Here is a 223,772-nt window from a genome sequence, read left to right on the forward strand (position 1 = left end):
CTGCTGGGCAGGATCACGTACCGCGCGATGGCTTCCTGCAGCTCGTCCAGTAGCTGTGCGCCTTCTCCGGGCTGCCCTGGCTCGTCGTCCTCCGAGGTCGAGGCTTTCGCGGTGGCGTCCTGGCCCAGGGCGGCGACGGGCGGCCAGGTGGGTATCGAGGATGCGGCGGAGGAGTCGGGGGACGTAGATTCGTCCATAGGCGTTCCTTCCCGGTGGGCCGGACGGGCAAGGCCCGGCCCACCGATTCGATCGTTCAAGGGCGATGGGGGCGGGGACTCTGTGGCTCTCGGCGGTGGCTCGCGGAGAGCCGCTTCGCTGTCCCGGCAGGGCGGCTTCAGGCCGTGAGGTCGTACGCGGACTGGGCGTTCACCCAGGCGTCCACCTCGGACCAGCGGTAGCGGAGGTGGCGGCCGACCTTGTGCACGTTGGGGCCGAGGCCCCGGTACTTCCACTGGTAGAGCGTTTTCACCGGCACCCCGAGATAGGCAGCGACTTCCGCCGGGGTGGCCAACGGGCCGCGCCGGGCAGCGTCGGCGGAGGAAGGGGCGTTCGCGCTGCGGAGAGAGGTATTCGGCACAGGGCTCCTTTTCGGTCTTGGACAGCGTGCCTGGACAACACAGCCACACCGCCAGCGAAGAAGTCCAGCGTTGGTTCTAAAACTCTCCACTAATTCCCTCGGCGTGGCTGGGAGGGGTAATAACCGTAGAGGTGGATCGGCCGTTGACCAAAAAGTTGGCGACTACCTCCTCATCCCTGATCGCCCGGGGGGCACCGACCGGGCCCGTCTCGTCGGTTGGTGCAGGCCGGAGCCTGTCTGGGCAGGTGATCAGGTGAGCTGAAGCAAGCGGTGAGCACATCATCGGTTACCGGCTCAAAACGCCCAAAGTTCACGCGTGACGGCAAGTTAGCACGGCGACTCCCGGAATTACTCGTCCGTGCCTCGTGAATGGGCGAGATAAACGCCACGCCGCCCCACGGTCACCCTGCAACGACTTCTGTAGAGTTTTAGAGCCAACTCTTGCCATAAAGGTCGGCTGCAAGTTACAGCTACCTGTCATGGCAACTCGACCCGTTGAAATAGGCCCCGCCGGCCTCCACGCCGCCCGCGCCATAGAGCGAATACGCATCGCGCGCGGCCTGACCCAGCACCAGCTGGCTGCCCGATGCACCGCGCTGGGCCGCCCGATGTCCAACACAGCCCTCAGCCGCACCGAGCGCGCCCACCGCCGCTGTGACGTCGACGACCTCGTCGCGATCGCCGCCGCCCTCGGCGTCTCGCCCGCAGTCCTGCTGCCTCTGGAGACCTCTGCGATCCAGACCTGGGAGCGCATCCAGGGGGTCCTTCTTGGCTGACGTGTACGACCGCTGGCACAAGTCCCATCCCAAGCCCACCGAGGCCGAGTGCGGTGAACACAAGAGCCGTACGCGGCAGATGGTCCCCACCGCCGATCACGGCGTCGGCAAGCGGTGGCAGGTCCGCTACCGCGATCTGGACGGCCGCCAGCGCAAGGAGAACTTCGACACCAAGGCCGAGGCGGACAACCGGGCCGCCGAGGTCGACGTCGAGATCCGGCGCGGCTCCTACGTCGTACCAGCCGAGACGAAGCAGACGCTCGGCGCCTACGCGCAGAAGTGGCTGGACGCGAACTCCGTCGGTCCGACGACAGCCCTCCGCTACGAGGCGACGGTCCGCAACCACATCGTCGAGCACCTCGGGCGACGCGAGCTGCGTTCCCTCAACCAGCCCTCGGTCATCCAGGGCTGGATCCGCAGGCTCCAGGACGCCCGCCTGGAGGTGTCGACGATCGAGGGCATTTTCGACATCCTCTCCAGCATCCTCGGCGCGGCCGTGGAGGATGGGCTGCTGCCGAAGAACCCCTGCAAGGCGAAGTCGGTCAAGCTGCCGACCGCGACCAAGAAGAAGATCATCCCTTGGCCGCTGGAGCGCGTCCGGGCAGTCCTCGCCGGCCTGCCCAAGCGCTTCCAGGCCGGCGGCAAGCTCGCCTTCGGCTGCGGCCTGCGTCAGGGCGAGGTCTTCGGCTTTGCCGTCGAGGACATCGACTTCAAGACCGGCTGGATCCACGTCAACCGCCAGGTACGGCTCGTCGGCACGAAGCCCGTCTTCGCCCTGCCCAAGGGGAACAAGATCCGATCTGTGCCTCTACCGGCCCAGCTTGCTGCCGCCCTCAAGGCCCACACGAAGGAGTTCCCGCCGGTCGAGGTCACCCTGCCGTGGGCCAAGCCGGACGGCGAGCCGAAGACCTTCCGTCTCCTCTTCGTCGACCAGAAGGGGCGGGCCTACAACCGCAGCGTCTTCAACATGGGCGACTGGAAGCGCGCTCTGGCTGCCGCCGGCGTGATCCCTCCCCGCGAGCGCGGCGCGAGGTACCTCCAGGCGGCCCCCGAAGACGGGATGCACGCCCTCCGGCACGCCTACGCCTCCGTGCTCCTGGACGCGGGTGAGAGCATAAAGGCGCTCTCCGAGTACCTCGGCCACTCGGACCCGGGCTTCACGCTCCGGACGTACACGCACTTGCTGCCGTCCAGCGAGACCCGCACCCGCAAGGCGATCGACGACGCCTTCACGGAAACGGAAGCCGAGGCGGAAAACGACGGCGACCCACCCGCAGCCCAGGGCACATCAGCACCCCCAGCAAAACCAATGTGCCCTCAATGTGCCCTGGCCGCCTGACGGCCCTCCCCGGCACCAAAAAGGGCGAGGCCCGAAGACCCCGCCCAACCCGCAAGAAACCCCAGCTCAGAGCCGGTCAGGGCCACACCAGGCAATACGGCTGATGCCCCGCCTCATGCAACCGGTGGCTGAAGTCCTGCCACTCGTGCAGCAACTGGTACACGTTGAACGCGTCCCGCGGGCCGCCCCGGTCCGGGACCGTCGACCAGATGAAGGCCGCCGCGCCGACCTGTTCCTCGCCGATGCCGCGCAGCGGGTCCACGACCGTCATGGGGAGTTTGACGACCGCGTAGTCGGGGTGCAGGACCACCAGTTCCAGCGGTGGGACCTTGTGCAGCGGGACGCCCTCGATGCCCGTGAGGACCATCGCCGCCATCGTCTCCGGCTTGATCTTGGTGAACATGCCGCCCATGCCGAGCTCGTCGCCGCCGAGCTCCTCGGGACGCATCGAGATCGGGACGCGGGCCGCCGTGGCGCCGTCCGGCGCGCCGAAGTACTTGTACGTCACCCCCACCCGACCACCATTCCCGCTTCCTGCCCCGAGTGGATCGCGCCTACGGTTCACATGGTCCATGCCATCCATACGCGTCAGGCGGTCGATCCGCTCAGGTCCGCCGACTCCACCAAGTCCACCAGGTCCACCGGGTCCGGCAGGACCGCCCTGCGAACCCTGAGTGTGACGTGTCTCGCTCGTTTCCTCCGCGTCGCGCCGGTGCCTTCCCCGCCGGGCACGCCGAGGACCCAGGTCGTCGGTCCCCTCGCCCAGTCCGCCACCGCGATGCATATCTCCACCCGACTGCTTTTCTAGGACGCGTGGCCCCCGCCGCGCAACCCGATCATCGTGTCAGTGACCTCCCCCGCGGCTGCCCGCCGAAACGTGCGTGCAACCACCTGTCCGCAGGATCTTCGCGGCCTCTGACACCATGGCTAGTGTGAGCTATCCGTACGAAGCCCCAGTTTCGCAGACTCTTTTCGAGCGCGCGGCGGCCGTCACGCCCGGCGGCGTGAACTCTCCGGTGCGCGCCTTCCGCGCCGTGGGCGGTACGCCCCGGTTCATGGTGTCCGGTACCGGTCCCTATCTGACCGATGCCGACGGGCGCGAATATGTCGACCTTGTTTGTTCGTGGGGGCCCATGATCCTCGGGCACTCCCACCCGGACGTGGTCGCCGCCGTGCAGGAGGCCGTCGCCCGCGGTACCTCCTTCGGTACGCCCGGTGAGGGTGAGGTCGCTCTGGCCGAGGAGATCGTCGCCCGGGTCGCGCCCGTCGAGCAGGTCCGGCTCGTCTCCAGCGGCACCGAGGCCACCATGTCCGCCATCCGGCTCGCACGCGGGTTCACCCAGCGGTCCAAGGTGATCAAGTTCGCCGGTTGCTACCACGGTCACGTCGATGCGCTGCTGGCCGCGGCGGGCAGTGGTGTGGCCACCTTCGCGCTGCCCGACACTCCCGGCGTCACCGGCGCGCAGGCCGGCGACACCATCGTCCTGCCCTACAACGACCTCGAGGCCGTCCGCGCCGCCTTCGCCGCGCACCCCGGCGAGATCGCCTGTGTGATCACCGAGGCCTCGCCGGGGAACATGGGGGTCGTCCCGCCGCTGCCCGGGTTCAACCAGGGGCTCAGGGACCTGTGCCGGGAGAACGGCGCCCTCTACATCTCCGACGAGGTCATGACCGGTTTCCGCACCAGCAGGGCGGGCTGGTACGGCATCGACGGGGTCGAGCCCGACCTGATGACCTTCGGCAAGGTCATGGGCGGCGGTTTCCCCGCCGCCGCGTTCGGCGGCCGCAAGGACGTCATGGCGCACCTCGCCCCCGCCGGGCCCGTCTACCAGGCCGGCACCCTCTCCGGGAACCCGGTCGCCACCGCCGCCGGCCTCGCCCAGCTGCGGCTGCTCGACGACGCCGCCTACGAGAAGGTGAACGCGGTCGCCGACGAGATCCGAACGCTCGTCACGGAGGCCCTCGGCAAGGAGGGGGTGGTCCACCAGGTGCAGAGCGCCTCCAACATGTTCTCCGTGTTCTTCACCGACCGGCCGGTGCGCACCTACGAGGACGCCAAGGCGCAGGAGTCCTTCCGGTTCACCGCCTTCTTCCACTCCCTCCTCTCCCAGGGCGTCTATCTGCCGCCCTCCTCGTTCGAGTCCTGGTTCGTCTCCACCGCGCACGACGAGCGGGCCGTCCAGCGGATCGCCGACGCCCTTCCGGCGGCGGCCCGGGCAGCAGCGGAGGCGACCGCGGCATGAGTGACATCACCGTCGTCCACCTGATGAGGCACGGCGAGGTCGCCAACCCGGACGGGGTCCTGTACGGGAGACTTCCCGGCTACCACCTCTCCGAGCTCGGCCGGCAGATGGCCGAGCGGGTCGCCGAGCACCTGGCCCCCCGCGACATCACGTACGTCGTCTCCTCCCCGCTGGAGCGGGCGCAGGAGACGGCCACCCCGATCGCCAAGGCGCACGGGCTCGACCTCGCGACCGACGAGCGGCTCATCGAGGCCGACAACGTGTTCCAGGGCAAGACCTTCGGGGTCGGCGACGGGGCGCTCAGGCGGCCCGCGAACTGGAAGCACCTGGTCAACCCGTTCAAGCCGTCCTGGGGTGAGCCGTACCTGGAGCAGGTCGTGCGGATGATGGCGGCGTTGGACGCCGCCAAGGACGCCGCGCGCGGGCACGAGGCCGTGTGCGTGAGCCACCAGTTGCCGATCTGGATCGTGCGCAGCTTCGTGGAGCGGCGGCGGCTGTGGCACGACCCGCGCAGGCGGCAGTGCACGCTCGCCTCCCTCACCACGTTCACGTACCAGGGCGACAAGATCGTGTCGGTGGGCTACACCGAGCCGGCCCGCGACCTGGTGCCGCCGCATCTGCGCGCGGGTGCCAAGCCGGCGAAGGGGAAGCGAGCACCGGGCGGCAGCAAGGCGTTCGGGGCCTGAGAGAGAGGGGGGCCGGCGGCGGAAGGGTGCCAACTTCCCATGTCCCACGGCTTACGGGTGGGCGAACGCTTGGTCACCAGACGTGTTCGGCCTCGCCATCAGGCCCTGTCTTCGTAAAATCCGTCAGAGGTATGCGGTTTCCACGGAACCTGGCCCCTCCATAGCGCCCTCTCACTGTGCGACCACTGAGAGGGCGCTATGAGATGGGGACGGAATGCGGGAGATCAGCCGACGGGGACTGATAGGACTCGGCGCGGGGGCGGCGGCGGCGATGGGACTCGCCGCGTGCGGTACCCAGCACGACGGTGCCAGTCCCGCTGACGGTTCCGGCAAGGGGCGATCCGACGGTTCCGGCGGTCCCGGCAACAGCCCCTCGGCCGACGCGCGTCCGCTGGGTGACGGCTCCACCGCCGACACCGGCAAGCAGCCGAACCAGCCGGACAAGCCGGTGCCGCTGGAGCCGGGCCAGACTCCTCCGCAGTTCGTGGTCTTCTCCTGGGACGGCGCCGGCGAGGTCGGCAACGGCCTCTTCCCGCGCTTCCTGGACCTCGCCAAGGAGCACGGCGCGCACATGACCTTCTTCCTGTCCGGGCTCTACCTGCTGCCGGAGTCGAAGAAGCGCAAGTACCTGCCGCCCAACAACGCGCCGGGCGCCTCCGACATCGGCTACCTCAACGACGACCACATCAAGGCCACGCTGACCAACGTCCGCCGGGCCTGGCTCGAGGGCCACGAGATAGGCACCCACTTCAACGGGCACTTCTGCGGGGAGACCCACGGCTCGGTCAAGTGGTGGACGCCCAAGCAGTGGCGCAGTGAGATCGACCAGGCCAAGGCGTTCGTCAAGGAGTGGAAGACCAACACCGGCTGGCACGACCTGCCGCCGCTGCCCTTCGACTACGACAAGGAACTGGTCGGGGGCCGTACTCCCTGCCTGCTCGGCCAGGACAACCTGCTGCCCACCGCCCGCGAGCTGGGCTGGCGCTACGACGCCTCCTCGCCCGGCGGCAACCAGGTGTGGCCGGTGAAGCGACACGGGCTCTGGGACTACCCGCTCCAGGCGATGCCGTTCCCGGGCCACAGCTTCCAGGTGCTGTCCATGGACTACAACATCCTGGCCAACCAGTCGAAGAACTCGACCAAGGCGCCCGCGTACAACTACCCGGGCTGGCGCCAGCAGGCGGCGCAGGCCTACATAGCCGGATTCAAGCGGGCATACGAGACAAATCGGGCCCCCTTCTTCATAGGCAACCACTTCGAGCACTGGAACGGCGGTATCTACATGGACGCCGTCGAAGAGGCGTTCAAGCACATCGCGCGCGCGAAGGAGAGCGGCGCCGACGTCCGCATCGTCTCCTTCCGCCAGTTCACGGACTGGATCGACGTGCAGCGGCCCGAGATCCTGGCCAAGCTGCGCACGCTCGGGGTCGGGCAGGCGCCGGCCGGTGGCTGGAAGACGTTCCTCTCCGCAACCTCCGGTACCGGCAAGAAGACCTCGGGCACCACCGCGGGCACCACTTCGGGCAGCTCGTCGAACCCCGCGTGAAATGCGGGTTTCCGCCCATGAGGGGGGTGGGCAAGATCCTCGGAACGGACATGCGAAACTTTTCACATGAGTGCCGCCTGCCGCGCCCCCCAGCGCCTGAACCGCACCCGTAGCCGCCGACGCGCCGTCCTGGTCACCGCCGGGGCCGCCGTCGCGGCGCTCGCCCTGTCCGCCTGCGGATCCGGCGGCACCTCCGGGGGGTCGGGCAACACCAACTTCATCACCGGCAGGGACGGCATCGCGACCGTCAAGAAGGGCGAGCGGGCCGACGCCCCCGACCTGTCCGGCACCACCGTCGACGGCAGGAAGCTCGACGTCGCCGACTACAAGGGCAAGGTCGTCGTCATCAACGTCTGGGGCTCCTGGTGCCCGCCCTGCCGCGCGGAGGCGCCCAACTTCGTCAAGGTCGCCAAGGAGACCTCGAGCAAGGGCGTCCAGTTCGTCGGCATCAACACCCGCGACACCAGCACCGGACCGGCCCGCGCCTTCGAGCAGCAGTACGGGGTCACCTACCCGAGCCTGTACGACCCGACCGGCAAGCTGATGCTCCGCTTCAAGCGGGGCACGCTCAACCCGCAGGCGATCCCGTCCACGCTGGTCATCGACCGGGAAGGGAAGATCGCCGCGCGGACGCTGCAGGCCCTCACCGAGGACAAGCTGCGCGAGATGATCGCCCCGGTCGTCGCGGAGAAGTGACGTGACGGCCGTCTCCACACTCGCCGCCGCGGGCTACAACGGCACGGTGCTCAACGGAGCCCTGCTGGTCGCCCTTCCCGTCGCCCTGCTCGGCGGGCTCGTCTCCTTCTTCTCCCCGTGCGTCCTGCCGCTCGTCCCCGGCTACCTGTCGTACGTGACCGGGGTCACCGGCACCGACCTGGCCGAGGCCCGGCGCGGGCGGATGGTCGCGGGCGCCTCCCTGTTCGTGCTCGGCTTCACCGCCGTGTTCGTCTCCAGCGGGGCCCTGTTCGGGTTCTTCGGCTCCACGCTGCAGGAACACAAGGACGTCCTGTCCAAGGTGCTGGGCGCCTTCATGATCCTCATGGGTCTCTTCTTCATGGGCGCCATGCCCTGGTTCACCCAGCGGGAGTTCCGCTTCCACAAGCGTCCCGTGGCGGGCCTGGTCAGCGCACCCGTGCTGGGCGCGCTGTTCGGCATCGGCTGGACGCCGTGCATCGGCCCGACCCTGTCCTCCGTGCTGATGCTCTCCTCCGACCAGGGCAGCGCGGGCCGCGGCGCCCTCCTCACCGTCGCCTACTGCCTGGGCCTCGGCGTGCCGTTCGTGCTCGCCGCCGTCGCCTTCCGCAAGGCGCTCGGCGCCTTCGGCTGGGTCAAGCGGCACTACCAGTGGGTGATGCGCATCGGCGGCGGCATGATGATCGCGACCGGGTTGCTGCTGGTCACCGGCGCCTGGGACGGCATCGTGCAGCAGATGCAGAGCTGGTCCGACGGCTTCACGGTGGGGGTCTGATCCATGAGCGACACACGGAGCGCCGACGTGCACAGTGACGAGCCCCCCGAGATCCTCGCGGACGGCAGGGAGCCCGACCTCGGCGAGGCCGGCTCCCAACTGTCCACCGCCCCTGTCGAGACGGCCGTGCCCGGGTCCTTCGGCGGCCCCCGCGTCCCCGGCGCCAAGGGCTGGATCACCTGGACGGCGCGGGAGACCGCCGGCTGGGCCCGCTGGTTCTGGCGGCAGCTGACCTCCATGCGGGTCGCGCTGATCCTGCTGTTCCTGCTGTCGCTCGCGGCGGTCCCCGGGTCCCTGATCCCGCAGACCGGCCAGAACGCGCTGAAGGTCCGGGACTTCACGGACGCGCACAGGACGCTCGGCCAGATCTACGACAAGCTCGGGCTGTTCCACGTCTACAGCTCGGTGTGGTTCTCCGCGATCTACATCCTGCTGTTCATCTCGCTCATCGGCTGCATCGTGCCGCGCACCTGGCAGTTCGTGGGACAGCTCAGGAGCCGCCCGCCGGCCGCCCCCAAGCGGCTGACCCGGCTGCCCGCGTACGCGACCTGGCGCACCGACGCCGACCCCGAGCAGGTCCGCGAGACAGCGCTGGCGGTGCTCGGGCGGCGCCGTTTCCGCGTGCACGTCGCCCAGGACGCCGTCGCCGCCGAGAAGGGCTATCTGCGCGAGGCCGGCAACCTGCTCTTCCACGTCGCGCTCGTCGTGATGCTGGTCGCCTTCGCCTGGGGCCAGCTGTACAAGACGGAGGGCAACAAGCTGATCGTCGAGGGCGGCGGCTTCTCCAACACCCTCACCCAGTACGACGACTTCAAGTCCGGCAACCTCTTCACCGACGACGACCTGGTGCCGTTCAGCTTCAGCCTGGACAAGTTCACCGCCACCTACGAACGCAGCGGCCCCAACAAGGGCACCCCGCGCACCTACCAGGCGAACATCACCTACAGCGTGGGCGCCTACGGCAAGGGCAAGAAGACCATCATCAAGGTCAACGAGCCGTTGGAGATCGGCGACGCCAAGGTCTACCTGGTCAGCCACGGCTACGCACCCGTCGTCACGGTCCGCGACGGCAAGGGGAACGTCGTCTTCCATGACGCGGTGCCGCTGCTGCCGATCGACCCCAACGTGACCTCGCAGGGCGCCGTCAAGGTCCTCGACGGCTTCAGGAACGCCCAGGGCCGGGTCGAGCAGCTCGGCTTCCCGGTGTTCTTCGTGCCGACCTTCGCGGGCGCCGGTCAGGGCACGATGTTCTCCCAGTTCCCGGCGCTCGACTACCCGGTGCTCGCGGTGTCCGCGTACCACGGTGACCTGGGCGTCAACGCGGGCATCCCGCAGAACGTGTACCAGATGGACACCAAGGCCAGGGGAGTGAAGCCGTACAAGGACGCCAAGGGCGACATCCTCAAGGCCCGGCTGCTGCCCGGCGAGACCATGAAGCTGCCCGGCGGCAACGGCTCGATCACCTTCGACAAGCAGATCAAGGAGTGGGCCGGCTTCCAGGTGGTGCAGCAGCCCGGCACCGGCTGGGCGCTCGGCGGTGCGATCGCCGCGATCTTCGGCTTGGCCGCCTCCCTGTTCATCCAGCGCCGCCGCGTGTGGGTGCGTGCGACGACCGGCGCCGACGGCGTCACCGTCGTGGAGATGGCGGGTCTCGGCCGCAGCGAGTCCGCGAAGGTGGCCGAGGAACTCGGCGACCTGGCCGCGTTCGTCCACGAGCACGCCCCCACGAAGACCGACGAGGCCGGGCCGTCCGACGGGACCGGCCCGTCCGACGAGTCCGGCGAGACCGCCGGCGACAAGACCCCCGACGCCGACCCCGAACAGGAGCCGGACGCCGCAACCCCCGTACCTGCCGCTGAAGGGGACCGGAAGAAGTGACCCTCGCCACCGCCACCAACGAACACCTCGCGAACATCAGCAACACGCTCGTCTACTCCGCGATGGCCGTCTACACGCTGGCCTTCTTCGCGTACATCGCCGAATGGCTCTTCGGCAGTCGCAGCAAGGTCGCCCGCACGGCCGCCGCGCTCACCGCCGGTGACCGGCAGAAGGCCGCCGCGCCCGCGGTCACGGTCAACAAGGCCGGGGGCACCGCGGTGCTGGAGCGACCCAAGGTCGTCACCCGCGCCGTGGCCGGCGCCCGTGACGTGCCGGACGGGCCCGGCGCCCACGGCGGCGACGCGCAGGGCGACCTCTACGGCCGGATCGCCGTCTCCCTGACCGTGCTCGCCTTCCTCGTCGAACTCGGCGGCGTGTTCGCCCGGGCGGCCTCCGTGGAGCGGGCCCCGTGGGGCAACATGTACGAGTTCAACATCACGTTCTCCACGGTCGCCGTCGGCGTCTACCTCGCGCTGCTCGCGCTGAAGAAGAACGTGCGCTGGCTCGGGCTCTTCCTGACCACCACGGTCCTGCTCGACCTCGGCCTCGCGGTCACCGTCCTGTACACGGCGAGCGACCAACTGGTCCCGGCCCTGCACTCGTACTGGCTGTACATCCACGTCTCCACCGCGATCGTCTGCGGCGCGGTCTTCTACGTCGGCGCGGTCGGTACGCTCCTGTACCTCTTCAAGGACTCCTACGAGAACAAGCTGGCGAACGGCGGCACTCCCGGTACCTTCGCGACCTCCGTCCTGGAGCGGCTGCCGTCCTCGGCCTCCCTGGACAAGTTCGCCTACCGCGTGAACGCGGCCGTCTTCCCGCTGTGGACGTTCACGATCATCGCGGGTGCCATCTGGGCGGAGTCCGCCTGGGGTCGTTACTGGGGCTGGGACCCCAAGGAGACCTGGGCGTTCATCACCTGGGTCGCCTACGCCTGCTACCTGCACGCCCGCTCCACGGCCGGGTGGAAGGGCCGCAAGGCCGCGTACATCGCCCTCATCGCCTTCGGCTGCTGGCTGTTCAACTACTACGGCGTGAACATCTTCGTGGGCGGCAAGCACTCGTACGCGGGCGTGTGAGTCCGCCGCCCTCCCCGCACGGCGAAGGCCGGGCACGGATGCGGAACGTCCCACCGGGAGTGACGCTGGTGTCATGACCGATCCCATCGAAGGGGGCACCGCCGAGCGGCGGGGGGACGCGTTCGTACGGCACTACCTGCTGCGCCTGCCCCACCCCGTGGAGGAGGTCTGGCCGGTGCTGGCCTCCGCCGCGGGCCTGGCGGAGTGGCTGGCGCCCGCCGAGCCGTTCGAACCACGACTCGGCGGGGCGGTCGGTCTACGGCTCCCGGACGGTCCGGCCGAGGGCCGGATCACGGCCTGGGACGTGGAACGGGTCGCCGAGTACACGGTCGAGGGCCGGGGCCGCATCCGCTTCCACCTCGAACCGGGCCGCCCGGCGGGGACGACGGTGCGGTTCACGCACGAGAGCGGGGAGGACAGGGACCCGGGCTGGCGCCAACGGTTCGAACGGCTGCTGGGGTCCTTGGCCTAGACCCCTCCGCCGGCAGGGCTCAGGCAGGCGGCAGGCACTCCTTGGCCGGCGGGTGGCCCTCGGGCCAGGCGATCCGCACGAACCGCGCGCCTCCGGACGGGGTCAGTTCCACGATCGGCACGGCCTTGTCGTACGGGTTGCCGTGCACGTCGAGGCAGATCCATCCGCTCGCCCCGTCCACCCGGTGCGAGCCCTTCATGAACGCCCACTCGTTCACCACGTCCGTCAGCGACGGCATCGCGGCCCCGGTCGGTGTGGCCTCCCGCAGGCCCTGCACCGCGAGCCGCATGGCGTCGTACGCGATGATCAGCTGGCCGTCGGCGAGATCCACCGGCCCGATCGGCCCCACCGGCTGCTTCGCGCCACGCGCGATCAGTCCGTCCAGCTCCTGTGCGTCCGCCGCGCTGCCACCCGTCCGCGCCGTCTCCTTCTTCCACGCGTCGGGATGCGCGAGCGCGGTGTAGCGCACGGACAGGTTCCGCGCGAGGGCCTTCCAGTCGAGCAGCGTGTCCCCGTTGAGGTACGAGCCCTCGTCGCCGGTGAGCACGGTGAGCCGGTGGTCCATGCAGCCGCGTGCGCCCAGCGCGTTGACGAACTGCCGCAGCTGGGTGTGGCGCCCGGCGAACAGGATCGTGTCCGTGGACTTCGGGGTGTCGCACACCAGTTGGGTGATCTGCCGGAACTGGTTTGCGGTCGTGCCTTCCTGCGTACGGTCCTCGGGCGGCGTGAACGGCTGCGCCTGGTACGGCGATCCCGCCACCAGCTTCTGGAACGCGCTCTGGAGGGTGCGTGTGTAGGGGTCGCCCGGCTTGTCGTACACCAGCAGCGCCCTGCTGCCGGAGACCCGGGCGAAGGAGGCCAGCGCGCGGGCCGAGTCGCTGTTGGTGGGGGCGACCCGGGCGAGCCCCGGGTAGGGGTCCTTGCCGTCGGCGCCGTTGGCGAGGTTGTCGGCGGTGATGGAGGAGCCGACGACCGGGATGCCGCGGCGGGTCAGCTCCTTGACGGCGGCCCGGTTGTTGTCGGTGCTCAGCCCTATCCCGGTCACCGCCCGCAGCCGATCGGTGTCCTTGGCCATCTGCGTCAGCCGGTCGATCACGCGCGGCCAGTGGGTCCCGTCCCGGCCGGTGTTGGCGAGCACCAGCCGGATCTGAGGGGTCTCCCCGGTGGTGCCGTGGTTGGCCCGGTACTGGGCGAGGTAGGCGCCCTGGATCTCGTGCAGCGTGTCGTCGACGCTGTCCGGGTCCCGCGCGGTGAAGGGCTCGAAGAGCGCGACGGTGACGTAACCGCCGGGCTTCAGACGGTCGTTCTCCCGGTACACCGCCTTCACGACATCGGCGAACCGCGGCTGCCCGAAGTCGTACGCCGTGGTCGACACGCCCACGCAGTCGTCGCCGCCGTCGAGGCGGGCCACGCCGGGGGCGCAGGAGGGCTGCCGGCCGACGTAGGTGACGACGGCCCACGCGGTGCCGGCCACCAGTAGGGCGGCGAGCAGCAGCACCGCATACCGGCGGAAGCGGATCTCCCAGACGTCCTCGCGCAGCCAGGTCCACCAGCGTGCCGCCATCATCGTCCCCCGCTCTCGTACGGCCGGAAGGGCCGACCCCGGCCACCCCGACCACCACCGCCACAGCGATCACCGTGGCCACGCACACCGCACGGGCCCGCCGTCACGCCGGACCTCCCCGGTCCCCGTCCCCGTCGTCGCCGGGGATGCGCAGGGGCCGTCCGGCCAGCGCGTCCTTCGGCCAGTCCCGCGAGGCCCGCCACAGCGGGGCGGTGCCCGAGGGCCGCAGGTTCGACAGCTGCTCCAGCTCGAAGCGCAGCCGCTCGGCCACCTTCACATCGGGCAGCACCAGCGGGTCGGTCAGCTGCCACACCGCGTGCAGCAACCGCCGCACCCGCAGGTGCAGGACGGGATCGACGCCCTGCGGCGGCCGCTCCTCGGCGTCCGTGCGGCCGAGCGCGACCGCGGCCCGGTGGTCGTGGCCGTGACCGCCGTCGAAGTCCCGCCCCTCGGGATCGTGCGCGTGGAAGTAGGGCGCGGACGCGATGAAGACCAGCGTGGACAGCCAGGTGCCGACATCCGTCCCGGTGAAGGTGTCGCGCAGATGGGCCACCGCGAAGTCGGCCTTGCCGAGGGCGAGCTCGTGGTGCAGCCGGTAGCGGGCGGTGTCCGCCCCGCCCTGCTCGCCGTAGTGGTCGACGAGCGCACGGTGGGCCGCCTGCCACTCGGCGTGGTCCGCGTCCAGGTGGTGCAGCCGCAACAGGAGCAGCGCGCGCAGGAACGGGTCCCCGACGAACTGTCCCGGTGCGGTCGGCCAGCCTTCCGCGGCGAGCCGCTCCTGAAGGCCGAGCACCCCCGCCGCGCCGAAGTCGTCGGGGAGGCGGTCCCGGGCGAGCGCCAGCGCGGACGGGCGGTCGTGGGCGGTGGCGAGCACGGTCAGCTCGTCGAGCCGGCCGCCCGGGACGAGCCGGTCCAGCAGTTCCTGGTAGGCGGGGCGGCCGTCGTGGTCGTCGTGGACGGTGACGTCCCCGGTGAGCAGGGCGCCGAGGGACGCGGCCCCGCGCGGCAGGTTCTGCCGGGCCGACTCGGCGAGCAGGGTGATGCCGAGCGGGCTGCCGCCGGTGAGCCGGTGCGTGGCGTGCGGAAGCTGGGGCGGTACGTCGACGCCCCGGCAGACGGCGCCCACGAGGTGCAGGGTGTCGTCGGGCTTGAGCGGCGGCAGCGACACGAGCAGCGCGCGCGAGGTCGGGGAGGCTCCGGGCTCCCAGCCGGTGGTGCGGGCGACCTCGGTCAGGGTGCGGCGGGCGGCGTTGCGCAGCGCCGGGTGGGTGTGACCGCGCAGGGCCGCCAAGAAGACGACCTGGTCGCGGATGCCGTCCGCGCGGTCGCGCAGCACGCACTCCATCAGGCCGCGGCCGGCGGGTTCCTGCACGTTGTCGAGGAGGACCACCGGGCGGCCGACGCGGCGGGAGCGCTGCACCACACCGGCGTACGCGTCGTCGAGGTCGGCCAGCAGGGCCCGGACCAGGTGCCGCTCGGCGTGGGTGCGGGAGTCGCCGCCGGCCCGGAAGTGCCCGGACAGCAGGATGAGCCCCAGCTTGGGGTTGCCGCCCGCGTTCGGGTAGTCGCGGTACCAGGTGGCCGCCCTGCGCAGCCGGCGGTGGGTGGGGGAGACGCCCTCGCTGAAGGACTCCAGGGTCGCCTCGATGATCGGCTCGACGACGGGCCCGGTGTTCGACATGGACGCGATCAGCTTGGCGACCACCTTGCTCACCCAGCGGCCCGCGAAGCCGTCGAGGAAGGACCGGGAGTCGTTCAGCAGCAGGATCCGCTCGGCCTCCTGCCGGATGCGCGGCACGTCCCGGTCGCCCCAGCCGCCCGCCGCGACCGCGAGCAGCCCCGAGGCGAGTCTCGGGAACCCGATCCGCCGGGCGCCCGTGACGGGCTCGGCGAGCTGCTCGGCGACGGTGGTCAGCGCCTGGGCGACGGGTGACCAGGCCTCGCCGGGCCGCTCCGGCGGCGGCCCGGCGAACTGCGGCTCCTCACCGTCGATCAGCGCGACGGGCGTGTGCCCCTGGTAGGCGGCGCGCACCTCGGCGAGCAGGGCGCTCTTGCCGAGGCCGCGCCCGCCCGTGAACACCACGAACGGCAGGTCGCCGTCGTGCTCCCAGGGGCAGGAGCGGAGCTGGTGGGGGCGCAGACCGACGAGCCGCGAGGCGAGGCCGGGCGGCTCGGTGTCGAACAGAGGCCCCCGGCCGTGCAGCCGTCTGTCGTCCACCGCATCTCCCCCCGGCGCGGTCCGCTTCGATGTGCTGCTGTGAGCTGTACCCAGATGTGAGGTATACCCAGACCACCGTGGAAAAATGGGCAGTTGATCCGGACAGGTGCACAACTCGACCGTCGGACTGCGAAACCTGGACCTCCGGGTTGCGGACTTCTCCCGTTCCGGGCCGTTTCTCAACCCATCGTGATCGAGTCCGGCTTCAGCCGCAGACGCACGTGCGAGTCCACCGGCTCGTACACCACCCGCCCCACCGGCACCGGCACCGACTCCACGATCGTGCCCGGGGTGCACTCGCCGAAGTGGACGAGGGACATCAGCTCCTCGGCGGGGGCCTCCGTGGGGGCGGCAGGACCCGGTGGCGGCCCGAGGGCCGGCGGTCGCCGGTCCAGCGGGCCATCAGATCGCCGATGTTGACGGTGCACGCGTCCGGGTCGTACGGGCGTCCTGCCAGCCGCCGTCGTCCCGTCCACACCTGCAACCGCCCTTGCCCGCCTTCCGGTCCAGGATCGTGACGGTGCCACTCAGGAGGCCGCCACCCGCAGCAGCAGCTTGCCCGTGCTCGTGCGAGCCCCCATCAGCCGGTGCGCCTCGGCCGCCTCCTCCAGCGGGAACTCCGCCGTCACCGGCAGGGCCACCGTGCCGTCGAGAGCCTTCGCGAAGGCGCGTTCGGCCAGGGTGCGCAGCTCGCCCGGGGCCGTCTCGGCGAGCGTGAGGACGGAGAAGCCGGCCACCGACAGGGCGCGCGGGTAGAGCTCGGGCTGGCCGACCGCCCAGGCCGGCTCCCCGCTCGCGTTGCCGTACGAGACCAGGCGGCCGAAGCGGGCCAGCGACGCCAGGCTCGCGCGGAGTGACGCGCCGCCGACCGGGTCCAGGGCGAGGTCGACACCGCGGCCGTTGGTGGCGGCGCGCACGGGCTCCTCGAAGTCGCCCACGAAGACGTCGTCGTAGCCGTACCGCCGCGCGTACGCCGCCTTCGCCGCACCGGAGACCACGCCGTACACCCCGGCCGCGCCCGCGGCCCTCGCCAACTGGCCCACCGCCGTGCCCACTCCGCCCGCGGCCCCCTGAACGAGGATGGTCTCGCCGGGCTGCAGCCGGCCCACGGTGTGGACGAGCGCGTACGCCGTCGGCAGGACCGTGGGCAGGGTGGCGCCGGTGCGCGGGCCGACCCCCTCCGGGAGGGGGAACGTGGTCGCGGCGTCGGCGACGACCACGTCCGCGTACGCGCCACCCCGGGTCAGCGCGGCCACCTCCTGGCCGACGGCGAGACCGGTGACCCCGGCACCGAGGGCCCGTACGCGCCCGGAGACCTCGAGGCCGGGGCGGAAGGGCAGGGAGGGCACGCGGTAGCCATCGGAACGCGCCTTGAGATCGGCGAAGTTCACCCCCACGTACGCCACGTCGACGCTCACCTCGCCGGGGCCCGGTTCGGGGACGTCGGCATCCACCACCTTCAGGACCTCGGGACCGCCGTACTCCATGAACTCGACCGCGCGCATGGCCTCTCCTCAGCAGTGTTCAACGGAAATCGAACAATCGGGAGTGTATGGTTCTCATCGAACAGTCGGCAAGCGGAATCGGGGAGGACGGCATGACCCGGCGCGGCACCACCAGTCATCGCGTCGCACCCGAGCACGTCCACCCGGACGACGTCCCCGTCCAGACCGCGCTCGCCGCCCTCGCCGACCCCGTACGCCTCACCCTGGTCCGGGAGCTGGCGGGCTGCCCCGACTGGTCCCGCAGCTGCGGCAGCTTCGACGTGCCGGTGGGCAAGGCGGCCCTGAGCCACCACTTCACGGTCCTGCGGGCGGCGGGCCTGGTGGAACAGCGCGACCAGGGGCCGAGGCGCGTCAACCGCCTCAGGCGCGCGGAGTTCGACGCCCGCTTCCCGGGGCTGCTCGACCTGGTCCTGCGCCCGGACCCGCAGGTCTCCCCGCACATGTGACACCCCTCGCCGACCGGGCCGATGGGGCCGGCCGACCCACCGGGCCCACCGGGTCCACCGGGTCCACCGGGCCCACCGGGTCCACCGGGGCCGACCGACCCACCGGGCCGACCGGGCCCATCGAGAGCGTCGATGGGCCCATCGGCAGCACGCCCCACCAGCGCGTGGACCGGCCCGCCGGCCCGCCCGTAGCGTCCAGGACATGACTCCTGAGACCAAGGGCACGGCCCAGCTGACGACCGCCATGGTGCTCTCCGGCACCCTCGGTGTCTTCGTCGTCGAGTCGGGTGCCCCGCCCTTCGACGTCGTCTTCTTCCGCGTCCTCTTCGGCGCCCTCGCCCTCGGCGGCTACGTCACGGCCCGCGGCGGCCTGCGCGGCCACGGCTTCACCCGCCGCACCCTGGCCCTCGCCGTCCTCGGCGGAGTGTTCATCGTGTTCAACTGGGTGCTGCTCTTCCAGGCGTACCGGAACACGTCCATCTCCGTGGCCACGGTCGTCTACCACACGCAGCCGTTCTACGTGGTGCTGCTGGGCGCGCTGCTGTTCCGCGAGCGGCTCACGGCCGCCAAGGCCGGCTGGGTGGCCGTCGCCTTCGCGGGGCTGATCCTGGTCTCCGGCGTCACCCCGGGCGACTTCGCCAACGGCGGCTCCTACCTGGTCGGGGTCGGCCAGGCGCTCCTCGCCGCCCTCCTCTACGGGCTGTCGACGCTGGTCACCAAGCGGATCACCGGCGTACGGCCCCATCTCATCGCCCTCGTGCAGGTCCTCGTCGGCATCCCCCTGCTGCTGCCCTTCGCGGACTTCGGCGCCATGCGGGGGACGGGCTGGCACTGGGGCTGGCTGGCCGGGCTCGGGGTGATTCACACCGGGCTCATGTACGTCCTCATGTACGCCGCCTACGCCAAGCTCCCGACCTCGAAGATCGCCGTGCTCGCCTTCGTCTATCCGGCGGTCGCGATGGTCATGGACTGGGCGGTCTACGGCCACCACATCGGGTTCGTCCAGGCGCTGGGCGTCCCGCTGATCGTGACGGCGAGCCTGAAGGTCACCCTTGCCCGGACTGTTCCGACACCAGTCTCCGCGCCTGCTCCAGGAACAGCCGGGCGTGCGCCGGGAGCCGCTTCCCGGCCCGCCACGCCAACTGCGTGCGAAGCGTGAACGGAGGCTCCCACAGCAGTCGCAGGAGGGCACCCTCCGCGAGTTCGGCGGCGACCGTCACCTCGGGCAGCAGCGCGATCCCGAGGCCGGCCGCCGCGGCGCGCTTGGTGGCCTCGATCGTGCCGAACTCCATGAAGCCCACCGGCGCCACGGCGGTCAGCTCCCGCTCGAACAAGTCCCGGTAGGCACAGCCGGGTTCGGTGGCGAGCAGGGGCTCCCGCACCAGGTCGCAGAGGGCGACCTGCCGGCCGGCGAGCGGATGCCGGGCCGCCGCGACCAGCACCAGCGGCTCCACCGCCAGCACCTCGGACTCCAGCCCGGCGTGCTCGGTCTCCTCCTCCATCAGGAAGCCCAGGTCGTACGTTCCCTGCCGGAGCGCCTGCCGGGTCTCGTCGCCGATGGTGGTGCGCAACGCCAGGCGCACCTTGGGGTAACGGTGGTGGAAGAACTCCAGCAGTGGGGGCAGGCGGTACGACGTCAGCGACTCCATGGTGCCGACGGTCAGGGTGCCGGCCGGCTCCTCGGCGCCGGTCACCGCCGCCCGGGCCTCCTCGCTCAGCTCGATGATCTGCCGGGCGTAGGGCAGCAGCCGCTCGCCCGCCTCGGTCAGCCTGATCCGGCTGCCCAGCCGGTCGAACAACTCCGTGCCGAGCGAGGACTCCAGGGCGCGGACCTGGGCGGTCACACTGGACTGCGCGTACGCCAGCTCGGCGGCGGCCCGGGTGAAGCTCAGCACGGTGGCGACCTTCTCGAAGGTGACGAGCAGCCTCAGCTCCATCAGTCGGCCGTGGGCTCCTCGCCCAGCTCCCGGCGCCGCAGCTCCTCCTCGCGGCGGCGCAGGTCGGCCTCCCAGTCCTTCAGCAGGGCCTCGTCCCTCTTGTTCTCCTCCTTCAGGGACTTCAGGAACTCGGGGTTGTCGTCGGGCGCGACCCAGCCGGTGCGGTGGTTGCGGTGCCACTCGGAGGGCGTGGAACCGTGCGCCGGGGCGGGGCCGCGGTACTTGCCGGCCACCAGCCAGGCGATCGGGCCGACCAGCACCTCGCCGAAGAGCAGGATGACGATGACCCACACCACCTTGGGCAGCCCGCGCACCTGCTCCTCGGGAGTGTTCAGGCAGTCGATGAAGGCGTATATCCACAGCGCCAGGACCAGCAGGAAGGGCAGATACCTGAACATGGCGGTGCGATCCCCCAGGAGACGGCGACGGGGCGTGCGACGGGCCCCGGTGACGGGGCCAGGGTAGCGGGTGGCCGCTGCGCCGATCCGGGGGCCGACCCCCGGAACCGCGGCCGAACCCCCGGGGCGCCCGGAGTTCCGAACCGGCTCTCGGCGATACTGGGACGCATGGCTTATGACGATCTTCGGTCCCTGCTCCGGGCGCTGGAGCGCGAGGGAGACCTCAAGCGCATCAAAGCCGAGGTCGACCCCTATCTGGAGGTCGGGGAGATCGTCGACCGGGTGCAGAAGTCCGGCGGTCCCGCGCTGCTCTTCGAGAACGTGCGCGGGTCGAGCATGCCGCTCGCGATGAACGTCTTCGGCACCGACCGGCGGCTGCTGAAGTCCCTCGGCCTGAAGACCTACGACGAGATCTCCGAGAAGATCGGCGGCCTGCTGAGGCCCGAACTGCCGCACGGGTTCGTGGGGGTGCGCGAGGCCTTCGGGAAGCTCGGCGCGATGGCGCACGTGCCGCCCAGGAAGGTGAAGTCCGACGGCGCGCCCGTCCAGGAGGTCGTGCTGCGCGGCGACGACGTCGACCTCGACACCCTCCCGGCCCTGTTCACCTGGCCCAAGGACGGCGGCTCCTTCTTCAACCTCGGGCTCACCCACACCAAGGACCCGGAGTCGGGGATCCGCAACCTCGGTCTGTACCGCCTCCAGCGCCACGACAGGCGCACCATCGGCATGCACTGGCAGATCCACAAGGACAGCCGCAACCACTACCAGGTGGCGGCCCGGCGCGGGGAGAGGCTGCCGGTCGCCATCGCCTTCGGCTGCCCGCCCGCCGTGACCTACGCCGCCACCGCGCCGCTGCCCGGCGACATCGACGAGTACCTGTTCGCCGGGTTCGTCGCGGGCAAGCGGATCGAGATGGTCGACTGCAAGACGGTGCCGCTCCAGGTCCCGGCGAACGCCGAGGTGGTGCTGGAGGGCTGGCTGGAGCCCGGCGAGATGCTGCCGGAGGGCCCGTTCGGCGACCACACCGGCTTCTACACCCCGCAGGAGCCCTTCCCGGCGCTGACGATCGACTGCGTCACCATGCGGCGTCGCCCGCTGCTGCAGTCCATCGTCGTGGGCCGGCCGCCGACGGAGGACGGGCCGCTCGGCCGTGCGACGGAGCGGTTCTTCCTCCCCCTGCTGAAGATCATCGTGCCGGACATCGTGGACTACCACCTGCCCGAGGCGGGCGGTTTCCACAACTGCGCGATCGTCTCGATCGACAAGAAGTACCCCAAGCACGCGCAGAAGGTGATGCACGCCGTCTGGGGCGCGCACATGATGTCCCTCACCAAGCTGATCGTGGTCGTCGACGCCGACTGCGACGTCCACGATCTGCACGAGGTCGCCTGGCGCGCCCTCGGCAACACGGACTACGCCCGTGACCTCACCGTCGTCGAAGGCCCCGTCGACCATCTCGACCACGCGTCCTACCAGCAGTTCTGGGGCGGCAAGGCGGGCATCGACGCGACGAAGAAGTGGCCCGAGGAGGGCTACACGAGGGACGGCGGCTGGCCCGACATGGTCCTGTCCGACCCGGAGACGGCGGCGAAGGTGACCCGCCGCTGGAAGGAGTACGGCCTGTGAGCAGCGCCTCCGCCGCGATCCCGCAGCCCGGACGCACCAAGGCGTTCCTGCGGCTTGTGATGATCGAGCACTCCGTCTTCGCCCTGCCCTTCGCGTACATCGCCTCGCTGACCGCGATGTACCAGTGGGACAGGAACATCCACTGGGGACGGCTGTTCCTCGTCACGGTCGCGATGGTGGGGCTGCGCACCTTCGCGATGGCGGCGAACCGGATCATCGACCGCGAGATCGACGCCCGCAACCCACGCACCGCCCACCGTGAGCTGGTCACCGGCGCTGTGTCGGTGCGGCACGCGTGGACGGGCGCGCTGGTCGCGCTGGTCTTCTTCCTGGGCGCCGCGGCGCTGCTCAACCCGCTGTGCCTGGCGCTCGCGCCCATCGCGGTGATCCCGATGGTGGTGTATCCGTACGGCAAGCGGTTCACCAACTTCCCGCAGGCGATCCTCGGCGTCGCGCAGGCGATGGGCCCGGTCGGCGGCTGGCTGGCGATCAGCGGCCGGTGGGACTGGGACGCGGTGATCCTCGGCCTGGCCGTCGGCGTCTGGATCGGCGGCTTCGACCTGATCTACGCCTGCCAGGACGTGGAGACGGACCGCGAGATCGGCGTCATGTCGGTGCCGGCCCGCTTCGGCATCCCGGCGGCGATCCGGGGTGCCCGCGTCTGCCACGCGATCGTGACGGCGCTGTTCGTCTGGTACGCGGTCGTCACCGGCGCCGGTTCCTTCTTCTGGCTGGGCCTGGTGATCGTGGCGGGTGCCTTCGTCTACGAGCACACGATCGTCCGCCCGCACGACCTGACCCGCCTCAACCGGGCGTTCTTCAGCGTCAACGGGTTCATCGGCATCGCCCTGTTCGTGTGTGCGCTGCTGGACCTGCTGGCGCGCGGGCTGACGGTCTGAAAGCCGTGGGATTCCTGAGGCGGATTCCTGAGGCGGATTCCTGAGACGGCCTGCTGAGGCGGACTCTCGAAGCTGTGCGGCCACTGTGGATTTCATGTGGGCGGCGTGGGCGCAAAGGCTGGTAACGGGCGGTACTTCGCGGATTGGAATGCCGTCCGGCCGGGTTAAAGAATCCGCCTGATTCTGGCGAGAGTTTCCTTGAAACGGGCTGCTTCGGTGGGGCGGGCGCCCCCGATGGCCCAACACTGCTGTGCATGGCTACGACAGTCCTCGACCCTTCCACCGGTGCCGGTGCCGGTGCCGGTGCCGGTCGCCGTGCGCCGTGGAGATCGCCGGCCGACCAGCCGGCCTACGCGCGCCCGGCGCTGCTCGTCATCATCGTGCTCGCCGCCGTGCTCTACACGTGGGGGATCGACCACAGCCAGTACCACACGTTCTACGCGAACGCCGTCCGCAGCATGACGGAGAGCTGGAAGGCGTTCTTCTACGGCTCTTTCGACCCCGGTAATTCCATCACGCTCGACAAATTGCCGGGATTCCTGTGGCCGCAGGCGCTTTCCGCCCGCGTCTTCGGATTCCACCCTTGGGCGCTGATCCTCCCTCAGGTCGTCGAGGGGCTGGCGAGCCTGCTGGTCCTGTTCCGGCTGGTGCGCCGCTGGGCGGGGGTGAACGCGGCGCTGATCGCGTGCACGGCGTTCCTGCTGACCCCGGTGGCCGTGGGGCTCTTCCGCACCGCGGTGGAGGACCCCGCCTTCACGTTGTGTCTGCTGCTGGCGGCCGAGGCCACTCAGCGGGCCGCCCGGGACGGCCGGCTGCGCCCGCTGGTGCTCGCCGGTGTGTGGGTCGGACTCGGCTTCCAGGCCAAGATGCTGGAGGCGTGGGCGGTGCTGCCCGCGCTCGCCCTGGTGTACCTGCTCTCGGCGCCGATCACCCTGCGGAGGCGGCTGGCGCACCTCGGCGTGTCCGCCGTGGTGATGACCGCCGTGTCGGCGTCCTGGATGCTCGCCGTCGCCCTCACCCCGGCCCAGGATCGTCCCTACGTGGATGGCACCACCAACAACTCCGCGTTCAGCATGGTGGTCGGCTACAACTTTCTGAACCGCTTCTCCTCCCTGGGCATCAGCGCGGCCTCCACCGGCAGCGTGAGCGCGACCCAGGGCGGCGGTGGCGGCAGGGGCGGCCCATGGCAGGGGGCCGACCGGACGGGCGGTGCGGTCCGCGCGCAGGTCCCGGGAGCCCGGGCGAGCGCCGTGCGTGCGGTGGGCGGCGGCATGCGTCAGGCGGGCGGCGGTGGCGGCCGGGGCGGTGACCAGAACGGCTGGTCGAAGATGTTCGGTACGTCGCTCGCCTCGCAGACCGGCTGGCTCTACCCGATCGCCGCCGTCGCCGTCGTGTGCGGCCTGCTGTGGTGCCGGGGCAGGTCCCGCTCCGACCGGCTCCGCTCCGGGTTCGTGCTGTGGGGAACCTGGCTGGCGACCTACTTCCTGGTCTTCAGCGCGGGCAGTGTCGCCGGCCACACGTACTACATGGGCGTGATCGCGGTACCGCTGGCCGCGCTCACCGGAGGCGGCGTCGTGCTGATGTGGCGGGCCCACCGGGCCGGCGGCCGTCGCGCATGGGCGCTGCCGGGCGCGGTGGCGGCGACGGCGGCGTGGAGCGCGTACCTGGCCGGCCGGTTCCCGTCGTTCCTGCCGTGGCTGGCGCCCGCGGTGGGCGTGCTCGGTCTCGGCGCCGTCGTCCTGCTGGTGTGGGCCCGCCCCGGTCGTACGCCCTCCGGCGGCCGGCTCGCCCTCGCCGGGCTGGCCGCCTCCCTCGCGGCGCTGCTGCTCGCGCCGAGCGCGTGGGCAGTACAGGTGTTCAGCCCCTCCCACGGCAGCTCGGGCATGGGCGCGGTCGGCCCGTCCGCCGCGGACCGCGGTCATGGCTCGCCGGTCTCGGCGGCGGGCCGGACGGGCCGGCTGGTCTGGGGCGGCGGCGCGACCCGCGGCACCAGGGCGGAGACCCGCGGCGGCGTGGGCGGCTTCGGTCGTTCCGGCGGCTTCGGCGGCTTCGGCGTGGACGGCGGACTCGGCGCGGACCAGCGGAAGGTGCTCGCCTACACCAGCGCGCACCAGGGCTCCGCCACCTATGTGTTCGCCACCACCAGTTGGAACGGCGCGTCCCCGTACATCCTCGCCACCGGCGCCCACGTCCTGCCGCTCGGCGGCTTCAGCGGCAGGGTGCCGTTCCCGACCGAGGCGCAGTTCCGGCACCTGGTCGGCACCGGCAGGCTGCGGTTCGTGCTGCTGGGCGGCGGCCGCGGCACGGGCGCCCTGTTCGGCGGCGGCAGCGGCACGACGGCCACGGCACGGATCACCGACTGGGTCCGCTCCGCCTGCACCCCTGTCCCGGCCTCCGCCTACGGCGGCACGGACCCCACCGCGCGGACGACCGGTGGGGCGAGCACCGCCCAGACGCTGTACCGGTGCGCCCCCGGCCGCTGACCGAGTCCTCGGGACGGCTCCCTGCCCGGCCACTCGCGGGGCGTGGGGCCGTCGTCATGTCCGTCGGCCGGGAACCGGCCCTTGGCCCGTTCTCGCCCTCCGGCGCCGGATAGGCTCGGTGTCGTGAACCCAGTCAAGCCAGGAGAGACGCCGCGCAGGCCTTGGATCGTAGGGGTGTCCGGCGCCTCCGGCACCCCGTATGCCGCCGCCGTGCTGCGCGGACTCCTCGCCGCGGGGGAGAGCGTCGACCTCGTCGTCTCCCGTGCCGCACGGCTCACCCTGCTCGACGAGACGCAGATCGCCTTCCGCGACGCCCACTGGCGGAACGACCTGCGCGAGTGGCTGGGACGGGGCGCCGACGGAAAGCCCGGGACGTTCGTGGTGGACGTCGAGGGAGACCGGGTGCGGCACTGGAGCGCCGGGGACCTGGCCGCCGGGCCGTCCTCCGGGTCGTACCCGGCGAAGGGCATGCTGATCGTGCCCGCGTCCACGGCGTGTGTGGCGGGGGTCGCGCTCGGGCTGTCGAAGGACCTGTTGCAGCGGGCGGCGAGCGTCACGCTCAAGGAGGGGCGGCGACTGGTCGTCGCCGTACGGGAGACGCCGCTCGCCGGGCAGACCCTCAGGCAACTGGTGGCGCTGGACGAGGCGGGCGCGGTGGTGCTGCCCGCGTCGCCGGCGTTCTACGCGGGCGCGACGCACATCCAGGACCTGGTGGACTTCGTCGCGGGGCGGGTGCTGGACGCGGCGGGGGTGCCGCACCGGCTGTACCGCCGCTGGGAGGGCGAACTCGGCGGTTCCCGTTCCGCCTGAGGTATCGACACCCATGAGCACCAGGCAGTAGCAGCACCACTCATCACTTCAGGAACTCTGCAGATCTCTCATCGGATCTCTTCACCGGAAGGCTTCGATCGCATGGACGCGGTGGACAGGCAGCTCATTCAGGCCCTCAGGGAGAACGGCCGGGCCTCCTACGCGGAGCTGGGGCGCCTCGTCGGCCTGTCGGGACCGAGCGTCACCGACCGCATCAACCGTCTGGAGGCGGCGGGCGTCATCACCGGCTACCGCGCCACGGTGAACGCCGCCTCGCTCGGCCTCGGAGTGACCGCCCTCATCGGCATCTCGCTCTCCGACGCCGCCGACCACGAGGACGTGGCGCAGCGGCTGCGGGACCTGCCCGAGATCGAGGACTGCTGGTTCATCGCCGGTGACGACTCCTTCATGCTCAAGGTGCGGGCGACGGACGTGGACGGCCTGGAGAAGATCATCCGCCGGCTGTCGGGCACCAAGGGCGTCTCCCGGACCCGTACCACGATCGTGCTGTCGACGAAGTGGGAGAACAGGGTCGGGGACCTGCCGGAAGAGGCGTAGGGCTACGGTTGTCGCAGTCTGTCTCAGAAAGAGGTATCCGCATGGACGTCGGGCTCAAGCGCGAGCTGGAGGACAAGGTCCGCTCCGGTGAGCGGCTGACCCGCGAGGACGGCATCGCGCTGTACGAGTCGGACGACCTGGCCTGGCTGGGCGGCCTCGCGCACGAGGTGCGTACGAGGCTGAACGGTGACGTGGTCCACTTCAACGTCAACCGCCACCTCAACATGACGAACGTCTGCACCGCGTCGTGCGCCTACTGCTCCTTCCAGCGCAAGCCGGGCGAGAAGGACGCGTACACCATGCGCATCGAGGAGGCGGTCGAGCTCGCCCGGGCGATGGAGTCGGAGCACCTCACCGAGCTGCACATCGTCAACGGCCTGCACCCGAACCTGCCGTGGCGCTACTACCCGCGGTCGCTGCGCGAGCTGAAGAAGGCGCTGCCGAACGTGTCGCTGAAGGCGTTCACGGCGACGGAGATCCACCACTTCGAGACGATCTCCGGCCTTCCGGCCTCCGAGATCCTGGACGAGTTGATCGACGCCGGTCTGGAGTCGCTGACCGGCGGCGGCGCGGAGATCTTCGACTGGGAGGTCCGGCAGCACATCGTCGACCACCGCACCCACTGGGAGGACTGGTCGCGCATCCACCGCCTGGCGCACGAGAAGGGTCTGAAGACCCCGTGCACCATGCTGTACGGGCACATCGAGGAACCGCGGCACCGTGTCGACCACGTGCTGCGCCTGCGCGAGCTCCAGGACGAGACGAACGGCTTCCAGGTCTTCATCCCGCTGCGCTACCAGCACGACTTCGTCGACATGAAGGACGGCAAGGTCCGCAACCGGCTCCAGGCCGGGACGCAGATGGCGACGGGCGCGGAGGCCCTGAAGACGTTCGCGGTCTCGCGCCTGCTGTTCGACAACGTCCCGCACGTCAAGGTCTTCTGGGTGATGCACGGCATCCAGACCGCGCAACTGGCCCTCCAGCACGGTGCGGACGACATGGACGGCTCGGTCGTCGAGTACAAGATCACGCATGACGCGGACGACTTCGGCACGCCGAACAAGCTGACCCGCGAGGACCTGCTGGAGCTGATCCGCGACGCCGGGTTCCGACCGGTGGAGCGAAACACACGGTACGAGATCATCCGCGAGTACGAGGGTCCGGACCCGGCGCGCCGGGAACAGCCGCAGCCGATGAGGGTGTGACCCGGCCGGTGGCTCTCGACTTCACGCTCGACCCCGCCATGACCCGTGCCCTCCGTGACGGGATCCTCGACCTCTGGGTCGATGTGACCAACGCCGGGGGAGCCGTGGGGTTCGTGGCGCCGGTCACACCGGACGTGATACGCCCCGAGCTGCTGAAGCACCTGGTGGCCATGAGCGAGGGGCGCAGCAGGCTCCTCGTGGGGCACGACGGGGAGGGGCGGGTGGCCGCGACCGCGTTCCTCACCTTCAACACGCACCGGCTGATGACCCACTGGATCTGGCTGTACACGGTCATGGTCCACCCGCGGCACCAGGGCCGGGGCCACGGCCGCGACCTGCTGGACGCCGCCGCGGACGCGGCCCGCGGCCTCCACGGCGTCGAGGCGATACGGCTCGCCTGCCGCGGCGGCCTCGGCCTGGAGCGGTTCTACGGCTCCTGCGGTTACAAGGAGGTCGGCCGGGTCCCCGGAGCGATACGGGTGGCCCCCGGGGAGGACCGCGACGACATCACCATGCTGCTGCCCCTGGGGTGACCGGGATCGCGCGCACCCCGCTGCGAGACCGGGTCCCCGGCGTGCTTCACTGGACGGTGCCCCTTTGGCGTCGTTTGAACGGAAGAGTGGATTGAGATGCTCCGGTACACGCTGATGCGCCTCGGCATCCTCGCGGGCTGCTTCGTGGTCGTCTGGGGCCTCGTCTACTCGGGCATCGCGCCGCGCGGCCTCGGCGATTCCAACGGCCTGTGGATGATCCTGCTGGCCCTGCTGATCTCGGCGCCGATCAGCTTCGTGGTGCTGCGCAGGGAGCGGGACCGGGCGTCGGTGCGGATCGTGCAGCGGGTGGATCGCATGAAGGCGAACCTCGACGCGAACCGCAGCCAGGAGGACGTGGCCGACGACACGGCGCGGGCGCAGGGGCAGACGTCCTGAGAGCGTGTGCCGCGGCGGGCCGACCGTAGTCTTGCCCGCATGGGTTCCGTGAAGACCAAGCGGATGCCGCGGGCCGTGCGGGAGCAGCAGATGCTCGACGCCGCCGTGAAGACCTTCGGGCAGCGCGGCTACACGGCCGCCTCCATGGACGAGATCGCCGAGCTCGCCGGCGTGTCCAAGCCGTTGGTCTACCTGTACCTCAACTCCAAGGAAGTCCTCTTCACCGCCTGCATCCGCCGCGAGGCCGCCGCCCTCACCGAGGCGGTCCGTGCCGGTGCCCGGCCCGGGACCGGTGCCGACCACCAGCTCTGGGAAGGGCTCCAGGCCTTCTTCACCCACACCGCGCGGAACCCGGACGGCTGGGCCGTCCTGCACCTGCAGGCCCGTACCAGCGGTGAACCCTTCGCCGCCGAGGTGACCGCGATGCGCGAGGAGATCGTCGCGTTCGTCACGCAGCTCATCGCCGTGGCCGCCAGGGGTGGGGGCACCTCCTGCGCGGACGCGGTGGAGAGCTCGGGGGACCACCGCGATCCCGGCCTGCCGGAACGCGAGGCCGCCGGGCTCGCCGAGGCCCTGGTCGGGGCCGCCGAGTCGCTCGCGGCCTGGGCGAACGCCACCCCCGGCGTCTCGGCCCGGCAGGCCGCGTCGACCCTGATGAACTTCGCCTGGGCGGGGCTGGGCAACCTGATGGAAGGGCGGCCCTGGACCCCACCGATCACGGTTCCGTAAAGGACCGACTCGGTTCTCGTGTGCTTTCCGCGGGGACCTCAGGTGGTGAGCGGGAGCACCCGTCCCTCGACGTGCACCCTCGCCCGCTCTCGGCTTCGCGTGAGCGGGGGCACCCCCGTCCCGCTCCGCAGCTCGAACCGGCCGTGCCCGTCCGCCGCGTAGGTCACCGTCCCCGGAAGCAGCACCGGAGCCCGGAACTCGGCCCGCACCCGCACCGCCTCCGGCGCCCCGTGCGCGGCGAGGCAGCGGGCCACCGTCCACATGCCGTGTGCGATGGGGCACGGGAAGCCGAACAGGCGGGCGGTGAGCGGGTGCATGTGGATGGGGTTGCGGTCGCCGGACACGGCGCCGTAGCGCCGGCCGACGTCCCCGGCCAGGTGCCACTCGGCAACGGCGGGCAGGGGCGTGTGTTCCGCTCGCCCGGCGGGACCGCCCGCCGTGCGGTGCCGTGCCAGGTACGTGCTCGTCGACTCCCACAGGACGTCCTCGCCGGCCCGCACCTCGGTGACCACCGATGCCTCGGTCCCGCGCCGGTGCGGCGTCAGTTCGCCGATGCGCACGGCGAGTTCGTGCTCCCCGGCGACCGCCGGCGCCCGGTACCGGGTGATCTCGATCGAGGTGTGGACGAGGCCGAGCAGCGGCAGCGGGAAGCCCCGGCCGCTCATCAGCCGCATGACCAGCGGGAAGCCCAGCACGTGCGGATAGGTCAGCGGCAGTGCGTCGTCGCCGGTCGCGAATCCGCACACGCGCTCGTACGCCGCGAGCCGTGCGAGGTCGATGCGCAGGGCGGGGAGGACGAGCCGGTCGCGCGGGAAGTCGGCGTCCGGACGGGGCCGTTTGAAGGGGGACAGCAGGGTGCCGCGGGCCAGGAGCGGCGCGAGTGCGGGGGGCCGGGCGAGGACGACGGACATCACGCCCCCGGCAGGCTCTGGCCGCAGACGCGAACGACCTGCCCGTCGACCGCGCCCGACGCCGGGCGCGCGAGCCAGGCCGTGGTCTCGGCGACGTCTGCCGGAAGAGCGCCCTGCGCAAGGGAGTTCATCCGGCGCCCCGCCGCACGGATGAACGGCGGGATCGCGGCCGTCGTCCTGGTCTCGGTGAACCCGGGCGCGACCGCGTTCACCGTGACTCCGTGCTCGGCGAGCGCACGGGGCGCGCGGGAGCGGACCAGGCCGACGGCGCCCGCGTTGGCGGGGCCGTGGTTCGTCTGTCCGGCGTTTCCGGCGGGCCCCGCGAGCGACGCGGTGGCGACGATGCGTCCGCCCCGCTCGACCGTCCCGGCCTTCAGCAGCGTGTCCGTCGTCCGCGGCACGCTCGCCGGATGGACGTCGAGGACCGGACTCCAGCGCTCCACAGGCCTGTTGGCCAGGCGCCGGTCGCGGGTGATCCCCCCGTTGTGGGGCAGCCGGCGCCGCAGGGGCGCCGGCTGCGGCAGCCCCGGACGGCGGGTCGGGCAGCGGCCGGGTGCGGTGCCGGTGAAGCGCGGACAGCGGTCGGTCGTCATGGCAGCTCCCTGCTCGCCCCAGTTCTTACTCAAGAGTAAGGTTACCTGCGGTAAGGCTACGTCACGGGTGAGGAGCGGGTCGAGATGAGGGCTCCCCTCGGATCGCGATCCCGGGGCGCGTCCGACACCACTTCGAACCCGTGTGGCCAGGCCTGCACAGCCCTGTCCCCGGACGCTCCCCGAACCCGCACGGACTCCCCACGCGGGCGCCGTACGATCGCGTTCCTAACCGGCGGTAACAGCGAGCCGCTGCAGTCGGTGAACATCTCGGTACGCCCGGTGCGTACCTCATGCAGCAAGCAGTGCACAGCTGCAGGCCCCAGGAGCTGCCCATGCCCATCTCGTACTCGTCCGCGCCCCTGCCCGCCGCCCCGGTCGACCTCGACCACGACGGCGGCCCGGTGCTTGTGGAGCCGGAGACCCGGCGGCTCAACGGGGAGGTCCGCGAGGCCTACGTGCCGCCGCTCGTACCGCCGGTGACCCACGGCTCGCTCGCCGACCTGCCGTTCGAGAACGCGAGCGAGGCGCCCGGCCACCGGGTCCTCAGCCGCCGGGACGCGGACGGCCGCTGGACGGATGTGACGGCGACCCAGTTCGCCGACCAGGTGCTGGCCCTGGCCAAGGGCCTGATCTCCGAGGGCCTGGTGCCGGGCGACCGGATCGCGGTCATGGCGCGCACGACCTACGAGTGGACGCTGCTCGACTTCGCGGCCTGGGCGGCCGGCCTGGTCACGGTCCCCGTCTACCCCACCTCCTCGGTGTTCCAGACCCGCTGGATCCTGCAGGACTCCGGCGCCTCGGCCCTGGTCACGGAGACGGTCGGCCAGGCGGCGGCCATCGGCCCGGAACGCCACCGCCTGCCCGACCTGCGCCATGCCTGGGTGATCGAGAAGGGACATGTGGAGCGGCTCGCGGAGCTGGGTGCGGCGGTCCCCGACCAGGAGGTGAGCGTCCGCCGGGGCGTGCTCGGCCCCGACACCCTCGCCACCCTCGTCTACACCTCGGGCACGACCGGCCGCCCCAAGGGGTGCGCGCTGACGCACGGCAACTTCCTCGCGGAGGTGGACAACGCCACCCGGCTCCTCCACCCGGTCTTCCACGCCAGGACCGAGGACCCGTCGACGCTGCTGTTCCTGCCGCTGTCGCACGTCTTCGGCCGGATGGTCGCGGTCGCGTGCATCCGCGCACGGGTACGGCTCGGGCACGCCCCCAGCCTGACCGCGGAGGACCTGCTGGCGGACCTGGCGAGCTTCCGTCCGACCTTCCTGCTGGCCATCCCGTACATGCTGGAGAAGGTCTACAACAACGCGCGGGCGGCGGCCGAGCGCGGCGGCCGCGGCGCGCTGTTCGACCGCGCGGCCTCGGTGGCCCGCCGCTACGGCGAGGCGCTGGAGGCCCGGCAGCACGGCACGGGCCCGGGCCCGGGCCGCGCCCTGAAGACGGCCCGCGCCTTCTACGACCCCCTCCTGTACCGCCGCATCCGCGGTGCCCTGGGCGGCAGGGTCCGCCATGTGATCAGCGGTGGCTCCCCGCTGGGCAGCCACCTCGCCGCCTTCTACGCCGGCGCCGGCATCGAGATCTTCGAGGGCTACGGGCTGACGGAGTCGACCGGCGCCGCCACCGTCACGCCCCCGCTCAAGCCCCGGCTGGGCACGGTGGGCTGGCCGCTGCCCGGCACCCGGGTGCGCATCGCGGCGGACGGCGAGGTGCTGCTCTCCGGCGGCCAGGTCTTCCGCGGCTACTGGGACCCCCACGCGGGCGGGGTGGTCCCGGCGACCCCCGACGGCTGGTTCCCGACCGGTGACATCGGCCGTCTGGACGACGAGGGCTACCTCACGATCACGGGCCGGAAGAAGGAGATCCTGATCACCGCGGGCGGCAAGAACGTGGCGCCGGCCCCGCTGGAGAACTGGCTGCGCTCCCACCCCCTGATCTCGCAGTGCCTCGTCGTCGGAGACGGCCGCCCCTATGTCTCCGCCCTCCTCACGCTCGACGTGGACGGCCTCACCCACTGGCGCCGGATGAACGGCAAGCACCCGGTGCCGCCGGAGCTGCTGGTGGGGGACGAGGAGCTGAACGCGGTCCTGGAGCGCGCCGTGGACGAGGCCAACAAGCTGGTCTCCCGCCCCGAGTCGATCCGCCGCTTCACGGTGCTGCCCGCGGACTTCACCGAGGAGGCCGGGCATCTCACGCCGTCGATGAAGCTGCGCCGCGAGGCGATCATGCGTGACTTCGCCCACGAGGTGGAGAGCCTGTACGCGTCGTAGGAGCCGCACCTCGGCCCCGGCGCCCGCAGCTTCACCCGATCGGAAACGCGTACTAGCCCACATGGCAGGGGGCGGCGGCCGTGCTGGCGGCGGTCCCGGGCACCCCGTGCTTCCATCGCGTCCAGAGGCGTCGAGGAGGCTCACATGATGGCCGAGGATCCACAGCAGGACACCCCCACGCGATCGGGTGCGCCCCGGCGGCGCCTGTTGGCCGCGGCCGCCGCACTGGCGCCCGCGCTGGCCGCCGCCCACACCACCCCGGCCCGCGCCCTGCCCGCCGCGGCGGACCACGGGCACCGTGACGGGCCGGTCAGACCGGTGCGCACGGCCCTGTCGGACTGGGCGGACGTGGCCAAGGCGCTGGGCCGCGGCGGCGACATGAAGCGCGACCTGATGTACCACACGGGCCTGCCGCGCCGGGACCTGTCGGTGATCTCCAAGGGCATTCTCGTCAAACCGGAGCTCGCCCTGGGCTCCCACGTGTCGTTCGTCCGCTACGCGGACGGCAGCACGATGACGATGGGCGACCTGGTGATCACCGAGCAGGAGCTGCAGTCGTTCCTGGACGTCCTGCGACAGCAGCGGATCGCGGTGACCGCGCTCCACAAGCACCTGCTCTCCCACCGGCCCGACATCTGGTGGGTGCACGTTCACGCGCACGGCCACGACCCGGTGGGCGTCGCCCGCGGTCTGCGCGCGGCGTTCGACCGTACCGGCACCCCGCCGCCGCATCGTCCCGCACCGTCGGGCCACACCCTGGACACGGCTCGCATCGATGCCGCGCTGGGCGTCAGGGGCACCTATGACGACGGGATCTACAAGAGCCTGTTCATCCGCCGCGAGACCATCGTCGAGGGCGGCATGGCGCTGCCGCCGGGGCTGGGGTCGACCACCGCGTTCAACTGGCAGCCGCTGGGCGGCGGCCGGGTGGCGATCAGCGGCGACGTCGCGATGGTCGCGGAGGAGGTCCAGAACGTCCTTGCGGCCCTCAGAGGCGCCGGGACCGAGCTGGTCGAGCTGCACAACCACGGACTGAGGGACGAACCCCGCCTGTTCTTCACCCACTTCTGGGCCGTCGGGGACGCAGTCACGCTGGCCCGGGGCCTGCGCCCCGCGGTGGACGCCACCAACGCCGCACCGGCCGGCGGTTGAAGAGACGTCATCCCCCCGCTTCCGGTACCACCGGGGGCCAAGCAGAGCACGTGGACGAGGGAGAACTCCGCGATGACCCAGAGCAGCGAACCCATGATGTGCCCGTTCGACTTCAGCGAGGGTCTGGAGTTCGATCCCGCGCTCGCGGAGCTGATGGCCCGCGACTGCGTCACCCGTGTCCGGCTGCCGTACGGCGACGGCGCCGCCTGGCTGATCACCGACTTCGACGGCGTACGGCAGGTGACCACCGACCAGCGCTTCAGCCGGGCGGCGATCATGGGGCACGACTACCCGCGGCTGACCCCGGAGCCCATCGTCTCCCCGGAGTCCATCAACGTCATGGACCCGCCGCACAGCAGCCGCCTGCGCCGCCTGGCCTCCCAGGGCTTCGCCCGCGGGCACGTGGAGCGGATGCGGCAGCAGATCGTCCGGCTGGCCGACACCCTGCTGGAGGAGATGGCCGAGCAGGGGCCGCCCGCCGACCTCGTCCAGCACCTGTCCAACCAGCTCCCCCAGCAGACCATCTACGACGTCCTCGGCATCCCCCGCGAGGACTGGCCCCGCATGCAGCGTTACGCGCACCAGCTGCTGGAGACCGGGCCGGACAGCCGCGAGACCGCCGCGAACGCCAAGGCCGCCCTGCGCTCCTACTTCCTGGACCAGGTGGAACAGCGGCGGCGCGCCCCCGGGCAGGACCTGATCAGCGCGCTGGCCGCGGCGAAGGACGGCGACGACGCCCTCGACGACGACGAACTGGCGGTCATGGCACTGACGCTGGTGCTCAGCGGGCAGGACACCGCCACCTGCCAGATCAGCGACATCTGCTACCTGCTGCTGACCCGCCCGGAGCTGATGGAGCACCTCAGGACCCGGCCGGAGTCCCTGACGGACGTCATCAACGAGCTGCTCCGCTACATCCCCTTCCGCAAGGGAGTCGGCATCCCCCGGGTGGCGCTGGAGGACGTGGAGATGGACGGCGTCCGGATCCGCGAGGGCGACTTCGTCCATGTGTCGTACCTGACGGCGAACCGCGACCCGAAGCGCTACCCGGACCCGGACGTCATCGACCCGGAGCGGCCGCCCATGCCCCATATGACGTTCGGCTGGGGCGGCCACCGCTGTATCGCCGTACCGCTGGCGATGGCGGAGCTGGAGGTGGCCGTCGGGCGCCTGGTGGAGCGGTTCCCGACGCTGCGCCTCGCGGTGCCCGCGGAGGAGATCCGCTGGGACAAGGAGACGATCCGCCGCTTCCCGCTGGAGCTGCCGGTGACCTGGTGAGGCCCGGCCGGGCCTCACCAGGGCCGTCGTGGCCGAGGCGCCCGGCACGACCGGCACCAACGGCGCCCGCCGCCAGGCCGGGCCCGCGGCCACCAGCCCCCCGCCGGACGCGCCCGGCCCGCCCCGGCCGCCCGACTCGGGGGCGCGCCCGTCGTCGCCGGGACCGCGACCAGCGGCACCGCCGCGCCTGCCGACGGCCGCTGGAGACGGCGGGGGAGTTCGACACGGCGGTGCAGCAGCGGGCCCGCCGGCCGGAGGGCCCACAGCCGGCGCCACCACGGCCGCCGTCGTCGCCTGTCATGCCGACCTCCCGAGCGCGAGCAGCCGGGCCGGTACCGACGGCACCGGCAGCCCGGTCGGCACGGACGGCGTCACCGAGGGGGCGACACGTGATCGTGAGTGAGGGGCGGGTTCTCGCCGGGCCGCGCGGTCAGGAGGTGGACCAGGGCCCCGGGACCGCACGGCGTTTCGCGGTGACGTCGCCCGGTCGTACCAGGCGCTGGTGCCGGGGAGCGCCCTCGTGCTCGTCATGCGGCAGCACCTGTGAACGGGCACGGCTCTCGCGCGGCGACCGGCGCATCCGGAGGAATTCGCGAAGAATTCACCGAAAGGCAGGAGCCCCGCCGCCGAATGGCGCAGGGCTCCTTGGGTACTGCTCTCAGTTCTGGATCAGGGACTTCAGCGATCTCAGATCGCGGTGACGTTCTCCGCCTGCGGGCCCTTCGGGCCCTGCGTCACGTCGAAGGAGACCTGCTGGTTCTCCTCGAGGGAACGGAAGCCGTTCGCGTTGATCGCGGAGTAGTGGACGAAGACGTCCGGGCCGCCGCCTTCCTGGGCGATGAAGCCAAAGCCCTTCTCGGCGTTGAACCACTTCACGGTTCCGGTAGCCATAAGCCCTCCTTGGGCCCAAAGGGTCGCCCTGCTCCAGAACTGCAAGTGTGAAAACGGAACCGCCGCACAACTGCATATGTCTGAAAACGACGAGAGCCCGCGGTCACATGCTCCGCAGGCTCTGTACTGCAAGGAAACCAAACTGCAACTTGCTGCGAGCGTAGCACGCGGGGAGCCGAATGCAATAGAGGTCAAGATCACGTCACCCGTACGTTTGAATGATCCGGGAGCTCTTGACAGCGGGGGCGGAGACGGTGCCCCGCGCGGTGGGGTCTAGTCTCGCGATGTGGACAATTCTCGCACCCGGCCGCGCGTCGGCCACATCCAGTTCCTCAACTGCCTGCCCCTGTACTGGGGGCTCGCGAGAACCGGCACCCTCCTCGACTTCGACCTGACCAAGGACACGCCCGAAAAGCTCAGCGAGCAGCTCGTGAAGGGCGACCTGGACATCGGCCCCGTCACCCTGGTCGAGTTCCTCAAGAACGCCGACGACCTGGTCGCCTTCCCCGACATCGCGGTCGGCTGCGACGGCCCGGTGATGTCGTGCGTGATCGTCTCCCAGGTCCCGCTGGACCGGCTGGACGGCGCCCGGGTCGCCCTCGGCTCCACCTCGCGGACCTCCGTGCGCCTGGCCCAGCTGCTGCTCGCCGACCGGTACGGGGTGACGCCGGACTACTACACCTGCCCGCCCGATCTCAGCCTGATGTTGCAGGAGGCCGAGGCGGCCGTGCTGATCGGCGACGCCGCCCTGCGCGCCAACCTCATCGACGGACCGCGCTTCGGCCTCGACGTGCACGACCTCGGCGCGCTGTGGAAGGAGTGGACGGGCCTGCCGTTCGTCTTCGCGGTCTGGGCGGCGCGGCGCGACTACCTGGAGCGGGAGCCCTTCATCACCCGCAAGGTCCACGAGGCCTTCCTCGCCTCCCGCAACCTGTCCCTGGAGGAGGTCGGCAAGGTCGCGGAACAGGCGGCGCGCTGGGAGGCCTTCGACGAGGACGTCCTGGAGCGGTACTTCACCACGCTCGACTTCAGCTTCGGGGGACCGCAGCTGGAGGCGGTCGCCGAGTTCGCCCGCCGGGTCGGCCCCACGACCGGGTTCGCGGCGGACGTGAAGGTGAAGCTGCTCCAGTCGTAGGGCGGTTGCCCCATCGGTCCCTACGCTGTCCGGGTGGATCTGGACCTCTGGGCGGCCGTCGGGGCCGCGGTGTGGGGTGCGGCGGCCGGCGCGCTGGTGCCCCGGGCCGCGTACCGGCTGTCCGTCGAGTCCGGGCAGCCGTGGCGGGACCGGTGCCCGGACGGGCACCCGGTCCGCGGATGGGTCGGGCGGGCCCGGTGTGCGGACGGACGGGCCTACGGCCCCGGGACGGTGCTCGTGGGCGCGGTCACCGCACTGGTGTGCGTCGTGCTCGCGCTCGCGACCGGCACCCGCCCGGAGTTGGCCGTCTGGCTGCTGCTCGCCCCCGTCGGCGTCCTGCTGACCGTCGTGGACTTCCGGGTGCAGCGCCTGCCGGACGTCCTGACCCTGCCGCTGGCCGGCGCCGCCCCCGCCCTGCTGGGGCTGGCCGCGCTGGCGCCCGAGCACGCGGGACGGTGGCGCACCGCACTGCTCGGCGCGCTGGTGCTGGGCGGCGGGTACTTCCTGCTGTTCCTCCTCAACCCGCACGGCCTCGGCTTCGGGGACGTCAAGCTGGCGCCCGGGCTCGGGGCGGTGCTCGGCTGGTACGGCTGGGGGACCGTGGTGCTGGGGACCTTCGCCGGGTTCCTGTTCGGCGGGCTCTACGGGCTCGGGCTCGTCCTCGCCCGGCGGGCCGGGCGGCGCACCGCGATCCCGTTCGGGCCGTTCCTCATCGCGGGCGCGTTCGTCGGGCTGCTCATCGGCGCGTACGCGGCCTGACAGCGGGCCCGTAAAACCGCTGGCGTAGGCTGGTTCGGTCCGTTCACGACCCTTGCGTGTCCGTCCGCACCTCCGCCGAAAGGGAGCCCGGTGACCGAGAAGGCCGACCTGCAGTCCGTGCTCGACCGTGCCGCCGACGGTGGGCGGATCACCCTCGAGGAAGCGCTCTCCCTCTACCGCGACGCGCCGCTGCACGCACTGGGCGCCGCCGCCGACGCCGTACGCCGCCGCATGTACGCCGGGACCGAGCACATCGCGACGTACATCATCGAGCGGAACATCAACTACACGAACGTCTGTGTGACGGCGTGCAAGTTCTGCGCCTTCTACGCGGCCCCCAAGGACACCGGGAAGGGCTGGACGCGCGACCTCGACGACATCCTCCGGCGCTGCGCCGAGACCGTCGAACTCGGCGGCACCCAGATCATGTTCCAGGGCGGTCACCACCCGGACTACGGCGTCGAGTACTACGAGAAGCACTTCCGCGCCATCAAGGAGGCGTTCCCCCAGCTGGTCATCCACAGCCTGGGGGCGTCCGAGGTGGAGCACATGGCCCGCATCTCCGGCGTGTCGGTCGAGGAGGCCGTCTCCCGCATCCACGCCGCCGGCCTCGACTCCTTCGCCGGCGCCGGTGCCGAACTGCTGCCCGAGCGGCCGCGCAAGGCGATCGCGCCGCTGAAGGAGAGCGGCGAGCGCTGGCTGGAGATCATGGAGGCCGCGCACCGGCTGGGCGTGGAGTCCACCTCCACCATGCTGATGGGCACGGGTGAGACCAACGCCGAGCGCATCGAGCACCTGCGGATGATCCGCGACGTGCAGGACCGCACGGGCGGCTTCCGGGCGTTCATCCCGTACACCTACCAGCCCGAGAACAACCACCTGAAGGGCCGCACCCAGGCGACCGTCTTCGAGTACCTGCGGATGATCGCGGTCGCCCGCCTCTTCCTCGACAACGTGAGGCACATCCAGGGCTCGTGGCTGACCACCGGCAAGGACGTCGGCCAGCTGACCCTGCACTACGGCGCCGACGACCTGGGCTCGATCATGCTGGAGGAGAACGTCGTCTCCTCCGCGGGCGCCAAGCACCGCTCCAACCGGATGGAGATCATCGACCTGATCCGGAAGGCGGGGCGCGTCCCGGCCCAGCGGTCGACGACGTACGAGCACCTCGTGGTCCACGACGACCCGGCGAACGACCCGGTCGACGACCGCGTGATGTCCCACATCTCCTCAACGGCCATCGAGGGCGGCACCGCCCACCCGGAGTTGAAGCTCCTTGCGTCCAACTGAGCGGTGTCGGGGAGGCGGAGTGCGTTCCCGCGTCGTCCGGTGCGGTGCATCGGCGTGCTGCCGTATCGCCCGAGTTCGCCCGGTGCGAGGGCGATTCGGCAGTGCGGCGTGCTGCCGCACCGGACGGTGTGGGGGCGTGCCTCACCTCCCGGGCACCGCTTAGGGCCGGCGGCATGCTGACGATTCACGCCGCGGACGAGCTCCGGGTCGCCTGGGACGCCGACCCCGTCAAGAACGGTGCCGTCGCCGTCGAGGGCACCCGGATCTCCGCGCTGGGACCCCTCGCCGCGCTCCGGGAGCGGTTCCCGGACGCCCGGGTACGCCGCTGGCCCGGCACGCTCGGCCCCGCGCTGGTGCACGAGGGCCCGCTGCCGCAGGCACCCACGCCACGCGAACGCGTCCACGCGGTGCTGAAGCTGGGCGCGGTGGCCGTCCTGGCGGAGCACGCGGGCACGCCCGAACTGCGGGTCGCCGCCCAGCGCAACGACGTCGTGGTGCTGCGGGGTACCCGCCGACCCGGGCTGGCCGAGGCCGGCCGCGCCGACCTCGCCGTCCTCGACGAGACGGGCGCCTGCCTGGCCACGGTCTGCGCGGGCCGTCTGGTGCACCGCAGACGCTGAGCTCTCGGGCCCTCCTGCCACAATGGGCCCCGTGACCCGCGCATCCCTGGACAAGCAGCCGCACGAAGTCGCCTCGATGTTCGACGACGTGGCGGAACGGTACGACCTGACGAACGACGTGCTGTCACTCGGGCAGGCACGGCTGTGGCGCAAGGAGGTCGCCAACGCGGTCGACGCGCGCCCGGCGCAGAAGGTGCTCGACCTCGCGGCGGGCACGGCGACCTCGTCGCTCCCCTTCACGCGGACGGGCGCGTACGTCGTCCCGTGCGACTTCTCCCTCGGGATGCTCCAGGTCGGCAAGAGGCGGCACCCGTGGCTGCCGCTCACCGCCGGCGACGCGACGCGGCTGCCGTTCAAGGACGGCACCTTCGACGCCGTGACCATCTCCTTCGGGCTGCGCAACGTGCAGGACACGGACGCGGCGCTGCGCGAGCTGTACCGGGTGACCAGGCCCGGCGGGCGGGTCGTGATCTGCGAGTTCTCGCATCCCACGTGGGCGCCGTTCCGCACGGTCTACACCGAGTACCTGATGCGCGCGCTGCCGCCGGCGGCCCGCGCGGTGTCCTCCAACCCCGAGGCGTACGTCTACCTCGCCGAGTCCATCCGCGCCTGGCCCGACCAGCCGGCCCTCGCCGAGCGGCTGCGCGGGGCGGGGTGGTCGAAGGTGGCGTGGCGGAACCTCACCGGCGGGATCGTCGCCCTGCACCGGGGCTTCAAGCAGGACTGACCGCGTACGGGTCGCCCGGCTCGTCCAGCTCCCGCCGCATTCCGCCCCTGGGCGGCGGCGGCACGCGCGGTTCGCGTACGCCCGCTCCTCCGCCGCCCTCGCCTTCACCCAGGTCGAACCAGACGGTGACGACGGCGCCGCGCGGCACCTCGGCGCCCGGCTGCGGGTACTGCCGTACGACGTAGTCGACGACGGTGTTGCGGAAGTCGGGCCGGTCGGGTGCGGCGAGCAGAACGCCCTGCTGCTTCGCGGCCTCGCGCGCGTCCATCGCCATGAGACCGATCAGTCGCGGAACGCGCACTTCGGGTGTTTTGGGTGGTATAGGCACAGATGTCACCCCCAGCGGTACTGGAAGGGTAACCGGCCGGGGGTGCCACCCGGAAGCGCCAGGTGTCCTCCTGTGACAGTCGGTCACTCTCGGTCACGGGCCGCGCTGGGAGGTCACGGATCACAGGTCACAGTTCGAGGCGATAGCAGTGGCCCTGCCGCTGCGAGGGCGTCGCATAGGTCTTCACCAGGCGCATTCCCAGCCGCTCCGTGACCGCGATGGACCGCGTGTTGCGGGAGTCCACCATGGCCACCACGCTGCCCACGCCCGCCGCACGCACGCGGTCCAGGGTCGTCCGGGCGGCCGCCGTCACGTACCCGTTGCCCCAGTGGGCCCGCCCGAGCCGCCAGCCGATCTCGATCTCACCCTTCGGGCCCCACTCGCACGGCCACGGCTGCGCACCGGTGAAGCCGATGACCTCCCCCGACTCGTCGAGCACGCTCCACAGACAGAAGCCGTGCTCGGCGTCGTGCCGGCGCTGGCGGGCGGTGAGCTCCTCGTAGACGGACAGCTCGGCGGCCTTGCCGCCGTGGAACTCCATGACCTCGGGGTCGGCGAACACCCGGTGCCAGGCGAAGGCGTCCTCGTCGGTGGGGACGCGCAGCCGTACGTCGGGCAGAGCTCGGTTCATGGGGGCAGCCCTTCAGCCGGGGGATCGGTGACGCTGAATAGACTGCCCATGTCCAGTGCCCCTCAGCACGTGGTTTCGGCCGCGGTTTTCCCGTGGCCCTCTCACTGCCTGCGGCCGGCACCGGTGTTGCCGTCGTCGAGTCTTGGGGAGAACCCGCCGTGACCGAGCCCCAGCCCCTTACCGAACACACCGCCGATGTGATCGTCGTCGGGGCCGGGCCAGCCGGTTCCACCACCGCCTATCACCTCGCGAAGGCGGGCCTGGACGTCCTGCTGCTCGAGAAGACCGCCTTCCCGCGCGAGAAGGTGTGCGGCGACGGCCTCACCCCCCGCGCCACCAAGCAGCTCGTCGCGATGGGCATCGACATCTCCGAGGAGGCCGGCTGGCTGCGCAACAAGGGCCTGCGCATCATCGGCGGCGGTGTGCGGCTCCAGCTCGACTGGCCGGATCTCGCCTCGTACCCGGACTACGGACTCGTCCGCAGGCGCGACGACTTCGACGAGCAGCTCGCCCGGCAGGCGCAGAAAGCGGGCGCGCGCCTGTACGAGCGCTGCAACGTGGGTACCCCGATCGTCGACGACCGCACCGGCCGCATCACCGGCGTGCACGCCAAGCTGGGCGAGGAGAAGCTCGAGGTCACCTTTCACGCGCCGCTGGTGGTGGCCGCGGACGGCAACTCCTCCAGGCTGTCGCTGGCCATGGGGCTGCACCGCCGCGAGGACCGCCCCATGGGCGTCGCGGTCCGTACGTACTTCACGTCCCCGCGCCACGACGACGACTACCTGGAGTCCTGGCTCGAGCTGTGGGACCGGCGCGGCGGCCAGGAGCGGCTGCTGCCCGGCTACGGCTGGATCTTCGGCATGGGCGACGGGACCAGCAACGTCGGCCTGGGTGTCCTGAACACCTCCGCGTCCTTCAAGGAGCTGGACTGGCGGGAGGTGCTCAAGGCCTGGTGCGCCTCGATGCCCCAGGACTGGGGCTACACCCCCGAGAACATGACCGGCCCCATCCGCGGTGCCGCCCTCCCCATGGCCTTCAACCGCCAGCCGCACTACACGCGCGGGCTGCTTCTGGTGGGCGACGCGGGCGGCCTGGTGAACCCCTTCAACGGCGAGGGCATCGCCTACGCCATGGAGTCCGGCCAGATCGCGGCGGACGTGATCGTCCAGGCGCTGGCCCGCGCGACCCCCGGTCAGCGTGAACTCGCCCTGCACAACTACCCGAAGATCCTGAAGGACACCTACGGCGGCTACTACACACTGGGCCGCGCCTTCGTGAAGCTGATCGGCAACCCGAAGGTGATGAAGATCGCGACCCAGCGCGGCCTCACGCACCCCCTGCTCATGAAGTTCACCCTGAAGATGCTCGCCAACCTCACCGACCCGACGGGTGGCGACGCGATGGACCGGATCATCAACGGGCTGTCGAAGGTGGCTCCGCGTTCGTGATCATTCAAGCTGAATGGCTCGGACCAGCCATGGCCTACGGAGCGAGGCCGTTTACGCCGTAGGCCATGACTGAACGTGAGGCGGCCCCGGCACCTCGTCCTGAGGAACCGGAGCCGTCTGGCCGTCGTCCTTCTCGGGTCAGATCGCTCCGACCAGACCTGCGTCACCGATGGCCTTGAGGTCGTTCGTCCAGGGCGAGCCGACCATCAGATCGTTGAACGCGATCATGCCGAAGAACAGGAAGAAGAAGGCCATGTACGGCGACGCCTCCATCGGGTCGCCGTCGATGCCGTACGTCGGGGTGAGGGACAGCTCAATGGTGTCGTCCGACTCCCGGTAGAAGCACCCGGCCGCCGTGAGGGTGGCGTGCGAGAGCTGAGTCTCCCCCACGTGCGACTCGAACAGTCCGCCGCCGAGGCTCTTGGCGAGAGCGTTCATCTGCAAGTACTGATGGGCCAGGTTGCTCGGGATCACGGCGTCCCGCACGGCGTCGGCAGCCTCGGGGTCGTATTTGTACCCACCGTCGTCCGCTGCCTTGCGGAGACCAGCGTGCTTGAACTGGTGTGCCTTGTTCATGGAGTCCACGGCGTCTTCGCCGTCCCTGACGAGCCACTGGAGGTGAGCGACGTACTCGATCATCAGGCGCCGGTTGGGAGCGGCTTCGTGGCCAAGTCCCTTGCTGTGCAGAGTGACCACTGCGGCGGCCTGCCGGTGCAGGGCGGCCACCAACCCTCAGCCGACCTGAAACGGTCGACGGTTCTCGGGGGCGGGAGCGTGGTCGGCGGCACCGCCGACCAGCAGCTTGGTCAGAGCCTCCAGGCCAGACACTGCCCGCCTGTTGAACTCTGCGACATCTACGGTCATACGCACATCGTCCCGCACGTGGGGTCCCGTACGCACCATCATTTCCGAACTGACGAAGAATCATCCGGTGCGCCCATGAAAGGACCTTTATGGAAACGGCACTTTCTCGCGGTGGGCAGCCCACTCTCCTGCGGCGGCGGTGAGGGCGGCACGGTGCGGCAGTGGTCGAGTCCGTTCCCAGTCTTCCCACACGCGGAAGACGGTGCGCGCGAACGTGGTGACCATGGCAGGGGCGGCAGCGCTGTACGCGGGAATCTGCCGGGCGACTGCTTCGGCCTGCTCTGCGGTGTGTCCGGCGGAGATGAGCCGCGGGATGGTCAACGCGGTGTCCGCCCATGCGGGGGCGGGGCAGGCTAGAGCCCAATCAAGTAGCAGCAGTTTGCCGACAGGGGTTACCAGCATGTTGTGCGGCGACATGTCTGTGTGAGCGAGCCCTCGACCTTGCAGCCCGGCTGGAACATCCTCGGGAAGGAAGTCGGCCCACCGTGTGTGAAGCGGCTTCTTACGCAGCGCCTCAGGCCATGGCACCTCGGACACGACGGTGAGCGTTTGGACAAGGGGGGCGAGATCGTCAGACGCCGGTGTCAGGTCCGGGTAGCGTCCCTCGACGTACTCGTACCCGTACAGCAGCCACCCGCCGGCGTCGACGTCCCAGAGGACGTGGGGCGCACGAGGCGCGTTCCGGGTGACTTGCGCCTCGTGGCGGTACACCCAAGCCTGCGGGTCGTCGCGGCGGGTACCCTTGACGAACATTCGGCCCGCTCGTGTGTCGACGGTGCAGGCGAGTCGAGACATGACGCCGTGCGGTGCGGTCGCGGCCTCCTCGACCGGGCCCGTGTGGTGCTCGACGGCGGCCCGGGTTGCGGCGGGTAGGTCGTGCCATTCGATGCGGTCCACCGCCGGTCTCCCTGCATTGGTCGAACAAAAGGGGGCCGGCCCCCGGTTTGGCCACAGCGTGGCACAGACCAGAGGCCGGCGGGGGCACCGTTAGGGATGGAACGGGCTGTCCGAGCAGTTCGCGTGGCACTGCGAGCACTCGGCGAGGTCCAGCTCGGGCCAGAACTCCATGTCGATCTCGTACCCGGCGAGTGTGATCGCGTCGACCGTCCGGGCACGGAGGGCCTTGCCACCCCCGTGCTCCTCCGGGTCGAGGTATCCGGGCTGGTGGTCCAGGAATCGGCCGAACTTCTCCTCGCAGAACTCCCGATACGCCTTGGTGCGGAGCAGGAAGGCGTGCCAGAAGTCGTCGACGAGGGGCGACGGGCTGAGCGGCTTGTCGCTGTAGTCGCACGCGGCGAGGAAGGCGAGCATCTGCCCGACGCCACGGTCGGCCTTCTCCTCGGTCAGCTGCGGGAACTTGGCGCGCATGTTGTCGACCAGGGTCTCGCGGAGTTCCGTGCTGATCAGCGTCCGTGCGTCGGTCGCGGTGTGCTTCTGCGCGGTGGTCACGTTCCGTGCCTCCTTGCGTTGGGTGGTGCTTCGGACGTGGTGGTGCGCACCGCGGCTGGCCCCGGTTGGCGGCCTCCGCCGCGGTGGAACCCCGCCCGCCCAGGGGGAGCAGGAAGCATCCGGGCGGGCGGGGGGGCCTTATGCCGCTTCCGGGGCGGCGTCGGGGATGGTCAGTGCCGGGCTGTTGGCTCGCGGGCCGTCGAGGCCGGTGCCTACGAGCACACCGAGACAGGTGAAACCGGTAGCCGTGCCGATGGCCCAGAGCACGCTGAAAAAGAACCCGACGGGATCGGAGAGGCGCCGTAAGCGGGCGGACGCGTGGCGGGCGCTCACAACTTGCCACCGCGTGCCGCGTCGCGCAGTTCGAGGATGCGCCCCACCTGGTAGGCGTACAGCTCCAGCTGCGCGGGGTCGAGCACGAGCAGGGATTCGCTGATCCCACCGTCCTCGTAGTGGACGGTGACAGGCAGGCCGCCCCGCTCGGCGTGCTGGTCGTACATCACGTCCCGCTTCTGCGGCGTGATGTGTGTGACCTGAGCGGGGACAGGGCGCAGGGTTGTTCCGTCGTAGGGGACAGACCACTCGTCGCCGCCTCCGGGCGGCACCAGGCCGTAAGTCCGTCTACCGTCGCCGGGCAGAGCCACGACGACACCGATCTCGCCCTTGGTGGTGTCCCGGGCGAAGTCACCGAGTCGGGGATAGAACGGTGCGGCGGTCCCTAACTCGCCGCCCTGCGAAGGGAGATGGGTGGTTCCTCGTCGAGTCATGTCCCTGACGCTAAGAGTGCGCCAGGGGCCCAATATGAATCTTCGTCGACGCGGTTTTCGAGGTTGTCGAGGCGTCCCTCGGTCTGGTTGCTCCGCTGAACGAGCAGGGCGAGCGCGCCGTCGATGCGGGCGACCCCCCCTCGACCGGTGGCGCGCAGCCGTTCAAGAGCCCGCTCCACGGGCGTACCCGGCACGGGGGCCGGCGGCCGCAAGCCCCTGTTCCCGGTGAGCACGGTTCCGGTTCTTCCCCGGCCCGGCTGAAGGACGGGCTCCACGACATTCGACGTGGGGTGAGCCGGGGCCGGCCGGCGGATGAGCCGGGAGGGCCGCCGCCCCGAGGGCGACGGCCCTTGACATCCCGTACCGCTTGCGACGGTCCGGTCAGAGCACGCGGACCGCGCCGGACGGCGGGTCGTAGGACAGCGGGTGCTCCCCGACACCGCTGGAGGGGTTCTGCGCGCCGACGAACATGCCGTCGCCCACGTACACCGCGACGTGGTAGGCGCTGCCCGCAGCACCCCAGTAGAGGATGTCGCCCGGCTGCAGGTTGCTCAGCGAGACCTGGGTGCCGGCCGTCGACTGGTCCTGGGAGACCCGCGGAAGGTTGATCCCGACCTGCTTGAAGGCCGTCTGCACCAGGCCGGAGCAGTCGTACGCCGAGGGGCCGGTGGCACCGGAGACGTACGCCTTGCCGATCTGCGCCTTGACGAAGGCGACGACCGCCGCGGCCGAACCGGTGGCCGTGGAGGAGCTCGTCGACGTGCTGGTCGCGGCGGCGAGGACCGTCCGCTCGGCGCTGCGCGAGGCGGCCTCCGCCTGCTTGCGCTCGGCCTCGGCCTTCCGCTTGGCCTCGGCCGCCTTCTTCTTCGCCTCCGCCAGGTCCGCCTTGGCCTGCTTCGCGGCGTTCGCGGCGGCCGTGTCACGCTCGACCTGCAGCTGGTAGTTGGCCGCGGCCTGCTGGGTGGCCGCCGCGGACTGTGCGACCTGGGTGGCCACGTCGGCCGTCAGGGTCGGCAGTTCGAGCGTCTGGGTCACCGGCTCTGCGGCGTTGGCCGATGCCGAGGATCCGGCCACGGCCAGGGTGCTGAGGACACCACCGGCGACCCCGGCCCGCATCGCGATGGTCGACGCGCTGCGGTTGCGGGGCTTCCGGTGGCTGCGTATGTGAGCGGTGTGGGACATGGGGACAAGCGGTACCAGGGACTCCTCCATACCTTCAAGAAACGTGTGGTCCGCCACAGTTGTTCAATGCGCGGCTCGAATCCCCGACGTGTCATTCTTTATTGACGCCGTAACGGGCAAAGCGGACAGTGATGATCAAGCCTGTGATCACGGGCTTTCATCGTTACGTCCTGAATTGCTCCGCACCTACCATCGGTTGGGACGGTTGGCCAAGCCCGCTTTATTGAACCGTCACGCGGATGTGGCGCAGGTCACGGAACGGTCACCGTCGCGGCGGCGTCTCGCGCGCGCAGCGAACCACCCCGGTTCACACGCCTGCCCCGCCGCCCGTGCATGCATGCACCTCTGTGCGAGAAGTCGCCCCTCTGCTCGTGAACGCGTGCACACGTCCATATTCGCCCCACTCCTCCCTCTGATGTGTGAACGCGCGCCTTTACCAAGGGATCTGGCCCAGCGCCAATTTGCTTTGAGCGCTTGCCCTTTGATAGTGCAAGACCGCCTCGACCAGCGGAGACGGGCGAAAATGTCACCTCTTGGTGATCACTCGACTGCTTCGCGTGCGTAGATCACCGCTCATCCGACTTCATGATCCTTCGCCTGGTGGTGGAGATCACAAAGTACGTGCTGACCCCCGTGTCGCAGATCACACACCCGCGGGCATAAGATGCACGGCAGTTGGGCTTGTGACCTGCTTCACATGTCCGCGATCTTCGCTGGGGCAAGCGGGGCTTTCGGGACATGTGGGACAGAAGTGGGCCCAGCGCAACCGCCAGCAGTCAGTGCCGACTGAGAGGAGCGAGGAGCGGTGAACGCGTATGCGCCCATCCTCGTACTGGGAGCCCTCGGGGCAGGCTTTGCGATCTTCTCCGTGGTCATGGCCACGCTGATCGGTCCGAAGCGGTACAACCGCGCCAAGCTCGAGGCCTACGAGTGCGGCATCGAGCCGACCCCCACGCCGGCGGGCGGCGGGCGCTTCCCGATCAAGTACTACCTGACGGCGATGCTCTTCATCGTCTTCGACATCGAGATCGTCTTCCTCTATCCCTGGGCCGTCACCTTCGACGCCCTGGGGATCTTCGGGCTCGTGGAGATGCTGCTCTTCGTGCTCACCGTCTTCGTCGCGTACGCGTACGTATGGCGGCGCGGCGGCCTGGAATGGGACTGAGGGGCCTTACGTCATGGGACTCGAAGAAAAACTGCCGAGCGGTTTCCTTCTGACCACCGTCGAGCAGGCCGCGGGGTGGGTGCGCAAGGCGTCGGTCTTCCCCGCCACCTTCGGCCTGGCCTGCTGCGCCATCGAGATGATGACCACCGGCGCCGGCCGCTACGACCTGGCGCGCTTCGGCATGGAGGTCTTCCGCGGCTCGCCCCGCCAGGCGGACCTCATGATCGTCGCGGGCCGGGTCAGCCAGAAGATGGCGCCGGTCCTGAGGCAGGTCTACGACCAGATGCCGAACCCCAAGTGGGTGATCTCGATGGGCGTGTGCGCCTCCTCGGGCGGCATGTTCAACAACTACGCGATCGTCCAGGGCGTCGACCACATCGTCCCCGTCGACATCTATCTGCCCGGCTGCCCGCCGCGGCCCGAGATGCTGATGGACGCGATCCTCAAGCTCCACCAGAAGATCCAGTCCTCCAAGCTCGGGGTGAACGCCGAGGAAGCGGCCCGCGAGGCGGAGGAAGCGGCGCTCAAGGCCCTGCCGACGATCGAGATGAAGGGGCTGCTGCGATGAGCGACGCGAACGGCAAGGGCGCGGGCGCGCAGCCGGGCGGCGTGAACGGCCACGGTGTGAACGGGGGCGGCGTCAACCCGGAGAAGGACCTCGGCGCCGCCAACCTCCCCGGCCGGCGGGGCGAGGGCGGCGAGGAGATCCGCGTCCAGCGCGGCATGTTCGGCGCCGACAACGGCGGCGACACCTCCGGCTACGGCGGCCTGGTCCGCTCCATCCGGCTCCCCGGTGCGGCCACCCGCCCCTACGGCGGCTGGTTCGACGAGGTCGCCGACGAGTTGGAGGGCGCCCTGGAGGAGCAGGGCCTCGTCCCCGGGAACGCCATCGAGAAGACCGTCGTCGACCGCGGCGAGCTGACCTTCCACATCGAACGCGAGTACCTTCTCGCCGTCGCCCAGACCCTCCGCGACGACCCGGCACTCCGCTTCGAGCTGTGCACGGGTGTGAGCGGAGTGCACTACCCCGGCGACAAGGGGCGCGAGCTGCACGCCGTCTACCACCTGCGCTCGATCACCCACAACCGGCTGATCCGCCTGGAGGTCAGCGCCCCCGACGCCGACCCGCACATCCCGTCGCTCGTCTCCGTCTATCCCACCAACGACTGGCACGAGCGCGAGACGTACGACTTCTTCGGCCTGATCTTCGACGGCCACCCGGCGCTGACGCGGATCATGATGCCGGACGACTGGCAGGGCCATCCGCAGCGCAAGGACTACCCCCTCGGCGGCATCCCCGTCGAGTACAAGGGCGCCCAGATCCCGGCTCCGGACCAGCGGAGGTCGTACTCATGAGCACGCACACCCCGTCCTCTGCCTCCGCCCGCGAGACCACCGAGGGCACCGTCTACACGGTCACCGGTGGCGACTGGGACGAGGTCGTCGAGTCCGCCTCCCGCGCCGACGACGAGCGCCTGATCGTCAACATGGGCCCGCAGCACCCCTCCACGCACGGCGTGCTGAGGCTCATCCTGGAGATCGAGGGCGAGACGGTCACCGAGGCCCGCTGCGGCATCGGCTACCTGCACACCGGCATCGAGAAGAACCTCGAGTACCGCACGTGGACGCAGGGCACCACGTTCGTGACGCGCATGGACTACCTGACGCCGTTCTTCAACGAGACGGCGTACTGCCTCGCGGTGGAGAAGCTCCTCGGCATCGAGGACCAGGTACCCGACCGCGCCACGATCATCCGGGTGCTCCTGATGGAGCTGAACCGGCTCTCCTCCCACCTGGTGTGCATCGCCACCGGAGGCATGGAGCTCGGCGCCACCACGATCATGATCTACGGCTTCCGCGACCGGGAGATGATCCTCGACATCTACGAGCTGATCACCGGCCTGCGGATGAACCACGCCTACGTCCGCCCCGGCGGACTCGCCCAGGACCTGCCGCCGGGTGCCGTGGACCAGATCCGCGAGTTCGTGAAGAAGATGAAGAAGAACCTCCCGGAGTACGACAAGCTCGCCACCGGGAACCCCATCTTCAAGGCCCGCATGCAGGACATCGGCTACCTGGACCTCGCCGGCTGCATGGCCCTCGGCGCCACGGGCCCGATCCTGCGCTCCGCCGGACTGCCGCACGACCTGCGCAAGGCACAGCCCTACTGCGGCTACGAGACGTACGACTTCGACGTCCCGACCGCCGGCACCTGCGACGCCTACGGCCGCTTCCTCGTCCGCCTGGAGGAGATGCGCCAGTCGATCAGGATCATCGAGCAGTGCCTGGACCGGCTGCAGCCCGGACCGGTCATGGTCGCCGACAAGAAGATCGCCTGGCCCGCCCAGCTCGCCCTGGGACCGGACGGACTCGGCAACTCCCTCGACCACATCAAGAAGATCATGGGCACCTCCATGGAGGCCCTGATCCACCACTTCAAGCTGGTGACCGAGGGCTTCCGCGTCCCCCCGGGACAGGTGTACGCGGCGGTCGAGTCACCCAAGGGCGAGCTCGGCGTGCACGTTGTCTCCGACGGCGGCACCCGCCCCCACCGGGTCCACTTCCGCGATCCGTCCTTCACCAACCTGCAGGCCATGGCGGCGATGTGCGAGGGCGGCCAGGTCGCCGACGTGATCGTCGCCGTCGCGTCCATCGACCCCGTGATGGGAGGCGTCGACCGGTGACCACCTCTTCTTCGGAGCGGGGCGTCAGCCTGGGCATGCCCGAACTGCCCGCCCCCGACTACCCGGACGACGTGCGGGCCCGGCTCGAGCGGGACGCGCACGAGATCATCGCCCGCTACCCGGACTCCCGGTCCGCCCTGCTGCCGATGCTGCACCTCGTGCAGTCGGAGGAAGGGCATGTCACGCGCACCGGGATGCGGTTCTGCGCGGACGTGCTGGGCCTGACCACGGCCGAGGTCACCGCGGTGGCCACCTTCTACACCATGTACCGGCGCAAGCCGTCCGGTGACTACCAGGTGGGCGTCTGCACCAACACCCTGTGCGCCGTCATGGGCGGCGACGCCATCTTCGAGGCGCTCCAGGAGCACCTGGGCGTCGGCAACGGCGAGACCACCGACGACCACAAGGTCACCCTGGAGCACATCGAGTGCAACGCGGCCTGCGACTACGCGCCGGTCGTGATGGTCAACTGGGAGTTCTTCGACAACCAGACCCCCGAGACCGCCCGGCGCCTCGTCGACGACCTGCGTGCGGGACGGCAGGTCGCACCCACCCGCGGCGCCCCTCTGTGCACCTTCAGGGAGACCGCCCGGATGCTGGCCGGCTTCCCCGACGAGCGGGACGGGGCCGTCGAGGCGACCGGCAGCGCGGGCCCGGCCTCGCTGGCAGGGCTGCGGCTGGCCAAGGGGGAGTCCGCCGCCGCGCGCGTGGTGCACCCGCGGGACGGCGGGCCGCAGGACGAGGCCGGGGACACGGCCGTGCACCAGCCGTCGCCGGCCGAGCACCTCAGCTCGCACGACGCACCGCAGGACACCTCGGCCTCCGACCCCGCGAACCCTGCAGGGCCCGTAGCCGACGAGGAGGGGCAGTGATGACCTTGGCACCCGAGAATGGGGGCACCGCCCGCCCGAGCGGATTCGAGGGTGGGGGAGAAAACAGCCCCGAGAAGCTGCTCGTCCCCGTGCTGTCGGCCTTCTGGGACGAGGAGGGGTCCTGGACGCTGGACGTCTACCGCAGGCACGACGGCTACGAGGGGCTCCGCAAGGCGCTCGCCATGTCGCCGGACGACGTGATCGCGTACGTCAAGGACTCCGGACTGCGCGGGCGCGGCGGCGCTGGATTCCCCACGGGAATGAAGTGGCAGTTCATTCCCCAGGGAGACGGCAAACCCCACTATCTGGTGGTCAACGCCGACGAATCGGAGCCCGGAACCTGCAAGGACATCCCGCTCCTCTTCGCGAACCCGCACAGCCTCATCGAGGGCATCGTCATCGCGTGTTACGCCATCAGGTCGTCGCATGCCTTCATCTATCTGCGGGGGGAAACCGTCCCCGTGCTGCGGCGGTTGCACGCGGCCGTCCGCGAGGCCTACGCGGCCGGCTACCTCGGCGAGAACATCCTCGGCAGCGGGCTCGATCTCGATGTCACCGTGCACGCGGGCGCGGGCGCGTACATCTGCGGTGAGGAGACCGCACTGCTCGACTCGCTCGAAGGCCGCCGTGGTCAACCGCGGCTCCGTCCCCCCTTCCCTGCGATCGCGGGCCTCTACGCGTGCCCGACTGTGGTGAACAACGTCGAGTCGATCGCGTCGGTTCCCGCGATTTTCACCCGGGGCAAGGAATGGTTCCGGTCGATGGGCAGCGACAAGTCGCCCGGCTTCACGCTGTACTCGCTCAGCGGCCACGTCGCCGGCCCCGGCCAGTACGAGGCCCCGCTCGGCATCACGCTGCGGCAGCTCCTCGACATGAGCGGCGGCATGCGGCCGGGCCACCGGCTGAAGTTCTGGACGCCGGGCGGCTCCTCCACGCCGATGTTCACCGAGGAGCACCTCGACGTCCCGCTGGACTACGAGAACGTGGGCGCCGCCGGATCCATGCTCGGCACCAAGGCCCTGCAGTGCTTCGACGAGACGACGTGCGTGGTGCGGGCCGTCACCCGCTGGACCGAGTTCTACGCGCACGAGTCGTGCGGCAAGTGCACGCCCTGCCGTGAAGGCACGTACTGGCTCGTGCAGTTGCTGCGGGACATCGAGGCGGGCAAGGGCGTCATGTCCGACCTGGACAAGCTCGCCGACATCGCCGACAACATCAACGGCAAGTCCTTCTGCGCCCTCGGCGACGGCGCCGCCTCGCCGATCTTCTCCTCCCTCAAGTACTTCCGCGAGGAGTACGAGGACCACATCACGGGCCGGGGCTGCCCCTTCGACCCGGCCAAGTCCACGGCCTGGGCGGACAAGCCCGCGGAGGTGACCGCATGACCGTGACCACCAACGCTCCCGCAGGCGGGGGAGAGGCGGCGGTCCCGCCGGAGGACCTCGTCACGCTGACGATCGACGGCGTGGAGCTCAGCGTGCCCAAGGGCACCCTGGTCATCCGTGCCGCCGAACAACTCGGCATCGAGATCCCCCGCTTCTGCGACCACCCCCTCCTCGACCCGGCCGGTGCCTGCCGCCAGTGCATCGTCGAGGTCGAGGGCCAGCGCAAGCCCATGGCGTCCTGCACGATCACGTGCACGGACGGGATGGTGGTGAAGACGCACCTCACCTCCGCCGTCGCGGAGAAGGCCCAGAAGGGTGTGATGGAGCTCCTGCTCATCAACCACCCGCTGGACTGCCCGGTCTGCGACAAGGGCGGCGAGTGCCCACTGCAGAACCAGGCGATGTCGCACGGCAACGCCGAGTCCCGCTTCGACGGGAGGAAGCGCACCTACGAGAAGCCGGTCCCCGTCTCCACGCAGGTGCTGCTCGACCGTGAGCGGTGCGTGCTGTGCGCCCGCTGCACCCGGTTCTCCAACCAGATCGCGGGCGACCCGATGATCGAGCTGCTGGAGCGGGGCGCGCTGCAGCAGGTCGGCACCGGCGAGGGCGACCCCTTCGAGTCGTACTTCTCCGGGAACACGATCCAGATCTGCCCGGTGGGCGCGCTCACCTCGGCGGCGTACCGCTTCCGCTCCCGCCCCTTCGACCTGGTGTCCTCACCCTCGGTCTGCGAGCACTGCTCCGGCGGCTGCGCGACCCGCACCGACCACCGGCGCGGCAAGGTCATGCGGCGCCTGGCCGCCCACGACCCCGAGGTCAACGAGGAGTGGATCTGCGACAAGGGGCGGTTCGCGTTCCGTTACGCGCAGCTGAAGGACCGGCTCGATGTGCCGCTGGTGCGGCGCGAGAGCGGTGAACTGGAGCCCGCGTCCTGGCCCGAGGCGCTCGACATCGCCGCCCGGGGGCTGCTCGCCGCGCGGGGCCGGGCCGGGGTACTGACCGGTGGCCGGCTCACCGTGGAGGACGTCTACGCGTACAGCAAGTTCGCGCGCGTGGCGCTCGACACCAACGACATCGACTTCCGCGTGCGCGTGCACAGCGGCGAGGAGGCCGACTTCCTGGCCGCCCGGATCGCCGGACGCGGCCGCGACCTCGACGGTACGGGGGTCACGTACACCTCGTTGGAGAAGGCGCCCGCCGTCCTCCTCGCCGGGTTCGAGTCGGAGGAGGAGGCACCCGGCGTCTTCCTGCGGCTGCGCAAGGCCTGGCGCAAGCACGGGCAGCAGGTGTTCGCCCTCGCCACCCACGCCACCCGGGGCCTTGAGAAGGCCGGCGGCACGCTGCTGCCGGCCGCGCCCGGCACCGAGACCGAGTGGCTGGACGCGCTGGCCGGACGGGTCGGCCTGGAGGAGGACGGCGTACGCGCCGCGGAGGCGCTGCGCACCGAGGGCGCCGTGATCGTCGTAGGGGAACGCCTCGCCGCCGTGGCGGGCGGCCTCACCGCCGCGGTGCGCACCGCGGCCGCCACCGGGGCCAAACTGGCGTGGATTCCGCGCCGGGCCGGGGAGCGCGGCGCGGTAGAGGCGGGGGCGCTGCCGTCGCTGCTGCCGGGCGGGCGTCCGGCCACCGACCCGCGCGCACGGGAGGAGGTCGCCGCCGCCTGGGGCGTCGCCGAGCTCCCGCACCGCTACGGCCGGGACACGGGCCAGATCGTCGAGGCCGCGGCCACCGGCGAACTGCGCGCCCTGCTGGTGGCCGGCGTCGAGATCGCCGACCTGCCCGATCCGGCACGCGCGCGTGAAGCCCTCTGTGAGGTGGACTTCCTGGTCTCCCTGGAACTGCGTCCCAGCGAGGTCACCGAGCGTGCGGACGTCGTGCTGCCGGTCGCCGCGGTCGCCGAGAAGGCCGGCACCTTCCTCAACTGGGAGGGCAGGGCCCGCTTCTTCGAGGCCTCCCTCAAGCCCGACCAGATGACCCGCCCGCTGATGCCGACCGACGCCCGCGTGCTGCAGATGCTCGCCGACGCGATGGACGTGCACCTCGGGCTGCCCGATCTGCGCACCGTGCGCGTGGAGCTGGACCGGCTCGGCGCCTGGGACGGTCCGCGGGCCGCCAACCCTCTGGAGATCGGCGGACAGCTGCCGCGCCCGGCCGCCGGGGAGGCCGTGCTCGCCGGCCACCGGCTGCTGCTCGACCAGGGCCGCCTCCAGGACGGCGACGAGGCGCTGGCCGGCACCCGGCACGCGGCACGCGCGCGTGTGTCCGCCGCCACCGCCGCCGAGGCGGGCATCGGGGACGGCGAGCCGCTGGCCGTCACCGGTCCGTCCGGAACCGTCGAACTCCCGCTGCAGATCACCGAGATGCCCGACCGGGTGGTCTGGCTCCCGATGAACTCCACGGGCGGCGGCGTTCCCTCCGACACCGGGGCACAGCCCGGCACCCTCGTCCGCATCGGACCGGCGACGCCCGCCGCCGAAGCCCCCAAGGAGGTGGAGGCATGAGCCGGTACCTCGCCGCTGAAGACCTCTCCATGTTCGGCCACGACCCCTGGTGGCTGGTCGTCGTCAAGGCGGTGTTCTGCTTCGCCTTCCTGATGGTGACCGTGCTGTTCTCCATCGTCTGGGAGCGCAAGGTCGTCGCCTGGATGCAGCTGCGCATCGGCCCCAACCGGCACGGCCCCTGGGGCATGCTCCAGTCGCTCGCCGACGGCGTGAAGCTGATGCTCAAGGAAGACCTCGTCGTCAAGCGCGCGGACAAGGTGGTCTACGTCCTCGCGCCGATCGTCGCGGCCATCCCGGCCTTCATGGCGATCGCGGTGATCCCCTTCGGGCCCGCCGGCAACGAGATCTCGATCTTCGGGCACCGCACCACGATGCAGCTCACCGACCTGCCGATCGCGATGCTCTACATCCTCGCGGTCGCCTCGGTCGGGATCTACGGCATCGTGCTGGCGGGCTGGAGCTCCGGCTCCACCTATCCGCTCCTCGGCGGTCTGCGCTCCTGCGCGCAGATGATCTCCTACGAGATCGCCATGGGCGCCGCCTTCGCCTCCGTGTTCCTCTACTCGGGGTCGATGTCGACGTCGAGGATCGTCGAGGCGCAGCACGACCGCTGGTACATCCTGCTGCTGCCGGTCTCCTTCATCATCTACATCGTCACGATGGTCGGTGAGACCAACCGCGCCCCCTTCGACATGCCGGAGTCCGAGGGCGACCTGGTCGGCGGCTTCAACACCGAGTACTCGTCGATCAAGTTCGCGATGTTCATGCTCGCCGAGTACGTGAACATGGTGACGGTCTCGGCCGTGTCCACCACGCTCTTCCTGGGCGGCTGGCGCGCCCCCTGGCCGATCAGCACCTTCTGGGAGGGCGCGAACCACGGCTGGTGGCCGCTGCTCTGGTTCGTCATCAAGGTCCAGCTGCTGCTGTTCTTCTTCATCTGGCTGCGCGGCACGCTCCCGCGCGTCCGCTACGACCAGCTGATGAAGCTCGGCTGGAAGGTCCTCATCCCGGTCTCCGTGGTCTGGCTGATGCTGGTCGCCACCGTACGGGCGCTGCGTAACGAGAACTATGGTTTCAGTGATATCGCCCTTTATGTCGCGGGTGGAGTGCTCACGCTGCTCCTGCTGTCGTTCGTGATCGACATGTTCCGCGCGAAGGCCGAGGAGGCCGAGCGGCCCGTGGAGAAACCCACCGCCTTCGACCCGATGGCGGGCGGATTCCCCGTGCCGCCGCTGCCGGGACAGACGCTGCCGCCGGTGCCGAGGCGCCGCCCGCGCCGGGAGCGTGAGCTGATTGTCAGTGGTGGGCCGGACACTGTCAGTGACGGATCTACGGATGGAAAGGAGGCGTCCGATGGCTGACGAGCCCAAGGACACCAAGCCGGGTTTCCAGAACCCGGTGGCCGGCTTCGGCGTGACCTTCAAGGCCATGTTCAAGAAGCGGCTCACCGAGCAGTACCCGGAGCAGAAGAAGACCACGGCTCCGCGGTTCCACGGCCGGCACCAGCTCAACCGCCATCCGGACGGCCTGGAGAAGTGCGTCGGCTGCGAACTGTGCGCCTGGGCCTGCCCCGCCGACGCGATCTACGTCGAGGGCGCCGACAACACGGACGAGGAGCGCTACTCCCCGGGCGAGCGGTACGGGAGGGTGTACCAGATCAACTACGCCCGCTGCATCCTGTGCGGCCTGTGCATCGAGGCGTGCCCCACACGCGCGCTCACGATGACCAACGAGTTCGAGCTGGCCGACTCCAGCCGCGCCGACCTCATCTACACCAAGGAGCAACTGCTCGCCGGTCTCGAAGAGGGCATGGTCGACACCCCCCACGCCATCTACCCGGGGACGGACGAACAGGACTACTACCGGGGCCTGGTGACTCAGGCCGCGCCCGGCACGGTGCGCCAGGTCGCCGTCTCCAAGGGCGAGGCCCCGCAGGAGGCCGTCTCCACCTTCGGCGAGGGTGAGCCGGCGTCGAAGAAGGTGATCGGCGGATGACTGATCTCGCGGCCTACTCCACCTCCACCGGAGAGGCCTTCCAGTTCTGGGTCCTCGGCACCGTCGCGGTGCTCGGCGCCCTCGGCACCGTCTTCATGAAGAAGTCCGTGCACAGCGCGCTGTGCCTCGCGGGCACCATGATCGTCCTGGCGGTGTTCTACCTCGCCAACGGCGCCTACTTCCTCGGGATCGTGCAGATCGTCGTCTACACCGGCGCGATCATGATGCTGTTCCTGTTCGTGGTGATGCTGGTCGGCGTCACGGCGGCGGACTCCCTGAAGGAGACCATCAAGGGGCAGCGCTGGCTGGCCCTCCTGTGCGGACTCGGCTTCGGCATCCTGCTGCTCGCGGGGATCGCCAACGCGTCCCTGAAGGACTTCGCCGGCACCGGCAAGGCGAACGCCAACGGCAACGTGGAGGGCCTGGCGGCCCTCATCTTCACCAGATACGTGTTCGCCTTCGAAATCACCGGCGCCCTGCTCATCACGGCCGCCGTCGGCGCCATGGTGCTCACCCACCGCGAGCGCACCGAGCGCGCCCGCACCCAGCGGGAACTGTCCGAGCAGCGCGTACGAGAGGGCCGGCACGTTCCGCCGCTGCCGGCCCCCGGCGTCTACGCCCGGCACAACGCGGTCGACATCGCGGGCCTCCTGCCGGACGGCACGCCCTCCGAGCTGACCGTCAACAAGACGCTGCGCGCCCGTGGTCAGATCCGCGACGTGTCCGACAGGGCGATCAGCGATCTGAAGGCGCTGGAGCAGCACACCGCCGAGCGCCTGGAGCGCACCGAGGAGAAGCGGCCGGCGCTCAAGCGGACCGAGGAGGCGTCGAAGTGAACCCGGTCAACTACCTGTATCTCGCGGCCCTGTTGTTCACAATCGGCGCCACCGGCGTGCTGATCCGGCGGAACGCGATCGTGGTGTTCATGTGCATCGAGCTGATGCTCAACGCGTGCAACCTCGCGTTCGTCACCTTCTCCCGGATGCACGGCAATCTCGACGGCCAGATCATCGCCTTCTTCATGATGGTCGTCGCCGCCGCGGAGGTCGTCGTCGGGCTCGCGATCATCGTGTCGCTGTTCCGTACCCGCCACTCGGCCTCGGTCGACGACGCCAGCCTGATGAAGCTGTAAGGGGTCGGGAGAATCGTGGAGAACCTGATTGCGCTGCTGATCGCGGCGCCCCTGCTCGGAGCGGCCGTCCTGCTGTGCGGCGGCAGAAGGCTGGACGCCGTCGGCCACTGGCTCGGCACGGTGCTCGCCGCCGCCTCCTTCGTGTTCGGTGCCGTCCTCCTCACCGACATGCTGGGGAAGGCCGCCGATCACCGGACCGTCACCCAGCACCTGTTCAGCTGGGTGCCGGTGGCCGGTTTCCAGGCCGACGTCACCTTCCGGCTCGACCAGCTCTCGATGACGTTCGTCCTGCTGATCACCGGCGTCGGCTCGCTCATCCACCTGTACTCGGTCGGGTACATGGAGCACGACGAGCGCCGGCGCCGCTTCTTCGGCTATCTCAACCTGTTCCTCGCGGCGATGCTGCTGCTCGTCCTCGCCGACAACTACCTGCTGCTGTACGTCGGCTGGGAGGGCGTCGGTCTCGCCTCCTACCTGCTGATCGGCTTCTGGCAGCACAAGCCCAGCGCGGCGACCGCGGCGAAGAAGGCGTTCCTCGTCAACCGCGTCGGCGACATGGGCCTGTCCATCGCCATCATGCTGATGTTCACGACGTTCGGGACCTTCGCCTTCGGACCGGTCTTCGGCCACGTCGGGGACACGTCCGAGGGCAAGCTCACCGCCATCGCACTGATGCTGCTGCTCGCCGCGTGCGGCAAGTCCGCCCAGGTGCCGCTGCAGTCCTGGCTCGGCGACGCCATGGAGGGCCCGACCCCTGTCTCGGCCCTGATCCACGCCGCCACCATGGTGACCGCGGGCGTGTACCTGATCGTCCGCTCCGGGGCCGTCTTCAACGCGGCGCCCGACGCCCGGTTGGCCGTCACCGTCGTCGGCGCCGTCACGCTCCTGTTCGGTGCGATCGTCGGTTGCGCGAAGGACGACATCAAGAAGGCGCTGGCCGGCTCGACGATGTCGCAGATCGGCTACATGGTGCTGGCGGCGGGCCTCGGCCCCGTCGGCTACGTCTTCGCGATCATGCACCTGGTGACGCACGGCTTCTTCAAGGCCGGGCTGTTCCTCGGCGCCGGCTCGGTCATGCACGGCATGAACGACGAGGTCGACATGCGCCGCTACGGCGGCCTCAGGAAGTACATGCCGATCACGTTCATCACCTTCGGCCTCGGCTACCTGGCGATCATCGGCTTCCCGGGCCTGTCCGGCTTCTTCTCCAAGGACAAGATCATCGAGGCGGCGTTCGCGAAGGGCGGCACCGAGGGCTGGATCCTCGGCGGCGCGGCCCTGCTGGGCGCGGCCATCACGGCGTTCTACATGACGCGCGTGATGCTGATGACGTTCTTCGGCGAGGAGCGCTGGCGCCACGCCCCGACCCCGTCCCCCGCCGAACCGAGCGTGGAGCCCGCCGCCGAGACCCGGGGCGAGCACGCCGAGCCGCATCCGCACGAGTCGCCGGGGGTCATGACGATCCCGATGATCGTGCTGGCGGTCGGATCGGTTTTCGGCGGTGCGTTCTTCAGCATCGGCGACCGCTTCCTGCACTGGCTGGAGCCGGTCACCGGGTACAGCGAGGGCCACTCGCCGGTCAGTGCCCTGACGATCACCGCGTCGACCATGGTGTGCCTGGTCATCGGTGTGGCCATCGCCTGGGTGCAGTACGGCCGCAGGCCCGTCCCGGCCGTCGCCCCGCGCGGCTCCCTGCTCACCCGGGCCGCCCGGCGCGACCTGCTCCAGGACGACTTCAACCACGTCGTCCTCGTCCGCGGCGGAGAGCACCTCACGCGCTCCCTGGTGTACGTGGACCACACCCTGGTCGACGGCGTCGTCAACGGCACGGCGGCCTCGGTCGGCGGCCTGTCCGCACGGCTGCGCCGCCTGCAGAACGGCTACGCACGGTCGTACGCGGTCTCGATGTTCGGCGGTGCGGCGGTGCTCGTCGCCCTGACCCTGCTGATGAGGGCGGTCTGATAGCGATGTCCTTTCCCCTGCTGACAGCGACGGCGGTGCTCCCGGCCGTGGGGGCGATCGCCACGGCAGCCGTACCGGCCGCACAGCGCACCGCCGCCAAGTGGCTCGCACTGGTCGTCTCGCTCGCCACGCTCGCGCTCGCCGCCGTGATCGGGTTCCGTTTCGATCCGGGCGGTGCCCGCTACCAGTTCACCGAGTCCCAGCCGTGGATCAAGGACTTCGGGGTGCGCTACGAGCTGGGCGTGGACGGCATCGCGGTGGCGCTCATCGCGCTCACCGCGCTGCTGATCCCGTTCGTGATCCTGGCGGGCTGGCACGACGCCGACCCGCTGGAGACCGGAAGCCGGCGCTGGCGGCCGACACAGGGCTTCTTCGCCCTGATCCTGGCCGTCGAGGCGATGGTGATCATCTCGTTCGAGGCCACCGACGTCTTCCTCTTCTACATCTTCTTCGAAGCCATGCTCATCCCGATGTACTTCCTCATCGGCGGCTTCGGGGACCGCGCCCACGAGCAGGGCGAGAAGGCGGCGTCCACGCAGCGGTCGTACGCCGCCGTGAAGTTCCTCCTCTACAACCTGGCCGGCGGCCTGATCATGCTGGCCGCGGTGATCGGCCTGTATGTGCAGGCGGGCAACTTCTCGCTCCCGGACATCGTGCAGGCGCGGGCGAACGGCTCGCTGCACATGGCGACCGGCACCGAGCGCTGGCTCTTCCTCGGCTTCTTCTTCGCCTTCGCGGTGAAGGCGCCGCTGTGGCCGCTGCACACCTGGCTGCCCAACGCCATGGGGGAGGCCACCGCCCCGGTCGCCGTGCTGATCACGGCGGTCGTCGACAAGGTGGGCACGTTCGCGATGCTGCGCTTCTGCCTCCAGCTGTTCCCTGAGGCCAGCAAGTGGGCGACACCGGTCATCCTCGTCCTGGCCCTGATCAGCATCCTCTACGGGGCGCTGCTCGCGGTCGGCCAGCGCGACATCAAACGGCTGGTGGCCTACGCGTCGATCTCGCACTTCGGCTTCATCATCATGGGCATCTTCGCGATGACCAGCCAGGGTCAGTCCGGTGCGACGCTGTACATGGTCAACCACGGCATCTCGACGGCCGCCTGGATGCTGGTGGCGGGCTTCCTCATCTCGCGCCGCGGCTCGCGTCTGATCGCGGGCTACGGAGGCGTGCAGAAGGTCGCACCGGTGCTCGCCGGCACCTTCCTGATCGGCGGCCTGGCGACGCTGTCCCTGCCGGGTCTCGCGCCGTTCGTCAGTGAGTTCCTCGTCCTCGTCGGCACCTTCACCCGCCATCCGGCGATCGGCGTCATCGCCACCTTCGGCATCGTCCTCGCCGCGCTGTACACCCTCGTCCTGTACCAGCGGACGATGACGGGCCCGGTGAAGGCGGAGGTCGCCGAGATGCCCGACCTGCGGGTCCGCGAACTCGTGGTGGTCGTCCCGCTGATCGCGCTGCTGATCTTCCTGGGTGTCTACCCGAAGCCGGTCACCGACCTGGTCAACCCGGCGGTCCAGCACACCATGTCCGACGTACACCAGACCGATCCCAAGCCCGAGGTGGAGGCGGCCAAGTGAGCGCAGCAGCCGTCCACAGCCTGTGGACAACCGCGGCCGACCCGATCGCAAAGATCCAGGCGCCGAAGATCGAATACGGACAGTTGTCGCCGACGCTGATCGTCATCGGTGCGGCGCTCCTCGGAGTGCTGATCGAGGCGTTCGTGCCGCGCAGGTCCCGTTACTTCTCGCAGGTGTTCGTGTCCGTCGTCGCACTCGTCGCCGCGTTCTCCGCGGTGGTGGGGCTCGCGGCCCACGGATACGGCACCACCAAGGCCCATATCGCGGCGATGGGCGCACTCGCCGTCGACGGACCGTCCCTGTTCCTGCAGGGGACGATCCTGCTGGCCGGCCTGCTCGGCGTGTTCACCTTCGCCGAGCGGCGTCTCGACCCCGAGGCGCACGGCAACCGGGCCGACTCCTTCGCCGCCCAGGCCGCGTCCGTGCCGGGCAGCGAGAGCGAGAAGGCCGCCGTGAAGGCGGGCTTCACGACGACGGAGGCGTTCCCGCTGCTGCTGTTCGCGGTCGGCGGCATGCTGGTCTTCCCCTCGGCGAACGACCTGCTGACCCTCTTCGTCGCCCTGGAGGTCTTCTCGCTGCCGCTGTACCTGCTGTGCGCGCTGGCCCGGCGCAAGCGCCTCATGTCGCAGGAGGCGGCGGTCAAGTACTTCCTGCTCGGCGCCTTCGCCTCCGCGTTCACGCTGTTCGGCATCGCCCTGCTGTACGGCTACGCGGGCTCCGTGTCGTACGCGAGGATCGCGCAGGTCGTCGACGGCACGGTCACGAACGTCGACCCGGCGCTCGCCAACACCATGGGCAACGACGCGCTGCTGCTGGTCGGCGCCGCGATGGTCGTGATGGGCCTGCTGTTCAAGGTGGCGGCGGTGCCGTTCCACATGTGGACGCCGGACGTGTACCAGGGTGCGCCGACACCGGTGACCGGTTTCATGGCGGCGGCGACCAAGGTGGCGGCGTTCGGCGCGCTGCTGCGGCTGCTGTACGTGGTGCTGCCGGGCATGCGCTGGGACTGGCGGCCGGTGATGTGGGCGATCGCGATCGTCACCATGCTGGGCGGTGCGATCGTGGCGATCACGCAGACCGACATCAAGCGGATGCTGGCGTACTCGTCCGTCGCGCACGCCGGATTCATCCTCGCGGGTGTCATCGCGACGACCCGTGACGGCGTGTCCTCGGTCTTGTTCTACCTGGCCGCGTACTCCTTCGTGACGATCGGCGCCTTCGCGGTCGTCACCCTGGTCCGCGACGCGGGCGGCGAGGCGACGCACCTGTCCAAGTGGGCCGGACTCGGGCGCAGGTCCCCACTGGTGGCGGCCGTGTTCGCGGTGTTCCTGCTGGCCTTCGCGGGCATCCCGCTGACCTCCGGCTTCGCCGGGAAGTTCGCCGTGTTCAAGGCGGCGGCGGAGGGCGGGGCGATCCCGCTGGTCGTGATCGGTGTGATCTCGTCGGCGATCGCGGCGTTCTTCTACATCCGGGTGATCGTGCTGATGTTCTTCAGCGAGCCGCGCCCGGAGGGCCCGACGGTGGCGGTCCCGTCCCCGCTGACGATGGCGGCGATCGGCCTCGGCGTGGCGGTCACGGTGGCCCTGGGCGTGGCACCGCAGTACTTCCTGGACCTGGCGAGCCAGGCGGGCGTGTTCGTGCGCTGAGGCGCCCGCACCCGCACGCGACGGCCCGGCACCCGCTCGGGGGGTGCCGGGCCGCGCGCTGCTCAGGGCCACTGCTTGTCGGCGTGGCGCGTCTTGATCTGGGTGAGGTCCCGTCGATCCGGGTGAGGTCCAGGTCGACGGGGAACGGAAGGTCCGTCTTCGTCCGCTCGCGGAAGATCCCCACCTGTGGACAACTCCAGGGCTGTCGGCACGGACCCCTATCGTGGACGCAGTGGTCGAAGGACGACTGACGGGGGACGGGCGATGGACGGGACGGCTGTGATGACCGAGGCGGTCGCGCGGGCGGTGGACGGTGGGGACGAGACTCTGGCCACGCTGCACCGGGTCTTCGGATTCGAGGCCTTCCGCGGCGAGCAGGAAGCGGTCGTCGAGCATGTGGTGGCCGGCGGTGACGCCGTCGTGCTCATGCCGACCGGCGGCGGCAAGTCGCTCTGCTACCAGATCCCGGCCCTGGTCAGACCCGGCACAGGAGTCGTCGTCTCCCCGCTCATCGCCCTCATGCAGGACCAGGTGGACGCCCTGCGGGCGCTCGGCGTGCGCGCCGGGTTCGTCAACTCCACGCAGGACTTCGACGAGCGGCGCGTGATGGAGGCGCAGTTCCTGGCCGGCGAGCTGGACCTGCTCTACCTGGCGCCGGAGCGGCTGCGCCTGGAGTCCACGCTGGCCCTCCTCTCCCGGGGCAAGATCTCGGTCTTCGCGATCGACGAGGCGCACTGCGTGTCCCAGTGGGGCCATGACTTCCGCCCCGACTACCTGGCGCTGTCCCTGCTCGGCGAGCGCTGGCCGGACGTCCCGCGGATCGCTCTCACGGCGACCGCCACGCATGCCACGCACCAGGAGATCACCCAGCGGCTGAACATGCCGCGGGCCCGCCACTTCGTGGCCAGCTTCGACCGGCCCAACATCCAGTACCGGATCGTGCCGAAGGCCGACCCCAAGAAGCAGCTGCTCGCCTTCCTGCGCGAGGAGCACGCCGGCGACGCCGGCATCGTCTACTGCCTCTCACGGAACTCGGTGGAGAAGACGGCCGAGTTCCTCACCCGCAACGGGATCGAGGCGGTGCCGTACCACGCGGGCCTGGACGCGGGCACCCGCGCCGCCCACCAGTCCCGCTTCCTCCGGGAGGACGGCCTGGTCGTGGTGGCCACCATCGCCTTCGGGATGGGCATCGACAAGCCGGACGTGCGGTTCGTCGCGCACCTGGATCTGCCGAAGTCGGTCGAGGGCTACTACCAGGAGACGGGCCGCGCGGGCCGCGACGGACTCCCGTCCACGGCCTGGATGGCCTACGGACTGAACGACGTCATACAGCAGCGCAAGCTGATCCAGTCCGGTGAGGGCGACGAGGTGTTCCGCCGCCGGGCCCAGGCGCACCTGGACGCGATGCTGGCGCTGTGCGAGACCGTCCGGTGCCGCCGTGGCCAGCTGCTCGCCTACTTCGGCCAGGACCCGCAGCCGGGTGGTTGCGGCAACTGCGACACATGCCTGGAGCCTCCGGACACCTGGGACGGGACGATCGCGGCGCAGAAGGTGCTGTCCGCGGTCTGGCGGCTGGACCGGGAGCGGCGGCAGAAGTTCGGCGCCGTGCAGATCGTCGACATCCTGCTGGGGCGGCGCACCGCCAAGGTCATCCAGTTCGACCACGACCAGCTGTCCGTGTTCGGCATCGGCGAGGAACTGACCGAGGGCGAATGGCGGGGCGTCATCCGCCAGTTGCTGGCGCAGGGGCTGCTCGCGGTCGAGGGCGAGTACGGGACGCTGGTGCTGACCGAGGCCAGCGGGGCGGTGCTGCGGCGGGAGTGCGAGGTTCCGCTGCGCAAGGAGCAGAAGAAGCCCGAGGCGGCTCCCCGGTCGTCGTCGCCGTCCGCCCGGTCCGACCGCAAGCCGAAGGCCGCCGTCGCGGAGCTGCCCCCCGAGCTGGCCCCCGCCTTCGAGGCGCTGCGCACCTGGCGTGCCGAACAGGCCCGGGAGCAGGGCGTCCCGGCGTACGTCATCTTCCACGACGCCACGCTGCGCGAGATCGCCGCCGTCTGGCCCACGTCGATGGCCCAGCTCGGCGGTATCAGCGGAATCGGTGAGAAGAAGCTGGCCACCTACGGCGAGGGGGCGCTCGCAGTGCTCGCCTCGCTGGAGCAGGCACCGAACACGCCGCAGGCCGCGGGGCCCGGCGACGATCCGGAGCCGGAGGACTGGCCCGGGACGCCCGACGAGCCGGAGCCGGACGACTGGATATGAGCCGCCCGGCGGGGCCCACAGCGCACGGGCCGCGTACACCCTGACGTCCGCGTCCGAGTCCGCCGTGGCCGTGGCGACGCCGCCCGGGCGTCGGCGGCGCCGCTGTGCCGGGTCAGCGCCCGGACGGCCGCCTCGCCTCCGGGACGTCCGCGTCGAGGTCGGCCAGGGCCTTGGCGAGGGCGGGGACGGCCACCCCGAGGCCGGCGGCGAGCGCGGCGGCGGCCCCCGGCGCGGACCTGCCGGGGCGGTCGGCCGGGGCGGGTCGGTCAGGGCGGGTCGGCCGGGGCGTGGGCGGCGAGCGGTGGCGGGAGCCGGCGGTGGCCGGCGCTCCGTAGACGGCGGCACGGACCAGGGCGTCCGGGTCGCCGGTGAGGCCCGCGAGGGCGGACAGGACGCTGTCCGGTTCCGCCGGGCCCCCGCCACCGGGGCCTTGCGCGCCCGCCGTACCGAGGGCCTTGGCGAGCGTGACGCGGCCCCCGTGGGACGGGCCGGCTGCCCGCGGCTACGCCGGCTGCCAGCACTAGGGCAGGCTCGGCACCACCCGGCCCGTCACCTCCCCGAGCCCCACGCGCGTCCCGTCCGGCCCCGGTGCCCATGCCGTCAGTGTCACCACATCGCCGTCTTCCAGGAACGTCCGTTTACCGTCCGGAAGTTCGAGAGGGTCGCGCCCGTTCCACGTCAGCTCCAGCAGTGAGCCCCGCTCGCGCTCCGTCGGGCCGCTGACCGTGCCGGAGCCGTAGAGGTCGCCCGTGCGCAGGGACGCGCCGTTCACCGTCATGTGCGCCAGCTGCTGGGCCGCCGTCCAGTACATGGTGGAGAACGGTGGCTCCGCGACCACGTGGCCGTTGATCGCGACGGAGATGCGCAGGTCGTAGCCCCCCGGTTCCTCCTCGGCATCGTCCAGGTACGGCAGCAGCGGATGCGTGCGCTCGGGCGGGGCCACCCGTGCCTCCTCCAGTGCGTCCAGCGGGGTGATCCACGCCGAGACCGAGGTGGCGAACGACTTGCCGAGGAACGGCCCGAGCGGCACGTACTCCCAGGCCTGGATGTCCCGCGCCGACCAGTCGTTGAGCAGGCAGAGCCCGAACACATGGTCGCGGAAGGCCGTGAGCGGCACCGGCTGCCCCCACCGCGACGGCAGGCCGACCACGAAGCCCACCTCCGCCTCGATGTCGAGACGGACGGACGGCCCGAAGACCGGAGCCGGGTCGGCGGGCGCCTTGCGCTGCCCCGACGGCCGTACGACATCCGTGCCCGACACCACCACCGTGCCGGACCGGCCGTGGTAGCCGATCGGCAGGTGCTTCCAGTTGGGGGTCAGGGAGTCCGCCGCATCCGGGCGGAAGATCCGCCCGACGTTACGGGCGTGGTTCTCGGAGGCGTAGAAGTCGACGTAGTCCGCGACATCGAAGGGCAGGTGCAGCGTCACCTCGGCGAGCGGGTGGAACAGCGGCTCGAGGGTCTCGCGGTGCGCGGGCACCGTCACCCACGCCGTCAGCGCCCGCCGCACATCCGACCAGGTGGTGCGGCCCGCGGCCAGCAGCGGGTTCAGGGACGGACGCGCCAGCAGGGAGGCGTACGGGGAGCCGAGCGCCGTGGCCGCCGCGCCCGCGTCGAGCACGTGGTCGCCCAGACGGACGCCGACGCGCCGCTCGTCGGAGCCGGCGGGGGAGAAGACGCCGTACGGGAGATTGTGCGGACCGAAGGGGTCGCCCTCGGGAACGTCGAAGGGGGGCATGGGATGCTGCCTCGCTTTCGTGCACTTCGGGTGTGCCATGCATGGGGGTGCGTTCCATGTGGTCACCGCACACGTTACGGGTGAGTCACCTGCCTTGGGCAGTGTCTAAAGAGTTTGCAATGTCCGTATTGCTCTTGTCGGAGGGTTCTATTCCGGCTTAGCGTCCTTTGGGGGACACGGACGGGGTGGGTCCGGTCCGTAGGGGGGACACGTGGGGGGACCCGTGGCCAGGAGCACCGGCGGTGTGCCGTTCGACGTGGACCGCGATGTGCCGGGGCTCATCGTGAAGTTCGGCGACTACCCGCTGCACCACGGCGGGGTCGGTGCGATCCGCAGCCTCGGCCGGCTCGGCATACCGATGTACGCGATCACGGAGGACCGCTACACACCGGCCGCGGTCTCCCGCTATCTGCGGCGCGCCTTCGTATGGCCGACCACCGGGACCGAGGCACGGGAGCGGCTCGTGGAGGGCCTGTTGCGCGTCGGGCGCCGTATCGGCCGGCCGACGGTCCTCGTCCCCACCGACGAGGAGGCCGCGGTCCTGATCGCCGAGCACCAGGACGCCCTCACCGGACCCTTCCTGTTCCCCAGGGTGGACGCGGGGCTCCCGCGCCGCCTCGCCAGCAAGCAGGGCCTGCACGAACTGTGCAGGGAACACGGCATCCCGAGCCCCCGGGCCGCCTTCCCGCAGTCGTACGACGACATCCTGCGCTTCGCCGACAAGGCCCGCTTCCCTCTCGTGGCCAAGAACCGGGAGGCGTTCGTACGCCGGGAACGGCCCGCGGTGGGGGGCACCACGAAGATCACCACCCCTGAGGGGCTGCTCAGGCTCGCCCGCGACTGGGGCGAGCACCCGGGCGTCATCCTCCAGGAGTACCTGCCCCGGGAGGAGGCCGAGGACTGGATCGTGCACGCCTACTTCGACCGGGACTCCGCCCCGCTCGCCCTGTTCACCGGCGTCAAGGTCCGCTCCTGGCCGCCCCACGCGGGCATGACGGCGAACGCGTACGTCGTCGACAACCCGGAACTCGCCGATCTCGCCGCGCGTTTCGTCAAACAACTCGGCTTCACCGGCATCGTGGACCTCGACCTCCGCTTCGACCGCCGCGACGGCCGCTACAAACTGCTCGACTTCAACCCCCGCGTGGGCGCCCAGTTCCGGCTGTTCGAGAACGAGTCGGGGGTGGACGTCGTCCGCGCCATGCACCTGGACCTGACCGGCCGGGCCGTACCGGAGGGGGAACAGCGGGCCGGCCACCGGTACATCGTGGAGAACATCGATCTGCCCGCCCTGCTCGCCTACCGCCGCAGCGGCTACACGACACCGCACGCACCGGCCCGTGCGAGCGGCACGGAACTGGCCTGGTTCGCGGGGGACGACCCACTGCCGTTCATCACGATGCTCGCGCGCTTCGTGCGGCCGGGCGCGAAGCACCTCTATCAGCTGTGGCGTACCAACCGCCGCGGCAGCACGACCGGTACGTCGTAGGCGCACGACCGGTACGTCGTAGTCGTATGTCCGGTACGTCGGAGTCCTACGCGCTCCGCCACGAAGTAGGCACGTCGCGTCCTGGGGAGGGACTTCGTGATTCCACCGGTAGCAGTCATCGGCGCGGGGCCGTTCGGCCTGTCCACCGCCGCCCATCTGAGCGGGCGCGGTCTTCCGGTCCGCGTCTTCGGCGAGCCCATGGTCGGCTGGCGGGACAACATGCCCGCGGGCATGCTCCTGAAGTCCACCCCCGCCGCCTCGAGCATCGACGCGCCCCGGCGCGGCCACACCCTGGCCGACTACTGCGACGCGGCGGGCATCCGCAGGCTGGTGACGGACGAGGACATCATCCCGGTGGAGACGTTCATCGCGTACGGGGAGTGGTTCCAGCAGACGCTGCTGCCCGAGTTGGAGCGGGTCCGGGTGGTCTCCGTGGACCGCAGCAAGGGCGGCGGCTTCGACCTCAAGCTGGACTCGGGGGAGTTGTTCACCGCCCGGGCGGTCGTGGTCGCGACCGGGCTGTCGGGCCTCGCCCACGTTCCGCCGGAACTGGCCGCCGCGGCGGCCGACGGCCCCACGCCCACCGGCCCGGTCTCGCACAGCTCCCAGCACCACGACCTCAGCAGGTTCTCCGGCAAGGAACTGCTGGTCGTCGGCGCCGGCCAGTCCGCGCTGGAGACGGCGGCGCTGGCGGCCGAGGCGGGCGCACGGGTGCGTGTGGTGGCGCGCGGGAGCGGGAAGGTCGCCTTCGGCGCGCCCCCGTGGGACCAGCCGAAGCTGCGCCCCGAGTCGCCCTTCGGGCGGGCCTGGTCCCTGTGGGCGCTGAGCTACTACCCGCACCCCTACCGCTTCCTGCCCGCCCGGACCCGCCACTATCTGGTGCGCCGCGTCCTCGGCCCGCTCGGCGCGTGGTGGCTGCGTGACCGCTTCCAGGAGAAGGTGCGGGTGCGCGAGATCGCCGCCGTCATCCGGGCGTCCGTGAGGGCCGGCAGCCCGGCCCTCACGGTCCGGACCCACACGGGCCGCACGGAGGAACTGACCGCGGACCACGTCATCGCCGCGACCGGCTACCGGGTGGACATCTCCGCGATGGGCTTCCTGGGCCATGAACTGCGCACCCGGCTGGCGGTGAGCCTGGGCGCGCCGAAGCTCGGCGCGGGCTGTGTGTCCTCGGTCCCGGGCCTGTACTTCACGGGCCTGCCGGCGGCGGCCTCGTACGGACCGGTGATGCGGTTCGTCTGCGGCACGGAGTTCGCGTCGCCGCGTCTGGCGAAACACCTGGCGGCGGCCCACGGCTGACACCGGCCGGCCACGGACCACCACCTCGTTGTCCTGCCCCGTGGAAGGGGAACCGGGGCACATCCGGGCCGGATCGTGCGCTGAGCCCGGATCGTCGCCGGGGGGCGGCTGACGGGTCATCGGCGCCGGGGTGGTGGACCGTGCCGGGGTGCGCCTGCTCCGCGGCCGCTGCGGATGGAGCCGACCCGCGCCCGGGTGGTCCTGGGCGCCGTCCACGCAGACGTCGGCGCCGTTGATTCCGCCGGCGCGGGCCGACAGGAGGAAGCACGCCACGTCCGCCACTTCGCGCAACTCGACCAGCCGTCCACGGGGGAAGTCGTCGCGGACGAAAGCCTTGGACTGCTCAGGTCGGTTGTCCCGGAACCGGGCCCGACCCCCGCCTTCGAACATCACCGAACCCGGACTGAGCGCATTCACCCCGGATGTCGCGCGGACCCGGCTCCTGGCCGAGTGCGGCGGCGAGGTGGATCTCCGCCGCCTTCGCCGAGGCGTACGACGATGTGCGGCCGGGCTTCCACCCGGTGATCGGCGCCACTACGAGCGCGCTGCCGTCTGCCCCGCCGCTCGAAGTGCGGCACCGCGCTGCGGACGGCATGGGCGGCATTTTCGTGGCGTGGGGTGTGTCGGCCATGGCGTTCACCTTCAATTCATTGCAACGAATGCAGGAGGGTGTTGCATTACGCTGCAGAGTTATTGCAACGATTTTTGAGCGCCACCTGCATGAATGCTGATCAGACGCAACGAGCTTGTTGCCAACTTCTTGAATGCAACGTAGCGTTTCTGTCATCGGAAACAACGAGCCGACAGGAGCGCACCATGCAGAAGTTCGACACCCCCGCCCCGGTCTCCGCCGTCCTCGCCCTCCCCGCGGGACGCATCCGGCTCATCGCCGCCGACCGGGCCGACACCACGGTCGAGGTCCTGCCCGCGGACGCCTCCAGGAGCCGTGACGTGAAGGCGGCGGAGCAGGTCGAGGTCGCCTACGGCGACGGCGTCCTGCGGATCGAGGCCCCGGAGGCGACGAGCCGGCTCTTCGGCCCCTCCGGAGCAGTAGAGGTGACCGTCCGGCTGCCCGCCGGCTCGTGCATCGAGGCGAAGGCCGCCGCCACCGAACTCCGGGGCGTAGGACGCCTCGGCGACCTCGTCTTCGACGGCGCGTATCGTCAGATCAAGATCGACGAGGCCGCGAGCCTCCGCCTCACCGCGGTCGACGGGGACGTGGAGGTCGGCCGGCTGGGCGGCTCCGCGGAGATCAGCACGGCGAGGGGCGACATCCGGATCGCCGAGGCCGGGCGCGGCACGGTCGTGCTGCGCACCGAGTCCGGCGACATCTCGATCGTCGCCGCCCGCGGAGTCTCCGCATCCCTGGACGCCGGCACCGGCCACGGCCGCATCAGCAACGCCCTCAAGAACGACGGCACTGCCGAACTCGACATCCGCGCCACCACCGCCCACGGCGACATCGCCGCCCGCAGCCTCTGACCCGCAGCCCCGAACGAGCAGAGCCAGGACTGTCCGGCCGGGTCGACCGCGACCGCGATCCGCGCGGTCACCGCCGACGACCCGGCCGCCCGTCCCCGGGGGCCCGCGCTCCAGGCGCAGCGCCCGGAGAAGTCGAACAAGACACTTCACACGACCAGGGAGACCCATGAGGAAGAACAGCACCTCCTCGGCCCATGCACAGTGGACCGGCATGGTGCCGGTCGACGACACGGCCCTGGCCGTCACCGACAGCGGCGGCCCCGGGATCCCCGTGCTCTACCTCAACGGCCAGTTCGCCACCCAGGGCTACTGGCGGCGGGTCGTCGCCGAACTGGGAACAGGGTGGCGGCACATCACCTACGACGAGCGGGCCCGCGGCAGGAAGTCGAAGTGTTCGGCGGACTACTCCTTCGAGGCCGCCGTCCGCGATGTCGACGCCGTACTCGCGGCCAGGGCCGTGGACCGGGCACTGCTGGTGGGGTGGTCCTACGGAGCGGTCGTCGCCGCGCACTGGGCCGACCGTCATCCCGCCCGTACCGTGGGCGCGGTCCTGGTCGACGGCGCGTTCCCGCACGACTGGCTCGACGAGGCCATGGAGCAGCGAATCCGGAAGCTGTTTCGGCGGATGGGCTGGATCACGCCGCTGCTGCGCCCGACTGGCCTGACCCCGCGGATGACCGCCGAAGAACAGGCGAACAGCAACATCGAGCTCGGCAGGCTCTCCCGCGAGCAGGAACTGGGCCCCGTGCTGGACAACATCACCGTCCCGGTGCGGTACGTGGTCGCTTCGGGCACGTCCCTCGGAAGCCGCGGTGATGAGCAGGAACGGATACGCGCCGGCCTCGATGCGGTGACCGCCCGCAACGCGAACATCCGCGTCAGCGCGAAGGTCCCCAGCAACCACGGCGCGATCGTGAGAAAGGACTACCAGGCCGTCGCCGGGGCCGTGCGCGAGGTCGCCGCCCTCGACCGCGGGGTCGCTGAAGACGGACCGGCGGAGTGACGGTCGGCCGGGCGGCGCACCGCCGTCGGTCCTCGTCGTCCTCGACGGCGTCCGGGTTCCGGAGGGGCCGCAGGCCCTCGCCGGGAGCCGCCGGCCTTGTCGACCACGTGGCGACCCGGGAAGTCGAGGTGCCGGTCCTTGAGAGGGGAGAGCCGGGCGACGTCCCCGCGCCTGATGCATCCCCGCCGCGTGCGCGCAACCGGCGTGCTTACGCCGGGCGTCGGGGGCCGGATGCCGACCGGTCCCTCAGGAGCGGTCCGGACACCGGCCGTGGGTCGGCCGGTTCGCGTCGGGTGGCCGGACGTCCGCCGGTTCACGGTGAGTCGTGGGGGTGTTCCATCCGTATTCTCTGATCATGGCCGCACCCCTCGCGTATTCACTCATCGCCACCGACCTGGACGGGACGCTGCTGCGCGGTGACGACACGCTCTCCGACCGGTCGAGGGCCGCCCTGGCGCGGGCCGCCGCGGCCGGCGCGCAGCACCTGGTGGTGACGGGCCGACCGGCGCCCAGGGTGCGGCCGCTGCTCGACGACCTGGGCGGCAGGGGGCTCGCGGTGTGCGGACAGGGCGCGCAGGTGTACGACGCCGGAGCGGACCGGTTGCTGTTCTCCGTCACCCTCAACCGGGAGTTGGCCGAGACCGCGCTCGGCAAGATCGAGGCCGAGGTGGGGCAGGTGTACGCGGCCGTCGACCAGGACGGCGTGGACGGGCTCACGCTCATCGAGCCCGGCTACCGGATGCCGCATCCCACGCTGCCCGCGGTGCGGGTCCAGCGGCGCGACGATCTGTGGTGCGCGCCCATCAGCAAGGTGCTGCTGCGCCATCACGCCCTCACCGACGACGAGTTGGCGACGGTGGCGCGCAGCGCGGTCGGTTCCCTGGCGACGGTCACCATGTCCGGGCCCGGCACCGTCGAACTCCAGCCGTGCGGCGTCACCAAGGCGACGGGGCTCGCGCTCGCCGCCGAGTATCTGGGTCTGGGACCGTCGGAGACCGTCGCGTTCGGTGACATGCCGAACGACATCCCGATGTTCGACTGGGCCGCATACGGCGTCGCCATGGCCAACGCCCATCCCGAACTCAAGGCGGTCGCCGACGAGATCACGAAGTCGAACGAGGACGACGGCATCGCCGTCGTCCTCGAACGGCTCTTCAGGGACCGCCGGACCTCGGTCTGAGCCCGGGTCAGCGCGATGGGCGGCTCAGTACGCGCTGTGGACGTTGTCGATGGAGCCGTACCGGTGGGCGGCGTAGTTGCACGCGGCCGTGATGTTCGCCACCGGGTCGTAGATGTTCCAGGAGGTGCCCGGCACGTGGTAGGCGCGGAAGGTCGGGTCGATGACCTGGAGGAGACCCTTGGAGGGGATGCCCATCCGGGCGTTGGAGTCCCACAGGTTGATGGCGAACTGGTTGCCCGCCGACTCGCGCATCACGTTGCGGTAGATGCCGTAGTAGGAGCCGGGGATCCCGTGCTGCCGCATGACCACCAGCGACTGGCGGATCCAGCCGTCGAGGTTGGTGGAGCGCGTGGTCAGGGTGTTCGCGGTGACGGTCTTGGTCGCCGCGGACGTGGGGGTCGCGGCGGAAGCGCTGGTCGCACCCATGAGCGGGAGGGCGAGAACGGCGGCACCCGTCCCCGCGGCAGCGAGGGCACGGGTGAGGCGCGCGGCCTTGGGGCGGCGGTCCGGACGGCGTGCGGGCAGGGCGAAAACGGGCATGTCGTAGTCCTCTCCGGCGCCTGCGAGGTGAGCTGTCGGGTTCGGGCGGGGAGGTGCCCGGCCGTGTCCTCGATGCCGAGGAATCGGCTTCACCCCAAGCCGTTCCGGCGCTGTGTCCGGTGCGGCGACTTACCTGGGTCCCCCGCTCCTGCCGTTGTGGGTCGAAGGGCTCGCGAGCGGCGGCAGGATTCGGCGGCCCGCTCGGATCGATTGGGAAGGTATGCGAGAGCACATGTCGGAAACAAGCCTGGAAGTCGCACTCCAATACAAATGACCTTGAAATGCTGGAATAAGCGATGTGATCCAGTTTGTTGAACATGGTTCAACTTGGCATAAGCGAATCGGAAGTTGAGATTCCACATGTGTCACCCCGCCCTGTGCGGGCGTGAGCTAATTCACTCGCGCATTGCTTGGATCGCCATCCGTGATTCAGGGCGTCGGAGCGGCAATTCGGGCAAGAGGGGTGGTGTTCGTCTACGGGTAGCGGTATTTATAGGTGCGAATCAGTACAATTCGGGCATTCTGAGTTCCGCGGTGCTGTTCCGGCAGGGGAAGGGTGACCGACGTCACTTGTCGTGGCCCAAGGGGTCCGTATCCGCGCACCCCCGGGCTCCGGGCGTCCCGGGTGAGCCGGATGAGCCGGATGAGCCGGATGAGCCGGGCGGCCGGGTGTGCGCCCGGCCGGGTGACGGTGCCGGGCGGGACCGGTGGGGCACGCGAGGCGCCTGGCCCTCCGGGGGACGTCGAAGGGGTTGCTTTCGGTCATGTCACCCCAAACCTGCTCGTATCGCTTGATCAGGAGCATGTCGCTCGTGATCCGATACGGCCGGGCCTGGAACAGCGGGCACTCGTGGTGATCGAAACCTGACCGGATACGCTGACTTGAGTGATGGCGGCGACAGATCGACAAACTCAGTGAGCCGAGTCGACGGACGACGTCATCGCCCAAGTGACCGACCCCTAAACCGACCGTGTGATCGTCAGCAGACGTCAGCAGACAGGAGACGCCACGTGACCGTCGTCGGGCCGTTCGGGCTGAGCGTGCGGGACCAGGCTCTGGAAGCCGATGTCCAGGCCGGATTGGCCGCTGTCGAGGAAGGGCTGCTCGACGCCACGAAGAGCGAGGTGCCCTTCATCACGCAGGCGGCGCAGCACCTGGTGCGTGCGGGCGGGAAGCGGTTCCGGCCGCTGCTCGTGATGCTCGCGGCGCAGTTCGGCGACCCGTACGCGCCGGGGGTCGTCCCCTCGGCCGTGGTCGTGGAGCTCACCCACCTCGCCACGCTCTACCACGACGACGTGATGGACGAGGCCGACGTGCGGCGCGGGGTGGCCAGCGCCAACAGCCGCTGGGGCAACTCGGTGGCGGTCCTCACCGGCGACTTCCTGTTCGCCCGCGCGTCCCACATCCTGGCCGACCTCGGCCCCGAGGCCGTCCGCATCCAGGCGGAGGCGTTCGAGCGGCTCGTCACCGGCCAGATCCTGGAGACGGCGGGCCCCCGGGACGGCCGCGACCCGGTGGAGCACTACCTCGATGTCCTCGCCGGCAAGACGGGCTCCCTGGTCGCGGTGGCCTGCCGCTTCGGCGCGATGATGTCGGGCGCCGACGAGACGGTCGTGGACGTGCTGACGCAGTACGGCGAGCGCCTCGGCGTGGCGTTCCAGTTGGCCGACGACGTCCTGGACATCGCCTCCGACTCCCGCGAGTCCGGCAAGACGCCGGGGACGGACCTGCGCGAGGGCATCGCCACCCTCCCGGTCCTGCGCCTGCGTGAGCGCGCGCAGCGGCAGGGACTGCCGGAGGACCTCGCCCTGTGCGAGCTGCTGGAATCCGACCTCACGGACGACGCCCGCCACGCCGACGCCCTCGCCCGCCTCCGGATCCACCCGGCCCTCGAGCAGGCCCGCCGCGACGCGGTCCGCTACGCGGAGGACGCCCGCTCGGCCCTCGCCCCGCTGCCGGAGTGCGGCGCCAAGGCGGCCCTGACGGACATGTGCGACGCGGTGGTGCACCGGGCGGGGTGAAGCGCCCTCCCCGCCCCGCCTGACGTGAGCCACGTCATATACCGTCCCGTGCTCCCTGACGACCCCTACGGGTGGGGTACCCCGCTCCGCCCGTCATGTCATACCCCAGGAGTACGCGGAGTTGGCCCCGCGGTCTGACGCTTCCCTCCCGGCGATTTGGTCATATGGAGAGGACCACCTCACAGGAGTCCGGGGCAGAATGGCGGCGCGGGGGGTGGGGGCGCCTTCCTGCTCGAGCGACGTCGAGAGCTCGGGGGAGAGTGCACAGACAGCAGGCCGCCGCCGACGACGGAGGTAGGGCACACATGGCACCGTACGAATCCGACGACAGCACACCCGCCGGGGAGGTCGAGGACGTGCGCGACGGGCGGCGCAGGGCCGCTCGCTACGTCGTCCCGGTCGCGGTTGTGGGCGTGGCGGCGGCGACCATCGGGCTCGTCCCGGCGTTCGCCGGATCCGGGGACCCCGACCTGCCGAAGATCAGCGCGCAGCAGCTCATAGAGAAGATCGCCAAGTCGGACGTCCAGCAGATGTCCGGCACGGTGTCGATCAGCACGGACCTGGGTCTGCCCGCCCTGGGCGGCCTGGAGAACAGCCTGGCCTCGGGCGCGCTCTCCCGGGGCGCCGAGGGCAAGGGCGACTCGGCCGCCGACCCCGCCTCCAAGCTGCTGGAGCTGGTCTCCGGCACCCACACCGTGCGGGTCGCCGCAGACGGCCGGGACAAGCAGAAGCTCTCCCTCATCGAGAAGGCCGCCGAGTACAGCGTCATCCGCAACGGCGACCAGGTGTGGGCGTACGACAGCGCGTCCAACCAGGCGTACCACGCGACCGGAGCGGGCGAGCACAAGAGCGGCCAGGCGGCGCCGAAGGACGTGCCCGCCACGCCCGGGGACTTCGCCGAGCAGGCCCTGAAGGCGGCCGACAGGACCACCTCCGTGACGGTCGACGGCACGGCCCAGGTCGCGGGCCGGGACGCCTACAGGCTGCTCATCCGGCCGAAGCAGTCGGGTACGACGGTCGGCGCGATCAGCGTCGCGGTGGACGCGAAGACCGGGCTGCCGCTGAAGTTCACGCTGACCCCGGCGAAGGGTGGCGCGGCGGTGCTGGACGTGGGCTTCACCCAGGTCTCGTTCGCCAAGCCGGCCGCGTCGACGTTCGACTTCACGCCGCCCAAGGGCACGAAGGTCACCCAGGGCGACGACCTGAAGGCCGGGCACGAGGCACAGCGCGAGGACACGGGCAGGACGCAGCACAAGGACGCGGGCAAGGATGCGGGCAAGGACGCGGGCAAGGCGCCCTGGGGGAGCGCGTCGAAGACCATCGGCGAGGGCTGGAACGCGATCTACGTGTTCGACACCGGCAGCAAGGGCGGAGTGCCGTCCGGATCGCCGTCCGGCAACGGTGCGGCCTCCGGCTTCCTGAACTCGCTCGGCGACCACGTCACCGGCAAGTTCGGCTCGGGCACGGTCTTCTCCACCCGCCTGATCAACGCCCTCATGACGGACGACGGCACGGTGTACGCGGGCGCGGTCACCAAGGACGCACTGGTGAAGGCGGCCGACGCGGGGAAGTGACCCCCGTACGGGGGGACGGACGAAGGGGAAGCAGGAGAGCCCATGGAGGAACTGCCCGCCGCGGAAGCGGAGTCGAAGGACTCACCGGCGCGGGCGGCGAGTGACCCCCAGGCCCCGGTCATCGCCACCCGCGCCCTCACCAAGCGCTACCGCGGCGGGCAGCTCGCCGTGGACGGGCTCGATCTGACCGTTCCGGCGGGCAGCGTCTTCGGCTTCCTCGGGCCGAACGGCTCCGGCAAGACGACCACCATCCGTATGCTCATGGGGCTGATCGAGCCCACCTCGGGCTCGGCCCGCGTGCTGGGGCAGCCCATGCCCCGGGCCTCGCGCGCCGTGCTCCCGCACGTCGGCGCCCTCATCGAGGGCCCGGCGCTGTACGGCTTCCTCTCCGGCCGTGACAACCTCTCGCGCTACGACGCCGCCGACCCCACCGCCGACCCGCGCACCCGGCGTGCCCGGGTCGCGGCCGCCCTCGACCGGGTCGGCCTCACGGCGGCCGCGGGCAAGAAGGCGAAGGCGTACTCCCTGGGAATGAAGCAGCGCCTCGGTCTCGCGGCCGCCCTGCTCCAGCCCCGCAGGCTCCTCGTCCTGGACGAGCCGACCAACGGACTCGACCCGCAGGGCATGCGGGAGATCCGCACCCTGATCAGGGAACTGGCCTGCGACGGCACGACCGTCTTCCTCTCCTCCCACCTGCTCGACGAGATCGAGCAGGTCTGTACGCACGCGGCGGTGATGGCGCAGGGCCGGCTGATCGCACAGGGCGCGGTGGCGGACCTGGTGGCCGGGGCGCGCGGACGTCTCGTCGTGACCACTGCGGACGTGACCGAGGCGGCACGCGTCCTGAAGGAACAGGGCGTGGCCGACGTGGTGGTGGAGGAGAACCGGGTGACGGCCGAACCCCCTGACCGGGAACTTTCCGATGTCAACGCCGCGTTGGTCACGGCGGGAGTCCGCGTACGCGGATTCGGCGTCGAACGTGCCTCCCTGGAGGACGCGTTCGTGGCCCTCACGGGGGAGGGGTTCGATGTCGCAGGCTGAGGCGGCCGGGGTGCTGCGCCGGGCAAGCCCGCTGTGGACCTTCGGGCTGCTGCGCAGCGAGCTGGTGACCACGTTCCGGCGCTGGCGCACGCTCGCGCTGCTGGCCGTGCTCGCCGCCGTGCCGGTCCTGGTCGGGATCGCCGTGAAGGTCCAGACGAGCGACGGGCCCGGGGGGCGGGGCGGGGGCGGCGGCCCGGCCTTCATCGCGCAGATCACCAACAACGGCCTGTTCCTGGTCTTCACCGCGCTCGCCGCGACGCTCCCGTTCTTCCTGCCGATGGCGATCGGCGTCATCGCCGGCGACGCGATCGCGGGCGAGGCGAACTCCGGCACCCTGCGCTACCTGCTGGTCGCCCCCGCGGGCCGTACCCGTCTGCTGCTCACCAAGTACGCCACCACGGTCGCCTTCTGCCTGATCGCCACCCTCGTCGTCGCCGTCTCGGCGCTCGCGGCGGGCGCCCTGCTCTTCCCGCTGGGCGACCTGACGACGATCTCCGGCACCCGCATCAGCTTCGCCGAGGGCCTCGGCAGGGCCCTGCTGATCGCGCTGGTCGTCGCCGCGTCCCTGATCGGGGTGGCGGCCCTCGGCCTGTTCATCTCCACGCTCACGGACAGCGGCATCGCGGCGATGGCGACGACGGTCGGGCTGCTGATCACCGTCCAGATCATGGACCAGATACCGCAGTTGCACGCGCTCCAGCCGTACTTCTTCTCGCATTACTGGCTGTCGTTCGCGGACCTGATGCGCGACCCGGTCTACTGGCACGACCTGATACGCAACCTGGGCGTGCAGGCCCTGTACGCGGCGGTCTTCGGCTCGGCGGCGTGGGCGCGGTTCACAGCGAAGGACATCACGGCGTAGTCGGCGGCGGGGAGCACCGCGCCCTCAGCGCACCCCCGATCCGTCGCCCGACGGCGTGACCGCGCCGAGCAGGCGGGCCAGCCGGCCGCACTCGCGGGGTGGCCGGCCGCCCAGGTCGCCGGTGCGCCACGCCTGCACCCAGGGCACACGGTGGACGCCGATCACCGACTCGATCGCCTTGACGCGCTGGGCGAGCGGGCGCGGCAGCCGGCCCGGCGCGTCCGCGACCAGCACGACGGCGTCGAGGGTGAGGCCGGGTGGGGCCTCACCGCGCCGGACGCCGTCGAGGCAGGGGAGGACGGACCCCAGGCCGGTCGCGTGGGTGCGGGCGACCAGCAGCACCGAGGAGGGTTCGCCCTGCTCGGGAGAGGGCCAGCGGCGGCCCGCGTCGAGGCCGCCGAAAACGGTGGCGAGCGTCGAGGCGCCGGCGCCGCCGTGGGTGGCCACCCAGGCGAAACGGCGCGGGATCGCCGTGCCGTGGGCCGTGGGCCGCGCCCCCGCGTCGGCCACCGGCCCGCGGACCCAGATCTCCGGCCCGCCGGGCCCCTGCCGCGCGATCCCCTGCATCGCCTCTCCTCGGTCGCTCCTCCTCCCTCGATCCTCACCTGCGGCGCCCGGGTCCGGTACCGGGCGCCGGTTCCTGGGACGAGGCTGTGACGCGGCGGTGACGCGGGGAAGAGCGCGGAGGCGGGAGACTCGAAGGGGTGTGCCGTACGTCCCCGCCCAGGCCGGGGACGGAATCGAGGGGCCGACGCCGTGGAGGCGTACGACGACATCGGCGCCTCTCCCCGACCGACCCGAGTGAGGGAACGATGTCTCGACTCAGCCGCGGACAGAAGCGGGGCCGCTCCTTTGCGGGGGCCGCATCCGACGGGGGTGTGGGGTTCGGGGTGACGCCGATCGAGGTCCGGGTGCCGGCAGCGGCGCGGGACGGTGTGCCGGATCCCGGGGCGACGGTGGGCGGGATGCCGGTGGTCGCGGGACCCGGGGAGGCGGTCCAGTTGGCGGTCCTGAACCACCTCCACCGCCTGGCCCGCGCCACGGGCCACCCGGTCCTCGCCTCCGTGGACGACGAACGGATCGGCTACGTCGTGCCGATCCGCGTCCACGTCGACGGCTCGAGCGAGTTCGCGGGGGAGCCGGTACGGAGGGAAGCGGCACCTGCGCCAGCGGAGCACGGCGGTCCGGCTCCGGCGTCAGCCGTGGGGGCCGCGCCGAACGCCGTGGACGCCCGGCAGGCGGCCGCGTTGCCGCCGAGGCCGGTGCACGCACTGCCCCAGGCCCCGGCGACCGCGCCGGGAACGCCACCGACCGGCATCGAGGCCCACACCCACGTCCTGCGCGCCCTACCGGAGCCGACGGCTCCCTCGTCGGCCGGGGAAGCCGCGCCGACCCGCCGACCGGGGTTCGCCCACTCCGCTTCGCCGCCCACCTCCCGGCCGGAGCCGGCCGGGTCTGCTTCACAGCCCGGCCCTCAGCCGGGGCGCTCCGAGTTCGTCACGACAGCCGGGCCCGCCCCCCAGCCGGAGCCCGCCCTCCAGTCGGAGCCGGCCGGGTCTGCTTCGCAGCCCGGCCCTCAGCCGGGGCGCTCCGAGTTCGTCACGACAGCCGGGTCCACCCCTCAGCTGGAGCCCACCCCCCGGCCGGGGCCAGGCGAGTGTGCTTCGCAACCCACCCCCCGGCCGCAACCCGCCGAGTCCGCCCCCGAAGAGGCCCCTGCGCCCCCCGCCCCTCCCACCGCCAGGTTCGCCCTGCCCACCGTGCCCGAGCAGGTCGCCTTCATCACTGCGACGTCCGGTCCGGCCCAGGCGCTGCCGGGTACCCCGCACCACGGCGCTGCCCCGCTTCCGCCCGCACCGCCGGCTCCCGGCACCGTCTCCCCGCCGACGGGAACCTTCGGCCCACCGCCGGTCGTCCCCGCCGCTCCCACAGGCCCCGAGCCCTCGATCTGGCCCACCCCTCCCACCACGGACGCGCGTTCCGACCTCGGCGCCCACTCGGCCCCCGCCGGGCAGCCCACCCCCGTCACCCCAGTCGTCCCCGTCGCCCCCGGTCAGGACGACGAGGTCAAGGAGCCGCCCGTGCGGGAGTTCGACTCCGTGGCCGAGGCGGTGCTCGGGGACGCGCCGGCCGGAGGCGCGGACGGGCCCGCCGCCGAGCCCATGGCCCGGATCAGCGCGGCCGTGAAGCAGGGCCGTATCGAGGAGGCCGCCGGGCTGGCCGAGCAGGCCGTCGCCGAGTCGGCCGCGGCCCTCGGCGGTGAGCATCCCGATGTCCTGTACCTGCGCGAACTCACCGCCTACGTCGCCTACCTCGCGGCGGAGCCCCTGCGCTCCTTCCAGCTGTCGCTGGACCTGGCCCGCATCCGTCACCGCCTCGGCGACGCACGCGCGGCCTACGGCAATGTGCAGAGCGCGGCCGCCGCCTGGCGTGCCGTACGCGACCCCTTCCAGGGGCTGGACCTCGGCCGCGACCTCATCGCCGTATGGAGCGAGCTCGCCGCCTGCGAGGGCCCCGCCGCCGACGACCTCGACCAGCTCGAGAAGGCCCGCAGGCGCATGGGCCGTCTCGCCGACCGCGCCCGCAAGGCCTCCGGCGAACGACCCGACGTCCGGTAGCTGCTACGGCGCGGCGTCCACCGGGTCCGCGCCCGCGGCACCGCTCACCGCCCCGGTGGCGACCCGCGCGTCCGGGACCGCCGCGCGGAGCGCCCGCGCCGCCCGCCGTGCGGTGCGCAACGCGTCCGCCGTCAGCAGGGACAGCGCCAGCCAGACCAGTGCGAAGCCGGCCCAGCGCTCGGGCGGCATCGCCTCGTGGAAGTAGAGGATGCCCAGCAGGAACTGGAAGACGGGCGCCAGGTACTGCAGCAGCCCCAGCGTGGACAGCGGGACCCGTATCGCCGCCGCGCCGAAGCAGACCAGCGGCAGGGCGGTGACCACTCCGGTGGCCGCGAGCAGCGCCGCGTGGCCCGCGCCGCGGGATGTGAACGTCGACTCTCCGTGTCCCGACAGCCACACCAGATACGCCAGCGCGGGTACGAACTGCACGGCGGTCTCCGCGGCCAGCGACTCGATGCCGCCCAGGCTGACCTTCTTCTTCACCAGCCCGTAGGTGGCGAAGGAGAAGGCGAGGCACAGGGAGATCCAGGGCGGACGGCCGTAGCCGATCGTCAGGACGAGCACGGCGGCGAAGCCGACCGCGACCGCCGCCCACTGCGCCGGCCGCAGCCGTTCCTTCAGGAGCAGCACGCCCATGGCGATGGTGACGAGCGGGTTGATGAAGTAGCCGAGCGAGGCCTCGACCACGTGGCCGCTGTTCACGGCCCAGATGTACACGCCCCAGTTGACGGTGATGACCGCCGCGGCGACCGTGATCAGCGCGAGTCGGCGTGGCTGCCGCAGCAGTTCGCCCGCCCAGGCCCAGCGCCGCGTCACGAGCAGTACCAGGGCGACCAGGACCAGGGACCACACCATCCGGTGCGCGAGGATCTCCATTGCCCCGGCGGGCTTCAGCAAGGGCCAGAACAGGGGGACGAGTCCCCACAACCCGTACGCCGCGAAGCCGTTCAGCAGACCCGTCCGTCGCTCACCCTCCGGCTTCCCGGCCACGGTTCCCTCCCTCACGCTGGCGGCTGCTCTGGTGCAGCCTCCACGAAGGTAGCGCGAGGACCCCCGCCTGTCATGCCCGTATCGCCATACGGTCATGACAGGCGGGGTCGGGAGGCTCAAGGACCCGAAGGGGGAGTTCAGCCCTTGAGCGCGGTGGCGATCGCCTCGGCCAGCGGGGTGGTCGGGCGGCCGGCCAGGCGGGACAGGTCGCCGGTGGTGACCTCCAGCTCGCCCTTCGCGATGGACGCGTCCACGCCGGCGAAGACGGCGGCGAGCGGTTCGGGCAGTCCGGCGCCCTTGAGGATCCCCTCGTAGGCCTCGACGGAGACCGGGTTGTACGTGATCTCCTTGCCGGTCTGCCTGCTGAGCTCGGCGGCGTACTCGGCGAAGCCCCACGCCTCGTCGCCCCCGAGCTCGTAGGTCTTGTTCTCGTGGCCCTCGCCGGTCAGCACGGCGGCCGCGGCGGCCGCGTAGTCGGCGCGGGAGGCGGAGGAGACCCGGCCCTGGCCGGCGGCCTGGACGACGGCGCCGTGCGCGAGTACGGGGGCGAGGTTCTCGGTGTAGTTCTCGTGGTACCAGCCGTTGCGCAGCAGCACGTACGGCACGCCCGAGGCCAGGATCGCCTCTTCGGTGGCCCGGTGGTCGTCGGCGAGGGCGGCCCTCAGGCTGCCGGGCGCGCTGGTGTAGGCGAAGAGGGCGACGTCGGCGGCCTTGGCGGCCTGCAGGACCACCCGGTGCTGCTGGACACGGCCCTTGTCGAACTCGTTGCCGGAGATCAGCAGGATCTTGTCGCCGGCCGAGAACAGGCCGTCGAACGAGCCCGGAGCGTTGTAGTCGGCGAGGGCGACGCGCACGCCGCGCTCCGCGAGGTCGGCGGCCTTCTCCGGGGTGCGGACGACCGCGGTGACCTGGTCGGCCGGAACCTTCTCCAGCAGTTGCTCCACCACGTGACGGCCGAGGTGTCCGGTGGCTCCGGTGACGACGATGCTCATGACTTGGCTCTCCTTGTGGGGTGCTTTCTGATACTCACCCTAGGAGGTGCGCTAACTAAACGAAAGTACCCACTTTGAAGTAAGGTACTGGCATGACAGTAAGTGCTCGAGCCGCCGACAGGCGCGACGCCGCCGAGGCGCTGTGCCCTCACCGCCTCGTCCTGGAACACGTGACCAGCCGCTGGGGCGTCCTCGTCCTGATCGAGCTCCTCGACCGCCCGCATCGCTTCAGCGAGCTGCGCCGGGCGATCGGGCGCACCGCCCGTGTCAGCGAGAAGATGCTCACCCAGACCCTGCAGACCCTGGAACGCGACGGCCTGGTGCACCGGGACGCCAAGCCCGTGATCCCGCCGCGCGTCGACTACTCCCTCACCGACCTGGGCCGCGAGGCCGCCGGGCAGGTGCGGGCGCTGGCGTTGTGGACCCGTGACCGCATGGCGGACGTGGAGCAGGCCCGCCGGGCATACGACGAGGCCCGGGCGCTGTCCGCCCGGGCCTCGTAACCGCGGCACCGCGTCAGCCGACGACGGTCCAGGTGTCCCCTCCGGCGAGCAGGGCGGCCAGGTCGCCCTTGCCGTTCTGCTCGATGGCGGCGTCGAGCTGGTCGGACATCGCCGTGTCGTAGACGGGCCGTTCGACGGACCGGAACACGCCGATCGGGGTGTGGTGCAGGGTGTCCGGGTCGGCCAGCCGGGAGAGCGCGAAGGCCGTGGTGGAGGAGGTGGCGTGCGCGTCGTGGACGAGGATGTCCGCCTCGTTGTCCGGGGTGACGGTGACGACCTCCAGGTCGCCGGTCCGCCGGTCCCGTACGACACCGCGCGAGCCGTCCGCCCCGAAGCGGATCGGCTGCCCGTGCTCCAGCCGGATCAGGGCCTCCTCGGCGCTCTGCTTGTCCTTGAGGGCGTCGAAGGCGCCGTCGTTGAAGATGTTGCAGTTCTGGTAGATCTCGATCAGTGCCGTGCCCGGGTGGGCGGCGGCCTGCCGGAGCACCTCGGTCAGGTGCTTGCGGTCGGAGTCGATCGTGCGGGCCACGAAGGACGCCTCCGCGCCGAGGGCCAGCGACACGGGGTTGAACGGCGCGTCGAGGGAACCCATCGGGGTCGACTTGGTGATCTTGCCGACCTCGGAGGTGGGCGAGTACTGGCCCTTGGTCAGGCCGTAGATCCGGTTGTTGAACAGCAGGATCTTCAGGTTGACGTTGCGGCGCAGGGCGTGGACGAGGTGGTTGCCGCCGATGGACAGCGCGTCGCCGTCGCCGGTGACCACCCATACGCTCAGGTCCCGTCGCGAGGCGGCGAGCCCGGTCGCGATGGCGGGCGCCCGGCCGTGGATGGAGTGCATGCCGTACGTGTTCATGTAGTACGGGAAGCGGGACGAGCAGCCGATACCGGAGACGAAGACGATGTTCTCCCGCGCGAGCCCCAGTTCCGGCATGAAGCCCTGGACGGCGGCGAGGATCGCGTAGTCACCGCAGCCGGGGCACCAGCGCACTTCCTGGTCGGACTTGAAGTCCTTCATGGACTGCCTGGCCACGGCCTTGGGGACGAGTGAAAGCGCCTCGATCGTGCCCGTGCCTTCCGTGGTCGTCTCAGCCATCGATGGCCTCCTTGAGCGCGGCGGCGAGCTGCTCCGCCTTGAACGGCATGCCGTTGACCTGGTTGTAGGAGTGGGCGTCGACCAGGTACTTCGCCCGGATGAGGGTGGCGAGCTGGCCGAGGTTCATCTCGGGGATCACCACCTTGTCGTAGCGCCCCAGCACCGCGCCGAGATTGCGCGGGAAGGGGTTGACGTGGCGCAGGTGGGCCTGCGCGATCGGCTCCCCGGCCGCGCGCAGCCGGCGCACCGCCGCGGTGATCGGCCCGTACGTCGAGCCCCAGCCCAGCACCAGGGTGCTCGCGCCGTCCGGGTCGTCGACCTCCACATCGGGTACCACGATCCCGTCGACCTTCGCCTGGCGGGTGCGGACCATGAAGTCGTGGTTGGCGGGGTCGTAGGAGATGTTGCCCGTGCCGTCCTGCTTCTCGATGCCGCCGATGCGGTGCTCCAGCCCCGGCGTGCCCGGGACCGCCCACGGGCGCGCCAGGGTCTGCGGGTCGCGCTTGTAGGGCCAGAACACCTCGGTGCCGTCGTCCAGGGTGTGGTTCGGGCCCTGCGCGAACTGCACCCTGAGGTCGGGCAGCTCGTCCAGCTCGGGGACGCGCCAGGGCTCCGAGCCGTTCGCCAGGTAGCCGTCGGAGAGCAGGAAGACCGGGGTGCGGTAGGTGAGCGCGATCCGGGCCGCCTCCAGGGCCGCGTCGAAGCAGTCGGCCGGGGTGCGGGGGGCGACCACCGGGACCGGAGCCTCGCCGTTGCGGCCGTACATCGCCTGCAGCAGGTCCGCCTGCTCGGTCTTGGTCGGCAGACCGGTGGACGGACCACCGCGCTGGATGTCGACGATCAGCAGCGGCAGCTCCAGGGAGACCGCCAGGCCGATGGTCTCGCTCTTGAGCGCGATACCGGGGCCACTGGTCGTCGTCACGGCCAGCGACCCGCCGAACGCGGCACCCAGGGCCGCGCCGATGCCGGCGATCTCGTCCTCGGCCTGGAAGGTGCGCACCCCGAAGTTCTTGTGCCGGGACAGCTCGTGCAGGATGTCCGAGGCCGGTGTGATCGGGTAGGAGCCCAGGAACAGCGGCAGATCCGCCTGACGGGAGGCCGCGACCAGGCCGTACGCCAGCGCCAGGTTTCCCGAGATGTTGCGGTACAGGCCGGGCGGGAACGCCTTCACCGCCGGCGCGACCTCGTAGGAGACCGCGAAGTCCTCCGTCGTCTCCCCGAAGTTCCACCCCGCCCGGAACGCCGCGATGTTCGCCGCCATGAGGTCCGGCTTCTTCGCGAACTTCGTCTTCAGGAAGGTCTCGGTGCCCTCGGTGGGCCGGTGGTACATCCAGCTCAGCAGACCCAGCGCGAACATGTTCTTGCTCCGCTCGGCCTCCTTGCGGGTGAGGTCGAAGTCCTTCAGCGCCTCGACGGTGAGGGTGGTCAGCGGCACGGGGTGGACGTTGTAGCCGTCCATCGAGCCGTCCTCCAGCGGCGAGCCGTCATAGCCCACCTTCTGCATCGCGCGCTTGGTGAACTCGTCGGTGTTCACGATGATCTCCGCACCGCGCGGCAGGTCACCGATGTTGGCTTTCAGGGCGGCCGGGTTCATCGCCACCAGCACGTTCGGGGCGTCGCCCGGGGTGAGGATGTCGTGGTCGGCGAAATGCAACTGGAACGACGACACACCCGGGAGCGTCCCGGCAGGGGCGCGGATCTCGGCGGGGAAGTTCGGCAGTGTGGACAGGTCGTTGCCGAAAGAGGCCGTCTCCGAGGTGAAACGGTCACCGGTGAGCTGCATGCCGTCACCCGAGTCCCCCGCGAACCGGATGATCACCCGGTCCAGCCGGCGCACGTCCTTCGTGCCCGCCGGTTTGCGCTGTTCTCCTACGACGGCTCCGTCCGCCTGTCCCGCTGGACTGCTGACCTGGCTGGTCACTGAACTGGACCTCCCTCGAGGCGGCTGTCTGGGAGCGGCCGTCCCACCGGCCCTCCCAGGATCAACCCTACGTCGGTAAGGGTCGCCTTCCCTCGGCCGTTCGCATGATGGACACCATTGTGAGACGGTCTGGCGCCCCGATTCGTCATGATGTGCCCCATTTCCCGGGCCGCTCGTGAAGACGCTCCCCGTTCATCCTCTGGTGCCGGCACCGTGAGGGTGCTCGGCGACGCCGGAGCCCCGGTGGAGTTCGAGACCGGCCCCCGCTGTCTGACCCAGTGTCAGCCGATCAGGAGTTGAGATACGTGAGCACGGCCAGAACACGCCGGTGATCCCCGTCACTCGGGGACAGCCCGAGCTTCAGGAAGATGTTGCTGACGTGCTTCTCGACGGCACCGTCGCTCACGACGAGCTGCCGGGCGATCGCCGAGTTCGTCCGCCCCTCGGCCATCAGCCCCAGGACCTCCCGCTCCCGCGGGGTCAGCGCCGCCAGCACGTCCTGCCTACGGCTGCGGCCGAGCAGCTGTGCGACCACCTCGGGGTCCAACGCGGTGCCGCCCTCGGCGACCCGCACCACGGCGTCCACGAACTCCCGGACCTCGGCGACCCGGTCCTTGAGCAGATAGCCGACACCACGACTGGAACCGGCCAGCAATTCGGTGGCGTAGCGCTCCTCCACGTACTGCGACAGCACGAGCACACCCAGTCCGGGATACGCCCTGCGCAGCTGGACGGCGGCCCGGACACCCTCGTCGGTGTGGGTCGGCGGCATCCGCACGTCGGCGACGACGACGTCGGGCAACCGACCCCGGTCCGCCAGTTCGGTGATGGTCTTGATCAGTGCGTCCGCGTCCCCGACACCGGCGACGACGTCATGCCCGCGGTCGGTCAGCAGCCGGGTCAGCCCCTCCCTGAGCAGCACAGAATCCTCGGCGATGACGACCCGCACCCTGTCCTCCACGATCCCCGGCCCCCCACAATCCGTCCCCGGTCGCACGACGGGCTCCAGCATCCCAGGATCGGGACCTGTGCGGGGTGGCCGCCGCCTGAGTGAGGGGTGTGTCGGGCGACGGCCGGCGGGACCGGAGGGGAGGCCCGGGCCGCGAGCAGGGGTTCGGGGGTGGGTCGGCGCCTGGCCGGGAGGCGGGTCCGGGGGTTCGGGGGTGGGTCGGCGCCTGGCCGGGAGGCGGGCCCGGGGCGCCGCGCCGGCAGGCGCCCTCGGCCGAGAGCGGGTCCGGGGGCGCAGCGCCGGGCAGGTGCCCGGGGACGCGGCGCCCGATGGGGGAGCCCGGGGGACGGAAGGGGTGGCCGGCGGCCGGGGCGGAACCGATCAGCGCCGCACGGCGAGGGGCGCGCCTACGCCCGCCAGGGCAACTCCGCGGTGATCCGCGTGGGCCCCCCGACCGGCGAGTCCACCACCAGCACGCCGTCCACCGCATCGAGCCGCCCGGCCAGCCCCGCCAGCCCCGACCCGCCGGAGGCGTCGGCGCCGCCCACCCCGTCGTCGCTCACCTGCAGCAGCAGCCGGTCCTCCATCCGCCACACGTCCACCGTCGCCCGCGACGCCCGCGCGTGTTTGCTGACGTTCTGCAGCAGCTCCGAGACCGTGAAGTAGGCGATTCCCTCGATCGCCGGCGCGGGCCGCGACGGCAGGTCCACGTCCACCTCCACCGGCACGGCGCACCGCGAGGCCACCGCCGACAGCGCCGCGTCCAGCCCCCGGTCCGTCAGGACCGCCGGATGGATCCCCCGTGCCAGGTCACGCAGCTCCTGCAGCGCCGTCTTGACCTCGCCGTGCGCGTCCTCCACCATCCGCGCCGCCGCCTGCGGATCCTCCGTGAGTTTCTCCTTCGCCAGCCCCAGGTCCATGGCCAACGCCACCAGCCGGGCCTGCGCCCCGTCGTGCAGATCGCGCTCGATGCGCCGCAGGTCCGCCGCCGCCGTGTCCACCACCGCCCCTCGGTCCGACTCCAGCTCCACCACCCGGGTCGCCAGCCGCGACGGCCCGAGCAGCCCGTGCACCAGCAGCCGGTCCACCGTCGTCAGCCCCCGGACGATCCACGGCGTGGCCAGCGTGACCAACAGTCCCAGCAGGGCGGTCACCGTGATCTCGAACGGGTTGTCGAGGTACACGTGGTGCGTCTCGTCGCCGTACACCTGGATCCCGCCCTGACCGGCGTACGTCGGGAACACCCAGAACCACAGGGGATACGTCAGCAGTGCCCACCCGCACGTCCAGAAGGTGACCCCCACCGGGAACGAGAACACCGCCCACGGGAACCGCAGCACCGTGTACAGCAGGTGCCGCCACGACGTCCCGCTCTTGAGCATCGCCCCCGTCCACGCCATCGGCCCGCGCCCGTTCACCCGCAGCGGCTCCGGAGCGGCCACCTCCAGCCCCAGCAGTCCTCGCGCCCGGGCCCGCTCCAGCGCCCCGAACGCACGGCACCCGGCGAGCGCCGCCGCGAGCACCGGGACGCCCAGGAACGTCACCAGCAGGCCCGCCCCGATCGAGAACATCGTGACGCCGTAGACGAACATCGCGATCCCGATCGGCAGACTCAGCAGCAGGTAGCAGAACTCGCCCCAGCTGCGTGCCTCGATCGGCGCCCGCAGCGCCACCGGAAGCCGGTGCGGCCGCCCTCCGGCGCCCTGGAATCCAGGGCCGCCCCACTCTCCGTACCCCTGCCCGTACTGCGCGGCCATCGGCTCGTCCGTTCTGCTGGTCGTCGGTGCTGGTCGTCCACCCCGTGCTGGTCTCCACCCTGCTGCGTCCGCGCCCGCCCGGCCATGGAGCATGTCGGCGTCCCGAACCGGGGGTTTTCCCCACCCCGGACACCCCGGACACCCGGGACACCCGGACACCCCGGACAGCTCGGCCGGACCGGACGCACCCCGCGCGTCCGTGTCCGCGCTACCTGCGCCTCCGTCGCTCGTCCCCGCGGTTCCGCCACGGCAGCTCCGCCGTGATCGTCGTGGGGCCGCCCCCCGGTGAGTCGACGACGAACAGGCCGTCCACCGCGTCCAGCCGCTCCGCGAGCCCGGCCATCCCCGTGCCGCCGTCCAGGCGCGCGCCCCCGCGGCCGTCGTCCCACACCTGGATGAGCAGCCGTTCGTCCGCCCGCCACACCTCCACGGAGGCGGACCTGGCGCGGCTGTGCTTGCTGATGTTCTGCAACAGCTCGGAGACCGTGAAGTAGGCGATGCCCTCGATCGCCGCGGCCGGTCTCGTGTCGAGGTCCACGGTCACCTTCACCGGCACCGTGCAGCGCGTGGCGACCGACGACAGCGCGGCGTCGAGGCCGCGGTCGGTGAGGACCGCCGGATGGATGCCGCGGGCGAGGTCCCGCAGCTCCTGAAGGGCCAGCTTGACCTCGCCGTGCGCCTCCTCGACCATCGCCGCCGCCGAGTCGGGGTCCTCGAGCAGCTTCTCCTTGGCGAGGCCGAGCCCCATCGCCAGGTTCACCAGGCGGGCCTGCGCCCCGTCGTGCAGATCGCGCTCGATGCGCCGCAGATCGGCTGCCGCCGTGTCCACGACCACGCCACGGTCGGACTCCAGTTCGGCGATGCGTCGCTCCAACTCGTCGGAGGGGGACAGCAGGCCGCGCACCATCGCCCGGTCCACGTTGCCGAGTCCGCGTGCGATCAACGGCAGGACGGGCCACAGCACGAACAGCGACCCGAACGTCAGCGTGAAGCTCAGGATCCCCCAGGGCAGGCGGACGAAGTCGTACAGGAGTGTCCGCCAGCCCACCGGGTCCTTGAGCGTCATCGACAGCCACTGCACCACCCCGCCGCTCCTGCGCAGTGGCAGCGGACTCGGCTCCTCCACCCGCACCCCGAGCAGCGCCCTGGCCCGCGCCCGCTCCAGCTTGCCCAGTTGCCGCGCGCCCAGCAGCCCGGCCGCGAGCAGCGGGACGCCGATCACGGTCACCGTCAGCGCCCCGCCCGTGCACAGAACCGTGACCACATACGTGAAGCCGAGCAGCGACATCGGAAGATTCGCCAGAAGGTGCGCGATCTCCCGCCAAGTGCGCTCGTCCAGGGCCGTGCGCCCGGGCGGCGGCCACTCGCCGGCCGGTGCGCCCGTGCTGGTGCCGCGTCCGGCCGCGGCCGGTGCGCCCGTGCTCGTGCCGCGTTCGGTCACAACTCGCGACCCCCCGGACCTCATTCGGTCCTCCCCCAGCCCTCGTCCAGCCATGTCCCTGGCCCCCGTTCGGTCATCCAGCCCGGCCCGGCTCCTGCGGTGATGTCCGCCGGCCTGCCGCGTGCCGCGCCGTCGCACCATGAGCCCGACCGCCATGGCTTCCCGGGGGCGGCCCCGGGAAGGCGCAGATCCGGCCGCCGGCAAGGGGCATCCCGGACCCGCCAGAGGTACGTGATCCGAGTCGTACGGCGTGCACGGCCCGTACCAGGGTGTCTCGAGGTACGACGGGCTGCTTACGCTCTCTTTAGCAGGGCCTAGACTCCCGTGCGTACAGATCGTCGAATCAAGGTTCACCAGGGTCACCAGGTCACCAAGGTCACCAGGTCAGGGAGCGAGGGGCTGACGTGCCGCATTCGACCGCCGTCGCTGCCGTGGCGGCGGACTACTTCCGGTCCTACTCCGTCGTCGGGCTGCTCGCCGTCGTCGGCGTGCTCTTCGTCGCCGTCGCCTTCGGTGCGGGCCGCCTGCTGCGCCCGGTCGCGCCCACGCCCGAGAAGCTGCTGACGTACGAGTGCGGCGTCGACCCCGTCGGCGAGGGCTGGGCCCACACGCAGGTCCGCTACTACGTCTACGCGTTCCTGTACGTCGTCTTCGCGGTCGACTCGATCTTCCTCTTCCCTTGGGCCACGGTCTTCGCCGACCCGCGGTACGGGGCGACCACCCTCGTCGAGATGTTCGTCTTCCTCGGCTTCCTGGCCGTGGGACTGCTCTACGCGTACAAGAAGGGGGTCCTGGCATGGACGTGAACCCCGACCTGAACCCCACGACCACCGAGGCCCCGGGCCCTGTGCCGCTTCCGGAGCCCAAGAGGCTGGGCGCACTGGCCCGGCTCGCCCCCGAGCCGATGAAGGTGATCCTGAACTGGGGACGCCGCTACTCGCTGTGGGTCTTCAACTTCGGCCTGGCCTGCTGCGCCATCGAGTTCATCGCCGCCTCCATGGCCCGCCACGACTTCATCCGCCTGGGGGTCATCCCGTTCGCGCCGGGACCGCGCCAGGCCGACCTGATGGTGGTGTCCGGCACGGTCACCGACAAGATGGCCCCGGCCGTCAAACGCCTGTACGAGCAGATGCCGGAGCCGAAGTACGTCATCTCCTTCGGCGCGTGCTCGAACTGCGGCGGCCCGTACTGGGACTCGTACTCCGTCACCAAGGGTGTCGACCAGATCATCCCGGTGGACGTGTACGTCCCCGGCTGCCCGCCGCGTCCCGAGGCGCTGTTGCAGGGCATTCTGAAGCTCCAGGAGAAGATCGCGCGCGAGTCGCTGGGGGAGCGGTACGGAACCTCGCGGCCGTCCACCGCGGCCCTGCAGAGCGGCCTGGTCCAGCCGCCGTCGCCCGGCACGGGGCCGGGTCCCGGTCCGGAGGTGGGCCGATGAACGCCGTCGGCTGGCTGCCCGCATCCGCCGAGGAACTCTTCGGCCCCGACGCCACGGCCGAGGAGTCGTACGAGGTGCTGACCGTCGACGTCTCCCCGACGGGCTGGACCGAGGCGCTCCGCATCGCGCGCGACGACTTGGGCTGCACCTACTTCGACTGGCTGAGCGCGGTCGACGAACCGGGCACCGGCCTGCGCGTCTCGGCCCATGTGGTGGCCCTGTCCCCGGTCCGCCGTCTCCTTCTCCGGACGACCGTCCCGCACGAGGCCCCCGTCCTGCCCTCGGCCGTGGGCGTCTACGCGGGCGCCGCCTGGCACGAGCGCGAGACCCACGAGATGTTCGGCGTCACCTTCGAGGGCCACCCCGCGCTGGACCACCTGCTTCTGCCCGAGGGCTTCGAGGGCCACCCGCTGCGCAAGGAGTTCGTGCTGGCGGCCCGGGTCGCCAAGGCATGGCCCGGTGCGAAGGAACCGGGCGAGTCCGACCACGGCGGCCCCAAGCGGCGCCAGATGCTGCCCCCGGGCGTCCCCGACCCGAACGAGTGGGGGCCCCTCAAGGGCCAGCTTCCCCCGGCCCCCGCCCGCCCGGCACGGGCCGCCGGCCGGGCAGCGGGTGAACGCCCCGTCCGCCGCACCCGCACGGCGGCCGAGGGCTCCGCGAGCCAGGCCGCCGTCACGGGCGGGCCCCCGGAGACGACCGCGCCGCCGCGGCGTGCCCGCAGCGCCTCGGAGGGTTCGGCCTCGCAGCACGCGGTGGGGGAGACGGCGCCGACGGCTCCCGCCGGTCCGCGTCGGGCTCGGAGCGCTTCCGAAGGGTCGGCCTCGCAGCGGTCCGAGGGCGGTGCCGAGCCGACGGCTCCTGCCGCCGCGCCGCGCCGGGCACGGAGTGCGTCCGAGGGTTCGGCTTCCCAGCGCGCCGAAGCCCCGGCAGCCGAGGGCCCGCCGCGTAGGCCCGCCGTCGCCCCGCGCAGCTCGGACGCGCCCTGGCACCACGCCCGCCCGGCCTTCCCCGAGCCCGAGCCCGGCGCCGCGGAGAGCCCGGCCCGACCGGCGAACGAACCGGCGAATCCCGCGACGCACCCCGCGACCGAAGCCACGCACCCCGCGACCGAAGCCACGGAACCCGCGACCGGAGCCGCGGAACCCGCGACCGGAGCCACGGAACCCGGCACCGCTCCCGAGGCGGAACCCGACTCGACCGGCGGTGAAACCCGCCGTGAGGAAGCCCGCCCCGGCGACACCGAGCCCGACGATGCGGAGCAGCCCCCCAGGTCCCCGCACTCCGACGACCCCTCAGGAGGCATGCAGTGAACGGCGCTCTCGACGTCGCCCTGCGACTCCTCGCCGTGTTCGTCGTCTTCCTCACGTTCCCCCTGATCGTCGGCCAGACCGAACACAAGGTCATGGCCCATATGCAGGGCCGTCTCGGCCCCATGTACGCGGGGGGCTTCCACGGCTGGGCCCAGCTCGTCGCCGACGGGGTGAAGTTCGCGCAGAAGGAGGACGTCGTCCCGGCGGGCGCGGACCGCCGTATCTTCCAGCTGGCCCCCGCCGTGGCCCTGCTGCCCTACCTCCTGGTGCTCCTCGCCATTCCGATCGGCCCGAGCGAGGGCGCCGTCGGCCAGGTCGTCGACGCGGGCATCTTCTTCGTCCTCGCCGTCATGGGCGTCGGCGTCCTCGGCTCCCTCATGGCCGGCTGGGCCTCCGCCAACAAGTTCTCCCTCCTCGGCGGCCTCCGCACCGCCGCACAGCTCCTCGCCTACGAACTCCCCATGCTGCTCGCCGCCGCGTCGGTGGCCATGGCGGCGGGCACCGTCTCGCTCCCCGGCATCCTCGTCGCCTTCCACTGGTGGTGGCTGCCCTGGCAGTTCGTCGGCGCGATCGTCTTCTTCGTCGCCGGCCTCGCCGAGCTGCAACGCCCGCCCTTCGACATGCCCGTCGCCGACTCGGAGATCATCTTCGGTGCGTACACCGAGTACACCGGCCTCCGTTTCGCCCTGTTCCTCCTCGCCGAGTACGCCGGGATCATCGTCCTGTGCGGACTGACCACCGTCCTGTTCCTGGGCGGCTGGCACGGCCCCTGGGGCGACGCCGGTCTCGGCTGGCTCTGGACGCTGCTGAAGACGGCCATCCTCGCCTTCCTCGTCATCTGGCTGCGCGTCACCTATCCCCGACTGCGCGAGGACCAGCTCCAGAAGCTCTCCTGGACCCTCCTCATCCCCCTCTCCCTCGCTCAGATCGCCCTCACCGGCATCGTCAAGGTGGTGATCCAGTAACCATGGCCCCCATCCCCGGCTCCGGCCTCGCCAAGGGCCTGGCCGTCACCCTGCGCACGATGACGAAGAAGTCCGTCACCGAGCAGTACCCCGACGCCCAGCCCGTGCTGCCGCCCCGCAGCCGCGGTGTCATCGGCCTGTTCGAGGAGAACTGCACGGTCTGCATGCTGTGCGCCCGTGAGTGCCCGGACTGGTGCATCTACATCGACTCCCACAAGGAGACGGTCCCGCCCGCGACCCCCGGCGGCCGCGAACGCAGCCGGAACGTCCTGGACCGCTTCGCCATCGACTTCTCCCTCTGCATGTACTGCGGTATCTGCATCGAGGTCTGCCCGTTCGACGCCCTGTTCTGGTCCCCGGAGTTCGAGTACGCCGAGACCGACATCCGTGACCTCACCCACGAGCGGGACACGCTCCGCGAGTGGATGTGGACCGTGCCGGCCCCGCCCGCCCTCGACCCGGGCGCCGAGGAACCCAAGGAGGTCGCCGCCGCCCGCAAGACCGCCGAGAAGCTGGCCGCCGCCCAGGCCGAGCCCACCGAGCCCACCGAGCCCACCGAGCCCACCGAGCCCACCGAGCAGAAGGGAGGGGAGTCGTGAACACCGCCTCCGACGCGCTGACCACGGCCGGCGCCACGGCCTCGCACGGTTTCCTCTCCCCGACCGGCGTCGAGATCGCCTTCCTGCTCGTCGGCGTGGTCACCTTCGGCGCCGCCCTGGTCACCGTCACCACCCGGCAGCTGGTGCACGCCGCCCTGTGGCTCGTCGTCACCCTGGGCGGGCTCGCCGTCGAGTACCTCCTGCTCACCGCCGAGTTCATCGCCTGGGTGCAGGTCCTCATCTACGTCGGCTCCGTCGTCGTCCTCCTCCTGTTCGGTCTGATGCTCACCAAGGCCCCCATCGGCCGCTCCCCGGACGCAGACTCCGGCAACCGCTGGGCCGCCCTCACCGTGGCCGTCGCCGCCGCGGCCGCCCTGGTGTGGGTGGTCGTCGACGCCTTCCGCTCGACCTGGGTCGACCTCGGGGGCCCCGCCTCCGGCTCCACCAGGGTCACCGGCGCGAGCCTCTTCCAGAACTGGGTCCTCCCCTTCGAGGCCCTCTCCGTCCTCCTCCTCGCCGCCCTGGTCGGCGCGATCGTCCTGTCCCGCAAGGCGACGGCTCACGCGGCGGCCACCACCGCGAACACCCCGGTCGCGAACCCCCCGGCCGCCCCGGACACCCGGAGCGAGAAGGAAGGCGCCCGCTGATGCACCTCGCCTATCCCGCCGTGCTCTCCGCCCTCCTGTTCTGCACCGGCCTGTACGGAGTCCTCGCCCGCCGCAACGCGATCCTCGTCCTGATGTCGGTCGAGCTGATGCTCAACGCCGTCAACCTCAACCTCGTCGCCTTCGACGTCTGGCTGAGCCGCGCCGCCCGCGAGACGCTGCACTCCGGACAGGCCCTGACCCTGTTCACCATCGCCATCGCCGCCGCCGAGATCGGCATCGGCCTCGCGATCGTCCTCGCCGTGTACCGCAACCGCGGCACCTCGGACATCGACCGGCTCCGCGACACCGCCGAGGGCCACGACGACGACACCCCTGCGGCTGAGAAGGCTGAGGCCACCGCGTGACCACGACCGCCCTCGCCGTCCTCGTCCCCCTCCTTCCGTTCCTCGGCGCCGCGACAGGCCTGCTGCTCGGCCGCACGACCCCCGGCTCCGCCCGCCCGCTCGCCGTCCTGCCGACCCTCGCCTCGCTCGTCCTGGCCGTGCTGGTCGCCGCACGCCAGGGCGGCGGGCGGGCCATCGACTCCGCCACCGGGCTGACGCCCACCGGCTCGGTCCCGATCGAACTCGCCCTGCACATCGACGGCTTCGCCGCCCTCGTCGCCGTCCTGGTCGGTGTCGTCGCGACCTGCGTGCAGATCTACTCGACGGGCTACCTGCGCGACGACCCGCGCTACCCCTCGTACGCCGCTCTCGTCTCCCTGTTCACCTCCGCGATGTTCCTGGTCGTCTACTCCGGCGACCTGATCGTGCTGCTGGTCGGCTGGGAAGTGATGGGCATCTGCTCCTACTTCCTCGTCGGCCACTACTGGGAGACCCCGGAGGCCCGCGCAGCCTCCCTCAAGGCCTTCCTCGTCACCAAGCTCGGCGACGTGCCCTTCCTGATCGGGCTGTTCGCGCTCGCCACCGACGCCGGCTCCTTCCGCATCACCCACGTTCTCGGCGCCGTCGCGAGCGGCGGACTGCACCACCCGACCGTGGTCGCCCTGCTGCTCCTGGCCGGCGTGGCGGGCAAGTCGGCGCAGTTCCCGCTGCACACCTGGCTCCCCGACGCGATGGCGGGCCCCACGCCCGTCTCCGCGCTGATCCACGCCGCGACGATGGTCGCCGCCGGCGTCTACTTCGTCGCCCGTCTCCTCCCGGTCTTCGAGGCCTCTTCGGCCGCGATGGTGGTCCTCGCCGTGATGGCCGCCGTCACGATGACCGGCTCGGCGCTCGCCGCGCTCGCCCAGGACGACATCAAGCGGGTCCTCGCCTACTCGACGATCGGCCAGCTCGGCTACATGACCGGTGCCCTCGCCGCCGGTGACCGCGGTGCCGCCGTCTTCCACCTGCTGTCCCACGGCGCCTTCAAGGCCCTGCTGTTCCTCGCCGCCGGCGTGATCATCCACGCCGCCGGAACCAACTCGCTGGCCGCCATGTCCCGTATGAGGGACCTGCGCGACCGCGTCCCCGACGCCTTCTGGACGATGACCGTGGCGCTCCTCGCGCTCGCGGCGATCCCTCCGTTCTCCGGCTTCTTCTCCAAGGAGTCCGTCCTCGGAGCCGCCGAGCACGCCGCCACCGGCCACACCGACCACGTCCCCGGCGCCGCGGGCTGGATCGTCCTGGTCGCCGGTCTGGCCACGGCCCTCCTCACCGCCGCGTACGCGACGCGGCTGTGGCTGCTCGCCTTCCGCGGCCAGGGAGCCGAGGCCCCCGACCACGGCAGGCAGCCACTGGTCATGAACGCCGTGCTGTGGGTGCTCGCCCTCCCCTCGATCGCGTTCGGCCTCGCCTACCGTGTCCTGCCGGACTGGTTCGGCGGACGCTCCCTGACACCGACGCTCACCACCTCCGTCCTCGGCACGGGCCTCGCCCTGGTCGGCGCACTCGTGACCTACGGCGCCTGGCGGCACACCACCGCACTCGCGGCCCGCGTCCCGCTGGGTGCGGTCGCGGCCCACCCCGAGGCGGACGCCGGCCTGGTCGAGGCCGAGGCGATCGCGAGCCACGTGCCCGCGTACGGCGACATCGCCTACGCGTCCGACCCGGCGGACCCGGGGCGCCTCCTGCTCGGCCCGCTGCACCGCCACGCGGCCGAGGGCTTCCACCTCGACGCCGTGTACGACCGGCTCTTCGTCCGTCCGGTCAGGGCCGGAGCGAGCCTCGTGCAGTTCCTGGACCGGGAGGTCGTCGAGACCTACGTACGCGGCGCGGGCGCCCTGCCCCGCCTGCTCGGGGCCGCCGTACGGCGCGCCCAGACCGGCAATGTGCAGACCTATGTGAGCGCGCTGCTCGCCGGCACCGTCGTCCTGGTGGTGGCCGCCCTCCTCGTCGCCACGGGAGCGTGAGCAGGCGTGATCGATATCAGCGAGTCCGTGATGCAGTTCCTTCTGGCATTCGTCGTCGTCGCGCCGCTCATCGGCGCGCTCGCCGCCCTCCTCCCGGCCCCGCCCGGGCTGAAGGGAACGTCACCCGGGCAGGCCGTGCTGCGGCACGGCGTGACCGTCACCGGCGCCGTGCTCGTCGCGGCGATCGTCCTCGCGGTCGGCTTCGACCACGACCACCCGTCGAAGATGCAGGCCACGACCGACATCAGCTGGATCCCCGCACTCGGCGTGCGCATCCACCTCGGCATCGACGGCATCTCCCTCCCCCTTCTGGTCCTGACCGCGCTGCTGACCTTCCTCTGCGCGCTCTACTCGTACTTCAAGATGCCTTCGGGCCCGTCCCCGAAGGCATTCGTCGCCCTGCTGCTCGTCCTGGAGTCCGGCACCCTCGCGACCTTCGCCGTCCTCGACCTGCTGCTGTTCTTCCTCGCATTCGAGATGGTCCTCATCCCGATGTACTTCCTCATCGCCCGCTGGGGCGGCGAGGGGCGGACCCGGGCCGCGTGGCGGTTCATCCTCTTCACGCTGCTCGGCTCCGTCGTCATGCTGCTCGGCCTGCTCCTGATCGGACTCGAGGCGGGCACGTTCGACATGGTGGCACTCGCCACTGACAACGGCCGGTCACTCACCACGTCCGTGCAGGTGATCGCGGTTTTGGCGGTGGGGATCGGGCTCGCGGTCAAGGCGCCGATGTGGCCGTTGCACAGCTGGCTGCCCGACGCCCACACCGCCGCGCCGACCGTCGGCTCGGTCCTGCTGGCCGGAGTCCTGCTGAAGATGGGTACGTACGGGTTCGTTCGCATCCTCCTTCCGGTCGCGCCCCACGGCTTCCACACCTTCGCGCCCTACCTGGCCGCCTTCGCCGTCGTCGGGATCGTCTACGGATCCCTCGCCTGCCTCGCCCTCGTCAAACGGGGCGCGAAAGGCGACCTGAAGCGGCTCATCGCCTACTCCTCCGTCGGCCACATGGGCTTCGTACTGCTCGGCATCGCCACGACCACCCCGACCGGCGTCAACGGCGCGCTGTTCGCCAACATCGCCCACGGTCTCATCACCGGCCTGCTGTTCTTCCTGGTCGGCGCACTGAAGGACCGCACCGGCAGCACCGACCTCGACACTCTCGCCGAAAAGACCGGCGCCGCCCTCTACGGCAAGGCACCGCGCCTCGGCGGCCTCCTCGCCTTCGCCGCCGTAGCCTCGCTCGGCCTGCCGGGCCTCGCCGGATTCTGGGGCGAGATGCTCGCCATGTTCGGTGCGTTCAAACCCGCCGCCGACCTCAGCCGCCCCGCCTTCCTCACCTTCATGGCGATCGCCGCGTTCGGCACGCTGCTCACCGCCGCGTACATGCTCATCGTGGTGCGGAGGGTGTGCATGGGCGCCGTCCCCCGGGAGACCCCGAAGCTCGCCGACGTCCACCCCTACGAGCTCGCCGCCTGGACGCCGCTCGTCGTCCTCACCGTCGTCGCCGGCCTGTGGCCGAGGGCACTCCTCGGTCTGACCGACCCGGCCGTGCAGCAGCTCCTCGCAGGAGGCACCCGATGAGCTCCCTCGTCCAGTCCGTCGACTGGCTGGCGATCGCACCGCCCACCCTGGCGGCAGTCGTCGGACTCGTCGTCCTCGTCGCCGACCTCTTCCTCGACGAACGCCGGAAACCCCTCCTCGGCTGGGTGGCCGTCGCCGGACTGGCCGCCGCCGCCCTCATGCTGCTGCCGCTCCTGGACGGGCACCGCGCCACCTTCTGCCTGACCGGCAGCCCCCGGGTGTGCAGTTACACTGCGGACCGCTTCACCCTCGTCATCCAGTTCCTCGTCCTCGGAGGCGCCCTTCTCGCGGCCCTGATGTCGGTCACCGCGCTCAAGGACGCCAGGAAGGACATCCCCGAAGGGGAGTTCTGGTTCCTGCTGCTGTCCTCCGCCGCCGGTGCCGCCCTGCTGCCCGCCTCCCGCGACCTCGCCACCCTCGTCGTCGCCCTGGAGGTCGCCTCCCTGCCCGCGTTCGCCCTCGTCGGCATCCGGCACGGCGACAAGAAGTCCTCCGAAGCCGCCCTGAAGTTCTTCCTGTCGTCCGTCACCGCGACCGCGGTCAGCCTCATGGGCATCAGCTTCGTCTACGCCTCCACCGGCACCCTCTTCCTCACCCAGGTCGCCGACCGGATCCAGCACGTGGACGGACAGCTCCACCCGCTCGCCCAGACAGGCGTCGTCCTCACCCTCGTCGGGTTCGCGTTCAAGACGGCCGCCGTCCCGTTCCACTTCTGGGTACCCGACACCTATGTGGGTGCGCCCCTCCCGGTCGCCGCCTACCTCTCCGTCGTCGGCAAGGCGGTCGGCTTCTCCGGCCTGATCCTCGTCACCGTCGTCGCCCTCCCGTCCTACTCCGGCGCCTGGGGACCGGCCCTCGCCGCACTGGCCGCCCTCACCATGACCGTCGGCAACGCCGGCGCCCTGCGACAGCAGGCCACGCGCGCGTACAGCGCGGTCCGGCTGCTCGCCTGGTCCTCCGTCGGCCAGGCCGGTTACCTCCTGGTGCCGATCGCCGCGGCCGCCTACTCCAGGGACGCCCAGAAAGCGATCGGCTCCACCGTGGCGTACGCCCTGATGTACGCGGCGGTGAACCTCGGCGCCTTCGCCGTGGCTGCCCTCGTGGGCCGTACCAGCACCCTGAACCGCATCACCGACTACCGCGGCCTGTACGCGTCGAACCCCCTCGCCGCGCTCCTCCTGGCGTTCTTCCTGCTGTGCCTGGCAGGCCTGCCGCCGGGCATCATCGGCCTCTTCGCCAAGGTCACCGTCTTCTCCGCGGCCGTCGACGCCGGGCTCGGCTGGCTCGCCGTGGTCATGGCGGTCAACGTGGTGATCGCGCTCTTCTACTACCTCCAGTGGACGGCCCTGCTCTTCCGCTCCCCCGAGGGGGAGCCGGAGAAGCACCGCGTCCCGGCCCCGCTCACGGCCGCCCTCACCCTGACGGCCGTCCTGGGCGTCGCCCTGTCGGGAGTCCCCCAACTGGTGCTCCGCTTCTCGGCCACCGCGCTCTTCTGAACCACGCCCCGCGCGCACACGGCGTCCGGCACGCGCGTGCCGGACGCCGCCGCCTCACCCGGACGGCCGACGGGCTCCGGTGCCCGCACCAGGGAACTTGCGCCGCCCGCATGGCGTTGACCAGTGCGGGAAGGTCCACTGAGAAGTGGAGTCGACAAGCAACGCAGACAGAGGGTTCCCCTGCCGCACCACTTGGAGGGCGTACCGTGCACCGCCGGCACAACGGGCTCAGGACCGCAGTACTCCTCGGGGGACTGTCCGCACTCATCATCGTCATCGGCAGCTTCTTCGGGCGTACCGGCCTGTTCGTCGCACTCCTCATCGCCCTCGGCACGAACGCCTACGCGTACTGGAACAGCGACAAACTGGCTCTACGCGCGATGCGCGCCCGCCCGGTGAGCGAGTTCGAGGCCCCCGCCCTCTACCGCATGGTCCGTGAGCTGTCCAACCAGGCACGCCAGCCCATGCCCCGCCTCTACATCTCGCCGACGGAAGCGCCGAACGCCTTCGCGACGGGCCGCAACCCCCGCAACGCTGCCGTGTGTTGCACCGAGGGAATCCTCCGGCTCCTCGACGAACGCGAGCTGCGCGGCGTCATCGGACACGAACTCAGCCACGTCTACAACCGCGACATCCTCATCTCGTCGGTCGCCGGCGCCCTCGCCTCGGTGATCATGTTCCTGGTGAACTTCGCCTGGCTGATCCCGGTCGGCCGCTCGGACGACGACGACGGCCCGGGCCTGCTCGGCTTCCTGCTGATCATGCTTCTGGGCCCGCTCGCCGCGTCCCTCATCCAGCTCGCCATCAGCCGCTCCCGGGAGTACGAGGCGGACGCGTCCGGCGCCCAGCTCACCGGCGACCCCCTCGCCCTCGCGAGCGCGCTGCGCAAGCTCGAGACGGGCACCCAGCAGCTTCCGCTCCCGTCCGAGCCGCGGATCGAGACGGCGAGCCACATGATGATCGCCAACCCGTTCCGCCCCGGCCAGGGGCTGTCCAGGATGTTCTCCACACACCCGCCGATGGCGGAGCGCATCACCCGACTCGAGCAGATGGCAGGTCGTTACCGGTGAAGACAATCATGAACGTCGTCTGGCTCGTGCTGAGCGGCTTCTGGCTGTTCCTCGGCTATCTGCTGGCGGGCGTGCTGCTGTGCGTCACGATCATCGGCATTCCGTTCGGCATCGCCGCTTTTCGTATCGGTGTCTACGCGCTGTGGCCCTTCGGCCGTACAACGGTCGAACGTCGCGACGCGGGCGCGCCGTCCTTCATCGGCAACGTCCTGTGGCTGGTCCTGGCCGGCTGGTGGCTGGCCCTCGCCCACATCGTCACGGGCATCGCCCTGTGCGTCACCATCATCGGTATCCCGTTCGGCATCGCGAACTTCAAGCTGATCCCGGTCTCGCTGCTGCCACTGGGCCGCGAAATCGTGCCGACGGACCGGCCTTTCGCGACGCGCTGACGGACGAGCGAGCGGCACGCACGGCCTCCTGCGCACGGCGGCCGGCCGGCAGGGCGCCGAGCCGGTCGTCCACCGCAGGCCGGTGGTCACCGCCCGGCCACCCACCGCCGTAGGCCATGGGCCGCCACGCCCAGGCCCAGAACACCCGCCCCCACCCCCACGGAGACCCCGGGCAGCGCGAACGCCAGTGTCACGCAGCCGAGAAGTCCGACCGCGGGTACGACGCGCGAGGCCGGTGCGGAACTCAGGGTCCACGCGGACGCGTTGGCGATCCCGTAGTAGGCCAGCACCCCGAAGGAGGAGAACCCGATCGCGCCCCGCACGTCCACCGTCGCGGCGAGCGCGGCCACCACGGCACCCACGGCCAGCTCGGCCCGGTGCGGCACCCGGAAGCGCGGGTGCACGGCGGCCAGGACGCCCGGCAGATGCCGGTCGCGGGCCATGGCCAGCGTCGTCCGGGAGACGCCCAGGACGAGCGCCAGCAGCGAGCCCAGCGCGGCCACCGCGGCACCCACCCGTACCACCGGCGCGAGACCCGGCACGCCCGCCGCCCGCACCGCGTCGGCCAGCGGTGCCGCGGTGCGCCCCAGCCCGTCGGCACCCAGCACGGAAAGGACGGCGACAGCCACCGCCGCGTACACCACCAGCGTGATGCCCAGCGCCAGCGGGATGGCGCGCGGGACGGTGCGCGCCGGGTCCCGCACCTCCTCGCCGAGGGTCGCGATCCGCGCGTATCCCGCGAACGCGAAGAACAGCAGCCCCGCCGCCTGCAGCACCCCGCCGGTCCCGCCGAAACCGCCCGCGTCCAGCCGTGAGGCGTCGGCGGCGCCGGACCCGAGACAGACGACGACCACGGAAGCGAGGACGGCCAGGACCACCGCCACGATCAGCCGCGTCAGCAGGGCCGACTTCTGCATGCCGCCGTAGTTCACGGCGGTCAGTGCCACCACGGCAGCGACCGCCACCGCGTGCGCCTGTCCCGGCCAGACGTACGCGCCCACGGTCAGGGCCATCGCCGCGCAGGAGGCCGTCTTGCCGACGACGAACGACCATCCCGCCAGGTAGCCCCAGAACGCCCCGAGCCGCTCGCGCCCGTACACGTACGTGCCGCCCGAGGCCGGATACAGGGCGGCCAGGCGTGCCGAGGAGGTCGCGTTGCAGTAGGCGACCACGGCGGCGACCGCCAGGCCGACCAGCAGGCCCGACCCGGCGGCCCGCGCCGCCGGGGCCAGGGCCGCGAAGATGCCCGCCCCGACCATCGATCCGAGCCCGATGACGACCGCGTCCCCGACCCCGAGGGTCCGTCGCAGCCCCACGCCACCGGACGCCTGTGCCCCGGACTGTGTCATGGCCGGAACCCTACCGACCGTTGCAACCGGCGGCCGCCCTGGAGGCGTCCTCCCCGAAAACCACCCGCCCCGCCCTCGAGGACGAGCGCGTGAGCAGGGGATTCACACACCGTCGACGCATGACACAGCCTGGCCGGAGCAGGAACACAGCACAGGCACAGCGCGGAAAGGCAGGTTCACGGCATGGGCATCGTCAGCTGGATCGTTCTGGGGCTGTTGGCAGGCGCCATCGCCAAGTTCCTGCTGCCGGGCAAGGACCCCGGCGGCTTCATCGGTACGACCCTCATCGGCATCGCGGGTGCCTTCATCGGCGGCTGGATCTCCGCCCGCTGGCTGCACCACCCGATCACCAAGCAGTTCTACGACGGCGCCACCTGGGCGGCCGCGATCGGCGGCTCGCTCGTGCTGCTGATCATCTACCGCGTCCTGTTCGGCGACTCCCGCCGCTGAAAGCGCCACCGAAGCCGCAGCCGGCAGTACAGAAGGGTGGGCACCCCGCTCTCCGGGGTGCCCACCCCGCGTCGTGGAAGGGTTCCTGCCGGTCCTACCGGTAGTTCACGTACCGCCATCTTGACCGTTTGACCTGCACGTTTTCGCCGAAGGGGCGATTGACGTGCAGAAATCACCCTCAGTAATTCTCAGCGATTCTCGCTATTTTTCGGCCGCGTGTGCCCTGGATGTGCCCTCGAGGGCACGCGGGCCGCCGGCGCCCTGTGTCTCCTCTCCCGGAGACGACAGCGGCGCCGCCCGGTGCGGACACACCGGACGACGCCTTGATCCAGACCCTTCACGATCAAGGAGTCCGAACCCATGACTGACCGTACCGAACCTTCCGCCGGGGAGCTGCTCGAGCTCCTGGCGGTCGTCCTCGAGGCTATCGACATCCCCCACCCCGCCACCGTGGGCGACACTGAGGCGCATGACCGGATCCTGGCCGATCGCTCGATGCACTCCGTGATCGCGCTGCAGCGCGTCCTCCAGGAGGACGGAGATCCGCTCGGGGTTGCATGGACGACGGCGTATCTGCGCGAGAAGCTCGCCGAGCATCCGCCCACCGACTACCGCGCTTGGGGTGAGGCCCGATGAGCCCGGCCGAGATGGAGCGGCGCCTCGTTGAGGCCGAGCGTGAGCTGTCCAAGCTGCGCCTCCTCGGGGCGGAGATACACGTCCTGGTCCAGTTCCTGCTGCAGGAACGCGGACGGCCGAGTGCGGCGCAACCTGCAGACCGTGGCCGGCCCCCGCTGCGCCTGGTCCACGCCGAGGACTCCGTGTCCGGTCAGGAGATGGACGAAGGCCTGCGTCGCGTCCGCATGACGGAGGGCCGGTGAGCCGTCAGCCACAGGCCCTGTCGGTGCGCATGACGGCCGAGCTCGCCGAGGACCTCGAGGTCCTGCAGCGCTGCGGCATGACGGCGTCCGACGCTGTACGCCACGCGGTGCGCCTGATCGCTCAGGCGCACCGGACGGCCGACCGCTTGACCCAGGAGCACGGCGGCCGGCGTCCGTACGCGCTATCCATCCGCGCTGCGGCACTCTACGGGCGACCACCGTCAGACGGGCCTGAGCAGGGCGTATGACGCGAAAGGCTCCGGCCATCCCCCCGGTGGAACGAGGATGGCCGGAGCCGTCAGACGTACGGATCAGGCCCCTGAGCCGCAGTGAGCGATACCCCAGGCGAGGGCCCCCGCGAGGAAGGCCAGGACCGCGAGGTACGCGATCAGCCGGCGGCGCTCAGGCGTCATCATCGGTCCTCCCGGCCATCTGATGCCATCCAGCCGCGATCAGCCGCGCCACGGCGAGCGGACGGCACAGCATCCCGGCCGACTCCATGGGCACCGACCAGTAGCTGTCGAGGGTGCGCAGCTCCACCGCGTCCACCGGCGGCACGCCCACGTGCACGCCGCGGCCCAGGCAGTCCACGTCCACGACTCTCCAGTCGTCCACGGCCTGGTGCCAGGTCGCCGGCATCGTCGCGGGCACGAGCGCGTAATACCTGTCGTACCGCGGATCGCAGATGACCGGTCCGTCCAGGAGCTCGGCGAGGAACGCGTCGATGTCCCTCGAGGGCGCTCTGCCGCCGATGAGGGTGAGCAGCAGACGCGCCGGCAGCCGTACGGCCGAGAACAGGCCGCCCAGGGGCAGCATCGCCACCCCATTTTCTTTCCACTCGGTGCGGGCTCGACCGATGTCCGGACGCGTCGACAGCAGCCAGTGCTCGATGGCCAGTCTGCGGTCAGACGTGGGGTGCACGAGGACGCCCGGATCCTGCTCAACCGGGCGCAATGCCGGGCCACTCGAACGGGTTGTAGGTTTCATCGTGTCGGCGCTCCTTCACAGCGTTGACCATGCCCCCGGACCGTTCGCGCGGTCGCGGGGGTCCTTGGTTCATGCAATCGCCGTAGGCGAACCGTGGGAGGAGCCGCATAGGGGGCCAGGGAGGGGCCAGACTGAAGGTGAAGGGGGCCAGATGAGCGACAGCGAACGGAAACGGCGGTTCGGCGCGTACCTGGTGAGTCTGCGGCGTCGCGCCGGTCAGTCTCAGCGCCAACTTGCTGCCCATCTCTGTGCCATGTCAGGTGTCACGTCCGTCACCCGTAACGAGGTCTCTCGCTGGGAGCGCGGCGGCCGAGTGCCTGACACATGGCTGCCGTTCCTCGCACAGGCCCTTGCGGCGCCACTTGCCGAGCTCGAGGCCGCTGCGGCGTACGCCCGCGGCGACGAACACGCCGCCCTCCCGGGGCCGGCTGCCACCCTGGCCGAACTTCTGCCCGCCGGGGACCCGCTCGCGCCGCTGACCGCCCGCACCGGCCGCCGCATCGGGCTCGACAAGGTGGCCGATCTCGCCGGCCGTGTGCACGGACTCAGGCTTGCCGACGACGTCCTGACGGGTGGCGACCTGATCGTGCCAGCCTTCCGCGAACTGCGCGCCGCCGTACGCCTCTATCGGGAGGCTTCCTTCACCGAGACCACCGGCCGCGCACTGCTCGTTCAGATCGGCGAGCTGGGCCAGATCGCCGGTTGGATCGCGAGTGATGCCGGACGGTACGAGGACGCCGAACGCGCCTACACGCTCGGTCTGAGCGCAGCGAGACAGGCCGGCGACAGGCCCCTGGTCGGCAACCTCGCCGGATCGCTCGCCTACCAGTGGAGCAACACCGGTCGGGAGAGCGCCGGCGTCGAGCTGGCACGCGCGGCCCTCGAGGAAGCAGGGCCCGACTCGCCACCCAAGACGCGTGCGCTGTTCTTCGATCGCGTCGCATGGGCCCACACGCAGGCCTGCGAGGCTCAACCCGCCATCCGGGCACTGGGCGAAGCACACGAGGCGCTCGAGGACGCCGATGGCCACGAGGCGCCAGAGTGGGCCTACTGGGTCAGCTCAGACGAACTCGAGGTGATGGACGCCCGCGTCTTCACCGAGCTGCGGCGTCCGCTGCGCGCCGTACCGCTGTTGACCGGCGTCCTGAAGCGGTACGACGCCACACACGCACGCGAGTTGGCCCTCTACCGGTCATGGCTCGCCGTCGCCCTGGCGGACGCCAATGAACCGGAGCAGGCCGCTGCCGAAGCGAAGCACGTCATCGAGTTGTCCGGCGAGATGGCCAGCGAGCGCACCGCCGAACGGTCCCGCGTGGTGCTGCGCCGGCTGCAGGACTTCGAGGACGTACCCGAGGTGCGGGAGCTGCTCGACAGCCAGGGGCATCTGCTCGTCTGACCAGGCCTCGAGGTCCGCGCCGGTGCGGTTCGGGTGACCTGCGGGTGTTCTGGCTCAAGATCGCTGGGAAAAAGGTCTGCCCGAAAAAACCGAGTGAATTTCGCGGGCGTGTGCGTGGGGTGGGGGGCCGGGTCCGAAGACGATCATGCAACCAAGATCGACCCACCCCCCCCTCGCGCCGCCCGCTGGCCAGATGGGCGCAGCGGGCGGCGGGCGGCGCAGGCAGTGTCATCGAGCCCTGAAAGGACGGTGGCTCTCGGCTGCCTTGGCTCCGTGCTCGCACTGTCCAGCCCTGTGTGGGATGCGGCCGGTGGCTTTGACGCCGGGTCGGTGGTGGCTCGAGGTCAGAAGCCCATGGAGGCGAGACCGGCCAGGCCGGTGCCGCTGATGACGCTGATGGCCTTGGGCCGGCGGTCGGCGATGAGCGCCACATAGTTGTACAGCTGGATACGAACCTGGAGCGTGCCGGAGAGGACTTCCTGCAGGATGCGGACGCGTGGCGTGCTCTCCCACAGGTAGATCTCATCGAACCGCGCGATGATCATGCGGTCCTCGTCGGTGCCGGCGCCGAGGTTGCTCGGGATGTTGGCGTCGGCGACGGCGGGGAGTCCGCCCATACGCCCGATGGCTCCCTCTGCCGCTCGCGGGTTGGCCATGCCCATGGCGTTCATGGGTCCTTCGCCACCGAGCAGCGGCCGGTTGGCGCCGTCGAGTTGGCTTGCCGCCCAGAACCAGCGGGAGCTGTGCATGGCGATGGCGTCGGGCGGCATGTAGATGCCGCCGGCCACCCTGGACGCGGACTGCATGAGGGGCAGCCACAGTTCGACCAGGGTCGGGGTGGTGTCGGTGTAGGTGACGGCGTTGATGCCGGACACGTTCAGGATGCCGGTGACCTGGCCGTTGCTGCCGGTGCCCTGCAGGACCTGCAGGTCGAGCTTCTGGTTGTAGTCCTTTTGCAGGTCCCGGTAGACGACCTCGTCGAAGGCGATGGGGGATTGCTCGAGCAGCTGCAGGGCGATGTCCTGCTGTCCGGCGATGGTGCGCACCGGTCCCGATACGGCGTCGTCAGTGAGGTCCTGCGAGGTGACCGCGGCGGCGTCGGCGGTCTGCACGCCGGTCGCGGTGCCGGTGGCGACGCGTGGCAGGTTGATGACGTCGGTCCCGGGTGGCAGCGGCAGGGGGTGGCACAGGTCTGCCGTGGCGCGCGCCGGGCGGGCGTAGTCGACGTACTGCTCGATCAGCCAGGCCGGCGGGACGAAGTAGCCGCCCTGGCCGTCAGTGCGGTTCGGGTTGACGCGGTACTCGATGCCGTCCGGCGCGGTGCCGGTCCACTTCCGGCTGATGCGGTCGATGTCGCCGGCGGCGATCGCCCGGTCCATCTGCGTGGCGTGGCGGTTGAGCCGCTCGTGGATCTCCGGGGTGGGCTGCATGCGGGAGTTGGCCAGGTCCTGGAAGTAGGAGAAGCCGGAGCCGCGCCGGTAGACCTCATCCGGTCCGGCCGTCCAGCGTCCGCGGCCGACGCCGTACCGGCGGGCGACGGTGCCGGCCTGGCGGTCGATGTCGTCTTGGGCGGTGAGTTCCTCGATCCGGTCGTCCAGTTCGCGGATGGTGGTCTCGAGCTCGTCGAACTCGCGCTGTTCGGCCGGGGTCAGCTTGTCACGGTTGGCGCGTCGTGCGGCGGCGAGGATCTCGTCCATCCGGGCGCGGTCGGCCTGCCGCCTCTGCCGCAGTTGTTCGATCATGGTCGGTGGCATGGGGGTCTCCCATCGGTACGGAGGGGCCCAGCGCCCTGCAGGACGCGGCGGAGGTTCTGCCTCGCGGCGGATGACGCGGCGGCGCAGCGCGGCAGCCGTGACGGCTGCTGGCGTGCGTAGGCGCGGGCTGTCGCGGGCGATCCTGTTCGGCGGTGGCTTCCGGGTGGTGGCTCCCTCGTGGAGGGGCTCCGGCGCGGTCTCACGGCCTCGGGCGGTAGGTGGTGGCTCCGGGTGGTGACCCTCGAGGGGTTCCGGCGCGGGCTCCGGCGTACCGGTGGCGGCGGGTGCCGCCTGTTGATCGTTTTCAGGATGCCACAGGCAGGGGCGATTCGTCTGTCAGTTCGAACGGGGAGAGGTGGCGGCCTCGGCGCCGAGTTCGGCGAGGACCTGGCCGACGGTGGTGCCCATGCAGCGAGCAAGGAGCGTGGCGAGGCGCAGGCCTGCGAACGCCACGGCGTGGACGGCATCCGCGGGCTGCTCCGGCCACTGCTCGAGCACCAGGGCCGTCATGGTCTCGGCGGACTGGTCCGGCGTCATCTGCCCGCTCAGGGTCTGGTGCTGCGTGGCGAGGATCGCGACAGCGGTACGGAGCTCCTGCTGTGCGCGCTCGCGCTCTTCGGGGATGTGCTCGGTCATGTGCGCCTCTCGGGTTGGGTGGGTTGTGGGTCAGCCGGACGCGCCGGCGGTTGGGGCATGCGGCGGGCTCCCCGTCGTTCGGCCTGCCCTGATGCAACCTCCGCAGCGGTCGCGTCCTGGACGCGGGGCCATCGGGGAGCTGCACGCCGTGCACCGAGCAGGAGCGGGGCCGTCGCCAGGTGCCGTCTGGTCCTCATCTGCGCCGCGGCGCGGAGGCACCCGCGGCTCATCGAGGCGCAGCGACGGCCGTTCGGCCACGGGCAGAAGCATCGCGCGCTGCCCCGGTATGCCATCGGTCGCGGGTAGAGGGTCGCGCACACCTCTGGTCGGTACGGATCGCAGAGGTTCTCTCCCGTTCGCTCGCGCGTGCGCGCCACCCTCAGGTGGAAGATCACCCCGGCCCGTTTCTCCTGATGTAAGTCCTGGATCTTCCTCATTCTTCCTGTGGACCACGGTCACCGTGGTGCTGACACCACGCTCACCGTGGTCCTGTAGACCACGCTCACCGTGGTCCTTAGCACCACGTTCACCGTGGTCCTGTAGGTCCACGCTCAGCGTGGTCCTACCGCGCGACAGGTGCAGCGCGTACGTGGCATTCCGGTAGTGCCGGGCCTCCTCAACCGTCGTGATGGCGCCGACTTCCGTCAGCACAGCGACCGCGCGGTCGACCGCGCGGAATGCCGCACGGCGCTCGCGCGTCACGTCCTGGTCGTCGTCGTTCCGCTCAGGGACGATGCGACCGAGCGCGAGCGCCAGGCCTTCACGGCCGGCCCAGTAGCGCGGCGGCCGGTCCTCGTCCTTCGTCACCAGGGCCATGTACGCGAACACACGGAACGGAGCGTGCGGAAGATCGCCCCAGAGGGCGAACACCTGCTTCACGTTCCCCGCGCCCATCAGTCGCCGCTCTGCGAGTCCAACCACGACTCGACGTCAGCCCAGCGGTAGCGCAGATGGCGCCCGACCTTGCTCGACTTCGGCCCCTTGCCGCCCTTGTAGCGCCACGCGTACAGCGTCGCCACGGGGACGCCGAGGTACTCGGCCACTTCTTCGGCTGTCGCAAGCGGTCGCCGGTCTGAGGCGACGGCCGTCGGTTGGGCCATTCTCGCCATCGGTCCTCCAAGTTGGACTTCTCGTCATCCATTTTGACGAGTGATCACTCGGAGTCTGACAGCAAGTGTTGAGAAACGTCAAGAAGTCTGCTTCACTCGCCAACATGGCGAATCAGAGAGTGGGAATCGGCCCGGTCGGTAACCGCGTGGCCGAGACCATCGCGGCACTCCGCAGGGAGCAGCGGCTCGAGCAGAAGGACCTTGCCGCCCGGCTCACAGCCCTCGGCTATCCCAAGCAGGCCTCCGCCATCAGCAAGCTGGAGAAGGCCGACCGCCGAGTCGACGTCGACGACCTGGTCGCGCTCGCCGTTGCGCTTCAGGCCTCCCCGAACCAGCTGCTGATGCCGGGGATCGAGTCTGGCCACGAGGTAGAGCTGACTCCTGCGCTCCTGGTGGAGGCAGCGCGCGCCTGGCGATGGGCTGCAGGGGAGGAACCGCTCGATCGCGAGCCCTGGGCGAAAAGCTCGCCGGACGAGAATGAGGAAGAGCACTGGGAGCGGGCCAGAGAGTTCCGCCGGCGCAACCGGCCCCACGACGTCACGCGCCCTCTGCCGGAGGTCCTTGCTCACGAGGACGTGTTGCGCCCCGTCTGGGAAGCCGTACGGGCCGCGCAGGACCAGGGCGCTGATCTCGACCTGATCAAGACCTACCTGCGGCTGCGCGAGCAAGCCGAAGAGCTGCAGGCGCGCCGGCGGAAGCAGGAGTCCGATGGCTGAGGTCTACGACCGGTGGCACCTGTCCCGCCCGCCCAAGGACGCCGTGGCCTGCACAGAGCATTCCAGCCGCACCCGCACGCTCGTACCGTCCGCTGACCACGGCAAGGGGAAGCGGTGGCAGGTCCGTTGGCGGGACGCATCTGGCGAGCAGCGCAAGGAGAACTTCGCCAAGCGCAGCCAGGCCGACACCCGCGCCGCGACCATCGAGGCAGATCTCGCCCGCGGCCTCTACGTCGATCCGGCGGCCGGCAAGGAGAGCTTCCGAGCTGTCGCGGAACGCTGGCGCACCTCGGCTGTGCACCGTGGTGGTACGTCGTCGCGGGTGGAGAGAGGCCTACGGCTTCACATCTACCCGACGTTCGGTGACCGGCCGATCGTGAGCATCCGGCCGTCGGAGGTGCAGGCCTGGGTCAAGGACCGGTCACAGGTCCTCGCCCCGTCGACGCTGCGCGTCACGTTCTCCTACCTGGTGACCGTGATGCACACGGCCGTGCGAGACCGCACGATCGCGGTGAACCCGTGCGCCGGCATCAAGCTGCCCGAGGTGCGGCGTCCCGAGATCGTCCCCCTGCACGCCGAGGCCGTCCGTGCGCTCATCGATGCGGCGCCCCCTAGGTACCGCGCGATGATCCTGCTCGCCGCGGCCTCCGGCCTCCGGCAGGGCGAGGTCTTCGGCCTCGAGGTCGACTGCATCGACTTCCTGCGCCGCGAGGTCACAGTGCGGCAGCAGCTCATCACTCCCGACAAGGACACCGGCGCCGACCAGGAGGAGACGCCGGAGCCGTACCTCGGCGAACCGAAGACGCACGAGAGCTACCGCACGGTGCCGCTGGCCACTCCGGCTGTCAACGCGCTCGCCGCGCACCTCCAGCTGCACCCGGCCGCCACTGTGGAGATCGAGGACCGGACGGACCCGCGGAAGCCGAAGCGCCGGAAGGCACAGATGCTGTTCACCAGCGACCGCAACGAGGTGATCAAGCGGGCCAACTGGTCGCACGTGTGGGCCCGCATGGAGGAGCGCGCGAACGAGGCTCTGGCCAAGGCGTACGCCGAGGCGTACGCGGCCTGGGTGCAGCGCGGCCGGCCGAAGAGCCAGGAGCCCGCACCCGTGCGCGTGCCGGACGGGGCGAGCATGCACGACCTCCGGCACTTCTACGCCTCGGCGCTGATCAAGAACCGCGAGAGCGTGAAGACGGTTCAGCGGCGATTGGGCCACTCGAAGCCGTCGATCACGCTCGACATCTACACCCATCTCTGGCCGGACGACGAGGACACAACGCGGGCGGCCGTGGAGGCTGTCCTCGGCGATGTGCCCGCGTTGTGCCCTCCCGTACAGATCACTTCCGGATAGTGCAGCTCAGGCGTGCGAGTCAGCGGTAGTTCACGAACTGCAGGGCGAAGTCGAAGTCCTTGCCCTTGAGCAGGGCGATCACGGCCTGGAGGTCGTCCCGGCTCTTGGAGCTGACGCGCAGTTCGTCGCCCTGCACCTGGGCCTTGACGCCCCGGGGACCCTCATCGCGGATGATCTTCGCCACCTTCTTCGCGTTCTCCTGGGAGATGCCCTCCTGGATCGACGCGAAGATCTTGTACTCCTTGCCGGAGAGCTGCGGCTCACCGGTCTCCAGCACCTTCAGCGAGATGCCCCGCTTGACCAGCTTGGTCTCGAAGACGTCGAGGACGGCCTTCACCCGGTCCTCGGAGTTGGCCTGCATCAGGATCTTGTCGCCGGACCAGGCGATCGAGGCGCCGACGTTCTTGAAGTCGTAGCGCTGGGAGATCTCCTTGGCGGCCTGGTTGAGGGCGTTGTCGACCTCCTGCCGCTCGACCTTCGAGACGATGTCGAAACTGGAGTCGGCCATGTCCTGTGGCTCCTTGTGTTCGGGATGGAACGGGCTGCGTATCGGCGTGCGGGAGCGCGGCCGCCCGGCCCGGCGTCGATCCGGGCCGCATCCGCATAAGCCTAGCCATCCCTCTCCCCCCAAGTCGCCGATCTACCGGGTGGCGAAGCACCCCTCCGCATCAGGTATCGTTTACGTCGTTGCCAGGGAGCACCGCCCAGAAGCGGCCTCCGCAGCAGCAATCCCCGGCGGTGTGCCCGAGCGGCCAAAGGGAGCAGACTGTAAATCTGTCGGCTATGCCTACCCAGGTTCGAATCCTGGCGCCGCCACACGGAAACATTGGGCCCGTGACCTGCGAAGAAAGCAGGTCACGGGCCCATTGTCATGCGTCCGTGCGATCAGCGCACCGTCTTACGCTGTCCCGCGTTCGAACGCTGTCTCCCGGACTGCCTGGACGGGCCGTGGACGCGTCCACCGGGGCCCAGCCGTGCCGGCCCGGACGCGCGGAGATCCTGGCGCTCGCGGCGTCGTCTCCGTCGCTGACGGGCCTACCCCTGCGGCCTTCGGGTTTGCCTGGCCCGGACCTGTCGGGCGACGCCTGGGAGACCGTGCCCGCTGAGCAGCGCCTCGCCTAGCCACGGGCCGCGCCGGACGCACCGAGTGCGGCAAGCGTGAAGCCATCCCGGAGCTCTCCCGCACGGATCGCCTTCGCGATCTCGTGTGGACTCCACCAGCGCGCGGCCGCGATCTCACCGTCGCCGACCGGGCCGGGGCTCAGGGGGGCATCTTCCCGGACCGAGACCTCGACGACGGCAACCTCGTTCTCCAGCATGCCGGAGTCGATGTCCAGGTACGCCACCGCAGTCGCCGCGGAGCCGACCAGCCCGGTCTCCTCAGCGAGTTCGCGCAGCGCGTCAGAGACGGGGTCGGTCTCGCCGAATCCGCGCGGCAGCTCCCAGGCCCAACGGCCGATCGCCGGTCGCCACTGGCGGACCAGCAGAATGTCGTCGCCCCGTCGTGCCAGCACCACGACTCCTGTGCGGCCACCGCCGACACGGATGCGGTGGCGGACGGTCTCCGCGCCGGAGGGCAGGCGGTAGGTGTCGAGGTAGACCTCGCACCATCGTCCGCCGTCAGCATCGGTGTAGGCCTTGTCGGTGTGGGTGCGTGGCGCCTCAGTGTTCATCGGGCCCTCCTCGTAGCACCCCGGGGAGCTCTATCACGTCGTACCGCCCTCGGAAGTCGGTCAAGCGGGTCACACCGGCTGCCACGGCCGCAACGACAACCGGCGCGAGCGCTCCGCCTGCGCCGGAGGCGAACACTGCGGGCGTCCCCTGGCCGAGCAGGCCGGTCGCCAGGCTCATTCCGCCGCCGGCGACCATCTGAGCAGTGACCCCACGCGCGCCCTGCGCGAACCGCTGGAGCCGGGTCACCGACGCCTCGCCCGCACCGGTGGCCGACGGCTCCTTCGTACGCCTCGCGAGGAGGTCGCCCACCTCCTGCAGCGCACCAAGGTCACGCCGGTGCCACCAACTGCTGAGGGCGTCGGCGGCGTCATCCGTGTAACGCTGCCATTGAGCACTGCTCATCAGGCCCAGCCGCAGTTCGAACCGGGTCGGGTAGGTCACGACCGGTGTCTGTTCCCCCAGCGTCGCTGCCTCTCGGCGCCGGATGCCGCGTCGAGGCGAAGCCAGGCCCAGCAGGCAGTCTTCGCTCGCCGCGATGGCTCTGTAGTAGGTCTCGTCGAAGGACTCGCGCAGCGCCTGCGCGTCTGCTCGGGCCGTGGGGTCACCGGAGCGCAGCAGGGGGTCGATTCTCTCGTACAGGCGGCTACGACTGGGCAGCCCGCTCACGTCGAACTCGCCGTTGGTCCAGGCGGCGAGCACCGTCCGACCCTCGTCACTGGCCATGTCCTCCGGACGCGGTGGAGGTCGCAGCGCGTACGCGGTCGCGTAGTCGGCCGGCACCAGGGGGCTGACCTCCAGAAGGCCGTGCTCGGCGGCCTCCAGCCAGTCACCCCACCGGGCGACCGTGCGCCGCCGCAGCGCGGTGTCGAGGACACCGGTCGCCGCCAGCAACCGGTCCGCCATGCCGACCGGTCCCTCGCCGGCCAGGGCCGCGACCGCAGACTCGACGTCTGCACGGGCGGCCAGCTCCCGCTGGAGTCGCAGGCACTGTTCGTCGGGGATCGGAAGGGAGGAGAAGAGGAAACCGGTCGAGAGCATCGCGATCAGCTGTCCGGCCAGGTCTGCGTTCCGGGAGTTCACCCGGATCGGCAGTACGGCGCCGCCGCCGATCGCCCGGACCGCCAACTCGTCGAGGAGTGCGGCGGGCCGGAGCGCAGCGAAGACTGCGCCATCGAGCAGTTGAGGGTAGGTCAGGAACAGGGAGCCGCCCTGAAGGACCTCCCAGCGCAGCCGCCCGAGCAGCTCTGCCCGCCCCAGCGGGGTCAGCCGCTCCACCGGGGCGGTGGCCCCCGGCGCCTGGGCGCTCATCCTGACCCGCTGCCGTACGCTGTCCCACCCCGTACTGAGGACCGCGGTCATGTGCCAGCCCCTCCTGTGGCGTCCATACGCGAGGTCGCCGGCTCCCCTTCGCCGGCGGGGGCTCCCCCCCCACCGGTCGTGACTACCAGAAGTTACGCGGCCACCGTCGGCGTAGCCAGGGGGCGGTCCGACATTGATCGCGACGCTCCATGCGCCGTCCACTGGACCGACGCGGCAGGGCGACGCGAGCGCCGCCCGATCTCTGCAGACTCGGTCCACCTGGTACGTCGGGTGAAGCAGCAGGTCAGACGTGCCGTCAGGTCTGCCGGACGTCCACCGGCCCACCAAGTCCTCGCGTTGAAGCGGCACCCGTGCCGACCGTCTCCGCCGCCCACTCGTCGCCCGCCTCCGTGCGCCTGCCGGGGCGTACGGTGGCGACGACCGCCGTCGTCGTCCGGGCGCAGGCACTCCAGGCGTACCGGTGGATGGCCGGAGGCGAACCGGCGTGCCCGGTAGGCGGGTACCTCCCCGTGGCCGTGGAGGCGTACGCCGTCCAGGACGTTCGGCCGGTCGACGTCCGCGGACGGACAGCGCGGGACGAACGCGTCGCGTTCTTCGGTGGCGAACGCCGCGTGCATCCGCGTCAGCAGCGCCGCCCGCGCCGCCGGGATCCCCTCCGACACCCGGCCCCGCTCAGTTCCCGGCCACCGACTTCACCGCCACGGACACCGGCGTCGAACCGCTGATCAGCTCGAGCGTCAGACCTGCCGTCGCCGGTGTGTCGACGAGTTCCGCCAGCACCGCCGCCACGTCGTCGCGGGGGATCGCGCCGCGCCCCGTGTGCGCCTCCAGGCGGACGAGGCCCTTGCCGGCGTCGCTCGTCAGTGAGCCGGGGCGCAGGATCGTCCAGTCCAGGGACTTGTGGGCGCGCACGTATGCGTCGGCCTCGCCCTTGGCGCGCAGGTACACGTCGAAGATCTCGTCGCCCGGGTGTTCGGGGTCGGCGCCCATCGACGACACGATGACGAACCGGCGCACGCCCGCCCGTTCCGCCGCGTCCGCGAACAGGATCGCCGCGTCCCGGTCCACCGTGTGCTTGCGGGTCGCGCCGCTGCCCGGGCCCGCCCCGGCCGCGAAGACGGCCGCGCCGGCTCCCCGCAGGTGCGCGGCGACCTCTTCCGCCGACGCCGACTCCAGGTCGCACACGATCGGCTCGGCGCCCGCCCCCCGCAGGTCGTCGGCCTGTTCCGCCTTGCGGATGATCCCCGCGACCTCGTCACCGCGCGCGGCGAGCAGCCGCTCCAGCCGCAGCGCGATCTGACCATGACCTCCAGCGATGACAATGCGCATGTTTCCGACCGTACGCCCCGACGGGGCCTTTTGCCCCGTGCCCCCCACGACTTCACGCACCGGCACGGCCCGCCTCCCGTCCGGTGCAACGACCGCACGCCAGAGCCGAGATCCCCGCCCGCCGTCACGACGGCTCCCCCCGCCCCTGCCGGGGCAGTTCCAGTGCCACCGCGGCGGAGTCGCAGTACTCCCGCACCGCGCTCGTACGCGCCACCAGGCGCCCCCGGTGGATCACCACCCGGCTGTAGGCCAGCGACAGGGCGCCGGCCAGCCCGTCGGCGCGCACCGCGAGCAGTTCCGCCGGGAAGCCCGCCTCGACCCGTACTTCCGGCAGGCCGAGCGCGGCCCGCGCCGACGTGCTCACCATGGCGTACGCGTCCTCGGCGGGCAGCCCGTACCGCGACGCCAGCAGGTAGGCCGCCTCCAGCGGATCGCCGCGTCCCACCGGGTTCGCCGGGTCCCGTAGCGCCCCGCTGCCCGCAGCGACCCGCACCCCGGCCGACCGCAGGAGCCGCACCGGTGCGGTGCCGCGCCGGTCGACGCCGCCGCAGGCGCCCTGCGGCAGGCAGACCACGGTGACCCCGGAGGCGGCGAGCCGGTCCGCGGCGCGGGCGGCCGTCCCCGCCGGGAGCCGCCCCAGGCCGCCGCACGGTCCGAGCGTCACCCCGGGCCGCAGACCGCCCGCCATCGCCGCGAGCCGCGTGAGCCGCACCGGATCGCGGGCGTCCGTGTGCAGGTCGACCGGGCGGCCGAACTCCGAAGCGATCTCCAGGACCGCCTCCGCGTACCCGGTGGGATCGGGATCCGCGTCCGGGCAGCCGCCCACCACCGTCGCGCCCATCTTCACCGCGTCCCGCAGCATCGCGAGCCCGTCCGCGCCGGCGGCCCCGGTCAGCACGCGCGGCATCGCCACCGTCGTCAGCTCGGCGAGCCCGCACAGTGAGCGCCGCGCCCGCAGTACGGCGGCCAGCGCCTCCAGCCCCGGCACGTCACCGATGCGGACATGCGAGCGCAGGGCCGTGGCGCCGTGCCCGAGTTGCAGCAGCGCGGCCTCGGTGGCGCGGCGCTGGACGTCGTCCGGATGGTGCGACACCGGCCCCGCGCCGCCGGTACCGCCCCTGCCGTCCGCGCCGGCGGCGGACAGGGCCGTGTCACCGTGTGCGTGCGGTTCGGCCGGGGCCGGCAGGAGCAGATAGCCGCGCAGGTCGACGCGGGCGCCGACGGCACCGGTCGCAAGGCTGCCGGGGGTGCCGACGGCCTCGATGCGACCGCCACCGAGCCGTACGTCCACCGTCCGGCCGTCGGTCAGCCGGGCCCCGCACAGCAGCAGGGCGGCCGGGTCGGCCGGTACCGACGACGAGGGCGGGAAGCGGGGCGGCTGCGGCCGGCTGTCGGGCATCGCGCTCCTGTGGTTCACGGCACCGAGGAAAGATCACGCAGGGTGAGTCGAGCCTAGGGTGACGGCTCGGCCGAGGCGGGGAGGAGCCGAATAGTCGTACCGAGTGTGGTGCGTGAGGGCAGCGGGAAGAGTACGGACGGGGCGCCGCGAAACGGATTTGGGCGAACGGCGGGCGACCGTGTAATGTCTTCATCGCTCGCCCCAATAGCTCAGTCGGCAGAGCGTCTCCATGGTAAGGAGAAGGTCTACGGTTCGATTCCGTATTGGGGCTCTGATGGGAGAGGTTCCCGCCGCGAGGCGGGGTCCGATCGCATCGCAGCGGTGTAGCTCAGTCGGTAGAGCAAGCGGCTCATAATCGCTGTGTCACCGGTTCAAGTCCGGTCACCGCTACTCACAGTAGCCGATTGCGGGGTCGGTCCTTCGATCGGCTACTCTTTCTTGCGTTAATTTCCTCTACCCGTTCGTCAAGGAGCACTCACGTGGCTGCCACCGACGTCCGCCCGAAGATCACGCTGGCCTGCGTGGAGTGCAAGGAGCGGAACTACATCACCAAGAAGAACCGGCGCAACAACCCGGATCGTCTTGAAATGAAGAAGCACTGCCCGCGTTGCAACGCGCACACCGCGCACCGCGAGACGCGCTGATTCGGACTCGACAGCGAGGCCGTCCCCTGCTGCAGGGGACGGCCTCGTGTCGTTGCGGCCGGCGCCACGCGTGTTCGTGGGCAGGTGCGACGATGCGGGCGGTCGGCGGATGGGACCATGTGGGCGGTCCGGCCGCCGGACCGTCTCGGGACCGGGCGGCTCGTCCAGCGCGTTCCACCACAGCACACACCAGGAGGTGCCGAGCCCATGGCGCTCGACCAGTCCTTCGTGGGGCGGTCCTACCCGCCCACCGACCCCTATGAGGTCGGCCGGGAGAAGATCCGTGAGTTCGCGGAGGCGATCGGTGACGCCAACCCGGCCTACACGGACCCGGAGGCCGCCAAGGCGCTCGGCCACCCCGATGTGATCGCCCCGCCGACGTTCGTGTTCGCGATCACCTACAAGGCCGCGGGCCAGGTCATCGAGGACCCGCAGCTCGGGCTGGACTACAGCCGGGTCGTGCACGGCGACCAGAGGTTCGCCTACACCCGCCCGGTCCGCGCCGGCGACCTGCTGAGCGTCACCTCGACCATCGAGTCGATCAAGAGCCTGGCCGGCAACGACGTCCTGGACATCCGCGGCGAGGTCCACGACGAGGTCGGCGAGCACGTGGTGACCGCCTGGACCAAGCTCGTCGCCAGGGCGCCGGAAGAGCCGGAAGAGGGGGAGTGACCCGGATGACCGCGAAGATCGCGTACGACGCCGTCCAGGTCGGCACCGAACTGCCGGCGCAGACGTTCCCCGTGACCCGCGCCACGCTCGTGCGGTACGCGGGTGCCTCCGGGGACTTCAACCCGATCCACTGGAACGAGAAGTTCGCCAAGCAGGTCGGGCTGCCGGACGTCATCGCGCACGGCATGTTCACCATGGCCGAGGCGATCCGTGTGGTGACCGACTGGGTGGGCGACCCGGGTGCGGTCGTCGAGTACGGCGTCCGCTTCACCAGGCCCGTCGTCGTCCCCGACGACGACCAGGGCGCCCTCATCGAGGTCAGCGGCAAGGTCGCGGCCATGCTCGACGACCACACCGTCCGCGTCGACCTCACGGCGACCAGCGGCGGCCAGAAGGTGCTCGGCATGTCGCGGGCGGTCGTACGGCTGGCCTGACCGCCACGCGCGCGTAGGGCCCCGCCACCCGGGACGGGGCGGTACGCGCGCGTGCCGGGGCTGTCGGTGCCGTCTCGTAGTCTTGGCGCGTGCAGGAACTCCACGACGCCCCGCTCGCCCCGCTGACCACCTTCCGGCTGGGCGGCCCCGCCCACCGCCTGATCACCGCCACCACCGACGCCGAGGTGATCGAAGCCGTCCGCGAGGCCGACGACTCCGGTACCCCGCTGCTGCTGATCGGCGGCGGATCCAACCTGGTCATCGGCGACAGGGGCTTCGCCGGCACGGCACTGCGCATCGCGACGAAGGGCTTCTCCCTCGACGGCACGACGCTGGAACTGGCCGCGGGCGAGGTGTGGAGCGACGCCGTCGCCCGCACCGTCGAGGCCGGGCTCGCCGGTATCGAATGCCTCGCCGGGATCCCGGGCTCCGCGGGCGCGACCCCGATCCAGAACGTCGGGGCGTACGGCCAGGAGGTCTCCTCGGTCATCACCGAGGTGATCGCCTACGACCGCAGGACTCGCGAGACGGTCGTGATCCCGAACGCCGACTGCGCGTTCTCGTACCGCCACAGCCGTTTCAAGGCCGACCCGGACCGGCATGTCGTCCTGCGCGTCCGCTTCGGGCTTGAGGACGCCCGGGGCCTGTCCGCGCCCCTCCGGTACGCCGAGACCGCCCGCGCCCTCGGCGTCGAGCCCGGAGACCGTGTGCCGCTGGCCGACGCCCGCGAGACCGTGCTGAAGCTGCGTTCGGGGAAGGGCATGGTGCTGGACCCGGAGGACCACGACACCTGGTCGGCGGGCTCCTTCTTCACCAACCCGATCCTCACCGACGAGGACTTCGCCACGTTCCGTACCCGCGTGAAGGAGCGGCTGGGAGAGGATGCCGAGCCGCCCGCGTACCCCGCGGGAGAGGGGCACACCAAGACGTCGGCGGCCTGGCTGATCGACAGGGCGGGCTTCACCAGGGGGTACGGCACCGGGCCCGCCCGTATCTCCACCAAGCACACCCTGGCCCTCACCAACCGGGGCGGCGCGACCACCGAGGACCTGCTCGCACTGGCCCGTGAGGTCGTGGCGGGGGTGCGCGACGCCTTCGGGATCACACTGGTGAACGAACCGGTGACGATCGGTGTGAGTCTCTGAGCCGACCGGTCCGACAGCCGCCGCCCGTGGCCCCCTTCTCAGGCGGCGAAAGGGCCGGGCGTGCTCAGCCAGTCGTCGACCCCCGCCAGCAGTTTCGCCTTCACGTCCTCCGGGGCCGCCGAAGCCCGTACCGACTGGCGGGCCAGTTCCGCCAGTTCCTCGTCCGTGAAGCCGTGGTGGCGGCGGGCCAGTTCGTACTGGGCCGCCAGGCGGGAGCCGAAGAGCAGGGGGTCGTCGGCGCCCAGGGCCATCGGGACGCCCGCCTCGTACAGCGTGCGCAGCGGGACGTCCTCCGGCTTCTCGTACACCCCGAGCGCCACGTTCGACGCCGGGCACACCTCGCAGGTCACGCCCCTGTCGGCGAGGCGCCGGAGCAGGCGGGCGTCCTCCGCGGCCCGTACCCCGTGGCCCACCCGGTGCGCGTGCAGGTCGTCCAGGCAGTCGCGCACCGAGGCCGGGCCCGTCAGCTCGCCCCCGTGCGGGGCCGACAGCAGGCCGCCCTCGCGGGCGATGGCGAAGGCGCGGTCGAAGTCCCGGGCCATGCCGCGCCGTTCGTCGTTCGACAGGCCGAAGCCGATCACGCCCCGGTCGCGGTAGCGCACCGCCAGACGGGCCAGCGTGCGCGCGTCGAGAGGATGCTTCATGCGGTTCGCGGCGACCAGGACCCGCATGCCGAGGCCCGTCTCCCGCATCGCCGCCTCCACCGCGTCCAGGATGATCTCCAGCGCCGGGATCAGACCGCCGAGCCGCGGCGCGTACGACGTCGGGTCGACCTGGATCTCCAGCCAGCCCGAGCCGTCCCTGAGGTCCTCCTCCGCGGCCTCGCGCACCAGCCGCCGGATGTCCTCCGGCTCCCGCAGGCACGAGCGCGCCGCGTCGTACAGCCGCTGGAAGCGGAACCAGCCGCGCTCGTCCGTCGCCCGCAGTCTCGGCGGCTCGCCGCTGACCAGGGCGTCCGTCAGGGCGTCGGGCAGCCGGACACCGTACTTGTCGGCCAGTTCCAGCAGGGTGGCGGGCCGCATCGACCCGGTGAAGTGCAGGTGCAGATGTGCTTTCGGCAGCGCAGAGACCTCACGTACGTGCTCCATCCCAGGATCCTGCCGTACCTCCCGCTCGTCCCGGTAGCGCTTTCCCCGAACGTGGTCTTGCTCGCACGCGCGAACGGGCCGTCTCCCCGAAGGGAAACGGCCCGCACACGCGCGTGGAGGACGCCGGGACGTCAGTCCCGCGCCTCCGCCAGCAGCTTCTGGATCCGGCTCACGCCCTCGACCAGGTCCTCGTCCCCGAGGGCGTACGACAGCCGCAGGTACCCCGGTGTGCCGAACGCCTCGCCCGGGACCACGGCGACCTCGGCCTCCTCCAGGATCAGCGCGGCCAGCTCCACGCTGTTCTGCGGGCGCCTGCCGCGGATCTCCTTGCCGATCAGCGCCTTCACCGACGGGTACGCGTAGAAGGCGCCCTCCGGCTCCGGGCACACCACGCCGTCGATCTCGTTCAGCATCCGCACGATGGTCCTGCGGCGCCGGTCGAAGGCCTCCCGCATCTTCGCGACCGCGTCCAGACCGCCCGAGACGGCGGCCAGCGCGGCCACCTGGGAGACGTTCGCCACGTTCGACGTGGCGTGCGACTGCAGGTTCGTCGCCGCCTTCACGACGTCCTTCGGGCCGATGATCCACCCGACCCGCCAGCCCGTCATGGCGTACGTCTTCGCCACGCCGTTGACCACGATGCACCTGTCGCGCAGCTCCGGCAGGAGGGCGGGCAGCGACACACGGGCCGCGTCGCCGTAGACCAGGTGCTCGTAGATCTCGTCGGTCAGCACCCACAGGCCGTGCTCCACGGCCCAGCGGCCGATCGCCTCGGTCTCGGCCTCCGTGTACACCGCGCCGGTCGGGTTGGAGGGGGAGACGAAAAGGACGACCTTCGTCTTCTCGGTGCGGGCCGCCTCCAGCTGCTCGACGGAGACGCGGTAGCCGGTCGTCTCGTCCGCGACGACCTCCACCGGGACGCCGCCGGCCAGCCGGATCGACTCGGGGTACGTCGTCCAGTACGGCGCCGGGACGATCACCTCGTCGCCCGGGTCGAGGATCGCGGCGAAGGCCTCGTAGATGGCCTGCTTGCCGCCGTTGGTGACGAGGATCTGCGAGGTGTCCACCTCGTAGCCGGAGTCGCGGAGTGTCTTGGCGGCGATGGCGGCCTTCAGCTCGGGCAGACCGCCGGCCGGCGTGTAGCGGTGGTACTTCGGGTTCTTGCAGGCCTCGACGGCCGCTTCGACGATGTAGTCCGGCGTCGGGAAGTCGGGCTCACCGGCGCCGAAGCCGATCACCGGGCGCCCGGCGGCCTTGAGGGCCTTCGCCTTGGCGTCCACGGCGAGGGTGGCGGACTCGGAGATCGCCCCGATCCGGGCGGAGACCCGGCGCTCGGTGGGAGGGGTTGCAGCGCTCATGAGACCCATGGTTTCAGACAGGAAACGCGCCCGACACCCCGGTTTCGCCTCTCGCCCGGCCGTGCCGGTCCGTGAGCCCTCGCCGGGTACGAACCGGCTCGCCGGAGCATGGGTGCCGACCAGGCCGGCGTCACCGGGTCCTCCGACCGGGGAGGCGGGCACCGGCCCCGCGCCCACCTGGGCGGGTCCCGACCTCGACACCGCCGCCGGCGGTGCCCGGGGAGCGCGGCGGGACGGGGAGCGCGAACGCGGTGCGGCCGGCTGCCCGCGGCCGGGAGGGCGGCAGACCGGACGGCACCGGAGGCGGACGCGGACAAACGTCCGGATCCGCCTGCCCGCCTGGCCGATCTTTCAACGGCGAGGCACCCACGGGCGCTTTCTGTTCGACGACCGGCCGTGGAACACGTACACTCTCACCTCGTTGGCCATCAGCGGTCGCGACCGGACGGTGCACACCGAGCACCCGGCTGGATGCGGTACGTTGGGGTACACACAAAGGGTCGTAGCTCAATTGGTAGAGCACCGGTCTCCAAAACCGGCGGTTGGGGGTTCAAGTCCCTCCGGCCCTGCTACACACTCCTCCACCAGGAAGTGTGCGCACAGTACGTACGTATTGCACGCCGTGCGGCTCCACCGGGCGCGGCACGGCCACGACCCGGGAATCAGGTGAGGACGAGTGACGGACGCCGTGGGCTCCATCGACATGCCTGACGCCCAGGACGAGGTGCAGGAGTCAAAGAAGAAGGCCCGCAAGGGCGGCAAGCGAGCCAAGAAGGGCCCGCTGAAGCGCCTTGCCCTCTTCTACCGCCAGATCATCGCGGAACTCCGCAAGGTCGTCTGGCCGACCCGTAACCAGCTGACGTCGTACACCACCGTGGTGATCTTCTTCGTCGCGATCATGATCGCCCTGGTGACGCTGATTGACTATGGGCTCAACCACGCCGCCAAGTACGTCTTCGGCTGAGCCCGGAGCGAAGGACGCCGTCGTGCCCGGCGTCCCTTTCGCATGTTCCACCCCTATGTATCCAGGAAGAAGCAGCCACCGTGTCTGACCCGAACCTGAACGACGCCATGGAGCCTCGCGGGGAGGCCGTCGAGTCCGTGGATGACGAGCTCGACATCGTCGAGGGCGCGGACGAGGTCGACGAGGCCGAGGCTGCCGAAGCCGCCGCGGGCGAGCCGGCCGAGGAGTCCGCCCTGCATGTCGAGGGCGAGGACGAGGCCGCGTCCGAGGAGGGCGAGGACGAGGCCGCGTCCGAGGAGGACGAGGGCGAGCCGGAACCCGAGCTCGACCCGGTCGAGAAGCTGCGCGAGGAGCTGCGCTCGCTGCCCGGCGAGTGGTACGTGATCCACACCTACGCCGGCTACGAGAAGCGGGTGAAGGCGAACCTGGAGCAGCGTGCCGTCACGCTGAACGTCGAGGAGTACATCTACCAGGCCGAGGTCCCCGAGGAAGAGATCGTCCAGATCAAGAACGGCGAGCGCAAGACCGTCAAGCAGAACAAGCTGCCCGGTTACGTCCTCGTCCGTATGGACCTGACGAACGAGTCCTGGGGTGTCGTCCGCAACACGCCCGGCGTCACGGGCTTCGTCGGCAACGCCTACGACCCCTACCCGCTGTCCCTCGACGAGGTCGTCAAGATGCTCGCCCCGGAGGCCGAGGCCAAGGCCGCCCGCGAGGCCGCCGAGGCCGAGGGCAAGCCGGCCCCGCAGCGCAAGGTCGAGGTCCAGGTGCTGGACTTCGAGGTCGGCGACTCGGTCACCGTCACCGACGGCCCGTTCGCCACGCTGCAGGCCACCATCAACGAGATCAACCCCGACTCGAAGAAGGTCAAGGGCCTGGTGGAGATCTTCGGCCGCGAGACGCCGGTCGAGCTCTCCTTCGACCAGATTCAGAAGAACTAGTTCCGTCTGGTTCCTCTGCCGCACCAGCCACCGGCCAGGTCAGGCGGGCTCCCTCCGGGGGCCGTCTGACCTGTCGGTTTTTGGCCGCGCACCGGTACCCGTTATCGTTGTGCGGTATGCCTCCATCCGGATGATCCGGGCGATCAAGCCCAAGGTGATCCGGGCGATCGCGCCCAAGGATGGCGGCGGAAAACTCTCACTAAGGACCCGGAGAGAGCTATGCCTCCCAAGAAGAAGAAGGTCACGGGGCTCATCAAGCTCCAGATCCAGGCCGGCGCAGCCAACCCGGCCCCGCCGGTCGGTCCGGCGCTGGGTCAGCACGGCGTCAACATCATGGAGTTCTGCAAGGCCTACAACGCCGCGACCGAGTCGCAGCGCGGTTGGGTCATCCCGGTGGAGATCACGGTCTACGAGGACCGTTCCTTCACCTTCGTGACCAAGACTCCGCCGGCCGCCAAGATGATCCTCAAGGCCGCGGGCATCGAGAAGGGCTCCGGCGAGCCGCACAAGACCAAGGTCGCCAAGATCACCCAGGCGCAGGTCCGCGAGATCGCCCAGACCAAGATGCCGGACCTCAACGCCAACGACCTGGACGCCGCCGCGAAGATCATCGCCGGCACCGCCCGTTCCATGGGCGTCACGGTCGAGGGCTGAGCCCCACCTTCGTAACCATGCGGCCTCGGCCGCACGTGGCAGGGCCTGCTCGGCCCGTACCACGACTCCTTCAGAACACACAGGAGCAGTTGTGAGCAAGCGCAGCAAGGCTCTCCGCGCTGCGGACGCCAAGATCGACCGGGAGAAGCTCTACGCCCCGCTCGAGGCCGTCCGTCTCGCCAAGGAGACCTCCACGACCAAGTTCGACGGCACCGTCGAGGTCGCCCTGCGTCTGGGCGTCGACCCGCGCAAGGCCGACCAGATGGTCCGTGGCACCGTGAACCTCCCGCACGGCACCGGTAAGACCGCCCGGGTCCTGGTCTTCGCGACCGGTGACCGTGCCGAGGCCGCTCGTGCCGCGGGCGCCGACATCGTCGGCGCCGACGAGCTGATCGACGAGGTGTCGAAGGGCCGTCTGGACTTCGACGCCGTCGTCGCCACCCCGGACCTCATGGGCAAGGTCGGCCGCCTCGGTCGCGTGCTCGGTCCCCGTGGTCTGATGCCGAACCCCAAGACCGGCACCGTGACCCCGGACGTGGCGAAGGCCGTCACCGAGATCAAGGGCGGCAAGATCGAGTTCCGCGTCGACAAGCACTCGAACCTGCACTTCATCATCGGCAAGACGTCCTTCGAGGACGACAAGCTGGTGGAGAACTACGGGGCGGCGCTGGAGGAGATCCTCCGTCTGAAGCCGTCCGCCGCCAAGGGTCGCTACATCAAGAAGGCCGCCATCACCACCACGATGGGCCCCGGCATCCCGGTCGACCCGAACCGCACCCGCAACCTCCTCGTCGAGGAGGACCCGGCCGCGGTCTGAGCCCCAAGGCTCGCCCCGGTCGCACACGGGCCCCGCACCTTCCGAGGTGCGGGGCCCGTCGGCGTCTGAGAGATGGGGCACATGCCGTTTCGCCGGAGGTGCGTGCCGAATCCCCCGGGCCGGAGTTAGCGTGAAGATCACGGAGCGCGCCAGGGGGGAACGTATGAAGGACGGCATCTTGCGGCGCGGGGTCCTCCCGGTCGCGGTGGTCCTCGCCCTGTCCGCCCTGACGGCGTGCAGCCACTCGGGCGACGGCGGCTCCTCCCGGCGCTCCGCGGAGCCCTCCGGCGGCCGGGCGACCCGCGTCGACCCGCGGGCGTCGGCGGCCCTGCGGGCCGTCGAGAAGGCCACCTCCAGGGCCGGCTCCGCGCGCGTCGAGGCCACGACGTCCATGGGCGGGATGCTCGCCCTGGAGACGGGTGGTCTGCTCGGCTGGGCCGGCGCCTCGGTGGGCACGCTGCGGATCACGTATACGGGCGGGCAGCTCGCCGAGACGATGCGCGCGCTGGGCAGTACGTCGATGGAGGCCCGGCTGCTGCCCGACGCCTACTACGCGAAGGTGGGCGACGCGTTCGCCCGGCGCCTGAACGGCCGGCACTGGATCAGGTACGCCTATGACGACCTGGCGGCCCTGCCGGGCGGCTCGGGGGCGTCTCTGACGGACCAGCTGCGCAACACCGCGCCGCTGCAGCCGGTCAGGCTGCTGCTCGTCTCCGGGGACCTGCGCAGGGTCGGCGAGGAGACGGTGCGTGGCCGCCGCACCACCCATTACGCGGGCACGGTCACCCCCGCGTCCCTCACGGGAGCGCTGAAGGAGCAGCTGGAGCAGGCCGGCGTCACCAGGGAGACGGTCGACCTCTGGGTCGACGACCACGACCTGCTGGTCAAGAAGGCCGAGCGGGGAGAGCTGTCGACGGGACGCATGTCGTCGACGGCGTACTACCGGGACTACGGCACGAAGATCTCGGTGACCGAGCCTCCGAGGGGGGACACGGCCGACTTCAGGGAGTTGCTGAGCACCCGGGGCGGCGCACAGCCGATGGGAGCGACGGGGGCCCGCTCGTGGCAGACGGGGTCCGAGGCGCCCGCTCCGTGAAAACCACGGGATTCTCCCCGCCCGTCCGGGATAGGCTCGCCGTTTGTCTGTGTCTCGATCATCTGTTCACTGGGGGGAACCATGGAGATCTCTGTGCGTACGGCGACGGGGGCCGGGCTGGCCGTCCTTCTGCTCGCCACGGGTGCCGTGGGCTGCGGCACGGGCACGGGCACGGGGAAGGCGGAGCAGTCGCCGGAGATGACGCCCGCCGCGGCCGTCGCCGAGGCCGCGAAGAAGACGGAGGACATCACGTCCTTCCGTTACCGGATGACCGGTGAGGTCCCGGAAGAGGGCAAGGTGAAGGCCGAGGCAGCGATGCGGATCAAGCCCACCGTTGCCATGAGCATGAAGATGACGGCCCTCGGCCAGGGCACCGACGGCACCGCAGAGATCCGGCTCGTCGACAAGGTGATGTACATCGGTGGAGGCGCGCAGGTCGCCAAGGAGACGGGCGGCAAGAGCTGGATCAAGTTCGACCTGGGCAAGATCGGCGGCGGCAAGGAGCTGGACCAGCTCGGGGCCGCGAACCGGGCCGATCAGAACCCGGCGACGGAGTCCACCTTCCTCACCGGCGCCAAGGACGTGAAGAAGGTCGGCACCGAGACCGTCGACGGGGTGCGGACGACCCACTACAAGGGGACCGTCTCTCTCGACGACCTGAGGGCCTCGCTGAAGGCCAAGGACGCGACCACCCGCGAGCGCCGGCAGAAGAGCCTGGAGCAGTACCGGAAGATGGGCCTCGACACGGTCACCATGGACATGTGGATTGACGGCGACTCCCACACCAAGCAGTTCCGGATGCGGGGCGACGCCGCCAAGGGGCCGCTCGACATGACCATCACCTTCTTCGACGTCGACAAGCCGGTGACCGTCGCTGCCCCGCCCGCCAAGGACACCACCGACCTGGCCGCGATGATGAAGGGGCTGGGCGAGAGCTGAGCCACGGGACGGATTTGCCTGGCGGCGACCCGTTCCCGTACCCTCCTACAGAAGCCAAAGACCGCTGGTCGTTGCCGTGCGCTCGAACGAGGGCGCGGTGGCCGAAGGATCCGCTGAACTGCGGACGACCCGCGCAGGTGACAGTGGAAGAGCTCCCGGAGTGCGTACGTGGTGACGTGCGTGCGGCCGGTCGAGTCGCCCCGTGCGCCTGCGCCGGGGCGTTTCGTTTTCCCCAGTCCTCCTTCGGGTCCGCGCGGTCCGAATCACCCGGAAGGAGGCCGAGGCTCTATGGCGAGGCCCGACAAGGCTGCCGCGGTTGCCGAGCTGACGGACAAGTTCCGCAGCTCCAACGCCGCCGTGCTGACCGAGTACCGCGGTCTCACCGTGGCGCAGCTCAAGACGCTGCGCCGGTCGCTCGGTGAGAACGCCCAGTACGCCGTGGTGAAGAACACGCTGACCAAGATTGCGGCCAACGAGGCCGGGATCACGCTGGACGACCAGCTCTTCGCTGGTCCGACGGCCGTCGCCTTCGTCACCGGTGACCCGGTGGAGTCGGCGAAGGGTCTCCGTGACTTCGCCAAGGACAACCCGAATCTCGTCATCAAGGGCGGTGTCCTTGACGGCAAGGCGCTGTCCGCCGACGAGATCAAGAAGCTTGCGGACCTCGAGTCGCGCGAGGTTCTGCTCAGCAAGCTGGCCGGTGCCTTCAAGGCGAAGCAGTCCCAGGCTGCCTCCGTCTTCCAGGCGCTGCCGTCGAAGCTCGTCCGCACCGTGGACGCGCTTCGCGCCAAGCAGGCCGAGCAGGGCGGTGCCGAGTAATTCGGCTCGCTTTCTGATCCCGGCCGCCTGACGCGGCGGGGGTCGCAGCGGGCCAACGTACGCCCGCCACTCATGTACATCCGGCACCAGCCGAATTAGTGGAAGGATCGCCCATCATGGCGAAGCTCAGCCAGGAAGACCTGCTCGCGCAGTTCGAGGAGATGACCCTCATCGAGCTCTCCGAGTTCGTGAAGGCGTTCGAGGAGAAGTTCGACGTCACCGCCGCCGCTGCCGCCCCGGTCATGATCGCCGGCGGTGCCGGTGCCGGCGCCGAGGCCGCGCAGGAGGAGGAGAAGGACGAGTTCGACGTCATCCTCACGGGTGCCGGCGACAAGAAGATCCAGGTCATCAAGGTCGTGCGCGAGCTGACCTCCCTGGGCCTGAAGGAGGCCAAGGACCTGGTCGACGGTGCGCCGAAGCCCGTTCTCGAGAAGGTCAACAAGGAGGCCGCGGACAAGGCCAAGGAGTCCCTCGAGGGCGCCGGCGCCTCGGTCGAGGTCAAGTAAGACCTTCGCGGGTCCACCAGGACTCCGGGTCCGCACAGGGCCCGAGGGGGCCGTACGGAGCGACGCTCCGTACGGCCCCCTTTCGCATGTGCGAACACATCGTGTCCGGTGAGGCCCGCGCCGGCCACCAGCGCCCGGCGGGACGGTGGCCGGTGCGGGCGGCGGGGGTGACGACCGCCCGGCCCGGGCCGGAGGCGGCCGCCTGGGAGCCTCCGCGGGGCGGCGCCGTGGCCGGGGCGCCCCCGGATGCCCCGCACCCCCCAGGCCGGCCGCCTGCACCCCAGGCGGGCCGCCTGCACCCGTCGCCGGCCGAGCCGGTCGCCTCCGCGCCCCTCGCGACCTCGGGCCGACTCGCCCCCGGCTCGCCGGCCGAACACCCCTGCCGAGCCGCGGACGGCGTTCACCCGCATGCCGCAAGCCACCGTCCCGGAATCCCGGAACCCCTCACTCCCAGGGCTGTAACGCGAACACGCCGAGGTGCGATCATCCATCCGGGTGGTCGCTCTTCGGTGTTCCGGGGGGTCCGGTGTCGGCTGCCTTGCGTGCGTCGCCGTGGGGGGTATGGTGATCTTCGGTCGTGCCTCCCGAGGGCCCCGGTGACAGGTCGCACGTGACGATGGCAGCACCCGGTTCGGGCAAGGGGGCCTTGACGAACCGCACGCAGCGCGCAATTCTCAGGACGCGTCGTCACTGCGATCCGGATCCGAGGCATGGATCGACGACGAAGAGGGCAGTATCGATGTGCATCGAGGGCGTGGCGTGCCGCAGGTGTTGAGGGACAACGAGGGCCTCCAGCGGAAGCCTGAAAACCCGCACTGGACATCAGTGTGCCGTGTGGCTACACTGACCCTTTGCGCTGCCTGTTAGCTGCCTCCTGCCCGTCACCAGGAGCACGCCCACCGCTGGAGCACCGAGCACACAGAGTCTCTGACCTGAGACTTTCCATCTCTGTGCCCGACGGGGACCGGGACGCGCGTAGTGAGTCCGAGCCCTCGGAAGGACCCCCTCTTGGCCGCCTCGCGCACTGCCTCGACCGCGAATACGAACAACGGCGCCAGCACCGCCCCGCTGCGCATCTCCTTTGCAAAGATCAAGGAGCCCCTCGAGGTTCCGAACCTTCTCGCGCTGCAAACCGAGAGCTTCGACTGGCTGCTCGGCAACGACGCGTGGAAGGCTCGCGTCGAGGAGGCTCTGGAGAACGGTCAGGACGTCCCGACCAAGTCCGGCCTCGAGGAGATCTTCGAGGAGATCTCCCCGATCGAGGACTTCTCGGGGTCCATGTCGCTGACCTTCCGCGACCACCGCTTCGAGCCGCCGAAGAACTCGATCGACGAGTGCAAGGAGCGCGACTTCACCTACGCCGCGCCCCTCTTCGTCACGGCCGAGTTCACGAACAACGAGACCGGCGAGATCAAGTCCCAGACCGTCTTCATGGGCGACTTCCCGCTCATGACGAACAAGGGCACCTTCGTCATCAACGGCACCGAGCGTGTCGTGGTCTCCCAGCTGGTGCGGTCGCCCGGCGTCTACTTCGACTCCACCATCGACAAGACGTCCGACAAGGACATCTTCTCCGCCAAGATCATCCCGTCCCGGGGTGCCTGGCTCGAGATGGAGATCGACAAGCGCGACATGGTCGGTGTCCGCATCGACCGCAAGCGCAAGCAGTCCGTCACCGTCCTCCTGAAGGCGCTCGGCTGGACCACCGAGCAGATCCTCGAGGAGTTCGGCGACTACGAATCCATGCGCGCCACCCTGGAGAAGGACCACACCCAGGGCCAGGACGACGCGCTGCTCGACATCTACCGCAAGCTGCGCCCGGGCGAGCCCCCGACGCGTGAGGCCGCGCAGACGCTGCTCGAGAACCTCTACTTCAACCCCAAGCGCTACGACCTCGCGAAGGTCGGCCGCTACAAGGTCAACAAGAAGCTGGGTACGGACACCCCGCTGGACGCGGGCATCCTGACCGTCGAGGACATCATCGCGACGATCAAGTACCTGGTGAAGCTGCACGCAGGCGAGACCGAGACCACCGGTGACAACGGCGAGACGGTCGTCGTCGAGACCGACGACATCGACCACTTCGGCAACCGCCGCCTGCGCAGCGTCGGCGAGCTCATCCAGAACCAGGTCCGTACGGGTCTGGCGCGTATGGAGCGTGTCGTCCGCGAGCGCATGACGACCCAGGACGTCGAGGCGATCACGCCGCAGACCCTGATCAACATCCGGCCGGTCGTCGCCTCCATCAAGGAGTTCTTCGGCACCAGCCAGCTGTCGCAGTTCATGGACCAGAACAACCCGCTGTCGGGTCTCACCCACAAGCGCCGCCTGTCGGCTCTTGGTCCGGGTGGTCTCTCCCGTGAGCGGGCCGGCTTCGAGGTCCGTGACGTGCACCCCTCGCACTACGGCCGCATGTGCCCGATCGAGACGCCCGAAGGCCCGAACATCGGTCTGATCGGCTCGCTCGCCTCCTACGGCCGCGTCAACGCGTTCGGGTTCGTCGAGACCCCGTACCGCAAGGTCATCGACGGCCAGGTCACCGACGAGGTCGACTACCTGACCGCCGACGAGGAGGACCGCTTCGTCATCGCGCAGGCCAACGCGCCGCTGACCAGCGACCTCCGCTTCGAGGAGAACCGCGTGCTCGTCCGCCGCCGTGGCGGCGAGGTCGACTACGTGAGCCCCGAGGACGTCGACTACATGGACGTCTCGCCGCGCCAGATGGTGTCGGTCGCGACGGCCATGATCCCGTTCCTCGAGCACGACGACGCGAACCGTGCCCTCATGGGCGCGAACATGATGCGCCAGGCCGTTCCGCTGATCAAGTCGGAGGCCCCGCTCGTCGGCACCGGCATGGAGTACCGCTCCGCCGTCGACGCCGGCGACGTCGTCAAGGCCGAGAAGGCCGGTGTGGTCCAGGAGGTCTCCGCGGACTACATCACCACCGCCAACGACGACGGCACGTACATCACGTACCGCCTGGCCAAGTTCGCCCGCTCCAACCAGGGCACCTCGGTCAACCAGAAGGTCATCGTCAACGAGGGCGACCGGGTCATCGAGGGCCAGGTCCTCGCCGACGGCCCGGCCACCCAGAACGGCGAGATGGCGCTCGGCAAGAACCTGCTGGTCGCCTTCATGCCCTGGGAAGGCCACAACTACGAGGACGCGATCATCCTCAGCCAGCGCCTGGTCCAGGACGACGTCCTCTCCTCGATCCACATCGAGGAGCACGAGGTCGACGCCCGTGACACCAAGCTCGGCCCCGAGGAGATCACCCGGGACATCCCGAACGTCTCCGAGGAGGTCCTCGCCGACCTCGACGAGCGCGGCATCATCCGCATCGGTGCCGAGGTCATCGCCGGTGACATCCTGGTCGGCAAGGTCACCCCGAAGGGCGAGACCGAGCTGACCCCCGAGGAGCGCCTGCTGCGCGCCATCTTCGGTGAGAAGGCCCGTGAGGTCCGTGACACCTCGCTGAAGGTGCCGCACGGCGAGACCGGCAAGGTCATCGGCGTGCGCGTCTTCGACCGCGAGGAGGGCGACGAGCTGCCGCCGGGCGTGAACCAGCTGGTCCGCGTCTACGTCGCGCAGAAGCGCAAGATCACCGACGGTGACAAGCTCGCCGGCCGGCACGGCAACAAGGGTGTGATCTCGAAGATCCTGCCGATCGAGGACATGCCGTTCCTGGAGGACGGCACCCCGGTCGACATCATCCTCAACCCGCTGGGTGTGCCGTCCCGAATGAACCCGGGGCAGGTCCTGGAGATCCACCTCGGCTGGCTCGCCAGCCAGGGCTGGGACGTCTCCGGCCTGGCGGACGAGTGGGCCGAGCGCCTGCAGGTGATCGGCGCCGACCAGGTCTCCCCGCGCACCAACGTCGCCACCCCGGTGTTCGACGGTGCCCGCGAGGACGAGCTGGCCGGTCTGCTCCAGCACACCCTGCCGAACCGCGACGGCGACCGCATGGTCCTCCCGACCGGCAAGGCGCGGCTGTTCGACGGCCGCTCCGGCGAGCCGTTCCCGGACCCGATCTCGGTCGGGTACATGTACATCCTGAAGCTGCACCACCTGGTCGACGACAAGCTGCACGCCCGCTCGACCGGTCCGTACTCGATGATCACCCAGCAGCCGCTGGGTGGTAAGGCGCAGTTCGGTGGCCAGCGGTTCGGCGAGATGGAGGTGTGGGCCCTCGAGGCCTACGGCGCCGCGTACGCCCTCCAGGAGCTGCTGACCATCAAGTCCGACGACGTCACCGGCCGCGTGAAGGTCTACGAGGCCATCGTCAAGGGCGAGAACATCCCCGAGCCCGGCATCCCCGAGTCCTTCAAGGTGCTCATCAAGGAGATGCAGTCGCTCTGCCTGAACGTGGAGGTGCTGTCCAGTGACGGTATGTCCATCGAGATGCGCGACACCGACGAGGACGTCTTCCGCGCTGCGGAGGAGCTCGGCATCGACCTGTCCCGGCGCGAGCCGAGCAGCGTCGAAGAGGTCTGACGGGAGTCCGGCGGGGTCCTGAACCACCAGGGCCCCGCCGACCCCCAGGCCCCCGTTTCAGACCAAAGACTTACGACCCTGAGAGGGATTGACGCATAGTGCTCGACGTCAACTTCTTCGACGAGCTCCGGATCGGCCTGGCCACCGCTGACGACATCCGTCAGTGGAGCCACGGCGAGGTCAAGAAGCCCGAGACCATCAACTACCGCACCCTCAAGCCCGAGAAGGACGGCCTCTTCTGCGAGAAGATCTTCGGCCCCACCCGGGACTGGGAGTGCTACTGCGGCAAGTACAAGCGCGTCCGCTTCAAGGGCATCATCTGCGAGCGCTGTGGCGTCGAGGTCACGCGTGCGAAGGTGCGCCGTGAGCGGATGGGCCACATCGAGCTGGCCGCGCCCGTCACGCACATCTGGTACTTCAAGGGCGTCCCGAGCCGCCTGGGCTACCTGCTGGACCTCGCTCCGAAGGACCTGGAGAAGGTCATCTACTTCGCGGCGTACATGATCACGTACGTCGACGAGGAGCGCCGTCAGCGCGACCTGCCCTCGCTGGAGGCCCACGTCTCCGTCGAGCGCCAGCAGATCGAGCAGCGCCGCGACGCCGACCTGGAGACCCGCGCCAAGAAGCTCGAGGCGGACCTCGCCGAGCTGGAGGCCGAGGGCGCCAAGGCCGACGTGCGCCGCAAGGTGCGCGAGGGTGCCGAGCGCGAGATGAAGCAGCTGCGCGACCGCGCGCAGCGCGAGATCGACCGCCTCGACGAGGTGTGGACCCGGTTCAAGAACCTCAAGGTCCAGGACCTCGAGGGCGACGAGCTGCTCTACCGCGAGCTGCGTGACCGCTTCGGCACGTACTTCGACGGCTCGATGGGTGCCGCGGCGCTGCAGAAGCGCCTGGAGTCCTTCGACCTCGAGGAGGAGGCCGAGAAGCTCCGCGAGATCATCCGTACCGGCAAGGGCCAGAAGAAGACCCGTGCCCTCAAGCGCCTGAAGGTCGTCTCCGCGTTCCTGCAGACGTCCAACAGCCCCAAGGGCATGGTCCTGGACTGCGTGCCGGTCATCCCGCCGGACCTGCGTCCGATGGTGCAGCTGGACGGTGGCCGCTTCGCGACCTCCGACCTGAACGACCTGTACCGCCGTGTCATCAACCGCAACAACCGTCTGAAGAGGCTCCTGGACCTCGGTGCCCCGGAGATCATCGTCAACAACGAGAAGCGCATGCTTCAGGAGGCCGTTGACGCCCTCTTCGACAACGGTCGTCGCGGCCGCCCGGTCACGGGCCCCGGCAACCGCCCGCTGAAGTCCCTCAGCGACATGCTGAAGGGCAAGCAGGGCCGCTTCCGTCAGAACCTGCTCGGCAAGCGTGTCGACTACTCGGCGCGTTCCGTGATCGTCGTCGGTCCGCAGCTGAAGCTGCACCAGTGCGGTCTGCCGAAGGCGATGGCGCTGGAGCTGTTCAAGCCGTTCGTGATGAAGCGCCTGGTCGACCTGAACCACGCGCAGAACATCAAGTCGGCCAAGCGCATGGTCGAGCGCGGCCGGACCGTGGTGTACGACGTCCTCGAAGAGGTCATCGCCGAGCACCCGGTCCTGCTGAACCGTGCGCCCACCCTGCACCGCCTCGGCATCCAGGCCTTCGAGCCGCAGCTGGTCGAGGGCAAGGCCATCCAGATCCACCCGCTCGTCTGCACCGCGTTCAACGCGGACTTCGACGGTGACCAGATGGCCGTGCACCTGCCGCTGTCCGCGGAGGCGCAGGCCGAGGCCCGCATCCTGATGCTGTCCTCGAACAACATCCTCAAGCCGGCCGACGGCCGTCCGGTGACGATGCCGACCCAGGACATGGTCCTCGGTCTGTTCTTCCTCACCACCGACGGCGAGATGCGCGACGTGAAGGGCGAGGGCCGCTCGTTCGCGTCCGTGGCCGAGGCGATCATGGCGTTCGACGCCGGCGAGCTCTCGCTGCAGTCGCGCGTGGACATCCGCTTCCCGGTGGGCACCATCCCGCCGCGCGGCTGGACCCCGCCGGTCCGCGAGGAGGGCGAGCCGGAGTGGCAGCAGGGTGACAGCTTCACGCTGAAGACCACGCTGGGCCGCGCGCTCTTCAACGAGCTGCTGCCCGAGGACTACCCGTTCGTCGACTACGAGGTCGGCAAGAAGCAGCTCTCCGAGATCGTCAACGACCTCGCCGAGCGCTACCCGAAGGTCGTCGTGGCGGCCACGCTCGACAACCTGAAGACGGCCGGCTTCTACTGGGCCACTCGCTCCGGCGTCACCGTCGCCATCTCCGACGTCGTCGTTCCCGAGGCGAAGAAGGAGATCGTCCGCGGCTACGAGGCGCAGGACGAGAAGGTCCAGAAGCAGTACGAGCGCGGTCTGATCACGAAGGACGAGCGCACCCAGGAACTGATCGCGATCTGGACCAAGGCGACGAACGAGGTCGCCGAGGCCATGAACGAGAACTTCCCGAAGACGAACCCGATCTTCATGATGGTGAACTCGGGTGCGCGAGGAAACATGATGCAGATGCGCCAGATCGCCGGTATGCGCGGTCTGGTGTCGAACGCGAAGAACGAGACGATCCCGCGGCCCATCAAGGCGTCGTTCCGTGAGGGTCTGTCCGTGCTGGAGTACTTCATCTCCACGCACGGTGCCCGTAAGGGCCTCGCGGACACCGCCCTGCGTACCGCCGACTCGGGTTACCTGACCCGTCGTCTGGTGGACGTCTCGCAGGACGTCATCATCCGCGAGGAGGACTGCGGCACCGAGCGCGGCCTCAAGCTCCGCATCGCGGAGCGCGGCGCGGACGGTGTGCTGCGCAAGGCGGACAACGTCGAGACGTCCGTGTACGCGCGCTGCCTCGCCGAGGACATCGTCGTCGACGGGCAGGTGCTGGCACCGGCCGGCACCGACCTGGGCGACGTGCTCATCGAGGAGCTCGTCTCGCGCGGCATCGAGGAGGTCAAGACCCGCTCGGTCCTGACCTGCGAGTCCGCGGTCGGCACCTGCGCCATGTGCTACGGCCGTTCGCTGGCCACCGGCAAGCTGGTCGACATCGGTGAGGCGGTCGGCATCATCGCCGCCCAGTCGATCGGTGAGCCCGGCACCCAGCTGACGATGCGTACCTTCCACACCGGTGGTGTGGCCGGTGACGACATCACCCAGGGTCTGCCGCGTGTCGTCGAGCTCTTCGAGGCCCGTACCCCGAAGGGTGTCGCCCCGATCTCCGAGGCCTCCGGCCGCGTCCGGATCGAGGAGACCGAGAAGACCAAGAAGATCGTCATCACGCCGGACGACGGCAGCGACGAGACGGCCTACCCGATCTCCAAGCGCGCCCGTCTCCTGGTCAGCGAGGGCGAGCACGTCGAGGTGGGCCAGAAGCTCACCGTGGGTGCCACCAACCCGCACGACGTGCTGCGCATCCTGGGCCAGCGTGCCGTCCAGGTCCACCTGGTCGGCGAGGTCCAGAAGGTGTACAACTCGCAGGGTGTGTCGATCCACGACAAGCACATCGAGATCATCATCCGGCAGATGCTCCGCCGTGTGACGATCATCGAGTCCGGCGACGCCGAGCTGCTGCCCGGCGAGCTGGTCGAGCGCTCGAAGTTCGAGCAGGAGAACCGTCGTGTGGTCCAGGAGGGCGGTCACCCGGCCTCCGGTCGTCCGCAGCTCATGGGTATCACCAAGGCCTCGCTGGCGACCGAGTCCTGGCTGTCGGCGGCGTCCTTCCAGGAGACGACCAGGGTCCTCACGGACGCGGCGATCAACGCCAAGTCCGACTCCCTGATCGGCCTCAAGGAGAACGTCATCATCGGTAAGCTCATCCCGGCCGGTACGGGTCTCGCCCGCTACCGCAACATCCGGGTCGAGCCGACCGAGGAGGCCAAGGCCGCGATGTACTCGGCCGTGGGCTACGACGACATCGACTACTCGCCGTTCGGCACCGGCTCCGGCCAGGCCGTCCCGCTGGAGGACTACGACTACGGTCCGTACAACCAGTAGGCGAGCAGCACGAAGCGAAGAAGGGCGGTCACCCCGTGCGGGTGGCCGCCCTTCGGCGTGTCCGGGCTGCCCCGGGGGCCGGGCTCAGTTGCGCTGCGGCTGGAGGTACGGCTGCAGGTGGTGCAGCCGGGTGTGGTAATCCGGATGCGAGGAGAGCAGCTTGCTCAGGGCGCTCTCCTCGGCGGGGACGCCGCCGCCCTGGGCGGTCGCCTCGGCCGCCTGCTGCTGTTCCTGCTGGTGCAGCTTGTCGAGGACGGCGGCCAGCATCGGGGCGAAGCCGAGCGCTGCCGCGTGCTCGTCGGCGCGCAGCTCGGCGCGGCGGCCGACGGCGGCGAGGGCGTAGGGCACGCCCAGGATCAGCAGGGGCAGGCCGTAGAGAGTGCTGATCGTGGTCAGGGCGACGCAGCCGATGGTCACCGCGACGACGGCGACGCCGAGGCAGCCGAACGCACGTGACACCTTGAACACGACACCGGAGAACGCCTTGAGGAAGCGCCAGGCGACGCGGCCGGGCAGCGCGTACCAGTAGCCGAGCAGCGAGGACCAGGCGTGGCCGCCGACGTGATGGCCCAGCTCGTGCGCCATGACGGCGGCCAGCTCGCCGTTGGGGAGCTGGTTCATGGCGAAGCGGGTGACGCCGACGATGTGACCGGCCGCGGCGACCGCGTTCAGGCTGTCGCTGTCCTCCACCCACAGTTCGTAGGTACGGCCGTCGATGCCGGCGCGGGCGGTGACCGCCTGCCAGACCGGTTCGAGTTTGGCTCGTTCTTGTGGAGTGGGGTAGCGCAGACGGAGCAGACGGCGCGCGAGGGCGCTTTCGGTGGGGCGATGGAAGACGAGTGCGCCGCTGGCGATCCAGGCGAGCACCACGACGATGCCGAAACCGCCGAAGAAGAGGGAGACCAGGCCGACGACGAAGAGACTGCACAGGAAGTTCGGCAGGTGCAGGAGGAGGTTTCCGACGGCGGTGACGTCGGTGCGGCGCTGGTCCCTGGAGATGTGCACCCGGCCGTGGTCGGTGCTGATGTGGTGGGGGTGCTCCGGGTCGTCGGGGGAGAGAGCGGTCGTCGGCGGTGAGGCGAGGGGCGGAGGGGCCGCCGTCGGCGCGGTCCGGGGGTACTGGGGCGGGTAGGGGGGCGGCGCGGCCGTCTGCGGGTGGGCCGCGGGCTGTTGGGCGCTCTGGGGGTAAGCCGGGGGCTGTTGGGCGCTCTGCGGGTACGCCGGGGGCTGCTGGGCGCTCTGCGGGTACGCGGGCGGCTGCTGCGGGACCTGGTGGTGCTGCGGATACTGCGGGGGCTGGGCGGGTGTCGGGTAGGAGGGCGGCTGCTGGGGATACGCCGGCGGCGCTGCCGGCTGCTGGGGGACCGGCTGTGCAGCGGCCTGTGCGGCCTGGGCGGGGGGCCCCGGGTACTCCGGTGGGGACGGTTGGGGTGCGGTCATGGCGGTTCTCGTTCTTTCCTTGAGGTGCGAGGGCGGGTCAGCCGATCAGCAGGGAGGCGGGGAGCAGGACCGTGCCGGCGCAGAAGGCGACGAGGCCGGCCCGGATCCACTGGTGTTTGCGGGCGGCGATCCGGCTGGTCTCGGTGAGCGCCCGGGTCAGGCCGTCCACGGGCCGACGTTCGGTGTCGGCGAGCGCGCGCTCCAGGTGGCCCTGCCGTACCGCCTGGTGGATGTCGCCGAAGTACGACAGGGGACGGCCCGGCTCCCAGGTGCCGGAGCGGTAGCGGGGGAGTACGGCGAGCAGCAGGGCGAACAGGGAGAAAGTGAGGGAGACGGCCCCGGCCCACCACATCGCGGTCCCGGGCCCGGACAGCGCGGCCGGTGTCCACTCCCGTCCGGCGAGCAGCCCGCTGAAGACCCCCGCGGTCATGCCGAGCGCGGCGACGAGAACGGATGCCTTGCTGTCGGCCCGGGCGATCTCGGCCCGCAACTCCGAGAGCAGCCGCTCACAGAGCCGGGCCCGGGCGCTGGGATCGGCGCCGGGTTCGCCGGCCGCCGGGGCGGCCGCGGCGGCCGACGGGTCGAGGTCCGTCATGGGGCGCCCGTCTCGCCGCCGCCGTCGGTGCCGTCGGCGGGATCACCGACGGGGCCCTTTACCGGGAGCTCGGGCCGGCCGGGCGCGGTCGGGGTGCTGCCGTAGCCGGGCGGGGGCTGCCAGGCCGGGGGCGGCGGGGCATACGGACCGGCGGGCGGCGGCCACCCGGGGAGTCCGGGCACCGGCGGCTGCGCGGCGGGCGGTGGGGTGTACGTGCCTCCCGCTCCGTGGGCCGCGGGCGCTCCGGGCGGCACAGGGGGCATGCCCGGGGGCGGCATGGTCGCAGGCGGCAGCATGTGCCCGGCACCCGTACCGGGGGCCTGGCCGGCGGCCGTGCCGTCGCCCCGCGGAACCCCGCCCTGCGCGGCCTCGTCCTGCACGACACCGGCCTGCCCAGCCGCCTGCTGCGCGGACCCCGGGTACGCGGGTCCCGTCCCCTCGGGGAGCGGGGGCGGGTTCTGCGGGACCCCCGGGAGGCGCTGGGTGAGGATGTCGTTGACCGTGCGGAGGGCCAGTTGCTTGGGGCCCTCCAGTTCGTAGCTCTCCGCCGCGTCGCCGCTCAGCAGCTGCTTCACCAGGTCCATCTGGGCCTGGATCATGCGGAGCTGGTCGTCGCGCATGGTGGACATCACCAGGTGCGAGTCCTCCGGGTGCTGGGCCAGGTGCAGCGCCCAGGCGTGCACACCGCCCTGCTGGAGGTGCCACTGGTAGAAGTCGATCTTCTCGGCCTCGATCCGCTGCAACTCCAGGTCCTGCCGACCCTGTTGCAGCGCGAGCTGGTGCTGCTGTCCGCTCGCGAGCATCGCCTGGTCGTGCTGCCACCGCTGCTGCTGGAGCAGGAGCGCCTGCTGCTGCTCCCCGTACGCCATGGCCCGTTCGATCTGGAGCGCGTCCTGCTGCCGCGTGCGGCGGTCCACCTCGACGTCGATCTCCATGCCGCGCTGCGCCGCGTGCATCTGCTCGGCGGCCGAGTGGTCGATGGACTGCAGCCGGTGCTGGTGCCGGATGTTGGCCTTGTCCCGCTTGAGCCGCATCGTCCAGGTGACCTGCAACCCCGCGGGCGCGCCCAGCGGCCCCAGCACGGTCATCGCCTGCAGCAGCTCCCGCTCGGCCGCCGCGCTGTCGGCGATGGCGAAGCGGCGCGTCACCGGCCGCGCCGCCTGCTGGAGCTCGCTGAGCACCAGCCCCGGCACGTCCCGGTGGCCGCTCGCCACGAACCGCGCCGGATCCAGGACCTGCCACGACAGGTCGACCTCGGCGGTGAACTCGAACGCGTCGTTGTCGCTGGGCAGCGCCAGCTCGGAGGTGTGGGGGTGCACCCCCATGTCCACCTCGTAGACGGCGGTGTACCGGTTCGCCAGCACCTCCGCGCGCGTCGGACGCCGGGGCGGCAGGTAGGGCTCGTAGGTGCCCTTGGGGGTGGAGAAGACCAGCGCGTGGTCGATGCGGACGAACGATCTGAGGTTGAAGTCGAAGCGTGACAGCTGACGCACGGTGAGCACGGGGTCGACCAGCTGGGTGTGCCGGTCTGCCGACTGCTGCCATTCGGGCTGACGGAACGTGGGCATGGTGCGTGGTTCTCCTCGGGACGGGACTCAGCGGGCGGGAAGCGTGGTCAGCAGCCGGGCCGCGACCGGAGGCGGAGGGTTGCCGTCCTCACCGGGCATGGTCCGCAGCAGGTGGCTCAGCCGCTGGTGCTCGGCGGTCGTGGTGACGAGCGTCGGCAGCAGCGCGGCCAGCGCCCACTCGACCGCCGTGGAACGGTCGGCGATCAGCACCCAGCCGCGCAGCACGTCGAGCGCCTGCCGGGTGGTGTGCGCATCGGCCAGGGCGTGCCGCCACAGGTGGGGCAGGTCCTGCGCGGCGGGACCGCCCTCGCCGGCCGCGCGGGCGTACCAGCCGAGGACCAGCGGTGTGCCGTACCTCTCGTCGTCCTCGGTGCGCCGGCAGGCCCCGACGAAGCCGCCGAGGGTGAGGTCCCGCACCGCCTGGTCGTCGTCGAGGTGGCGGCGCAGTTCGGTCAGGACCCGGTCGCTCGCGGAGGACAGCAGCAGCAGTTCCACGGCCTGGGCGAGCTCCTGTGCGAGTGAGCCGTCCGTGTCGCCGGGTGTGTCCTCGTACAGCCGCCGCACGGCGCCGCGCAGCGCCGCCAGGGCCTGTTCCGGGCGTTCCGGCCCGACCAGCCCGTACGCCCGTACCGCCACCCAGCGCAGCCGTGGGTCGTCGCCCGCGCACCAGGCGTCCAGGATGCGCGGGATGTTGGGGGTGCCGACCAGGTGGGCGAGGGTGAGCGCGCCGACGGCGACGAGCCGGTGTCTGGAGCGCCTGGACGTGCCCCAGGGTTCGATGACGAGGGCCATCGCGGAGGGCAGGTCGGTGCGGGCGAGGACGGCGACGGTGGAGGCGGCTCGGGTACGGACCAGGGGGCGGCCGTCGTCGGCGAGCCGGCGCAGCCAGCGGATCAGGGCGGGCCGGGCGGACGGGTGCCCGGTCCACACCTCGCGCAGCAGCACGAGCGGGGCCCGCTCGTCGCGGAAGCGCGCCTTCTGCTGGGTGACCGGACCCCACTCGGTGTGCTCGTCGTCCAGGTACAGCTCGGCGCGGGCCAGTTGGAGGCGCTTGCCCGCGTGCGTGCCGAAGACGGGGACCTCGGGGACGCGGGCCGGGTTCTCGGTCTCCTGCAGGAAGCGGTAGAGCAGGTCGCTGAGTTCGGCGGTCAGCGCGTACGGGCCGTCGTCGAACGCGGCCAGGGCGACGAGGAACGCCTTGTCACGCAGGTGCAGCGAGGCCTCGTCCTCCTCGAACCACTCCCGCACCTGGTTCTCCAGCGACACGAGGGAGAAGCCGTCGATCGCGTCCTCGGCGACCTCGCCCGCCGCGTACCGGCCGAGGAGGCGGGCGAAGGCGGCGACCTCGCGCGGCTGGTGGCCACGGTCCAGGAAGTCGGTCACGGCCGGGAGCCCGAGGAGTTTCGCGGCGGTCTCCTCGTCGGTGAGGACGCGCAGGTGGGCGGCGAGCACGTCGGCCGGGGCCGGCGTGCGCCACTCCTCCACGGCCACGTCCTCCAGCGCGGCGGTGGGGGCGACGGTCACCACGAGGTAGGCGTCCCGCTCGGCGAGGCGGTCGCGGGCGGCCAGCAGATGGGGCTCGCGCAGGGGCTGGTCGCCACGGGTGCTGAGGTCGCACAGCACGTGGCCGCGGGCCGGGTGCCGGTCGCCGAACTGTTCGGCCAGGGCGCTCGGGCTGGTGTCGCGCACCAGGGTGCGCACGGGGAGCGCGCCGAGGCGGTGCAACAGCATGAGGGCGGCCGTGCGGCGGCCGGAGAAGCGGGGGCCGGAGAGGACCAGGACGCGGTCGTGGCGCAGCCGGACCAGGAGGCGGTCCATGACCTGCTCGTCGGCGACGAAGCGCCCGGCCAGCTGTTCCAGCGCGGTGTGCGGGACCTCGCCGGAGGCGGCGGGGGCGGTGAGGCCGGGGACCGCGAGCTGGTAGATCTCCGTCTTGCTGCCGAGGAAGACGTCGCCGGAGAAGTGGCCGCCGCTGATGCCGCCGTGCTGGTCGCCGAGGACGCCGCCGCTGAAGCGGGCCCGGGCGCCGACGTTCATGGTCCGCGGGCTGTGGTCGACCAGGTCGCGCCGTGCCGACCAGGCGTTCTGCGGCTGGTCGTGTTCCTCGGGCTCCGCCTCGGGGCCCGGGCCCTGACCTGTGTCCTCCGCGGCTCCCGGGTCGGCCGCGGGCTGCTCTGCCGAAGGCCCGCTTCCGGCGGCCGGACGCGCAGGCGCCTCCGCCTCGGGGCTGCTCATGCGGGCTCACCGCCTTCGCGGCCGCCGCCCTCGCCGAAGTGGACGTCGCCGGAGAAGTGGCCGCCGCTGATGCCGCCGTACTGGGCGCCGCCGATCAGTCCGCCGCTGAAGGTGCCGCCGTGGATGTTGATGACAGGGCCCGGCGCCGGAGCTCCCCCTGATCCGGCCGGCGCCGGGCGGTCCTGCGGGGGGACCCGCGGCGCCGGGCGGTCCCCCGAACCGCCCGGCGCCTCCCCCGCCCCCGTGTCACCGTGGTCGTCGTGGTCCTTGTGCTGGGGCCTGGCCGTGCCGCCGGGCGGCGGACCGTGCAGCCATGCCTTGAGAGGGCCGTTCTTGCTGTCCACCGTCACCGGGTGGAAGGCGTCGGCCGGGATGCCCGCGTGGTCGTGGCGTACGACGCCCAGGTACAGCCCGTCGGACACGCACAGCGCGAAGTCCTCGGGCCTCTCGCGCAGGGCGTCGCGCAGCAGGCCGGCGTCCAGCAGCCGGCAGGCGTGGTTGAGGTCGGAGCCGACCCAGCCGCCGTGCTCGTCGACCGCGACGTATCCGGTGGAGAGGACACCGCGCAGACGGATCTGGGCGGAGCGGGACGCCATGCGGTTGACGGTGCGCAGGTGCGCGGGCACGTCGTGGAGCAGGGCCCGCAGCAGGGCGGTGACCGGAGCGTTCGCGTCGATCAGCTCCATCACGGCGTCACCGCGGTCGGCCCGCAGCCGCCGGGTCTCGTCGATGCCGGCGCCGTCGAGGGTCCGGTCGGTGATGTCGTGGAGCATGCGGCGCAGATACGCCTGCTCCACGTCGTCCCGGTCGCTGAACCTCTCGATGTCCAGCAGGAGGATGGTGCGGCTGACGGGGTCGGTCATGGTCGCCTCTCGAGGGGGTCGCCGTGCAGGGCAGCAGCGTGGCTGCACGGGCCGCTCCGCGGTGAGGGCGGATGACGCAGTAGAAGTGTGACCGTATGCACAGAAGGGCTTGGCGGGGTGGTGGGGGCGAGGCAGGTCCGGTGCCGGGAACGTTTCCCGCCACCGCCGCCCCTTCCCTCCCGTCCCTGGGGGGGTGCCGCCCCCAGACCCCCGCTGTCGGCCGCAACGGGTGCGTCCTCGAACTCCGCCGAGCTCTGCGGGCAGGGAGGACCCCCGGACGGGCTGATTGCTGCCGGCCGGGGCTGGTAAGGGCTGCGGGGGCGGAACCCCTCCCTCACTGCTCCCGCGGCCCCGGCGGCGAGGGGACCCCCGCCGAAGGTCCCGCCGCCGCGATCCGGCGCAGGATGTCCGGCCGCAGGATCAGCAGCGCGCGCCGCCCCGTGGCCACCGCGTCCTTGTCGCGGAGTTCGCGCAGCAGCCGCTGCACCATCTCCCGTGACGCGCCCACCGAGCCCGCCAGCTCCTGCTTGCTCAACGGGACGCACAGTTCGATTCCCTCGGCGGTGCGGCGGCCGTGCATGCGGGCCAGATCCAGCAGCAGCACGGCGAACCGCTCCCGCACGCTCATCGACGCGAACTCCAGTCGGCGCCGGTCCGCCGCGCGCGTGCGGTCCGCGGTCAGGCCCAGCAGAGCGAACGAGACGGCCGGCCGGTCGCCCAGGAAGCCCCTGAACCTCTCGTGCTCCACCGCCACCGCCCGCACTGCCTCCAGCGCGGTCACCGTCGCCGACCGCGGCCGCCCGGTCAGCGCCGCCGACTCGCCGACCACGTCGCCGGGCCCGCGCAGCGCGAGCAGCGCCTCGTAGCCGTTGGCCGCCGACGCGGTGACCTTCGTCCAGCCGTTCACCAGGAAGAGGACATGGGACGACGGCTCGTGCTGATGGATCAGGACCATCCGCGGGGTGAACGTCAGCTCGCGCCCGAGTGACAGCAGCGCCGACCGGTCCTCGGTCTCCAGCCGCGCCAGGAACGGCACCCTGTCGTCCAGCCCGCCGTCGTCCGGCGAGTACGCCGCAGTCCAGGCCGTTGTCATGCCCCACCCCCGATCACTCCGCCCGTTCACCATGCGCCGCGGCGGACGGATCAACGTACTGAAAGCGCAAGAGCGCGGGGCGCGGAAGAGCGCGATTCGGCCATCGTTGGCCGGAGCGTTGCGTACGGCCTTCGACCTGGCCCGGAGCGCTACGGAGGACCTCTCCCGGCGCCCTCGGACAAGCCGGGAGGAATCGCAGGCGGTGAGGTGAGAAATCCGGCGTGTCGTGAGGCACTCCATTTGTTTTGACCGAAGTCCGTGAGGTAGGTACGCTCAGACCTTGTGCCTGGGGTGTGCCCTGGCTCTCGTGCGTGCCTTCACACCGCAGTGGGAGTCGCGACCGGCCACCGTAATCTGCGCCCTTTTCGCCTGGCGGCGGGAGTCTGCGGGATTCGACACACCCGACCGCGTGGGTCGGTGACGTTCCAGGTTAGCTGTACCCATCGGCACACAGAAACCGGAGAAGTAGTGCCTACGATCCAGCAGCTGGTCCGCAAGGGCCGGCAGGACAAGGTCGAGAAGAACAAGACGCCCGCACTCGAGGGTTCGCCTCAGCGTCGTGGCGTCTGCACGCGTGTGTTCACGACCACCCCGAAGAAGCCGAACTCGGCCCTGCGTAAGGTCGCGCGTGTGCGTCTGACCAGCGGGATCGAGGTCACGGCCTACATTCCGGGTGAGGGACACAACCTGCAGGAGCACTCCATCGTGCTCGTGCGCGGCGGCCGTGTTAAGGACCTGCCGGGTGTTCGCTACAAGATCATCCGCGGTTCGCTCGACACCCAGGGTGTCAAGAACCGCAAGCAGGCTCGTAGCCGTTACGGCGCCAAGAAGGAGAAGTAAGAATGCCTCGTAAGGGCCCCGCCCCGAAGCGTCCGGTCATCATCGACCCGGTCTACGGTTCTCCTCTGGTCACGTCGCTCATCAACAAGGTGCTGCTGAACGGCAAGCGCTCCACCGCCGAGCGCATCGTCTACGGTGCCATGGAGGGCCTGCGCGACAAGACCGGCAACGACCCGGTCATCACGCTCAAGCGCGCTCTGGAGAACATCAAGCCGACCCTCGAGGTCAAGTCCCGCCGTGTCGGTGGCGCCACCTACCAGGTCCCGGTCGAGGTCAAGCCCGGCCGTGCCAACACCCTGGCGCTGCGCTGGCTGGTCGGTTACTCCCGCGCCCGCCGCGAGAAGACCATGACCGAGCGTCTGCTGAACGAGCTCCTCGACGCGTCCAACGGCCTCGGCGCCGCTGTGAAGAAGCGCGAGGACACGCACAAGATGGCCGAGTCCAACAAGGCCTTCGCGCACTACCGCTGGTAGTCGCTACCCCATCGAGAACCGAGAGAAGACTGAAGCCTTATGGCTACCACTTCGCTTGACCTGGCCAGGGTGCGCAACATCGGCATCATGGCCCACATCGACGCGGGCAAGACGACCACCACCGAGCGGATCCTGTTCTACACCGGCGTTTCGTACAAGATCGGTGAGGTCCACGACGGCGCTGCCACCATGGACTGGATGGAGCAGGAGCAGGAGCGTGGCATCACGATCACCTCTGCTGCCACCACCTGTCACTGGCCGCTGGAAGACGTCGACCACACCATCAACATCATCGACACCCCGGGCCACGTCGACTTCACGGTCGAGGTGGAGCGCTCCCTGCGCGTGCTCGACGGTGCCGTGACGGTGTTCGACGGCGTTGCCGGCGTTGAGCCGCAGTCCGAGACGGTGTGGCGTCAGGCGGACCGCTACGGCGTTCCGCGCATCTGCTTCGTCAACAAGCTCGACCGCACCGGTGCCGAGTTCCACCGCTGCGTCGACATGATCTCCGACCGCCTGGGCGCGCAGCCGCTGGTCATGCAGCTGCCGATCGGTGCCGAGGCCGACTTCAAGGGCGTTGTGGACCTGGTCCGCATGAAGGCCCTGGTCTGGTCCGCGGAGGCGACCAAGGGCGAGATGTACGACGTCGTCGACATCCCGGCCACGCACACCGAGGCCGCCGAGGAGTGGCGCGGCAAGCTGCTCGAGGCCGTCGCGGAGAACGACGAGGAGCTGATGGAGCTGTACCTCGAGGGCGAGGAGCCCACCGAGGAGCAGCTGTACGCGGCGATCCGTCGTATCACCATCGCGTCCGGCAAGGGCACCGGCACCACCGTCACCCCGGTGTTCTGTGGTACCGCGTTCAAGAACAAGGGCGTCCAGCCCCTGCTCGACGCGGTCGTGCGCTACCTGCCGTCCCCGGTCGACATCGAGGCCATCGAGGGCCACGACGTCAAGGACTCGGAGACGGTCATCAAGCGCAAGCCGTCCGACGAGGAGCCGCTGTCGGCGCTGGCGTTCAAGATCATGAGCGACCCGCACCTCGGCAAGCTCACCTTCGTCCGCGTGTACTCCGGCCGTCTGGAGTCCGGCACCGCCGTGCTGAACTCCGTCAAGGGCCGCAAGGAGCGCATCGGCAAGATCTACCGCATGCACGCCAACAAGCGTGAGGAGATCGAGTCGGTGGGCGCCGGTGACATCGTCGCCGTCATGGGCCTGAAGCAGACCACCACCGGTGAGACGCTCTGCGACGACAAGAACCCGGTGATCCTGGAGTCCATGGACTTCCCGGCCCCGGTCATCGAGGTCGCGATCGAGCCCAAGTCCAAGGGTGACCAGGAGAAGCTGGGTGTCGCCATCCAGCGTCTCGCGGAGGAGGACCCCTCCTTCCAGGTGCACACCAACGAGGAGACCGGCCAGACCGTCATCGGCGGCATGGGCGAGCTGCACCTCGAGGTGCTGGTCGACCGTATGCGCCGTGAGTTCAAGGTCGAGGCCAACGTCGGCAAGCCGCAGGTCGCGTACCGCGAGACCATTCGCCAGAAGGTCGAGAAGGTCGAGTACACCCACAAGAAGCAGACGGGTGGTACCGGTCAGTTCGGTCGCGTCATCATCTCGGTCGAGCCGATCGAGAGCGGCGACATGTCGTACGAGTTCGTGAACCAGGTGACCGGTGGTCGCATCCCGAAGGAGTACATCCCTTCGGTCGACGCCGGCTGCCAGGAGGCGATGCAGTTCGGCATCCTCGCGGGCTACGAGATGACCGGCGTCCGCGTCACCCTGCTCGACGGTGCGTACCACGAGGTCGACTCCTCCGAGCTGGCCTTCAAGATTGCCGGTTCGCAGGCCTTCAAGGAGGCCGCGCGCAAGGCCAAGCCCGTGCTGCTCGAGCCGATGATGGCCGTCGAGGTCACCACGCCCGAGGACTACATGGGTGAGGTCATCGGTGACATCAACTCCCGTCGTGGCCAGATCCAGGCCATGGAGGAGCGTGCCGGCGCCCGTGTCGTGAAGGGCCTGGTTCCGCTGTCGGAGATGTTCGGCTACGTCGGCGACCTCCGCAGCAAGACGTCGGGTCGCGCGAGCTACTCGATGCAGTTCGACTCCTACGCCGAGGTTCCGCGGAACGTCGCCGAGGAGATCATCGCGAAGGCCAAGGGCGAGTAACGCACCGCGTCCACACGCTTTAGGCTTGACACCGACCGCCGGGGTTTCAAACCCCCGTTTCACCCGGGTGGGAGCGACCCCGGCGGCCGGCACCCCAGCAAAGATCACCTGGCGCCGATGAGTAAGGCGTACAGAACCACTCCACAGGAGGACCCCAGTGGCGAAGGCGAAGTTCGAGCGGACTAAGCCGCACGTCAACATCGGCACCATCGGTCACATCGACCACGGTAAGACGACCCTCACGGCCGCCATTACCAAGGTGCTGCACGACGCGTACCCGGAGCTGAACGAGGCCACCCCGTTCGACAACATCGACAAGGCTCCTGAGGAGCGCCAGCGCGGTATCACCATCTCCATCGCGCACGTCGAGTACCAGACCGAGTCGCGTCACTACGCCCACGTCGACTGCCCGGGTCACGCGGACTACATCAAGAACATGATCACCGGTGCGGCGCAGATGGACGGCGCCATCCTGGTGGTCGCCGCCACCGACGGCCCGATGCCGCAGACCAAGGAGCACGTGCTCCTGGCCCGCCAGGTCGGCGTGCCGTACATCGTCGTCGCCCTGAACAAGGCCGACATGGTGGACGACGAGGAGATCCTGGAGCTCGTCGAGCTCGAGGTCCGTGAGCTCCTCACCGAGTACGAGTTCCCGGGCGACGACGTTCCGGTCGTCCAGGTCTCCGCTCTGAAGGCGCTCGAGGGCGACCCGAAGTGGACCCAGTCGGTCCTCGACCTCATGAACGCCGTCGACACCTCCATCCCGGAGCCCGAGCGTGACGTCGACAAGCCGTTCCTGATGCCGATCGAGGACGTCTTCACGATCACCGGTCGCGGTACGGTCGTCACCGGCCGTATCGAGCGCGGTGTCCTGAAGGTCAACGAGACGGTCGACATCATCGGCATCAAGCCGGAGAAGACCTCCACCACGGTCACCGGCATCGAGATGTTCCGCAAGCTGCTCGACGAGGGCCAGGCCGGTGAGAACGTCGGTCTGCTGCTCCGCGGCATCAAGCGCGAGGACGTCGAGCGCGGCCAGGTCATCATCAAGCCGGGCTCGGTCACCCCGCACACCGAGTTCGAGGCGCAGGCCTACATCCTGTCCAAGGACGAGGGTGGCCGCCACACGCCGTTCTTCAACAACTACCGCCCGCAGTTCTACTTCCGTACGACGGACGTGACCGGCGTGGTGACCCTCCCCGAGGGCACCGAGATGGTCATGCCGGGTGACAACACCGAGATGAAGGTGGAGCTCATCCAGCCCGTCGCCATGGAGGAGGGCCTGAAGTTCGCCATCCGTGAGGGTGGTCGGACCGTGGGCGCCGGCCAGGTCACCAAGATCGTCAAGTAAGTTCTGCTTGCTTGAGGGTCCGACCCCCTGGGTCAGCTGACCCGAAGAGGCCCGCACGACTTCGGTCGTGCGGGCCTCTTCGCGTCGTTGCGAACGTGTTCGACGTGTCCGACCCCTGGTCCCGGGCGCCGCCTCGCACCCGGCACGATCGTGCACCCGGTCTTCCTCTTCGTCTCGACGGTGCCCTGGCCGAGCTGATCCCCGAGGCTGTTCGGGGGAACGACAGGTGTCGTGCGGAGAGGTGCGACGGGCGCGGTCCTACGTTCGGGCGTCATGGACAATCCAACGGCTGCCCCGGTGCCCGGACCCAGTCGGCGTGGCACCCTGGCCGGGCTCGCCGGTGCGGCCGGAGCCCTGCTGGCCGCCGGATGCACGGCCACGGACACCTCGCCGGGGCGCGGGCCGGGGGCCGGGCCGTCGGCCTCCGCGACGGTCGACGTCCCGGCCCCCGGTGCGATGACGCTCTTCGACAACCCGGAGTTCAACTTCGGCGGGCTCCTGGCGCTCGGCGCGGCCGGACAGCGCAGCAGCGAGGTGGGCGAGGTGCTCACCGCCGTCAACGCGATCAACAAGGTCGGCCTCACCGCGCAGACGTACGTCCAGACCTTCAGAAGCCTCGGTGACCGGCTGATGAAGGGGCCGGGCGGTAGCAGGCCCGACCGCGAAACCAGGCGGTTCCGCGCCCTGCGGGCCTCGCAGTACTACGCCCAGGCACTCTTCTTCGTCCTCGGCTCCCAGGACCCCGGCAGCGAGGAGGCGCTCTACCGGGCCGGGCGCGGGGCCTGGGACACCTTCTGCCGGCTGTGCGACCCGCCGCCGGTGACGGCCGACGTCCCGTACGGGAGGACCCCGCTGCCCGTGTGGCTCTTCCGCCCGGACACATCGGGACGGCCGCGCCGCACCGTGATCCTCACCAACGGCAGCGACGGGCAGAACGTCGACATGTGGACGTACGGGGTGTCGGCCGCCCTGGACCGGGGCTGGAACGCGCTGGTGTACGAAGGACCGGGCCAGGGGCGGCTGATCTTCATCGATCGGGTGGTGTTCACCCCACACTGGGAGAACGTGGTCCGGCCGATCGTCGACTGGCTGGTCGACCGATCCGACGTCGACACCCGCAGAATCGCGCTCACGGGACTGAGCATGGGAGGCTGCCTGGCTCCTCGCGCGGCGGCCTTCGAACGGCGGATCGCGGCCCTGGTGGCGATGCCCGGCTGCCTCGCACCGTGGCTCGCCTTCCCCCCGGAGGTCCGCAAGATCCTCACCCCGGACAAGGCGGAGACCAACGCCGCCTGGAACAAGGAGATCGTCCCGGAACTGTCCCCCGCCGACGCGGCGACGCTGAGGAAACGCTTCGAGCCGTTCTCCGCCGCGGCGATGCAGGCGGCCCGCAAGGGCAGGACGTTCACCGACTTCCACACCCCGGCGAGCCTCATCCGGTCCCTGACGATCACGAACGTGGTGGGCCGCATCAAGGCCCCCACCCTGGTCCTCGACTACCAGGACGAGCAGTTCTACCCGGGCCAGGCGGCCCAGCTGTACGACAGACTGAGGGCACCCAAGGACTACGTGAAGCTCACCGCGGCGACGGGCGCCCAGCTGCACTGCTCACCGATGGCGCCGCAGCAGCACTGCGAGGTGGTGTTCGACTGGTTGGCGGAGAGGCTGCGGGGCGCCTGACCGGAGGTGCCGGGGCCGACCACTCCTCGGCCCGGTCGGCGTCAGGACATGGGCAGGGTGTCGACGAAGTGGGTCCCGTCGGAGGTGAAGCCGGACACGGCCTTCTGGACGCCCTTCGCAGACACCGCCTTGCCGGACAGCCGTCGGCTACTTGCGCCGCTGGCCCCTGGGTTGCCGCGGATAGGGGAACAGCCGCGGTCTGCGCTTGGCCGCCACGTCCTCCACCCAGCCGAAGGCCAGCAGCGCCAGAAGGATCAACGGAACGGCCACCAGCAGCGGGAACCACTGGCTGGACAACAGCCAGTGCAGGTGCGTGTAGCAGAAGTCGTTGTTCCAGAGCGGTGCGATCAGCGGTTCGGTCAGCACCAGCGCGAGGCAGTGCCACAGGTAGAGGGTGACCGCCCGGGAGTTGAGGAGGGTCACGACCCCGTTGAACCGCTCCAGTCGCCGGGGCCACCTCTCCCAGGAGGGGCTCAGGTGGAGCAGGAGCATCACGCTGCCGAACGACCAGAGCGCCTGGGCCAGGGGTACCGCCTCCAGGTCGGGACCGATGCGGGGCTGGTCCACGGGGGCCTGTTGCAGCCACCAGTAGCCGAGGGCGAGCACCAGCGGTGCGATCGAGGGTGCGACGTACTGGGGGATGCGCCGGAACACCCCCTCGTGGTGGGCCATGCCGAGCAGCCAGCAGGAGGCGAAGGTGGTGAAGTCGGTGGCCGTCTCCATCACCCGGCCGGCCTGGTCGACCAGGCCGGAGTTGAGGAAGGCCGACAGCGCCAGCGGCACCAGCAGGGTGACCCAGGGCAGTCGGCGTACGGCCTTCAGCATGAGCGGGGACAGCAGCATGAACCAGAGGTAGGCACGCAGGTACCACAGCGGTACCACGACCTGCTGCGCCCAGGTGGCCGGCAGGTGGCCGCCGAAGCCGGTCAGGTGGGAGGCGAAGGACGGGGTGCTGATCGGCAGGACCCAGAACACGAGGTGGATCCACCACCAGGTGGGGTGCCCCTCGGAGTTCGGGCCCCAGCCGTCGAGGATCATCGCGGGCAGCATGACCGCGCCGAACATCCACATGGGGGGAAGGAGACGGCGCGTCCGCGACCGGATGACGCTCAGGGCCGGCCGGTTCAGAGACCGGGCCATCAGCGATCCGGCCAGGGCGAACATCACGCCCATGGAGGGGAAGACCAGCGGCAGCCAGGTCCATGAGAAGTTGTGGTAGATCACCACCCGGACCAGAGCCATGGCCCGCAGCAGGTCCAGGTAGCGGTCACGGCCGGCTTTCGGCCCGGGCGCGGCGGGCCCGGTCGCCGGCTCGTTCCGCGGCGCGGCGGGGGTGCGCGCCGGCAGGACGGCGGTGTCCATGGCCCGCAGGGCCATGGTGTCGAAGTCGCGTCCGAGTCCACCCGGTTCCGCAGTGGTCATGACGGCATCTCCCCCATGGTGACGTCAAGCCCGACCTCGCCGGTGCGCCGCAGCTTCTGCCAGCGCAGGTGGCCTCCGGTCAGTGCGGTGATCCACGACTGCAGCAGGACCATGTACATCAGGACCCGGTAGACCACCTGCTGCAGAGGCAGGGTGATCAGGTGCCAGGGCTTCTCCCCGTCCAGGTAGAAGGACCATCCGGCAAAGAGGGCCTGGATGGCCATCACCCCGAACCAGGCACCCAGGGTCCTGTAGGGGTCGACGAAGACCACCCCGTAGACCATGGCGACGTCGATGGCGGGGGCGAGCAGGGGTGTGAGCACCATGAACACGGCGACGAAGGGCAGTCCGATCCGGCCGAAGTGCCCGGCCGTACCGCGCTCCAGCACCGCGTGCCGGTGCTTCCACATCGCCTGCATGGTGCCGTAGCTCCAGCGGTAGCGCTGGGACCACAGCTGGCGCAGGTTGCCGGGCGCCTCGGTCCAGGCGCGGGCCTTCTCCGCGTAGACGATCTTCCAGCCGGCCCGGTGCAGCGCCATGGTCACGTCGGTGTCCTCGGCGAGCGTGTCGTCGCTCATGCCGCCCACCTGCTCCAGCGCCGTACGACGGAAGCCGCCCACGGCACCGGGGATGGTCGGCATGCAGCCGAGCACGTCGTACATCCGGCGGTCCAGGTTGAAGCCCATCACGTACTCGATGTGCTGCCAGGCGCCGATCAGCGTGTCCCGGTTGCCGACCTTGGCGTTGCCGGCCACCGCGCCGATCTGCGGATCGGCGAAGGGCTGCACCAGCTCACGGACGGTCGAGGGCTCGAAGACCGTGTCGCCGTCCATCATGACGATGAGGTCGCAGGAGGCCGCGGCCACACCGGTGTTGAGGGCGGCCGGTTTGCCGCTGTTGGGCTGGCGGATCAGCCGGACCATCGGCAGGTCGAGTTCCTCCACGATGGCGGCGGTGTCGTCGGTCGACCCGTCGTCGACGACGATCACCTCGATCGGGTGGTCGCTTCTGGCCAGTGAGAGCAGGGTGTTGGTGATGCACTCCTGCTCGTTGTAGGCGGGCACGACCACGGTGGCCGGTTCGGTCACCGAATAGCCCCAGGTGAAACCCTGCTTGCGGGTGCGGCGCACATGCACGACCGAGAGCACCAGCATCAGGGCGAAGCGCAGGAAGACCAGCGTGCCGACGACCGCGAGCAGGGCGACCAGCCAGGGCATCAAGCGCACGGAGAGCGTGGTGCACCACAGGAACGTTTTTCCAGCCCACAGGTTGTAGCCGGTGACCCGCGTGTTGGCGCTGCCGGTGCCGAGTGCCTCGCCGATGGTCCTGAAGGTGTAGCCCTCGGCCCTGAGCTTGTCGATGATGACCGGGAGCGCGGCCAGCGTCTGCGACCGGTTGCCACCCGCGTCGTGCAGCAGCACCATCTCACCCTGCCCGGGCAGGTCGGGCAGGGCCGCCTGGACGATGGCGTTGACGCCGGGGCGCTTCCAGTCGTCGGTGTCCTTGTTGATGAAGGCGACCAGATAGCCGTCCGATCCGACCTCCTTGGCCACCGGCCATGACCAGTCGTCGAGCGCGTCGGCGGTGGAGGAGTACGGCGGGCGGAACAGGCTGGTGTGGATGCCGGCGACGCCTGCCAGGGCCAGCTGGGTCTCCCCGAGTTCCCACCGGAGCCTGGTACTGCTCTGCAGCGCGAGGTCGGGGTGGGTGAAGGTGTGCAGGCCGATCTCGTTGCCGCCGGCCACGATCCGGCGTATCAGCGAGGGGTTGCGGGTGGTCATGGAGCCGGTGACGAAGAAGTCGGCGTGCACGTGCTTGGCTGCCAGCACCTTGAGGATCTTGGGTGTCCACTGGGGGGACGGACCGTCGTCGAAGCTCAGGACCACGGTCTTGTCCGGGATCGTGTAGCTGACGGGCTTGTCGTTCCTGCTGCCCCGCGCGTCCACGATCGGACCGCCCTCGAGCACGCTGCGCGGCACGGTGCCCTTGTCCACCGAGACCGCGATGCGCTCGTCGTGGAAGACCTCGTTGTTCGCCATGCCCCGCAGCACCAGCAGGGCCAGCAGCGTCACCAGCACGGCCAGCGGCAGGAAGAAACGCAAGGGGGGCGCGGCGAGTCTGCGTGGCCGCGGGGCGGCACGCCGGGAGCGTGGTTGGCGGGACATGGCTTTCCTGGTCGTTGTCTTCGCGTGTCAGGAAACAGCGGTCGGTGCGGCGGTACCAGGGGCGGTCCCGGTGCTGGAGCCGGTACCAGAGGCGGTCTCGGTGCTGGAGCCGGTACCAGAGGCGGTCCCGGTGCTGGAGCCGGTGCCAGAGGTGGTCCCGGTAACGGTGCCGCCGGTGGCCGCGGTACGGGTGCCGGCCCCGGTGCCGGTGCCGGTGCCCCGCGCTGCGAAGGATGCGCTCGCGGTGGGCGCCGGGCTGATCCGGTGCCCGGCCGTGCCCGGAGGAGAGGGTGGCGAGGCGTTCAGGTACTGGCCGGGCGGAGTGGTGTCGGCGGTGCCCGGGACGCTGAGGGCCGGTGCCTGCGACTGGGTTCCGAGCAGGCCGGAGATCATGGCCAGAAGGCCACCGGCGCACAGGGCGCCGAGCACCCAGCCGAGGCCGCGCAGGCGACGGCCGCGCCGCCCCGTCTGGTCCACGAAGACGGGGGAAGGCTCGACTTCCGCACGTGGGCTGGTCACCGACGACCTCGGCTTTCAATGATCGCGTCGCCGCGTACTCCAGGATGCGACGCAAAATACTCGAACGAACTGTGCGCGCAGAACGAGATGTTCGAATTAGCAGGGTCTGCCCGTCGGCCTGTGATCAGATCGAGACGAGTGTGTGGAGGGCTCAGGGATGCCTCGTACAATCCCGGTCCCCGACCCACCCACCTGCCGATCGGATGCCCCGCGCATGGCCAGACTCCTCCGCCCCGGCTCCCTGGTGGCCGCAGCGGTACTTGCGGTGACCAGCCTCTTCACGGTCCACGCCTGCAGCGGGAAGGGGGCTTACGGGGGCGCCGAAGCGACCGAAGGCACCCCCACCCCCTCGGCCGCCCGCTTCGACGTCTCGTCCTTGCTGCGTCCGTCCGGCAGGATGCTGGGCGTCGTCGACAACAAGACGCCCTGGAAGTACGGCATCGTCAAGACCTTCACGCGGCAGGCCGGGCGCGCCCCCGACATACGCGAGTACTACATGTCCTGGGGGGACGACTTCGACCCGGAGGGCAACGCCTTCCTCTGGAAGCACGGCCAGCTCCCGATGCTCGCGCTGGTGCCCTCCAGCACTCCGCTGACCGAGATGGCCGGGGGCGCCCAGGACGCCTACATCCGCCGGCTCGCCCGCCAGATCGCCGCCTACCAGGGCCCGTTGGCCCTCTCCTTCGCCGGTGAGATGAACGGCCCGTGGAACGCCTGGGGGCCGCGCCACGCCAGGCCCGCCGACTTCGTCGCGGCCTGGCGGCACGTCCACGACGTCTTCCGCGACCTCGGCGTCACCAACGTGATCTGGGTGTGGAACCCCCATGTCATCGACACCGCGAGCACCGTCGCACTGCGCCCCTACTTCCCCGGGAACGACTACGTCGACTGGGTCGGCGTCATCGGCTACTACGGGCCGGTCGACGGCGTCGCCTTCTCAAGTCTGTTCACACCCACCCTGCGCTCGATCGCGCGCTTCTGCGGCAAGCCCGTGCTGATCACCGAGACCGGGGTGGCACAGAGCGACCGCAAGGAGGCTCAGATCCGCGACCTGTTCCGGTCCGCGGCCAAGGCGGACGTCATCGGGCTGGTCTGGTACGACCAGCGCAAGACCTGGCCGGGAAGCTCGCAGGTGATGGACTGGCGCATCGACACCACGGTGGGTGCCGAGGCGGCCTTCCAAGTGGAGTCGGCCCGAGCCGGCTTCGGCCACCCGTTCGGCACGGGCGACTGAGCCGCGAACGGAGGGCTCAGGCGGCCGGGGCACGGGCCCGGCCGGTACGAAGACGACGAGGGCGCGAGAGCGGTGCGGACGACCGAGCGGAGTGGAAGAACAGAATGACGACACAACCGCCACCAGGGCAGGGCGCTCCCCAGCAGGACGCCGGCTGGGCCTTCCGGCCCCGCAGGCCGGTCCATGCGGGGCCGGGCCGCGAGCCGCACACCGGGGCGCCGAGTGCTCCTGCGCCCTGGACCGCCTTCGACCCACCGGCGGCTCCCGTACCCGTGGCGCCGTCAGAGCCCGTTGCGGCCCGCCCCCGGCCTGAGGGCGGAAAGGCCAGGCGTGCGCGCCGGATCGCCCTCGCCCTCGCCGTTCTCGCGGTCACGGGCGGTGCCGCCCTCGTGGTGGAACGGGTGGAGTCCACCCCCGTCGCGTCGAAGCGGTTGGCATCGGCGTGGAAGGTGCCCGCGCCCGCCGCGGACGACGAGTTGATCGGGAGCTGGCGCACCGACACGCTGCTGATCCGGGCGTCCACCCGCGGCGGCGTCAGCGCGTACCGCCTGTCCGACGGCAGACGGATGTGGCGGACCAACCCGGCGGTGAAGGGCACCGTGCCGTGCGCCATGTCCCCGGTGCCCGCCGCGCGCGGCATCGGCACGGTCGCCTTCGGCCGGGACGGCAGCTCCTGCACCTCGCTGGCCGGCATCGACACGTCCACCGGGAAGGTCGTGTGGCACGTGCCCCTGGTCGACGCACGGCATCCCACCGCGGTGGCCGCCCGGACCTACGTCCAGGGCGACGTCGCCACGGTCGTCAGCGAGAACTTCCTGGGGGGCCTGGACATCCGCACAGGTCGCCGTGTCTGGGGCTTCAAGGCCCGTGGCTCGTACTGCAACGCCTACGACTGGGGCGCCGACGGAGTCGTGCTGGTGGAGGACTACTGCGCCGACAAGCGGGAGAAGTTCACCTTCACCGCGTACGACGGCGAGACCGGAAAGGTGCTCTGGACCCAGGTGAGGCCCACCCAGACGGCGGTGACCCACATCCTGTCGAGCTCGCCGCTGGTCGCCGCGATCCACACGCCGACGGAGGACAGCGTGCGGGTCTTCGCCTCCTCCGGACACAGCCGCAAGCTCGCCGTCGGCAACACCGAAGTGGCGCCGGGCAACGACTCCGCCGCCGACCACTCCGCACGGCTCGTCGGCGACGTCCTGGTCACCCCGGCCCAGAGCTCGGCCGGCAGCGAGATCGACGGTTTCGACGTCACCACCGGCGCCAAGCTGTGGAGTTACCGTTCGGCGGCGCTCGCCACGGCCGCTGCCGGGGACGCGCCGGTGTACGCCGTCTCCACCTCCGGACCGCCGCAGCTCCTTCGGCTCGACCCGCGCACCGGCCGGGCCACCCCGCTCGCGCAACTGCCGGCCGGCACCGGGCACGGCAGGTTCACCGCGGGCACGGTCTACGTGACCCCCGACGGTGGGGTGCTGGAACTCGACGCCCAGGGGACGGCCGGAGGCGTGACGTACTACCGGTGACATCCGGTGCGCCGGGTACCGGAGTCCACACCGACGTGCACGGGCGCTCGGGAGCGTGCGGCGCTGCCCGCCTCGTGAGGGCGGGGGAGGCACTTGGTGACGGGAGCGAAAAAAGCTAGTTTGCGGTGACTACGAGGCTGGTGAAAACCAGTGAGGCGCAAGTGGCATCAGCCTCTTCCATTCGATGTCACCCACATCTTCTTCACCACAGGAGACATGAGTGTCCTCTGCCCACAGCGGCGCGAAACACCGTCGCCGGGGCCGGATGGCCGTACCCGCCGCTGCCGCCACCCTGTTCCTCGGCGGCGCCGTCACGACCCTGCCGCCGAACGTGACCACGAGTGAGCCGTTGGAGGCGAAGGACCAGCCGAGGGACTCCCGTGAAGCGGGGCCGACGTGAGGTCGGGCCATCGGCTCGCCGGGTCCGTCGGATCCTGCGGCCTCTTTGCTCGGCACGCCGGGCGGACCCCCGGCGTTTGACCCACGTCGCCATCGGGGTAATCTCTCCGGCCCGATTGGCCAGCCCCCCGCCCCCTATGGCAGACTGTCGGAGTTGCTCGGTCGAGCGTTGATGCTGCGCGCCTCCCGCCGGGAGGACCGGAAGCGAGTCCCACAGTACTCGTCGTCCTAACTGCCTCACGGCAGCGCTGGGGCGGACGTACGGGAATCTTCCGGGAAGTGTGAGCGCGGCGCCGGCCAGGCACCCGGTGGGCCTTTCGGTCCCGGTCGGCGCGGTTCGCAGGGCCGTGCGCAATCCCGCAGGGATGTTCGATCAAGGGACATCTGTGTCAGTGGGAGCGCGACACGCCCGACCGCGTGGGTCGGAGGTGAAGGCAGCGAACTCCGGGTTCCAGAGCGTAAGAGAGACAGGACTACGAAGTAGCCATGGCGGGACAGAAGATCCGCATCCGGCTCAAGGCCTACGACCACGAGGTCATCGACTCCTCGGCGAAGAAGATCGTCGAGACGGTGACCCGCACTGGTGCGTCGGTCGCGGGCCCGGTGCCGCTGCCCACTGAGAAGAACGTGTACTGCGTCATCAAGTCGCCGCACAAGTACAAGGACTCGCGCGAGCACTTCGAGATGCGCACGCACAAGCGCCTGATCGACATCCTCGACCCGACCCCCAAGACCGTTGACTCTCTGATGCGACTCGACCTTCCGGCCGGCGTCGACATCGAGATCAAGCTCTGAGGCCGGTGATCTGAAGAGATGGCTAAGCAGATCAAGGGCATCCTGGGCGAGAAGCTCGGTATGACGCAGGTGTGGGACGAGAACAACCGCGTTGTTCCGGTCACCGTCGTCAAGGCCGGGCCGAACGTCGTCACCCAGGTCCGTACCAACGACGTCGACGGCTACGAGTCCGTCCAGATCGCCTTCGGCGAGATCGACCCGCGCAAGGTGAACAAGCCCCTCAAGGGTCACTTCGCCAAGGCCGACGTCACCCCCCGTCGTCACCTCGTCGAGATCCGCACCGCGGACGCCTCCGAGTACACGCTCGGCCAGGAGATCACCGCTGAGGTGTTCGAGGCCGGTACGAAGGTCGACGTCACCGGCAAGAGCAAGGGCAAGGGCTTCGCCGGTGTCATGAAGCGTCACAACTTCAAGGGCCTCGGCGCCGGTCACGGCACCCAGCGCAAGCACCGCTCCCCCGGTTCGATCGGTGGCTGCGCCACCCCGGGCCGTGTGTTCAAGGGCCTCCGCATGGCGGGTCGCATGGGCAACGAGCGGGTCACCACCCAGAACCTGACCGTCCACGCCGTTGACGCGGAGAAGGGTCTGCTGCTCATCAAGGGCGCGGTTCCCGGTCCGAACGGCGGCCTCGTCCTGGTCCGCACCGCGGCCAAGGGGGCCTGAGGTAACCGATGAGCACTGTTGACATCCTTTCGCCGGCGGGCGAGAAGGCCGGTACCGTCGAGCTCCCCACGGAGATCTTCGGCGTTGAGAAGGTCAGCATCCCGCTGATCCACCAGGTCGTCGTCGCGCAGCTGGCCGCTGCCCGCCAGGGCACGCACAAGACCAAGACCCGCGGTGAAGTCCGTGGTGGTGGCAAGAAGCCGTACCGCCAGAAGGGCACCGGTCGCGCCCGCCAGGGTTCGACCCGCGCGCCGCAGTTCGCCGGTGGTGGCGTCGTGCACGGCCCCGTGCCGCGCGACTACTCGCAGCGGACCCCGAAGAAGATGAAGGCCGCGGCCCTGCGCCACGCCCTCACCGACCGGGCTCGCAACAACCGCATCCACGTCGTGACCGACGTGGTCGAGTCGGACATCTCCACCAAGGCCGCCAAGGCTCTCCTCGCCAAGATCAGCGAGCGCAAGAACGTGCTGCTGGTCGTCGACCGCGAGAACGAGAAGGCCGTGCTGTCCGCCCGCAACCTGCCCCAGGTCCACATCCTGGAGCCGGGCCAGCTGAACACGTACGACGTGATCGTCTCCGACGACGTGGTCTTCACCCAGGCCGCTTTCGAGTCCTTCGTGTCCGGCCCGAAGGCCACTGACACCGAAGGGAGCGAGGCCTGATGGCTATCCGTCACCCCGCCATTGCCTCGAAGGCCGCCAAGGCCGCCAAGGCCGCGCGCGTCGCCAAGGCGCGTCGCCACGCCGCCGAGGGCAAGAACACCGTCGAGACGCCGCTGAGCAAGTCGTACACGGACCCCCGTGACGTCCTGATCAAGCCGGTCGTCTCCGAGAAGAGCTACGCGCTCCTCGACGAGAACAAGTACACGTTCATCGTCGACCCGAACGCCAACAAGACCCAGATCAAGCAGGCCGTCCAGGCGGTCTTCTCGGTCAAGGTCACCGGGGTCAACACGATCAACCGCCAGGGCAAGCGCAAGCGGACCCGTACCGGCTTCGGCCAGCGTGCGGCGACCAAGCGCGCGATCGTGACCCTCGCCGAGGGCGACCGTATCGACATCTTCGGCGGTCCGACCGCGTAAGCGGTCAGGATCGTCCGATATCGGACGAGGACTGAGAAATGGGAATCCGCAAGTACAAGCCGACTACGCCGGGCCGTCGTGGTGCCAGCGTTGCCGACTTCGTCGAGGTCACGCGGTCCACGCCGGAGAAGTCGCTGGTCCGTCCCCTGCACAGCAAGGGCGGCCGTAACAATTCCGGTCGTGTGACCGTCCGCCACCAGGGCGGTGGCCACAAGCGCGCCTACCGCGTGATCGACTTCCGTCGTCACGACAAGGACGGCGTGCCGGCGAAGGTCGCGCACATCGAGTACGACCCCAACCGCACCGCGCGCATCGCGCTGCTGCACTACGCCGACGGCGAGAAGCGCTACATCCTCGCGCCGCGCGGCCTGTCGCAGGGCGACCGCGTCGAGAACGGCCCCGGGGCCGACATCAAGCCGGGCAACAACCTCGCCCTGCGCAACATCCCGGTCGGTACCACCCTGCACGCCATCGAGCTGCGTCCGGGCGGCGGCGCGAAGTTCGCCCGCTCCGCCGGCGCCTCCGTGCAGCTGCTCGCGAAGGAGGGCGCCTACGCCCACCTGCGCATGCCGTCCGGTGAGATCCGCCTGGTCGACGTCCGCTGCCGCGCCACCGTCGGCGAGGTCGGCAACGCCGAGCAGTCGAACATCAACTGGGGCAAGGCGGGCCGCAAGCGCTGGCTGGGCGTTCGCCCGACCGTGCGTGGTGTGGTCATGAACCCGGTCGACCACCCGCACGGTGGTGGTGAGGGCCGGACCTCCGGTGGCCGCCACCCGGTCTCCCCGTGGGGCCAGAAGGAAGGTCGTACGCGTTCTCCCAAGAAGGCGAGCAACAAGTACATCGTCCGCCGCCGCAAGACGAACAAGAAGCGCTAAGGACGGGTTGAGATGCCTCGTAGCTTGAAGAAGGGGCCCTTCGTCGACGACCACCTGATGAAGAAGGTGGACACGCAGAACGAAGCCGGCACCAAGAACGTCATCAAGACCTGGTCCCGCCGCTCGATGATCGTCCCGGCCATGCTGGGCCACACCATCGCGGTGCACAACGGCAAGACCCACATCCCGGTGTTCGTCACCGAGTCGATGGTCGGCCACAAGCTCGGCGAGTTCTCGCCGACGCGCACCTTCCGGGGTCACGTCAAGGAAGACCGGAAGTCGAAGCGCCGCTAGTAGCGGATCGCATTCAGACACGTAAGTAACTCTGAAGGGACAACCATGGAAGCCAGGGCCCAGGCGCGGTACATCCGCGTCACGCCCATGAAGGCCCGCCGTGTGGTGGACCTCATCCGTGGCATGGACGCCACGGAGGCCCAGGCTGTTCTGCGATTCGCTCCGCAGGCAGCCTCGGTTCCGGTCGGCAAGGTGCTCGACAGCGCCATTGCCAACGCCGCGCACAACTACGACCACACCGATGTCGACAGCCTCTTCATCTCCGAGGCCTACGTCGACGAGGGCCCGACCCTGAAGCGGTTCCGTCCGCGTGCCCAGGGCCGTGCCTACCGGATCCGCAAGCGGACCAGCCACATCACCGTGGTCGTCAGCAGCAAGGAAGGAACCCGGTAATGGGCCAGAAGGTAAACCCGCACGGGTTCCGGCTCGGTGTCACCACCGACTTCAAGTCGCGCTGGTACGCCGACAAGCTCTACAAGGACTACGTCAAGGAAGACGTCGCCATCCGTCGGATGATGACGTCCGGCATGGAGCGCGCCGGCATCTCCAAGGTGGAGATCGAGCGCACCCGTGACCGCGTCCGCGTGGACATCCACACCGCGCGTCCGGGCATCGTCATCGGCCGCCGTGGCGCCGAGGCCGACCGCATCCGCGGCGACCTCGAGAAGCTCACGGGCAAGCAGGTCCAGCTGAACATCCTCGAGGTCAAGAACCCCGAGACCGACGCTCAGCTCGTGGCCCAGGCCGTTGCCGAGCAGCTGTCCTCCCGCGTCTCCTTCCGCCGTGCCATGCGCAAGAGCATGCAGTCGGCGATGAAGGCGGGCGCCAAGGGCATCAAGATCCAGTGCGGTGGCCGCCTCGGCGGCGCCGAGATGTCCCGCTCGGAGTTCTACCGCGAGGGCCGTGTGCCCCTGCACACGCTCCGCGCGAACGTGGACTACGGCTTCTTCGAGTCCAAGACGACCTTCGGCCGTATCGGTGTGAAGGTCTGGATCTACAAGGGCGACGTCAAGAACATCGCCGAGGTCCGCGCCGAGAACGCTGCCGCCCGTGCGGGTAACCGCCCGGCCCGCGGTGGCGCCGACCGCCCGGCCCGTGGTGGCCGCGGTGGCGAGCGGCGCGGTCGCAAGCCGCAGCAGGCTGCCGGCGCCGAGGCCCCCAAGGCCGAGGCCCCTGCCGCTCCGGCTGAGAGCACCGGAACGGAGGCCTGACCGACATGCTGATCCCCCGTAGGGTCAAGCACCGCAAGCAGCACCACCCCAAGCGCGACGGTGCGGCCAAGGGCGGCACGACGGTCGCGTTCGGCGAGTACGGCATCCAGGCGCTCACCCCGGCGTACGTGACGAACCGTCAGATCGAGGCCGCGCGTATCGCCATGACCCGCCACATCAAGCGTGGCGGCAAGGTCTGGATCAACATCTACCCGGACCGTCCGCTCACCAAGAAGCCCGCCGAGACCCGCATGGGTTCCGGTAAGGGTTCTCCGGAGTGGTGGATCGCCAACGTCAAGCCCGGACGCGTGATGTTCGAGCTGTCGTACCCCAACGAGAAGATCGCCCGTGAGGCGCTGACTCGTGCGGCCCACAAGCTGCCGATGAAGTGCCGGATCGTCAAGCGCGAGGCAGGTGAAGCGTGATGTCGGCCGGTACCAAGGCGTCCGAGCTGCGCGAGCTGGGCAACGAGGAGCTTCTGGGCAAGCTCCGCGAGGCCAAGGAAGAGCTGTTCAACCTCCGCTTCCAGGCGGCGACCGGCCAGCTCGAGAACCACGGCCGTCTGAAGGCGGTCCGCAAGGACATCGCGCGGATCTACACCCTGATGCGCGAGCGTGAGCTGGGCATCGAAACGGTGGAGAACGCCTGATGAGCGAGAACAACGTGACTGAGAACACCGAGGCGCGCGGATTCCGCAAGACCCGTGAGGGTCTCGTCGTCAGCGACAAGATGGACAAGACCGTCGTCGTCGCCGTCGAGGACCGCGTGAAGCACGCCCTGTACGGCAAGGTCATCCGCCGTACGAACAAGCTCAAGGCGCACGACGAGCAGAACGCCGCGGGTGTCGGCGACCGCGTCCTCCTGATGGAGACCCGGCCGCTGTCCGCGACCAAGCGCTGGCGCGTCGTCGAGATCCTCGAGAAGGCGAAGTAAGGAAGCGGGGGCCCCGCCCCCGCTGCCCCCGCTGGTGGCTCCGCCCCCAGGCCCCCGGGCCGGGTGGGGCGGGCCCCGGCGAGGGTTTCGCCTGACCGAGCATTCCCTCGGCCGACCGGCCGGTGCGGCCCGCGCGCCCAGCGCAGCGTGCCGCACGACCCCGGCCGGGGTCGGCCAGTAATTCCTGCGGGAACAACTCGCAGGACAGTTCCGCCAGGCTCTCCGGCTCAACCCCGGAGGGAACCGGCAGACGATCAGGAGATAGACGTGATCCAGCAGGAGTCGCGACTGCGTGTCGCCGACAACACTGGTGCGAAGGAGATCCTTTGCATCCGTGTGCTCGGTGGTTCCGGTCGCCGCTACGCGGGCATCGGTGACGTCATCGTCGCCACCGTCAAGGACGCGATCCCCGGTGGCAACGTGAAGAAGGGTGACGTCGTCAAGGCGGTCATCGTTCGCACCGTCAAGGAGCGCCGCCGTCCGGACGGCTCGTACATCCGCTTCGACGAGAACGCCGCCGTCATTCTGAAGAACGACGGCGACCCTCGTGGCACCCGTATCTTCGGCCCGGTCGGCCGTGAGCTGCGCGAGAAGAAGTTCATGAAGATCATCTCGCTCGCGCCGGAGGTGCTGTAAGCATGAAGATCAAGAAGGGCGACCTGGTCCAGGTCATCACCGGCAAGGACAAGGGCAAGCAGGGCAAGGTCATTGCCGCTTTCCCGCGCGAGGAGCGCGTCCTGGTCGAGGGTGTCAACCGGGTCAAGAAGCACACCAAGGCCGGCCCGACGGCTCGCGGCTCGCAGGCCGGCGGCATCATCACGACCGAGGCCCCCATCCACGTGTCCAACGTTCAGCTGGTCGTGGAGAAGGACGGCAAGAAGGTCGTGACCCGCGTCGGTTACCGCTTCGACGAGAACGGCAACAAGATCCGCGTTGCCAAGCGGACGGGTGAGGACATCTGATGACGACCACCACCGTGACTCCGCGTCTGAAGCAGAAGTACCGCGACGAGATCGTCCAGAAGCTGCGTGACCAGTTCAAGTACGAGAACGTCATGCAGGTTCCGGGCCTCGTCAAGATCGTGGTCAACATGGGTGTGGGCGACGCCGCCCGCGACTCCAAGCTGATCGAGGGCGCCATCCGCGACCTCACCACGATCACCGGTCAGAAGCCGGCCGTCACCAAGGCCCGCAAGTCCATCGCGCAGTTCAAGCTGCGTGAGGGCCAGCCGATCGGTGCCCACGTCACGCTCCGTGGCGACCGCATGTGGGAGTTCCTGGACCGCACCCTGTCGCTCGCGCTCCCGCGCATCCGCGACTTCCGCGGCCTGTCCCCCAAGCAGTTCGACGGCCGTGGCAACTACACCTTCGGTCTCACGGAGCAGGTCATGTTCCACGAGATCGACCAGGACAAGATCGACCGCGTCCGGGGTATGGACATCACCGTGGTCACCACGGCGACCAACGACGAAGAGGGCCGCGCCCTCCTCCGTCACCTCGGCTTCCCCTTCAAGGAGGCGTGAGCGAGATGGCGAAGAAGGCTCTCATCGCGAAGGCTGCTCGCAAGCCCAAGTTCGGTGTGCGCGGGTACACCCGCTGCCAGCGCTGCGGTCGTCCGCACTCCGTGTACCGCAAGTTCGGCCTCTGCCGCGTGTGCCTTCGTGAGATGGCTCACCGTGGCGAGCTGCCGGGCGTGACCAAGAGCTCCTGGTAATTCCCCACTTGGGGACTTCCCAGGGCTCTCGGTAAGCAACCGGGGCGGCAGGACGCCCAGCCCACATGCCTTAGGCTTGTGGGGTTGGGCGTCTGCCGCCGCCCTTACGACTTACTACGCCGTAGGTCCACCGCGCCGCACCCGTCCCGTCTCGGATCGGGGAGAGGGATGGCGCACCAGGAAACCCCGGCGAGAGAGGCCGAAGGCCAATTCATGACCATGACTGATCCGATCGCAGACATGCTCACGCGTCTGCGGAACGCGAACGCGGCGTACCACGACACCGTGACCATGCCGCACTCCAAGATCAAGTCGCACATCGCGGAGATCCTCCAGCAGGAGGGCTTCATCACCGGCTGGCGCGTCGAGGACGCCGAGGTCGGCAAGAACCTCGTCCTCGAGCTGAAGTTCGGCCCGAACCGTGAGCGCTCCATCGCGGGCATCAAGCGGATCTCCAAGCCCGGTCTCCGGGTGTACGCGAAGTCCACCAACCTGCCGAAGGTGCTCGGCGGCCTCGGCGTGGCGATCATCTCCACGTCCCACGGGCTCCTCACCGACAAGCAGGCCGGCAAGAAGGGCGTAGGCGGAGAAGTCCTCGCCTACGTCTGGTAACGGAAGGGAACGGAGGAAACAGCTATGTCGCGCATCGGCAAGCTCCCCATCGCGGTTCCCGCCGGCGTGGACGTCACCATCGACGGCCGCACGGTCTCGGTCAAGGGCCCCAAGGGCGAGCTGACCCACACCGTCGCCTCGCCGATCGAGATCGTCAAGGCTGAGGACGGCACCCTGCAGGTGACCCGTCCGAACGACGAGCGGCAGAACAAGGCCCTGCACGGCCTGTCCCGCACGCTGGTGGCGAACATGATCACCGGCGTGACCCAGGGTTACGTGAAGAAGCTCGAGATCAGCGGTGTCGGTTACCGCGTGACCGCCAAGGGCTCGAACCTCGAGTTCGCGCTCGGCTACAGCCACCCGATCACCGTCGAGGCGCCCGAGGGCATCTCCTTCAAGGTGGAGACCCCGACCCGTTTCTCGGTCGAGGGCATCGACAAGCAGAAGGTCGGCGAGGTCGCGGCCAACATCCGCAAGCTGCGCAAGCCCGACCCGTACAAGGCCAAGGGCGTCAAGTACGAGGGCGAAGTCATCCGCCGCAAGGTCGGAAAGGCGGGTAAGTAAGCCATGGCATACGGGCAGAAGATCCTCAAGGGCGACGCCTACAAGCGCGCCGCGATCAAGCGCCGTCACATCCGGATCCGCAAGCGGATCGCCGGTACGGCGGAGCGTCCCCGTCTGGTCGTGACCCGCTCCAACCGCCACATCGTGGCGCAGGTGATCGACGACCTCAAGGGCCACACCCTGGCGTCGGCGTCCACCCTGGACGCGTCGATCCGCGGTGGCGAGGGCGACAAGTCCGCGCAGGCCAAGCAGGTCGGCGCCCTGGTCGCCGAGCGTGCCAGGGCCGCCGGTGTCGAGGCCGTCGTGTTCGACCGTGGTGGCAACCAGTACGCCGGGCGCATCGCCGCCCTGGCGGACGCCGCCCGCGAAGCCGGGCTCAAGTTCTGAGCCGCTTGTAGCTAGCGGAAAGAGAGAGGTAATCCAATGGCTGGACCCCAGCGCCGCGGAAGCGGTGCCGGTGGCGGCGAGCGGCGGGACCGGAAGGGCCGTGACGGCGGCGCTGCTGCCGCCGAGAAGACCGCGTACGTTGAGCGCGTCGTCGCGATCAACCGCGTCGCCAAGGTTGTGAAGGGTGGTCGTCGCTTCAGCTTCACCGCGCTGGTCGTGGTGGGCGACGGTGACGGCACCGTGGGTGTCGGATACGGCAAGGCCAAGGAGGTGCCGGCCGCCATCGCCAAGGGCGTTGAGGAGGCCAAGAAGCACTTCTTCAAGGTCCCCCGGATCCAGGGCACCATCCCGCACCCCATCCAGGGTGAGAAGGCCGCCGGCGTCGTGCTGCTCAAGCCCGCGTCGCCCGGTACCGGTGTGATCGCCGGTGGTCCGGTGCGTGCCGTGCTCGAGTGCGCCGGTATCCACGACGTGCTGTCGAAGTCGCTCGGCTCCGACAACGCCATCAACATCGTGCACGCGACCGTGGAGGCCCTGAAGGGCCTGCAGCGTCCCGAGGAGATCGCGGCCCGCCGTGGTCTGCCGCTCGAGGACGTCGCCCCCGCGGCCCTGCTGCGTGCGCGTGCCGGGGTGGGTGCGTAATCATGGCGCAGCTCAAGATCACGCAGACGAAGTCCTACATCGGCAGCAAGCAGAACCACCGCGACACCCTGCGTTCCCTGGGCCTCAAGCGCCTGGGTGACGTGGTCGTCAAGGAGGACCGCCCCGAGTTCCGCGGCATGGTGCACACCGTCCGCCACCTCGTGACGGTCGAGGAGGTCGACTGATCATGGCGGAGAACAACCCGCTCAAGATCCACAACCTCCGTCCCGCCCCGGGCGCCAAGACCGCCAAGACCCGTGTCGGTCGTGGTGAGGCGTCGAAGGGTAAGACGGCCGGTCGTGGTACCAAGGGCACCAAGGCCCGCTACCAGGTTCCGGAGAGCTTCGAGGGTGGCCAGATGCCGCTCCACATGCGTCTCCCGAAGCTGAAGGGCTTCAAGAACCCGTTCAAGACCGAGTACCAGGTCGTGAACCTCGACAAGCTGGCCGCGCTCTACCCCGAGGGTGGCGAGGTCACCGTCGAGGGTCTGGTGGCCAAGGGTGCCGTTCGCAAGAACGCGCTCGTCAAGGTGCTCGGCCAGGGTGAGATCTCCGTGGCGCTGCAGGTGACGGTCGACGCCGTCTCCGGCTCCGCCAGGGAGAAGATCACCGCCGCCGGCGGTACCGTCACCGAGCTCGTCTGAAACCTTCGGGCGTCTCGATGACCTGAACGAACCCGACCGGGGATACCTCACACAGGGGTATCCCCGGTCGGTCGTTCCTAGGGGGGCGGTCTCGCGGGTAAGGTGGCCTGCACTGCCCACTTTCACCGGGTGTCGCGGTACGGGCACCCGGAGCGGCAGTCGACCGTTACATATGTCGTTGTCGTCGTTGTTGTCGTTGTTCAGTCGGAAACTCAGACCGTCACCCTTGACGCAGTTGCGCGGGGGTCGCAGGAGGCACCGTGCTCACCGCGTTCGCCCGGGCGTTCAGGACGCCCGACCTGCGCAAGAAGCTGCTCTTCACGCTGGGCATCATCGTGGTGTACCGGATCGGTACGCACATCCCGATCCCCGGCGTCGACTACAAGAGCGTTCAGACCTGTATCGACGTGGCCAAGGGACAGCAGGGCCTGTTCGGTCTGGTCAACATGTTCAGCGGCGGCGCGCTGCTCCAGATCACGGTCTTCGCGCTGGGCATCATGCCGTACATCACGGCGAGCATCATTCTCCAGCTGCTGACCGTGGTCATCCCGCGCCTGGAGGCCCTGAAGAAGGAGGGGCAGGCCGGTACGACGAAGATCACGCAGTACACCCGCTACCTGACGGTGGCGCTGGCCATCCTCCAGGGCACCGGCCTCGTGGCCACCGCCCGCAGCGGCGCCCTGTTCTCGGGCTGCCCGGTGGCGTCCTCGATCGTGCCCGACCAGTCGATCTTCGCCACCATCACGATGGTCATCTGCATGACCGCCGGTACCGCCGTCGTCATGTGGCTCGGTGAGCTGATCACCGACCGCGGCATCGGCAACGGCATGTCCATCCTGATGTTCATCTCGATCGCCGCGACCTTCCCGTCCGCGCTGTGGGCCATCAAGAAGCAGGGCACCCTGGCCGGCGGCTGGATCGAGTTCGGCACGGTCATCCTGGTCGGCCTGATCATGGTCGGCCTGGTGGTCTTCGTCGAGCAGGCCCAGCGGCGCATCCCCGTGCAGTACGCCAAGCGGATGATCGGCCGCCGCTCCTACGGCGGCACGTCCACGTACATCCCGCTCAAGGTCAACCAGGCGGGTGTGATTCCCGTCATCTTCGCGTCGTCGCTGCTCTACATCCCGGCGCTGATCGCGCAGTTCGCCGGGGGCAACTCCGGGTGGAAGAGCTGGGTTCAGCAGAACCTCACCAAGGGTGACCATCCGATTTACATCACCCTGTACTTCCTGCTGATCGTTTTCTTCGCGTTCTTCTACGTGGCGATCTCCTTCAACCCCGAGGAAGTCGCCGACAACATGAAGAAGTATGGTGGCTTCATCCCGGGCATCCGGGCCGGTCGGCCCACCGCTGAGTACCTGTCGTACGTACTCAACCGGATCACCTGGCCGGGTTCGCTGTATCTGGGACTGATCGCTCTCGTACCGACAATGGCGTTGGTCGGCTTCGGGGCGAGCCAGAACTTCCCGTTCGGTGGCACCAGCATCCTGATCATCGTGGGTGTCGGCCTCGAGACGGTGAAGCAGATCGAGAGCCAGCTCCAGCAGCGCAATTACGAAGGGTTCCTCCGCTGATGCGAATCGTGCTCGTCGGGCCGCCCGGTGCCGGCAAGGGGACGCAGGCCGCGTTCCTCGCCAAGAACCTGTCGATCCCGCACATCTCCACGGGCGACCTGTTCCGCGCCAACATCAGCCGGCAGACGGAGCTCGGGAAACTCGCGAAGTCCTACATGGACGCGGGCAACCTGGTGCCCGACGAGGTCACCATCGCGATGGCCAAGGACCGTATGGAGCAGTCGGACGCGCAGGGCGGCTTCCTGCTGGACGGCTTCCCGCGCAACGTCTCGCAGGCCGAGGCGCTGGACGACATGCTCGACGCCGAGGGCATGAAGCTGGACGCGGTGCTCGACCTGGAGGTCCCCGAGGACGAGGTCGTCAAGCGCATCGCGGGCCGCCGCGTGTGCCGCAACGACTCGTCGCACGTCTTCCACGTGTCGTACAAGACGCCGAAGCGGGAGGGCGTCTGCGACATCTGCGGCGGGGAGCTGTACCAGCGGGACGACGACTCCGAGGAGACGGTCCGCAAGCGGCTGGAGGTCTACCACACGCAGACCGAGCCGATCATCGACTACTACAAGGCCCAGGGCCTGGTGGTCACGATCTCGGCCCTCGGCAAGGTGGAAGAGGTCACGGCACGCGCGATGGAGGCACTGAAGCAGAAGGGGGCCGACGAGTAGTCGCTCCCGGCGCTCCACGGCCGCGGTTCCCCGATGGGGGCCGCGGCCGACGTGTGGGGTGGCGCTGTTCCGCGCCGCTGCCGGTGTCCCGTCCGCAAGCGCCGGACAGGGCGAGCGTGCCGCCCCGTATCTTTGATGGTGTCCGTCTCTTCCAGGTCCAGAAAGGCCGCAGCCCCCATGGTGCAGATCAAGACCCGCGAGCAGATCGCCAAGATGCGTGAGGCGGGGCTGGTCGTCGCCGCCGTGCACGCGGCCACGCGTGAGGCGGCCGTGCCGGGTGCCACGACGAAGGATCTGGACGAGGTCGCCCGCAAGGTGCTCGCCGAGCACGGCGCCAAGTCGAACTTCCTGGGGTACGGCGGCTTCCCCGCGACCATCTGCACCTCGGTGAACGAGGTCGTCGTCCACGGCATCCCCTCCGACGAGGTGGTCCTCAAGGACGGCGACATCATCTCCGTCGACGCCGGCGCGATCGTGGACGGCTGGCACGGGGACGCCGCGTTCACCTGCTTCGTCGGCTCCGGCCACGCATCGGAGCTGATCGAGCTGTCCCGGGTTACGGAGGAGTCCATGTGGGCCGGCATCGCGGCGATGAAGCAGGGCAACCGCCTCGTCGACGTCTCCCGGGCCATCGAGACGTACATCCGCCGGCAGCCGAAGCCGGGTGGCGGCCGGTACGGGATCATCGAGGACTACGGCGGTCACGGCATCGGCACCGAGATGCACATGGACCCGCACCTGCTGAACTACGTCGACCGCCGCCGCGGCAAGGGCCCGAAGCTGGTGCCCGGCCTCTGCCTCGCGATCGAGCCGATGGTGTCGCTGGGCACCCCCAAGACCGAGGTCCTGTCGGACGACTGGACGGTCATCACGACGGACGGCACGTGGTCCTCCCACTGGGAGCACTCCGTCGCCCTCACGGAGGAGGGCCCGCTGGTGCTGACGGCTCCCGACGGGGGCACGGCGAAGCTCGCGGAGTACGGGATCACGGCGGCGCCGGACCCGCTGGCCTGACGCCGGCCCGGACCCGCGACCGCCGGTCCGGGGCGGCCGGCCGGACCCGCGACCACCGGCCGGAGGCCGCCGGCCCGGCATCGGTCAAGGAACCGTCCCGCCGCGCATAGCGATCACCCCGATGGGGCAGACTTTCGCGATTCGTCTTTCCGGGTGCGCTGACGTAGACTGACTCGTCGGCTCTTGTGCACCCGCATGTCCGCATGCACGCGTAAGGCGCACCAGGAGTCGATCAAGGTAGTCGATTCGAAGGGCGAAGCGTGGCCAAGAAGCAAGGTGCCATCGAGATCGAGGGCACTGTCGTCGAGTCTCTTCCGAACGCCATGTTCAAGGTCGAGCTCCAGAACGGCCACCAGGTCCTGGCACACATCAGCGGCAAGATGCGTATGCACTACATCCGTATCCTCCCTGACGACCGGGTCGTGGTGGAGCTGTCTCCGTACGACCTGACGCGTGGCCGGATCGTCTACCGATACAAGTAGATCTTGCCCACGTCCCGCGTGAGCGGGGCCGCCGGCAACTGACCCGGAGAACCTCACATCCCATGAAGGTCAAGCCGAGCGTCAAGAAGATCTGCGACAAGTGCAGGGTGATCCGCCGTCACGGCCGGGTCATGGTCATCTGCGAGAACCCGCGCCACAAGCAGCGCCAGGGCTGACGCACGACCGACCGCTCCCTCTGCACCGCTATCGCAGAGTTTCGCGCGACGCGAGCTGAATTTGTTCATACGCAGGACCCGAGCCGCGAACGACGGCTCGACACCCCCGGTTCGGAGGCCGGGGACCCAGTTCGTACCTGATACGGCGGCTGGGAACCGGTTCTGTGGAAGACCTCCGAAGATCACCAGGAGCCATTGCATGGCACGCGTTTCCGGTGTCGACATCCCGCGCGAAAAGCGCGTGGAGATCGCCCTCACCTACGTGTTCGGCATCGGCCGGACCCTCTCGAAGCAGACGCTGGCTGCCACCGGTGTGGACCCGAACACCCGTGTTCGCGACCTCACCGAGGAGCAGCTGGTCGCGATCCGCGAGTACGTCGACAACAACATCAAGACCGAGGGTGACCTCCGTCGCGAGATCCAGGCCGACATCCGCCGCAAGGTCGAGATCGGCACCTACCAGGGTCTGCGTCACCGCCGTGGTCTGCCCGTCCGTGGCCAGCGCACCAGCACCAACGCCCGTACCCGCAAGGGCCCGCGTCGCGCCATCGCCGGCAAGAAGAAGCCGGGCAAGAAGTAGTCCGCAGCGGACACCTGTCCACGGTCTTCGCTGTAGGACCGACCACCTCCCGTAGGAGTTAGTAGATGCCCCCCAAGGGACGTCAGGGCGCTGCCAAGAAGGTGCGCCGCAAGGAAAAGAAGAACGTCGCTCACGGTCACGCGCACATCAAGAGCACGTTCAACAACACCATCGTTTCGATCACCGACCCGTCCGGCAACGTGATCTCCTGGGCCTCCGCCGGCCACGTCGGCTTCAAGGGCTCCCGGAAGTCCACGCCGTTCGCCGCGCAGATGGCCGCCGAGTCGGCCGCCCGCCGCGCCCAGGAGCACGGCATGCGCAAGGTCGACGTGTTCGTCAAGGGCCCGGGCTCCGGTCGTGAGACCGCGATCCGCTCCCTGCAGGCCACGGGCCTCGAGGTCGGCTCCATCCAGGACGTCACCCCGACCCCGCACAACGGCTGCCGCCCGCCGAAGCGCCGCCGCGTCTGAGGCAGGGCCTGGCCTGAAGGATTCGGGCGGTACGGTCCCCTTTCGGGCCGTACCGCCCGTACCCTTGCAGTACCCGCGCCCTTCCGGGTGCGGTGTGGTCGGGCGTCATATAGCGGGCGCCCCCGACTGAAGGATCTGATCCACACATGCTGATCGCTCAGCGTCCCTCGTTGACCGAAGAGGTCGTCGACGAGTTCCGCTCCCGGTTCGTGATCGAGCCGCTGGAGCCGGGCTTCGGCTACACCCTCGGCAACTCCCTGCGCCGCACCCTCCTGTCGTCGATTCCCGGCGCTGCTGTCACCAGCATCCGCATCGACGGCGTCCTGCACGAGTTCACCACCGTGCCGGGCGTCAAGGAGGACGTCACCGACCTGATCCTTAATATCAAGCAGCTGGTCGTCTCCTCGGAGCACGACGAGCCGGTCGTGATGTACCTGCGCAAGCAGGGCCCGGGTCTGGTCACCGCCGCCGACATCGCGCCCCCGGCCGGTGTCGAGGTGCACAACCCCGACCTGGTCCTCGCCACGCTCAACGGCAAGGGCAAGCTGGAGATGGAGCTGACCGTGGAGCGCGGTCGCGGCTACGTCTCCGCCGTGCAGAACAAGCAGGTGGGCCAGGAGATCGGCCGGATCCCGGTCGACTCGATCTACAGCCCCGTGCTGAAGGTCACGTACAAGGTCGAGGCCACCCGTGTCGAGCAGCGCACCGACTTCGACAAGCTGATCGTCGACGTCGAGACCAAGCAGGCCATGCGTCCGCGTGACGCCATGGCGTCGGCCGGTAAGACCCTGGTGGAGCTGTTCGGTCTCGCCCGCGAGCTGAACATCGACGCCGAGGGCATCGACATGGGCCCGTCCCCCACGGACGCCGCCCTGGCCGCCGACCTGGCGCTGCCGATCGAGGAGCTGGAGCTCACGGTCCGCTCCTACAACTGCCTCAAGCGTGAGGGCATCCACTCCGTGGGTGAGCTCGTCGCGCGCTCCGAGGCCGACCTCCTCGACATCCGCAACTTCGGTGCGAAGTCGATCGACGAGGTCAAGGCGAAGCTGGCCGGCATGGGCCTGGCCCTGAAGGACAGCCCGCCCGGATTCGACCCGACCGCGGCCGCGGACGCCTTCGGTGCGGACGACGACGCGGACGCGGGCTTCGTCGAGACCGAGCAGTACTAGGCGCTCCGCGAGGACGCCGGATTTTGGCTGCGGGACCGTTGTGGCTGGTCGCGCAGTTCCCCGCGCCCCCAGGGGGCGCGGGGTCTCCGACAGGCGACCGCCTGCTCGGATACTGACCCCGGTACCTGATACGGCCGGGGCAGACACCTAGGAGAAACACGATGCCGAAGCCCACCAAGGGTGCCCGTCTGGGCGGCAGCGCCGCGCACGAGAAGCACATCCTCGCGAACCTCGCGAAGTCGCTCTTCGAGCACGGCCGCATCACCACCACCGAGGCGAAGGCCCGCCGCCTGCGCCCGTACGCCGAGCGTCTGGTCACCAAGGCGAAGAAGGGCGACCTTCACAACCGCCGTCAGGTGCTCCAGGTCATCACGGACAAGAGCGTCGTCCACACGCTCTTCACCGAGATCGGCCCGCGCTACGAGAACCGTCCGGGTGGTTACACCCGCATCACCAAGATCGGTAACCGCCGTGGCGACAACGCGCCCATGGCCGTCATCGAGCTGGTCGAGGCGCTGACGGTGCAGCAGAAGGCGGTCGGCGAGGCCGAGGCGGCGACCAAGCGTGCCGTCAAGGAGTCCGAGGCCAAGGCCGAGGAGACGAAGGCCGACGAGACCACCGAGGCGCCGGCCGAGGAGGCCGCCGCCGAGGAGTCGAAGGACGCCTGAGGTTCCACCTCGCGCTGAGCGGGTCCGCCCTTGCCGGGCGGGCCCGCTTTCGCGTACCTGAGAGGATTCCCCCGTGAGTGACGAAGTACAGCCCGGTTACGTCCGCGTCCGCCTCGACCTGTCCTACGACGGCACCGACTTCCACGGCTGGGCCAAGCAGGCCGGCGGCAGGCGGACCGTGCAGGGGGAGATCGAGGACGCCCTGCGTACCGTCACCCGCTCCGCGGAGACGTACGAGCTGACCGTCGCCGGACGGACGGACGCCGGGGTGCACGCCCGGGGGCAGGTCGCCCATGTCGATCTGCCGCTCCACGTGTGGGGCGAACACCGCGGGAAGCTGCTCAAGCGGCTCGCCGGCCGGCTGCCCAAGGACGTCCGGGTCTGGGCCCTGCGCGAGGCCCCCAGCGGCTTCAACGCCCGCTTCTCCGCGATCTGGCGCCGCTACGCCTACCGGGTCACGGACAACCCCGGCGGTGTCGATCCGCTGCTGCGCAACCACGTCCTGTGGCACGACCGGCCCCTGGACGTCGACACCATGGACACCGCCGCCAAGTCCCTGATCGGGGAGCATGACTTCGCGGCGTACGCGAAGAAGCGCGAGGGGGCGACGACGATACGGGAGATCTTCGACTTCGGGGTGCGCCGGGGGGCGGACGGTATCGTCGAGATCGAGGTCCGCGCCGACGCCTTCTGCCACAACCAGGTGCGCTCCATGGTCGGCGCCCTGCTGTTCGTGGGCGACGGCCACCGTGGTGTGGAGTGGCCGCGGAAGGTGCTCGACGCCGGGGTGCGGGACAGCGCCGTGCATGTGGTGCGGCCGCATGGGCTGACCCTGGAGGAAGTCGCCTACCCGGCGGACGACCAGCTTGCCGAGCGGCAGCGGCAGGCGCGGCGGGTGCGGGTCCGGGGGCAGTGACGGGCCGGCCCCGGCCGGAGAAGCCCGGCCGGGGCGGTAGCGTGGCGCGCCGTCTACTTCGCGTCGAGGATCTGCTTGACGAGCGGCTCCAGATAGGGCTTCACGGTCTTCGAGTACGAGGCCGTGACATGGCTGTTGTCGTAGTAGACGACTTGGTCGCCGATGACCGACGGGCAGACGTCGTTCGCGCAGAACGCGGCGGTGGTGTCGATGATCTTCGCCCCGTACTTCTCGGCCACGTCCTTCTCCATGGCGCGGAAGTCTGTGTACTCCAGGGCCTGCCATTCAGGGCGGTTGCACACGGCCATGTTGTCCAGGTGGGTGGCGAGGCAGTCGGGCACGTTACGGCCGGGCTGCGGAGTGTCCGTCATGTAGACGAGCCGGGAACCGGTCTTCTGGAGCATTTTCCAGGCGGCCACGGCGCCGTCCCGCCCCGCCTCCTGCCGGACCCGGTCGGCGACGACGATCACGTCGGGCTTCGACTTCGCAAGTGCCTCGAAGGCCGATGCGCGCCAGGAGTCGCACTCCCGGTACTCACGGTTCACCTGGGGATTGAGGATCCGGTACACCTGCGGCGAGCAGCCGGCCTTCGCGATGACCGTGATCCGGGCGCCGAGGTCCTTGCCGATCGCGTCGTACAGGTCCATCCACTGCCAGGCGTGCGAGTCACCGAAGAGCACCATGGTCGTCCTGCCGTCGGGGGCGCCGACCACACAGGTGTCGAGGGGCTGGTACCGCGTGACCTCGATGGTGGCGATGCAGTCGCGGTCGGTGGTGTCGTCGGGGACCTGGGTCAGCGTCGACTGGGTGATCGCCGAGACCTTCGTGACGGTGGCGGCCTTCTGGACGGAGGTCCGGTCCTTGTAGCCCGCGGCGACCGCGCCCGCGGGGGCGGTCGCCAGGTGCAGCGGCACGCTCGTGGCGACGACCATCGCGCCGGCCGTGACGCCGGTGAGGACGAATCCGGTGAGGACACCCTTCCAGGGCCGCGCCACCAACTGCGTGTTCCGCTTGAACCGGCGCTCCACCGCGTAGTGCATGACGACGGCCAGCAGGAAGGACAGCACCGCGACCCGGAACCGGTCGGACAGGGTGAACTCGCGGTCCACGATGGACGGCCAGAGCACCAGCAGCGGCCAGTGCAGCAGGTACCAGCCGTAGCTGACGTTGCCGATGAAGTCGAGCACGGGGTTGTCGAGCAGCCGTTCCGCGCCCAACCTGGGGTTGGCGCAGCCGCCCGCGATGACCAGCAGGGCCCCCGCGACGGGACCGGCCACCGCATAGCCGGGCAGCGGGGTCGTGTCGGATATGAGCATGGCCGTGACCAGCGTGGTGCCCAGACCGAACCAGGTGAGGACGGTCGCGAACCCGGTGTTCATGCGGGAGACGAGCGGGGCGGCGAGGGCGAGCAGTACGCCGGTGGTGATCTCCCAGATCCGGGTGTGGGTGGCGAAGTAGGCGAGCGGCTGGTTCTCCGCCGTCTTCGTCAAGCCCAGGTGGAAAGAGCCTGCGATGACGGCCAGCAGCCCCAGGACCACCAGGAATCGGTTGCGGAAGATCTTGCGGCTGATCCATACCGTGACGACCAGCAGGATCGGGGCGGCGAGGTAGAACTGCTCCTCGATGCCCAGCGACCAGAAGTGCTGGTACGGCGACTGGCTGCCGTCGTTGGCGAAGTAGTCGGTGCCGTTCTCGACCAAACGCCAGTTCAGGAAGCTGAGGGAGGCACTGAGACCGTCGGCCACGTAGTCTCGGAAGCGCAGCGGGCTGCCGAAGATCCACGCGGCGGCGGCCGTGCCGACGATGGTGATCGCCATGGACGGGGAGAGTCGGCGGAAGCGCCGTGCCCAGAACTTCCCCAGCGAGACCTTCCCGGTCTTGTCGATCTCGGCGAGGAGCTGACCGCCGATCAGGAAGCCGCTCAGCACGAAGCTGACATCGACGCCGCCGTGGATGTTGAGGAGGCCGCAGTGCATGCTGACCACCATCATGATGGCGACGGCACGCAGGCCCTGTATGTCCGGGCGGTACTTGCGCAGGCGGTCCGTCTTCTGCGGTTCCTGCCGGCGTTCCGACCGGTGCGGGGGCGGAAGCGCCGGGCTTTCGGCTGTTGAGGGGTGGATGGTCACAATTCTCCAGAAAATGTCCGGTCGGGCCTGAGGGCGGCCGGCCGGCTGCGTCAGTGGACCACCGGGCAGGCGACAGCCGTACCGCTGACACGCACCCCTTGGGCCGGAATGCGGATGCCGCACGACAGCCGCAGCTGGGCGGGCAGCTCGTTGTGCGCACCGATGTGCGAGTGGCAGCCCACCACGACCTCGTGGAGGACGGACTCGCTGCCGATCGAGGAGTCGTGGTCCACCACGGATTCGTGGATCCGGGCGCCCTCGGCGACGGTGACACTCGCGCCGATGATGGAGCGGTCGACGACCACGTGCGCCCCGACGACGGCGTGCGGGCCGATCGTCGAGCCGCCCGTGACCCGGGCGGTCGGGTCGACGATCGCCGTGGGGTGGATCAGGGCCTCGGCCGGCCGGCCCACGAGGGGTGAAGCCGCCTTGCCGGTGACCAGGTCGGCCGATCCGTGGACGAAGGCCAGCGGCGTACCGAGGTCGCGCCAGTACTCCTCGGTGGTGTGGCCGAACACGCGCCGTCCCTGGGCGACGAGTTGGGGGAAGGTCTCCTGCTCGACCGAGATCTCGCGGTCGGCCGGGATGGCGTCGAGAACGGACCGGGTGAAGACGTAGCAGCCTGCGTTGATCTGGTCGGTGACGCACTCCTCGGGCGTCTTGGGTTTCTCGAGGAAGGACAGCACCCGGCCGTCCTCGTCGGTGGGGACGAGGCCGAACGCGCGCGGGTCGGGAACCCTGGTGAGATGCAGGGTCACATCCGCTTCGCGCTCCACGTGTCGCGCCAGGATGGCGGGTAGGTCCACGCCGGACAGGATGTCGCCGTTGAGGATGAGGACCGGCTCGTCCGCCGAGCCGCCCCGCAGCATGCGCGCGGCGTTCCGGATCGCCCCGCCGGTGCCGAGCGGGACCTCCTCGACGGCGTAGGAGATCTGCAGATCCTGAGTGAAGTCCTTGAACTCCTCCTCGAAGAGGCTGGCGAGGTAGGAGGTGGCGAACACCACGTGCTCCACGCCCGCGTCCATCAGCTTGGCTATCTGGTGCCTGATGAAGGAGGAGCCCGCGACGTTGAGCAGCGGCTTCGGAGTGTGGTTCGTCAGCGGGCGCAGGCGAGTTCCCTTGCCGCCCACCAGGATGATGGCTTCTTGCATGATTGCCTTCGCTCGGTCAGTTTGTGGTGGCGGTGCCGGGTCCTGCGTAATCGGAGGTGAAACAGGACTTGATGGCCTTCTCGGTTTGGGGGCGGCCGGCGAAGTCCAGACGGGATGCGGTCTTGTCGTCCGGCGGTGTGTTGGGGTCGTCGTCGAACCAGAGTGACCACCAGTAGACGCCACCCATGTGGCGCTGCTGGACGACCTTGCAGACCGCGGAGTACCAGTTCGCCTGGACCTGCGTGTTGACGGCGTGCCTGGCGTAGAAGTCGCCGGGGGAGTGGTAAGCGCCCTTCATGGCGCCGATGCCGGCCTCCGAGAGGGTGATGTGGGGGAGGGCGCCGGTCGACTTCTTGTCGAGCCACTGGTCCCATCCCCGCACCAGCCGGTCCACGGGGGCGGTGTCGGGCACCTTGACGGGGAAGTAGGCGTCGATACCGAGATGGTTGACCGGCATGTTGATGCGGCTGGTGGCGTACTTGTCCCAGTTGGCGTCGTAGCCGACGTCGCCGGAGAAGGTCTTTTCAGCGAAGGTGACGAGCGCGTCCCAGCCGGGGTCGCCCTCCATCGAGTTGAGCTCCGTGCCGATGACGAAGGAGTCCGCCTTCTGCTCGTCGGCGGTCTTCAGATACGGGGTGAGGAACGTCCGGTAGGAGCGGAACCAGGCGGAGCGGGACGCGGGGGCGATGCTGCCGCGCCAGCCGGTCGGCGGGTTCAGGGACGCCTCGTCCATGACGGGCCGAACCGTCGTACGGAACCCGGCGTCCTTGAACACCTTCAGGACCCGTCCCAGCCGCTCGGGGGACGGGGTCTTGGCACCGGCCGACGTCACGTCGGAGGCGAGGCCGCCGGTGAAGAAGGGGAAGGAGAGGGACACCGAGTTGGCGCCCAGGCCGATGAGGTACTTCGCCTGCTTGCGGGCCTGGTCATCGATGAACACGTCGGATCGTTTGTTCTTCTCCTCCTCCCAGTAGATCTGCACGCCCCACTGCGGCATGCCCGGCTTCCACGGCTTGGTGACCTCGAGGGTCTCGGCGGAGGAGTGCGGGGACGAGGTGGCCGTCCCCCGGGAGGTGCCCCGGTGCTCGGTGGTGCCGGTCCCGGAGTCGTCCAGGACGATCCTGGGCATGGCGGAGCCCGCTTCCCAGCGCACCGGGTGGTCGCCGACGACGAAGGGGGCACCCAGCACGACGGTGAGGACGGTCACCGGAAAGATGGCGAGCAGGGGAAGTCGCGAACGCATGTCAGTTGTCTTCCGGGTGGTCAGGCGGGCTTGGCGATCACGACGAACTTGTTCTCCTCGCGGCGGACGAACTTCATGAAGCCCTTGAAGCCGCCGAGTCCTTCCAGCACGGAGAAGACGGGGATGAGAGCGACGACGACGATCGGCTCCCACCATTTGCGCCGGCCGCCGACCGACGCGAGTGCGTTCAGCCGCAGGCCTTCCCAGTAGGTCCAGATGACGTAGGCGAAGTTGAGGGCCCACAGGATGACCACCGACTGGGTGACCGGCGAGGTGTTCATGTCGTTGATGAGCCAGCCGAAGAGCAGCACGGCGGTGATGTGCTGGAGCGGACCGAGGATCCAGGTGGCCACGCAGATCGACAGGAACCAGCGGTAGCGCCAGGGCACAGCCTTGTTGAAGCAGAGTGCCACCAGGCCCCAGGCCCACCTCTCGCGCTGCTTGACGAAGTCGGCCGAGGTGGCGGGGGAGGCGCCGTAGCAGCGGCCGTTGAACCAGTCGCTGCGGCCGGGGTACTTGCGGCAGAAGGTCAGGGCGAGGCGGGCGTCCTCGACGATCTCCTTGGGGCCGAAGTCCCAGCCGATGGTGGCCTCGACGGAGGCGCGCAGCACCAGCAGCTCGCCGTGTACACCGGCGGCCGGAGTGCCCATGCCGGTCAGCGCGCGGAAGCGGGCGATGTCGTCGGCGGGGCGCACGGCGTCTGCGAGCCAGGTGAAGGTGTTGACCGCGTTCTCGCGGGGATACGTGAGGATCCCCTGGGCCATGTGCTTGGCCTCGTCGGGGTGGGCGCGGCGCTGCCGGTTGATGAACTGGGCGAGGGAGGAGGCGGTGTCGGGGCCGACCCCGGTGTCGTCGTCCATGTGCAGCACCCAGACATGGTCGAGGGCCTCGCCCTCATGGATGCGCAGTTCGTGGGCGTAGTGGTTGGCACGGGCCTTGAACCGGGTCCCGTTGGCGGGGACATAGTCCTTGGGCACGGTGACCACGCGGATCAGCGGGTGGGAGTCGGCGAGCCGATCGATCGCCTCGGCCGCCTCGCAGCCCTCTTCGGTGAGTACGTCGACCCGCATGTACGGGAACCACTCCGGCAGGTGCTCGACGTACGAGAGGACCGAGCGCTCGAGCGCGGGGTAGGTGTCGTGCCGTCCGATGGTCGGCACGAGGGCGATGAGGAAGTCCTGCTCCGCGGGAGCCGGCGGGGTCATCCTGTCGATGTGCCGCACCCGGCGGCGGATGAGCAGGGCGCCCTGGATGCCGACGAGGACACCGACCACCGGCAGGGACCAGACGACCGTGAGGGCCCAGCTCAGCGGCGAGGAGCTGGGCCGGTAGGACCACAGTCCGAAGACGACCAGCAGGACGAACGGCAGGAGGAAGGGCAGGATGCCCGGTTTCCAGGACGCGGTGCGCTGCGCGAGCTTGGTGCTGTGCCGTGACTGCGGCGCACCCCCGTGGGCAAGTGTCGATGCCATGCGGACTGCGGAACTCCCGTGAGATCGGTGGCGCGTCGAGGAAGCGGCAGATCTCGGCATGACGCATCAAGGGCGTCGCGCACTCACACTCCGGGTTCTACGCCCCCCCGACGCCTTCTTCGGCGTCTCGGCCGCTGCCCTCAGATGCCCCCCCAGGCGCCAGGATCGTCGGCCGAACAGATGAGTGATGCTTACACATTTTGGGATGGTAAGAAAAGTCCATGTGAATCATGTAGTCAGAAGTTAACACAACGATCAACGATTAGTGATCGCGAGTGACTGGTTGTGTCCATTCATCGCCGCTGATCACCCTGGATGACCCGTAAGTTCGTTTGACGTCGGTCGTGGTGTTCTTGCCCCGGGGCGAGGAGAGGTTGTCGTAGGTCAGCGCTTGGCCCCACACCGTCCACAACACCCAGGGGGTCCGGGCCAGGGTGTCCGGCTGCGCCGCGTTGAGCGGCACGTGGAAGGACTCCGCGATGATCCGGGGCCTGCCGTACCGCTCCAGGCCGCGGTACCAGACCTCGGTCCAGGCCCCCGTGCCGAAGGGCTCGGCAGGGGTGTCGCTGTAGTCGTCGACGCCCACGACGTCCACGTAGCGGTCGCCCGGGTAATAGGGGTGGGGCTCGTGTCCGTAGGAACCGTCCCAGGAGTTCGGCGCCCAGACGAAGATCAGGTTGTGCAGGCCGCGCCGTCCCACCAGGTAGTCGTAGGTCACACGCCAGAGCTGCCGGAACGCGGCCGGGTCCTGGCCCGCCCACCAGAAGCCCCTGCCCGGTGTCGTGTTCATCTCGTGGTACAGGCGCAGCAGCACCGGCACGCCACGGTCGGCGAGGTAACCCAGGTGGTCGGCGAGGTACCCGAGGTCGTGCAGGAGCAACCGGTGCTCGGTGCTGCCCGGGGCGATCACCCGGGCGAACCAGCCGGGGTCCTGCGCGGCGGGCGAGGTGCGGTGCAGCGTCTGTGCGAAGCCCTTGACAGGGCTGCCCGGATACGGCTGGTGGAAGGAGAACCCGACGATGCCCGCCTGACCGCCTCCGGTGTGCGGCAGCGAGACATCGGTGCCCGAGGCGCAGTCCCAGTGTGTGCCGGAGGGGTGGTAGGAGCCGTCGGCCGGCCGGGGCAGACCAGCCCACACGCCGACGGCCAGGTCCACGGCGTCCTCGGCGTACCCCCACATCCGGCGGCAGCTCGGCCAGGAACGCGAGTACGAGCGGGCCTCGCCCACCGCCCACCCCGGCTGCCCGTAGCCGGGACCGAGGTCGAGTTCCACGAAGCCGGGCAGCCGTCCGGTGATGTCTTGCGCCTTGCGGTAGTAGTAGCCCGGCTGCTTGGTGCCTCGATAGTCGCCGTACTCCGGGTTGTACCGCTCGTTGTGCAACTCCACGTGCTGGCCGATCACCGTGCGGCTCGGCCGGCCGCGGCGCGCGTTGTTCTCCAGTCCCGCCAGCATCGCGTACACCTGGCGTGCGGCGGGCGTCGCCTGCGGGTCGCGCTCCCGCAGGTCGGTCGGGACCGGAGCGGCTCCCCGGTTCTTCGGTTCGCGCTCTTCCGAGTAGGCCCACAGCGTCAACGGCGCCACCACCGCCGCCCCCGCTGCGGCCCCGATCAGCCTGATTCGTCCCCGCAACCGCATGGCGCTAGGCCGCCGTGTGCCGGTTCACTGGTTGGCGGCCGCCGACGCCTGGGCCTCGCCGCGGCGGCGGATCTGGCGGAACGCGAACTCGGCCAGGTCGTCGCCGGCCTGGAAGACCTTGGCGTCCTTGGTGGTCACGTTCTTGCCGTCGGTGAATCCGGCGAGCGTGAAGTACGCGTAGCGGCCGTAGGCGTTGGTCGTGGAGCGGCAGACCGCCGTCCGGCAGAAGGTGGGCACACCCTTGCCGGTCAGCGAGGTGATGATGCTCTTGGAGTCCACCTCCTGCCTGGCCTTCGTGGCCTTGGCCGCCGTGTCGAAGAGAGCCACGCCGACCGTGACCGCGACGCCGTCCTTGCTGTAGGTGGCGCGGATGACGCGGGTGCAGCCGTTCTTCGTGAGCACCGCGGGCAGGGTGCCCTGGGCGGCCGACGCGCAGTTCGTGGTGGAGGCGGTGGGGCCCTTCTTGTAGACGTTCGTGCCCATCGTCAGCTGGGTGCCGGGGAACAGCGTGTCCGCGCTGATGGGGGCCGTGTCCTTCGTGGCGCTGGATATGAAGTCCATCGGGTTCAGCGGGGGAGGGGCCGAGGTCGGCGCGAAGGACGGGGCGGCGTCGGCGCTCTCACTGGGGATCTGCGCGGTGCTGGGCAGGGCGCTGGCCGGTCTGTTCGAGGCCCCGCTGCCGCCGCCCGCGGACACCACCGCCACGGCGACGGCGGTACCGACCCCCACCGTGGCCAGGGCGCCGCCGACGATCATCAGCAGCCGCCGCCGCTTGTTGCGGGCCTCCGAGGCCTCGGCGAGCGCGGCCCAGTCCGGCGAACCGCTCTGACTGCCCCACTGGGGTTGCTGGGAACTCGGTTTCCAGGGATCCCACTGGGGCTCCCCCTGCCCATAACTCATGCGGCGCATCTTAGACGGGCCACCGGCACGCTTGTTCCCTTTCGGTAACCCCGACAGCAACCGCACAGCCGCCGGCCCCGCGGCGCCACCGTGGCCGAGCCCCCGTTTTGACCCTTCTCGGGCCCGCCGTTATCCTGGCTGTTCGTTGTGTGTATTGGCTTGCTCATTCTCACGTGAGGGGCCCTTACACCGGTCCACCGGGCCGATGACCAGCGACCAGCACGCGGCTTGCGTCACCGCTGTGCGGTCAGGGCTGTCGTGATCGTCTTCGGTGGGACCTTGTCAGGAACCTCACTGAAGAAGCGAAGGCTACGAACCGTGCGTACGTACAGCCCCAAGCCCGGCGATGTGACGCGTCAGTGGCACGTCATCGACGCGCAGGACGTCGTCCTGGGCCGTCTCGCCACCACCGCCGCCACCCTGCTGCGTGGCAAGCACAAGCCCATCTACGCGCCCCACGTGGACGCGGGTGACTTCGTCATCATCATCAACGCGGACAAGGTCCACCTGTCCGGCAACAAGCGGACCCAGAAGATGGCGTACCGCCACTCCGGCTACCCGGGTGGTCTGCGCTCGATCCGCTACGACGACCTGCTGGCGAACAACCCCGAGAAGGCCATCGAGAAGGCCGTCAAGGGCATGCTCCCCAAGAACTCCCTGGGCCGTCAGATGCTCTCGAAGCTGAAGGTCTACAAGGGTGACCAGCACCCGCACGCTGCCCAGCAGCCGGTGCCGTTCGAGATCACCCAGGTCGCGCAGTAAGTCCGGCCACCCCCTAAGACTGAAGAGAATCTGAGGAGAATCGTGGCCGAGACCACTGCCGAGCAGCCGCTCGAAGAGCTTGACATCGACAGCTACACCACCGAGACCGAGGTCCCGCTGGAGGGTGAGTACACCTCCGAGTCCCTCGCCTCCCGGTTCGGTGAGCCCCAGCCGGCCGCCGGCCTGGGCCGCCGCAAGAACGCCATCGCCCGCGTCCGGATCGTCCCGGGCACCGGCAAGTGGAAGATCAACGGGCGCGCGCTCGAGGACTACTTCCCGAACAAGGTGCACCAGCAGGAGGTCAACGAGCCCTTCAAGGTGCTCGAGCTCGAGGGCCGCTACGACGTCATCGCCCGCATCGCGGGTGGCGGCGTCTCCGGTCAGGCCGGTGCGCTCCGTCTCGGTGTCGCCCGCGCCCTGAACGAGGCGGACGTCGACAACAACCGCGGTCCGCTGAAGAAGGCCGGCTTCCTGCGTCGTGACGACCGTGCGGTCGAGCGCAAGAAGGCCGGTCTGAAGAAGGCCCGCAAGGCTCCGCAGTACAGCAAGCGCTAATCGCGTCCGCTGGTCACGGCGGGCGACCTTCTGCCTGCTGTGCGCATGCACGCATCGCCCCGGCAGCACGTTTCGTGCCGCCGGGGCGGTTCGTTTACGGGGGACGGTGCTTATCACCGGCTTTTTGAGCTTATGGAGCAATCCCGACAGTCCTGGCAGGGGCTTCGGGGAAGCCATGAGAGGACAGGGTCGCGGGCGCGTGGGCCGGTGGGACGTACATCCACGGAACACACGTCGGCGGCACACGGGCCCACAGGACGTATGTTCGTGGGACGTGCGGGAGCGGGATCACGCCTACGGGGGATTCCGTCGGCAGGACACACGTATTCCGCCCCTGTCCGGACACTCGGCCTGAGCCGCACATTCGCAGCAAGTTCGGAGGACAGCACAGTGGGACGACTCTTCGGCACGGACGGCGTGCGCGGTGTCGCCAACGCGGATCTCACAGCCGAGATGGCGCTCGGCCTGTCCGTCGCGGCGGCCCATGTGCTGGCCGAGGCGGGCACGTTCGAGGGCCACAAGCCGAAGGCGGTGGTCGGGCGGGACCCGCGTGCGTCCGGGGAGTTCCTGGAGGCCGCCGTGGTCGCCGGTCTCGCCAGCGCAGGCGTGGACGTGCTGCAGGTCGGCGTGCTGCCCACCCCGGCCGTCGCCCATCTGACGGGCGCGCTCGGCGCGGACCTCGGCGTGATGCTGTCCGCCAGCCACAACGCCATGCCCGACAACGGCATCAAGTTCTTCGCCCGCGGCGGGCACAAGCTCGCCGACGACCTGGAGGACAAGATCGAGGCCGTGTACGAGGAGCACCGCACCGGCGCCCCCTGGGACCGGCCCACCGGGGCCGGGGTCGGCCGTGTGACCTTCTACGACGAGGGCCTCGACCAGTACGTGGCCCATCTCCTGGGCGTTCTGCCGAACCGTCTCGAAGGGCTGAGGATCGTCCTCGACGAGGCGCACGGCGCCGCCTCCCGGGTCTCGCCCGAGGCGTTCGCGCGCGCGGGCGCCGAGATCGTCACCATCGGCGCGGAGCCGGACGGCCTCAACATCAACGACGGCTGCGGATCCACCCACCTGGGCAAGCTCAAGGCCGCCGTCGTCGAGTACGGGGCCGACCTCGGCATCGCGCACGACGGCGACGCCGACCGCTGCCTCGCCGTGGACCACACCGGCGAGGAGGTGGACGGCGACCAGATCCTCGCCGTGCTCGCGCTGGCGATGCGGGAACGCTCCGCGCTGCGCTCCGACACGGTCGTCGCGACGGTCATGTCCAACCTGGGCTTCAAGCTGGCCATGGAGCGCGAGGGCATCCAGCTCGTGCAGACAGCGGTCGGCGACCGGTACGTGCTGGAGGAGATGAAGGAGAAGGGCTACGCGCTCGGCGGCGAGCAGTCCGGCCACGTCATCGTCCTCGACCACGCCACCACCGGGGACGGCACGCTGACCGGCCTGCTGCTGGCCGCGCGGGTCGCCCAGACCGGCCGTACGCTGCGGGACCTGGCCTCCGTGATGGAGCGGTTGCCGCAGGTGCTGGTGAACGTGCCGGACGTGGACAAGTCCCGGGTCGGTTCGTCCCCCGACCTGGCCGCCGCCGTGACCGAGGCGGAGCGGGAGCTGGGCTCGACCGGGCGCGTGCTGCTGCGGCCGTCGGGCACGGAGCCCCTCGTACGGGTCATGGTCGAGGCCGCGGACATCGACCAGGCGCGGTCGGTCGCCGGGCGGCTGGCCGACGCGGTGAAGTCGGCGCTCGGCTAACCGGTGCTGCGCCCGGAAGGGCTCACCGGGGACCGGAAGGGCTCACCGGCTCGCGACGCCCGGCGCGGCACCTCGCCGCGTCGTCGCATCACCCGAGTGCATCCGGTACGCGGGCGATGCTCCGCCTTGCGATGCACCGCACCGGACGCCGCGAGGTTTCCGGGGAACCCTTCCGGCCACGGCCCTACAGACGCCTCGTCCTGAGGGACCGTCCGCGCTGCCCGGCCCAGATCCACTTCTGGGCCAGCAGCGTGAGCGTTCCCGCCAGCACGATGCCCAGCAGGTTCAGCAGCAGTTGTTCCGCGGAGCCCCACGCCTGGCGGTACTCGTCGTAGGCGAACGCCACCGCGGCGTTCGCCGCGGCCGGGACCGTGGTCACCGAGATGGCGACGCCGACCAACGCGCCCGACTTCGCCGACGTCAGGGACAGGGTGCCGGCGGCACCGGCGAGGACGGCCACGACGAAGGAGAACGGGTCGGGGCGGTAGATGAAGTTCGTGTTGGGGCGCGCGGCATCCAGCCCGCCCCGGCTGAACAGGTCGATCGCGTCCATGAAGTGCGTGAACCCGACCGTCACCAGCATCGCCACCGCGAACCCCACCAGCAGCGCGGTCAGCGAGCGCAGCGCCAGCCGGGGCGCCCGCTGCACCAGCGCCGTGGCGATCCCCGCCAGCGGCCCGAACTCCGGGCCCACCGCCATCGCGCCCACGATCAGGATCGCGTTGTCGAGCACCACACCGCAGGCGGCGATCATCGTGGCCAGCGTGAGGAACGCGAGGTACGTGATCGACAGCGTCGACTCCTCGTGCGTGGCCTCCGCCAAGTGCTCCCACAGCACCGCGTCAGCGCCCTCGCCCGGGGCCTCGGCCTCGGCCTTGTCGGCCCGCTTGGACAGCGACAGGTCGATGTTCTCCACGGCTATGGAGCCGGTGCTCTCGAGGTCCAGCTCCTGCAGTGCGCCGAGGAGTTCGTCCGCGGCCTCGCGCGCCACGTCGCACATCACGACGTCCCCGAAGGGGTTGCGGGCGGCACCCGGCAGGACGACGAGGTGCGTGGTGCCGATCGTTCCCTCGATCAGGCGCACCACCTCCGCCGTCCGCTCGGCCGGGGTGATCAGGCGCAGATGCAGCATGCCCGCAGGGTAGCCGTCACAGTTTCCGCAGGCTCAGCCGCTGCACCTTGTGGTCCGGGCCCTTGCGCAGCACCAGGGTGGCGCGGCCCCGGGTGGGGGCGATGTTCTCCACCAGGTTGGGCTTGTTGATGGTGCGCCACATGGTGCGGGCGTAGTCGAGGGCTTCCTCCTCGGCGACCTGGGTGTACTTGCGGAAGTACGAGGACGGGTCCTGGAAGGCGGTCTCGCGCAGCTTGCGGAACCGGCTGAGGTACCACCGCTCGATGTCCTCGGTGCGGGCGTCGACGTACACGCTGAAGTCGAAGTAGTCCGCGAGACCGACCCGGGTGCGGCCGTCCTGGCCGGGCAGGGCGGGCTGGAGGACGTTCAGGCCCTCGACGATCAGGATGTCCGGGCGGCGCACGGTGAGCTTCCGGCCCGGGATGATGTCGTAGATCAGGTGGGAGTAGACGGGCGCGGTGACCTCGTCCTTGCCGGCCTTGATGTCGGCGACGAAACGCGTGAGCGCGCGGCGGTCGTACGACTCGGGGAAGCCCTTGCGTGACATCAGGTCGCGGGCCTGCAGTTCCTTGGTGGGCAGCAGGAAACCGTCGGTGGTCACCAGTTCGACGCGCGGGTGTTCCGGCCAGCGGGACAGCAGGGCCTGGAGGAGACGGGCCACGGTGGACTTCCCGACGGCGACGGAGCCGGCCACCCCTATCACGAACGGGGTCCCCGACTGGGAGCCCTGCTCCCCCAGGAAGGTGTTCAGGGCGCCGCGGAGGCCGTCCGTGGCGCCGATGTAGAGATTGAGCAGCCGGGACAGCGGGAGGTAGATGTCCCGCACCTCTTCGAGGTCGATGACGTCACCGAGACCGCGCAGCTTCTCCACCTCCTCGGCGGTCAGCGGCAGCGGCGTCTTGTCGCGCAGCGCACTCCACTCGGTACGGGTGAGGTCGACGTAGGGAGTCGCCTCCGGCCTGGGCCGGTGGGCGCTCCGGGGCATCGAGGAGACCGGAGAGATCACAGTCCATTGTTAACGGAGTTCGAACGGGGTGGCGGGGTGGGGTGCGTCACGTAGGGCGGCACCGCCCCCGAGGCGGGGGGATCGTCGGGGTCCTGCTCGCCGAGCTCGGCTGAGCGGTCGAGGGAACCCCGCGGGGACCGTTCGTACCCCGGTGGGAATTTCCGATTTCGGGCACGCGTGGGCGGGTATCGACGGCTGTCCGGCCGTAGGCTGCGGATCATGTGCGGAATCGTGGGATACGTGGGGTCGCAGTCGGCCCTCGACGTGGTCATGGCGGGACTCAAGCGGCTGGAGTACCGGGGCTACGACTCGGCGGGCGTCGCCGTGCTCGCGGACGGTGGGCTGGCCGCCGCGAAGAAGGCGGGGAAGCTGGTCAACCTGGAGAAGGAGCTGGTCGACCGGCCGCTGCCGACCGGTACCACCGGCATCGGGCACACCCGGTGGGCCACCCACGGCGCGCCGAACGATCCGAACGCGCACCCGCACCTCGACAACGCGGGCCGCGTCGCCGTCGTGCACAACGGGATCATCGAGAACTTCGCGCAGCTGCGCGCCGAGCTGGAGGAGCGGGGCCACATCCTCACCTCCGAGACGGACACCGAGGTCGTCGCCCATCTGCTCGCCGAGGAGTTCTCCGCGACCGCGGACCTCGCGGAGTCGATGCGACTGGTGTGCCGGCGGCTGGAGGGCGCGTTCACGCTGGTCGCGGTGCATGCCGACGACCCGGACGTGGTCGTGGGCGCACGCCGCAACTCGCCGCTCGTGGTCGGCGTCGGCGAGGGCGAGGCGTTCCTCGCCTCGGACGTGGCCGCGTTCATCGCCCACACCCGCTCCGCGATCGAGCTGGGCCAGGACCAGGTCGTGGAACTGCGCCGCGACGGTGTGACGGTCACCGGCTTCGACGGCCGGCCCGCAGACGTGCGCTCGTACCACGTCGACTGGGACGCCTCGGCCGCCGAGAAGGGCGGCTACGACTACTTCATGCTCAAGGAGATCGCCGAGCAGCCCAAGGCGGTCGCCGACACGCTCCTCGGCCGTATCGACCCCTCCGGCTCACTGCGCCTGGACGAGCTGCGGATCTCGCCCGCCGAACTGCGCGAGGTCGACAAGGTCGTGATCGTGGCCTGCGGGACCGCCTTCCACGCCGGGCTGATCGCGAAGTACGCCATCGAGCACTGGACGCGGATCCCCTGCGAGGTGGAACTGGCCAGCGAGTTCCGTTACCGCGATCCCATCCTCGACCCCCGCACCCTCGTCATCGCCGTCTCCCAGTCCGGCGAGACCATGGACACCCTGATGGCCCTGCGCCACGCCCGCGAGCAGGGCTCCAAGGTGCTGGCGATCTGCAACACCAACGGCTCCACGATCCCGAGGGAGTCGGACGCGGTCCTGTACACGCATGCGGGGCCGGAAGTCGCGGTCGCGTCCACGAAGGCGTTCCTGACGCAGCTCGTCGCCTGCTACCTGGTGGCCCTGTATCTGGGCCAGGTGCGCGGCACCAAGTGGGGCGACGAGATCCAGGTCGTCATCCGCGATCTGTCGAGGATCTCCGACGAGGTCGAGCGGGTCCTGGAGACCATGGAGCCGGTACGCCGGCTCGCGCGCTCCCTCGCCGGCAAGGACACGGTGCTGTTCCTGGGGCGGCATGTCGGCTACCCGGTCGCCCTGGAAGGCGCCCTCAAGCTCAAGGAACTGGCGTACATGCACGCCGAGGGCTTCGCCGCGGGCGAGCTGAAGCACGGGCCGATCGCGCTGATCGAGGAGGACCTGCCGGTGGTCGTGGTGGTGCCCTCGCCGCGCGGACGCTCGGTCCTGCACGACAAGATCGTCTCCAACATCCAGGAGATCCGGGCGCGGGGTGCGCGCACGATCGTGATCGCCGAGGAGGGCGACGAGGCGGTCGTCCCGTACGCCGACCACCTGGTCAGCATCCCGGCGACACCGACCCTGCTCCAGCCGCTGGTCGCGACGGTGCCGTTGCAGGTGTTCGCCTGCGAGCTGGCGACCGCCCGGGGCAACGAGGTGGACCAACCGCGCAACCTGGCCAAGTCGGTGACGGTGGAGTAGACCGCCTGGGGTCCCACCCCGGCCCCGCCGGCCGGGGTGGGACCGCGCTCCTTGAGTCAGCCGCGGGCGGGCCGCGCGCGGCGGTACGCCCGCTGGGTGTAGCGGAACAGCACCGCGGCCGGCAGGACCGCGCGGGCCAGGATGCTCCACGCCGGATGCTGCGCGTCGGACAGGCGGACGACGGCGAACAGGAGCCCCAGCCCGAACACCACGTCCAACGCCACCATGAGGACCAGCCCGACGGGCCACCTCCGGTGTGCCGCCTTCCTGCCGTCGTCGTCCCCGGCCGTCCGCACGGCTGTCTCCCGCTTGTGCGGCTGCGGGATCCGTTCCGGGTCCCGGGCCGGCAGGGGGACGACGGCGGCGGCGGGGACGGCCGCGTCGAGCGCCGCGATCCGCTCGGCCGTGACCTCCTGGAACAGGGTCGGTTCCACGGCCACGCGGAAGCCGTCGAGACCGGTCAGGACGCGGGCCCCGTCGGGGCGGGTGGTCATCGCGGCGCAGGCGTCGTACCGCACGGTGACCGGGCCGCCCGGCAGCAGCAGGCTCACCCCCTCGGTGCCGATGACCAGGGTGACGCCGTCGTCCTCCAGCGCGGGGTGACGGGTGCCGGTGACCGCGGACGACGAGTACTGCGGGGCGCGTGTGAAGCCCGCCCAGTCGGCGTCCCGGGTGGGCACCTGCAGCAGCCCGTCGTCCCATGCCGCGCGGGCGACCTCACGCAGGTCCGCGACCGTGACCGCCTCCAACTCGGCCCTGACCTGCTCGGGGGAGAGGATCCGGTGGCCGAGCAGCAGGCTGAGCGCGTACGACGGCAGCAGTGCGGCGCCGAGGTCGGGAGTCTCGTACTGCTTGAGCATCTTGCCGCGTGCCCAGTCCAGTTCCGCCTGTTCGACACGGCCCGCACGCAGGCGGGCGAGCGTGTCGACGACCCCGCCGACGACCGCGGCCTGCTTCTGGGGCAACGCGTCGGCGTACGCGGTGAGGGTGGCGAAGTCGGCGTCGCGCGGTGTGTAGTCGGCCTCGGCGGTGTACGAGTAGCCGCCCTCCTGGCGCAGGTCCCGGAAGAGGGCGCGGCCGAGGACCTCGGCGAAGACGGCGGCCGCGGTGGAGCGGCGCAGTACGGCGTTGAGGACGACGTGGCCGTCGTCGCCGCGGATGTAGGCGGGCGTGACGGGCAGCGCACTGGTCGCGGCCGGTGCCGGGACGCGGCTGCCGGTGGGCAGGGTGAGGTCCAGTCCGTCCGGTACCCGGTCGCTGGTGATCCACAGCACGGCGTTGTCCCGGGTGAAGCGGGTCTCGGCCCAGTTCCGCACCTGCTCGGCCGTCAGTCCCCAGGTGCCGAGTTCGTCGTAACTGGACAGGCCGTAGCCCTGGGCGCCGTAACGCCACAGCGGTATCCGGGAGTTGACGCCGTTCGCGCGGCTCGCTGCCTCGGTGCGGAGGATCTCCTTCTCCGTCTCCAGACGGTCCAGCGGCAGATCGCGCAGCGCCGCGCAGACGTCGTTGAGGTAGGCGACGACCTCGTCCTCGCCGCCGGTGACGTGGAAAAGGGTGTACGCGTTCGCCGTGGCACCGTTGTAGTGGCCGTCGGACATGCCCAGGCGGTGCAGGGCGAGGTGCTCGACGAGGTGGGTGACGCCGGACGTGGCCAGGGTCTCGTCGGCACGGCCCACGCGGAAGAAGAGACCGGCGGTGATGTCGCCGGCGCGCGGGGCGTACAGGACGGGAACGCCCTGGACGGTGGTGTGGGCGACCAGGCCGTCGAGGGCGGCGAGGTCCGCGGCCTCGGGTCTCATGGTCGCGTCGTGCGTGGTCATCCGTCCGTCTCCCCCTCAGAGCGTCGCCAGTGCGGCCGTGCGGTACTTCGCGAACCGGCTCTTCCAGTCGCCCAGGTACTGCCAGGAGGACTTGGAGGCCGTGTTGCCCAGGGCGGCGAAGTGCCGGGCGGCGTCCTCCAGGTGGCCGCCGAGCGAGAACGCCAGGGCGAAGGCGCTGTGCCCGGTGATCCAGTGCCAGCCCGGCCGGTAGTCCGGGTGCAGCACGGACACCTGTGCGGCGTGGCGCAGGTCGTCGCGTACGGGCAGGCCGCGCAGGTAGGCCGTCGCCTCGCTCCCGTCCAGTTCAAGCCAGTGTTCGATATGGGCCTCCGCGACCAGGATCCCGGCGTGCGAGCCGTCCGGCGCGGCGCTCGCGCACTCCTGGGCGAAGCCGTGCGCGGCCTCCCAGGAGCCGCCCCACTTCGGGCAGAGCTGTTGCAGCAGCTGCGACTGCGCACGGAAGTGGTGCGGGTGATGGGCCGACAGCCGGTCGTAGCGGCGCCGGGCCTCGGACTGGCCCAGCTCCAGTCCGCGAGCCGTCAGCAGCCGGGCGCTCCAGGCGGGGGCGTACGCGGGCTGCTCCGCGCACACCTCGATCAGCAACTGCTCCGCCTTGCGCAGCCAGGCGTGGAACCGGTCGAACTGCTCCCGCGAGACGTGCTTGGCACGAGCACTGCTGCGGATGCCCCAGCCGATGCGGATGTACCGCTCGGCGAGCAGCGTGGCCGGCAGCGGGTTGCCGGGCAGGGCCGCGGCGGCCTTCTCCAGGTACTCCTCGGTGCCGTCGATGTCGGCGAGGAGACCGACGGCGAAGGACACCTTGTCGACGGAGTCGAGCCCGCTGACGAAGACCTGGGTGGCCGCCCAGTCACCGGCCCGCGCGGCGGTACGCAGCGGGGCGAGTTCGGGCAGCGCGTCGAACGGGTCGGTCACCGGCTCGAACGCCGTACTGGTACTGCTCATGCGTCCGCCCCCCTGGCGTTCTCGGATACGCATCGACTGCGGACGCGCCGGCTGGTCACCCCGGGCGCGCGATCGAGCCTGCGCAGGCTAGCAGGGAGCTGTGAGGTGGGGGGACTCGGTTTTGAGGGCCTCGACGAAGGTGGCGAAGGCGGCGGTCGGGAAGGAGAGGGTGGCTCGGGTGGGGGTCTTGGAGTCGCGTATGGACACGTGGGCGGGCGAGTTCGCGATCTCTACGCAGTCGTTGCCGTCGCCGGGGCCTGAGTGGGAGGACTTCCGCCAGTTCTCGGTCATGGTCATCGTGGGCCTCACAGTTCCTTCGTCAGCCTGTGGATGAAGCCACGGGACTGATCCGGTTCGAGTGATACGACCTCCACTTTACGGAAGAGTGTTCGAAAGGAGCCGAGTTCTGTCTCCGAGTCGATGAACGCGGTGCCGTGGGGCGCGTCTCGAACCACCGTGTCGAGCTTGGGAACGGCGCCGCCCGCGTATTTCATCGTGCTGGTCGCCCCTGCGAAGCCGTCCAGGTCGAACGGGACGACGCGAAGGACGATGTGCTCCGCCTCCGAGAGTTCCAGGAGAGACGAGAGTTGGGCTCGCGCTGCTTTGCGGTCGCTGACTCTGATGCGCAAGGCCGTCTCGTGGATGACTGCTTCGTACGGCGCTGGGGTGGGCCCTTCGAGGATCACCTTGCGCTGCATCCGGTGGCGGACTCGCAATTCGACCTGATCCTCCGGAAGTTCGGGGACCCTGAAGGAGTAGACCGCACGTGCGTAGTCCTCTGTCTGAAGCAGGCCGGGGATATAAGGCAGCGCAACCTCCTTCAGAAAGGTGGCGTGGTGCTCCAACTCGGCCAGATCGAGGAACGATGCGGGCAGAAGCCTCCGGTACTCCTCCCACCAGTCGCGCGTCCGGTCGGTCGCCATCACCACGAGGGCGTCGATGAACGCGTCATCCGTACAGCCGTAGTGGGCCGCCAGTTGGCGGAGTCGTTGCTCACTCACCCCTGAGATGCCGGACTCGATCTGGCTCATCTGGACGGAACTCGCGCCCAGCAGGCTCGCTGCCTCGGTCGCCTTGAGCCCTGCGGCCTCACGCAGCCTCCGCAGTTCGACGCCCAGGCGTACCTGACGTGCTGTGGGTTGCCGTCTTGCTGGCACGGCGTCTCCTTCAACGGCCTTGGCGAGGCGACTCGTTCGGGCGCCAGAGTACGCGATCGGCTTGCACGGACTGAAATTTATGCCCTACCGTCAGTGACGCAACACACACGCTGCGGAAGTGCACCGCTTCGCCGTGCCCCGACGGCCGCGGCAACGCCACCGCACGCCGCCCGCGAACCCCTCCACCTCACACGGAGCTGACGCATGCCCGAAAACGTGCAGGAACCCTGGGAGTACTGCCTCTACATCCCCAACGACCTACGCGCCGTCACCATCAGCCGTCGCACCCTCCGTCTCATCCTCACCATGCACGGCCTGATCCGCCTGGTCGACACCGCGGAACTCCTCGCGACCGAGTTGGTCTCCAACGCGGTACGCCACACGAAGGGGCCGGCGGCCCTGAGGGTGCGCTGGTCCGCGGGAGTGCTGCGGATCGGGGCGTGGGACGCCGACCCCGAGCCGCCGGAGCCGCCCGTGCCGCTTGAGTGGGTGGCCGACGTGGAGGAGGGGCGGGGGCTGGCGCTCGTCCGGGCGTGTGCCGACCTGTGGGGCTGGCAGCCGCTGGCGAGGGGCGGGAACCGGGGCAAGGTCGTGTGGTGCGAACTGGCTGCGGCGGCCTGATCGTTTTTTCGCCACTCGCAAGAGTGAACGACTCCTGATTGCCCGGACAGCCCGTCCCTTGATCCACTTAGGTTGCGCACATGGTCACATCAGCTCATGAGGGCATGCACCGCATCTTCCAGGAGCGGCCCGAGATCCTGACTCCCGTGTTCGGAGTCGTGGGTGTGCCGTTACCCGAAAAGGCGACGGTGGACGCCGTCACCACGGACGTGACGGAGGCCCGGCCGCTGGAGCGGCGCGTGGACACCGTGCTGCGTATCGGTCCGTCCGACGGTGAGGACTTCCTGCTCGCCATCGAGTCCCAGTCGGGCAAGGGCAGACCCCGAGACCGCCGACTACTTCTTCGACTTCCTGGAAATCAGCCTGGGTAACACCCCAGCCGGACAGAAACTGAAGGAAATCATGTCGTTCGTCAGCTATTTCCCTGGCCGGGGGACGGTTCGCGAGACCGCCTACCTGGAAGGCAAGGCAGAAGGCAAGGCAGAAGGCAAGGCAGAAGGCAAGGCTGAAGGCAAGGCAGAAGGCGAGGCAAAGGGGATCCTGTCCGTGCTGGAGGTGCGCGGCATCCCCGTACCGGAGAGTCTGCGGGAGCGCATCACCACCTGCACCGATCCCGACCGCATGGACGCCTGGCTGAAGCGCTCCCGCACGGTTGAGCGGGCGGAGGATCTGTTCGCCGAGGACCCGGATGTCCCGGGGACCGGTTCTGAACAGCACTGAAGTACCGGCCGACCGGCAGGAAGGTCGGCAGGGCGAACCGAGGGCCCCGGACGCCGCCGGGTACATGCCCTGAGGGCGTGGCCCGGGACGGTGCGAGCCGGCCGAGGCATGGGGAGCACCCCGGAGCGGCGAAGCGCGCTCCGGGGTGCTCCCCATGCGCGAATGCGCGTGGTGGTCAGTGAGACGTGCACGCGAACCTGAGATGCAGGCTGACCTGGATGGGCGAGCTGTCGCCGCCCCCGACAGCGATCCCTGAGCCCGTCGCGCAGTCGAAGACGCCGCTGCCGCCCGTGACCATGAGCGAGGTGGTGTTCTGCGAGTTGCCGCCCGGCTGGGCGAACTGAACACCGATCTGCCCTTGTCCGTCGGCCAGTCGGAATGTGTAGATCCCTTCAGCGGGGCCTGACGGGAAGCCCGCCGTCATGCCCGTGGCGGATCCGATGACGCGTCCGTTCCGAAAGGCGTCCAGAGTCTGGATCGTGATCGGGCCGTTCGGTCCCGGAACGGATTCCTGCTGACCCGGCACCAGCTGGAACTGCAGGAGGCACGGCCGCTCGTTCGGTCGGCCGGAAATGCTGCAAAGTCTGTCGTGATCCAGGTGTCGTCCGGCTGCCGCCGCAGGTGTGCCGAGCGAGGTTGCGGCTGCCACCAGTGCGGCACCCCAGACGACCGTCTTTCGCGTCATGTGAATCCTTCCCTGGTCGCGCGATCACGCGAGGATCGTGCGGTGGGAACTACCCGCTGCCGTCCTGTCGTAGCGAGCCGGGGCAGAGGGTTCACCCGGACGCCCCAGAATGCCGACCGGGTTCCGGGGAGCGACAGAACAGGGCAGGCCCGGGCACCCTGTTTCGTCCGGGTGTCCGGGCCCGCCCCGGGTGACGCTCAGTGCCGGAAGGCGTCCTTGGCCTTCTCCTTGGCCTGGCGGGCGTCGCCGCGTGCCTGCTCCATGCGGCCCTCGGCCTCCATGCGCTCGTTGCCGACGGCGCGGCCGGCGGTCTCCTTGACCTTGCCCTTGGCCTGCTCGGTCTTGGCCTGCGCCTTCTGGTTCTCAGCCATGGTTGTCACCATCCCAACGTCGTCACGGCCTTCGATGGTGTTCGAATAGCCGTCGTCCTCGCGGTCAAACATCGCGGTAATTCGCTGCACCATGAACGAAGATGTGCGGCGAACCCATCAGAATTCCACTGAAGCTCGCGGGAAAACCCGGAGTTCCGGATGCGTGTGCGGTCGTTGAAGGGGAACCCGTTCGACCGGAGGTTGATGAACATGGTTCCCTTGCTTCTGGTTCTTCTTCTGGCCCTGGTGCTTTTCGGTGCGGGTTTCGCCCTGAAGGCGCTGTGGTGGCTTGCCGTCATCGTGCTCGCGCTGTGGCTGCTGGGGTTCGTCGTCCGCCCGGCGAGTGGTGGTCGGCGGGGTCGCTGGTACCGCTGGTAGCGGCGCGTCTCGACGTGCCCTGGGGCCCCGGCCACGTCCGGGGCCCCCTTCCTGTGCCCGCTGACGCGAGGGTCGTCCACCGGGTGCCCACAGGGGTACCCACAACGCGCGGAAAGCGTGAAAAGGGGCGTACCCGCGTTCCGTTCGGGGCATCCGTGGCCCGTCGGGCGTCGGGTACGTCAAGCGGAACCAGCGCCTCCAAGTCGGCGCCCGACCTCCGGGCCGCCGCTCGGTGGAGGGTCGGGCGGACCCGTAGGGTGCCAGGCATGAGCATCATCGGAGTCGGTATCGATGTCGCCGAGATCGATCGTTTCCGGGCCGCGCTGGAGCGTACTCCCGGCCTCGCCGAGCGGCTCTTCCTGGAGCGGGAGTTGCTGTTGCCGGGCGGTGAGCGGCGCGGGATCGCCTCGCTGGCCGTACGGTTCGCCGCGAAGGAGGCGGTGGCCAAGGCGCTCGGCGCGCCGGGCGGGCTGCACTGGACCGACGCCGAGGTGTACGTCGAGGACAGCGGGCAGCCGCGGCTGCGCGTGACGGGCACGGTCGCGGCCCGCGCCGCCGAACTCGGCGTCCGGTTCTGGCATGTGTCGCTCAGCCATGACGCGGGTGTGGCGTCCGCGGTGGTCGTCGCCGAGGGGTAGCGCCTCCGTCATGGTCTCGGCACCGTGGGGGACACTCGGCCGTATGCGGACTGCGTACAGCGTGGAGACGGTGAGGACGGCCGAGCGTGCGCTCATGGCCCGGCTTCCGGAGGGGGCGCTCATGCAGCGCGCCGCCGCCGGACTGGCCGCGGCCTGCGCCCAGTTGCTGGGGCGGGTGTACGGCAGCCGGGTGGTGCTGCTGGTCGGCAGCGGGGACAACGGCGGCGACGCCCTGTACGCCGGGGCGCGGCTCGCCCGCCGGGGGGCGGGGGTCACCGCGCTGCTGCTGTCGCCGGAGCGCACCCACGGGGGCGGGCTGGCGGCCCTGCGGAGGGCGGGCGGCACGGTCCCCTCGGACCTTTCCGGTGCCCAGGAGGCGATCCGGGGCGCCGACCTCGTCGTCGACGGGATCGTGGGGATCGGCGGCAGGGGCGGGCTCCGGCCGGACGCCGCGCGGCTCGCCGCGCTCGCCGACGCCGCAGGCGCGGTCGTCGTCGCCGTGGACCTGCCGAGCGGGGTGGAGCCCGACAGCGGCCAGGTGCGGGGGGACGCCGTGCGGGCGGATCTCACCGTGACGTTCGGCACGCACAAGCCGGCGCTGCTCATCGATCCGGCGCGGGAGCACGCCGGTTCCGTACGGCTCGTCGACATCGGGCTCGAACTGCCCGAGGAGGCCGAGCTGGAGGCGTTGCAGCACGGGGACGTGGCCACGCTGCTGCCGGTGCCGCGGGCCGAGAGCGACAAGTACCGGCGGGGCGTCGTCGGTGTCGCCGCCGGGTCCGCGCGCTATCCCGGAGCGGCCGTGCTCGCGGTGGCGGGGGCACTGCGCGGCGGGGCCGGGGCCGTACGGTACGTGGGCCCCGCCGGGAGCGCCGTGGTCGCCCGCTTCCCGGAGACGCTGGTCTCCGACCGGGGGCCCGCCAAGGCCGGGCGGGTGCAGGCCTGGGTGGTCGGTCCCGGCGCGGGCGACGACGCGGCGACCGTGGCCGACGTGCTGGAGGCGGACGTACCCGTTCTCGTCGACGCGGACGGGCTCAGGCTGGCCGACCGCGACACCGTCCGCGCCCGTACCGCGCCGACGCTGATGACCCCGCACGCGGGCGAGGCCGCCGCGCTGCTCGGCGTGGCGCGCGAGGAGGTCGAGGGGGCCCGGCTCGCGGCCGTACGGGAGTTGGCCTCCCGCTACCGGGCGACCGTGCTCCTCAAGGGCTCCACCACGCTGGTGGCGGACCCCGACGGCGGGCCGGTGCGCGTGAACGCCACCGGCACACCGTGGCTGGCGACCGCGGGGAGCGGCGACGTGCTGTCCGGCCTCACGGGATCGCTGCTCGCGGCCGGGCTCCCGGCCCGGGACGCGGCGAGCGTGGCGGCGTACCTGCACGGACTGGCGGGCCGCTATGCGGCGGACGGCGCGCCGGCCGGGGCGCACGATGTGGCCGGCGCGATCCCGGCGGCCTGGCGGGACGTACGGGGCTGAGCGGGAGGGCGCCGACGCGGTCCGGTCGAGGGGCCCGACTGCCGGAACGCTACCCGCCGGTACCGCCATCCCCGTGCCGTCCGGCCCCTCTGAGACACTGGGGCGCGATGGAACGTATCGAGTCAGCACCCCTGCGCGCCCGCGCCGAGATCGATCTGGCGGCCCTGCGGGCGAACGTGCGTGCCCTGCGCGCCTTCGCGCCCGGCGCGGCCCTGATGGCCGTCGTGAAGTCGGACGCGTACGGCCACGGGGCCGTGCCGTGCGCCCGCGCGGCGCTCGAAGCCGGCGCCGAGTGGCTCGGCACGGCCACGCCCGAGGAGGCGCTCGCCCTGCGCGAGGCCGGAGTGCCGGGCCGCGTCCTGTGCTGGCTCTGGACCCCCGGCGGTCCCTGGCAGCGGGCCGTCGAGGCCGACGTCGACGTGTCGGTCAGCGGCCTGTGGGCCCTCGACGAGGTGCGCGAGGCGGCCGCCGTCGCAGGGGTGCCCGCCCGGGTCCACCTCAAGGCCGACACCGGCCTGGGCCGGAACGGCTGCCAGCCCGGCGACTGGCCGGAACTCGTCGCCGAGGCCCTGCGCGCCCAGGCCGACGGCCTGGTCGCCGTCGTCGGCCTCTGGTCCCACTTCGCCTGCGCCGACGAACCCGGCCACCCCTCCGTCCAGGCCCAACTGGCCCGGTTCCGCGAGATGGTGGCGTACGCCGAGCAGCAGGGTGTACGCCCCGAGGTGCGGCACATCGCGAACTCGCCCGCCACACTGATCCTGCCCGAGACCCACTTCGACCTCGTGCGCACCGGCATCGCGATGTACGGCATCTCACCGAGCCCCGAGCTCGGCACCCCCGCCGACTTCGGACTGCGCCCGGTGATGTCCCTCAAGGCGTCGCTCGCGCTGGTCAAGCAGGTCCCCGGCGGCCACGGCGTCAGCTACGGCCACCTGTACACCACCCCCGGCGCCACCACCCTCGGCCTGGTCCCGGTCGGCTACGCGGACGGCATCCCGCGCCACGCCTCCGGTACCGGACCGGTCCTGGTCGACGGCAAGCTGCGTACCGTCGCCGGCCGGGTCGCCATGGACCAGTTCGTCGTGGACCTCGGCGGCGACGAGCCCGGGCCCGGCACCGAAGCGATCCTTTTCGGCCCCGGTGACCGGGGTGAACCCACCGCCGAGGACTGGGCGCAGGCGGCCGGAACCATCGCTTACGAAATCGTGACCCGGATCGGAACCCGCGTTCCGCGCGTCTACGTAAAGGTGAACGCGGAACAAGACGGGTAATCCACCCGGGTGAGCCGGGGCAGACGTACGGCTGAACGGGTGGGGCCCTGGTGAGAGGGAGCGGGACGTGAGCGAGAGCAGTGCGGAGACGGCGATGTCCGCCGTGGACGCGACCGCCGCTGCCGCCGGCAACTGGCGCCTCGCCGGTCTCGCCGGCGCCGCGATAGGCGTGGTCGCGGCGGGTGCCGCGGCCGGCGTCGCGATCGAGCGGATGACGGTCGGCCGCGGCATGCGCAGGAAGGCCCGGCTCGTCCTGGACTCGGCGGGGCCGTACGGCACCCTCCGCGGCATCCCCGGCAAGGCGTACGCGGACGACGGCACCGAGCTGTACTACGAGGTCGACGACATCGAGCCGGAGAAGATCCCCGCGCAGCGCCGGCGCCGGCTCTTCGGACGCAAGGCCCCGGCCCCGGTCACCGTCGTCTTCAGCCACGGCTACTGCCTCAACCAGGACTCCTGGCACTTCCAGCGGGCCGCGCTGCGCGGCGTCGTCCGCACCGTGCACTGGGACCAGCGCAGCCACGGCCGCTCGGGGCGGGGCATGGCCCAGGCGGACGGCACGCCGGTCTCCATAGACCAGCTCGGTCGCGACCTCAAGGCCGTGATCGACGCGGCCGTCCCCGAGGGGCCGATCCTGCTCGTCGGCCACTCCATGGGCGGCATGACGGTCATGGCACTCGCCGACCAGTACCCCGAACTGATCCGTGACCGGGTCGTCGGCGCCGCCCTCGTCGGCACGTCCTCAGGGCGGCTCGGCGAGGTCAACTTCGGACTGCCGGTCGCGGGCGTCAACGCGATACGCCGCGTCCTGCCCGGAGTGCTGAGAGCGCTCGGACAGCAGGCCGAGCTGGTGGAGAAGGGACGCAGGGCCACCGCCGACCTGTTCGCGGGGATCATCAAGCGGTACTCGTTCGCGTCCCGGGACATCGATCCCGCCGTCGCCCGGTTCGCCGAGCGGATGATCGAGAACACGCCGATCGACGTGGTCGCCGAGTTCTACCCGGCCTTCACCGACCACGACAAGACCGAGGCGCTCGCCCGCTTCGCAGAGCTTCCGGTGCTCGTCCTGGCCGGAGTACAGGACCTCGTCACCCCCAGCGAGCACAGCGAGGCCATCGCCGACCTGCTGCCGGACGCCGAACTGGTGCTCGTGCCGGACGCCGGGCACCTGGTGATGCTGGAGCACCCGGAGGTCGTCACCGACCGCCTCGCCGACCTCCTGATGCGCTCGGGGGCGGTCCCCGCAGGGGCTACGGTGGGGGGCTATGGAAGCACCAGCACCGCACAGCCCGGCTGAGACCCCCGCGCCGGGTGTCACCGTCGAGCTCACCGTCACCTCCCCCGAACAGATGCTGGAACTGGGGCGCCGGCTCGCCAAACTGCTGCGCGCCGGCGACCTCGTGCTGCTGAACGGTGAGCTGGGCGCGGGCAAGACCACGCTGACCCGCGGGCTCGGCGAGGGCCTGGGGGTGCGGGGAGCGGTCACCTCGCCGACCTTCGTGATCGCCCGCGTGCACCCCTCCCTCGGGGACGGCCCGCCGCTGGTCCACGTGGACGCCTACCGCCTGGGCGGCGGCCTGGAGGAGATGGAGGACCTCGACCTGGACGTCTCGCTGCCGGAGTCGGTGGTCGTCGTGGAGTGGGGCGAGGGCAGGGTCGAGGAGCTGACGGAGGACCGCCTGCACGTGACGATCCACCGGGCGGTGGGCGACACGACGGACGAGGTCCGGCAGGTCACGCTGGCCGGGCTCGGGCACCGCTGGGCCCAGGTGGACCTGGCCGCGCTGTCCGCCTGAACCGGGGCGCCCCCTCGGGGACGCGTCGGGGGCGAGCGGAGGAGCGCGGCGGGGCGACGTCCCGACAACGCGTCGGCAAGCTGTTGCGCTGCGGGCATTCCCCGTGGTCACATGGATGGCGGGCACTGGGTGAGGTGTGCCTGACCGTGCCGCCCCCGCGACACCAGGAGGCGTCCATGCCGGCCACGGAACGAGATGAGTGCCAGCCGCGCGTGGTGCCCGCAGCGGGCGGTGGTCCGTCGATGAAGGACCTGCTCGCGTCGTGCGCCGCGGCCGAGGCGGTCTCGACCCCGCCGAGGGATCCCGCCCCCGGCAGGCCGCAGCCGGCTCCTGTGACCGAGGACCGGCGCAGGGCCGCGTAGAGCGGGCTGCCGCCCGACGGGTCCGGCTGCCCGACGAGGCCGCCGCGACCTGACGCGGGCTGCTTGACGCGGACTGCTCGCCCACGACTACTTGACGACGACCACTTTCTGGTTGATCGTCGCGAACTCCCACATCGCCGTGCCGTCCGCACGGCTCTCGCGGATCCCGCCCAGCTTCTTCGACGCGTCCGGCTTCGGCGTCGAGCCGTCCACGGCCGCGCTGAAGCCCAACACCACGCCGTCGACCAGCGCGAACCGCACGATGTGCTCCACCTGCCTGCCGTCCGAACCGGGCCCGGCCGCGGTCCGGGACGTCACCGCGTACGTGCCCGGAGCCGGGTCCACCGTCCCCGGCATCACGGTGAAGGTGCGCTGCACCTTGTTGTCCGTGCCGACCAGCCACACCCGGTTCTCGCCGAGCGAGTACACCACCCGCTCCCCGGTGCCGGAGCCCCCGGGCACCACCGCCGGGTTCGCCCCCTCCCGCGAAGCCTTGGGTGCGCCGGCCCCCGGAGATTTCTTCACCTGCGGCTTGCCCAGCGTGTCGGGCACGTTCGCCGACGCCTGGTAGGCGAGGAAACCGACCGTGGCGACGGCCGCCGCGGTGAGCCCGGCCACGAATCCCGAGCTGCTCCTAGCCACCCTTGCCCACCTCTCGACACCGGCACGAAGCGTCCCTGCTCCGCGGGCGCGCTTGCGTCGCACACCTTTGCCGTGACGGTAGCAGCAGCCGCGGTGCGGACCGCCCCGGCCGTGCGACGGGCGCGGGCGCCGTACGCTGTTTGCGTGCTCTTGCTCGCTCTGGATACCGCCACCCCCGCCGTGACCGTCGCCCTGCACGACGGCACGTCCGTCGTCGCCTCGACGAGCCAGGTCGACGCCAGGCGGCACGGGGAACTCCTGCTGCCCGCCGTCGACCGGATCCTCGCCGAGGCGGGCACCCGGCTCGACGCCGTCACCGGCGTCGTCGTCGGCGTCGGCCCCGGCCCGTACACCGGGCTGCGGGTCGGCCTGATGACCGCCGACACCTTCGGGCTCGCGCTCGGTGTGCCCGTGTACGGCCTGTGCACCCTCGACGGCCTCGCGTACGCCTCCGACCTGACCGTGCCCTTCGTGGTCGCCACGGACGCGCGCCGCAAGGAGGTCTACTGGGCGCGCTACGACGACGCCCGCACCCGTGTCACCGAGCCCGCCGTCGACCGGCCCGCCGAGATCGCCGAGAAGGTCGCGGGTCTGCCCGCCGTCGGCGCCGGCGCGCTGCTGTACCCGGACACCTTCCCGGACGCCCACGAACCCGAGCACGTCTCGGCCGCCGCCCTCGCCTCCCTGGCCGCCGAGAAGCTCGCCAAGGGCGAGGAACTGCCCGCGCCGAGGCCGCTGTACCTGCGCCGTCCCGACGCACAGGTGCCCAAGAGCTACAAGGTGGTCACACCCAAGTGACCGTGCCCGTGACGCCGCCGAAGACACCCCGCCTGCGCGAGATGCGCTGGTGGGACATCGACCCGGTGCTGGAGCTGGAGAAGGACCTCTTCCCGGAGGACGCCTGGTCGCGGGGCATGTTCTGGTCCGAGCTCGCGCACTCGCGGGGGCCGGAGGCGACCCGCCGCTACGTCGTGGCCGTCGAGGGCGAGCGCATCGTCGGCTACGCGGGACTGGCCGCCCAGGGAGAGCTCGCCGACATCCAGACCATCGCCGTGGCCCGCGACCGCTGGGGCACGGGACTCGGCGGGCGGCTGCTGACCGAGCTGCTGCGCGCCGCGACCGCGTTCGAGTGCACCGAGGTGATGCTCGAGTGCCGGGTCGACAACGTACGCGCGCAGAAGCTGTACGAACGCCACGGCTTCGAGGCCATCGGGTTCAGGCGCGGCTACTACCAGCCGGGGAACGTGGACGCCCTGGTGATGCGCCTGACCACCACGCCCGACGGTGACTTCGCCGCAGGGTCCGAATCTGTACGAGGAACCGAGATCAATGGCTGACCAACCCCTGGTCCTGGGGATCGAGACGTCCTGCGACGAGACCGGTGTCGGCATCGTCCAGGGGACCACCCTCCTCGCGGACGCCGTCGCCTCCAGCGTGGACGAGCACGCGCGCTACGGCGGGGTCGTCCCGGAGGTGGCCTCGCGCGCCCACCTGGAGGCGATGGTGCCGACCATCGAGCGCGCGCTGAAGGACGCGGGAGTGTCCGCGAACGACCTCGACGGCATCGCGGTCACCGCCGGACCGGGACTGGCCGGCGCCCTGCTGGTCGGCGTGTCGGCGGCGAAGGCGTACGCGTACGCCCTGGGCAAGCCGTTGTACGGCGTCAACCACCTGGCCTCGCACATCTGCGTGGACCAGCTGGAGCACGGCGCGCTCCCGGAGCCGACGATGGCGCTGCTGGTCAGCGGTGGCCACTCCTCGCTGCTGCTGTCCACGGACATCACCTCGGACGTGCGGCCGATGGGTTCGACGATCGACGACGCGGCGGGCGAGGCCTTCGACAAGATCGCACGCGTGCTGAACCTCGGCTTCCCGGGCGGCCCGGTCATCGACCGGTACGCCAAGGAGGGCGACCCGGACGCGATCGCGTTCCCGCGGGGACTGACCGGGCCGCGCGACCCCGCGTACGACTTCTCCTTCTCCGGCCTGAAGACGGCCGTGGCCCGCTGGATCGAGGCCAGGCGGGCGGCGGGGGAGGAGGTCCCGGTGCGTGATGTCGCGGCGTCCTTCCAGGAGGCGGTGGTGGACGTGCTGACCCGCAAGGCGGTGCGGGCCTGCCGGGACCAGGGCGTCGACCATCTGATGATCGGCGGCGGCGTCGCGGCCAACTCCCGCTTGCGCGCCCTGGCCCAGGAGCGGTGCGAGGCGGCCGGCGTCCGCCTGCGCGTGCCCCGTCCCAAGCTCTGCACGGACAACGGCGCGATGGTCGCCGCACTGGGCGCGGAGATGGTCGCCCGGGGCCGTCCGGCGTCGTCCTGGGACCTCTCGGCGGACTCGTCGCTGCCGGTGACGGACCCGCATGTGCCGGGCAATCCGCACGGCCACGACCACGTGCACGAGGTGAGCAGGGAGAACCTCTACTCGTGACGGTCGCCCTGATGTGGGAGGCCCGGGCGGTCGCCGGCCGGGGCGGGGAACTGCTGGCCTGGGCCCGCGCCCAGGAGCTGACGCCCCCGCCCCTGCGCCGCGAGACCTTCCGGGCCCCGCAGGACCGTGTCCTGGTCATCACCTGGTGGGACGCGGACCACGCCGCCGACCTCCCCGAACTGCCCGAGCCGGACGGGGAGTTGGTCACCAGGGCGGTGCACCGGTGGCGGTTCGAGTCGGTGTCCGCGGTGACGTCGGACTGAGGACGCGGTGTGAAAAGTGAGATTTTCCGAAGAATGACGGCCCGGTATCTCTGCTCGCCATAATTCGGACTTACGTTCCTCTGTGTGACTTCAGCTGACGAGCAGGGGGGTGGCCGGCGACGGCCACGTCTGATGAAGGTCGTGGGTGCCGTGGCAGCCTGCGGCATCGTCCTCGCGGCCGCCGGGGCGGCCTGGGCCTACTGGCATCTCAACCACAACATCAAAAGCGTCGACATCGACCGCGCGCTGGGCACCGACCGCCCGGCGCGCCCGGCACCCTCGGTCTCCGCGTCCGCCTCACCGCTGCCGAGCGGCCCGCTCAACATCCTTGTCCTGGGCTCGGATTCACGCAGCGGCGAGCAGAACGCGGCCCTCGGCGGGGGCGACATCTCGGGCGCCCGTTCGGACACGGCGATGGTGGTGCACATCGACGCGGGCCGCACGAGGGCCACGGTGGTCAGTATCCCGCGCGACACCCTCGTCACCCGGCCGTCATGCCCCCTGCCGTCGGGCGGCAGGACGGCGGTGGCGTACGGGGTGATGTTCAACACCGCCTACGAGCTGGGCGGTCCGGTCTGCGCGGTCAAGACCGTCGAGTCGATCACACGGATCCGCATGGACCACTTTCTGGAGATCGACTTCTCGGGGTTCGCCAAGCTGGTGGACGCGCTCGGCGGGGTCACGGTGACGACGGACCAGAACATCGCCGACGACAAGAGCCATCTGCAGCTGAAGGCGGGCACCCACCACCTCGACGGCACCCGGGCCCTGGCCCTGGCCCGCACCCGGTACGGCATAGGCGACGGCAGCGACCTCGGCCGCATAGCTCTCCAGCAGCAACTGGTGAAGGCGCTGCTGGACCGGCTCGCCTCGACGAACCTCCTCTCCGACCCCGCCAGGCTGTACCGGGTCGCCGACGCGGTCACCGGAAGCCTGACCACCGACACGGGACTGGACTCACTCCCGGAGCTGACCCGACTGGGCGCCAGCCTGAAGGGCCTGGCCTCGAAGAACGTGACAACGGTGATGATGCCGGTGGTGCCCGCCCCCTCGGACGCCAACCGGGTGGTGGCGAAGGACCCGGCGGCGAGCGACCTGTGGGCCTCGCTGCGATGAGGACGGCCGGCGCGGGCTCTGTGCCCGCTGCGTTCGTCCCCCGCGGAACGCGTCGAAGAAATTCCGTGGGCCGTGTCGATCCGGTGCGCGCTCGTTCGACGTAAGGGGTGAGAGGCCGGGAACAGCCGGCCGCCGCCCCGTACCGAGGAGTCACCATGCCGCGATACCTGTCGATCGTGCGTGTCGACGAGACCACCGCGCCCGCTCAGGGCCCGAGCCCCGAGCTGATGCAGCGGATGGGCGAGCTGATCGAGGAGATCACCAAGGCCGGGGTCATGCTCGACACCGCCGGGCTCACGCCGGCCGCCCAGGGCGCCCGGGTGCGCTGGGAGGGCGGGCAGCTGTCCGTCACGGACGGCCCGTTCACCGAGTCCAAGGAGGTCATCGGCGGATACGCGCTCATGCAGTGCAAGAACAGGGCCGAGGCGATCGAGTGGGCCAAGCGGTTCGTGAAGGTGCACGAGGAGCACTGGACGATCACCTGCGAGGTCCGGGAGATCGCCGAGGCGTGAGCGCCGTTTGGCACCCGCCCGCCGGGGGTGTTTGCTGGTGGGCTGTGGAAGAGCAGCCCATCCGCGCCCCCGGCGTCCCGGCCGGTGCCGTCGAGACCGTCTTCCGGATGGAGTCCCCGCGGGTCATCGCCGGTGTCGCCCGGATCGTGCGGGACGTCGGGATCGCCGAGGAGCTGGCGCAGGACGCCCTGGTCGCCGCCCTGGAGCAGTGGCCGCGGGACGGGGTGCCGGACAACCCCGGTGCCTGGCTCATGGCGACCGCCAGGCACCGTGCCATCGACCTCGTACGCCGCCGGGAGCGGTACCTGCGCAAGCTGGAGGAGGTCGGGCGGGACCTCGGCACGGCGCCGTACCACGTGGACGAGCCGTCCGACCCGGACGACATCGACGACGACCTGCTGCGGCTCGTGTTCACCGCCTGCCACCCGGTGCTGTCCGCCGAGTCCCGCATCGCGCTCACCCTGCGGCTGCTCGGCGGACTGACCACCGCCGAGATCGCTCGCGCGTTCCTCGTACCGGAGGCCACCGTCGCCCAGCGCATCGTGCGGGCCAAGCGGAGGCTCGCGGCGCGGGGCGTCGCCTTCGAGGTGCCGTACGGTCCCGAGCGCGAGGCCCGGCTCGGGTCCGTGCTCGAGGTCATCTACCTGGTCTTCAACGAGGGATACGCGGCCACGGCCGGTGGCGACCTGCTGCGCCCCGCCCTGTGCGAGGACGCCCTGCGGCTGGCCCGGGTGCTGGCCGGGCTGATGCCCAGGGAGCCCGAGGTGCACGGGCTGGCCGCGCTGCTGGAGTTCCAGGCCTCCCGCACGGCGGCCCGCACCGGGCCGGACGGCGGCCCCGTGCTGCTGAAGGACCAGAACCGGGCGCGCTGGAACCGCCTGCTCATCGCCCGCGGCGTCACCGCCCTGGGCCGCGCCGACGCGGTGGCCGCGGGGGCCCCCGGCCCGTACGTCCTGCAGGCCGCGATCGCCGCCTGCCACGCGCTCGCGCACACCTACGAGGACACCGACTGGGCGCGCATCGCAGCCCTGTACGGTCTGCTGGCCGCCCGCTCCCCGTCACCCGTCGTCGAGCTGAACCGCGCGGTCGCCGTCTCCATGGCCGAGGGACCGGGCCCGGCCCTGGAGATCGTCGACCGGCTGGCCGCCGGATCCGCCCTGCGCGACTACCACTTGCTGCCGAGCGTCCGGGGCGATCTGCTGGCCCGGCTCGGGCGCACGGCCGAGGCCCGTGAGGAGTTCGTCCGGGCCGCCGCCCTCGTCCGCAACGAACGGGAGCGTGAGCTGCTCACGGCGCGCGCGGAGGACTGCCGTTAGACGGGATGCCCGAGCAGCATGGTGGGCGCCCCGGCGACCCGGGTCAGGAACACGGTCACCGCGTTCGGACCGTGCGGCTTGGGCAGGACCTTGCGGCGCAGTTCCTCCGGTTCGACGGCCGAACCGCGCTTCTTCACCGTCAGGATCCCCACCTGCCGCTCCCGCAGCAGCGCCTTCAGCTTCTTCACGTTGAAGGGGAGCCGGTCGGTGATTTCGTACGCGGTGGCGTAGGGGGAGGCGCGGCGCTCGTCGGCCGTCACATACGCGATCGTCCCGTCGATCAGGCCGCCGCCCACCTCCTCGGCCACCTCCGCCACCAGATGCGCGCGGATGACGGCGCCGTCCGGTTCGTAGAGGTAGCGGCCGAGGGGGCGCACCGGTGGGTCGGGCAGGCCGCGCCCGCGCAGCAGGCGCGGTCCGGGCAGGAGCGTGGCCCGTACCTCGCCCGGCCGTGTGCCGAACCACAGCACCGCCTCCTTCACATCCCCGCCGTCCGAGATCCACTCGGCCTCCGCCTCGTCGGGCACCGCCTCGTGCGGGATGCCCGGCGCCACCTTCAAGGCGGCGTGCGGGGCCTTCAGGGCCGTGGCCACCGCCCAGGACAGCGGAGGTGAGTACGCCTCGGGGTCGAAGATGCGCCCGCCCGTCACCCGGCCACCACCCCTCACCGACGCTCCCGGGGAGCGCGACGCCCGGGGGGACTCCCGCCGCGCGGCCCCTCCCGGTCTGCCGCCGCGCCGTGCGGGGTCGACGAAGACGGCGTCGTACGGGGACACCTCCACCTCCGTGACGTCGGCCTCGCGCACCTCGATCAGGCCGGAGAGGCCCAGCGCGTCGGCGTTCGCGCGCGCCACGGCCGCCGTCAGCGGGTCGCGGTCCACGGCCAGGACGCGGATGCCGGCCCGGGCGAGGGCGATCGCGTCGCCGCCCACGCCGCAGCACAGGTCGGCGACGGAGGCCACCCCGAGCGCCAGGAAGCGCTCGGCGCGGTGGGCGGCGACCGTGGCCCTGGTGGACTGCTCGACGCCGTTCGGGGTGAAGAACATCCGTTGCGCGTCCTGTGCGCCGAACTTCGCCGCCGCCCGCTCGCGCAGCCGTGCCTGCGCGAGGGCCGCCGAGACCAGCTCGGCGGGGTGCTCGCGGCGCAGCCGGGTGGCGACGGCCAGTTCCCGCGCCGGGTCGGTGCCGCGCACCTCGTCCAGGAGGGCGCGGCCCTCGGGAGTGAGCAGGGAGGCGAAGGAGAGGTCGTTCACCCGGTCATTGTCGGCCAGCCGGTGGACGGCGTGCGCCGGATCGCGGTGTCGGCCCGCCGTGGACGCCGGGGACTGGAAGGATCCGGCACCATGCGACTCGTAGGACAAGATGACAAAGAGTGCGCAAACTGCCCCACTGTGCGTGCGTCGCGCTTGACGGGTCCTGGGCCGACGGTCGCGGCCCGCGCGGTTCTCGCCGTCCTGACCACCACCGCCCTCGCCGTCGGGTGCGCCGGCAGCGAAGGGGCTCCCGGCACGCCCGGCCCGCCGGAGCCCCGCAGGCCTCCGGTGGCGCGCGCACTCGACAAGCACGCCACCGAATTGCGCGCCGCGTACACCCGGCGCGTGGTCGCCGCCAGGCGCTGGGGACTCGGGAAGCCGACCGGCGAGGGGCGCGCGGCGGCGCGCCCGGAGGACCACCTGTGAGGGCACGGTGGCTGCGCACCCTGCTGGCGGGGGTCCTGGCCGCCGCGGTCCTGGCCGGGGCGACCGGCTGCGCCCAGTCGGTCGACCCCATCGAACGGCTGGGCAAGAAGGCGGCGCAGAGGGTGCGCAGATCGTACGGGCCGCACGAGGGGGCGTACCGCCGCTGGGGGCTCACCGCCCCGCTCGTGCCCGCGCCCTGGCCGCCCCGCCCCCTGCCGCGGTACGTGGACCCGGAGGACGAGGGGCTCCCGGAGGTCCTCGACCGTGTCCCCACCCACGACAAGGTCGTCTTCCTCACCTACGACGAGGGCGCCGAGCGGGATGCCCGGTTCGTCGAGATGGTCCGTGACCTGCGGCTGCCCATCAGCGTGTTCCTCACGGAGGGTGCCGACGGCCCCGGGTACGCGCGCACCGCGCGGCTGCGGGCGGCGGGGGCGACCATCCAGAACCGCACCCTGGGCCACGCCGGACTGCGCGGCCGTCCCTACGCGGAGCAGCGTGCCCAGATCTGCGCCGGGCGGGACCGTCTGCCCTCCCGCCTGGCCCGGCGCCCCCTGCTGCTGCGCCCGCCCTACGGCAGATACGACCGCACGACCCTGCGGGCCGCGGCGGACTGCGGTGTCACGGCCCTGATCCTGTGGCGCCCGACGCACGCCTACGGACGATCCGAGGCCCTCCACCCGGGCGACATCCTCCGCCCTCACGAACCGGGCCGCCCCCTGACCTCCCTGGCCACGGAGACGACCCGCCTGCTGCGCCGCCTGCAGTCGAGAGGCTTCGCGGTGGCCCGTCTGGAGGACTACCTCTGACCGGGCGTGCCGGACGGTGGTCCCGGGGGCGTCGCCCCCACCCCCGGGTGAACACCACCCCCGGGCAACCCGGCTCGGCACGGCGCGCGCCGCCGGCATTGGCACTCCGCTTGACCGAGTGCTAATCGCGGTCATAGTCTCGGCTCTGGCACTCGGCAGATGAGAGTGCCAACACAGCGACGGGCAGGTCCGGCACCCGCGACGACGGATCGACCTGGTCGCCACCTCAGACAGTTAACCCCGTGAGATCTCCGAAGGGGGAGGTCGGATCGTGACGACCGCCAGCTCCAAGGTTGCCATCAAGCCGCTCGAGGACCGCATCGTGGTCCAGCCGCTCGACGCCGAGCAGACCACGGCCTCTGGCCTGGTCATTCCGGACACCGCCAAGGAGAAGCCCCAGGAGGGCGTCGTCCTGGCCGTGGGCCCGGGCCGCTTCGAGGACGGCAACCGTCTTCCGCTCGACGTCAAGGTCGGCGACGTCGTGCTCTACAGCAAGTACGGCGGCACCGAGGTGAAGTACAACAACGAGGAGTACCTCGTTCTCTCGGCCCGCGACGTGCTCGCGATCATCGAGAAGTAAGTCACCTCAGCATTCCTGCTGTGAGCTGCGCCCCTGGCCCCCGCGACCGATAAGAGAAGCCGGGCGCCCGGGGCGCGGTTTCGTTCATCCAGATTTCCGAGAGGGCTCCCGCTGCCATGGCGAAGATCCTGAAGTTCGACGAGGACGCCCGTCGCGCCCTCGAGCGCGGCGTCAACAAGCTGGCCGACACGGTCAAGGTGACCATCGGTCCCAAGGGCCGCAACGTGGTCATCGACAAGAAGTTCGGCGCCCCGACCATCACCAACGACGGCGTCACCATCGCCCGTGAGGTGGAGATCGAGGACCCGTACGAGAACCTCGGCGCCCAGCTGGTCAAGGAGGTGGCGACCAAGACCAACGACATCGCGGGTGACGGCACCACCACCGCCACCGTGCTCGCCCAGGCGCTGGTTCGCGAGGGCCTGAGGAACGTCGCCGCGGGTGCCTCCCCGGCCGCCTTGAAGAAGGGCATCGACGCCGCCGTGAAGGCCGTCTCCGACGACCTGCTGGCCACCGCCCGCCCGATCGACGAGAAGTCCGACATCGCCGCGGTCGCCGCGCTGTCCGCCCAGGACCAGCAGGTCGGCGAGCTGATCGCCGAGGCGATGGACAAGGTCGGCAAGGACGGTGTCATCACCGTCGAGGAGTCCAACACCTTCGGTCTGGAGCTGGACTTCACCGAGGGCATGGCCTTCGACAAGGGCTACCTGTCGCCGTACTTCGTGACGGACCAGGAGCGTATGGAGGCCGTCCTCGACGACCCGTACATCCTCATCAACCAGGGCAAGATCTCCGCCATCGCGGAACTGCTGCCGCTGCTGGAGAAGGTCATCCAGGCCGGCTCCTCCAAGCCGCTGCTGATCATCGCCGAGGACCTCGAGGGCGAGGCCCTGTCCACCCTGGTCGTCAACAAGATCCGCGGCACCTTCAACGCGGTCGCCGTCAAGGCCCCCGGCTTCGGTGACCGCCGCAAGGCGATGCTGCAGGACATGGCGGTCCTCACCGGCGCCACGGTCGTCTCCGAGGAGGTCGGTCTCAAGCTCGACCAGGTCGGCCTGGACGTGCTGGGCTCCGCCCGCCGCGTCACCGTCACCAAGGACGACACCACGATCGTCGACGGCGCCGGCAAGTCCGAGGACGTCGCGGGCCGCGTCGCCCAGATCAAGGCCGAGATCGAGACCACGGACTCCGACTGGGACCGCGAGAAGCTCCAGGAGCGCCTCGCGAAGCTGGCCGGCGGCGTGTGCGTGATCAAGGTCGGCGCCGCCACCGAGGTGGAGCTGAAGGAGAAGAAGCACCGCCTGGAGGACGCCATCTCCGCGACCCGCGCCGCGGTCGAGGAGGGCATCGTCTCCGGTGGTGGCTCCGCCCTCGTCCACGCCTCCAAGGTGCTGGCCGACGGCCTCGGCAAGGAGGGCGACGAGGCCACCGGTGTCGCCATCGTGCGCCGCGCGGTCGTCGAGCCGCTGCGCTGGATCGCCGAGAACGCGGGCCTCGAGGGCTACGTCATCGCCCACAAGGTCGCCGAGCTCGACAAGGGCAGCGGCTACAACGCCGCCACCGGCGAGTACGGCGACCTGATCAAGGCCGGCGTCATCGACCCGGTCAAGGTCACCCGCTCCGCCCTGGAGAACGCCGCCTCCATCGCCTCCCTGCTTCTGACGACCGAGACCCTGGTCGTCGAGAAGAAGGAAGAGGAGGAGCCCGCCGCGGCCGGCCACGGCCACGGCCACGCCCACTGACGTACTGCTGCGTCGCCGAGGGCCCGGTACCCCCTGGAAAGCACCGAGGGGGTGCCGGGCCTTCGCCCTGTTCCGGCGTCCTACCGCTCCAGCTCGTCCAGGACACCCAGCTGCTCCATCAGCCCCAGCTGGTCGTGCTGCCACCAGGTCTCGGTGATCTTTGCGTCCTCCCCGAAGCGGAAGAGGGTCATACCGGTCATGGTGACCTTCCTGCCGGTGGGCGGGATGCCCAGGAACTCGCCCTTGTGCGTGGCGTCCCACCTCCACCGCGCGCACACCCGGTCGCCCTGCTCGATCAGGTCGTCGATCGTGAAGGCGAAGTCGAAGGCGTCGCGCCACATCCGGTACTCGCGCCGGATGGCGTCCAGGCCGATGGTGTCCTGCGGATTGACGGGGTCGTGGCTGTGGCAGCCCTCCGCCATCAGGTCGTTGAGCGGTGGCAGTTCCCCCGCCGTCGCCAGCGTGTCGAACAGGCGCCGTACCGCATCCGTGTACAACTGTTCGTCCCGCACCACCTCCAGGTCGACGAAGGTGGGCATCTCGTCGCACAGGGCGACCATCTCGCGGAAGACCTGGTCGGTCTCCGGGAGGTTGGAGTTCCGCATCGCCTCCTCGTAGGAGGGGAACTCCACGATCTCGATGAAGTGCGAGGTGTCGGACCGGTCCCTGCAGATCACGTCGTGGGTCGCCGTCCGCCTGCCCCTGGTCTTCTCGACCCATCGGTCCATGATCCGGTTCATCTCGTCGAACCGGCTGGTCTTGCAGTCGATGAGCTGCACGAATGTCATGACGCCGCCTCCGGCCCCCCTGGGTCCTGACGCAGATACGCCCCATTTTCCCACCCGAGGGGCGGCGTCACCTCGTGCTACTGCGGCCCGTACTTGCGCCCCGTCCGCGAGCTGATCCCGCCCAGCAGCGCGCGGGGGGTCACCTTGGCCACCCCCATCAGCACCTTGTACCGCGGGTCCGGGATCGACAGCGTCTTGCCGCGGGCCAGGTCGGCGAGCGCGGCGGCGACCAGTTTGTCCGCGTCCAGCCACATCCAGTTCGGGATGCTGTCCGTGCCCATCCCGGCCCGCTGGTGGAACTCGGTGCGCACGAACCCCGGGCACAGCGCCATCAGCCGTACGCCCGACCCGGCCAGGTCCTTCGCCGCGCCCTGCGTGAACTGCACGACCCACGCCTTCGACGCCCCGTACGTACCGCGCGGCACGAACGCCGCGACCGAGGCCACGTTGACGATGCCGCCGCGACCGCGCTTCCGCATCGCCCCCGCCGCCGCGCTCGTCAGCCGCAGCACGGCCTCGCAGTGCACCTTGAGCATCCGCAGCTCGTCGGCCATCGACACGTCGAGGTACCGGCCCTTGTTTCCGAAGCCCGCGTTGTTCACGAGCAGGTCGACCGGGTTCCTCAGATCGGACAGGCGCGTGGCGACCGCCTCGATGCCCTCGTCGGTGGCCAGGTCCGACGTCAGTACCTCCGCCTCGATGCCGTGCCGGTCGTGCAGCTCGGTCGCCTGTTCCCGCAGCCGCTTGGTGTCGCGCGCCACCAGGACGAGGTCATGGCCGTCGGCGGCCAGCCGCCGTGCGAACGCGGCGCCGATGCCCGCGGTCGATCCCGTAATCAGAGCCGTTGTCATGGGCCAACGATAGTGACCCGGAGTCGGCGGGTCCGCCTGACGGACGGGGCATTTCACCGGCTCCGGCAGCAACGTTCGTCTGCTCCGGGCTACTTCCGGGACGCGTACTTGTGCGCGTACTCCCGTGCCGCCGCCACGCTCTCCGGGTGCAGCGCGTCGCCCGCCGCCAACAGGCTCGGCAGCAGGTTCCGTTCCGTGGTCGTCGCCCGGAACTGCAGCGCGACGGTGACGTCGTGGTCGGGCCGGTGCACCACCGTGACGGGGTCGCCGACCCGAATCTCACCCGGCTCGATCACCCGCAGATAGGCGCCCGGCGCCCCCCGGCGCGTGAACCGCTTCACCCAGCCGCGCTCGCCGAGGTGCTCCTGGAAGGTACGGCACGGAATCCGCCCGCAGGTCACCTCCAGCACCAGCTCCGCCCCGATCCGCCAGCGCTCGCCGATCCGGGCGCCGGACACGTCGAGCCCTTCCGTGGTGAGGTTCTCGCCGAACGAGCCGCTCGGCAGCGACCGGCCCAGCTCGCGCTCCCAGCCGTCGAGGTCCTCGCGGGCGAACGCGTACACCGCCTGGTCGTCACCGCCGTGGTGCCGCAGGTCGCACACCGCGTCCCCGGCCAGCCCGCTCGCGCCGGCGCCCTTCGGGCCGGGCGCGGTGACCCGCACGGGCCCCTCCACCGGCCGTTTGTCGATGCCGGTCAGGCCCTCCGGCTGGTCGGTGTACTCGACGGCCACGGGGCGGCCCACGTTCAGGGACAGAAGCTTCATGCCCGCACGGTAGGGGACCGGCGGTCAAAGCGTCGACGCCTTATTGGCCGGTCCTTCCAAGGTTCCCTTATGCTCACCCGCGTGATCGAGGCTCGACATCTCCGTGTGCTGCGCGCCGTGGCCGCCACCGGCTCCTTCTCGGCGGCGGGGCGCGAGCTGGGTTGTACCCAGCCCGCCGTCAGCCAGCAGATGAAGGCCCTGGAGACGTCCGTCGGCACGCCGGTGCTGGTCCGCAGCGGCCGCGAGATGCGCCTGACGCAGGCGGGCGAGGCGCTGGTGCGGCACGCGGCGGGCATCCTGGCCGGGCTCACCGCCGCCGAGGAGGAGGTCGCCGCCATCGCGGGCCTGAGGGCCGGCCGCGTCCGCCTCGTCTCCTTCCCGAGCGGCAGCTCCACGCTGGTCCCCACCGCACTCGCCGCCCTGCGCGCCGCGCAC

At 70.5% G+C, this 223,772-nt stretch carries 222 protein-coding genes, 4 tRNA genes, 4 pseudogenes and 1 riboswitch (1 of these 231 running past the window's edge); of the genes and pseudogenes, 159 read left to right on the plus strand and 71 right to left on the minus strand.

What is annotated here, in order from left to right:
- A pseudogene (locus tag AC5WS8_RS15220) lies at positions 1-197 on the minus strand (DUF3631 domain-containing protein); the annotation flags it as partial.
- 137 nt (positions 198-334) lie between these two features.
- The gene (locus AC5WS8_RS15225; RefSeq protein WP_094056861.1) at positions 335-577 is read right to left on the minus strand and encodes a helix-turn-helix transcriptional regulator; all 243 of its coding nucleotides are present in this window, start codon (positions 575-577) and stop codon (positions 335-337) included.
- Positions 578-1,056: 479 nt separating this feature from the next.
- Here AC5WS8_RS15225 and AC5WS8_RS15230 point away from each other — a divergent pair, with 479 nt between their 5' ends.
- Positions 1,057-1,353, plus strand: a complete 297-nt coding sequence (locus AC5WS8_RS15230) for a helix-turn-helix domain-containing protein (RefSeq protein ID WP_351222860.1) — start codon at positions 1,057-1,059, stop codon at positions 1,351-1,353.
- Position 1,354: 1 nt separating this feature from the next.
- Entirely contained in the window at positions 1,355-2,692 is a 1,338-nt protein-coding gene (locus AC5WS8_RS15235; RefSeq protein WP_351222893.1) for a tyrosine-type recombinase/integrase, read from the plus strand.
- Positions 2,693-2,768: 76 nt separating this feature from the next.
- Here AC5WS8_RS15235 and AC5WS8_RS15240 read toward each other — a convergent pair whose 3' ends face one another.
- Positions 2,769-3,476: a hypothetical protein gene (locus tag AC5WS8_RS15240; protein ID WP_496103926.1), complete on the minus strand. Its 708-nt coding sequence runs from the start codon at positions 3,474-3,476 to the stop codon at positions 2,769-2,771.
- Between the two features lie 139 nt (positions 3,477-3,615).
- Here AC5WS8_RS15240 and hemL point away from each other — a divergent pair, with 139 nt between their 5' ends.
- From hemL to AC5WS8_RS15280, 8 genes are all read left to right on the plus strand, one after another.
- The gene (hemL, locus tag AC5WS8_RS15245) at positions 3,616-4,935 is read left to right on the plus strand and encodes a glutamate-1-semialdehyde 2,1-aminomutase (protein WP_496103927.1); all 1,320 of its coding nucleotides are present in this window, start codon (positions 3,616-3,618) and stop codon (positions 4,933-4,935) included.
- Positions 4,932-5,621, plus strand: a complete 690-nt coding sequence (locus AC5WS8_RS15250; protein ID WP_496103928.1) for a histidine phosphatase family protein — start codon at positions 4,932-4,934, stop codon at positions 5,619-5,621. The genes hemL and AC5WS8_RS15250 overlap by 4 nt, the downstream gene beginning before the upstream one ends.
- Positions 5,622-5,835: 214 nt before the next feature.
- Positions 5,836-7,167: a polysaccharide deacetylase family protein gene (locus AC5WS8_RS15255; protein WP_496103929.1), complete on the plus strand. Its 1,332-nt coding sequence runs from the start codon at positions 5,836-5,838 to the stop codon at positions 7,165-7,167.
- A 66-nt stretch (positions 7,168-7,233) separates the two neighbouring features.
- Positions 7,234-7,863, plus strand: coding sequence for a TlpA family protein disulfide reductase (locus tag AC5WS8_RS15260; RefSeq protein ID WP_496103930.1), 630 nt, complete (start codon positions 7,234-7,236; stop codon positions 7,861-7,863).
- A 1-nt stretch (position 7,864) separates the two neighbouring features.
- Complete coding sequence (locus AC5WS8_RS15265; RefSeq protein WP_496103931.1) at positions 7,865-8,635, plus strand: cytochrome c biogenesis CcdA family protein; 771 nt, start codon at positions 7,865-7,867, stop codon at positions 8,633-8,635.
- Positions 8,636-8,638: 3 nt separating this feature from the next.
- Complete coding sequence (gene resB, locus AC5WS8_RS15270) at positions 8,639-10,513, plus strand: cytochrome c biogenesis protein ResB (protein ID WP_496103932.1); 1,875 nt, start codon at positions 8,639-8,641, stop codon at positions 10,511-10,513.
- Positions 10,510-11,592: a c-type cytochrome biogenesis protein CcsB gene (gene ccsB, locus AC5WS8_RS15275; protein WP_496103933.1), complete on the plus strand. Its 1,083-nt coding sequence runs from the start codon at positions 10,510-10,512 to the stop codon at positions 11,590-11,592. The genes resB and ccsB overlap by 4 nt, the downstream gene beginning before the upstream one ends.
- A gap of 73 nt (positions 11,593-11,665) precedes the next feature.
- On the plus strand, positions 11,666-12,064 hold the full coding sequence (locus tag AC5WS8_RS15280; protein WP_496103934.1) for an SRPBCC domain-containing protein: 399 nt from the start codon (positions 11,666-11,668) through the stop codon (positions 12,062-12,064).
- A 19-nt stretch (positions 12,065-12,083) separates the two neighbouring features.
- Here the strand turns inward: AC5WS8_RS15280 and AC5WS8_RS15285 are convergent, their stop codons facing one another.
- The 4 genes and pseudogenes from AC5WS8_RS15285 to AC5WS8_RS15300 all read right to left on the minus strand — a co-directional run bounded on the left by AC5WS8_RS15285 (position 12,084) and on the right by AC5WS8_RS15300 (position 17,351).
- Entirely contained in the window at positions 12,084-13,628 is a 1,545-nt protein-coding gene (locus AC5WS8_RS15285) for a hypothetical protein (RefSeq protein WP_496104224.1), read from the minus strand.
- A gap of 103 nt (positions 13,629-13,731) precedes the next feature.
- Positions 13,732-15,846: a hypothetical protein gene (locus AC5WS8_RS15290; protein ID WP_496103935.1), complete on the minus strand. Its 2,115-nt coding sequence runs from the start codon at positions 15,844-15,846 to the stop codon at positions 13,732-13,734.
- A gap of 179 nt (positions 15,847-16,025) precedes the next feature.
- Positions 16,026-16,371 (minus strand): annotated as a pseudogene (locus tag AC5WS8_RS15295) (2OG-Fe(II) oxygenase family protein); the annotation flags it as partial.
- Positions 16,372-16,373: 2 nt separating this feature from the next.
- Entirely contained in the window at positions 16,374-17,351 is a 978-nt protein-coding gene (locus AC5WS8_RS15300; RefSeq protein ID WP_496103936.1) for a quinone oxidoreductase family protein, read from the minus strand.
- A gap of 92 nt (positions 17,352-17,443) precedes the next feature.
- Here AC5WS8_RS15300 and AC5WS8_RS15305 point away from each other — a divergent pair, with 92 nt between their 5' ends.
- Together AC5WS8_RS15305 and AC5WS8_RS15310 are read left to right on the plus strand one after the other, a co-directional pair.
- Entirely contained in the window at positions 17,444-17,797 is a 354-nt protein-coding gene (locus tag AC5WS8_RS15305; protein ID WP_496104225.1) for an ArsR/SmtB family transcription factor, read from the plus strand.
- Positions 17,798-17,999: 202 nt separating this feature from the next.
- Complete coding sequence (locus AC5WS8_RS15310) at positions 18,000-18,956, plus strand: DMT family transporter (protein ID WP_496103937.1); 957 nt, start codon at positions 18,000-18,002, stop codon at positions 18,954-18,956.
- Here AC5WS8_RS15310 and AC5WS8_RS15315 read toward each other — a convergent pair.
- Complete coding sequence (locus AC5WS8_RS15315) at positions 18,844-19,734, minus strand: LysR family transcriptional regulator (RefSeq protein ID WP_496103938.1); 891 nt, start codon at positions 19,732-19,734, stop codon at positions 18,844-18,846. The two genes, AC5WS8_RS15310 and AC5WS8_RS15315, sit on opposite strands and share 113 nt — an antisense overlap.
- Entirely contained in the window at positions 19,734-20,132 is a 399-nt protein-coding gene (locus tag AC5WS8_RS15320) for a PLD nuclease N-terminal domain-containing protein (protein WP_496103939.1), read from the minus strand. The genes AC5WS8_RS15315 and AC5WS8_RS15320 overlap by 1 nt, the downstream gene beginning before the upstream one ends.
- A gap of 168 nt (positions 20,133-20,300) precedes the next feature.
- Here AC5WS8_RS15320 and AC5WS8_RS15325 point away from each other — a divergent pair, with 168 nt between their 5' ends.
- The 9 genes from AC5WS8_RS15325 (at position 20,301) to AC5WS8_RS15365 (ending at position 29,371) form a co-directional block, all read left to right on the plus strand.
- Positions 20,301-21,758, plus strand: a complete 1,458-nt coding sequence (locus AC5WS8_RS15325; protein ID WP_496103940.1) for a menaquinone biosynthesis decarboxylase — start codon at positions 20,301-20,303, stop codon at positions 21,756-21,758.
- Positions 21,755-22,657, plus strand: a complete 903-nt coding sequence (mqnP, locus tag AC5WS8_RS15330) for a menaquinone biosynthesis prenyltransferase MqnP (RefSeq protein ID WP_496103941.1) — start codon at positions 21,755-21,757, stop codon at positions 22,655-22,657. Before AC5WS8_RS15325 ends, mqnP begins: the two co-directional genes overlap by 4 nt.
- A 254-nt stretch (positions 22,658-22,911) precedes the next feature.
- On the plus strand, positions 22,912-25,140 hold the full coding sequence (locus AC5WS8_RS15335) for an ArnT family glycosyltransferase (RefSeq protein ID WP_496103942.1): 2,229 nt from the start codon (positions 22,912-22,914) through the stop codon (positions 25,138-25,140).
- A gap of 123 nt (positions 25,141-25,263) precedes the next feature.
- Positions 25,264-25,950, plus strand: coding sequence for a UbiX family flavin prenyltransferase (locus AC5WS8_RS15340; RefSeq protein ID WP_496103943.1), 687 nt, complete (start codon positions 25,264-25,266; stop codon positions 25,948-25,950).
- A 102-nt stretch (positions 25,951-26,052) separates the two neighbouring features.
- Positions 26,053-26,508, plus strand: coding sequence for an Lrp/AsnC family transcriptional regulator (locus AC5WS8_RS15345; RefSeq protein ID WP_496103944.1), 456 nt, complete (start codon positions 26,053-26,055; stop codon positions 26,506-26,508).
- 41 nt (positions 26,509-26,549) lie between these two features.
- Positions 26,550-27,713 carry an aminofutalosine synthase MqnE gene (mqnE, locus tag AC5WS8_RS15350; RefSeq protein ID WP_496103945.1) on the plus strand — a complete coding sequence of 388 codons (1,164 nt, stop codon included), beginning with the start codon at positions 26,550-26,552 and terminating at the stop codon, positions 27,711-27,713.
- An 8-nt stretch (positions 27,714-27,721) separates the two neighbouring features.
- Complete coding sequence (locus AC5WS8_RS15355; RefSeq protein WP_496103946.1) at positions 27,722-28,246, plus strand: GNAT family N-acetyltransferase; 525 nt, start codon at positions 27,722-27,724, stop codon at positions 28,244-28,246.
- Between the two features lie 96 nt (positions 28,247-28,342).
- Positions 28,343-28,642, plus strand: coding sequence for a DUF4229 domain-containing protein (locus tag AC5WS8_RS15360; RefSeq protein ID WP_496103947.1), 300 nt, complete (start codon positions 28,343-28,345; stop codon positions 28,640-28,642).
- Between the two features lie 39 nt (positions 28,643-28,681).
- Positions 28,682-29,371: a TetR/AcrR family transcriptional regulator gene (locus AC5WS8_RS15365; protein ID WP_496103948.1), complete on the plus strand. Its 690-nt coding sequence runs from the start codon at positions 28,682-28,684 to the stop codon at positions 29,369-29,371.
- Positions 29,372-29,409: 38 nt separating this feature from the next.
- Here AC5WS8_RS15365 and AC5WS8_RS15370 read toward each other — a convergent pair whose 3' ends face one another.
- Together AC5WS8_RS15370 and AC5WS8_RS15375 are read right to left on the minus strand one after the other, a co-directional pair.
- Positions 29,410-30,282: a MaoC family dehydratase gene (locus tag AC5WS8_RS15370; protein ID WP_496104226.1), complete on the minus strand. Its 873-nt coding sequence runs from the start codon at positions 30,280-30,282 to the stop codon at positions 29,410-29,412.
- Positions 30,282-30,776: pseudogene (locus AC5WS8_RS15375) on the minus strand (SDR family oxidoreductase); the annotation flags it as partial. The gene AC5WS8_RS15370 and the pseudogene AC5WS8_RS15375, both read right to left, overlap by 1 nt.
- Before the next feature lie 431 nt (positions 30,777-31,207).
- On the opposite strand from AC5WS8_RS15375, the gene AC5WS8_RS15380 reads away from it, so the two are divergent.
- The 3 genes from AC5WS8_RS15380 (at position 31,208) to AC5WS8_RS15390 (ending at position 35,572) form a co-directional block, all read left to right on the plus strand.
- Positions 31,208-33,142: an AMP-dependent synthetase/ligase gene (locus AC5WS8_RS15380; RefSeq protein WP_496103949.1), complete on the plus strand. Its 1,935-nt coding sequence runs from the start codon at positions 31,208-31,210 to the stop codon at positions 33,140-33,142.
- Positions 33,143-33,286: 144 nt separating this feature from the next.
- Positions 33,287-34,294 (plus strand): DUF1259 domain-containing protein, encoded by a 1,008-nt coding sequence (locus tag AC5WS8_RS15385; RefSeq protein WP_496103950.1) that lies wholly within the window; start codon positions 33,287-33,289, stop codon positions 34,292-34,294.
- 72 nt (positions 34,295-34,366) lie between these two features.
- On the plus strand, positions 34,367-35,572 hold the full coding sequence (locus tag AC5WS8_RS15390; RefSeq protein ID WP_496103951.1) for a cytochrome P450: 1,206 nt from the start codon (positions 34,367-34,369) through the stop codon (positions 35,570-35,572).
- Between the two features lie 687 nt (positions 35,573-36,259).
- Here AC5WS8_RS15390 and AC5WS8_RS15395 read toward each other — a convergent pair.
- Positions 36,260-36,463 carry a cold-shock protein gene (locus AC5WS8_RS15395; RefSeq protein ID WP_043442843.1) on the minus strand — a complete coding sequence of 68 codons (204 nt, stop codon included), beginning with the start codon at positions 36,461-36,463 and terminating at the stop codon, positions 36,260-36,262.
- Between the two features lie 286 nt (positions 36,464-36,749).
- Between AC5WS8_RS15395 and AC5WS8_RS15400 the strand changes: the two genes are divergently transcribed.
- The 5 genes from AC5WS8_RS15400 (at position 36,750) to AC5WS8_RS15420 (ending at position 40,994) form a co-directional block, all read left to right on the plus strand.
- On the plus strand, positions 36,750-37,598 hold the full coding sequence (locus AC5WS8_RS15400; protein ID WP_496103952.1) for a menaquinone biosynthetic enzyme MqnA/MqnD family protein: 849 nt from the start codon (positions 36,750-36,752) through the stop codon (positions 37,596-37,598).
- A 33-nt stretch (positions 37,599-37,631) separates the two neighbouring features.
- Positions 37,632-38,357, plus strand: coding sequence for a prepilin peptidase (locus AC5WS8_RS15405; RefSeq protein WP_496103953.1), 726 nt, complete (start codon positions 37,632-37,634; stop codon positions 38,355-38,357).
- 90 nt (positions 38,358-38,447) lie between these two features.
- Positions 38,448-39,647 carry a cyclic dehypoxanthinyl futalosine synthase gene (gene mqnC / locus AC5WS8_RS15410; RefSeq protein WP_496103954.1) on the plus strand — a complete coding sequence of 400 codons (1,200 nt, stop codon included), beginning with the start codon at positions 38,448-38,450 and terminating at the stop codon, positions 39,645-39,647.
- Positions 39,648-39,820: 173 nt separating this feature from the next.
- Complete coding sequence (locus AC5WS8_RS15415; protein ID WP_496103955.1) at positions 39,821-40,267, plus strand: imidazolonepropionase-like domain-containing protein; 447 nt, start codon at positions 39,821-39,823, stop codon at positions 40,265-40,267.
- A 31-nt stretch (positions 40,268-40,298) separates the two neighbouring features.
- On the plus strand, positions 40,299-40,994 hold the full coding sequence (locus AC5WS8_RS15420) for a demethylmenaquinone methyltransferase (protein WP_496103956.1): 696 nt from the start codon (positions 40,299-40,301) through the stop codon (positions 40,992-40,994).
- Here the strand turns inward: AC5WS8_RS15420 and AC5WS8_RS15425 are convergent.
- Entirely contained in the window at positions 40,981-41,295 is a 315-nt protein-coding gene (locus tag AC5WS8_RS15425; RefSeq protein ID WP_496103957.1) for a PASTA domain-containing protein, read from the minus strand. The genes AC5WS8_RS15420 and AC5WS8_RS15425 overlap by 14 nt on opposite strands.
- Positions 41,296-41,449: 154 nt before the next feature.
- Entirely contained in the window at positions 41,450-41,953 is a 504-nt protein-coding gene (locus AC5WS8_RS15430) for a GNAT family N-acetyltransferase (protein WP_496103958.1), read from the minus strand.
- A gap of 158 nt (positions 41,954-42,111) precedes the next feature.
- On the opposite strand from AC5WS8_RS15430, the gene AC5WS8_RS15435 reads away from it, so the two are divergent.
- Positions 42,112-43,401: a geranylgeranyl reductase family protein gene (locus AC5WS8_RS15435; RefSeq protein ID WP_496103959.1), complete on the plus strand. Its 1,290-nt coding sequence runs from the start codon at positions 42,112-42,114 to the stop codon at positions 43,399-43,401.
- A gap of 138 nt (positions 43,402-43,539) precedes the next feature.
- On the opposite strand, the gene AC5WS8_RS15440 is transcribed toward AC5WS8_RS15435, so the two are convergent.
- The 6 genes from AC5WS8_RS15440 to AC5WS8_RS15465 all read right to left on the minus strand — a co-directional run bounded on the left by AC5WS8_RS15440 (position 43,540) and on the right by AC5WS8_RS15465 (position 47,663).
- Positions 43,540-44,127, minus strand: a complete 588-nt coding sequence (locus AC5WS8_RS15440) for a DUF5677 domain-containing protein (protein WP_496103960.1) — start codon at positions 44,125-44,127, stop codon at positions 43,540-43,542.
- A 6-nt stretch (positions 44,128-44,133) separates the two neighbouring features.
- A complete protein-coding gene (locus AC5WS8_RS15445) occupies positions 44,134-44,265 on the minus strand; it encodes a hypothetical protein (protein ID WP_496103961.1) in 132 nt (43 codons plus the stop codon).
- 87 nt (positions 44,266-44,352) lie between these two features.
- Positions 44,353-45,162 carry a phosphotransferase gene (locus tag AC5WS8_RS15450; RefSeq protein ID WP_496103962.1) on the minus strand — a complete coding sequence of 270 codons (810 nt, stop codon included), beginning with the start codon at positions 45,160-45,162 and terminating at the stop codon, positions 44,353-44,355.
- Positions 45,163-45,252: 90 nt separating this feature from the next.
- Positions 45,253-45,714, minus strand: a complete 462-nt coding sequence (locus AC5WS8_RS15455) for a glycine-rich domain-containing protein (RefSeq protein ID WP_496103963.1) — start codon at positions 45,712-45,714, stop codon at positions 45,253-45,255.
- A 329-nt stretch (positions 45,715-46,043) separates the two neighbouring features.
- Positions 46,044-46,481, minus strand: coding sequence for a hypothetical protein (locus tag AC5WS8_RS15460; RefSeq protein ID WP_496103964.1), 438 nt, complete (start codon positions 46,479-46,481; stop codon positions 46,044-46,046).
- Positions 46,482-46,862: 381 nt separating this feature from the next.
- A complete protein-coding gene (locus tag AC5WS8_RS15465; RefSeq protein ID WP_496103965.1) occupies positions 46,863-47,663 on the minus strand; it encodes a C40 family peptidase in 801 nt (266 codons plus the stop codon).
- An 805-nt stretch (positions 47,664-48,468) separates the two neighbouring features.
- On the opposite strand from AC5WS8_RS15465, the gene AC5WS8_RS15470 reads away from it, so the two are divergent.
- The 15 genes from AC5WS8_RS15470 to recQ all read left to right on the plus strand — a co-directional run bounded on the left by AC5WS8_RS15470 (position 48,469) and on the right by recQ (position 66,838).
- Positions 48,469-48,828, plus strand: a complete 360-nt coding sequence (locus AC5WS8_RS15470) for an NADH-quinone oxidoreductase subunit A (RefSeq protein ID WP_003992243.1) — start codon at positions 48,469-48,471, stop codon at positions 48,826-48,828.
- Positions 48,829-48,841: 13 nt separating this feature from the next.
- Positions 48,842-49,396, plus strand: a complete 555-nt coding sequence (locus tag AC5WS8_RS15475; RefSeq protein ID WP_007383964.1) for a NuoB/complex I 20 kDa subunit family protein — start codon at positions 48,842-48,844, stop codon at positions 49,394-49,396.
- On the plus strand, positions 49,393-50,184 hold the full coding sequence (locus AC5WS8_RS15480) for an NADH-quinone oxidoreductase subunit C (RefSeq protein ID WP_496103966.1): 792 nt from the start codon (positions 49,393-49,395) through the stop codon (positions 50,182-50,184). The genes AC5WS8_RS15475 and AC5WS8_RS15480 overlap by 4 nt, the downstream gene beginning before the upstream one ends.
- Entirely contained in the window at positions 50,181-51,512 is a 1,332-nt protein-coding gene (locus AC5WS8_RS15485) for an NADH-quinone oxidoreductase subunit D (RefSeq protein WP_496103967.1), read from the plus strand. The genes AC5WS8_RS15480 and AC5WS8_RS15485 overlap by 4 nt, the downstream gene beginning before the upstream one ends.
- Positions 51,509-52,384 (plus strand): NADH-quinone oxidoreductase subunit NuoE, encoded by an 876-nt coding sequence (nuoE, locus tag AC5WS8_RS15490; protein ID WP_496103968.1) that lies wholly within the window; start codon positions 51,509-51,511, stop codon positions 52,382-52,384. Before AC5WS8_RS15485 ends, nuoE begins: the two co-directional genes overlap by 4 nt.
- The gene (nuoF, locus tag AC5WS8_RS15495) at positions 52,384-53,769 is read left to right on the plus strand and encodes an NADH-quinone oxidoreductase subunit NuoF (RefSeq protein ID WP_496103969.1); all 1,386 of its coding nucleotides are present in this window, start codon (positions 52,384-52,386) and stop codon (positions 53,767-53,769) included. Before nuoE ends, nuoF begins: the two co-directional genes overlap by 1 nt.
- Entirely contained in the window at positions 53,766-56,270 is a 2,505-nt protein-coding gene (locus tag AC5WS8_RS15500; RefSeq protein ID WP_496103970.1) for an NADH-quinone oxidoreductase subunit G, read from the plus strand. Before nuoF ends, AC5WS8_RS15500 begins: the two co-directional genes overlap by 4 nt.
- Entirely contained in the window at positions 56,267-57,631 is a 1,365-nt protein-coding gene (gene nuoH / locus AC5WS8_RS15505) for an NADH-quinone oxidoreductase subunit NuoH (RefSeq protein ID WP_496103971.1), read from the plus strand. The genes AC5WS8_RS15500 and nuoH overlap by 4 nt, the downstream gene beginning before the upstream one ends.
- A complete protein-coding gene (gene nuoI / locus AC5WS8_RS15510) occupies positions 57,624-58,265 on the plus strand; it encodes an NADH-quinone oxidoreductase subunit NuoI (RefSeq protein WP_496103972.1) in 642 nt (213 codons plus the stop codon). The genes nuoH and nuoI overlap by 8 nt, the downstream gene beginning before the upstream one ends.
- On the plus strand, positions 58,262-59,101 hold the full coding sequence (locus AC5WS8_RS15515) for an NADH-quinone oxidoreductase subunit J (protein ID WP_496103973.1): 840 nt from the start codon (positions 58,262-58,264) through the stop codon (positions 59,099-59,101). The genes nuoI and AC5WS8_RS15515 overlap by 4 nt, the downstream gene beginning before the upstream one ends.
- Entirely contained in the window at positions 59,098-59,397 is a 300-nt protein-coding gene (gene nuoK / locus AC5WS8_RS15520) for an NADH-quinone oxidoreductase subunit NuoK (protein ID WP_496103974.1), read from the plus strand. The genes AC5WS8_RS15515 and nuoK (AC5WS8_RS15520) overlap by 4 nt, the downstream gene beginning before the upstream one ends.
- Before the next feature lie 15 nt (positions 59,398-59,412).
- A complete protein-coding gene (gene nuoL / locus AC5WS8_RS15525) occupies positions 59,413-61,359 on the plus strand; it encodes an NADH-quinone oxidoreductase subunit L (RefSeq protein ID WP_496103975.1) in 1,947 nt (648 codons plus the stop codon).
- 5 nt (positions 61,360-61,364) lie between these two features.
- Positions 61,365-62,936 (plus strand): NADH-quinone oxidoreductase subunit M, encoded by a 1,572-nt coding sequence (locus AC5WS8_RS15530; RefSeq protein ID WP_496103976.1) that lies wholly within the window; start codon positions 61,365-61,367, stop codon positions 62,934-62,936.
- Entirely contained in the window at positions 62,933-64,582 is a 1,650-nt protein-coding gene (gene nuoN / locus AC5WS8_RS15535) for an NADH-quinone oxidoreductase subunit NuoN (protein WP_496103977.1), read from the plus strand. The genes AC5WS8_RS15530 and nuoN overlap by 4 nt, the downstream gene beginning before the upstream one ends.
- A gap of 264 nt (positions 64,583-64,846) precedes the next feature.
- Positions 64,847-66,838 carry a DNA helicase RecQ gene (gene recQ / locus AC5WS8_RS15540; RefSeq protein ID WP_496103978.1) on the plus strand — a complete coding sequence of 664 codons (1,992 nt, stop codon included), beginning with the start codon at positions 64,847-64,849 and terminating at the stop codon, positions 66,836-66,838.
- Between the two features lie 520 nt (positions 66,839-67,358).
- On the opposite strand, the gene fahA is transcribed toward recQ, so the two are convergent.
- Positions 67,359-68,576 carry a fumarylacetoacetase gene (gene fahA / locus AC5WS8_RS15545; RefSeq protein ID WP_496103979.1) on the minus strand — a complete coding sequence of 406 codons (1,218 nt, stop codon included), beginning with the start codon at positions 68,574-68,576 and terminating at the stop codon, positions 67,359-67,361.
- 244 nt (positions 68,577-68,820) lie between these two features.
- Between fahA and AC5WS8_RS15550 the strand changes: the two genes are divergently transcribed.
- Together AC5WS8_RS15550 and AC5WS8_RS15555 are read left to right on the plus strand one after the other, a co-directional pair.
- On the plus strand, positions 68,821-70,065 hold the full coding sequence (locus tag AC5WS8_RS15550) for a carboxylate--amine ligase (protein ID WP_496104227.1): 1,245 nt from the start codon (positions 68,821-68,823) through the stop codon (positions 70,063-70,065).
- A 96-nt stretch (positions 70,066-70,161) separates the two neighbouring features.
- Positions 70,162-71,364 carry an FAD-dependent oxidoreductase gene (locus AC5WS8_RS15555; RefSeq protein WP_496103980.1) on the plus strand — a complete coding sequence of 401 codons (1,203 nt, stop codon included), beginning with the start codon at positions 70,162-70,164 and terminating at the stop codon, positions 71,362-71,364.
- 219 nt (positions 71,365-71,583) lie between these two features.
- On the opposite strand, the pseudogene AC5WS8_RS15560 reads toward AC5WS8_RS15555, so the two are convergent.
- Positions 71,584-71,781: pseudogene (locus AC5WS8_RS15560) on the minus strand (SDR family oxidoreductase); the annotation flags it as partial.
- Positions 71,782-71,786: 5 nt separating this feature from the next.
- Between AC5WS8_RS15560 and AC5WS8_RS15565 the strand changes: the two are divergent.
- From AC5WS8_RS15565 to AC5WS8_RS15580, 4 genes are all read left to right on the plus strand, one after another.
- Positions 71,787-72,095, plus strand: coding sequence for a hypothetical protein (locus AC5WS8_RS15565; RefSeq protein ID WP_496103981.1), 309 nt, complete (start codon positions 71,787-71,789; stop codon positions 72,093-72,095).
- Positions 72,096-72,180: 85 nt separating this feature from the next.
- On the plus strand, positions 72,181-72,846 hold the full coding sequence (locus AC5WS8_RS15570) for a DUF4097 family beta strand repeat-containing protein (protein WP_496103982.1): 666 nt from the start codon (positions 72,181-72,183) through the stop codon (positions 72,844-72,846).
- Between the two features lie 166 nt (positions 72,847-73,012).
- Complete coding sequence (locus AC5WS8_RS15575; RefSeq protein ID WP_496103983.1) at positions 73,013-73,849, plus strand: alpha/beta fold hydrolase; 837 nt, start codon at positions 73,013-73,015, stop codon at positions 73,847-73,849.
- A gap of 355 nt (positions 73,850-74,204) precedes the next feature.
- Positions 74,205-75,029, plus strand: a complete 825-nt coding sequence (locus tag AC5WS8_RS15580; protein WP_496103984.1) for an HAD family hydrolase — start codon at positions 74,205-74,207, stop codon at positions 75,027-75,029.
- A 24-nt stretch (positions 75,030-75,053) separates the two neighbouring features.
- On the opposite strand, the gene AC5WS8_RS15585 is transcribed toward AC5WS8_RS15580, so the two are convergent.
- Positions 75,054-75,569, minus strand: coding sequence for a transglycosylase SLT domain-containing protein (locus tag AC5WS8_RS15585; RefSeq protein WP_496103985.1), 516 nt, complete (start codon positions 75,567-75,569; stop codon positions 75,054-75,056).
- A 9-nt stretch (positions 75,570-75,578) separates the two neighbouring features.
- Positions 75,579-75,764, minus strand: a riboswitch (cyclic di-AMP (ydaO/yuaA leader).
- 816 nt (positions 75,765-76,580) lie between these two features.
- Here AC5WS8_RS15585 and AC5WS8_RS15590 point away from each other — a divergent pair.
- From AC5WS8_RS15590 to AC5WS8_RS15605, 4 genes are all read left to right on the plus strand, one after another.
- On the plus strand, positions 76,581-77,591 hold the full coding sequence (locus tag AC5WS8_RS15590) for a polyprenyl synthetase family protein (RefSeq protein ID WP_496103986.1): 1,011 nt from the start codon (positions 76,581-76,583) through the stop codon (positions 77,589-77,591).
- 305 nt (positions 77,592-77,896) lie between these two features.
- Complete coding sequence (locus AC5WS8_RS15595) at positions 77,897-79,165, plus strand: LolA family protein (protein WP_496103987.1); 1,269 nt, start codon at positions 77,897-77,899, stop codon at positions 79,163-79,165.
- 42 nt (positions 79,166-79,207) lie between these two features.
- On the plus strand, positions 79,208-80,206 hold the full coding sequence (locus AC5WS8_RS15600) for an ABC transporter ATP-binding protein (RefSeq protein ID WP_496103988.1): 999 nt from the start codon (positions 79,208-79,210) through the stop codon (positions 80,204-80,206).
- A complete protein-coding gene (locus AC5WS8_RS15605; protein ID WP_496103989.1) occupies positions 80,193-81,068 on the plus strand; it encodes an ABC transporter permease in 876 nt (291 codons plus the stop codon). Before AC5WS8_RS15600 ends, AC5WS8_RS15605 begins: the two co-directional genes overlap by 14 nt.
- A 24-nt stretch (positions 81,069-81,092) precedes the next feature.
- On the opposite strand, the gene AC5WS8_RS15610 is transcribed toward AC5WS8_RS15605, so the two are convergent.
- Positions 81,093-81,635, minus strand: a complete 543-nt coding sequence (locus AC5WS8_RS15610) for a DUF6668 family protein (protein WP_496103990.1) — start codon at positions 81,633-81,635, stop codon at positions 81,093-81,095.
- A gap of 245 nt (positions 81,636-81,880) precedes the next feature.
- Between AC5WS8_RS15610 and AC5WS8_RS15615 the strand changes: the two genes are divergently transcribed.
- Positions 81,881-83,686, plus strand: a complete 1,806-nt coding sequence (locus AC5WS8_RS15615; protein WP_496103991.1) for a hypothetical protein — start codon at positions 81,881-81,883, stop codon at positions 83,684-83,686.
- Between the two features lie 3 nt (positions 83,687-83,689).
- Here the strand turns inward: AC5WS8_RS15615 and rarD are convergent, their stop codons facing one another.
- Both rarD and AC5WS8_RS15625 read right to left on the minus strand, forming a co-directional pair.
- The gene (rarD, locus tag AC5WS8_RS15620) at positions 83,690-84,676 is read right to left on the minus strand and encodes an EamA family transporter RarD (RefSeq protein WP_496103992.1); all 987 of its coding nucleotides are present in this window, start codon (positions 84,674-84,676) and stop codon (positions 83,690-83,692) included.
- Positions 84,677-84,813: 137 nt separating this feature from the next.
- On the minus strand, positions 84,814-85,668 hold the full coding sequence (locus AC5WS8_RS15625) for an SDR family oxidoreductase (protein WP_496103993.1): 855 nt from the start codon (positions 85,666-85,668) through the stop codon (positions 84,814-84,816).
- Positions 85,669-85,760: 92 nt separating this feature from the next.
- Here AC5WS8_RS15625 and AC5WS8_RS15630 point away from each other — a divergent pair, with 92 nt between their 5' ends.
- Positions 85,761-86,171, plus strand: a complete 411-nt coding sequence (locus AC5WS8_RS15630) for a winged helix-turn-helix transcriptional regulator (RefSeq protein WP_496103994.1) — start codon at positions 85,761-85,763, stop codon at positions 86,169-86,171.
- 13 nt (positions 86,172-86,184) lie between these two features.
- On the opposite strand, the gene AC5WS8_RS15635 is transcribed toward AC5WS8_RS15630, so the two are convergent.
- The 5 genes from AC5WS8_RS15635 to AC5WS8_RS15655 all read right to left on the minus strand — a co-directional run bounded on the left by AC5WS8_RS15635 (position 86,185) and on the right by AC5WS8_RS15655 (position 93,332).
- On the minus strand, positions 86,185-87,264 hold the full coding sequence (locus AC5WS8_RS15635) for a 2-oxoacid:ferredoxin oxidoreductase subunit beta (RefSeq protein WP_496103995.1): 1,080 nt from the start codon (positions 87,262-87,264) through the stop codon (positions 86,185-86,187).
- Complete coding sequence (locus AC5WS8_RS15640) at positions 87,257-89,185, minus strand: 2-oxoacid:acceptor oxidoreductase subunit alpha (RefSeq protein WP_496103996.1); 1,929 nt, start codon at positions 89,183-89,185, stop codon at positions 87,257-87,259. The genes AC5WS8_RS15635 and AC5WS8_RS15640 overlap by 8 nt, the downstream gene beginning before the upstream one ends.
- Positions 89,186-89,474: 289 nt before the next feature.
- Positions 89,475-90,134, minus strand: a complete 660-nt coding sequence (locus AC5WS8_RS15645; protein WP_496104228.1) for a LuxR C-terminal-related transcriptional regulator — start codon at positions 90,132-90,134, stop codon at positions 89,475-89,477.
- Between the two features lie 407 nt (positions 90,135-90,541).
- Positions 90,542-91,891, minus strand: a complete 1,350-nt coding sequence (locus AC5WS8_RS15650) for a sensor histidine kinase (RefSeq protein ID WP_496103997.1) — start codon at positions 91,889-91,891, stop codon at positions 90,542-90,544.
- A gap of 208 nt (positions 91,892-92,099) precedes the next feature.
- On the minus strand, positions 92,100-93,332 hold the full coding sequence (locus AC5WS8_RS15655) for a sensor histidine kinase (RefSeq protein ID WP_496103998.1): 1,233 nt from the start codon (positions 93,330-93,332) through the stop codon (positions 92,100-92,102).
- Between the two features lie 404 nt (positions 93,333-93,736).
- Here AC5WS8_RS15655 and AC5WS8_RS15660 point away from each other — a divergent pair, with 404 nt between their 5' ends.
- The 12 genes from AC5WS8_RS15660 to AC5WS8_RS15715 all read left to right on the plus strand — a co-directional run bounded on the left by AC5WS8_RS15660 (position 93,737) and on the right by AC5WS8_RS15715 (position 105,180).
- Positions 93,737-94,138 carry an NADH-quinone oxidoreductase subunit A gene (locus AC5WS8_RS15660; RefSeq protein WP_496103999.1) on the plus strand — a complete coding sequence of 134 codons (402 nt, stop codon included), beginning with the start codon at positions 93,737-93,739 and terminating at the stop codon, positions 94,136-94,138.
- On the plus strand, positions 94,129-94,770 hold the full coding sequence (locus AC5WS8_RS15665) for an NADH-quinone oxidoreductase subunit B (protein WP_496104000.1): 642 nt from the start codon (positions 94,129-94,131) through the stop codon (positions 94,768-94,770). Before AC5WS8_RS15660 ends, AC5WS8_RS15665 begins: the two co-directional genes overlap by 10 nt.
- Positions 94,767-96,080 carry an NADH-quinone oxidoreductase subunit C gene (locus tag AC5WS8_RS15670; protein WP_496104001.1) on the plus strand — a complete coding sequence of 438 codons (1,314 nt, stop codon included), beginning with the start codon at positions 94,767-94,769 and terminating at the stop codon, positions 96,078-96,080. Before AC5WS8_RS15665 ends, AC5WS8_RS15670 begins: the two co-directional genes overlap by 4 nt.
- Positions 96,077-97,045: a complex I subunit 1/NuoH family protein gene (locus tag AC5WS8_RS15675; protein WP_496104002.1), complete on the plus strand. Its 969-nt coding sequence runs from the start codon at positions 96,077-96,079 to the stop codon at positions 97,043-97,045. Before AC5WS8_RS15670 ends, AC5WS8_RS15675 begins: the two co-directional genes overlap by 4 nt.
- 2 nt (positions 97,046-97,047) lie before the next feature.
- Positions 97,048-97,644, plus strand: coding sequence for a NuoI/complex I 23 kDa subunit family protein (locus AC5WS8_RS15680; RefSeq protein ID WP_496104003.1), 597 nt, complete (start codon positions 97,048-97,050; stop codon positions 97,642-97,644).
- Positions 97,641-98,291: an NADH-quinone oxidoreductase subunit J family protein gene (locus AC5WS8_RS15685; RefSeq protein ID WP_496104004.1), complete on the plus strand. Its 651-nt coding sequence runs from the start codon at positions 97,641-97,643 to the stop codon at positions 98,289-98,291. The genes AC5WS8_RS15680 and AC5WS8_RS15685 overlap by 4 nt, the downstream gene beginning before the upstream one ends.
- Complete coding sequence (nuoK, locus tag AC5WS8_RS15690) at positions 98,291-98,656, plus strand: NADH-quinone oxidoreductase subunit NuoK (protein WP_496104005.1); 366 nt, start codon at positions 98,291-98,293, stop codon at positions 98,654-98,656. Before AC5WS8_RS15685 ends, nuoK (AC5WS8_RS15690) begins: the two co-directional genes overlap by 1 nt.
- Positions 98,653-100,644 carry an NADH-quinone oxidoreductase subunit 5 family protein gene (locus AC5WS8_RS15695; protein WP_496104006.1) on the plus strand — a complete coding sequence of 664 codons (1,992 nt, stop codon included), beginning with the start codon at positions 98,653-98,655 and terminating at the stop codon, positions 100,642-100,644. The genes nuoK (AC5WS8_RS15690) and AC5WS8_RS15695 overlap by 4 nt, the downstream gene beginning before the upstream one ends.
- A 6-nt stretch (positions 100,645-100,650) precedes the next feature.
- Entirely contained in the window at positions 100,651-102,225 is a 1,575-nt protein-coding gene (locus tag AC5WS8_RS15700) for a complex I subunit 4 family protein (protein ID WP_496104007.1), read from the plus strand.
- Positions 102,222-103,721: an NADH-quinone oxidoreductase subunit N gene (locus tag AC5WS8_RS15705; protein ID WP_496104008.1), complete on the plus strand. Its 1,500-nt coding sequence runs from the start codon at positions 102,222-102,224 to the stop codon at positions 103,719-103,721. The genes AC5WS8_RS15700 and AC5WS8_RS15705 overlap by 4 nt, the downstream gene beginning before the upstream one ends.
- A 206-nt stretch (positions 103,722-103,927) precedes the next feature.
- Positions 103,928-104,791: a zinc metalloprotease HtpX gene (gene htpX / locus AC5WS8_RS15710; protein WP_496104009.1), complete on the plus strand. Its 864-nt coding sequence runs from the start codon at positions 103,928-103,930 to the stop codon at positions 104,789-104,791.
- Complete coding sequence (locus AC5WS8_RS15715) at positions 104,788-105,180, plus strand: YccF domain-containing protein (RefSeq protein ID WP_496104010.1); 393 nt, start codon at positions 104,788-104,790, stop codon at positions 105,178-105,180. Before htpX ends, AC5WS8_RS15715 begins: the two co-directional genes overlap by 4 nt.
- Positions 105,181-105,266: 86 nt before the next feature.
- Here the strand turns inward: AC5WS8_RS15715 and AC5WS8_RS15720 are convergent, their stop codons facing one another.
- On the minus strand, positions 105,267-106,529 hold the full coding sequence (locus tag AC5WS8_RS15720; protein WP_496104011.1) for an APC family permease: 1,263 nt from the start codon (positions 106,527-106,529) through the stop codon (positions 105,267-105,269).
- Between the two features lie 183 nt (positions 106,530-106,712).
- Here AC5WS8_RS15720 and AC5WS8_RS15725 point away from each other — a divergent pair, with 183 nt between their 5' ends.
- From AC5WS8_RS15725 to AC5WS8_RS15740, 4 genes are all read left to right on the plus strand, one after another.
- Entirely contained in the window at positions 106,713-106,979 is a 267-nt protein-coding gene (locus tag AC5WS8_RS15725) for a GlsB/YeaQ/YmgE family stress response membrane protein (protein ID WP_496104012.1), read from the plus strand.
- A 360-nt stretch (positions 106,980-107,339) separates the two neighbouring features.
- A complete protein-coding gene (locus tag AC5WS8_RS15730) occupies positions 107,340-107,615 on the plus strand; it encodes a hypothetical protein (protein WP_496104013.1) in 276 nt (91 codons plus the stop codon).
- Positions 107,612-107,857: a hypothetical protein gene (locus AC5WS8_RS15735; RefSeq protein WP_496104014.1), complete on the plus strand. Its 246-nt coding sequence runs from the start codon at positions 107,612-107,614 to the stop codon at positions 107,855-107,857. The genes AC5WS8_RS15730 and AC5WS8_RS15735 overlap by 4 nt, the downstream gene beginning before the upstream one ends.
- Entirely contained in the window at positions 107,854-108,105 is a 252-nt protein-coding gene (locus tag AC5WS8_RS15740) for a hypothetical protein (RefSeq protein WP_496104015.1), read from the plus strand. The genes AC5WS8_RS15735 and AC5WS8_RS15740 overlap by 4 nt, the downstream gene beginning before the upstream one ends.
- Positions 108,106-108,259: 154 nt before the next feature.
- Here AC5WS8_RS15740 and AC5WS8_RS15745 read toward each other — a convergent pair whose 3' ends face one another.
- A complete protein-coding gene (locus AC5WS8_RS15745) occupies positions 108,260-108,778 on the minus strand; it encodes a hypothetical protein (protein ID WP_496104016.1) in 519 nt (172 codons plus the stop codon).
- A gap of 217 nt (positions 108,779-108,995) precedes the next feature.
- On the opposite strand from AC5WS8_RS15745, the gene AC5WS8_RS15750 reads away from it, so the two are divergent.
- On the plus strand, positions 108,996-110,240 hold the full coding sequence (locus tag AC5WS8_RS15750; RefSeq protein WP_496104017.1) for a helix-turn-helix domain-containing protein: 1,245 nt from the start codon (positions 108,996-108,998) through the stop codon (positions 110,238-110,240).
- A gap of 344 nt (positions 110,241-110,584) precedes the next feature.
- Here AC5WS8_RS15750 and AC5WS8_RS15755 read toward each other — a convergent pair whose 3' ends face one another.
- From AC5WS8_RS15755 to AC5WS8_RS15765, 3 genes are all read right to left on the minus strand, one after another.
- Positions 110,585-111,994: a phage major capsid protein gene (locus tag AC5WS8_RS15755; RefSeq protein ID WP_496104018.1), complete on the minus strand. Its 1,410-nt coding sequence runs from the start codon at positions 111,992-111,994 to the stop codon at positions 110,585-110,587.
- A gap of 336 nt (positions 111,995-112,330) precedes the next feature.
- The gene (locus tag AC5WS8_RS15760; protein WP_496104019.1) at positions 112,331-112,630 is read right to left on the minus strand and encodes a hypothetical protein; all 300 of its coding nucleotides are present in this window, start codon (positions 112,628-112,630) and stop codon (positions 112,331-112,333) included.
- 893 nt (positions 112,631-113,523) lie between these two features.
- The gene (locus tag AC5WS8_RS15765; protein WP_496104020.1) at positions 113,524-113,730 is read right to left on the minus strand and encodes a helix-turn-helix transcriptional regulator; all 207 of its coding nucleotides are present in this window, start codon (positions 113,728-113,730) and stop codon (positions 113,524-113,526) included.
- Positions 113,731-113,885: 155 nt separating this feature from the next.
- Here AC5WS8_RS15765 and AC5WS8_RS15770 point away from each other — a divergent pair, with 155 nt between their 5' ends.
- Positions 113,886-114,455, plus strand: coding sequence for a helix-turn-helix domain-containing protein (locus tag AC5WS8_RS15770; protein WP_496104021.1), 570 nt, complete (start codon positions 113,886-113,888; stop codon positions 114,453-114,455).
- Positions 114,448-115,806 (plus strand): tyrosine-type recombinase/integrase, encoded by a 1,359-nt coding sequence (locus AC5WS8_RS15775; RefSeq protein WP_496104022.1) that lies wholly within the window; start codon positions 114,448-114,450, stop codon positions 115,804-115,806. Before AC5WS8_RS15770 ends, AC5WS8_RS15775 begins: the two co-directional genes overlap by 8 nt.
- Before the next feature lie 19 nt (positions 115,807-115,825).
- On the opposite strand, the gene AC5WS8_RS15780 is transcribed toward AC5WS8_RS15775, so the two are convergent.
- Entirely contained in the window at positions 115,826-116,314 is a 489-nt protein-coding gene (locus tag AC5WS8_RS15780; RefSeq protein ID WP_496104023.1) for a YajQ family cyclic di-GMP-binding protein, read from the minus strand.
- A 226-nt stretch (positions 116,315-116,540) separates the two neighbouring features.
- Here AC5WS8_RS15780 and AC5WS8_RS15785 point away from each other — a divergent pair.
- Positions 116,541-116,622, plus strand: a tRNA-Tyr gene (locus AC5WS8_RS15785).
- A 302-nt stretch (positions 116,623-116,924) separates the two neighbouring features.
- On the opposite strand, the gene AC5WS8_RS15790 is transcribed toward AC5WS8_RS15785, so the two are convergent.
- The 4 genes from AC5WS8_RS15790 to AC5WS8_RS15805 all read right to left on the minus strand — a co-directional run bounded on the left by AC5WS8_RS15790 (position 116,925) and on the right by AC5WS8_RS15805 (position 121,528).
- Complete coding sequence (locus tag AC5WS8_RS15790; protein ID WP_496104024.1) at positions 116,925-117,479, minus strand: NUDIX hydrolase; 555 nt, start codon at positions 117,477-117,479, stop codon at positions 116,925-116,927.
- Positions 117,469-118,839 (minus strand): hypothetical protein, encoded by a 1,371-nt coding sequence (locus AC5WS8_RS15795; RefSeq protein WP_496104025.1) that lies wholly within the window; start codon positions 118,837-118,839, stop codon positions 117,469-117,471. Before AC5WS8_RS15795 ends, AC5WS8_RS15790 begins: the two co-directional genes overlap by 11 nt.
- 633 nt (positions 118,840-119,472) lie before the next feature.
- Entirely contained in the window at positions 119,473-120,129 is a 657-nt protein-coding gene (locus AC5WS8_RS15800) for an SDR family oxidoreductase (RefSeq protein ID WP_496104026.1), read from the minus strand.
- Between the two features lie 124 nt (positions 120,130-120,253).
- On the minus strand, positions 120,254-121,528 hold the full coding sequence (locus AC5WS8_RS15805; protein WP_496104027.1) for an amidohydrolase family protein: 1,275 nt from the start codon (positions 121,526-121,528) through the stop codon (positions 120,254-120,256).
- Between the two features lie 198 nt (positions 121,529-121,726).
- Between AC5WS8_RS15805 and AC5WS8_RS15810 the strand changes: the two genes are divergently transcribed.
- The 6 genes from AC5WS8_RS15810 to AC5WS8_RS15835 all read left to right on the plus strand — a co-directional run bounded on the left by AC5WS8_RS15810 (position 121,727) and on the right by AC5WS8_RS15835 (position 124,423).
- Positions 121,727-121,799 (plus strand) — tRNA-Thr (locus tag AC5WS8_RS15810).
- A 46-nt stretch (positions 121,800-121,845) separates the two neighbouring features.
- Positions 121,846-121,918 (plus strand) — tRNA-Met (locus AC5WS8_RS15815).
- 89 nt (positions 121,919-122,007) lie between these two features.
- Positions 122,008-122,172: a 50S ribosomal protein L33 gene (rpmG, locus tag AC5WS8_RS15820; protein WP_003948671.1), complete on the plus strand. Its 165-nt coding sequence runs from the start codon at positions 122,008-122,010 to the stop codon at positions 122,170-122,172.
- A gap of 207 nt (positions 122,173-122,379) precedes the next feature.
- The gene (locus tag AC5WS8_RS15825; protein ID WP_496104028.1) at positions 122,380-122,844 is read left to right on the plus strand and encodes an FAS1-like dehydratase domain-containing protein; all 465 of its coding nucleotides are present in this window, start codon (positions 122,380-122,382) and stop codon (positions 122,842-122,844) included.
- A gap of 5 nt (positions 122,845-122,849) precedes the next feature.
- Positions 122,850-123,278 (plus strand): MaoC family dehydratase, encoded by a 429-nt coding sequence (locus AC5WS8_RS15830; protein ID WP_496104029.1) that lies wholly within the window; start codon positions 122,850-122,852, stop codon positions 123,276-123,278.
- 89 nt (positions 123,279-123,367) lie between these two features.
- Complete coding sequence (locus AC5WS8_RS15835; RefSeq protein WP_496104030.1) at positions 123,368-124,423, plus strand: UDP-N-acetylmuramate dehydrogenase; 1,056 nt, start codon at positions 123,368-123,370, stop codon at positions 124,421-124,423.
- A 38-nt stretch (positions 124,424-124,461) separates the two neighbouring features.
- On the opposite strand, the gene AC5WS8_RS15840 is transcribed toward AC5WS8_RS15835, so the two are convergent.
- The gene (locus AC5WS8_RS15840; RefSeq protein ID WP_496104031.1) at positions 124,462-125,511 is read right to left on the minus strand and encodes an adenosine deaminase; all 1,050 of its coding nucleotides are present in this window, start codon (positions 125,509-125,511) and stop codon (positions 124,462-124,464) included.
- A gap of 131 nt (positions 125,512-125,642) precedes the next feature.
- On the minus strand, positions 125,643-126,869 hold the full coding sequence (locus AC5WS8_RS15845; RefSeq protein WP_496104032.1) for a pyridoxal phosphate-dependent aminotransferase: 1,227 nt from the start codon (positions 126,867-126,869) through the stop codon (positions 125,643-125,645).
- Positions 126,870-127,365: 496 nt separating this feature from the next.
- Between AC5WS8_RS15845 and AC5WS8_RS15850 the strand changes: the two genes are divergently transcribed.
- From AC5WS8_RS15850 to AC5WS8_RS15900, 11 genes are all read left to right on the plus strand, one after another.
- Positions 127,366-127,438, plus strand: a tRNA-Trp gene (locus tag AC5WS8_RS15850).
- Positions 127,439-127,545: 107 nt separating this feature from the next.
- Positions 127,546-127,833, plus strand: coding sequence for a preprotein translocase subunit SecE (gene secE / locus AC5WS8_RS15855; protein ID WP_055493151.1), 288 nt, complete (start codon positions 127,546-127,548; stop codon positions 127,831-127,833).
- Between the two features lie 80 nt (positions 127,834-127,913).
- Positions 127,914-128,774 (plus strand): transcription termination/antitermination protein NusG, encoded by an 861-nt coding sequence (gene nusG, locus AC5WS8_RS15860; protein ID WP_496104033.1) that lies wholly within the window; start codon positions 127,914-127,916, stop codon positions 128,772-128,774.
- Between the two features lie 219 nt (positions 128,775-128,993).
- Positions 128,994-129,428: a 50S ribosomal protein L11 gene (gene rplK / locus AC5WS8_RS15865; protein WP_030601313.1), complete on the plus strand. Its 435-nt coding sequence runs from the start codon at positions 128,994-128,996 to the stop codon at positions 129,426-129,428.
- Positions 129,429-129,519: 91 nt separating this feature from the next.
- Positions 129,520-130,245: a 50S ribosomal protein L1 gene (gene rplA / locus AC5WS8_RS15870; RefSeq protein WP_496104034.1), complete on the plus strand. Its 726-nt coding sequence runs from the start codon at positions 129,520-129,522 to the stop codon at positions 130,243-130,245.
- 163 nt (positions 130,246-130,408) lie between these two features.
- Positions 130,409-131,341 carry an SCO4651 family lipoprotein gene (locus tag AC5WS8_RS15875; RefSeq protein WP_496104035.1) on the plus strand — a complete coding sequence of 311 codons (933 nt, stop codon included), beginning with the start codon at positions 130,409-130,411 and terminating at the stop codon, positions 131,339-131,341.
- Positions 131,342-131,422: 81 nt separating this feature from the next.
- Positions 131,423-132,280, plus strand: coding sequence for an SCO4651 family lipoprotein (locus AC5WS8_RS15880; protein ID WP_496104036.1), 858 nt, complete (start codon positions 131,423-131,425; stop codon positions 132,278-132,280).
- A gap of 288 nt (positions 132,281-132,568) precedes the next feature.
- Positions 132,569-133,099: a 50S ribosomal protein L10 gene (gene rplJ, locus AC5WS8_RS15885; RefSeq protein WP_030641169.1), complete on the plus strand. Its 531-nt coding sequence runs from the start codon at positions 132,569-132,571 to the stop codon at positions 133,097-133,099.
- 116 nt (positions 133,100-133,215) lie between these two features.
- The gene (rplL, locus tag AC5WS8_RS15890; protein ID WP_496104037.1) at positions 133,216-133,605 is read left to right on the plus strand and encodes a 50S ribosomal protein L7/L12; all 390 of its coding nucleotides are present in this window, start codon (positions 133,216-133,218) and stop codon (positions 133,603-133,605) included.
- 1,008 nt (positions 133,606-134,613) lie between these two features.
- The gene (gene rpoB / locus AC5WS8_RS15895) at positions 134,614-138,099 is read left to right on the plus strand and encodes a DNA-directed RNA polymerase subunit beta (RefSeq protein ID WP_496104038.1); all 3,486 of its coding nucleotides are present in this window, start codon (positions 134,614-134,616) and stop codon (positions 138,097-138,099) included.
- Between the two features lie 98 nt (positions 138,100-138,197).
- Positions 138,198-142,097 carry a DNA-directed RNA polymerase subunit beta' gene (locus tag AC5WS8_RS15900; protein ID WP_496104039.1) on the plus strand — a complete coding sequence of 1,300 codons (3,900 nt, stop codon included), beginning with the start codon at positions 138,198-138,200 and terminating at the stop codon, positions 142,095-142,097.
- A gap of 84 nt (positions 142,098-142,181) precedes the next feature.
- Here AC5WS8_RS15900 and AC5WS8_RS15905 read toward each other — a convergent pair whose 3' ends face one another.
- The 6 genes from AC5WS8_RS15905 to AC5WS8_RS15930 form a co-directional block, all read right to left on the minus strand.
- On the minus strand, positions 142,182-143,537 hold the full coding sequence (locus AC5WS8_RS15905; protein ID WP_496104040.1) for a M48 family metalloprotease: 1,356 nt from the start codon (positions 143,535-143,537) through the stop codon (positions 142,182-142,184).
- 37 nt (positions 143,538-143,574) lie between these two features.
- The gene (locus AC5WS8_RS15910) at positions 143,575-144,132 is read right to left on the minus strand and encodes a Pycsar system effector family protein (protein WP_496104041.1); all 558 of its coding nucleotides are present in this window, start codon (positions 144,130-144,132) and stop codon (positions 143,575-143,577) included.
- Positions 144,129-145,700, minus strand: a complete 1,572-nt coding sequence (locus AC5WS8_RS15915) for a hypothetical protein (RefSeq protein ID WP_496104042.1) — start codon at positions 145,698-145,700, stop codon at positions 144,129-144,131. The genes AC5WS8_RS15910 and AC5WS8_RS15915 overlap by 4 nt, the downstream gene beginning before the upstream one ends.
- A 27-nt stretch (positions 145,701-145,727) precedes the next feature.
- Positions 145,728-147,935 carry a hypothetical protein gene (locus AC5WS8_RS15920; protein WP_496104043.1) on the minus strand — a complete coding sequence of 736 codons (2,208 nt, stop codon included), beginning with the start codon at positions 147,933-147,935 and terminating at the stop codon, positions 145,728-145,730.
- The gene (locus AC5WS8_RS15925; RefSeq protein WP_496104044.1) at positions 147,932-148,798 is read right to left on the minus strand and encodes a hypothetical protein; all 867 of its coding nucleotides are present in this window, start codon (positions 148,796-148,798) and stop codon (positions 147,932-147,934) included. The genes AC5WS8_RS15920 and AC5WS8_RS15925 overlap by 4 nt, the downstream gene beginning before the upstream one ends.
- 334 nt (positions 148,799-149,132) lie before the next feature.
- Positions 149,133-149,891 (minus strand): Crp/Fnr family transcriptional regulator, encoded by a 759-nt coding sequence (locus AC5WS8_RS15930; RefSeq protein ID WP_496104045.1) that lies wholly within the window; start codon positions 149,889-149,891, stop codon positions 149,133-149,135.
- A 468-nt stretch (positions 149,892-150,359) separates the two neighbouring features.
- Here AC5WS8_RS15930 and rpsL point away from each other — a divergent pair, with 468 nt between their 5' ends.
- The 5 genes from rpsL (at position 150,360) to AC5WS8_RS15955 (ending at position 156,401) form a co-directional block, all read left to right on the plus strand.
- The gene (gene rpsL, locus AC5WS8_RS15935) at positions 150,360-150,731 is read left to right on the plus strand and encodes a 30S ribosomal protein S12 (RefSeq protein WP_003948652.1); all 372 of its coding nucleotides are present in this window, start codon (positions 150,360-150,362) and stop codon (positions 150,729-150,731) included.
- Positions 150,732-150,733: 2 nt separating this feature from the next.
- Positions 150,734-151,204 carry a 30S ribosomal protein S7 gene (gene rpsG, locus AC5WS8_RS15940; RefSeq protein ID WP_009330725.1) on the plus strand — a complete coding sequence of 157 codons (471 nt, stop codon included), beginning with the start codon at positions 150,734-150,736 and terminating at the stop codon, positions 151,202-151,204.
- A gap of 39 nt (positions 151,205-151,243) precedes the next feature.
- Positions 151,244-153,370, plus strand: coding sequence for an elongation factor G (gene fusA / locus AC5WS8_RS15945; protein ID WP_496104046.1), 2,127 nt, complete (start codon positions 151,244-151,246; stop codon positions 153,368-153,370).
- 157 nt (positions 153,371-153,527) lie between these two features.
- Entirely contained in the window at positions 153,528-154,721 is a 1,194-nt protein-coding gene (tuf, locus tag AC5WS8_RS15950; protein WP_496104047.1) for an elongation factor Tu, read from the plus strand.
- A 273-nt stretch (positions 154,722-154,994) separates the two neighbouring features.
- Positions 154,995-156,401: an alpha/beta hydrolase family protein gene (locus AC5WS8_RS15955; RefSeq protein WP_496104048.1), complete on the plus strand. Its 1,407-nt coding sequence runs from the start codon at positions 154,995-154,997 to the stop codon at positions 156,399-156,401.
- A gap of 147 nt (positions 156,402-156,548) precedes the next feature.
- On the opposite strand, the gene AC5WS8_RS15960 is transcribed toward AC5WS8_RS15955, so the two are convergent.
- The 3 genes from AC5WS8_RS15960 to AC5WS8_RS15970 are packed head-to-tail and all read right to left on the minus strand — an operon-like array spanning position 156,549 to position 160,507.
- Complete coding sequence (locus AC5WS8_RS15960) at positions 156,549-157,823, minus strand: acyltransferase family protein (protein WP_496104049.1); 1,275 nt, start codon at positions 157,821-157,823, stop codon at positions 156,549-156,551.
- Positions 157,820-159,988: a bifunctional polysaccharide deacetylase/glycosyltransferase family 2 protein gene (locus AC5WS8_RS15965; protein ID WP_496104050.1), complete on the minus strand. Its 2,169-nt coding sequence runs from the start codon at positions 159,986-159,988 to the stop codon at positions 157,820-157,822. The genes AC5WS8_RS15960 and AC5WS8_RS15965 overlap by 4 nt, the downstream gene beginning before the upstream one ends.
- Before the next feature lie 27 nt (positions 159,989-160,015).
- Complete coding sequence (locus AC5WS8_RS15970; protein WP_496104051.1) at positions 160,016-160,507, minus strand: hypothetical protein; 492 nt, start codon at positions 160,505-160,507, stop codon at positions 160,016-160,018.
- A gap of 214 nt (positions 160,508-160,721) precedes the next feature.
- Between AC5WS8_RS15970 and AC5WS8_RS15975 the strand changes: the two genes are divergently transcribed.
- The 34 genes from AC5WS8_RS15975 (at position 160,722) to truA (ending at position 181,787) form a co-directional block, all read left to right on the plus strand.
- Positions 160,722-161,741, plus strand: a complete 1,020-nt coding sequence (locus AC5WS8_RS15975) for a glycoside hydrolase family 26 protein (RefSeq protein WP_496104052.1) — start codon at positions 160,722-160,724, stop codon at positions 161,739-161,741.
- Positions 161,742-161,845: 104 nt separating this feature from the next.
- Positions 161,846-163,264 (plus strand): outer membrane protein assembly factor BamB family protein, encoded by a 1,419-nt coding sequence (locus tag AC5WS8_RS15980; protein WP_496104053.1) that lies wholly within the window; start codon positions 161,846-161,848, stop codon positions 163,262-163,264.
- A 220-nt stretch (positions 163,265-163,484) separates the two neighbouring features.
- Positions 163,485-163,664 (plus strand): hypothetical protein, encoded by a 180-nt coding sequence (locus AC5WS8_RS15985; RefSeq protein WP_496104054.1) that lies wholly within the window; start codon positions 163,485-163,487, stop codon positions 163,662-163,664.
- 485 nt (positions 163,665-164,149) lie between these two features.
- A complete protein-coding gene (rpsJ, locus tag AC5WS8_RS15990; RefSeq protein ID WP_003948644.1) occupies positions 164,150-164,458 on the plus strand; it encodes a 30S ribosomal protein S10 in 309 nt (102 codons plus the stop codon).
- Positions 164,459-164,476: 18 nt separating this feature from the next.
- On the plus strand, positions 164,477-165,121 hold the full coding sequence (gene rplC, locus AC5WS8_RS15995; RefSeq protein ID WP_496104055.1) for a 50S ribosomal protein L3: 645 nt from the start codon (positions 164,477-164,479) through the stop codon (positions 165,119-165,121).
- An 8-nt stretch (positions 165,122-165,129) separates the two neighbouring features.
- The gene (gene rplD / locus AC5WS8_RS16000) at positions 165,130-165,783 is read left to right on the plus strand and encodes a 50S ribosomal protein L4 (RefSeq protein ID WP_496104056.1); all 654 of its coding nucleotides are present in this window, start codon (positions 165,130-165,132) and stop codon (positions 165,781-165,783) included.
- Positions 165,783-166,202, plus strand: a complete 420-nt coding sequence (gene rplW / locus AC5WS8_RS16005; protein WP_496104057.1) for a 50S ribosomal protein L23 — start codon at positions 165,783-165,785, stop codon at positions 166,200-166,202. The genes rplD and rplW overlap by 1 nt, the downstream gene beginning before the upstream one ends.
- Before the next feature lie 38 nt (positions 166,203-166,240).
- On the plus strand, positions 166,241-167,077 hold the full coding sequence (gene rplB, locus AC5WS8_RS16010; protein WP_496104058.1) for a 50S ribosomal protein L2: 837 nt from the start codon (positions 166,241-166,243) through the stop codon (positions 167,075-167,077).
- Positions 167,078-167,089: 12 nt separating this feature from the next.
- Positions 167,090-167,371: a 30S ribosomal protein S19 gene (gene rpsS, locus AC5WS8_RS16015; protein WP_030641188.1), complete on the plus strand. Its 282-nt coding sequence runs from the start codon at positions 167,090-167,092 to the stop codon at positions 167,369-167,371.
- A 45-nt stretch (positions 167,372-167,416) separates the two neighbouring features.
- Complete coding sequence (gene rplV / locus AC5WS8_RS16020) at positions 167,417-167,764, plus strand: 50S ribosomal protein L22 (protein ID WP_006130776.1); 348 nt, start codon at positions 167,417-167,419, stop codon at positions 167,762-167,764.
- Positions 167,764-168,582: a 30S ribosomal protein S3 gene (rpsC, locus tag AC5WS8_RS16025; protein WP_496104059.1), complete on the plus strand. Its 819-nt coding sequence runs from the start codon at positions 167,764-167,766 to the stop codon at positions 168,580-168,582. The genes rplV and rpsC overlap by 1 nt, the downstream gene beginning before the upstream one ends.
- Before the next feature lie 5 nt (positions 168,583-168,587).
- Positions 168,588-169,007 carry a 50S ribosomal protein L16 gene (gene rplP, locus AC5WS8_RS16030; RefSeq protein WP_103837549.1) on the plus strand — a complete coding sequence of 140 codons (420 nt, stop codon included), beginning with the start codon at positions 168,588-168,590 and terminating at the stop codon, positions 169,005-169,007.
- Entirely contained in the window at positions 169,007-169,231 is a 225-nt protein-coding gene (rpmC, locus tag AC5WS8_RS16035) for a 50S ribosomal protein L29 (protein ID WP_018564811.1), read from the plus strand. Before rplP ends, rpmC begins: the two co-directional genes overlap by 1 nt.
- On the plus strand, positions 169,231-169,515 hold the full coding sequence (gene rpsQ, locus AC5WS8_RS16040; protein ID WP_004984524.1) for a 30S ribosomal protein S17: 285 nt from the start codon (positions 169,231-169,233) through the stop codon (positions 169,513-169,515). Before rpmC ends, rpsQ begins: the two co-directional genes overlap by 1 nt.
- Before the next feature lie 267 nt (positions 169,516-169,782).
- Positions 169,783-170,151 carry a 50S ribosomal protein L14 gene (gene rplN, locus AC5WS8_RS16045; protein ID WP_003998823.1) on the plus strand — a complete coding sequence of 123 codons (369 nt, stop codon included), beginning with the start codon at positions 169,783-169,785 and terminating at the stop codon, positions 170,149-170,151.
- Between the two features lie 2 nt (positions 170,152-170,153).
- Positions 170,154-170,477, plus strand: a complete 324-nt coding sequence (gene rplX / locus AC5WS8_RS16050; RefSeq protein ID WP_200418829.1) for a 50S ribosomal protein L24 — start codon at positions 170,154-170,156, stop codon at positions 170,475-170,477.
- Positions 170,477-171,037: a 50S ribosomal protein L5 gene (rplE, locus tag AC5WS8_RS16055; protein WP_468236252.1), complete on the plus strand. Its 561-nt coding sequence runs from the start codon at positions 170,477-170,479 to the stop codon at positions 171,035-171,037. Before rplX ends, rplE begins: the two co-directional genes overlap by 1 nt.
- 5 nt (positions 171,038-171,042) lie before the next feature.
- The gene (locus AC5WS8_RS16060) at positions 171,043-171,228 is read left to right on the plus strand and encodes a type Z 30S ribosomal protein S14 (RefSeq protein ID WP_003948630.1); all 186 of its coding nucleotides are present in this window, start codon (positions 171,043-171,045) and stop codon (positions 171,226-171,228) included.
- Positions 171,229-171,441: 213 nt separating this feature from the next.
- Entirely contained in the window at positions 171,442-171,840 is a 399-nt protein-coding gene (gene rpsH, locus AC5WS8_RS16065) for a 30S ribosomal protein S8 (RefSeq protein WP_103837545.1), read from the plus strand.
- A gap of 24 nt (positions 171,841-171,864) precedes the next feature.
- Entirely contained in the window at positions 171,865-172,404 is a 540-nt protein-coding gene (gene rplF, locus AC5WS8_RS16070) for a 50S ribosomal protein L6 (protein WP_496104060.1), read from the plus strand.
- 3 nt (positions 172,405-172,407) lie between these two features.
- The gene (gene rplR, locus AC5WS8_RS16075; protein WP_496104061.1) at positions 172,408-172,791 is read left to right on the plus strand and encodes a 50S ribosomal protein L18; all 384 of its coding nucleotides are present in this window, start codon (positions 172,408-172,410) and stop codon (positions 172,789-172,791) included.
- A gap of 36 nt (positions 172,792-172,827) precedes the next feature.
- Entirely contained in the window at positions 172,828-173,433 is a 606-nt protein-coding gene (gene rpsE, locus AC5WS8_RS16080) for a 30S ribosomal protein S5 (protein ID WP_014674381.1), read from the plus strand.
- Between the two features lie 2 nt (positions 173,434-173,435).
- Complete coding sequence (gene rpmD / locus AC5WS8_RS16085; RefSeq protein WP_009190145.1) at positions 173,436-173,618, plus strand: 50S ribosomal protein L30; 183 nt, start codon at positions 173,436-173,438, stop codon at positions 173,616-173,618.
- Positions 173,619-173,620: 2 nt separating this feature from the next.
- Positions 173,621-174,076: a 50S ribosomal protein L15 gene (gene rplO / locus AC5WS8_RS16090; protein WP_496104062.1), complete on the plus strand. Its 456-nt coding sequence runs from the start codon at positions 173,621-173,623 to the stop codon at positions 174,074-174,076.
- 260 nt (positions 174,077-174,336) lie between these two features.
- Entirely contained in the window at positions 174,337-175,650 is a 1,314-nt protein-coding gene (gene secY, locus AC5WS8_RS16095) for a preprotein translocase subunit SecY (protein ID WP_496104063.1), read from the plus strand.
- Entirely contained in the window at positions 175,650-176,312 is a 663-nt protein-coding gene (locus tag AC5WS8_RS16100; protein ID WP_496104064.1) for an adenylate kinase, read from the plus strand. Before secY ends, AC5WS8_RS16100 begins: the two co-directional genes overlap by 1 nt.
- 177 nt (positions 176,313-176,489) lie before the next feature.
- A complete protein-coding gene (map, locus tag AC5WS8_RS16105; RefSeq protein WP_496104065.1) occupies positions 176,490-177,326 on the plus strand; it encodes a type I methionyl aminopeptidase in 837 nt (278 codons plus the stop codon).
- A 260-nt stretch (positions 177,327-177,586) separates the two neighbouring features.
- A complete protein-coding gene (infA, locus tag AC5WS8_RS16110; protein ID WP_003948620.1) occupies positions 177,587-177,808 on the plus strand; it encodes a translation initiation factor IF-1 in 222 nt (73 codons plus the stop codon).
- 62 nt (positions 177,809-177,870) lie between these two features.
- A complete protein-coding gene (rpmJ, locus tag AC5WS8_RS16115; protein WP_003998809.1) occupies positions 177,871-177,984 on the plus strand; it encodes a 50S ribosomal protein L36 in 114 nt (37 codons plus the stop codon).
- Between the two features lie 199 nt (positions 177,985-178,183).
- The gene (gene rpsM, locus AC5WS8_RS16120) at positions 178,184-178,564 is read left to right on the plus strand and encodes a 30S ribosomal protein S13 (protein ID WP_388571531.1); all 381 of its coding nucleotides are present in this window, start codon (positions 178,184-178,186) and stop codon (positions 178,562-178,564) included.
- A gap of 65 nt (positions 178,565-178,629) precedes the next feature.
- A complete protein-coding gene (rpsK, locus tag AC5WS8_RS16125) occupies positions 178,630-179,034 on the plus strand; it encodes a 30S ribosomal protein S11 (protein ID WP_003956432.1) in 405 nt (134 codons plus the stop codon).
- Positions 179,035-179,180: 146 nt separating this feature from the next.
- The gene (locus tag AC5WS8_RS16130) at positions 179,181-180,203 is read left to right on the plus strand and encodes a DNA-directed RNA polymerase subunit alpha (RefSeq protein WP_003966937.1); all 1,023 of its coding nucleotides are present in this window, start codon (positions 179,181-179,183) and stop codon (positions 180,201-180,203) included.
- 161 nt (positions 180,204-180,364) lie between these two features.
- Positions 180,365-180,871, plus strand: a complete 507-nt coding sequence (gene rplQ, locus AC5WS8_RS16135) for a 50S ribosomal protein L17 (RefSeq protein ID WP_496104066.1) — start codon at positions 180,365-180,367, stop codon at positions 180,869-180,871.
- Positions 180,872-180,944: 73 nt separating this feature from the next.
- Entirely contained in the window at positions 180,945-181,787 is an 843-nt protein-coding gene (truA, locus tag AC5WS8_RS16140; RefSeq protein WP_496104067.1) for a tRNA pseudouridine(38-40) synthase TruA, read from the plus strand.
- 53 nt (positions 181,788-181,840) lie between these two features.
- Here truA and AC5WS8_RS16145 read toward each other — a convergent pair whose 3' ends face one another.
- The 6 genes from AC5WS8_RS16145 to AC5WS8_RS16170 all read right to left on the minus strand — a co-directional run bounded on the left by AC5WS8_RS16145 (position 181,841) and on the right by AC5WS8_RS16170 (position 190,318).
- Positions 181,841-183,916 carry an acyltransferase family protein gene (locus AC5WS8_RS16145; protein WP_496104068.1) on the minus strand — a complete coding sequence of 692 codons (2,076 nt, stop codon included), beginning with the start codon at positions 183,914-183,916 and terminating at the stop codon, positions 181,841-181,843.
- A gap of 50 nt (positions 183,917-183,966) precedes the next feature.
- Positions 183,967-185,067, minus strand: coding sequence for a mannose-1-phosphate guanylyltransferase (manB, locus tag AC5WS8_RS16150; protein WP_496104069.1), 1,101 nt, complete (start codon positions 185,065-185,067; stop codon positions 183,967-183,969).
- Positions 185,068-185,083: 16 nt separating this feature from the next.
- Positions 185,084-186,310 carry a glycoside hydrolase family 113 gene (locus AC5WS8_RS16155; RefSeq protein WP_496104070.1) on the minus strand — a complete coding sequence of 409 codons (1,227 nt, stop codon included), beginning with the start codon at positions 186,308-186,310 and terminating at the stop codon, positions 185,084-185,086.
- A gap of 20 nt (positions 186,311-186,330) precedes the next feature.
- Complete coding sequence (locus tag AC5WS8_RS16160; RefSeq protein ID WP_496104071.1) at positions 186,331-187,782, minus strand: glycosyltransferase family 2 protein; 1,452 nt, start codon at positions 187,780-187,782, stop codon at positions 186,331-186,333.
- A gap of 262 nt (positions 187,783-188,044) precedes the next feature.
- Entirely contained in the window at positions 188,045-189,412 is a 1,368-nt protein-coding gene (locus AC5WS8_RS16165; RefSeq protein WP_496104072.1) for a glycoside hydrolase family 26 protein, read from the minus strand.
- 30 nt (positions 189,413-189,442) lie between these two features.
- A complete protein-coding gene (locus AC5WS8_RS16170; protein ID WP_496104073.1) occupies positions 189,443-190,318 on the minus strand; it encodes a hypothetical protein in 876 nt (291 codons plus the stop codon).
- A gap of 318 nt (positions 190,319-190,636) precedes the next feature.
- Here AC5WS8_RS16170 and rplM point away from each other — a divergent pair, with 318 nt between their 5' ends.
- The 3 genes from rplM to glmM all read left to right on the plus strand — a co-directional run bounded on the left by rplM (position 190,637) and on the right by glmM (position 193,384).
- Positions 190,637-191,080, plus strand: a complete 444-nt coding sequence (gene rplM, locus AC5WS8_RS16175) for a 50S ribosomal protein L13 (protein ID WP_200418844.1) — start codon at positions 190,637-190,639, stop codon at positions 191,078-191,080.
- 42 nt (positions 191,081-191,122) lie between these two features.
- Positions 191,123-191,635, plus strand: a complete 513-nt coding sequence (gene rpsI, locus AC5WS8_RS16180; RefSeq protein WP_496104074.1) for a 30S ribosomal protein S9 — start codon at positions 191,123-191,125, stop codon at positions 191,633-191,635.
- 390 nt (positions 191,636-192,025) lie between these two features.
- Positions 192,026-193,384, plus strand: a complete 1,359-nt coding sequence (gene glmM / locus AC5WS8_RS16185; protein WP_496104075.1) for a phosphoglucosamine mutase — start codon at positions 192,026-192,028, stop codon at positions 193,382-193,384.
- Positions 193,385-193,568: 184 nt separating this feature from the next.
- Here glmM and AC5WS8_RS16190 read toward each other — a convergent pair whose 3' ends face one another.
- Positions 193,569-194,516 carry a DUF389 domain-containing protein gene (locus tag AC5WS8_RS16190; RefSeq protein ID WP_496104076.1) on the minus strand — a complete coding sequence of 316 codons (948 nt, stop codon included), beginning with the start codon at positions 194,514-194,516 and terminating at the stop codon, positions 193,569-193,571.
- A gap of 16 nt (positions 194,517-194,532) precedes the next feature.
- Complete coding sequence (gene coaA, locus AC5WS8_RS16195; RefSeq protein ID WP_496104077.1) at positions 194,533-195,501, minus strand: type I pantothenate kinase; 969 nt, start codon at positions 195,499-195,501, stop codon at positions 194,533-194,535.
- A 240-nt stretch (positions 195,502-195,741) separates the two neighbouring features.
- On the opposite strand from coaA, the gene glmS reads away from it, so the two are divergent.
- Positions 195,742-197,589, plus strand: a complete 1,848-nt coding sequence (gene glmS / locus AC5WS8_RS16200; protein WP_496104078.1) for a glutamine--fructose-6-phosphate transaminase (isomerizing) — start codon at positions 195,742-195,744, stop codon at positions 197,587-197,589.
- Positions 197,590-197,645: 56 nt separating this feature from the next.
- Here the strand turns inward: glmS and AC5WS8_RS16205 are convergent, their stop codons facing one another.
- The 4 genes from AC5WS8_RS16205 to AC5WS8_RS16220 form a co-directional block, all read right to left on the minus strand.
- The gene (locus tag AC5WS8_RS16205) at positions 197,646-199,409 is read right to left on the minus strand and encodes a M16 family metallopeptidase (RefSeq protein WP_496104079.1); all 1,764 of its coding nucleotides are present in this window, start codon (positions 199,407-199,409) and stop codon (positions 197,646-197,648) included.
- Positions 199,410-199,424: 15 nt separating this feature from the next.
- Complete coding sequence (locus AC5WS8_RS16210; protein WP_496104080.1) at positions 199,425-200,372, minus strand: hypothetical protein; 948 nt, start codon at positions 200,370-200,372, stop codon at positions 199,425-199,427.
- 87 nt (positions 200,373-200,459) lie between these two features.
- Positions 200,460-200,669 carry a DUF397 domain-containing protein gene (locus tag AC5WS8_RS16215; RefSeq protein WP_496104081.1) on the minus strand — a complete coding sequence of 70 codons (210 nt, stop codon included), beginning with the start codon at positions 200,667-200,669 and terminating at the stop codon, positions 200,460-200,462.
- 8 nt (positions 200,670-200,677) lie between these two features.
- A complete protein-coding gene (locus tag AC5WS8_RS16220; protein WP_496104082.1) occupies positions 200,678-201,529 on the minus strand; it encodes a helix-turn-helix domain-containing protein in 852 nt (283 codons plus the stop codon).
- A gap of 204 nt (positions 201,530-201,733) precedes the next feature.
- Between AC5WS8_RS16220 and AC5WS8_RS16225 the strand changes: the two genes are divergently transcribed.
- From AC5WS8_RS16225 to AC5WS8_RS16235, 3 genes are all read left to right on the plus strand, one after another.
- Complete coding sequence (locus AC5WS8_RS16225) at positions 201,734-202,150, plus strand: ATP-binding protein (RefSeq protein WP_496104083.1); 417 nt, start codon at positions 201,734-201,736, stop codon at positions 202,148-202,150.
- Positions 202,151-202,230: 80 nt separating this feature from the next.
- The gene (locus AC5WS8_RS16230) at positions 202,231-202,521 is read left to right on the plus strand and encodes a hypothetical protein (protein ID WP_496104084.1); all 291 of its coding nucleotides are present in this window, start codon (positions 202,231-202,233) and stop codon (positions 202,519-202,521) included.
- Between the two features lie 31 nt (positions 202,522-202,552).
- Positions 202,553-202,870: a hypothetical protein gene (locus tag AC5WS8_RS16235; RefSeq protein WP_496104085.1), complete on the plus strand. Its 318-nt coding sequence runs from the start codon at positions 202,553-202,555 to the stop codon at positions 202,868-202,870.
- A gap of 175 nt (positions 202,871-203,045) precedes the next feature.
- Here the strand turns inward: AC5WS8_RS16235 and AC5WS8_RS16240 are convergent, their stop codons facing one another.
- Positions 203,046-203,555, minus strand: coding sequence for a hypothetical protein (locus tag AC5WS8_RS16240; RefSeq protein WP_496104086.1), 510 nt, complete (start codon positions 203,553-203,555; stop codon positions 203,046-203,048).
- Positions 203,556-203,752: 197 nt separating this feature from the next.
- On the minus strand, positions 203,753-203,926 hold the full coding sequence (locus AC5WS8_RS16245; protein WP_496104087.1) for a CsbD family protein: 174 nt from the start codon (positions 203,924-203,926) through the stop codon (positions 203,753-203,755).
- 210 nt (positions 203,927-204,136) lie between these two features.
- Between AC5WS8_RS16245 and AC5WS8_RS16250 the strand changes: the two genes are divergently transcribed.
- The 7 genes from AC5WS8_RS16250 to AC5WS8_RS16280 all read left to right on the plus strand — a co-directional run bounded on the left by AC5WS8_RS16250 (position 204,137) and on the right by AC5WS8_RS16280 (position 209,848).
- Positions 204,137-204,304 (plus strand): hydrophobic protein, encoded by a 168-nt coding sequence (locus AC5WS8_RS16250; protein WP_496104088.1) that lies wholly within the window; start codon positions 204,137-204,139, stop codon positions 204,302-204,304.
- Positions 204,305-204,570: 266 nt separating this feature from the next.
- Positions 204,571-204,942 (plus strand): holo-ACP synthase, encoded by a 372-nt coding sequence (locus AC5WS8_RS16255; RefSeq protein WP_496104089.1) that lies wholly within the window; start codon positions 204,571-204,573, stop codon positions 204,940-204,942.
- Between the two features lie 43 nt (positions 204,943-204,985).
- Positions 204,986-206,419 carry an NAD(P)H-hydrate dehydratase gene (locus AC5WS8_RS16260; protein WP_496104090.1) on the plus strand — a complete coding sequence of 478 codons (1,434 nt, stop codon included), beginning with the start codon at positions 204,986-204,988 and terminating at the stop codon, positions 206,417-206,419.
- 107 nt (positions 206,420-206,526) lie between these two features.
- Positions 206,527-207,690: an alanine racemase gene (alr, locus tag AC5WS8_RS16265; protein WP_496104091.1), complete on the plus strand. Its 1,164-nt coding sequence runs from the start codon at positions 206,527-206,529 to the stop codon at positions 207,688-207,690.
- Between the two features lie 67 nt (positions 207,691-207,757).
- A complete protein-coding gene (locus AC5WS8_RS16270) occupies positions 207,758-208,987 on the plus strand; it encodes an alpha/beta fold hydrolase (protein WP_496104092.1) in 1,230 nt (409 codons plus the stop codon).
- Positions 208,956-209,486, plus strand: a complete 531-nt coding sequence (gene tsaE, locus AC5WS8_RS16275) for a tRNA (adenosine(37)-N6)-threonylcarbamoyltransferase complex ATPase subunit type 1 TsaE (protein ID WP_496104093.1) — start codon at positions 208,956-208,958, stop codon at positions 209,484-209,486. The genes AC5WS8_RS16270 and tsaE overlap by 32 nt, the downstream gene beginning before the upstream one ends.
- A 176-nt stretch (positions 209,487-209,662) precedes the next feature.
- Complete coding sequence (locus AC5WS8_RS16280; RefSeq protein WP_496104094.1) at positions 209,663-209,848, plus strand: hypothetical protein; 186 nt, start codon at positions 209,663-209,665, stop codon at positions 209,846-209,848.
- A gap of 87 nt (positions 209,849-209,935) precedes the next feature.
- Here AC5WS8_RS16280 and AC5WS8_RS16285 read toward each other — a convergent pair whose 3' ends face one another.
- Positions 209,936-210,490 carry a hypothetical protein gene (locus AC5WS8_RS16285; protein ID WP_496104095.1) on the minus strand — a complete coding sequence of 185 codons (555 nt, stop codon included), beginning with the start codon at positions 210,488-210,490 and terminating at the stop codon, positions 209,936-209,938.
- 144 nt (positions 210,491-210,634) lie between these two features.
- Here AC5WS8_RS16285 and tsaB point away from each other — a divergent pair, with 144 nt between their 5' ends.
- From tsaB to AC5WS8_RS16320, 7 genes are all read left to right on the plus strand, one after another.
- Positions 210,635-211,288: a tRNA (adenosine(37)-N6)-threonylcarbamoyltransferase complex dimerization subunit type 1 TsaB gene (gene tsaB / locus AC5WS8_RS16290; RefSeq protein ID WP_496104096.1), complete on the plus strand. Its 654-nt coding sequence runs from the start codon at positions 210,635-210,637 to the stop codon at positions 211,286-211,288.
- Positions 211,289-211,296: 8 nt separating this feature from the next.
- Complete coding sequence (gene rimI, locus AC5WS8_RS16295; RefSeq protein WP_496104229.1) at positions 211,297-211,827, plus strand: ribosomal protein S18-alanine N-acetyltransferase; 531 nt, start codon at positions 211,297-211,299, stop codon at positions 211,825-211,827.
- Positions 211,820-212,917: a tRNA (adenosine(37)-N6)-threonylcarbamoyltransferase complex transferase subunit TsaD gene (tsaD, locus tag AC5WS8_RS16300; RefSeq protein WP_496104097.1), complete on the plus strand. Its 1,098-nt coding sequence runs from the start codon at positions 211,820-211,822 to the stop codon at positions 212,915-212,917. The genes rimI and tsaD overlap by 8 nt, the downstream gene beginning before the upstream one ends.
- Positions 212,914-213,180: a hypothetical protein gene (locus AC5WS8_RS16305; protein ID WP_496104098.1), complete on the plus strand. Its 267-nt coding sequence runs from the start codon at positions 212,914-212,916 to the stop codon at positions 213,178-213,180. Before tsaD ends, AC5WS8_RS16305 begins: the two co-directional genes overlap by 4 nt.
- Positions 213,181-213,312: 132 nt before the next feature.
- Positions 213,313-214,296, plus strand: a complete 984-nt coding sequence (locus AC5WS8_RS16310; RefSeq protein WP_496104230.1) for an LCP family protein — start codon at positions 213,313-213,315, stop codon at positions 214,294-214,296.
- Between the two features lie 155 nt (positions 214,297-214,451).
- A complete protein-coding gene (locus AC5WS8_RS16315) occupies positions 214,452-214,808 on the plus strand; it encodes a YciI family protein (protein WP_496104099.1) in 357 nt (118 codons plus the stop codon).
- A 44-nt stretch (positions 214,809-214,852) separates the two neighbouring features.
- Positions 214,853-216,124 carry an RNA polymerase sigma factor gene (locus tag AC5WS8_RS16320; RefSeq protein ID WP_496104100.1) on the plus strand — a complete coding sequence of 424 codons (1,272 nt, stop codon included), beginning with the start codon at positions 214,853-214,855 and terminating at the stop codon, positions 216,122-216,124.
- On the opposite strand, the gene AC5WS8_RS16325 is transcribed toward AC5WS8_RS16320, so the two are convergent.
- Entirely contained in the window at positions 216,121-217,377 is a 1,257-nt protein-coding gene (locus AC5WS8_RS16325) for a THUMP-like domain-containing protein (protein WP_496104101.1), read from the minus strand. The genes AC5WS8_RS16320 and AC5WS8_RS16325 overlap by 4 nt on opposite strands.
- Positions 217,378-217,515: 138 nt before the next feature.
- On the opposite strand from AC5WS8_RS16325, the gene AC5WS8_RS16330 reads away from it, so the two are divergent.
- From AC5WS8_RS16330 to groL, 4 genes are all read left to right on the plus strand, one after another.
- The gene (locus tag AC5WS8_RS16330) at positions 217,516-217,803 is read left to right on the plus strand and encodes a hypothetical protein (RefSeq protein WP_496104102.1); all 288 of its coding nucleotides are present in this window, start codon (positions 217,516-217,518) and stop codon (positions 217,801-217,803) included.
- Entirely contained in the window at positions 217,800-218,612 is an 813-nt protein-coding gene (locus AC5WS8_RS16335; RefSeq protein ID WP_496104103.1) for a polysaccharide deacetylase family protein, read from the plus strand. Before AC5WS8_RS16330 ends, AC5WS8_RS16335 begins: the two co-directional genes overlap by 4 nt.
- 271 nt (positions 218,613-218,883) lie before the next feature.
- Positions 218,884-219,192 carry a co-chaperone GroES gene (gene groES, locus AC5WS8_RS16340; protein WP_009190181.1) on the plus strand — a complete coding sequence of 103 codons (309 nt, stop codon included), beginning with the start codon at positions 218,884-218,886 and terminating at the stop codon, positions 219,190-219,192.
- A gap of 116 nt (positions 219,193-219,308) precedes the next feature.
- A complete protein-coding gene (groL, locus tag AC5WS8_RS16345) occupies positions 219,309-220,934 on the plus strand; it encodes a chaperonin GroEL (protein ID WP_496104104.1) in 1,626 nt (541 codons plus the stop codon).
- 80 nt (positions 220,935-221,014) lie between these two features.
- Here groL and AC5WS8_RS16350 read toward each other — a convergent pair whose 3' ends face one another.
- From AC5WS8_RS16350 to AC5WS8_RS16360, 3 genes are all read right to left on the minus strand, one after another.
- Positions 221,015-221,722: an ester cyclase gene (locus AC5WS8_RS16350; protein WP_496104105.1), complete on the minus strand. Its 708-nt coding sequence runs from the start codon at positions 221,720-221,722 to the stop codon at positions 221,015-221,017.
- Positions 221,723-221,799: 77 nt separating this feature from the next.
- A complete protein-coding gene (locus AC5WS8_RS16355; RefSeq protein ID WP_496104106.1) occupies positions 221,800-222,573 on the minus strand; it encodes an SDR family NAD(P)-dependent oxidoreductase in 774 nt (257 codons plus the stop codon).
- A gap of 89 nt (positions 222,574-222,662) precedes the next feature.
- Complete coding sequence (locus AC5WS8_RS16360; protein ID WP_496104107.1) at positions 222,663-223,337, minus strand: MOSC domain-containing protein; 675 nt, start codon at positions 223,335-223,337, stop codon at positions 222,663-222,665.
- An 81-nt stretch (positions 223,338-223,418) separates the two neighbouring features.
- Here AC5WS8_RS16360 and AC5WS8_RS16365 point away from each other — a divergent pair, with 81 nt between their 5' ends.
- Positions 223,419-223,772: the 5' portion of a LysR family transcriptional regulator gene (locus AC5WS8_RS16365; protein ID WP_496104108.1), read on the plus strand. The gene runs 546 nt beyond the window's last position; only the first 354 of its 900 coding nucleotides appear in the window; the start codon lies at positions 223,419-223,421; the stop codon falls past the right edge of the window.

Source organism: Streptomyces sp. PTL18, assembly GCF_059510295.1.

Coding starts and splice junctions, on each gene's coding strand:
- AC5WS8_RS15230 (WP_351222860.1), top strand. CDS start 1,057: ATGGCAACTCGACCCGTTGAAATAGGCCCCGCCGGCCTCCACGCCGCC.
- AC5WS8_RS15240 (WP_496103926.1), bottom strand. CDS start 3,476: ATGCATCGCGGTGGCGGACTGGGCGAGGGGACCGACGACCTGGGTCCT.
- hemL (WP_496103927.1), top strand. CDS start 3,616: ATGGCTAGTGTGAGCTATCCGTACGAAGCCCCAGTTTCGCAGACTCTT.
- AC5WS8_RS15250 (WP_496103928.1), top strand. CDS start 4,932: ATGAGTGACATCACCGTCGTCCACCTGATGAGGCACGGCGAGGTCGCC.
- AC5WS8_RS15255 (WP_496103929.1), top strand. CDS start 5,836: ATGCGGGAGATCAGCCGACGGGGACTGATAGGACTCGGCGCGGGGGCG.
- AC5WS8_RS15260 (WP_496103930.1), top strand. CDS start 7,234: ATGAGTGCCGCCTGCCGCGCCCCCCAGCGCCTGAACCGCACCCGTAGC.
- resB (WP_496103932.1), top strand. CDS start 8,639: ATGAGCGACACACGGAGCGCCGACGTGCACAGTGACGAGCCCCCCGAG.
- AC5WS8_RS15280 (WP_496103934.1), top strand. CDS start 11,666: ATGACCGATCCCATCGAAGGGGGCACCGCCGAGCGGCGGGGGGACGCG.
- AC5WS8_RS15285 (WP_496104224.1), bottom strand. CDS start 13,628: ATGGCGGCACGCTGGTGGACCTGGCTGCGCGAGGACGTCTGGGAGATC.
- AC5WS8_RS15300 (WP_496103936.1), bottom strand. CDS start 17,351: ATGCGCGCGGTCGAGTTCATGGAGTACGGCGGTCCCGAGGTCCTGAAG.
- AC5WS8_RS15305 (WP_496104225.1), top strand. CDS start 17,444: ATGACCCGGCGCGGCACCACCAGTCATCGCGTCGCACCCGAGCACGTC.
- AC5WS8_RS15310 (WP_496103937.1), top strand. CDS start 18,000: ATGACTCCTGAGACCAAGGGCACGGCCCAGCTGACGACCGCCATGGTG.
- AC5WS8_RS15315 (WP_496103938.1), bottom strand. CDS start 19,734: ATGGAGCTGAGGCTGCTCGTCACCTTCGAGAAGGTCGCCACCGTGCTG.
- AC5WS8_RS15320 (WP_496103939.1), bottom strand. CDS start 20,132: ATGTTCAGGTATCTGCCCTTCCTGCTGGTCCTGGCGCTGTGGATATAC.
- AC5WS8_RS15325 (WP_496103940.1), top strand. CDS start 20,301: ATGGCTTATGACGATCTTCGGTCCCTGCTCCGGGCGCTGGAGCGCGAG.
- AC5WS8_RS15335 (WP_496103942.1), top strand. CDS start 22,912: ATGGCTACGACAGTCCTCGACCCTTCCACCGGTGCCGGTGCCGGTGCC.
- AC5WS8_RS15345 (WP_496103944.1), top strand. CDS start 26,053: ATGGACGCGGTGGACAGGCAGCTCATTCAGGCCCTCAGGGAGAACGGC.
- mqnE (WP_496103945.1), top strand. CDS start 26,550: ATGGACGTCGGGCTCAAGCGCGAGCTGGAGGACAAGGTCCGCTCCGGT.
- AC5WS8_RS15360 (WP_496103947.1), top strand. CDS start 28,343: ATGCTCCGGTACACGCTGATGCGCCTCGGCATCCTCGCGGGCTGCTTC.
- AC5WS8_RS15365 (WP_496103948.1), top strand. CDS start 28,682: ATGGGTTCCGTGAAGACCAAGCGGATGCCGCGGGCCGTGCGGGAGCAG.
- AC5WS8_RS15370 (WP_496104226.1), bottom strand. CDS start 30,282: ATGTCCGTCGTCCTCGCCCGGCCCCCCGCACTCGCGCCGCTCCTGGCC.
- AC5WS8_RS15380 (WP_496103949.1), top strand. CDS start 31,208: ATGCCCATCTCGTACTCGTCCGCGCCCCTGCCCGCCGCCCCGGTCGAC.
- AC5WS8_RS15385 (WP_496103950.1), top strand. CDS start 33,287: ATGATGGCCGAGGATCCACAGCAGGACACCCCCACGCGATCGGGTGCG.
- AC5WS8_RS15390 (WP_496103951.1), top strand. CDS start 34,367: ATGACCCAGAGCAGCGAACCCATGATGTGCCCGTTCGACTTCAGCGAG.
- AC5WS8_RS15395 (WP_043442843.1), bottom strand. CDS start 36,463: ATGGCTACCGGAACCGTGAAGTGGTTCAACGCCGAGAAGGGCTTTGGC.
- AC5WS8_RS15415 (WP_496103955.1), top strand. CDS start 39,821: ATGCTGACGATTCACGCCGCGGACGAGCTCCGGGTCGCCTGGGACGCC.
- AC5WS8_RS15430 (WP_496103958.1), bottom strand. CDS start 41,953: ATGAACCGAGCTCTGCCCGACGTACGGCTGCGCGTCCCCACCGACGAG.
- AC5WS8_RS15445 (WP_496103961.1), bottom strand. CDS start 44,265: ATGACCGTAGATGTCGCAGAGTTCAACAGGCGGGCAGTGTCTGGCCTG.
- AC5WS8_RS15460 (WP_496103964.1), bottom strand. CDS start 46,481: ATGACTCGACGAGGAACCACCCATCTCCCTTCGCAGGGCGGCGAGTTA.
- AC5WS8_RS15465 (WP_496103965.1), bottom strand. CDS start 47,663: ATGTCCCACACCGCTCACATACGCAGCCACCGGAAGCCCCGCAACCGC.
- AC5WS8_RS15475 (WP_007383964.1), top strand. CDS start 48,842: ATGGGACTCGAAGAAAAACTGCCGAGCGGTTTCCTTCTGACCACCGTC.
- AC5WS8_RS15480 (WP_496103966.1), top strand. CDS start 49,393: ATGAGCGACGCGAACGGCAAGGGCGCGGGCGCGCAGCCGGGCGGCGTG.
- AC5WS8_RS15485 (WP_496103967.1), top strand. CDS start 50,181: ATGAGCACGCACACCCCGTCCTCTGCCTCCGCCCGCGAGACCACCGAG.
- nuoF (WP_496103969.1), top strand. CDS start 52,384: ATGACCTTGGCACCCGAGAATGGGGGCACCGCCCGCCCGAGCGGATTC.
- AC5WS8_RS15500 (WP_496103970.1), top strand. CDS start 53,766: ATGACCGTGACCACCAACGCTCCCGCAGGCGGGGGAGAGGCGGCGGTC.
- nuoH (WP_496103971.1), top strand. CDS start 56,267: ATGAGCCGGTACCTCGCCGCTGAAGACCTCTCCATGTTCGGCCACGAC.
- nuoI (WP_496103972.1), top strand. CDS start 57,624: ATGGCTGACGAGCCCAAGGACACCAAGCCGGGTTTCCAGAACCCGGTG.
- AC5WS8_RS15515 (WP_496103973.1), top strand. CDS start 58,262: ATGACTGATCTCGCGGCCTACTCCACCTCCACCGGAGAGGCCTTCCAG.
- AC5WS8_RS15530 (WP_496103976.1), top strand. CDS start 61,365: ATGTCCTTTCCCCTGCTGACAGCGACGGCGGTGCTCCCGGCCGTGGGG.
- recQ (WP_496103978.1), top strand. CDS start 64,847: ATGGACGGGACGGCTGTGATGACCGAGGCGGTCGCGCGGGCGGTGGAC.
- fahA (WP_496103979.1), bottom strand. CDS start 68,576: ATGCCCCCCTTCGACGTTCCCGAGGGCGACCCCTTCGGTCCGCACAAT.
- AC5WS8_RS15565 (WP_496103981.1), top strand. CDS start 71,787: ATGTCGCGCGGACCCGGCTCCTGGCCGAGTGCGGCGGCGAGGTGGATC.
- AC5WS8_RS15570 (WP_496103982.1), top strand. CDS start 72,181: ATGCAGAAGTTCGACACCCCCGCCCCGGTCTCCGCCGTCCTCGCCCTC.
- AC5WS8_RS15575 (WP_496103983.1), top strand. CDS start 73,013: ATGAGGAAGAACAGCACCTCCTCGGCCCATGCACAGTGGACCGGCATG.
- AC5WS8_RS15580 (WP_496103984.1), top strand. CDS start 74,205: ATGGCCGCACCCCTCGCGTATTCACTCATCGCCACCGACCTGGACGGG.
- AC5WS8_RS15585 (WP_496103985.1), bottom strand. CDS start 75,569: ATGCCCGTTTTCGCCCTGCCCGCACGCCGTCCGGACCGCCGCCCCAAG.
- AC5WS8_RS15595 (WP_496103987.1), top strand. CDS start 77,897: ATGGCACCGTACGAATCCGACGACAGCACACCCGCCGGGGAGGTCGAG.
- AC5WS8_RS15600 (WP_496103988.1), top strand. CDS start 79,208: ATGGAGGAACTGCCCGCCGCGGAAGCGGAGTCGAAGGACTCACCGGCG.
- AC5WS8_RS15605 (WP_496103989.1), top strand. CDS start 80,193: ATGTCGCAGGCTGAGGCGGCCGGGGTGCTGCGCCGGGCAAGCCCGCTG.
- AC5WS8_RS15610 (WP_496103990.1), bottom strand. CDS start 81,635: ATGCAGGGGATCGCGCGGCAGGGGCCCGGCGGGCCGGAGATCTGGGTC.
- AC5WS8_RS15615 (WP_496103991.1), top strand. CDS start 81,881: ATGTCTCGACTCAGCCGCGGACAGAAGCGGGGCCGCTCCTTTGCGGGG.
- AC5WS8_RS15625 (WP_496103993.1), bottom strand. CDS start 85,668: ATGAGCATCGTCGTCACCGGAGCCACCGGACACCTCGGCCGTCACGTG.
- AC5WS8_RS15630 (WP_496103994.1), top strand. CDS start 85,761: ATGACAGTAAGTGCTCGAGCCGCCGACAGGCGCGACGCCGCCGAGGCG.
- AC5WS8_RS15635 (WP_496103995.1), bottom strand. CDS start 87,264: ATGGCTGAGACGACCACGGAAGGCACGGGCACGATCGAGGCGCTTTCA.
- AC5WS8_RS15650 (WP_496103997.1), bottom strand. CDS start 91,891: ATGGCCGCGCAGTACGGGCAGGGGTACGGAGAGTGGGGCGGCCCTGGA.
- AC5WS8_RS15665 (WP_496104000.1), top strand. CDS start 94,129: ATGGACGTGAACCCCGACCTGAACCCCACGACCACCGAGGCCCCGGGC.
- AC5WS8_RS15670 (WP_496104001.1), top strand. CDS start 94,767: ATGAACGCCGTCGGCTGGCTGCCCGCATCCGCCGAGGAACTCTTCGGC.
- AC5WS8_RS15680 (WP_496104003.1), top strand. CDS start 97,048: ATGGCCCCCATCCCCGGCTCCGGCCTCGCCAAGGGCCTGGCCGTCACC.
- nuoK (WP_496104005.1), top strand. CDS start 98,291: ATGCACCTCGCCTATCCCGCCGTGCTCTCCGCCCTCCTGTTCTGCACC.
- AC5WS8_RS15705 (WP_496104008.1), top strand. CDS start 102,222: ATGAGCTCCCTCGTCCAGTCCGTCGACTGGCTGGCGATCGCACCGCCC.
- AC5WS8_RS15720 (WP_496104011.1), bottom strand. CDS start 106,529: ATGACACAGTCCGGGGCACAGGCGTCCGGTGGCGTGGGGCTGCGACGG.
- AC5WS8_RS15725 (WP_496104012.1), top strand. CDS start 106,713: ATGGGCATCGTCAGCTGGATCGTTCTGGGGCTGTTGGCAGGCGCCATC.
- AC5WS8_RS15730 (WP_496104013.1), top strand. CDS start 107,340: ATGACTGACCGTACCGAACCTTCCGCCGGGGAGCTGCTCGAGCTCCTG.
- AC5WS8_RS15735 (WP_496104014.1), top strand. CDS start 107,612: ATGAGCCCGGCCGAGATGGAGCGGCGCCTCGTTGAGGCCGAGCGTGAG.
- AC5WS8_RS15750 (WP_496104017.1), top strand. CDS start 108,996: ATGAGCGACAGCGAACGGAAACGGCGGTTCGGCGCGTACCTGGTGAGT.
- AC5WS8_RS15755 (WP_496104018.1), bottom strand. CDS start 111,994: ATGCCACCGACCATGATCGAACAACTGCGGCAGAGGCGGCAGGCCGAC.
- AC5WS8_RS15760 (WP_496104019.1), bottom strand. CDS start 112,630: ATGACCGAGCACATCCCCGAAGAGCGCGAGCGCGCACAGCAGGAGCTC.
- AC5WS8_RS15765 (WP_496104020.1), bottom strand. CDS start 113,730: ATGGCCCAACCGACGGCCGTCGCCTCAGACCGGCGACCGCTTGCGACA.
- AC5WS8_RS15775 (WP_496104022.1), top strand. CDS start 114,448: ATGGCTGAGGTCTACGACCGGTGGCACCTGTCCCGCCCGCCCAAGGAC.
- AC5WS8_RS15780 (WP_496104023.1), bottom strand. CDS start 116,314: ATGGCCGACTCCAGTTTCGACATCGTCTCGAAGGTCGAGCGGCAGGAG.
- AC5WS8_RS15790 (WP_496104024.1), bottom strand. CDS start 117,479: ATGAACACTGAGGCGCCACGCACCCACACCGACAAGGCCTACACCGAT.
- AC5WS8_RS15795 (WP_496104025.1), bottom strand. CDS start 118,839: ATGACCGCGGTCCTCAGTACGGGGTGGGACAGCGTACGGCAGCGGGTC.
- AC5WS8_RS15800 (WP_496104026.1), bottom strand. CDS start 120,129: ATGCGCATTGTCATCGCTGGAGGTCATGGTCAGATCGCGCTGCGGCTG.
- AC5WS8_RS15805 (WP_496104027.1), bottom strand. CDS start 121,528: ATGCCCGACAGCCGGCCGCAGCCGCCCCGCTTCCCGCCCTCGTCGTCG.
- AC5WS8_RS15825 (WP_496104028.1), top strand. CDS start 122,380: ATGGCGCTCGACCAGTCCTTCGTGGGGCGGTCCTACCCGCCCACCGAC.
- AC5WS8_RS15830 (WP_496104029.1), top strand. CDS start 122,850: ATGACCGCGAAGATCGCGTACGACGCCGTCCAGGTCGGCACCGAACTG.
- AC5WS8_RS15840 (WP_496104031.1), bottom strand. CDS start 125,511: ATGGAGCACGTACGTGAGGTCTCTGCGCTGCCGAAAGCACATCTGCAC.
- AC5WS8_RS15845 (WP_496104032.1), bottom strand. CDS start 126,869: ATGAGCGCTGCAACCCCTCCCACCGAGCGCCGGGTCTCCGCCCGGATC.
- rplK (WP_030601313.1), top strand. CDS start 128,994: ATGCCTCCCAAGAAGAAGAAGGTCACGGGGCTCATCAAGCTCCAGATC.
- AC5WS8_RS15875 (WP_496104035.1), top strand. CDS start 130,409: ATGAAGGACGGCATCTTGCGGCGCGGGGTCCTCCCGGTCGCGGTGGTC.
- AC5WS8_RS15880 (WP_496104036.1), top strand. CDS start 131,423: ATGGAGATCTCTGTGCGTACGGCGACGGGGGCCGGGCTGGCCGTCCTT.
- rplJ (WP_030641169.1), top strand. CDS start 132,569: ATGGCGAGGCCCGACAAGGCTGCCGCGGTTGCCGAGCTGACGGACAAG.
- rplL (WP_496104037.1), top strand. CDS start 133,216: ATGGCGAAGCTCAGCCAGGAAGACCTGCTCGCGCAGTTCGAGGAGATG.
- AC5WS8_RS15905 (WP_496104040.1), bottom strand. CDS start 143,537: ATGACCGCACCCCAACCGTCCCCACCGGAGTACCCGGGGCCCCCCGCC.
- AC5WS8_RS15910 (WP_496104041.1), bottom strand. CDS start 144,132: ATGACGGACCTCGACCCGTCGGCCGCCGCGGCCGCCCCGGCGGCCGGC.
- AC5WS8_RS15915 (WP_496104042.1), bottom strand. CDS start 145,700: ATGCCCACGTTCCGTCAGCCCGAATGGCAGCAGTCGGCAGACCGGCAC.
- AC5WS8_RS15920 (WP_496104043.1), bottom strand. CDS start 147,935: ATGAGCAGCCCCGAGGCGGAGGCGCCTGCGCGTCCGGCCGCCGGAAGC.
- AC5WS8_RS15925 (WP_496104044.1), bottom strand. CDS start 148,798: ATGACCGACCCCGTCAGCCGCACCATCCTCCTGCTGGACATCGAGAGG.
- AC5WS8_RS15930 (WP_496104045.1), bottom strand. CDS start 149,891: ATGACAACGGCCTGGACTGCGGCGTACTCGCCGGACGACGGCGGGCTG.
- rpsG (WP_009330725.1), top strand. CDS start 150,734: ATGCCTCGTAAGGGCCCCGCCCCGAAGCGTCCGGTCATCATCGACCCG.
- fusA (WP_496104046.1), top strand. CDS start 151,244: ATGGCTACCACTTCGCTTGACCTGGCCAGGGTGCGCAACATCGGCATC.
- AC5WS8_RS15955 (WP_496104048.1), top strand. CDS start 154,995: ATGGACAATCCAACGGCTGCCCCGGTGCCCGGACCCAGTCGGCGTGGC.
- AC5WS8_RS15960 (WP_496104049.1), bottom strand. CDS start 157,823: ATGACCACTGCGGAACCGGGTGGACTCGGACGCGACTTCGACACCATG.
- AC5WS8_RS15965 (WP_496104050.1), bottom strand. CDS start 159,988: ATGTCCCGCCAACCACGCTCCCGGCGTGCCGCCCCGCGGCCACGCAGA.
- AC5WS8_RS15975 (WP_496104052.1), top strand. CDS start 160,722: ATGGCCAGACTCCTCCGCCCCGGCTCCCTGGTGGCCGCAGCGGTACTT.
- AC5WS8_RS15980 (WP_496104053.1), top strand. CDS start 161,846: ATGACGACACAACCGCCACCAGGGCAGGGCGCTCCCCAGCAGGACGCC.
- rpsJ (WP_003948644.1), top strand. CDS start 164,150: ATGGCGGGACAGAAGATCCGCATCCGGCTCAAGGCCTACGACCACGAG.
- rplC (WP_496104055.1), top strand. CDS start 164,477: ATGGCTAAGCAGATCAAGGGCATCCTGGGCGAGAAGCTCGGTATGACG.
- rplD (WP_496104056.1), top strand. CDS start 165,130: ATGAGCACTGTTGACATCCTTTCGCCGGCGGGCGAGAAGGCCGGTACC.
- rplW (WP_496104057.1), top strand. CDS start 165,783: ATGGCTATCCGTCACCCCGCCATTGCCTCGAAGGCCGCCAAGGCCGCC.
- rplB (WP_496104058.1), top strand. CDS start 166,241: ATGGGAATCCGCAAGTACAAGCCGACTACGCCGGGCCGTCGTGGTGCC.
- rpsS (WP_030641188.1), top strand. CDS start 167,090: ATGCCTCGTAGCTTGAAGAAGGGGCCCTTCGTCGACGACCACCTGATG.
- rplV (WP_006130776.1), top strand. CDS start 167,417: ATGGAAGCCAGGGCCCAGGCGCGGTACATCCGCGTCACGCCCATGAAG.
- rpsC (WP_496104059.1), top strand. CDS start 167,764: ATGGGCCAGAAGGTAAACCCGCACGGGTTCCGGCTCGGTGTCACCACC.
- rplP (WP_103837549.1), top strand. CDS start 168,588: ATGCTGATCCCCCGTAGGGTCAAGCACCGCAAGCAGCACCACCCCAAG.
- rpmC (WP_018564811.1), top strand. CDS start 169,007: ATGTCGGCCGGTACCAAGGCGTCCGAGCTGCGCGAGCTGGGCAACGAG.
- rpsQ (WP_004984524.1), top strand. CDS start 169,231: ATGAGCGAGAACAACGTGACTGAGAACACCGAGGCGCGCGGATTCCGC.
- rplX (WP_200418829.1), top strand. CDS start 170,154: ATGAAGATCAAGAAGGGCGACCTGGTCCAGGTCATCACCGGCAAGGAC.
- rplE (WP_468236252.1), top strand. CDS start 170,477: ATGACGACCACCACCGTGACTCCGCGTCTGAAGCAGAAGTACCGCGAC.
- AC5WS8_RS16060 (WP_003948630.1), top strand. CDS start 171,043: ATGGCGAAGAAGGCTCTCATCGCGAAGGCTGCTCGCAAGCCCAAGTTC.
- rpsH (WP_103837545.1), top strand. CDS start 171,442: ATGACCATGACTGATCCGATCGCAGACATGCTCACGCGTCTGCGGAAC.
- rplF (WP_496104060.1), top strand. CDS start 171,865: ATGTCGCGCATCGGCAAGCTCCCCATCGCGGTTCCCGCCGGCGTGGAC.
- rplR (WP_496104061.1), top strand. CDS start 172,408: ATGGCATACGGGCAGAAGATCCTCAAGGGCGACGCCTACAAGCGCGCC.
- rpsE (WP_014674381.1), top strand. CDS start 172,828: ATGGCTGGACCCCAGCGCCGCGGAAGCGGTGCCGGTGGCGGCGAGCGG.
- rpmD (WP_009190145.1), top strand. CDS start 173,436: ATGGCGCAGCTCAAGATCACGCAGACGAAGTCCTACATCGGCAGCAAG.
- rplO (WP_496104062.1), top strand. CDS start 173,621: ATGGCGGAGAACAACCCGCTCAAGATCCACAACCTCCGTCCCGCCCCG.
- AC5WS8_RS16100 (WP_496104064.1), top strand. CDS start 175,650: ATGCGAATCGTGCTCGTCGGGCCGCCCGGTGCCGGCAAGGGGACGCAG.
- map (WP_496104065.1), top strand. CDS start 176,490: ATGGTGCAGATCAAGACCCGCGAGCAGATCGCCAAGATGCGTGAGGCG.
- rpmJ (WP_003998809.1), top strand. CDS start 177,871: ATGAAGGTCAAGCCGAGCGTCAAGAAGATCTGCGACAAGTGCAGGGTG.
- rpsM (WP_388571531.1), top strand. CDS start 178,184: ATGGCACGCGTTTCCGGTGTCGACATCCCGCGCGAAAAGCGCGTGGAG.
- rpsK (WP_003956432.1), top strand. CDS start 178,630: ATGCCCCCCAAGGGACGTCAGGGCGCTGCCAAGAAGGTGCGCCGCAAG.
- AC5WS8_RS16130 (WP_003966937.1), top strand. CDS start 179,181: ATGCTGATCGCTCAGCGTCCCTCGTTGACCGAAGAGGTCGTCGACGAG.
- rplQ (WP_496104066.1), top strand. CDS start 180,365: ATGCCGAAGCCCACCAAGGGTGCCCGTCTGGGCGGCAGCGCCGCGCAC.
- manB (WP_496104069.1), bottom strand. CDS start 185,067: ATGCAAGAAGCCATCATCCTGGTGGGCGGCAAGGGAACTCGCCTGCGC.
- AC5WS8_RS16155 (WP_496104070.1), bottom strand. CDS start 186,310: ATGCGTTCGCGACTTCCCCTGCTCGCCATCTTTCCGGTGACCGTCCTC.
- AC5WS8_RS16160 (WP_496104071.1), bottom strand. CDS start 187,782: ATGGCATCGACACTTGCCCACGGGGGTGCGCCGCAGTCACGGCACAGC.
- AC5WS8_RS16170 (WP_496104073.1), bottom strand. CDS start 190,318: ATGAGTTATGGGCAGGGGGAGCCCCAGTGGGATCCCTGGAAACCGAGT.
- AC5WS8_RS16190 (WP_496104076.1), bottom strand. CDS start 194,516: ATGCTGCATCTGCGCCTGATCACCCCGGCCGAGCGGACGGCGGAGGTG.
- coaA (WP_496104077.1), bottom strand. CDS start 195,501: ATGCCCCGGAGCGCCCACCGGCCCAGGCCGGAGGCGACTCCCTACGTC.
- glmS (WP_496104078.1), top strand. CDS start 195,742: ATGTGCGGAATCGTGGGATACGTGGGGTCGCAGTCGGCCCTCGACGTG.
- AC5WS8_RS16205 (WP_496104079.1), bottom strand. CDS start 199,409: ATGACCACGCACGACGCGACCATGAGACCCGAGGCCGCGGACCTCGCC.
- AC5WS8_RS16210 (WP_496104080.1), bottom strand. CDS start 200,372: ATGAGCAGTACCAGTACGGCGTTCGAGCCGGTGACCGACCCGTTCGAC.
- AC5WS8_RS16215 (WP_496104081.1), bottom strand. CDS start 200,669: ATGACCATGACCGAGAACTGGCGGAAGTCCTCCCACTCAGGCCCCGGC.
- AC5WS8_RS16225 (WP_496104083.1), top strand. CDS start 201,734: ATGCCCGAAAACGTGCAGGAACCCTGGGAGTACTGCCTCTACATCCCC.
- AC5WS8_RS16230 (WP_496104084.1), top strand. CDS start 202,231: ATGGTCACATCAGCTCATGAGGGCATGCACCGCATCTTCCAGGAGCGG.
- AC5WS8_RS16235 (WP_496104085.1), top strand. CDS start 202,553: ATGTCGTTCGTCAGCTATTTCCCTGGCCGGGGGACGGTTCGCGAGACC.
- AC5WS8_RS16240 (WP_496104086.1), bottom strand. CDS start 203,555: ATGACGCGAAAGACGGTCGTCTGGGGTGCCGCACTGGTGGCAGCCGCA.
- AC5WS8_RS16245 (WP_496104087.1), bottom strand. CDS start 203,926: ATGGCTGAGAACCAGAAGGCGCAGGCCAAGACCGAGCAGGCCAAGGGC.
- AC5WS8_RS16250 (WP_496104088.1), top strand. CDS start 204,137: ATGGTTCCCTTGCTTCTGGTTCTTCTTCTGGCCCTGGTGCTTTTCGGT.
- AC5WS8_RS16255 (WP_496104089.1), top strand. CDS start 204,571: ATGAGCATCATCGGAGTCGGTATCGATGTCGCCGAGATCGATCGTTTC.
- AC5WS8_RS16260 (WP_496104090.1), top strand. CDS start 204,986: ATGCGGACTGCGTACAGCGTGGAGACGGTGAGGACGGCCGAGCGTGCG.
- alr (WP_496104091.1), top strand. CDS start 206,527: ATGGAACGTATCGAGTCAGCACCCCTGCGCGCCCGCGCCGAGATCGAT.
- tsaE (WP_496104093.1), top strand. CDS start 208,956: ATGGAAGCACCAGCACCGCACAGCCCGGCTGAGACCCCCGCGCCGGGT.
- AC5WS8_RS16280 (WP_496104094.1), top strand. CDS start 209,663: ATGCCGGCCACGGAACGAGATGAGTGCCAGCCGCGCGTGGTGCCCGCA.
- tsaD (WP_496104097.1), top strand. CDS start 211,820: ATGGCTGACCAACCCCTGGTCCTGGGGATCGAGACGTCCTGCGACGAG.
- AC5WS8_RS16310 (WP_496104230.1), top strand. CDS start 213,313: ATGAAGGTCGTGGGTGCCGTGGCAGCCTGCGGCATCGTCCTCGCGGCC.
- AC5WS8_RS16315 (WP_496104099.1), top strand. CDS start 214,452: ATGCCGCGATACCTGTCGATCGTGCGTGTCGACGAGACCACCGCGCCC.
- groL (WP_496104104.1), top strand. CDS start 219,309: ATGGCGAAGATCCTGAAGTTCGACGAGGACGCCCGTCGCGCCCTCGAG.
- AC5WS8_RS16350 (WP_496104105.1), bottom strand. CDS start 221,722: ATGACATTCGTGCAGCTCATCGACTGCAAGACCAGCCGGTTCGACGAG.
- AC5WS8_RS16355 (WP_496104106.1), bottom strand. CDS start 222,573: ATGACAACGGCTCTGATTACGGGATCGACCGCGGGCATCGGCGCCGCG.
- AC5WS8_RS16360 (WP_496104107.1), bottom strand. CDS start 223,337: ATGAAGCTTCTGTCCCTGAACGTGGGCCGCCCCGTGGCCGTCGAGTAC.